This window comes from Alterotamlana spongicola (assembly GCF_035818475.1).
In the GTDB taxonomy this organism is placed as follows: Bacteria; Bacteroidota; Bacteroidia; order Flavobacteriales; family Flavobacteriaceae; genus Cognatitamlana.
On the sequence record NZ_JAYMGV010000001.1, the window covers coordinates 710,539 to 941,224 of the forward strand.

Annotated in this window: 217 protein-coding genes and 12 tRNA genes (2 of these 229 running past the window's edge); 142 read left to right on the forward strand and 87 right to left on the reverse strand. The window is 33.4% G+C overall.

All coding sequences use genetic code 11. The annotated features are described in order from the left end of the window. On the forward strand, positions 1–370 hold the end of the coding sequence (locus VOI54_RS03020; protein ID WP_326281249.1) for an NACHT domain-containing protein. The gene continues 6,113 nt to the left of window position 1, outside the view; the window shows 370 of its 6,483 coding nt (coding positions 6,114–6,483); the start codon falls outside the window, past its left edge; its stop codon occupies positions 368–370. A gap of 29 nt (positions 371–399) precedes the next feature. Here VOI54_RS03020 and VOI54_RS03025 read toward each other — a convergent pair whose 3' ends face one another. Beyond that, positions 400–1,086, reverse strand: a complete 687-nt coding sequence (locus VOI54_RS03025; protein WP_326281250.1) for a hypothetical protein — start codon at positions 1,084–1,086, stop codon at positions 400–402. A 220-nt stretch (positions 1,087–1,306) separates the two neighbouring features. Between VOI54_RS03025 and VOI54_RS03030 the strand changes: the two genes are divergently transcribed. From VOI54_RS03030 to VOI54_RS03040, 3 genes are read left to right on the forward strand one after another with little or no spacing between them, the layout of a single operon-like run. Then, on the forward strand, positions 1,307–1,642 hold the full coding sequence (locus VOI54_RS03030; RefSeq protein WP_326281251.1) for a hypothetical protein: 336 nt from the start codon (positions 1,307–1,309) through the stop codon (positions 1,640–1,642). A 3-nt stretch (positions 1,643–1,645) separates the two neighbouring features. Continuing rightward, positions 1,646–2,569, forward strand: coding sequence for an MvdC/MvdD family ATP grasp protein (locus VOI54_RS03035; protein WP_326281252.1), 924 nt, complete (start codon positions 1,646–1,648; stop codon positions 2,567–2,569). Position 2,570: 1 nt separating this feature from the next. Further along, a complete protein-coding gene (locus tag VOI54_RS03040; RefSeq protein WP_326281253.1) occupies positions 2,571–3,110 on the forward strand; it encodes a hypothetical protein in 540 nt (179 codons plus the stop codon). Positions 3,111–4,048: 938 nt separating this feature from the next. On the opposite strand, the gene VOI54_RS03045 is transcribed toward VOI54_RS03040, so the two are convergent. After that, positions 4,049–5,068, reverse strand: coding sequence for a helix-turn-helix transcriptional regulator (locus VOI54_RS03045; protein ID WP_326281254.1), 1,020 nt, complete (start codon positions 5,066–5,068; stop codon positions 4,049–4,051). 162 nt (positions 5,069–5,230) lie between these two features. Here VOI54_RS03045 and VOI54_RS03050 point away from each other — a divergent pair, with 162 nt between their 5' ends. From VOI54_RS03050 to VOI54_RS03150, 21 genes are all read left to right on the forward strand, one after another. After that, entirely contained in the window at positions 5,231–6,637 is a 1,407-nt protein-coding gene (locus VOI54_RS03050; RefSeq protein ID WP_326281255.1) for an RtcB family protein, read from the forward strand. Beyond that, positions 6,615–7,361, forward strand: a complete 747-nt coding sequence (locus tag VOI54_RS03055) for a nucleotidyltransferase domain-containing protein (RefSeq protein WP_326281256.1) — start codon at positions 6,615–6,617, stop codon at positions 7,359–7,361. The genes VOI54_RS03050 and VOI54_RS03055 overlap by 23 nt, the downstream gene beginning before the upstream one ends. Next, complete coding sequence (locus VOI54_RS03060; protein ID WP_326281257.1) at positions 7,358–8,413, forward strand: nucleotidyltransferase domain-containing protein; 1,056 nt, start codon at positions 7,358–7,360, stop codon at positions 8,411–8,413. The genes VOI54_RS03055 and VOI54_RS03060 overlap by 4 nt, the downstream gene beginning before the upstream one ends. 3 nt (positions 8,414–8,416) lie before the next feature. Continuing rightward, positions 8,417–8,833, forward strand: a complete 417-nt coding sequence (locus VOI54_RS03065) for a hypothetical protein (protein WP_326281258.1) — start codon at positions 8,417–8,419, stop codon at positions 8,831–8,833. A 635-nt stretch (positions 8,834–9,468) separates the two neighbouring features. After that, positions 9,469–10,158 (forward strand): hypothetical protein, encoded by a 690-nt coding sequence (locus VOI54_RS03070; protein ID WP_326281259.1) that lies wholly within the window; start codon positions 9,469–9,471, stop codon positions 10,156–10,158. Next, positions 10,143–11,534 (forward strand): RtcB family protein, encoded by a 1,392-nt coding sequence (locus tag VOI54_RS03075; protein WP_326281260.1) that lies wholly within the window; start codon positions 10,143–10,145, stop codon positions 11,532–11,534. Before VOI54_RS03070 ends, VOI54_RS03075 begins: the two co-directional genes overlap by 16 nt. A 7-nt stretch (positions 11,535–11,541) precedes the next feature. Further along, positions 11,542–12,090: a hypothetical protein gene (locus VOI54_RS03080; protein WP_326281261.1), complete on the forward strand. Its 549-nt coding sequence runs from the start codon at positions 11,542–11,544 to the stop codon at positions 12,088–12,090. After that, complete coding sequence (gene prfH, locus VOI54_RS03085) at positions 12,087–12,782, forward strand: peptide chain release factor H (RefSeq protein ID WP_326281262.1); 696 nt, start codon at positions 12,087–12,089, stop codon at positions 12,780–12,782. Before VOI54_RS03080 ends, prfH begins: the two co-directional genes overlap by 4 nt. Then, positions 12,773–13,327, forward strand: coding sequence for a tetratricopeptide repeat protein (locus VOI54_RS03090; protein WP_326281263.1), 555 nt, complete (start codon positions 12,773–12,775; stop codon positions 13,325–13,327). The genes prfH and VOI54_RS03090 overlap by 10 nt, the downstream gene beginning before the upstream one ends. A 671-nt stretch (positions 13,328–13,998) precedes the next feature. Continuing rightward, positions 13,999–14,085: transfer RNA gene (locus VOI54_RS03095), tRNA-Ser, on the forward strand. 4 nt (positions 14,086–14,089) lie between these two features. Next, positions 14,090–14,176 (forward strand) — tRNA-Ser (locus tag VOI54_RS03100). A gap of 10 nt (positions 14,177–14,186) precedes the next feature. Next, a tRNA-Cys gene (locus tag VOI54_RS03105) sits at positions 14,187–14,259 on the forward strand. A gap of 8 nt (positions 14,260–14,267) precedes the next feature. Next, a tRNA-Tyr gene (locus VOI54_RS03110) sits at positions 14,268–14,350 on the forward strand. Positions 14,351–14,355: 5 nt separating this feature from the next. Next, positions 14,356–14,428: transfer RNA gene (locus VOI54_RS03115), tRNA-Asp, on the forward strand. Positions 14,429–14,517: 89 nt separating this feature from the next. Next, positions 14,518–14,591 (forward strand) — tRNA-Leu (locus VOI54_RS03120). Between the two features lie 4 nt (positions 14,592–14,595). Further along, positions 14,596–14,669, forward strand: a tRNA-Leu gene (locus VOI54_RS03125). Positions 14,670–14,672: 3 nt separating this feature from the next. Continuing rightward, positions 14,673–14,745: transfer RNA gene (locus VOI54_RS03130), tRNA-Gln, on the forward strand. Between the two features lie 8 nt (positions 14,746–14,753). Then, positions 14,754–14,826 (forward strand) — tRNA-His (locus VOI54_RS03135). Positions 14,827–14,831: 5 nt separating this feature from the next. After that, positions 14,832–14,904, forward strand: a tRNA-Phe gene (locus tag VOI54_RS03140). A gap of 6 nt (positions 14,905–14,910) precedes the next feature. Next, positions 14,911–14,982, forward strand: a tRNA-Arg gene (locus VOI54_RS03145). A 717-nt stretch (positions 14,983–15,699) separates the two neighbouring features. Continuing rightward, a complete protein-coding gene (locus VOI54_RS03150) occupies positions 15,700–17,943 on the forward strand; it encodes a hypothetical protein (protein WP_326281264.1) in 2,244 nt (747 codons plus the stop codon). A gap of 148 nt (positions 17,944–18,091) precedes the next feature. Here the strand turns inward: VOI54_RS03150 and VOI54_RS03155 are convergent, their stop codons facing one another. Genes VOI54_RS03155 through VOI54_RS03170 form a run of 4 tightly spaced genes read right to left on the reverse strand, consistent with a single transcriptional unit; the run spans position 18,092 to position 22,634 of the window. Continuing rightward, positions 18,092–18,898: an HNH endonuclease family protein gene (locus tag VOI54_RS03155; protein WP_326281265.1), complete on the reverse strand. Its 807-nt coding sequence runs from the start codon at positions 18,896–18,898 to the stop codon at positions 18,092–18,094. Further along, positions 18,895–19,740 carry an AAA family ATPase gene (locus VOI54_RS03160; RefSeq protein WP_326281266.1) on the reverse strand — a complete coding sequence of 282 codons (846 nt, stop codon included), beginning with the start codon at positions 19,738–19,740 and terminating at the stop codon, positions 18,895–18,897. Before VOI54_RS03160 ends, VOI54_RS03155 begins: the two co-directional genes overlap by 4 nt. Further along, positions 19,727–22,237 (reverse strand): DUF4132 domain-containing protein, encoded by a 2,511-nt coding sequence (locus VOI54_RS03165; protein ID WP_326281267.1) that lies wholly within the window; start codon positions 22,235–22,237, stop codon positions 19,727–19,729. The genes VOI54_RS03160 and VOI54_RS03165 overlap by 14 nt, the downstream gene beginning before the upstream one ends. A 4-nt stretch (positions 22,238–22,241) precedes the next feature. After that, a complete protein-coding gene (locus tag VOI54_RS03170; RefSeq protein ID WP_326281268.1) occupies positions 22,242–22,634 on the reverse strand; it encodes a hypothetical protein in 393 nt (130 codons plus the stop codon). A gap of 618 nt (positions 22,635–23,252) precedes the next feature. On the opposite strand from VOI54_RS03170, the gene VOI54_RS03175 reads away from it, so the two are divergent. Beyond that, positions 23,253–23,891, forward strand: a complete 639-nt coding sequence (locus VOI54_RS03175; protein ID WP_326281269.1) for a hypothetical protein — start codon at positions 23,253–23,255, stop codon at positions 23,889–23,891. Between the two features lie 107 nt (positions 23,892–23,998). On the opposite strand, the gene VOI54_RS03180 is transcribed toward VOI54_RS03175, so the two are convergent. Further along, positions 23,999–24,730, reverse strand: coding sequence for an aspartyl/asparaginyl beta-hydroxylase domain-containing protein (locus VOI54_RS03180; protein WP_326281270.1), 732 nt, complete (start codon positions 24,728–24,730; stop codon positions 23,999–24,001). Between the two features lie 333 nt (positions 24,731–25,063). Then, positions 25,064–25,453, reverse strand: coding sequence for a hypothetical protein (locus VOI54_RS03185; protein WP_326281271.1), 390 nt, complete (start codon positions 25,451–25,453; stop codon positions 25,064–25,066). A 384-nt stretch (positions 25,454–25,837) separates the two neighbouring features. Here VOI54_RS03185 and VOI54_RS03190 point away from each other — a divergent pair, with 384 nt between their 5' ends. The 3 genes from VOI54_RS03190 to VOI54_RS03200 are packed head-to-tail and all read left to right on the forward strand — an operon-like array spanning position 25,838 to position 28,338. Then, the gene (locus VOI54_RS03190; protein WP_326281272.1) at positions 25,838–25,966 is read left to right on the forward strand and encodes a hypothetical protein; all 129 of its coding nucleotides are present in this window, start codon (positions 25,838–25,840) and stop codon (positions 25,964–25,966) included. A 46-nt stretch (positions 25,967–26,012) separates the two neighbouring features. Then, positions 26,013–27,668, forward strand: a complete 1,656-nt coding sequence (locus VOI54_RS03195) for a tetratricopeptide repeat-containing sensor histidine kinase (RefSeq protein ID WP_326281273.1) — start codon at positions 26,013–26,015, stop codon at positions 27,666–27,668. A 4-nt stretch (positions 27,669–27,672) separates the two neighbouring features. After that, on the forward strand, positions 27,673–28,338 hold the full coding sequence (locus VOI54_RS03200) for a response regulator (protein WP_326281274.1): 666 nt from the start codon (positions 27,673–27,675) through the stop codon (positions 28,336–28,338). Between the two features lie 186 nt (positions 28,339–28,524). On the opposite strand, the gene VOI54_RS03205 is transcribed toward VOI54_RS03200, so the two are convergent. The 3 genes from VOI54_RS03205 to VOI54_RS03215 form a co-directional block, all read right to left on the reverse strand. Further along, complete coding sequence (locus VOI54_RS03205; protein ID WP_326281275.1) at positions 28,525–29,205, reverse strand: adenylate/guanylate cyclase domain-containing protein; 681 nt, start codon at positions 29,203–29,205, stop codon at positions 28,525–28,527. A 101-nt stretch (positions 29,206–29,306) separates the two neighbouring features. Then, on the reverse strand, positions 29,307–30,380 hold the full coding sequence (locus VOI54_RS03210) for a carboxymuconolactone decarboxylase family protein (protein ID WP_326281276.1): 1,074 nt from the start codon (positions 30,378–30,380) through the stop codon (positions 29,307–29,309). Positions 30,381–30,474: 94 nt separating this feature from the next. After that, a complete protein-coding gene (locus VOI54_RS03215; protein ID WP_326281277.1) occupies positions 30,475–31,386 on the reverse strand; it encodes a helix-turn-helix transcriptional regulator in 912 nt (303 codons plus the stop codon). Positions 31,387–31,655: 269 nt separating this feature from the next. Here VOI54_RS03215 and VOI54_RS03220 point away from each other — a divergent pair, with 269 nt between their 5' ends. Next, positions 31,656–32,207, forward strand: coding sequence for a hypothetical protein (locus VOI54_RS03220; RefSeq protein WP_326281278.1), 552 nt, complete (start codon positions 31,656–31,658; stop codon positions 32,205–32,207). Between the two features lie 38 nt (positions 32,208–32,245). Here VOI54_RS03220 and VOI54_RS03225 read toward each other — a convergent pair whose 3' ends face one another. From VOI54_RS03225 to VOI54_RS03285, 13 genes are all read right to left on the reverse strand, one after another. Continuing rightward, positions 32,246–33,118 carry a helix-turn-helix domain-containing protein gene (locus VOI54_RS03225; RefSeq protein WP_326281279.1) on the reverse strand — a complete coding sequence of 291 codons (873 nt, stop codon included), beginning with the start codon at positions 33,116–33,118 and terminating at the stop codon, positions 32,246–32,248. 442 nt (positions 33,119–33,560) lie between these two features. Next, positions 33,561–34,199, reverse strand: a complete 639-nt coding sequence (locus VOI54_RS03230) for a hypothetical protein (protein ID WP_326281280.1) — start codon at positions 34,197–34,199, stop codon at positions 33,561–33,563. An 81-nt stretch (positions 34,200–34,280) separates the two neighbouring features. Further along, complete coding sequence (locus VOI54_RS03235; RefSeq protein ID WP_326281281.1) at positions 34,281–34,817, reverse strand: integrase core domain-containing protein; 537 nt, start codon at positions 34,815–34,817, stop codon at positions 34,281–34,283. A gap of 364 nt (positions 34,818–35,181) precedes the next feature. After that, positions 35,182–35,748 carry a hypothetical protein gene (locus tag VOI54_RS03240; RefSeq protein WP_326281282.1) on the reverse strand — a complete coding sequence of 189 codons (567 nt, stop codon included), beginning with the start codon at positions 35,746–35,748 and terminating at the stop codon, positions 35,182–35,184. Between the two features lie 6 nt (positions 35,749–35,754). Further along, entirely contained in the window at positions 35,755–35,958 is a 204-nt protein-coding gene (locus tag VOI54_RS03245) for a hypothetical protein (protein ID WP_326281283.1), read from the reverse strand. 215 nt (positions 35,959–36,173) lie between these two features. Further along, positions 36,174–36,983 carry a hypothetical protein gene (locus VOI54_RS03250; protein ID WP_326281284.1) on the reverse strand — a complete coding sequence of 270 codons (810 nt, stop codon included), beginning with the start codon at positions 36,981–36,983 and terminating at the stop codon, positions 36,174–36,176. A gap of 246 nt (positions 36,984–37,229) precedes the next feature. After that, a complete protein-coding gene (locus VOI54_RS03255; protein ID WP_326281285.1) occupies positions 37,230–37,811 on the reverse strand; it encodes a hypothetical protein in 582 nt (193 codons plus the stop codon). Further along, positions 37,802–39,208 (reverse strand): hypothetical protein, encoded by a 1,407-nt coding sequence (locus VOI54_RS03260; RefSeq protein ID WP_326281286.1) that lies wholly within the window; start codon positions 39,206–39,208, stop codon positions 37,802–37,804. Before VOI54_RS03260 ends, VOI54_RS03255 begins: the two co-directional genes overlap by 10 nt. A gap of 219 nt (positions 39,209–39,427) precedes the next feature. Next, positions 39,428–40,270 (reverse strand): alpha/beta hydrolase family protein, encoded by an 843-nt coding sequence (locus tag VOI54_RS03265; protein ID WP_326281287.1) that lies wholly within the window; start codon positions 40,268–40,270, stop codon positions 39,428–39,430. A 1-nt stretch (position 40,271) separates the two neighbouring features. After that, entirely contained in the window at positions 40,272–43,028 is a 2,757-nt protein-coding gene (locus VOI54_RS03270; protein ID WP_326281288.1) for a PD-(D/E)XK nuclease family protein, read from the reverse strand. Positions 43,029–43,099: 71 nt separating this feature from the next. Next, a complete protein-coding gene (locus tag VOI54_RS03275) occupies positions 43,100–44,452 on the reverse strand; it encodes an OmpA family protein (RefSeq protein ID WP_326281289.1) in 1,353 nt (450 codons plus the stop codon). A gap of 146 nt (positions 44,453–44,598) precedes the next feature. Next, positions 44,599–45,792, reverse strand: a complete 1,194-nt coding sequence (gene kbl, locus VOI54_RS03280) for a glycine C-acetyltransferase (RefSeq protein ID WP_326281290.1) — start codon at positions 45,790–45,792, stop codon at positions 44,599–44,601. Positions 45,793–45,813: 21 nt separating this feature from the next. Then, entirely contained in the window at positions 45,814–48,948 is a 3,135-nt protein-coding gene (locus VOI54_RS03285; protein WP_326281291.1) for a UvrD-helicase domain-containing protein, read from the reverse strand. 122 nt (positions 48,949–49,070) lie between these two features. On the opposite strand from VOI54_RS03285, the gene VOI54_RS03290 reads away from it, so the two are divergent. Beyond that, entirely contained in the window at positions 49,071–49,679 is a 609-nt protein-coding gene (locus tag VOI54_RS03290) for a superoxide dismutase (RefSeq protein ID WP_326281292.1), read from the forward strand. A 493-nt stretch (positions 49,680–50,172) separates the two neighbouring features. Here VOI54_RS03290 and VOI54_RS03295 read toward each other — a convergent pair whose 3' ends face one another. The 4 genes from VOI54_RS03295 to purN all read right to left on the reverse strand — a co-directional run bounded on the left by VOI54_RS03295 (position 50,173) and on the right by purN (position 54,537). Then, the gene (locus VOI54_RS03295; protein ID WP_326281293.1) at positions 50,173–52,071 is read right to left on the reverse strand and encodes an amidophosphoribosyltransferase; all 1,899 of its coding nucleotides are present in this window, start codon (positions 52,069–52,071) and stop codon (positions 50,173–50,175) included. A 124-nt stretch (positions 52,072–52,195) separates the two neighbouring features. Further along, entirely contained in the window at positions 52,196–53,122 is a 927-nt protein-coding gene (locus VOI54_RS03300) for a PfkB family carbohydrate kinase (RefSeq protein ID WP_326281294.1), read from the reverse strand. A 114-nt stretch (positions 53,123–53,236) separates the two neighbouring features. Then, the gene (locus VOI54_RS03305; RefSeq protein ID WP_326281295.1) at positions 53,237–53,878 is read right to left on the reverse strand and encodes a ribonuclease H1 domain-containing protein; all 642 of its coding nucleotides are present in this window, start codon (positions 53,876–53,878) and stop codon (positions 53,237–53,239) included. A 92-nt stretch (positions 53,879–53,970) separates the two neighbouring features. Further along, the gene (purN, locus tag VOI54_RS03310; RefSeq protein WP_326281296.1) at positions 53,971–54,537 is read right to left on the reverse strand and encodes a phosphoribosylglycinamide formyltransferase; all 567 of its coding nucleotides are present in this window, start codon (positions 54,535–54,537) and stop codon (positions 53,971–53,973) included. A 276-nt stretch (positions 54,538–54,813) separates the two neighbouring features. Here purN and VOI54_RS03315 point away from each other — a divergent pair, with 276 nt between their 5' ends. The 5 genes from VOI54_RS03315 (at position 54,814) to pyk (ending at position 59,119) form a co-directional block, all read left to right on the forward strand. Then, complete coding sequence (locus tag VOI54_RS03315) at positions 54,814–55,047, forward strand: acyl carrier protein (protein ID WP_008269813.1); 234 nt, start codon at positions 54,814–54,816, stop codon at positions 55,045–55,047. 21 nt (positions 55,048–55,068) lie between these two features. Next, positions 55,069–56,319 carry a beta-ketoacyl-ACP synthase II gene (fabF, locus tag VOI54_RS03320; RefSeq protein ID WP_326281297.1) on the forward strand — a complete coding sequence of 417 codons (1,251 nt, stop codon included), beginning with the start codon at positions 55,069–55,071 and terminating at the stop codon, positions 56,317–56,319. Between the two features lie 7 nt (positions 56,320–56,326). Further along, the gene (gene rnc, locus VOI54_RS03325) at positions 56,327–57,067 is read left to right on the forward strand and encodes a ribonuclease III (RefSeq protein ID WP_326281298.1); all 741 of its coding nucleotides are present in this window, start codon (positions 56,327–56,329) and stop codon (positions 57,065–57,067) included. 118 nt (positions 57,068–57,185) lie between these two features. Next, positions 57,186–57,671, forward strand: a complete 486-nt coding sequence (locus VOI54_RS03330; protein ID WP_326281299.1) for an IPExxxVDY family protein — start codon at positions 57,186–57,188, stop codon at positions 57,669–57,671. Between the two features lie 2 nt (positions 57,672–57,673). Beyond that, positions 57,674–59,119 carry a pyruvate kinase gene (gene pyk, locus VOI54_RS03335; protein ID WP_326281300.1) on the forward strand — a complete coding sequence of 482 codons (1,446 nt, stop codon included), beginning with the start codon at positions 57,674–57,676 and terminating at the stop codon, positions 59,117–59,119. A 78-nt stretch (positions 59,120–59,197) separates the two neighbouring features. On the opposite strand, the gene VOI54_RS03340 is transcribed toward pyk, so the two are convergent. Further along, positions 59,198–60,280 carry a T9SS type A sorting domain-containing protein gene (locus VOI54_RS03340; RefSeq protein WP_326281301.1) on the reverse strand — a complete coding sequence of 361 codons (1,083 nt, stop codon included), beginning with the start codon at positions 60,278–60,280 and terminating at the stop codon, positions 59,198–59,200. A 97-nt stretch (positions 60,281–60,377) separates the two neighbouring features. Beyond that, entirely contained in the window at positions 60,378–61,478 is a 1,101-nt protein-coding gene (gene dinB, locus VOI54_RS03345) for a DNA polymerase IV (protein WP_326281302.1), read from the reverse strand. An 86-nt stretch (positions 61,479–61,564) separates the two neighbouring features. Between dinB and VOI54_RS03350 the strand changes: the two genes are divergently transcribed. Genes VOI54_RS03350 through VOI54_RS03360 form a run of 3 tightly spaced genes read left to right on the forward strand, consistent with a single transcriptional unit; the run spans position 61,565 to position 63,471 of the window. Next, positions 61,565–62,041 (forward strand): CYTH domain-containing protein, encoded by a 477-nt coding sequence (locus tag VOI54_RS03350; protein ID WP_326281303.1) that lies wholly within the window; start codon positions 61,565–61,567, stop codon positions 62,039–62,041. Between the two features lie 9 nt (positions 62,042–62,050). Beyond that, entirely contained in the window at positions 62,051–62,593 is a 543-nt protein-coding gene (locus VOI54_RS03355) for a YciI family protein (protein WP_326281304.1), read from the forward strand. Next, entirely contained in the window at positions 62,593–63,471 is an 879-nt protein-coding gene (locus tag VOI54_RS03360; protein ID WP_326281305.1) for an endonuclease/exonuclease/phosphatase family protein, read from the forward strand. The genes VOI54_RS03355 and VOI54_RS03360 overlap by 1 nt, the downstream gene beginning before the upstream one ends. Here the strand turns inward: VOI54_RS03360 and pbpC are convergent, their stop codons facing one another. Continuing rightward, entirely contained in the window at positions 63,472–65,823 is a 2,352-nt protein-coding gene (pbpC, locus tag VOI54_RS03365) for a penicillin-binding protein 1C (protein ID WP_326281306.1), read from the reverse strand. Beyond that, on the reverse strand, positions 65,820–71,384 hold the full coding sequence (locus tag VOI54_RS03370) for an alpha-2-macroglobulin family protein (RefSeq protein WP_326281307.1): 5,565 nt from the start codon (positions 71,382–71,384) through the stop codon (positions 65,820–65,822). The genes pbpC and VOI54_RS03370 overlap by 4 nt, the downstream gene beginning before the upstream one ends. A gap of 231 nt (positions 71,385–71,615) precedes the next feature. Between VOI54_RS03370 and VOI54_RS03375 the strand changes: the two genes are divergently transcribed. Next, positions 71,616–72,101, forward strand: a complete 486-nt coding sequence (locus tag VOI54_RS03375; RefSeq protein ID WP_326281308.1) for a CAP domain-containing protein — start codon at positions 71,616–71,618, stop codon at positions 72,099–72,101. Between the two features lie 16 nt (positions 72,102–72,117). Here the strand turns inward: VOI54_RS03375 and VOI54_RS03380 are convergent, their stop codons facing one another. Next, complete coding sequence (locus VOI54_RS03380) at positions 72,118–73,158, reverse strand: isoaspartyl peptidase/L-asparaginase family protein (protein WP_326281309.1); 1,041 nt, start codon at positions 73,156–73,158, stop codon at positions 72,118–72,120. A gap of 122 nt (positions 73,159–73,280) precedes the next feature. Between VOI54_RS03380 and amaB the strand changes: the two genes are divergently transcribed. The 3 genes from amaB (at position 73,281) to VOI54_RS03395 (ending at position 77,528) form a co-directional block, all read left to right on the forward strand. Then, a complete protein-coding gene (amaB, locus tag VOI54_RS03385) occupies positions 73,281–74,834 on the forward strand; it encodes an L-piperidine-6-carboxylate dehydrogenase (protein WP_326281310.1) in 1,554 nt (517 codons plus the stop codon). Positions 74,835–74,946: 112 nt separating this feature from the next. Then, positions 74,947–76,335 carry a DUF1800 domain-containing protein gene (locus tag VOI54_RS03390; RefSeq protein ID WP_326281311.1) on the forward strand — a complete coding sequence of 463 codons (1,389 nt, stop codon included), beginning with the start codon at positions 74,947–74,949 and terminating at the stop codon, positions 76,333–76,335. Between the two features lie 2 nt (positions 76,336–76,337). Further along, entirely contained in the window at positions 76,338–77,528 is a 1,191-nt protein-coding gene (locus VOI54_RS03395) for a DUF1501 domain-containing protein (protein ID WP_326281312.1), read from the forward strand. 130 nt (positions 77,529–77,658) lie between these two features. Here the strand turns inward: VOI54_RS03395 and VOI54_RS03400 are convergent, their stop codons facing one another. Further along, the gene (locus tag VOI54_RS03400; RefSeq protein WP_326281313.1) at positions 77,659–78,792 is read right to left on the reverse strand and encodes an ATP-binding protein; all 1,134 of its coding nucleotides are present in this window, start codon (positions 78,790–78,792) and stop codon (positions 77,659–77,661) included. Between the two features lie 11 nt (positions 78,793–78,803). Further along, a complete protein-coding gene (locus VOI54_RS03405) occupies positions 78,804–79,556 on the reverse strand; it encodes an SDR family NAD(P)-dependent oxidoreductase (RefSeq protein WP_326281314.1) in 753 nt (250 codons plus the stop codon). 246 nt (positions 79,557–79,802) lie between these two features. Here VOI54_RS03405 and VOI54_RS03410 point away from each other — a divergent pair, with 246 nt between their 5' ends. From VOI54_RS03410 to VOI54_RS03475, 14 genes are all read left to right on the forward strand, one after another. Next, entirely contained in the window at positions 79,803–80,900 is a 1,098-nt protein-coding gene (locus VOI54_RS03410) for a DUF4382 domain-containing protein (RefSeq protein ID WP_326281315.1), read from the forward strand. Positions 80,901–81,087: 187 nt separating this feature from the next. Then, positions 81,088–82,089, forward strand: coding sequence for an AAA family ATPase (locus VOI54_RS03415; protein ID WP_326283130.1), 1,002 nt, complete (start codon positions 81,088–81,090; stop codon positions 82,087–82,089). Between the two features lie 75 nt (positions 82,090–82,164). After that, the gene (locus VOI54_RS03420; RefSeq protein WP_326281316.1) at positions 82,165–83,031 is read left to right on the forward strand and encodes a DUF58 domain-containing protein; all 867 of its coding nucleotides are present in this window, start codon (positions 82,165–82,167) and stop codon (positions 83,029–83,031) included. A 14-nt stretch (positions 83,032–83,045) separates the two neighbouring features. Next, the gene (locus tag VOI54_RS03425) at positions 83,046–84,704 is read left to right on the forward strand and encodes a hypothetical protein (RefSeq protein ID WP_326281317.1); all 1,659 of its coding nucleotides are present in this window, start codon (positions 83,046–83,048) and stop codon (positions 84,702–84,704) included. Beyond that, on the forward strand, positions 84,704–85,708 hold the full coding sequence (locus tag VOI54_RS03430) for a vWA domain-containing protein (protein ID WP_326281318.1): 1,005 nt from the start codon (positions 84,704–84,706) through the stop codon (positions 85,706–85,708). Before VOI54_RS03425 ends, VOI54_RS03430 begins: the two co-directional genes overlap by 1 nt. A 36-nt stretch (positions 85,709–85,744) precedes the next feature. Next, on the forward strand, positions 85,745–86,782 hold the full coding sequence (locus tag VOI54_RS03435) for a vWA domain-containing protein (protein ID WP_326281319.1): 1,038 nt from the start codon (positions 85,745–85,747) through the stop codon (positions 86,780–86,782). Between the two features lie 75 nt (positions 86,783–86,857). Then, complete coding sequence (locus tag VOI54_RS03440; protein WP_326281320.1) at positions 86,858–87,709, forward strand: tetratricopeptide repeat protein; 852 nt, start codon at positions 86,858–86,860, stop codon at positions 87,707–87,709. Positions 87,710–87,752: 43 nt separating this feature from the next. After that, complete coding sequence (locus VOI54_RS03445) at positions 87,753–89,522, forward strand: BatD family protein (RefSeq protein ID WP_326281321.1); 1,770 nt, start codon at positions 87,753–87,755, stop codon at positions 89,520–89,522. Position 89,523: 1 nt separating this feature from the next. Then, the gene (locus VOI54_RS03450; protein ID WP_326281322.1) at positions 89,524–90,285 is read left to right on the forward strand and encodes an SH3 domain-containing protein; all 762 of its coding nucleotides are present in this window, start codon (positions 89,524–89,526) and stop codon (positions 90,283–90,285) included. A gap of 54 nt (positions 90,286–90,339) precedes the next feature. Continuing rightward, complete coding sequence (locus VOI54_RS03455; RefSeq protein WP_326281323.1) at positions 90,340–90,642, forward strand: hypothetical protein; 303 nt, start codon at positions 90,340–90,342, stop codon at positions 90,640–90,642. 99 nt (positions 90,643–90,741) lie between these two features. Continuing rightward, entirely contained in the window at positions 90,742–92,304 is a 1,563-nt protein-coding gene (locus VOI54_RS03460) for a SulP family inorganic anion transporter (RefSeq protein WP_326281324.1), read from the forward strand. Positions 92,305–92,311: 7 nt separating this feature from the next. Continuing rightward, entirely contained in the window at positions 92,312–93,094 is a 783-nt protein-coding gene (locus tag VOI54_RS03465) for a universal stress protein (RefSeq protein WP_326281325.1), read from the forward strand. A 74-nt stretch (positions 93,095–93,168) separates the two neighbouring features. Then, the gene (locus VOI54_RS03470; protein WP_326281326.1) at positions 93,169–95,031 is read left to right on the forward strand and encodes a SulP family inorganic anion transporter; all 1,863 of its coding nucleotides are present in this window, start codon (positions 93,169–93,171) and stop codon (positions 95,029–95,031) included. Positions 95,032–95,114: 83 nt separating this feature from the next. Next, on the forward strand, positions 95,115–95,744 hold the full coding sequence (locus tag VOI54_RS03475) for a carbonic anhydrase family protein (RefSeq protein ID WP_326281327.1): 630 nt from the start codon (positions 95,115–95,117) through the stop codon (positions 95,742–95,744). Between the two features lie 144 nt (positions 95,745–95,888). Here the strand turns inward: VOI54_RS03475 and VOI54_RS03480 are convergent, their stop codons facing one another. Beyond that, positions 95,889–96,410 carry a CvpA family protein gene (locus VOI54_RS03480; protein ID WP_326281328.1) on the reverse strand — a complete coding sequence of 174 codons (522 nt, stop codon included), beginning with the start codon at positions 96,408–96,410 and terminating at the stop codon, positions 95,889–95,891. 74 nt (positions 96,411–96,484) lie between these two features. Between VOI54_RS03480 and VOI54_RS03485 the strand changes: the two genes are divergently transcribed. Next, positions 96,485–96,841, forward strand: coding sequence for a hypothetical protein (locus tag VOI54_RS03485; RefSeq protein ID WP_326281329.1), 357 nt, complete (start codon positions 96,485–96,487; stop codon positions 96,839–96,841). A 213-nt stretch (positions 96,842–97,054) separates the two neighbouring features. Beyond that, entirely contained in the window at positions 97,055–98,074 is a 1,020-nt protein-coding gene (gene pheS, locus VOI54_RS03490; RefSeq protein WP_326281330.1) for a phenylalanine--tRNA ligase subunit alpha, read from the forward strand. A 2-nt stretch (positions 98,075–98,076) separates the two neighbouring features. On the opposite strand, the gene VOI54_RS03495 is transcribed toward pheS, so the two are convergent. From VOI54_RS03495 to VOI54_RS03535, 9 genes are all read right to left on the reverse strand, one after another. Further along, positions 98,077–98,529, reverse strand: coding sequence for a pyridoxamine 5'-phosphate oxidase family protein (locus tag VOI54_RS03495; protein WP_326281331.1), 453 nt, complete (start codon positions 98,527–98,529; stop codon positions 98,077–98,079). A gap of 55 nt (positions 98,530–98,584) precedes the next feature. Next, complete coding sequence (locus tag VOI54_RS03500) at positions 98,585–99,079, reverse strand: CPCC family cysteine-rich protein (protein ID WP_326281332.1); 495 nt, start codon at positions 99,077–99,079, stop codon at positions 98,585–98,587. A 226-nt stretch (positions 99,080–99,305) separates the two neighbouring features. Continuing rightward, positions 99,306–100,073: a hypothetical protein gene (locus VOI54_RS03505; protein WP_326281333.1), complete on the reverse strand. Its 768-nt coding sequence runs from the start codon at positions 100,071–100,073 to the stop codon at positions 99,306–99,308. Between the two features lie 165 nt (positions 100,074–100,238). Continuing rightward, on the reverse strand, positions 100,239–101,105 hold the full coding sequence (locus VOI54_RS03510; protein ID WP_326281334.1) for a PIN domain-containing protein: 867 nt from the start codon (positions 101,103–101,105) through the stop codon (positions 100,239–100,241). A gap of 248 nt (positions 101,106–101,353) precedes the next feature. Next, positions 101,354–101,977 (reverse strand): Type 1 glutamine amidotransferase-like domain-containing protein, encoded by a 624-nt coding sequence (locus tag VOI54_RS03515; protein WP_326281335.1) that lies wholly within the window; start codon positions 101,975–101,977, stop codon positions 101,354–101,356. Positions 101,978–102,032: 55 nt separating this feature from the next. Further along, a complete protein-coding gene (locus VOI54_RS03520; protein WP_326281336.1) occupies positions 102,033–102,401 on the reverse strand; it encodes a DUF2200 domain-containing protein in 369 nt (122 codons plus the stop codon). A gap of 166 nt (positions 102,402–102,567) precedes the next feature. After that, positions 102,568–103,017 carry a hypothetical protein gene (locus VOI54_RS03525; protein ID WP_326281337.1) on the reverse strand — a complete coding sequence of 150 codons (450 nt, stop codon included), beginning with the start codon at positions 103,015–103,017 and terminating at the stop codon, positions 102,568–102,570. Positions 103,018–103,484: 467 nt separating this feature from the next. Then, a complete protein-coding gene (locus VOI54_RS03530; RefSeq protein ID WP_326281338.1) occupies positions 103,485–104,318 on the reverse strand; it encodes a hypothetical protein in 834 nt (277 codons plus the stop codon). A gap of 146 nt (positions 104,319–104,464) precedes the next feature. Next, entirely contained in the window at positions 104,465–105,193 is a 729-nt protein-coding gene (locus VOI54_RS03535) for a hypothetical protein (protein WP_326281339.1), read from the reverse strand. A 124-nt stretch (positions 105,194–105,317) separates the two neighbouring features. Between VOI54_RS03535 and VOI54_RS03540 the strand changes: the two genes are divergently transcribed. Beyond that, positions 105,318–105,713: a hypothetical protein gene (locus VOI54_RS03540; RefSeq protein WP_326281340.1), complete on the forward strand. Its 396-nt coding sequence runs from the start codon at positions 105,318–105,320 to the stop codon at positions 105,711–105,713. Positions 105,714–105,881: 168 nt separating this feature from the next. Here the strand turns inward: VOI54_RS03540 and VOI54_RS03545 are convergent, their stop codons facing one another. Beyond that, complete coding sequence (locus VOI54_RS03545) at positions 105,882–106,883, reverse strand: NAD(P)H-dependent glycerol-3-phosphate dehydrogenase (protein ID WP_326281341.1); 1,002 nt, start codon at positions 106,881–106,883, stop codon at positions 105,882–105,884. A 131-nt stretch (positions 106,884–107,014) separates the two neighbouring features. On the opposite strand from VOI54_RS03545, the gene VOI54_RS03550 reads away from it, so the two are divergent. Further along, positions 107,015–107,959 carry a nicotinic acid mononucleotide adenyltransferase gene (locus VOI54_RS03550; protein ID WP_326281342.1) on the forward strand — a complete coding sequence of 315 codons (945 nt, stop codon included), beginning with the start codon at positions 107,015–107,017 and terminating at the stop codon, positions 107,957–107,959. Positions 107,960–108,301: 342 nt separating this feature from the next. Here the strand turns inward: VOI54_RS03550 and VOI54_RS03555 are convergent, their stop codons facing one another. From VOI54_RS03555 to VOI54_RS03570, 4 genes are all read right to left on the reverse strand, one after another. Continuing rightward, positions 108,302–110,074: an amidohydrolase gene (locus tag VOI54_RS03555; RefSeq protein ID WP_326281343.1), complete on the reverse strand. Its 1,773-nt coding sequence runs from the start codon at positions 110,072–110,074 to the stop codon at positions 108,302–108,304. A 314-nt stretch (positions 110,075–110,388) separates the two neighbouring features. Beyond that, positions 110,389–110,967 (reverse strand): nicotinate (nicotinamide) nucleotide adenylyltransferase, encoded by a 579-nt coding sequence (nadD, locus tag VOI54_RS03560; RefSeq protein WP_326281344.1) that lies wholly within the window; start codon positions 110,965–110,967, stop codon positions 110,389–110,391. A gap of 8 nt (positions 110,968–110,975) precedes the next feature. Beyond that, positions 110,976–111,563, reverse strand: coding sequence for a guanylate kinase (gene gmk, locus VOI54_RS03565; protein WP_326281345.1), 588 nt, complete (start codon positions 111,561–111,563; stop codon positions 110,976–110,978). Positions 111,564–111,648: 85 nt separating this feature from the next. After that, positions 111,649–112,506, reverse strand: coding sequence for a YicC/YloC family endoribonuclease (locus tag VOI54_RS03570; protein ID WP_326281346.1), 858 nt, complete (start codon positions 112,504–112,506; stop codon positions 111,649–111,651). Between the two features lie 149 nt (positions 112,507–112,655). Between VOI54_RS03570 and VOI54_RS03575 the strand changes: the two genes are divergently transcribed. Beyond that, the gene (locus tag VOI54_RS03575; RefSeq protein WP_326281347.1) at positions 112,656–113,765 is read left to right on the forward strand and encodes a formylglycine-generating enzyme family protein; all 1,110 of its coding nucleotides are present in this window, start codon (positions 112,656–112,658) and stop codon (positions 113,763–113,765) included. Between the two features lie 194 nt (positions 113,766–113,959). Here the strand turns inward: VOI54_RS03575 and VOI54_RS03580 are convergent, their stop codons facing one another. The 3 genes from VOI54_RS03580 to VOI54_RS03590 all read right to left on the reverse strand — a co-directional run bounded on the left by VOI54_RS03580 (position 113,960) and on the right by VOI54_RS03590 (position 117,547). Further along, on the reverse strand, positions 113,960–114,718 hold the full coding sequence (locus VOI54_RS03580; RefSeq protein ID WP_326281348.1) for a hypothetical protein: 759 nt from the start codon (positions 114,716–114,718) through the stop codon (positions 113,960–113,962). A 192-nt stretch (positions 114,719–114,910) separates the two neighbouring features. After that, positions 114,911–115,834 (reverse strand): 3-keto-disaccharide hydrolase, encoded by a 924-nt coding sequence (locus VOI54_RS03585; RefSeq protein WP_326281349.1) that lies wholly within the window; start codon positions 115,832–115,834, stop codon positions 114,911–114,913. 147 nt (positions 115,835–115,981) lie between these two features. Further along, complete coding sequence (locus VOI54_RS03590; protein ID WP_326281350.1) at positions 115,982–117,547, reverse strand: sulfatase family protein; 1,566 nt, start codon at positions 117,545–117,547, stop codon at positions 115,982–115,984. Between the two features lie 316 nt (positions 117,548–117,863). On the opposite strand from VOI54_RS03590, the gene VOI54_RS03595 reads away from it, so the two are divergent. Together VOI54_RS03595 and VOI54_RS03600 are read left to right on the forward strand one after the other, a co-directional pair. Further along, a complete protein-coding gene (locus VOI54_RS03595) occupies positions 117,864–118,469 on the forward strand; it encodes a hypothetical protein (RefSeq protein WP_326281351.1) in 606 nt (201 codons plus the stop codon). A gap of 398 nt (positions 118,470–118,867) precedes the next feature. Beyond that, a complete protein-coding gene (locus VOI54_RS03600; protein ID WP_326281352.1) occupies positions 118,868–119,479 on the forward strand; it encodes a hypothetical protein in 612 nt (203 codons plus the stop codon). Between the two features lie 41 nt (positions 119,480–119,520). Here the strand turns inward: VOI54_RS03600 and VOI54_RS03605 are convergent, their stop codons facing one another. Further along, positions 119,521–120,765 (reverse strand): NAD(P)/FAD-dependent oxidoreductase, encoded by a 1,245-nt coding sequence (locus tag VOI54_RS03605; RefSeq protein WP_326281353.1) that lies wholly within the window; start codon positions 120,763–120,765, stop codon positions 119,521–119,523. A 104-nt stretch (positions 120,766–120,869) separates the two neighbouring features. On the opposite strand from VOI54_RS03605, the gene flxA reads away from it, so the two are divergent. From flxA to flxY, 26 genes are all read left to right on the forward strand, one after another. Further along, on the forward strand, positions 120,870–122,405 hold the full coding sequence (flxA, locus tag VOI54_RS03610; protein ID WP_326281354.1) for a flexirubin biosynthesis tyrosine ammonia-lyase FlxA: 1,536 nt from the start codon (positions 120,870–120,872) through the stop codon (positions 122,403–122,405). Next, entirely contained in the window at positions 122,405–123,553 is a 1,149-nt protein-coding gene (locus tag VOI54_RS03615) for a WG repeat-containing protein (RefSeq protein WP_326281355.1), read from the forward strand. Before flxA ends, VOI54_RS03615 begins: the two co-directional genes overlap by 1 nt. Before the next feature lie 13 nt (positions 123,554–123,566). After that, the gene (flxB, locus tag VOI54_RS03620; protein ID WP_326281356.1) at positions 123,567–124,301 is read left to right on the forward strand and encodes a flexirubin biosynthesis SDR family reductase FlxB; all 735 of its coding nucleotides are present in this window, start codon (positions 123,567–123,569) and stop codon (positions 124,299–124,301) included. Between the two features lie 105 nt (positions 124,302–124,406). Continuing rightward, positions 124,407–125,624 carry a beta-ketoacyl-[acyl-carrier-protein] synthase family protein gene (locus VOI54_RS03625; RefSeq protein WP_326281357.1) on the forward strand — a complete coding sequence of 406 codons (1,218 nt, stop codon included), beginning with the start codon at positions 124,407–124,409 and terminating at the stop codon, positions 125,622–125,624. 7 nt (positions 125,625–125,631) lie between these two features. Then, entirely contained in the window at positions 125,632–125,874 is a 243-nt protein-coding gene (locus VOI54_RS03630; RefSeq protein WP_326281358.1) for a phosphopantetheine-binding protein, read from the forward strand. Positions 125,875–125,895: 21 nt separating this feature from the next. After that, positions 125,896–126,780, forward strand: coding sequence for a lysophospholipid acyltransferase family protein (locus tag VOI54_RS03635; RefSeq protein ID WP_326281359.1), 885 nt, complete (start codon positions 125,896–125,898; stop codon positions 126,778–126,780). A gap of 7 nt (positions 126,781–126,787) precedes the next feature. Next, entirely contained in the window at positions 126,788–127,225 is a 438-nt protein-coding gene (locus VOI54_RS03640; RefSeq protein WP_326281360.1) for a hotdog family protein, read from the forward strand. Between the two features lie 7 nt (positions 127,226–127,232). After that, positions 127,233–127,679, forward strand: a complete 447-nt coding sequence (locus tag VOI54_RS03645) for an acyl-CoA thioesterase (protein ID WP_326281361.1) — start codon at positions 127,233–127,235, stop codon at positions 127,677–127,679. Between the two features lie 7 nt (positions 127,680–127,686). After that, positions 127,687–128,826, forward strand: coding sequence for a beta-ketoacyl-[acyl-carrier-protein] synthase family protein (locus VOI54_RS03650; RefSeq protein ID WP_326281362.1), 1,140 nt, complete (start codon positions 127,687–127,689; stop codon positions 128,824–128,826). Continuing rightward, the gene (locus VOI54_RS03655; protein WP_326281363.1) at positions 128,823–129,440 is read left to right on the forward strand and encodes a beta-ketoacyl-[acyl-carrier-protein] synthase family protein; all 618 of its coding nucleotides are present in this window, start codon (positions 128,823–128,825) and stop codon (positions 129,438–129,440) included. Before VOI54_RS03650 ends, VOI54_RS03655 begins: the two co-directional genes overlap by 4 nt. After that, a complete protein-coding gene (locus tag VOI54_RS03660; protein ID WP_326281364.1) occupies positions 129,440–129,697 on the forward strand; it encodes a phosphopantetheine-binding protein in 258 nt (85 codons plus the stop codon). Before VOI54_RS03655 ends, VOI54_RS03660 begins: the two co-directional genes overlap by 1 nt. A 1-nt stretch (position 129,698) precedes the next feature. After that, a complete protein-coding gene (locus VOI54_RS03665) occupies positions 129,699–130,901 on the forward strand; it encodes a beta-ketoacyl-[acyl-carrier-protein] synthase family protein (protein WP_326281365.1) in 1,203 nt (400 codons plus the stop codon). Beyond that, positions 130,898–131,926 (forward strand): beta-ketoacyl synthase chain length factor, encoded by a 1,029-nt coding sequence (locus VOI54_RS03670; RefSeq protein WP_326281366.1) that lies wholly within the window; start codon positions 130,898–130,900, stop codon positions 131,924–131,926. Before VOI54_RS03665 ends, VOI54_RS03670 begins: the two co-directional genes overlap by 4 nt. Before the next feature lie 20 nt (positions 131,927–131,946). Beyond that, positions 131,947–132,696: a polysaccharide deacetylase family protein gene (locus VOI54_RS03675; protein ID WP_326281367.1), complete on the forward strand. Its 750-nt coding sequence runs from the start codon at positions 131,947–131,949 to the stop codon at positions 132,694–132,696. Continuing rightward, positions 132,689–133,315: a flexirubin biosynthesis/transport protein LolA2 gene (gene lolA2 / locus VOI54_RS03680; protein WP_326281368.1), complete on the forward strand. Its 627-nt coding sequence runs from the start codon at positions 132,689–132,691 to the stop codon at positions 133,313–133,315. Before VOI54_RS03675 ends, lolA2 begins: the two co-directional genes overlap by 8 nt. Further along, on the forward strand, positions 133,293–133,913 hold the full coding sequence (lolB2, locus tag VOI54_RS03685; RefSeq protein ID WP_326281369.1) for a flexirubin biosynthesis protein LolB2: 621 nt from the start codon (positions 133,293–133,295) through the stop codon (positions 133,911–133,913). The genes lolA2 and lolB2 overlap by 23 nt, the downstream gene beginning before the upstream one ends. A gap of 59 nt (positions 133,914–133,972) precedes the next feature. Further along, on the forward strand, positions 133,973–135,889 hold the full coding sequence (locus VOI54_RS03690; protein WP_326281370.1) for a transglutaminase-like domain-containing protein: 1,917 nt from the start codon (positions 133,973–133,975) through the stop codon (positions 135,887–135,889). A 25-nt stretch (positions 135,890–135,914) separates the two neighbouring features. After that, complete coding sequence (locus VOI54_RS03695) at positions 135,915–138,152, forward strand: DUF3858 domain-containing protein (RefSeq protein WP_326281371.1); 2,238 nt, start codon at positions 135,915–135,917, stop codon at positions 138,150–138,152. Positions 138,153–138,179: 27 nt separating this feature from the next. Next, a complete protein-coding gene (locus tag VOI54_RS03700) occupies positions 138,180–138,773 on the forward strand; it encodes an outer membrane beta-barrel protein (protein WP_326281372.1) in 594 nt (197 codons plus the stop codon). An 8-nt stretch (positions 138,774–138,781) separates the two neighbouring features. Beyond that, the gene (locus tag VOI54_RS03705; protein WP_326281373.1) at positions 138,782–139,153 is read left to right on the forward strand and encodes an ApeI family dehydratase; all 372 of its coding nucleotides are present in this window, start codon (positions 138,782–138,784) and stop codon (positions 139,151–139,153) included. A gap of 40 nt (positions 139,154–139,193) precedes the next feature. Then, positions 139,194–140,390, forward strand: a complete 1,197-nt coding sequence (locus tag VOI54_RS03710; protein ID WP_326281374.1) for a DUF2062 domain-containing protein — start codon at positions 139,194–139,196, stop codon at positions 140,388–140,390. Continuing rightward, positions 140,383–144,072: an MMPL family transporter gene (locus tag VOI54_RS03715; RefSeq protein ID WP_326281375.1), complete on the forward strand. Its 3,690-nt coding sequence runs from the start codon at positions 140,383–140,385 to the stop codon at positions 144,070–144,072. The genes VOI54_RS03710 and VOI54_RS03715 overlap by 8 nt, the downstream gene beginning before the upstream one ends. Further along, complete coding sequence (locus VOI54_RS03720; protein WP_326281376.1) at positions 144,069–145,604, forward strand: phytoene desaturase family protein; 1,536 nt, start codon at positions 144,069–144,071, stop codon at positions 145,602–145,604. The genes VOI54_RS03715 and VOI54_RS03720 overlap by 4 nt, the downstream gene beginning before the upstream one ends. A gap of 12 nt (positions 145,605–145,616) precedes the next feature. Next, a complete protein-coding gene (locus VOI54_RS03725) occupies positions 145,617–146,492 on the forward strand; it encodes a cupin-like domain-containing protein (RefSeq protein WP_326281377.1) in 876 nt (291 codons plus the stop codon). Position 146,493: 1 nt separating this feature from the next. Further along, on the forward strand, positions 146,494–148,167 hold the full coding sequence (locus VOI54_RS03730) for a C45 family autoproteolytic acyltransferase/hydrolase (RefSeq protein WP_326281378.1): 1,674 nt from the start codon (positions 146,494–146,496) through the stop codon (positions 148,165–148,167). Beyond that, on the forward strand, positions 148,164–149,456 hold the full coding sequence (gene flxY / locus VOI54_RS03735) for a flexirubin biosynthesis putative acyl-CoA ligase FlxY (protein WP_326281379.1): 1,293 nt from the start codon (positions 148,164–148,166) through the stop codon (positions 149,454–149,456). Before VOI54_RS03730 ends, flxY begins: the two co-directional genes overlap by 4 nt. Positions 149,457–149,626: 170 nt before the next feature. On the opposite strand, the gene VOI54_RS03740 is transcribed toward flxY, so the two are convergent. Then, the gene (locus tag VOI54_RS03740) at positions 149,627–149,776 is read right to left on the reverse strand and encodes a hypothetical protein (RefSeq protein WP_326281380.1); all 150 of its coding nucleotides are present in this window, start codon (positions 149,774–149,776) and stop codon (positions 149,627–149,629) included. A gap of 605 nt (positions 149,777–150,381) precedes the next feature. Here VOI54_RS03740 and VOI54_RS03745 point away from each other — a divergent pair. The 3 genes from VOI54_RS03745 to VOI54_RS03755 all read left to right on the forward strand — a co-directional run bounded on the left by VOI54_RS03745 (position 150,382) and on the right by VOI54_RS03755 (position 152,349). After that, positions 150,382–151,560: an RHS repeat domain-containing protein gene (locus tag VOI54_RS03745; RefSeq protein ID WP_326283131.1), complete on the forward strand. Its 1,179-nt coding sequence runs from the start codon at positions 150,382–150,384 to the stop codon at positions 151,558–151,560. Positions 151,561–151,580: 20 nt separating this feature from the next. Further along, positions 151,581–152,180 (forward strand): SMI1/KNR4 family protein, encoded by a 600-nt coding sequence (locus VOI54_RS03750; protein WP_326281381.1) that lies wholly within the window; start codon positions 151,581–151,583, stop codon positions 152,178–152,180. An 82-nt stretch (positions 152,181–152,262) separates the two neighbouring features. Next, positions 152,263–152,349, forward strand: a complete 87-nt coding sequence (locus VOI54_RS03755) for a DUF1508 domain-containing protein (RefSeq protein WP_326283132.1) — start codon at positions 152,263–152,265, stop codon at positions 152,347–152,349. Between the two features lie 102 nt (positions 152,350–152,451). On the opposite strand, the gene VOI54_RS03760 is transcribed toward VOI54_RS03755, so the two are convergent. Next, positions 152,452–152,712, reverse strand: coding sequence for a helix-turn-helix domain-containing protein (locus VOI54_RS03760; RefSeq protein WP_326281382.1), 261 nt, complete (start codon positions 152,710–152,712; stop codon positions 152,452–152,454). A 103-nt stretch (positions 152,713–152,815) separates the two neighbouring features. Between VOI54_RS03760 and VOI54_RS03765 the strand changes: the two genes are divergently transcribed. Then, positions 152,816–153,379: a hypothetical protein gene (locus VOI54_RS03765; RefSeq protein ID WP_326281383.1), complete on the forward strand. Its 564-nt coding sequence runs from the start codon at positions 152,816–152,818 to the stop codon at positions 153,377–153,379. A gap of 63 nt (positions 153,380–153,442) precedes the next feature. Here VOI54_RS03765 and VOI54_RS03770 read toward each other — a convergent pair whose 3' ends face one another. From VOI54_RS03770 to VOI54_RS03785, 4 genes are all read right to left on the reverse strand, one after another. After that, on the reverse strand, positions 153,443–153,694 hold the full coding sequence (locus VOI54_RS03770; RefSeq protein WP_326281384.1) for a hypothetical protein: 252 nt from the start codon (positions 153,692–153,694) through the stop codon (positions 153,443–153,445). An 86-nt stretch (positions 153,695–153,780) separates the two neighbouring features. Further along, complete coding sequence (locus VOI54_RS03775) at positions 153,781–154,128, reverse strand: 4-fold beta flower protein (RefSeq protein WP_326281385.1); 348 nt, start codon at positions 154,126–154,128, stop codon at positions 153,781–153,783. Continuing rightward, entirely contained in the window at positions 154,112–154,720 is a 609-nt protein-coding gene (locus tag VOI54_RS03780) for a hypothetical protein (protein WP_326281386.1), read from the reverse strand. Before VOI54_RS03780 ends, VOI54_RS03775 begins: the two co-directional genes overlap by 17 nt. A gap of 498 nt (positions 154,721–155,218) precedes the next feature. Further along, positions 155,219–156,124, reverse strand: a complete 906-nt coding sequence (locus VOI54_RS03785; RefSeq protein ID WP_326281387.1) for a DNA cytosine methyltransferase — start codon at positions 156,122–156,124, stop codon at positions 155,219–155,221. Positions 156,125–156,905: 781 nt separating this feature from the next. Between VOI54_RS03785 and VOI54_RS03790 the strand changes: the two genes are divergently transcribed. From VOI54_RS03790 to VOI54_RS03845, 12 genes are all read left to right on the forward strand, one after another. Then, positions 156,906–157,559 carry a recombinase family protein gene (locus tag VOI54_RS03790; RefSeq protein WP_326281388.1) on the forward strand — a complete coding sequence of 218 codons (654 nt, stop codon included), beginning with the start codon at positions 156,906–156,908 and terminating at the stop codon, positions 157,557–157,559. A 245-nt stretch (positions 157,560–157,804) separates the two neighbouring features. Further along, positions 157,805–158,134 carry a hypothetical protein gene (locus VOI54_RS03795; protein ID WP_326281389.1) on the forward strand — a complete coding sequence of 110 codons (330 nt, stop codon included), beginning with the start codon at positions 157,805–157,807 and terminating at the stop codon, positions 158,132–158,134. Next, positions 158,134–159,387 (forward strand): site-specific integrase, encoded by a 1,254-nt coding sequence (locus VOI54_RS03800; protein ID WP_326281390.1) that lies wholly within the window; start codon positions 158,134–158,136, stop codon positions 159,385–159,387. Before VOI54_RS03795 ends, VOI54_RS03800 begins: the two co-directional genes overlap by 1 nt. Positions 159,388–159,590: 203 nt before the next feature. Continuing rightward, positions 159,591–161,012 carry a pyridoxal phosphate-dependent decarboxylase family protein gene (locus VOI54_RS03805; protein ID WP_326281391.1) on the forward strand — a complete coding sequence of 474 codons (1,422 nt, stop codon included), beginning with the start codon at positions 159,591–159,593 and terminating at the stop codon, positions 161,010–161,012. A 2-nt stretch (positions 161,013–161,014) separates the two neighbouring features. Beyond that, on the forward strand, positions 161,015–161,857 hold the full coding sequence (locus tag VOI54_RS03810; RefSeq protein WP_326281392.1) for a bifunctional helix-turn-helix domain-containing protein/methylated-DNA--[protein]-cysteine S-methyltransferase: 843 nt from the start codon (positions 161,015–161,017) through the stop codon (positions 161,855–161,857). Positions 161,858–162,070: 213 nt separating this feature from the next. After that, a complete protein-coding gene (locus VOI54_RS03815) occupies positions 162,071–162,589 on the forward strand; it encodes a nuclear transport factor 2 family protein (RefSeq protein ID WP_326281393.1) in 519 nt (172 codons plus the stop codon). Positions 162,590–162,811: 222 nt separating this feature from the next. Continuing rightward, positions 162,812–163,255 carry a nuclear transport factor 2 family protein gene (locus VOI54_RS03820; RefSeq protein WP_326281394.1) on the forward strand — a complete coding sequence of 148 codons (444 nt, stop codon included), beginning with the start codon at positions 162,812–162,814 and terminating at the stop codon, positions 163,253–163,255. Between the two features lie 609 nt (positions 163,256–163,864). Further along, complete coding sequence (locus VOI54_RS03825; RefSeq protein ID WP_326281395.1) at positions 163,865–164,371, forward strand: DUF6896 domain-containing protein; 507 nt, start codon at positions 163,865–163,867, stop codon at positions 164,369–164,371. 181 nt (positions 164,372–164,552) lie between these two features. After that, positions 164,553–165,062: an SMI1/KNR4 family protein gene (locus VOI54_RS03830; RefSeq protein ID WP_326281396.1), complete on the forward strand. Its 510-nt coding sequence runs from the start codon at positions 164,553–164,555 to the stop codon at positions 165,060–165,062. 501 nt (positions 165,063–165,563) lie between these two features. Beyond that, positions 165,564–168,689 carry a hypothetical protein gene (locus VOI54_RS03835; protein ID WP_326281397.1) on the forward strand — a complete coding sequence of 1,042 codons (3,126 nt, stop codon included), beginning with the start codon at positions 165,564–165,566 and terminating at the stop codon, positions 168,687–168,689. A gap of 148 nt (positions 168,690–168,837) precedes the next feature. Continuing rightward, positions 168,838–169,854 (forward strand): papain fold toxin domain-containing protein, encoded by a 1,017-nt coding sequence (locus VOI54_RS03840; RefSeq protein WP_326283133.1) that lies wholly within the window; start codon positions 168,838–168,840, stop codon positions 169,852–169,854. 8 nt (positions 169,855–169,862) lie between these two features. Next, a complete protein-coding gene (locus VOI54_RS03845; protein ID WP_326281398.1) occupies positions 169,863–170,171 on the forward strand; it encodes a hypothetical protein in 309 nt (102 codons plus the stop codon). Positions 170,172–170,470: 299 nt separating this feature from the next. Here the strand turns inward: VOI54_RS03845 and VOI54_RS03850 are convergent, their stop codons facing one another. Beyond that, entirely contained in the window at positions 170,471–170,722 is a 252-nt protein-coding gene (locus VOI54_RS03850) for a helix-turn-helix domain-containing protein (RefSeq protein WP_326281399.1), read from the reverse strand. A gap of 78 nt (positions 170,723–170,800) precedes the next feature. On the opposite strand from VOI54_RS03850, the gene VOI54_RS03855 reads away from it, so the two are divergent. Genes VOI54_RS03855 through VOI54_RS03865 form a run of 3 tightly spaced genes read left to right on the forward strand, consistent with a single transcriptional unit; the run spans position 170,801 to position 171,906 of the window. Beyond that, a complete protein-coding gene (locus VOI54_RS03855; RefSeq protein WP_326281400.1) occupies positions 170,801–170,947 on the forward strand; it encodes a hypothetical protein in 147 nt (48 codons plus the stop codon). A gap of 2 nt (positions 170,948–170,949) precedes the next feature. Next, positions 170,950–171,417: a hypothetical protein gene (locus VOI54_RS03860; protein ID WP_326281401.1), complete on the forward strand. Its 468-nt coding sequence runs from the start codon at positions 170,950–170,952 to the stop codon at positions 171,415–171,417. Positions 171,418–171,456: 39 nt separating this feature from the next. Further along, positions 171,457–171,906, forward strand: a complete 450-nt coding sequence (locus tag VOI54_RS03865) for a hypothetical protein (RefSeq protein WP_326281402.1) — start codon at positions 171,457–171,459, stop codon at positions 171,904–171,906. Positions 171,907–171,983: 77 nt separating this feature from the next. Here the strand turns inward: VOI54_RS03865 and VOI54_RS03870 are convergent, their stop codons facing one another. After that, entirely contained in the window at positions 171,984–174,683 is a 2,700-nt protein-coding gene (locus VOI54_RS03870; RefSeq protein ID WP_326281403.1) for a hypothetical protein, read from the reverse strand. Positions 174,684–175,694: 1,011 nt separating this feature from the next. Then, a complete protein-coding gene (locus VOI54_RS03875) occupies positions 175,695–176,675 on the reverse strand; it encodes a DNA cytosine methyltransferase (protein WP_326281404.1) in 981 nt (326 codons plus the stop codon). Positions 176,676–177,012: 337 nt separating this feature from the next. Between VOI54_RS03875 and VOI54_RS03880 the strand changes: the two genes are divergently transcribed. The 11 genes from VOI54_RS03880 to VOI54_RS03930 all read left to right on the forward strand — a co-directional run bounded on the left by VOI54_RS03880 (position 177,013) and on the right by VOI54_RS03930 (position 184,775). Continuing rightward, a complete protein-coding gene (locus VOI54_RS03880) occupies positions 177,013–177,588 on the forward strand; it encodes a tyrosine-type recombinase/integrase (protein ID WP_326281405.1) in 576 nt (191 codons plus the stop codon). Between the two features lie 235 nt (positions 177,589–177,823). Continuing rightward, positions 177,824–178,153 (forward strand): hypothetical protein, encoded by a 330-nt coding sequence (locus VOI54_RS03885; protein ID WP_326281406.1) that lies wholly within the window; start codon positions 177,824–177,826, stop codon positions 178,151–178,153. After that, entirely contained in the window at positions 178,153–179,406 is a 1,254-nt protein-coding gene (locus VOI54_RS03890; protein WP_326281407.1) for a site-specific integrase, read from the forward strand. The genes VOI54_RS03885 and VOI54_RS03890 overlap by 1 nt, the downstream gene beginning before the upstream one ends. A gap of 60 nt (positions 179,407–179,466) precedes the next feature. Next, positions 179,467–180,051: a hypothetical protein gene (locus VOI54_RS03895; RefSeq protein WP_326281408.1), complete on the forward strand. Its 585-nt coding sequence runs from the start codon at positions 179,467–179,469 to the stop codon at positions 180,049–180,051. 243 nt (positions 180,052–180,294) lie between these two features. Further along, on the forward strand, positions 180,295–180,717 hold the full coding sequence (locus VOI54_RS03900; RefSeq protein ID WP_326281409.1) for a hypothetical protein: 423 nt from the start codon (positions 180,295–180,297) through the stop codon (positions 180,715–180,717). A gap of 21 nt (positions 180,718–180,738) precedes the next feature. Then, positions 180,739–181,620, forward strand: coding sequence for a hypothetical protein (locus VOI54_RS03905; protein WP_326281410.1), 882 nt, complete (start codon positions 180,739–180,741; stop codon positions 181,618–181,620). 63 nt (positions 181,621–181,683) lie between these two features. Continuing rightward, positions 181,684–182,289 (forward strand): hypothetical protein, encoded by a 606-nt coding sequence (locus tag VOI54_RS03910; protein WP_326281411.1) that lies wholly within the window; start codon positions 181,684–181,686, stop codon positions 182,287–182,289. Between the two features lie 46 nt (positions 182,290–182,335). Beyond that, positions 182,336–182,899 carry a hypothetical protein gene (locus VOI54_RS03915; RefSeq protein WP_326281412.1) on the forward strand — a complete coding sequence of 188 codons (564 nt, stop codon included), beginning with the start codon at positions 182,336–182,338 and terminating at the stop codon, positions 182,897–182,899. 93 nt (positions 182,900–182,992) lie between these two features. Next, on the forward strand, positions 182,993–183,205 hold the full coding sequence (locus VOI54_RS03920; protein ID WP_326281413.1) for a hypothetical protein: 213 nt from the start codon (positions 182,993–182,995) through the stop codon (positions 183,203–183,205). Positions 183,206–183,238: 33 nt separating this feature from the next. Then, positions 183,239–183,892: a hypothetical protein gene (locus VOI54_RS03925; protein ID WP_326281414.1), complete on the forward strand. Its 654-nt coding sequence runs from the start codon at positions 183,239–183,241 to the stop codon at positions 183,890–183,892. A 253-nt stretch (positions 183,893–184,145) separates the two neighbouring features. Continuing rightward, positions 184,146–184,775 carry a hypothetical protein gene (locus VOI54_RS03930; protein ID WP_326281415.1) on the forward strand — a complete coding sequence of 210 codons (630 nt, stop codon included), beginning with the start codon at positions 184,146–184,148 and terminating at the stop codon, positions 184,773–184,775. A 168-nt stretch (positions 184,776–184,943) separates the two neighbouring features. Here VOI54_RS03930 and VOI54_RS03935 read toward each other — a convergent pair. Then, positions 184,944–185,017 (reverse strand) — tRNA-Ala (locus tag VOI54_RS03935). Positions 185,018–185,356: 339 nt separating this feature from the next. On the opposite strand from VOI54_RS03935, the gene VOI54_RS03940 reads away from it, so the two are divergent. The 6 genes from VOI54_RS03940 to VOI54_RS03965 all read left to right on the forward strand — a co-directional run bounded on the left by VOI54_RS03940 (position 185,357) and on the right by VOI54_RS03965 (position 191,522). Then, entirely contained in the window at positions 185,357–185,941 is a 585-nt protein-coding gene (locus VOI54_RS03940; RefSeq protein WP_326281416.1) for a magnetosome magnetite crystal formation protein family, read from the forward strand. 256 nt (positions 185,942–186,197) lie between these two features. Then, positions 186,198–188,651, forward strand: coding sequence for a T9SS type A sorting domain-containing protein (locus VOI54_RS03945; RefSeq protein ID WP_326281417.1), 2,454 nt, complete (start codon positions 186,198–186,200; stop codon positions 188,649–188,651). Positions 188,652–188,813: 162 nt separating this feature from the next. Beyond that, on the forward strand, positions 188,814–189,287 hold the full coding sequence (locus VOI54_RS03950; RefSeq protein WP_326281418.1) for a Crp/Fnr family transcriptional regulator: 474 nt from the start codon (positions 188,814–188,816) through the stop codon (positions 189,285–189,287). Positions 189,288–189,369: 82 nt separating this feature from the next. After that, positions 189,370–189,663, forward strand: a complete 294-nt coding sequence (locus VOI54_RS03955) for a DUF1330 domain-containing protein (protein WP_326281419.1) — start codon at positions 189,370–189,372, stop codon at positions 189,661–189,663. Between the two features lie 489 nt (positions 189,664–190,152). After that, positions 190,153–190,359: a GDCCVxC domain-containing (seleno)protein gene (locus VOI54_RS03960; RefSeq protein ID WP_326281420.1), complete on the forward strand. Its 207-nt coding sequence runs from the start codon at positions 190,153–190,155 to the stop codon at positions 190,357–190,359. A gap of 53 nt (positions 190,360–190,412) precedes the next feature. After that, a complete protein-coding gene (locus VOI54_RS03965; RefSeq protein WP_326281421.1) occupies positions 190,413–191,522 on the forward strand; it encodes a Gfo/Idh/MocA family protein in 1,110 nt (369 codons plus the stop codon). Between the two features lie 41 nt (positions 191,523–191,563). On the opposite strand, the gene VOI54_RS03970 is transcribed toward VOI54_RS03965, so the two are convergent. From VOI54_RS03970 to VOI54_RS04000, 7 genes are read right to left on the reverse strand one after another with little or no spacing between them, the layout of a single operon-like run. Then, positions 191,564–191,923, reverse strand: a complete 360-nt coding sequence (locus VOI54_RS03970; protein WP_326281422.1) for a hypothetical protein — start codon at positions 191,921–191,923, stop codon at positions 191,564–191,566. A gap of 5 nt (positions 191,924–191,928) precedes the next feature. Continuing rightward, entirely contained in the window at positions 191,929–192,285 is a 357-nt protein-coding gene (locus VOI54_RS03975; protein WP_326281423.1) for a DUF6686 family protein, read from the reverse strand. Positions 192,286–192,295: 10 nt separating this feature from the next. Continuing rightward, a complete protein-coding gene (locus VOI54_RS03980) occupies positions 192,296–194,488 on the reverse strand; it encodes a PepSY domain-containing protein (RefSeq protein ID WP_326281424.1) in 2,193 nt (730 codons plus the stop codon). Positions 194,489–194,500: 12 nt separating this feature from the next. Then, positions 194,501–194,998 (reverse strand): DUF2271 domain-containing protein, encoded by a 498-nt coding sequence (locus VOI54_RS03985; RefSeq protein ID WP_326281425.1) that lies wholly within the window; start codon positions 194,996–194,998, stop codon positions 194,501–194,503. Positions 194,999–195,001: 3 nt separating this feature from the next. Further along, positions 195,002–196,489: an ankyrin repeat domain-containing protein gene (locus VOI54_RS03990; protein WP_326281426.1), complete on the reverse strand. Its 1,488-nt coding sequence runs from the start codon at positions 196,487–196,489 to the stop codon at positions 195,002–195,004. 9 nt (positions 196,490–196,498) lie between these two features. Further along, entirely contained in the window at positions 196,499–198,922 is a 2,424-nt protein-coding gene (locus VOI54_RS03995) for a TonB-dependent siderophore receptor (protein ID WP_326281427.1), read from the reverse strand. A 33-nt stretch (positions 198,923–198,955) separates the two neighbouring features. Beyond that, the gene (locus VOI54_RS04000; protein ID WP_326281428.1) at positions 198,956–199,861 is read right to left on the reverse strand and encodes a DUF6607 family protein; all 906 of its coding nucleotides are present in this window, start codon (positions 199,859–199,861) and stop codon (positions 198,956–198,958) included. A gap of 182 nt (positions 199,862–200,043) precedes the next feature. On the opposite strand from VOI54_RS04000, the gene VOI54_RS04005 reads away from it, so the two are divergent. Further along, positions 200,044–202,050, forward strand: coding sequence for a TonB-dependent receptor plug domain-containing protein (locus VOI54_RS04005; protein ID WP_326281429.1), 2,007 nt, complete (start codon positions 200,044–200,046; stop codon positions 202,048–202,050). Between the two features lie 21 nt (positions 202,051–202,071). Next, positions 202,072–203,040 (forward strand): HmuY family protein, encoded by a 969-nt coding sequence (locus VOI54_RS04010; RefSeq protein ID WP_326281430.1) that lies wholly within the window; start codon positions 202,072–202,074, stop codon positions 203,038–203,040. Between the two features lie 146 nt (positions 203,041–203,186). Here VOI54_RS04010 and VOI54_RS04015 read toward each other — a convergent pair whose 3' ends face one another. Continuing rightward, complete coding sequence (locus tag VOI54_RS04015) at positions 203,187–203,981, reverse strand: universal stress protein (protein ID WP_326281431.1); 795 nt, start codon at positions 203,979–203,981, stop codon at positions 203,187–203,189. Positions 203,982–204,039: 58 nt separating this feature from the next. On the opposite strand from VOI54_RS04015, the gene VOI54_RS04020 reads away from it, so the two are divergent. The 5 genes from VOI54_RS04020 to VOI54_RS04040 all read left to right on the forward strand — a co-directional run bounded on the left by VOI54_RS04020 (position 204,040) and on the right by VOI54_RS04040 (position 207,680). Continuing rightward, positions 204,040–204,540, forward strand: coding sequence for a GNAT family N-acetyltransferase (locus tag VOI54_RS04020; protein WP_326281432.1), 501 nt, complete (start codon positions 204,040–204,042; stop codon positions 204,538–204,540). Then, entirely contained in the window at positions 204,537–205,871 is a 1,335-nt protein-coding gene (locus VOI54_RS04025; RefSeq protein WP_326281433.1) for an MATE family efflux transporter, read from the forward strand. Before VOI54_RS04020 ends, VOI54_RS04025 begins: the two co-directional genes overlap by 4 nt. Before the next feature lie 52 nt (positions 205,872–205,923). Beyond that, on the forward strand, positions 205,924–206,091 hold the full coding sequence (locus VOI54_RS04030; protein WP_326281434.1) for a hypothetical protein: 168 nt from the start codon (positions 205,924–205,926) through the stop codon (positions 206,089–206,091). Positions 206,092–206,201: 110 nt separating this feature from the next. Continuing rightward, positions 206,202–206,657, forward strand: coding sequence for a 6-pyruvoyl trahydropterin synthase family protein (locus VOI54_RS04035; RefSeq protein ID WP_326281435.1), 456 nt, complete (start codon positions 206,202–206,204; stop codon positions 206,655–206,657). 270 nt (positions 206,658–206,927) lie between these two features. Next, on the forward strand, positions 206,928–207,680 hold the full coding sequence (locus VOI54_RS04040) for a UDP-2,3-diacylglucosamine diphosphatase (RefSeq protein WP_326281436.1): 753 nt from the start codon (positions 206,928–206,930) through the stop codon (positions 207,678–207,680). Here VOI54_RS04040 and VOI54_RS04045 read toward each other — a convergent pair. The 4 genes from VOI54_RS04045 to VOI54_RS04060 are packed head-to-tail and all read right to left on the reverse strand — an operon-like array spanning position 207,677 to position 212,975. Beyond that, complete coding sequence (locus tag VOI54_RS04045; RefSeq protein WP_326281437.1) at positions 207,677–208,945, reverse strand: MFS transporter; 1,269 nt, start codon at positions 208,943–208,945, stop codon at positions 207,677–207,679. The two genes, VOI54_RS04040 and VOI54_RS04045, sit on opposite strands and share 4 nt — an antisense overlap. A gap of 1 nt (position 208,946) precedes the next feature. Then, on the reverse strand, positions 208,947–210,641 hold the full coding sequence (gene recJ, locus VOI54_RS04050; protein WP_326281438.1) for a single-stranded-DNA-specific exonuclease RecJ: 1,695 nt from the start codon (positions 210,639–210,641) through the stop codon (positions 208,947–208,949). 3 nt (positions 210,642–210,644) lie between these two features. Further along, a complete protein-coding gene (locus tag VOI54_RS04055) occupies positions 210,645–212,552 on the reverse strand; it encodes a peptide-N-glycosidase F-related protein (RefSeq protein WP_326281439.1) in 1,908 nt (635 codons plus the stop codon). 3 nt (positions 212,553–212,555) lie between these two features. After that, entirely contained in the window at positions 212,556–212,975 is a 420-nt protein-coding gene (locus VOI54_RS04060; protein ID WP_326281440.1) for an OsmC family protein, read from the reverse strand. Between the two features lie 59 nt (positions 212,976–213,034). Here VOI54_RS04060 and VOI54_RS04065 point away from each other — a divergent pair, with 59 nt between their 5' ends. Beyond that, positions 213,035–213,625, forward strand: a complete 591-nt coding sequence (locus VOI54_RS04065) for a carboxymuconolactone decarboxylase family protein (protein WP_326281441.1) — start codon at positions 213,035–213,037, stop codon at positions 213,623–213,625. A gap of 172 nt (positions 213,626–213,797) precedes the next feature. On the opposite strand, the gene VOI54_RS04070 is transcribed toward VOI54_RS04065, so the two are convergent. The 7 genes from VOI54_RS04070 to VOI54_RS04100 all read right to left on the reverse strand — a co-directional run bounded on the left by VOI54_RS04070 (position 213,798) and on the right by VOI54_RS04100 (position 218,272). Further along, positions 213,798–213,935 (reverse strand): GIY-YIG nuclease family protein, encoded by a 138-nt coding sequence (locus VOI54_RS04070; protein WP_326281442.1) that lies wholly within the window; start codon positions 213,933–213,935, stop codon positions 213,798–213,800. A gap of 193 nt (positions 213,936–214,128) precedes the next feature. Beyond that, complete coding sequence (locus VOI54_RS04075; protein ID WP_326281443.1) at positions 214,129–214,428, reverse strand: GIY-YIG nuclease family protein; 300 nt, start codon at positions 214,426–214,428, stop codon at positions 214,129–214,131. A gap of 202 nt (positions 214,429–214,630) precedes the next feature. Then, entirely contained in the window at positions 214,631–215,200 is a 570-nt protein-coding gene (locus tag VOI54_RS04080) for a uracil-DNA glycosylase family protein (protein WP_326281444.1), read from the reverse strand. Between the two features lie 84 nt (positions 215,201–215,284). Beyond that, on the reverse strand, positions 215,285–215,629 hold the full coding sequence (locus VOI54_RS04085; protein ID WP_326281445.1) for a HopJ type III effector protein: 345 nt from the start codon (positions 215,627–215,629) through the stop codon (positions 215,285–215,287). A gap of 1 nt (position 215,630) precedes the next feature. Beyond that, positions 215,631–216,305, reverse strand: coding sequence for a 16S rRNA (cytidine(1402)-2'-O)-methyltransferase (gene rsmI / locus VOI54_RS04090; RefSeq protein WP_326281446.1), 675 nt, complete (start codon positions 216,303–216,305; stop codon positions 215,631–215,633). Between the two features lie 4 nt (positions 216,306–216,309). Beyond that, the gene (locus tag VOI54_RS04095; RefSeq protein WP_326281447.1) at positions 216,310–217,497 is read right to left on the reverse strand and encodes a heparan-alpha-glucosaminide N-acetyltransferase domain-containing protein; all 1,188 of its coding nucleotides are present in this window, start codon (positions 217,495–217,497) and stop codon (positions 216,310–216,312) included. A 31-nt stretch (positions 217,498–217,528) separates the two neighbouring features. After that, the gene (locus VOI54_RS04100) at positions 217,529–218,272 is read right to left on the reverse strand and encodes a DUF8457 domain-containing protein (RefSeq protein ID WP_326281448.1); all 744 of its coding nucleotides are present in this window, start codon (positions 218,270–218,272) and stop codon (positions 217,529–217,531) included. Positions 218,273–218,380: 108 nt separating this feature from the next. On the opposite strand from VOI54_RS04100, the gene VOI54_RS04105 reads away from it, so the two are divergent. From VOI54_RS04105 to VOI54_RS04140, 8 genes are all read left to right on the forward strand, one after another. Continuing rightward, on the forward strand, positions 218,381–219,028 hold the full coding sequence (locus VOI54_RS04105) for a thymidine kinase (protein ID WP_326281449.1): 648 nt from the start codon (positions 218,381–218,383) through the stop codon (positions 219,026–219,028). Next, entirely contained in the window at positions 219,021–220,127 is a 1,107-nt protein-coding gene (gene alr / locus VOI54_RS04110) for an alanine racemase (RefSeq protein WP_326281450.1), read from the forward strand. The genes VOI54_RS04105 and alr overlap by 8 nt, the downstream gene beginning before the upstream one ends. A 63-nt stretch (positions 220,128–220,190) precedes the next feature. After that, positions 220,191–220,592, forward strand: coding sequence for a large conductance mechanosensitive channel protein MscL (mscL, locus tag VOI54_RS04115; protein ID WP_326281451.1), 402 nt, complete (start codon positions 220,191–220,193; stop codon positions 220,590–220,592). 138 nt (positions 220,593–220,730) lie between these two features. After that, a complete protein-coding gene (locus VOI54_RS04120) occupies positions 220,731–221,720 on the forward strand; it encodes an aspartate-semialdehyde dehydrogenase (RefSeq protein ID WP_326281452.1) in 990 nt (329 codons plus the stop codon). A 93-nt stretch (positions 221,721–221,813) separates the two neighbouring features. Next, on the forward strand, positions 221,814–223,970 hold the full coding sequence (locus VOI54_RS04125; protein WP_326281453.1) for a prolyl oligopeptidase family serine peptidase: 2,157 nt from the start codon (positions 221,814–221,816) through the stop codon (positions 223,968–223,970). A 70-nt stretch (positions 223,971–224,040) separates the two neighbouring features. After that, the gene (locus tag VOI54_RS04130) at positions 224,041–224,949 is read left to right on the forward strand and encodes an ABC transporter ATP-binding protein (RefSeq protein WP_326281454.1); all 909 of its coding nucleotides are present in this window, start codon (positions 224,041–224,043) and stop codon (positions 224,947–224,949) included. A gap of 318 nt (positions 224,950–225,267) precedes the next feature. Then, entirely contained in the window at positions 225,268–226,359 is a 1,092-nt protein-coding gene (locus VOI54_RS04135) for a helix-turn-helix domain-containing protein (RefSeq protein ID WP_326281455.1), read from the forward strand. A 200-nt stretch (positions 226,360–226,559) separates the two neighbouring features. Next, positions 226,560–227,402 carry an alpha/beta hydrolase family protein gene (locus VOI54_RS04140; protein ID WP_326281456.1) on the forward strand — a complete coding sequence of 281 codons (843 nt, stop codon included), beginning with the start codon at positions 226,560–226,562 and terminating at the stop codon, positions 227,400–227,402. A 216-nt stretch (positions 227,403–227,618) separates the two neighbouring features. Here VOI54_RS04140 and VOI54_RS04145 read toward each other — a convergent pair whose 3' ends face one another. The 4 genes from VOI54_RS04145 to accC form a co-directional block, all read right to left on the reverse strand. Continuing rightward, positions 227,619–228,080, reverse strand: coding sequence for a 3-oxoacyl-ACP synthase (locus VOI54_RS04145; protein ID WP_326281457.1), 462 nt, complete (start codon positions 228,078–228,080; stop codon positions 227,619–227,621). Continuing rightward, the gene (gene mtgA, locus VOI54_RS04150; RefSeq protein ID WP_326281458.1) at positions 228,058–228,759 is read right to left on the reverse strand and encodes a monofunctional biosynthetic peptidoglycan transglycosylase; all 702 of its coding nucleotides are present in this window, start codon (positions 228,757–228,759) and stop codon (positions 228,058–228,060) included. The genes VOI54_RS04145 and mtgA overlap by 23 nt, the downstream gene beginning before the upstream one ends. Continuing rightward, positions 228,760–229,875 carry an NAD(P)/FAD-dependent oxidoreductase gene (locus VOI54_RS04155; protein ID WP_326281459.1) on the reverse strand — a complete coding sequence of 372 codons (1,116 nt, stop codon included), beginning with the start codon at positions 229,873–229,875 and terminating at the stop codon, positions 228,760–228,762. A gap of 251 nt (positions 229,876–230,126) precedes the next feature. Further along, on the reverse strand, positions 230,127–230,686 hold the 3' end of the coding sequence (accC, locus tag VOI54_RS04160; RefSeq protein WP_326281460.1) for an acetyl-CoA carboxylase biotin carboxylase subunit. 793 nt of this gene lie beyond the right edge of the window; 560 of the gene's 1,353 nt are visible here — the last part of the coding sequence; the start codon falls outside the window, past its right edge — the gene reads right to left on this strand; it ends in the stop codon at positions 230,127–230,129.

The window sequence follows — 230,686 nt, forward strand, 5'->3', positions numbered from 1 at the left end:
TCTAGAAGTTTCAAGAAATGATTTTCGGGGTGAAAAAGATATTTCAAAAGCCATGTTATCAATTGAAATATTAAAATTTTTCAATTTTGACAAAGTCAATTTGCTAGATTTATTACAGAATACTAATCCAAATGATGACCTACAAGCTTTAGAATGGCAGAAGGCATATACTTCTGGAAGAAGACGCTATAAACCAAGTTCAAAGGGCTTTAGTTTGAAAATAAAGAAATCACTTCTTAAGAAAATTCTGGATAAGAACAGTCTTGAACTAGTATTCAATTTTGAAGTGAGTCGATCTAATACACCGTACCAAACTGAATCAAATATGAAATGGAAAAACTTTGAAAAGTCGATAATCGGTAAAATCTAAATATTCTTACCTCTTTTGGTTTACCACATTTAATTATTTTTATAAGGATTAAATAATTGAACAACCGCTGAATAAACATTGATAATGATTAAAACTACACATATAATTGGGATAACTTTCGACTCATTATTTATGGCTATTTGATATATCGAAAAAAAGATAAATATGATTGGAAAGATAGAAAAAATTATTAATACTAACGTTGTGGGTGCCTTAATAAATGATTTAACCTTCTTATTGGAAAGTTGATAATATGAAATATGTTGAATCATGGAAAATGGCTTAATAATATGCGTTGAGTCTGTTTTATATCCTAAACCATATAATTCACTACTTAACTTATCAAAAACTTGATGTAGATTCATATTATGATTCCACAAAGCAATATTCTTAAAATATAAGAAAGAGAAAAAAACCGGAATTACATTTAAAAGAAAATTATGGTCTGTTACTGTTGTGAACAACAACTTAATCTCAGTTATAGCTTCACTTTTAATGAAAATTAACAAGTATAATAATATGCTTAATATCATCCAAAACGAGTTTCGGGATAATTTTTTATTATTCTCCCTTATATTTTCAGTAACCAAAGAAAAATAATTCGATAGAGCTCCCCTATCTCCAATTTCCTTTACATCCTTATCATTACCAAAATCTTTTAAACGTTTAATAGAATCATCAATCACTTCTTTTATTTCATCCGATACTGTTCCCAAACTTTACTAATTTATCAATCTCTTGGCCAACTATCTTACAAGAGAATTTAGTTTTCATTTAAATTTTGAATTTATTTATATTGTACGAAAATAATGATTTAGTCACCAACTTTGACAGACCATAATTTTCTTTTAAATGAAACTCAAACAATCACCAACAGATTGTGTTTATAATAATTAAACCCTATATTTAATTTAATTTACTACAATCCCTTTTATTATGAAATATCTATTGTTTGAATATGGTGAATTACCCATTAATATAGACGACTTACCAGAAGTTAAATATAGTTATGAATTAAACCTTAACATTCTTAAATCAAATAACAAACCTGCCATTTCTGTTTTAGACAATAGAGCAACTGGGACATCTACAAAAGTTTATAACGAAACACCAGATAGTGATGACAACAACTTCATGCTGGCGGGTACACAGACACATACTTTTGTAAATCAAGAAAACACTGATTCCGATAATGATCATTCTCAATCACAAATGTCATTAATCACAATGACAACGACAAGAGTTGAAGTGGAGAGTACTGATCAAGATTGATATATGATATTAATAATTACGCATAAGGAAGATTATACCGCTGACTATGTCATTAACATCTTAAATCAGAGAGAAATACCTTATCACAGGCTAAATACAGATGATATCGGAATTAAGCATAATATATCATTTGTATCGAATGAAGAAAATGTAAAAATTTCTATTGATGATTTTGTCAATTTTAAATCTATTTGGTTTAGAAGAACTAAACCTCCTAATTTTCCATTTGCAAATGATAATGAAAAGAGCTTTTTCACTAAGGATTTTAGAGCTTTTCTAAATAATTTGTGGGCTTCTCTCAAAATAGAGAATTGGATCAGTCACCCAAAAGATATTTATAATGCAGAAAATAAATTATATCAATTAAAACTTGCAAAAAAAATAGGTTTTACTACTCCTAAAACAATTGTTTCTACGGATAAAAAAGAGATAGAATTCTTTTATAGAGAATCTAACGGTCAAATAATAATAAAACCGTTATTTGGAGGCAGATATTATGATGAAGGAAAGCCCAAACTTGTATTCACCAATAAAGTAAAAAAGGAACATATACTAAATAATACGGATTTTGTTTCATTTCCTATGGTTTTTCAAGAGGAAATCATTAAAAAATATGAGTTAAGAGTCACGATAGTAAACGGTAAAGTATTTACTGCTAAAATAGACTCTCAATCAAGTAATATAACTAAACTTGATTGGAGAAAGGATAGAATGAAATTCACTAAATATGATTTACCAAACGAGATTAGCGAAAAGTGCAAAAAGATTGTAGGTGAAATGAATTTAAAGTTTGGAGCTATTGACTTGATTAAAACAGAATCAGACTACATCTTTTTAGAAATTAACCCAAACGGACAATGGGTATGGATAGAAAATGATACCGGTCTTAAAATATCAGATGAAATAATCAACTATCTAATAAAGTAATATGTCAGATAAAGAAAAAAAAAGGCAAACGAAGCTAAATAAAGAGTTGTTTGATGACCACATAAATTATCTTTTAAGAATTTTTGAAAATGAAGATAAACGATTGGTTATTATCGAAAATAAGGTAACTCAATTGATTAACCAATCGGGGTTAATAATTTCCATTATAGCTTTTATTATTCCTCTCTTTTATGATAAACTTAATTGCGTTCATGTATATATAAAAACATCTTTAGGATTAATCTTTATTCTCACAATTATTTTAATAGGTATATCAATATACATAGCAAGTGGTATATTTAAAATACATAAATTCCAATATGCTGATTGTTCTGAAGACTCTCTGAAAAAAGAATTTAAAAAAATTGAAGACTTTAAGAAAGAATATATATCGGATTTAGATTATTGTATAAGAACAAACAGAGGTTTAAACAATGAAAAAGGTTCAATTTTAATAAAAGCAAATAAATTATTTATCTTCGGTATTTACAGTTTAATATTATTGGCAATTATGCTTATAATTACTTATTTCTTTATATAATTTAATAGAGCGGTCAAAGTGAGCATGTATGAAATCTTTATTAATTATTATAAAAAGTATTATATGCTTCAAGAACAATAGTTCTTTGACTAACATCTAAATAATTGATTACTATTGAATTAAAATTCTATGTAGATTTCATCATAAACTTTCTAAACAAAGTATGGTCAAATTCTACATCTTTCGCTTTTATATCCATTATTTCAATAGAGTCAATCAATCTACATATTCTAATTTTATCGACATATGTATATTCTTATATCAAAGTTCAATCGATTCGCAATTCGCGAATCGCGAATCACATAATAAATTTGTTTCATTTTGATATAATTTGACATCCAAATGAAAACCTAAACGTTAAAGTTTGTTAAATCGAGACCAATTCGGTGACCACTAAAAACAGTACCTTTTGAAAGCCTTATAAACGCTATAAAATTGAAAACATGGTCGTTATTTCCGATTTAAATTAGGTGTTCATTATTTTAGTGTGTTCAGTGACAATGAACATTTATATATAATGAACACAAAGAGCGAATTCTACCAATTATTTTTTAATTATTAACTAAATAATGAAAACAAGTACTTTTAAAATTAATTCAAAATAAAGTATATTAAATTGGTCTTTCATTATTATGGACAGTCATGGATAGAAGTTTCCTTGACAAAAACAGACTTCTTTTAAAAATCAAATTAAATTTGATTCAATTCAACTCAAATTGACTATAACTTCGATTTAAATGTTAAAATTTTCATAAAAAGAGGCTAATTCGGTGTCAGTGATTTTTTCACTCTTTGAAAACACCAATAAACCCACATAATTTCAAATTTCAACTAGTTCCACCTTGAGTACAGGTAAAATCCGTAATTCATTAATTTTAAAATGATTACGGATTTTTATTTTTAATAATTGTACGATTTATGTACGATTGAATTAAATTTTAAGCTAAATCTTTATAAAACCCTACTGCTTTTTCCAACTTTTGCTTCATTCGGTTTCTGAGCTTTTGAGGCTTGATAACCTCAATCGAATCTCCAAATCCTAAAATAAGGCGTTCTAATTCAAAATTAATCTGAACAAAAATATTAAAAATAACACCATCGTCAGTTTTCTTAATTATTCTTTGGGAACGATGAAAAGGCTTGGTAATTACATACGGCGCATTTTTTTTATCAATCCAAAACTGAATCCGTTCTGCTCTTGTATTTGAAACAGTTACTCCAATCACATCGTTATAATACTCATCGCCATTAAAGTTATTATTCTTATAAGCAATTGCAGTATCATAATCTATGTCGACAATTCTATCTAAAGCAAAAGTAATTATTGGTTTTTTTGCTTCTACCCCCGGTCTTCCAATCAAAAACCAGCGATTATTAAATTCTTTTAAAATGTAAGGATGAAAAACAATTTCGGATGCCTCTCTTGCTTTAAAAGATTGGTATTTTATTTTCAAAACCATTTTCTTGATGATTGCTTGGTACAAGACATCTAGATGTTCTAAACCTTTTAGTTTTTCATTCTTATCTAAATGAATCACGGCAGATTGATGTGTTTTCTCTGTGTATACTTTATCTTCTAATCGTTGAATAATACCTCCTAATTCAGAAAATAAAGAGAAATCTTTAAATTGTTTAAGCATCTCAACAGTTTCAGAAAGGACATTCATATCATTTTCATTAAGAGGTATGTCCGTTATCGAATAGTCCTCATCTTCATATTTATAATACTTTTTATTATATACAACAATAGGTGCATTATAACCTAACTTATCACTACGCATCATTTGAATATCTAACTGAACAGTTCGCTTGCTAACATTTACTTCTCTTCCTTCATATTCATATAATGTGTCGGAACAGGCTTCAATTAAGTCATCTAATGTCCATTGCCTATAATTGTTTTGTAGACATTTATCAATGGTCTTATAGCGTATAAGTGCATTTTTATTTAAAGCCATGTATGAAATTTTAATGAAAAATAAGGAATAAATTTATCTACGCAAAAAGATTGCGTATATAGATGAAATATTTGCATAGGAATCATAAATAAGTCTTTAAAAAAGGCTTCAAAGTAGTGCTCCGTCGAACAAGGAGTCGACGGAGTTTAAATCAAATTAGAAATGGAAAATAAAACAAACATTACAGGACATACATTAATTGAAATGGGGTTTAGATCAAGAAAGTGGTTTAAAGAAGCATTAAGTCATATTAATGAAAATCAATTAGAAGGTGATGCTTTAAAAAAATATTTAGAACAGTTTAAATCTCCTGACCCAATTGACTTGCATAAAAATGCAGTTCCATTCTCAATTAACATTAAAGCAGAAAACGAATTAGAAGAAACAAATGTTAACTCGGTAGTTGAAACGATGAAAACTTTAATGAAGACACCAACACTAGTTAATGGGTCAATTATGCCAGACGCATGTCCTACGGGAGGTAATGGAACTATTCCAGTAGGTGGTGTTGCTGTAGCAAAAAACGCAATTCATCCCGGTATGCATAGTGCTGATATTTGCTGTTCGGTTATGCTTACAGACTTTGGAAAAGCTGATCCAAAAGATGTTCTAGATGCAGCTCATAGTATTACGCATTTTGGACCAGGTGGAAGAGATAGAAATTCTCAGTTTAGATTCCCTATGGATTTACTAGCAGAGATTGAGGCTAATTACTTTTTAAATGATCAAAAATGCATTTCGGCAGCGAGGTCTCATTTAGGGACTCAAGGAGATGGAAACCATTTTTTATTTGTTGGTAAATCTAAAAATACTGGAAATACTATGATGGTTACTCATCATGGAAGTAGAGGATTTGGAGCTAATTTATACTCTAAAGGAATGAAAGTAGCAGAGAGGTTCAGAAAAGAATTATCTCCAGACACATTAAAACAAAATGCTTGGATTCCTTTTGATACAGAAGAAGGTGGACAATATTGGGAGGCATTACAGATTATTAGAAAATGGACAAAGAAAAACCATGAAGTAATCCATGATGCTACTTTAGAAAAGTTAGGAATTGAGAAAGAAAATAGATTTTGGAATGAACATAATTTTGTGTTTAAAGATGGGGATTTGTTTTACCACGCTAAAGGTGCAACGCCTCTTGACAAAAAGTTTATGCCAGATATTACAGGGCCAAGATTGATTCCATTAAATATGTCTGAACCAGTTTTAATCGTGGAAGGTGAAACAACAAAAAATAATTTAGGTTTTGCACCACATGGAGCAGGTAGAAATGTGAGTAGAACACAACATAGAAAAAGTAAAACAGGAACATTTCAAGAGATTTTTAATGAAGAAACTAAAGGGTTAGATGTTAGATTTTTCTCTGAAGAAATTGACATTACCGAGTTGCCAAGTGCGTATAAAAATGCTGAAACCGTAAGAAATCAGATGGAAGAGTTTGGTTTAGGAAAAGTCATTGATGAAGTATTACCTTACGGGTGCATTATGGCAGGAGATTGGTTGAAGAATGCTCCTTGGAAAAAAAGAAGAAATAGAAATAATGAGAAAAGAAATACTAAATAAACTACAAGAAATAGAACGAGATAAGAATATAGAAATCTTATTCGCTGTAGAGTCTGGAAGTAGAGCTTGGGGCTTTGCTTCACCAGATTCCGACTATGATATTCGATTTGTTTACAAACACAAAAAGGATTGGTATTTAAATCTTTGGGAACAAAAGGATTCCATTCAGTTTATGACTGAAGATGATTTAGATGGTTCAGGTTGGGATATACGAAAAGCGTTCAAGCTGTTAGCAAAATCTAATGCTTCTTTTTTAGGGTGGTTATTTTCACCTATAGTCTATAGAGAAGATGCTGCTTTTTTGACTGATATAAAAAGTTTGGCTATGAATAACTTCAATCCAGTTTCTGGATTTTATCACTATCATAGTATGAATAAAGGATTTGAAGAAACATTAGGTTCAGATAAAATGACCTTGAAAAGCTTCTTTTATGCTATTCGAACAGCTCTATGTGCTAAATGGGTTTATGAAAAGAAAACAATACCTCCAGTTTTGTTTCGAGAATTATATCCATTAATTGATAATAATTATCATTCAACTTTAGATGAATTGATTCTTTTAAAAAGTAAGCATATAGAAAAAAGTAATGAACCAGTTGATGCCAGTTTAATTGAATTGGTAAAGCAAATTGCCGAAGAGAATAATAGCGTCAAAAATGATTTAATTAATAAAAAACCTAATCCAGAGGAATTCAATGAATTCTTTTTAAAAACAATAACATGACTATAGAAGAACTGAAAGAATCTGGACATATCATTTTTGAATGTATAAGTGGAAGTAGAGCTTATGGATTGGACACACCTAGATCAGATACTGATATAAGAGGTGTGTTCATTCTTCCAAAAGAGAGCTTTTATTCTTTGGATTATGTAGGTCAGGTGAATAATGAATCTAATGATATTGTATATTATGAATTGCGAAAATTTATTGAACTCTGTTCAAAAAACAATCCTAATATCTTAGAATTGTTAAACGTACCAGAAGAATGCGTGCTTTATAAGCATCCTATTTTTGATGGAATAAAGCTTGACTATTTTCTGTCTAAACAATGTGAAAAATCATTTGCTAATTATGCCTATGCTCAAATAAAAAAAGCTAGAGGTTTAGAAAAGAAAATTGTTAATCCAGTTGAAAAAGAGCGCAAATCAGTATTGGATTTTTGTTTTGTATACGAACATGGAAAGTCTATCTCCTTAAAGGTGTTCTTAGATATGAAAAATATAAAACAGGAAAATTGTGGAGTAGCAAATATTGCACACTTAAAAGATTGCAACAATTTATATTACAGCCTAGAGATTCCTTATAAAGGCATTACTAAAAGTGATAGAGCTAACGACATTGCATTAAGCTCTATTCCAAAGGGAGAAGCTGCCATAGGTATGTTGTTTTTTAATAAAGATGGATATTCAACTTATTGCAAAAAATATAAAGAATACTGGGATTGGGTAGACAAACGCAATGAAGAACGCTATAAAACTACTGTATCACATAGTAAGAATTATGATTCTAAAAATATGATGCATACGTTTCGATTATTACATATGGCTAAGGAAATAGCTGCCGAAAATATCATTAATGTAAGACGTTCGGATAGAGCCTTTCTATTAGACATTAAGAAAGGTAAATTCGAGTACGATGAATTAGTAAGTTGGGCAGAAGAACGAAAATTAGAATTAGAGGAATTATATGCTACTTCTAATTTACCTGAAAGACCAGACTTAAATAAAATAAATAATCTTTTAATTGAAATTAGGAATAACTATTATAGTAATTAAAGAATGAAAATTGAAGAGCAATATATAAGATATCCAAATGGAGTTTCTGAAAGAATGTTATCTGGTCGTTTAGGCTTATACTGGGAAGAATCAATGCAAGATTGGGAATTCACAGTATCTGATTCAAGAAGATTGTCAGATTTTCTCAAAATTTATCAAACTGAATTAGACAATGATGATGACAAATTTACCCTGATGGGCTTGATAGTTTCCTCATTTGATGATGGTATTTCTGAGGCGGATATTGAAATGAAAGAGCTTTGGGAAGTTTGTAGAACCATTCTAGAAAAAGAATGCTTTTTACACTTTTCAATTATCAAGTATTGGAGTTTATTAGAAGAAAAAGACACTGAAAATGTCTTTTCAATTACTCTATATATGAGAGAAATATGGGATAAGGTCGAAGTGAATTTTTTATAATTCCTTTCAGAAATTAAAAAATAATGACATCTTTGCACTCAACAGTTACAAATAAAACAAAGTTTAGACCTATGAATAGTATATTAATTAAACATAAAAAGGATGCTGAAAAGCTATTTCTGTTGTATATGAAATAGGTAAAAACTTTAAAAAGATATAAAATCTAAAAGGCGTCCAAGAAATTGGACGTTTTTTTTATAATTTTTTTTCTGATTTGAAAAATGTGAGTTTAAAGCTAAATATCAGCCGAACAAACAGTTATGAAAAATAGCTGTTATCTGTATAATACGGACAGGAATTCTATTGTCTAATAATATCATAACTTACTGATTATCAATTAAATAAATTTTATTTTTTCTTGCGTAATTTAAAAAAGCGTTATAGGTTTGCATCGCAATAAAGCGCAAAACAATTATAAAACGAAGTAATGATGTTATTTATCAAACTACATAATATAATGCAGAGAGAACTAGGTTCTTTTGTGCATCTGCTTCGAGACTACTTTCCTTATTAATAGATTACATCTATCATATTAAAAGAGTCCGAAGCCAAAAAGTTTCGGACTTTTTTGTACGCCATATTTTGGCTATACATAAATCTTCACGAAACCAATAGTAAAGATTAAAATATGATAATTGAAGCCAAAGCATCTCAAAGAAAAAAGAGAAAAAGAAGTGCGTCGAATTTGGAAACGACGTTCTGAAGTCTGGAAAGAAATGCGAGGATTGGGATATATAGAGTTAAAAAAACCCATTCGTCACGGTTGGTTTAAAGAAATTATAATTACTCATAAAGTAGAGCGCTACAAGAATAAAGCAGCTATTTTAGAAGTATATGATAAGATAGAAAAAATATTTTGGGGCAGAACAAAAGAAGAAGCACAGAAAAAGTGGCTGCATCAAACCTCAAAATATCTTATCTATAAAGATTTCCCAACTATAAGCAAGAGGCAGTTTAACAAACTAAGTTTTAGAGCACAATGCATGTGTACACCATTCTATTATAAGAATGAACGCAAAAAATTAAAGCTTAGATTCTATATAAGAATACCAAAAGGGGCTTATAGAATCAAATATACAAGAGCCTATATAACGCATTCAAAACGTATTGATCCACTATTAGAAAGTGAATCTGCTTTGTTAGAACAACAGCTTTTAAAAAGTGGTTATTATGAAGCAGACCAAAAACTTAATAGATGGAAAGAATACTGGAATCTATCCGATCGAAAAAAGGAAAAGTTAAAAACAGAAAGAGCCCTTAAAAGCCTTAAAAAATATGCTATTGAGGACATCTTAAACGAAAACATATTATGGGAAATAAACTAAAAGGGAAAGACTTAATAAAATTAGGCTTCCCAAAAAATAATAGTATCAATATTGCTTTAGGGCAAATAAATAGATATAGAAAAAGAGAAAAGAAAGAACGCATCTTGGAAGAAGCGAAAGAGGTATTGCTAAATCCTGAAAAATTTCAAGGCAACGCCATTTGGGGAAAAGTAGCTGAAGGCTTAGTAAAACCAGTTGAAGTTAAATTCCACAAATTGAAAAATACAAGAGCGCCTTTCACCATTTATGGAGAAAACGAGATTGATGAGCAAGCAAAGTATCAGTTGTATGATGCTTTAAAATTACCAATTGCTGTTTCAGGAGCTTTAATGCCAGATGCACATACAGGATATGGATTACCAATAGGTGGTGTTTTGGCTACAGAAAATGCAGTAATCCCATATGGTGTTGGTGTAGATATTGGCTGTAGAATGTGTTTAACTATCTACCCAATGAAAGCATCTTACCTTAAAGGAAAGCAGCATCAACTGGAGAACATCTTGTCTAATCACACCAAATTTGGAATGTATGAAACACATGACAAAAAACATGATCATGAGATTTTTGAAAGGCAAGAATTTAAAGACATCCCTTTGTTAAAAAGGCTTAAAGTGAAAGCGTTTAAACAATTAGGTACGTCAGGAGGAGGTAATCATTTTGTGGAATTTGGAAAGGTGACTATTACAGATATTAATAATGAATGGAATCTAAATGTAGGCGAATATATTGGTGTTTTATCACATAGCGGCTCAAGAGGATTAGGTGCTAACATTGCAAAACATTACACCTATATGGCAACCAAACAATGTCCATTACCAAAGAATGTTCAGCATTTGGCATGGTTAGATTTAAACACTCATGATGGACAAGAATATTGGTTGGCAATGAATTTAGCAGGCGATTACGCAAAGGCATGTCATGATGATATTCATCACCGTATAGGCAAGTTGTTAGGTTCTAAAGCAGTTGCAAAAATTGAGAATCATCACAATTTTGCTTGGAAAGAAACGGTAAACGGAAAAGAATGTATTGTACATCGCAAAGGAGCAACACCTGCTTCAAGTGGTGAGTTAGGAATCATTCCTGGTTCTATGACTGCACCGGGGTTTATTGTTAGAGGCTTGGGGAATGATGAGAGTTTAAACTCTGCTTCTCATGGTGCAGGACGCTTACATTCACGCAGAAAGTGTAAAGAGAAATTCACTAAAAGTGATGTAAAGCAGCAATTAAAAATACATGATGTTACACTTATTGGAGGAGGTGTAGATGAAGCACCGATGGCTTATAAGGATATCAAAAAAGTAATGAATAATCAACAAGAATTGGTAGAAGTATTGGGAACATTTACACCAAAAATTGTGAGAATGGATAAATAAAAAAATTATGGGAGCAAATCACAATATAAAAAGATATGGAGAGCTATGGCCAGATTATAGAATAGAGCATGGCTTAAAAATATTAGAACAATTAAAACAATGGATTATAATTTCTGGAGGTTGGGCTTGGCATTTTATGTCGGAGTCTAATCATAAAGAATATAAGCATGCGCATGACCATAAGGATATTGACATATTTGTTAATCCTAAACGAGTACCGCAAGTTATGAGAGTTCTTTTAGAACAAGGGTTTCAAAAAGTATGGACACGATATGATTATTTACCGAGTCAAGAAAATTTTAGACGCTATGAAAAAACAGACTGGTTAGAAAGTGGTAAACAGATTCGAATCACTATTGATTTTTTCGAATCTGCCTCTGTAGAAACTATTACTGTTAATGGATGGACTATAGTAGAGCCTAAGACTTTATTAGGCTATTATTCAAATATCCATTCAAGCGATAAATGTTGGGCTGTAAAAGCGGCAGTAAAATTATTAGAGCAAGGTAAAAATCCAGTAGGAAATGCATTGTTATCAAAAAACCCTTTAAAATGAAAACAAAAACAATACAGATAACATCAGGCAGAGGGCCAGTTGAATGTTGTTGGGTTGTAGCCCAAGTTTTAAAGTATCTCATTGAAGATATAAAAAAAGCTAAAATAAAATATGTGCTTTTACAAAGAGAACATGGTACTGAAAACGGAACACTACAATCTGCAACTATTCAATTACAAGGAAAGGAATTAGAATCTTTTTTAAAAGACTGGTTGGGTACTATACAATGGATAGGGAAATCATCATTTCGTAAATTTCAAAAGCGTAAAAATTGGTTTATAGGAGTATATGAAATTGAAGCAACTAAAGAAACATTCTTAAAAGAAAACGAAATAAAATTTCAAGCCATAAGAAGTTCAGGAGCTGGAGGACAGCATGTAAATAAAGTAAGTTCAGCTGTAAGGGCAACCCACTCAAAAACAGGTATGCAAGTTTTGGTAATGGATAGTAGATCACAGCATCAAAATAAAAAAATAGCTTTAAAACGATTGCAAGAAAAGGTAGATAAATATAATAATGAACAGTTAAAAATGTCTGTTCAGAATCAATGGGGAAATCATCTCAATTTAGAAAGAGGAAACCCTATCCGTGTATTCAAGGGAAGCGATTTTAAAACGCAGAAAGTAAATAAAAGTTATAAGTCGAAACGACAAGAATCTAAAAACAATTTAAGACAACAAAAATGGGATTAACATTAGCAGACAGTTACTATTTAAAAGCAAAAGCAGCAACAGGTGGGTTTTGTAGTGATTGGGAAGAAGTCTGTGAAGCTTTAAACTATGCACTTTCATATGACGAAAATCATTGTGCTTCACTTTGCCTATTGGGGGAAATCTATACAAAGCATTTATCAATGCCAGATAAAGCATTTGAATGTTTTGATAAAGTAATTGCTATCGATACTAATTATGAAGATGTCTACCCAATGTACATAAAACACCTAATCTGGAATAACAAGATAGATCGGGCAAGTAAACTAATAACCTTTGCGCAAACTGTAAAAACCATTGATAAAGCTCAACTCAATTGGCTTTCATCATATATTGAAGAAACATTAGGGAATTATAAGGCTTGTTTGGAAGATTTAAAAGAAGCAAAAAAGCACTGTTATAATGATCATTATTTCGATTTTATGATAGATGAACAAAAACGCATAGAAAAGAAGATGAAATTAGATAAAAAACAAAAACCATCTAAGAAATCGAAGAAGCGAAAAAAAAGTAAAAAGAATGCGTAGTTGTATTAGATATTTGTACAATAAAATAAAAACAGCATATTTGTAAAACAAATGATACCGCAAAGATTACATAACAGTCAACAAATAGAGTTTTGTCTCTATGATTTTCGCTCTGAATATAGTGAGCGATTAGGACGCTATGTGATTTTTAGAAGTAATTGAAGATATTATTGACCATAAATCATTATAAATTATAAGCGTCCAATTAAACTGGGCGCTTTTTTTATGGAAATTTTTAAAATAATGTTTAAGAGTTAGAAAAAGGTAAAATAGAGAATTGAAACAGAAAACAATTGAGAGACAGGCTGTTGTGTAAAATGTTCATTATCCGTAGTTATACGGACAGGAATTCTATTGCTTAGAATAAGCATAACTAATTGATTATCAATAAATTAAATTAATTTTTTCTTGTGTAATTCAAAAATTGATTTCATATTTGCAACGTTAAAAAACAATAACAGAATAATATAATAATGAAACTTTATTTACAACATATTTTATCATCAGATTTCTGTCTTCGCTCGCCGAAGAGCTTAGAGCTGTTTCATAGTTATGAGCAATGTAAATTTAGATTTTGGGAGAATACTTATGTTATGAATTGATATAATTTTAAAACAATAACAAGTAAAGCACCTCCCGAAAAGAGGTGCTTTTTTTATGAGTAAGAATTAGGAAGGACAAGCCAATAGGTGGTGGCCACGGTCTTGAAAACCGTTCGGAGATAACGACTCGTGTGGGTTCGACTCCCACTCCTTCCGCATTGGAGAGTAGGTAAATACTGGTTTGTTACGCTTGACTGCTAATCAAGTCCATGTTAAAGTGGTGAAGGTTCGATTCCTTTGCTCTCCGCAAAAAGAAAGACAAGGTGGCTGAATGGTTAAGGCGACGGACTGCAAATCCGTTATCTATGAGTTCGAATCTCATCCTTGTCTCAAATTATGGAAGTGTTGAGCAATTGGTTGGCTCTCCAGACTGTAAATCTGGTCTCTTCGGAGCTTGTAGGTTCGAGTCCTACCACTTCCACAAATAGTACTGTAGCACAATGGCTAGTGCATCCGACTGTCTCTCGGAAAGTTGCGGGTTCGAATCCCGTCAGTACTGCATATCTGGGAAGATAACGGTGGTTGTTTACTCGCCTTGGACGCGAGAGGTCGCAGGTTCGATTCCCCTACGGAATACAGATATTAAATGTGGGGATGGCGAAAATGGCAAACGCACCTGACTTAGAATCAGGAATCTGAGAGTTCGAATCTCTCTCCCCATACTATGCTCCACTAGCCCAACTGGAAGAGGCATCGGGTTTAAGCCCCGTGTAGTCTTGGTTCGAATCCAAGGTGGAGTACATAGACCCGTGATGTAAATGGTGAGCATACAGGAATTTGACTCCTGAGGTATAGGTTCGAGTCCTATCGGGTTTTCAAAATATGGTGTCTTTAGTTTATTTGGTAAAACATCTCACTGTGAATGAGAAGAACAGGGTTCGAATCCCGAAGTCACCCAAAATGGAACAATAGCAAAGTTGGTCAATGCAACGGACTGAAAATCCGAAGATACAGGTTCGATTCCTGTTTGTTCCACAATTTAGGAGTATAGTTTAATGGATAAAACATTGGGTTACGACCCCGAAGATGCGAGTTCGAATCTTGCTATTCCTACTAGATTTCGAAATAATATTTACTACGCAAAATCAATGCGTAGTTCAGTTAAATATTTGAATCGTCAATAAGATAAAACGTTCTTTAAAATATACATTAGGTCAAATAGAAGTTACTTCAAGCAACCATTTAAGACAAACTTTTATAATTACCTAATAAAAAAAAGGGGCAGTAGCTCAGATGGTTAGAGCAGGTTAGTTTATAAATTACCTTGTCAATTCAGAGTTATTCGGTGAAAAATACACAAAGAAATTTGGTCAATATAGGCTTACTTCTGCGCTCATAACGCCCGTGTCGTGGGTTCGATTCCCACCTGCCCCACAAAAGTCTCTTTAGCATAAAAGGAAGTGCTGTGGTAAAAGACCGTTGATCGTAGCCACGGAGTGATTGGAAGATGTTGTTAGCGGCGTGCCTGCTAATAAATAGAATTTGCAGAAGCACCGAAATGAACAAGATTCAAAGTAGGGAAGCGCATTTAGAGCCGATCTGTTCGTTTAGACGAAAGTGCCAGTTCGAATCTGGCAAGAGACACAAAAGGTCAAGGTAAACTTACTTCTAATCAGGTTCGAGTCCTGACTTCTCGAAAGAGAGGCTTTGGTTGAAATAGTTTATTGATTACCATTTAAAAATTAGGTCAATTGTTTCTTACTTCAAAACTCTTTAAGGTAGACATAGAAACAAGATTACCTAATTTATTAACTTTAAAAAATGAATGAAATGAAAAAAGATTTACTTAAAGTAAGTATTAGACAAAATGCAATATATATCCCTCATGACATTGTTGTTAATAATATTAAATCTATAAATGAAACTACATCTGCTTTAGTTGTGAATGCTTCAAAATTAGGATTTACATTTTCGGAAGAATTATTGCATACTCTAAACAATGTAAATCCAAAAGATAAATTAGAATTATTAGAAATTCTAAAGGAAATAACTGGTGTCAATAAGAATTGGACTCCACTTGTTAAAGAGTGGAATATCCCAACAGGTGAAACAGTTTTAGATCACATAATCACACTTTTTGGAAACATTTTTCAAACTAAAAAAGGGACAAAGTTAGACTGCGGACATATAATTCCTCACGGAACTTTTCCTCTTGAAAGATATAACGGTTGTCCTTTTTGCGGAACTCCTTTCGAATTTGGAAGCATTGAATACCAAAATCAAGGAAGTAAGTTAAAGGTTTTAGAACTATGGAATGATAACGACTTAAATCAATTTTATGTTGATTTATTAAAGTCAAAAACCGCATTAGATACTACTCAAACAGAAAGTTTAAAAACACTTTTGAAAGAGTTTGATTTACCAAATGATTTAGAAATTGGCATCAAAGAAACATCAATGTTAGTAATTGATGGTTTAGTTGAGCATGACAGGAGTGATGAAGCTCAAATTCTTTTCAAGAACCCGAGTGATATTTTAAGGTATTTGTGGTACAAACACACAGGGTTTCTTCAAATTATAGAACCAAAAACTATAATTAATAGAATCTCAAAAAACCATCATAACATATTCAACCCAGCAGATCGTAGTGGAAGTGCTAGATTACAATCTAAAGCAGATTTGAAATTAAAGTACTCAAGAAAAGACTGCAAAAGAGTTGCCACTTGGTTAAATAATTTAGACTCACCAGCAGAGAAATCCTGTGAAATTATGCATCCAAAGCGCGGTATGTGGGTTCGTTTTATTAGAGCATTACGTTTAGCAGAATATAGTAAGCGAAAAGGATTTGAAAATTTAGCTAAACTATTAGATGTTTTCTATAATGAAAACTATGAAGTATGGCAAGGTAAGATCAATCACTTTAGGTTGAAAAGTGATTCTGAAAACACGTTCAAGTTATTAAAGCAAAGACCAGGTTTATTTGCTCGTTCATTATTCTCAAATATGTTGTGGTTTGGAGAAGATATTACCTTAAAACACTTTTCGGAAATCATTGATAATATTCCTGCTAGATTGGTTTTTACATTAAGTATGTATGCACAAACTTATTTTGACAAGAATGCTACTCGAAATGTAAAGCCTTTAGGAGGAACTAATAAGAGAGTGACAGCAAACAAGTTTTTGAAACTTTATGAGGAAGATCACTTAAAGGAGATGCAATCTAAAATTGAGGATTTATGTCTAGATGTGATAAAGAAAAGGTTTTCTAGCATGGAAAATAAGAACAAAACTATCTATATTGATGAGGGACTGTTTAATATTCCAATGTCTATAGGAGATAGAAGTGAATCCGTTCAAGATTTACCTTCAGCATTAATGGGAACACGATTTACAGTTGAAGGAAATACGGTTAGATTGTTTTTGCAATGGGGAGAAGGATTACCTGCTCAACATTTAGATATGGATTTAAGCTGTAGAGTAGCATATGAAACCTCAACAGATTTTTGTTCATATTCTCAATTAGTAATTGCAGGCTGCAAGCATAGTGGAGATATTCAAAGAATTCCACATATGATTGGTACAGCAGAATATATCGATATCAACCTTGACGAGTTGGAATATAGAGGCGCTAAGTATGTTAGTTTTACTTGTAATGCTTATACAAATGGAAGTCTTTCTCCTAACTTAGTTGTTGGATGGATGGATAGTAAATACCCTATGAAGATTTCACCTAAAACTGGAGTTGCTTATGACCCTTCTTGTGTACAGCATCAAGTTAGAATAACCCAAAAAATGACCAAAGGATTAGTATTTGGTGTTCTTGATGTTAAGAGTAGAGAGATTGTTTGGTTAGAGATGGCTTTTGGCGGTCAAGTGGTGCAAAATTTAGATACTATAGCTGTCGAAGCTTTGTTAAATAAATTGAATAGTAAATTAAATATTGGTAACCTTTTGACTCTTAAAGCAGAAGCTCAAGGGTTAGAAATAATTTCAGATATGGAAAATGCTGATGAAGCTTATGATATTAAATGGGCTACAAATACCGCTAAAGTTACGCAGTTACTTATTGATTAGCCTTCTATTATAATTGTATCAAAGAATCCTTATTCATTAATTTTAAAATGATTATGGATTTTTTGTTTTTGATGTTTGTATGATATATATAATGAATTGTTTTAAATCCTTTATAAAAAAATCAATAATTCAGCTTAGCTAATAAGTACTAAGCTGCTCTTGACAATAAATTATCAACCCATATTAAGCCAGAGCTTCTCATACAAAATTTCACAGCTGCCGAATATTCAGACTTTGAAGAAGCTAGAGCTAATAACTCTTTCATTTGAGCTGCTATTTTTTGTTTTCTAGCCATGCAAATATTTGCATTTTGTAATTGCACCAATTTGTCTGTAGATTTAATTAATAATATCGTTTTTGAATATTTATCTTTCCTAGTATCTTTCATTTCTTGTTTATTCAAATTCATTCTCCTAATTGTATACTCTGCTTGAATAAAATTTCTTTCAGTTATTACAGTAGATTTTGGTGTTACTAGCCCCTCATTTGTGTAAGCTAACTTATCAGGGTCTTGAATTTCTGTAGGATCTAGAAATCGAATATCTTCATTCTCTATTGAGTCGGCAGGCGTATTCGCCTTATTAGCATTTACATGGAAGTAAGCCTTTTTTCTAATGTTTTCAACAGGAGCCGAATACCTATAATTCAACCATTCGAAAGCTAACCACCAATAACCCCCTTTGTCATCTCCATTTTCATCTATTGCTTCTTTTTTTGGTCTAAAATGATCTACATGACAATGTGCACTATCATTTTTAGATTCTGAATACCAACATTTATTGAGACTTAACCCTCTTAAATGGTTTTTTAATTCTGCCCACATATTTTGATTAGCATCAATAATGGCGTCGCGAGCAGCTTTGTCAGCGGCCTGAGTAAGTTGCAGAGTTAGCGCATCTGCTCTATCAATCCAGTTTTGATCTGGGGGGTTATTTTCTAAATCGATATATCTCATTCATTATCTTTTTCATTAAACAATTCGTCTAATATTTCAAGAGCAATTTGGTTTTGTTTAGCTCTATCTTCTTTAGATACTTTTTGAACTTGAAATTCTTCTCTTTGACTAATGGCGCTTATAAATTTTTGATACATTGGATCTCTATCTGTTGTATTAATTCCAAGATCGCTAAGTTTTAAGAAGAGTTCATTTAACTGTTCTCTTTCAACATCATTCAGACCAGTATTATCCTTTTTAGTGACTAAACGGTTACGCTCATTCAAATCTTCTAGTGTATCTTCATCTAATGTACTAGGTAAGTTAAAAAACTCACTTGTTAAGATTCCAGCAACTCCCAATCCTTTTGGATCAAAATCAGGTTCAAAAGTTTCTATATGTTGATACTCTTTCCCATCTTTATCTTCTTTCTTAATAGATTGAAATATTCTAATTTCCTCTTTAGTTAATCCACCAATAACTAATGGATCATGAGTAGTCATCAAAATTTGGCTAGAATCATCTTTTCCTGAATATTCTTCCAATAAATTCATGTATTTCCATTTCCATAAAGGGTTTAGGTGAGTGTCAGGCTCATCAAGGAGGATTAATGATTCATCTTCTTTGGTGAAACGCAATAGCCCTAATACAGTCAGCAATTGTTGTTCACCTTCTGAAAGCTCTTTAAATGTAATATCTCCGTGTACATTTACTTTTTTTACTTTGACTCGAACCTCTTGAATTAAGTCAGATATATAAGTGCTTTCTAAGCTCTTAAAAAAATTAGTGTTTGTTCCATATTTTTTAGCAATATTTTCGAGCTTTTCTTGATTTGAAATGTAGAGGTGTTTAATGCCTTTCAATTTGACTCGTTATTGTCTTGTCCTTAATTTTATCATCATTCGCCAACATAAATGCCTTACTTAATATGGTAGATAATGTTGAGTCCCCTTCAAAAGGCAAAAACACATTTTGTTCTTTTTTTCTATCTGCAACAATACATAAATATTGGTCATTTGGTTTCATTAAAATATTGCCACTACCCATATGAATTTTGTAAATTCTAAGTTTACCTTTTACAACAAGAAAATTTCCTTCGAAGCTGCATTGTTCTTTTATTTGGAGTTTTGGTATTAAATTTTCAAGTAATGCTTTTCTTTCTAAACCACTTGTAGCTAGTTCCCCAAAAGAAAAACTTATCCAATAGCCTTGATATCTTTCTTCTCCACCATCTCGCCAATTTGGGTCTGCTCCAATACTAGTAACTCCAACAAACAAATCAACATCTCGCATACATTCAGAAAAAACTATAGATGGAACATCAATCATATTAACTTGATTAAATTCATCATAAAACCGAACTTGATCAGTTTGTAGATAATTAAATATACCCATTTCGTTAGCCGAATCATGCACACCTTCTGTTTCTGTCCAAAACTCTATTCTGTATTTCCATGATGGAATGTATAGTGTTGGAATATTATGAGAATCCCATTGTCCTTGAAGTTGATAACGCCATCCTCTTTCTCTACAAAGGGCATTAAAAATGTGCTGTCTGATTATATGTGCTGCATACCTATTAGAATATGAGTTTGTTGTTTTTTCAGCATCTGTAACTATATATACTTCTCGGTGGGCTTGCTTGAAAGGTTGTTTTACTTGATTCTCAAGTAACCATGCTCTCCATAACTCTACTTCTTTCACAGTGGCAGTAACAGGGTGCCATAATTCCACTATAGATTTCTTAAAATCAATATTTACAGCTCCATGAGTATCGACAAACTTTCCTTTATAATAAATAGCACTTATTGTTTTATTGTCTTTGGTAAAATTCCATATAAGTTTAGTTCCAAAAAATGCTAACAATTTATTTTCTAAGTACAGCTCTTTCCATTGTAAAAAAGTCCATTGTCGTTTTCCTAAAAATATTTTTTCTATCCTATTCCTCTGTGCGCTTAGGTTAGTTTGAATATCCTTTACCTGCTTTTTGAATACTCTTAATTCTGTCGGGAAATTATCTCTTACATATTTAGGAACTGTTTTAATTTGCTTACCTTTTTCATTTTCCCATAATAAGGTTACCGTACTACTGTCAACAATTGTTATTATGCCTTTGTAAACATTAAAATTTTGAATTAGTTGATAATCATAATTTAATTTAAAATCCTGAACAGCAAGCTCTTCAATTTCGTCCATTGTCTTGCCTTCTGCCTCTGCAACTCTAACAATTGCCTTAGTAATTAGTGATTGTACAGATGGATACTTAATCTTCATTCTAAACTTTGTCAATCTTGAAACTCCATGCTTATAAGGTAGTTTAGAAAATGCATATATACAGGCATTGCCTAACTTAACACTAACCGCACCATGACCTGATAATTTTTTAAAACTCCATAAACCTAAGTCTTCTACGGCTTGATTTAAATCTTTATCATTCAACAATGAACTCATCCAAATAGAGGAACGTAACAATTGAATATTTTCATCGGAAGCAAATGTAAACTCATACGATTTATCTTTATGAATATCCTTTAGTATTTGTATTATCAAACCTATCCATGAAATAAAACTGGTTACCAAGAATTCTTTCCCAATTAATTCTATTTCGCTTTTAGCATCTTTCAACCATGCCTTTGTTGGCGCGCTTTTTTCTCGTCCTTTAGAAAAATGATTTAACAACAAAATAAATGCTTCTTGCTTTTCTCCGTTAAATGCTTTTGTAGTACTTAAAATAGCTTTACCCAGCTTATCACTACTACTAATAGAGAACTGTTTTGGACCTTCTTTAATAAGTTTGATTCTGTTTAAAACTTTAGTCTCATCAGCATAAACATATCTTTGATTAGAAACTAACCTCTGAATATGATCAAGGCTTTGCTTTAACTTTGGAGTCAGTGTAGTATTTTTAGCCAGTTTTTCTACTTTGCTTAAAAAAGGAATGATTGGCCATTCGGATGTATAAAAATAATCTTTCTTTTTAGCTGACAACTCCTTGCTTAATTGCAACAATTCATCTTCATCAAAGATTACGTCTGACGAACGCATCAATAAACTAACTAATTTTGAAAATACATCTTTTACATAATACGATTCTTTAACCCATGAATTATTGATGCCCCTATATCCAATATTTTTGTAATAAATTAAAAGACGAACAACATCCTTTTTAAAACCAACAGGTTTTGTTTTAAGCATTTTATAATACTCAAGGGTGCTTAGTTTTATTGTATAGCCTTCCTTTGTATCTATAGCTTCATTAACAAAATCATTTATAAATAATTGAACTTCCTTATCTACTGATGTTTCCTTTTGGGTTTCTTTAGCTAGGTGCCCAAACATTCTTTTAAAAAAATCATTCATATTCTTAACCTCCAACTAATGGTGTTAATTTCAAAAAACTGATTTTGGTGTCTGTGCTTACAAGTATTTCCTCATCATAATCTGTAATTTGCTCATCATCAACAATTACAAAATAGCCGTTTTTAAGAAAAGCATCTAAAGCAACATAAACTTGCTGTTCTCCATCTATAACTTTTCTTTTTTTAACTCTGAACCCATTTAATGTTCTTTCAGCATCACTTGGTTGAATTAAACCTTTAAAAATTTCAGGTTTATTCTCATTATATGATTTAACTTCAGATAAAACACGAGCGGTAATTATATCCTTTAGTGTGGTTCTTTCGTTTTCTATTTTGATTCTTATCTCATTAAGAATGTCTCCAGAAGCTGTTTCGTCTTTTATTGTTAATGTCATCATTATCTAGGTTTAAATAGATTAAGTATTGAGAAGCAACATGATATTCTCCTATTAAAACACCCTACTAATCTAATGAATTAATACGAAATATACGACAGAAATTAGTTTAGTTACTATGACCGGTTTTTAGACCTGATGCCTTACGTTGCACATTGTTTTTCTTATGCACTTTAAACAGTTTTAGGCTTTGTTGCTAATTTTGTATTATTTAGCTATTGTCAACAAAAGACAGAGAATTATTTAGTATAAATGAAAATGATCAATGTTGTCGAAGTCAAAAGCTTCACTATATAAACTAACCTTATTTCTCTCTTTTGTCCTTTCTGATTTAATCTATCTAATTTAACTGATTGTAAACTTAAGACGTATATAATTTATTGCTAGTGCAAGCCTACTTACGAAAATCCTGCAGATTTTTTTCTGGTTTATTCCATTTTTACTAAGTTAGTTGCTTAATCACGTAACTATCCTTACACCAACCATTGCCAATAATTTGAAAAATGATAAAATTAACTAAAAGAATTTTTAAAAAAGATGACTATTAGCCACAATACTTTGCAATATAAGAACATAGAACCTTCAATATTCTTTAAGGTAGCAGGTATAAATAAACTTTAAATGGAAGCAGGTAAAAAAAATTTATCGTACAAAATTATATGGATTTCTAATATTATTAAACATGGACTTTTTTGGCATGGTATACGCAACACATTGGCTAAAATGGGGTTAGATTTTATGCCATATTTTTGGGAAATAGGTTCTACAGGTATAGAACCACCTCAAATTAGAGGTGATGAATCCAAATATCAATTATCTACTTTCGGAGAGGAGGAAATAACTTTTATTAAAAAAAATGTTATAGGAATTGCCCATAAAGATTTAATGAAAGATCTTAAAAATGGAGATACATGTTTAGGCATAAAGAATGAAGATAAAATCTCCGTTTATTCTTTTATAAAACATCAAACTTTTTCTTTTAGAGGCAGAAAATTTATAATTAAACCTTCCGAAGGCTACGTGCATAACACCTATACATTTGAAGCTTTCAGAGGAAAAAACTTAGCCCCTTATTTACGTTATCAATGCTATAAGCATTTGAAACCTAAAGGTGTTAATAAGTACTATAGTATCAGTGAGTATTTTAATAAGCCAACACTGAGGTATAAAGAGAAGTTAAAAATTAAACCACAGAAATTATATCTCAGCGTGATCATATTTAAAAGATGGGAATTTAACTTCACTCTAAAATCATACTGATTTATTAATTTGCTTAATCATTGATAAAAAACAATCTTAGAATAAAATATTACAACATTTTTTTTCATTCTTAAAAAGGCAAGACTCTATTAATGAATTCAAAATAGTTATTTAGTTTTTTTTCTGCTTCTATTTAGCTTTGTGACGTCTTTAAGCACTTTTTTGATACGTACTTTTTTTAATAGAAAATTAGCAATAAACCTGTTTACCTGTTTTGGAAAGAAAGGTAACGGACGCAAAAGATCGATAATAAGCACTACTCTTTCTTGACTCGATTTGTTTATCACTTCGTGTTCCCAGGTGTCATCAAATAGTATACTTTCATTCTCTTTCCAATGATAAATCTGGTCTTTTATTCTAATACAAGGAGGTGAATTTTTTGGCACTTTAAGCCCCAGGTGGTATCTGAGATAACCTCTATACGGACCATGGTGTGTAGGTATGGATTTCCCTGGTTCTAACACCGAAAAAAAAACTTTATATATATTGGGTACTCCCTCTAACAAGGCGCAAGTCTTAGGACATAATTCTTTTGCAAGATCTGGTGTTTCTCCAGAATAATACAATAAAAACACCTTCCATTTTAAATTTTGTTCAATTTTACCAGAAATTGCATATGCCCTTTGTTCCACTTCATGGTAAGCCGGGATTTCAAAATGTTTATTCACATTTTCATATTCGGATTTAATAGTATCAAAACTTTGATCTATTACAGAAAGCTTAGGAAACGTTTTTTTTGCATCAAAAATGATAGGCCGTTCGGGTCCTCCATCATATCGTTTGATGATACGATTACCTAGTTTCATTATGTAATTGATGGTAATGGCACGAAAATTCATGTAAATAATTTTAATACATACTTATTGAAAAAAAGTTGAGTAATCTTATGAAAGGATTAAATTTTAATGCCTTCTTAATTACAACGTACAACTTACGAAATTTACAAAAGAATTTTGAAGAATTGCAGAAATATATACAAACCAATTATATAAAGATTCAAGACAGCGGAAAAGTCTATAACAGAATAAGAAACACTATTGGTAACATAGTAATAAAAAATTCTGAAAATTTAAAACTGATTGACTTGCAAAAATTTAAGGACAAGTGTCACAAATAGAATGAAATATCATTTTTATCCAAAAGTTTCAGATTATATTTTTTGTCATCACTCCTCACCGCCTTGCAACAATAGCCTTTCCAAACCATCCTAAAACAAGTATAAAAACAGCAATTAGCGTAACAATTAAAGAAAGCCAGCTTTTCTCATTCTTTGTTGTATGTGTTTTACTTTTTTTAATAAAATCTTCGTAGTTTTCATAGCCCAGATAATTACATAAGCCATGAATCACTCCGGATTGCGAAATATTAATATCCTTAGTGTTATCTTTTAAAGCCTGTTTATAATAATCTCCTAAGCGTCTTTCTCCTATAGCCGTTTTTTTATTGGAGATAAAGGCTGATATAATTTTTGCCAGGCTATAATTAGAGGGGTCTTTAATTCCTTTTTTTTGTTCTTCTTTTTTGGCTTTTTCAAAAGCTTTAATAAGCAAGGTACTGTGCATGAGCGATCTGGTTTATGGTTGATTAATTAATTCATTTTGTTAGAAAAACCGTGGAAATTATTTTCTATACACTTTCCAAAACACTTCCATTCTATTTCCATTTTATTCAATGATATCTTATTTCATTTGTTTCAGAATTAACAAATACCCTAAAGTATTTAGGGGTTTCAAAGTTTAATTCTACAGGAACAGCAAGGTAAAGCGATGTAATCTCCGGGAAGTGATTACACGTCTTACTTCTGCTTTCCACACTTCCCAAAACAGAGAGACGTCTCTACATGTTTTAGCGTGTTGTAACCGCAATAAAGCATTCGATAAAAACTCGAATAGCAACACTATTGTTCAATCTTAATTATTAACAAAATGAAAAAAATATATGTAATTATGTTTACGGTTTTCCTCAATGTAATAGCCTTTTCCTGCTCACCACAAAGTTCATCAAGTGATGAAACAGGAGAGCCTGTCGCTTGTTGCGATGAAGATGACCCAATTATTCCACCGCCAACAGAATGAATATAATTTGTATTTGTAACTAAAATTTAGTTATTACTTTAGGGGAATGAAATCAAGAACTTCATTCCTCTTTTTTTATACTATTTTTTATTCAATTGCTATTCATACTATTGGGTATTCACAAGTCTCTGTAGATAGTTCAAGATATTATTATAATTTAATCTTAGAACCCGAAACCAGTAAAGACCTTATTGATGCGTTTATATTTTTTGAAGAGCATAAAAAAAAGAGCCTTGTCAAAAAAGATACATTGAGAGCTATTTTAGATTTACGATACATAGCTGAAATCCAAAACAAATTAGGATCATTATACGATAGTGAAAATTCAATTGTAATGGCAATGACCTATTTAAAAAATCTTAAAGGTTCAGATACATTGATAGAGCCAAGAATAGGATTTTATAATCAATTAGGTATGCTCTATAGGCAGTTTGAAGATTATGAAAAGTCAATTGAATATTATAATAAGGTATTAAATCTGGCTCAAGATCCCAATCATATTGCATCCGTTAACAATAATATAGCTAATGTATATAAAGAACAGAAAAACTATGAATTAGCTATAAATGAATATAAAAAGATTTATAAATTTTATTTAGAGCAAGGAAATACATTAAAAGCTGCTAGAGCCATTGATAATATTGGAGTTGTTCAGTCTAAAATGAATCATTATAAAGCAGAAGCAAATCTCGAGAGAGCTTTAAAAATGAGAATAGATTTAGATTATGTACCTGGAATATTTACAAGCTACCTACATCTTGCTGAACATTATAAAAACAGCAATGAGAATTCAAAAGCTCTTTTCTATGCAAAATCTGCTCTGTCTATTGCTAATTCCAGTAATAATTTAAAGTACAAGGAAAATGCACTATCTATTTTACTTGACTTAAAAGATGACGAAGAAGTACAAGAATACAAAGCTTTAATAGACAGCATAAATAAATCAAAACAAATTCAAGAGAACAAATATGCAGCAAGCAAATATGAATACAACCATCACTTAAAAAAAGCGCAAGAGAGTGAACTCCAAAAAGAAAGACAGAAAAAACTAAAGCTGATTTATTTGTTCTCAGGACTCTCCATTTTATTACTCTCTCTTTTCTTATTCATATACTTTAGAGCCAGGCATAAAAAGGAAAAGATTAAACAGGTCCATAATACCGAGACACGTATCTCTAAAAAAATACATGATGAGATTGCTAATGATATGTATAACACCTTAACCAAACTTGAAACCTATAACATTAAAGAAGAAGTTCTGGATGAGTTGGAAGATATTTATATCAGGACCAGAGATATTTCTAAAGAAAACAGTGTCATTGACCTAAAGGAAAACTATACAGACGTATTAAAAGACCTGTTTTTAAGTTTTAAAAATGACCACGTCAATATTATTGCAAGAAATATTTCTGACATCAATTGGGATAAGATTCACAATATTAAGAAAAAAGCACTTTACCGGGTACTTCAGGAACTTTTGATCAATATGAAAAAACACAGCCAGGCCTCTTTAGTAGCTTTCAGTTTCAGTCAAACCAGAGGCAAGACCCATATTACCTATAGTGATAATGGTATTGGCGGAACCGTAAAAAAAAGCACCGGGCTTCTAAATGTGGAAAACCGTATGCAATCCATTAACGGAACAATTATTTTTGAATCCGGCCCCAACAATAAAGGTTTTAAAGCAAAAATAATTATCTGATATTATGTTTAATAAAGTTTTAATAGTTGATGACCATGATGATATAAATCAGGCCGTTTTAAACATTCTCAATAAAAAGAACATTGAAAATGTACAAAATGCACAATACTGTGATGATGCCTATTTAAAGATCAAAAAAGCCGTTTTTGACCAACACCCTTTTGATCTGTTAATTACAGATTTGTCATTTAAAAAAGATCATAGGGCTTGTAAAATAACTTCCGGGGAAAACCTTATAGCTATATTAAAGCTTGAATATCCGGATTTACCCATCATTGTATATTCTATGGATGATCGTTTGCAAAAAGTAAGAACCCTGGTTAACAGATATCAAATCAATGGCTACGTCTGTAAAGACCGGAAAGGCTCTATGGAACTGTCAAAAGCTATAAAAGCTGTATACAATAACACCCGTTTTTTATCTTACCAGGTAAAAAATGCGCTGAGTCCAAAATCAGACTTAGAAATTGACGATTTTGATATAGCCCTGATGAAGCAATTGTCTTTAGGATTTTCACAGCTGCAAATCAGTACTATTTTTAGCCAGAAAAACATTGTACCAAACAGTTTAAGTTCTGTTGAAAAACGATTAAATAAACTTAAAGATAAGTTTAAAGCCAACAATGCCACCCACCTGATTACAATTGTTAAAGATCTGGGACTTATTTAAAAATAACACCTGTCTTACGGAAACCCGCAATGTACTTAACTCAGAAAATTATAGTATTGCAACACTATTAATAATTTATTGCTATTAGTAGCTTTTGAGGGTTTACAAAAAGCATGTTGTCCGACATGCTTTTTGCTTTTAACAACTTAGGGGTTTTGCTAAGATTACTTTCTTAGATATTTCCTTTTATTTCTTCATTAACTCAATAACCTCATAAGTTACAATAGGCTCAGATTTCCCTTTAACAAAAACCGAAGGCATTTTTTTTATGACAAAACGCTCATCCAGTTCCACTTTAATAGCGTCTGTAATTAAAATATCAACATTATGTTCACGTGTTAGTGCCTCCACCCGTGCTGCCACATTAATAGGGTCTCCAACAACTCCAAATTTGCTCAGCTCATAGTTTCCTAATACCCCGGCAAGAACTTTCCCCTTATGAATCCCTATTCCAATAGACAATTCCGGGAAAGCTTTAGACCTCAATTCTTTATTGTATTCGTCTAGTGCCTTTCGCATATCCAGAGCAGCCATTACCGCATCCTGGATCTGCCACGGGTTATTCTTTAAAGCGCCAAAAAGAGATAAAATACCATCCCCAATTAGCTCGGTAACCTGTCCGTGATGCCTGGTTAGCACCTTACTCATACACCTAAAATACCCATTAAGGATATTCACCACATCTGAGGGCTCCATGATATCACACATTCTGGTAAATCCTTTAATATCAGCAAACAAGACTGTTACCGATCGCATGGCAGGCTTAAAAGCACTATCGGAGTCTGTTAAGTGTTCAATCACTTCTTCCGGAGTAAAACGCCCGAAATGAATTTGAAGCCGTTCCAACTTCTCATTGGTCCGGGTCAAAAGTTTTTCTAATTTGTGATTTCGTTTTCTCTGTCTAAAAATAATGATCAGCAAAATGCCAAACAAAATAAATAGAACAGCCGTGTAATATAGTATATCCATCATCCAAGGAGTACTGCCAGTCTAACGGTTGAATTGGCTAAAGATGCCACACCTATAGCTTCTAGCATCATAGGCTCTCCTACATCTTTTGCAAGCTCACGAATTCTGGATTGCATAGGGCCATTTTGAAAATGAATGGTCTCTCTGGTCCAGGAAAGCAGTTTCTCTTCCTGTTCATTTAAATGTGGAGAGGATAACGTAGACAGCGCTTGGTTAAACTCGTCTTCAGTAAAACCACACTCCAAAGCCATATCATGGGTTTCGGCTATACAAAACTTACATTCCAAGCTGTTAGCCACAACCGCAAACATGAGTACCTTTAGTTTTCTTGATAAAGCTTCTGATTCAAAGACGCCGTTTAAGGCATCATTCATAGCTCTGGCTGCAGGTAAACCTATTAGTTTTTGAACCACCCCGGGAAACGACTCCGGGTCGCCTTCAAGTGGCCTGGTTTCTGTCCATCCAAATTTTCTGAGCTTCCACCCTATTAAAGGTCTGAGTAGCCTTCCTAAAATACTGTTGGGCAAACGCTCTAACTCATCCATTGGAGGCACTGCAATAAACGTTGACACCCTGTTCACAAAACACTGATCTACAATAAGAAATGCCATTTCTGCAACGGCCTTAGGCGAATACCCTAAACGCAATAGCTCATCCCTGTCCTGCTTTGGTGGCTTGGGATTAGACCTGGAAAGGTTTCTGCAAAAACGTATAAAGGCACGTTCTTTTTCATCCATATCTGCCATTTGAACATTCCTTTCAATATTGTTTATCATCTTTTTAGAGTATCCCCAAAGTCGCATCCATGACCGGGCAACACCAAAACAATATCTGCAAGCGTTTTCCTGAGCGGCAACCAGCACACAGATATCAGCTAATTTTCTTGGAAATTCCTGGGCTTCATATCGTGGCCATTTTAAAATGGTTTTGCGTAACCACGGACTTCTGGAGGTACGCATATGTATGTCCATGACCTTTCCAATATCAGCTTTAACTTCAGCTTCCCATTCAGTATCATGCACTATAGATAGTGTGGGATCACTCCATTCAATATCATTTAGTAAGTCGGTCATCAGTATTTACAAAACTATGTTATGGATTATAAACTTAATGATTTTTTGTACACCAGAAAAGTATAACGCTATATTAGAGCCCATTAGCCCAATATTATATCATGGTTACATAATTACTTAAGCTCTCCTGCCGGGCCAAGTTCATCTTTTTTCTAATCCTTGAACGTGCCATATGGACGCTATGCAGTGAAATTCCGAGGATCTCCGACATTTCTTTACTGTCAAATTTTAGCTTGATCAAAGCACAATGCATTAAATCATTAGGCGTAAGCTCTGGGTGGCGCTTCAATAAGCGCTCGTAAAACTCATTATTGGTTTGCGTGAACTTTAAATGAAAATCATTCCATATTTTTTCATTGTTCTGCTTGTATTTACTACTTAACAGGCTATGCTTTTCCGGCAGGTGTTCTTTAATGGTAATCAACAGTTCTTTAACCGTATTCTCCTTTTCAATGATCTGCAGGGCATTAGCAGTAAGTTCTTTATTTTTAATCTTTAGTATAGCTTCATTCTTTTCTTTATGGATCACCATACGCTTCATTTTATACCGCTGTTTAAGGGTAAAAAATGCAATTCCGGTCAGCAATACCAAAATACCAATGAGCATTTTTAACCGCAGTCCTGCTTTATCCTTTAATTCCAGTAACCTGTTTTGGGCCAATATGTGCTCCTCTTTTTTACTAAGGTCTTCCTGGTATTTATTCTTAATTTCAAATAAGGTCTTATTGAGATTACTTTGCGTATGAAACAGACTGTCTGAAATAGCTTTGGCTGATTTCATATAGGCAAAGGCTTTTTCCCTTTCATGCTTTTCAAAATGAAGATTGGCAAGCTGCTCAAGTACAACCGGCCTGATTTCAATATGCACCTTCATAGTATCAATAACATCTAAGGACTTCTTAAAATAATAAATCGCACTGTCTGATTGATGGAGCGCCAGTTTTAAATCGGCATAAAATGAATTGACCATAGCCGAAAAAGCAAGCTTCACAGCAAAAAAATCCATGAGATTTTGAATTATTAAAAGCATTCCCATCCAAAACGTGTAAAATTCACAATAGATTCCCGTATAAATAATAATCTGATTTTACATCTTATTTACGTTGTTTTTTTGAGACATTTTATGTCGTATTATCTAAGGAATATTGCCTCTATTTTTGGTTAAATAATGAATGTGAATTAAGGTCTGAAAATCCTTTCAACGTTTAAAAACACTACACCTTGAGACTCTGACTGTTATCAAACCTTTATGGTGTATCAAAATAATTTCTCTCAATGATAATAGACGTACTAAATGAGTTTAAAGGATTAAAAAAAAATGGCATATACTCTATTTCTAATATTAAACATTGGATCTTAAAATATAACGGATACCATAAAAGCTTAAGTGCCAACTGGTTTTGTTCCAATACAGGGTGCCGATATAAGCAAACCAGGCAATGTCATTGTTCTAATAAACATGAAGCTTATATTTTTTTAGAACTCTATAAAGCCTTATCAGACTTTTCAAAATATCATAAGAGAGAGGAGTATGCCCGGTGTGAATTGAACACGTATACTGAAATCAAAACTAATGCAGACCTTTTAAAAAACTGGGTTAGAAAGAATGAACCTATAGGCACTAAAGAGTGTTTTGAGTTCCTTTTATGCCATTATGATTACACATTAAACCCTACGCATCTGTTAGTCATGGGAAACTCTCTTCTAGGTTATGAAGTCTTTGTGGACAGCAAGGATTTTAAAAACCTTATAGCCTTTATGGACATTTTTAGTGAGCTGTTTTGGGTAAAACGTTTATACCCTGAAAGTGATATTTTAAACGTTTAAGGGAAAAATATCTTTTAGACCTCACCTTCTATACGCTCTTAACCTGATAAAAAGTCAATAAAATTGCCTTCTACAAAACGGGGCGGGTGGTTTAAATGCAATGTTTTTTGCAATACCTTGTCTTCCCATACTATACGCATACCTGCCTGTATATTTAAGTGGTAGCTGTCTTCCCGCTCGGTATAGGTACAGGCCAGGTAATCTTTAGCGTTAAGGTCTCTATAAAACCTAAAAAACCGCGCCATAATATAAAATATGGTATCGTTACAGTCTCCGGTAACATCATACCTGTAAAATATAGGACGTTCCTGCGTTTTGTAATTGACCAGATCGTCAAACCTAAGGTCTTTATTAGTTATTTGTCTAGTTCTTAACTTGATGTAAACCGCTTCTTTTATTGGCAGTACAATACAATGCCCCGTATAATATCCGGACTTACCTGTGCTTACAAAATTCAGCTCCGGCAGTAACCTAATGGCTTCTTTTAACAGATCGCCATTCACATAATTGTTATCTCTTTTCTGAGACCCTATAAACTTTTCTATATGATTAAAATCCAAATTAAAATCTATGGTTCTTAAATTATTAGACTCTATTTGAATTTGATCTTTAAACCAGTTCAATCTTGGCAGTGCATTGGTTTGCTTTGAGAGTGAATATTTTCTGGTTTTAAAGCTATAATAGGTAGGAATAGGAACCGTAGCATTTAAATTATGTATGAGTTGATAGGGCATTAGTGTGGTGAGTACTATAGCCTCTTCTTTTTCAGATTTAATTAAACTTAGATCTTTTTCCCAGCGCTGTACGGTTCTTAGATTAACATTTATACTAATTGCAAAATCTGACTGGGACAGACCATTGAAATTTCTATAATCTATAAATAGTTCTCCTATGGAATTGTATCTTTTCATTAAAAACGAATAGCTGCTATATAAATATAGGTAAATGATTTATTATGCATCGTATAATTTATACTAAAGCTCTAGTATTTGCCCACTTTTAATAATCATGCCCTTAAATTTATCTTTTTACTGCATTACCGAAAGAAACTACCTTCTATTAGAAAGGATTCTATTATGAATTAACACATAATTAGACTACATAAGTAGGGATGCTTATTCCAAATCCATTGATTGTTTCATACTTAGACATGAGTTGTCGCATTGTTTTTCAAAGTATAGATTTATGTTTGTAACCTTTACTGGTTTATAGAAAAAGAACTAGGATGAGTTTGATTTTGATTGATGGCAACGTACTAAACGTTGCCTTCTTTTTTTGAGTTGGTTATTTAACTTTATAAGACACACTAAGTGAAAATCTCTAAGGCTCTCAGGAGTAAGCAAGAACAAATATTCAATTATTGCTATTACTTGCAAAGGTTTTTAATTCTTTTATTAATATTTTAGAATAACAATATTCTCCTCTTTCTGATATATAATTGCCTTTACTGTCAATAATTAAATATCCTCCACAAGGGTAATGAATAGGATAAAATGTATTTTCAATCAAATTATTTATATCAGGTTGCCAATTAATTTTTTTTCCAAATCCTCTTAATCCGTCATCTGATTTATATATAAATAATTGTTTTAAATTTTCTATTTTATTAATATTTCTATAGAATTCATTATATCTTTTTTTAAAATTGGCTTTATACCCTCTTGAACTGCAATTATCATCTCCAGGATAATAATTTACAAATAAAGCATCACTATCATCAAGTTTTATTTGATTGAATTTATTAAAGGAGGTTTTTATTGAATCAAGTAAACTCAATTTAATTTTACCTTTTATATATCTTGAAACTTTTACATTCAAATAACAAGAATCTAAATCAAATCTCAAGTTATATCCCAGAGGGTGGTCAGATTTTCTGTCAAATTCAGTTTTTGTTATATATTTAAAATCATCATTAACATAAAGTTCTTTTTTTTGACTAAATGAAAACAGACTGTAAAAAGTTATCAGTATTGATATGGTTATTTTTTTCATTTTTCAATTATTTTGCTGTAGCTGTCCCTTAAAAAGAAGTTTTTGAGTTCAATATTATTGTAACCTTGATCTCCTCCCAAATTAAGAACCAGTTAAAAGTAGAGAATCCGAGCTGTTTTTATTCATTTCGATGTATTTATTAGGAAGGATATCACCCAAGGAACTATGAGGCCTAAAGTTGTTATATTCCTCTCTCCATATATCTAGTTTTTCCAAGTAGTTTTGAATAGGTTTTCGATTCTCATCTCTATCTTTTAATAAAAGATCAGTATTTTTAAAATCTATAAAATCGTAAGGAATATCATAAATATGTGTTTGCCAATAATTTTTAATTTTATTCTCTTTATGAATTATACTTGTTGAAAAGAACTGAATTCCAAAAGAATTAAACTGTTCTAATAAGTTTTTCAACTTATCACTTATTAGCATAGATCCATAAGAAAAACCAACACTACTAACTTCTATTAAATCAGTTCGTTTTGATTTGGCATATAAAATAGCATTTGAAAGAATAGGGTTTATTTCTATTTTTTTAAATGAAAATCTGTCTATAAAATTTGAGTTATCCCAAACATGACAATTATGAACTACCTCTTTTACTTGAGGTAGTTTACCCATAATCTTTTCATTTAAACTATTGTGAATTGAAAAATACTTTGTCATGGCAATAATAAATCATTAAAATGTAAATTTGTTTCATGTTTCATGCTTTATAATTAATATTTGGTTTTTAATATTAGCTAACTACTTAATAAACACAATATATTGTGTTAATTCCCCATATATTTAATATAGCCTTAGCGGCAGACTGCCCTAAAACGCCATTATTTATTTTTTCTCGAAGTGCCATTTTATAGTACCAAATATAACAAAAACGTAGTGTTTACTTACACGATGTAGATTAAGATCAATAACTATTGTTTTGAATCATTGGATTAATAAGTTTTAGGTCATAGTGTTGCAGGCTGTATTTTTATTTGTTTTACCATTCAGAAATAGACCTTGAGTATTCTATCTTCCATTGACTATTTTCTTTTTTCAATATATAAAGAGAACTACTCCCTGCTAATCGACTTCGACTAACCCCAAGATTAAAAAGAACTTTTTGATTGTCTTTAGAGAAATAAAAGTCTGAAAACCAAAATAGTAAATCAAAATTTTTAAAATCTTTAGATTTTTTCAATTCAGTTGCGTCAGCGAGCACAACTTTATGACCCTTTTTACTTGATATACCATTTAATGTAATCTTTTTAAAGGTATTGTCATTCATGCTAAATTTATCAAAATATTCTTCTGGAATTTTTTTTAATTCTTTTTCTGAAAAAATATCTGTTGTTGGATACAATGCTACTTTTAGTTTTATTTTAAGTAAAGAGTCTATTGTTTTTTTATCAATAACTGTTGCTGAATCATTTATATGGGCTGGCGGTAATGGAAGAGCTTTTTTATCTATCATAAAAGAGATAACTCCATCAATACTAGACGAATTTGTTTTATTATTACAGCTTATAATTGTTATAATAAAGAATAGTACAATTAAGTTTTTCATGGCAAACTAATTACAAATTTGAGTGTTAACTTCTACAATATCACGTAAGCTACAATATTGAGTGTCTTCAGTTTCTGTAAGCCTTTTAGAAGTATACCCTGCTTCCCTTAAACCATCCCAACCATAAGCCATATAATGACTTAGTGGATATTTATTATTGTCTAGTTCACATATAGCACTTGCTATTGATTTAACATAATTCTCAACCATATATACATGATGAACATCGCCTTTCCAATTATAATTACTATAATTCCAGTTTTATCAAATTTGTTCATTTTTCAAATTGTATATAACGATATTGTATAAGATTTGTACGGCTTAAAATCCGCAGGGTTTTAAACCTAATACAAATATTACTTAGTATTTTGGTTTTACAGTTTTCTTTAAACATAGCATAAATTTAATACCTTGCTGAAAACATTTTAATCTGTTTCTGAATATTGGTCAAGGGGTAAATACGTTTCATCAAATTTATTGACAATTCGTATTTTTCTTCCAGGCACTGATCCGATTATAATTTCAAGGGAATTTTCTATCTGTTTTCTTAAAGGTTCTAAAACCCATTTTAATTCATTAGGACCATTTATGACTTCTTGATGAATAGTTTTTCTTAAGTCCTCCTTTATTTTCGCAGCAAAACCTTCGAGTTCGATAGATTTCCTCCAATGACCAGATCCAAACCAGACCTGTTTGTATTCCATAATTTCACTTATTTTCCAATCGTAATCGAGGTCTTTAAATGATAGAAATTTAGGGTTTATATTTGCTACTGAAATAGTATTTTCCTCTTTGTCAAATTTGATCCTTAATTCCTTAAGGTCGATTCCGTATTTTGCAATAATATTAACTTGTAAAGCACCTATGAAATGAACCTTCTTATTCCCGTGATTGGTGGAATTATTCCAAGTTCTTATGAAATTAGTATCAACTTCAATGAGTCCTAGATCAAGAATATTTTTGATTTCAGAAATATTCAATTTTCTATTTTTTAATTCTTTATTTTCTTCTAATAAAAAATCATTTTGTTTTTTTTCTTCAGATAATTGTTCATTGAGTTTTGAAATTTCTTCTTGTTTGTTTTTTAAGAATAGTTTCCAAAATGAAAATATTAAAATTACTACCCCAAATAATACAAGTCCATATAAAAGGAATTCATTCAAGATTAATAATATGCCTATAATTATTATAGTAATTAGAATAAGGTATACTTTGAGGTTTTTTAATAATTTCATAGTTTTTTAATGTTTGCCAACTATTCAATAAACACAATATATCGTGTTTATCCCAATATATTTATACAGCCTTCTTCAACACCATTATATTTTGTTTTCTCGCAGTGATGTATTATAAATATACATGACATACCAAATATAATAAAGACGAGGTATTTACTTATACAATGTAGGTTAAGATCAATAACTATTGCTTTGAATCATTGGATTAATAAGTTTTAGGACACAGTGTTGCAGGCTGTATTTTTAGGAGATAGAAATTACTTTTTCATGTTTTATTTCCCATTTTCCATCAATCTTATCTAGAAAGTAAAGTAATTCTGCTCCTGACAATCTACTTCCATATTCTAAACCAATGATTACAATAGCTTTATCTTTGGCGGTATTAAAACCAATATTAGACAAAAAAACCAGCCTATAATATTCTTTGAAAATTTGTTTTTTATCTATTTTATTTAAATCAACTATACTCAAAGTGTGCCCTAAATTAGTATTAAACCAATTTCTTTTCATTAACATTCGATTTTTATTGGCAATCAAATTATCTTTTGCACTTTGATAATCTTCATAACCAAAAACATTGAATGATTGTTTGTCATATAGTTCTAAACGATTAGAAACGGCAATGTTAAGTTTAATACCTCTTAACGAATCTTTAATTCTTAGTGGCATACTAGAATTATCCCCAGGTTCTGGTGGTGGCGTAGGTAATGGTTTAACTGCTTTATCAATTACAACATTGTAAACATCTATTACTTCTTGAAATGATTTTTGAGAATTGCAAGATAAATTTAAGAAGATTAGTATTACTAAATATTTTAATCGCATGATATCGTAGTATTTTCAATTACAATTTTTCTGTATTCTTCATATTTTGAATCTAAACTTGGATCTAGAAGGTTACTCAAATCCCAGGTTCTTAATCCATCCCAAGCAAATGCTTTGTAATAATCTAAAGGATACTTAAATCCATCTAGTTTTCTTAAAGCAGAAGCTATAGGGTTTATATACCTTTCGGTCATATATACATGTTGTATATCCCCAATATTAAAATGATCGTTGTAAAAATCATAAAGTTGAAATAATCTAGCCCTATTGTCAGGATCTACTCCACTTTCAAATCTACTTACATAACGATGAATTTCAGCATGTATCGCTTCATGGAGGATAAATTGAGCCATTTGTAAAGGATTTGCATTGTTATCCTCTATCTTGATAATAATTTCTCCTGTAGAATCTAAATTACGTGAGTCTGTGCAAGCATCATCACTCCTTGAACACTCACCAATAATAAGAGTTAAATTGTATTCAGGGTCATCAATAAATTTTCCTATTGTTTCTTTAAATAGATTACTACTACTTTCATTTAATTTGTCAAATATGCATTTAGCTTTTCCTGTAAGTTTAGAATCGTCAACTTTATCTTCTTCATCAACATTTTCATTATTGTTACTATCCACTACAAAGTACTCATTTGACTCATGATTAAGATAAGGAGAATTAGTTGAATAGTTGCTATTAGCTGGTACATAAATATACTCCCAAGTAGTATAATTATATACTCTATGTGTAAATTCCTGAGTCCCATCGGGATATACTTTGTACCAATCTGTATAGTGTACAACTTCAATCCACTGAAAACCTGCACCACCAGAGTCTGAGTCAGATGGATCATGATCCGTTGGTGTTGGCCCTCCTTTTGCAAATATACGGTTATGTAATTTGGGAGTAATCTCCATGCCTTTTTCAAGACCTTTGATTTCTGTAAGCTCCCCCTTTAAATTAAAATGCGTAACGGTTCCAGAAAAATCATATGACGAAAAAGAGGAAATGCTCTCAAGGGATTCTTTGTCCTCTGTAGTAAACTTAATTACTTCAAAGTCCCATTGATTGTTTCTAATTTTGGATATTTCAAGAATGTATTTGAAAAATAGTTTTGTTCCTCCGTTCTCAATAAAATCATTAGCTTTCAGTCTTGTACTAAATTCATATGTTGATTTAGGAGACGTTTCGCTATTATTCAGTCTAAAATCATTCCAATTTATTTGAAGGTTTTTTTTCACGAAAAGGTTGTCAAAATATGCTAGTGAAAATTCATTTTTTATCTTTTGTATTTCAGTTAATTCATCTTTAGTTAGCTCATCTTTTGAGCAGTTAGTAACAGTAATAATAATTCCAAAAGTTAGAATCCCAATTTTGGTCAGTCTTTGGAGTTTGCTTTTCATAATTTAATGTTGTTATTAAAAATATTAAAATTCAGTTTGTTGTTCAGGTATATGGACTACAGTTAAAACATATTGTATTTATTCCCATATATTTATATCAGCCTTACTGGCACCATTGCTAAAACGCTCTTATATTTCGTTTTCTCATAGTGACGTATTATAAATATATTGACACATCAAATATAATAAAAAAGAAGTTTTTACTTACAAATTTGTAAGTTATTTATTTAAAAACTCTATAATACTATGTGTAGTTGTTTTTAAGGCTTCGGACAGTTCATCATTGTCCCAGGGATGCCTGGTATTAAACACATGATCCGCACCCTCAATAAGTTCCAAATGGCCTTTGGGGTTCCATGCATGGAGCTGGTGGGCCTCGTCCACCAATACACTGGTGTCCTTATTCCCATGTATGATCAAATAGGGTATTTTTAACTGCGTTACGGCCCGTTGTATGGTTAATCGTGTTTCATTGGCAATAAAATCTTCATAAAACTGGTAGTAGTGCGGCATCTGCTGCCCGGTTCTTCCGTTTAAAATATATTTAACACCGTTGGCTTTCCACTGTTCCAAATCTCCTGAAGTGGAGGAACGCTTTCCAAAATCACTCACCCCTGCCAGGCTAATCACTTTATGAACCCGATTATCTTCTTCCGCCTTTATAGTAACTATCCCCCCGGCCCTGCTATGCCCTATTAAATTAATACGGCTTGTATCTACCTTGCGTTTTAATTCTGGTGTTTTAAAAACCCAGTCTATAACCGTTTCCAGGTCATCCAGTTCTTTGGTATAGTTATTATGTCCAAAGGCCTCCAGGTCAGGAAAATCTATAGGTTGTTCCACTGTTCCGCCGTTGTGTGAAAAATTAAATTTCGCAAAAAAGAATCCTGCTTTAGCAAAAGCCATGGCCATTAAATCCCAGGCGCCCCAGTCCTTAAATCCTTTGTAACCATGACAAAAAATAACAACAGGCTTGGCGTCTTCATCATCCTGATAAAACATATCTGTAAGTATGGGTTTTTGATGTTTACCCGGGATAATTATATTTTTAGTACTTACCATATTAAACGTCTTTTTCTATAAAATCTATATTGGGATCACAAATTTCTAATATAAGTTTTTTTAATTCTGATTCAAAAGCCAATAACGTATCAGGGGCTATTAATGTGTTTTTAGATCTGCTAAAAGCACTTTCCTTCTTTGAAAATTTTAAAAACCCCGAGCTTAAATTTTTGAATGAAATGATACCTGCTTCAATTGGAAAGTTTAGGCTGTTTGACGCTTGCATCATATACGCATAGGATAAAATTTGAAAACTCTTACTGTATTTTTTATAATCTGTTGTTATAGCCCCCCAATCCACTATTTCAACCTGATTTTGCTGAACATTCCCTGTTTTATAATCTATAATTCTTATAACACCGTTGTATTCATCTACCCGGTCAACTTTACCTCTTAATACAACAGGAAAATCAAGTTCCGGGATATTGACCTGCACTTTATTATCAGCCTCAATAGCTTTAATTTTAATGGTATTCCCTTCTTTTAGGGCTTTAATTTCCAGATCTAAAAAATTAGTAACGTAGCGTTTTGCTATTTCAAAAACAATCAGGTTTTTACCCCTGGTAATATCACCTTTCTTATATTCTTTTTGAAAATGATACGTGACCCTCCCTTCTATGTTGGGCCTTAATTGTTCAATATGGTTTACGGTTAAAAACTCACCGATTAAAGGTTTATAAAAATCTTCTAAGGTATTATGCACCACAGTTCCTAAAGTATTAGCGGCCACGGTTTCCTCAACCTCATTATATTCCCTGATCTTTAATATTTTCTGATAATAAAAATCAATAGGGTTTCTTATATAATTGGTTAATGATGAAGGTGACAAACCATTTTGTGCTACCTCCTTCAGGGCTTTTATTAGCTCCGGGGTCTTGCGGACTATATTGTCCCTGTTTTCAATAACCGGAACCTGTGGTGTAATGATCTGATGGTTTATCTTATGGATACCTTCTAATTCCAACTGTGTTATAAACCTGCTTTTTTCTCCCCCTGTAAGCACATCTGCCTCAGTATTATATACTATAAATACCTGTTTAGCGCGCTGCAATAACCTGTAAAAATGATAGGTATAGACTGCATCTTTTTCTTTATAAGCCGGTAAACTGTTTTCTATTTTAACATCAAAAGGAATAAACGAGTTTTGGCTTTTTCCCGAGGGTAATATGCCTTCATTAACGGATGAAATAATTACGGTTTCAAAATCTAAAACACGTGATTCCAGCATACCCATGATCTGTAAGCCCTGTAAAGGTTCCCCCTGAAAGTCTAAAGTTTCTGAACTTAATAATTCCTTATAAACACTATATAGAGTTGACACATCTTTAATATGTTCATGCCTGGAGTTTAACAGCACCAATTCATTAAACAATTCATTAAATCTGAATAAATATTCTAATGATAAAATATGTTCTGTCTTGTCTTTATCCAGAACCTTTTTAATCTGTGTTATGAGTTTTAAACAGTTATTTAAAGCCTCTTCAACGGATTGATTCCAATTGGAAAAAAGTAACTCTATTATGTCATTTGGCTTATCCACTAAAAGATTTAATTCTTCTATATTTAAATATACCAGGTTATCTCCTTCAATAGCGTTGTTGAGTTTTGACGCATAATCCACATGGTTTATATGGAGCAATGGCCGCACAAATTGATGGGAGATAATCCTAATAACATCTTTGTAATAAAACCTGTTTGTCGCGTTTTTATGTAAATGAAAAAGCGCATCAAACAATGACGCCAGCGGGATAGACTTTAAAGGAAAACCCATAGTAACGTTTAAAGCCTTTATCCCTTCCGGCAATGAATTAAGTACCGGAATTAACAGGTTTTCATCTCCTAAAACCACGGCTGTATTTTGTAGCGTTTGCTTTTCCTTCTGTAATTTGCTTAACAGAGAACCAATATACTTAGCTTGTCCAATATTTTTAGGGACCCCATATATGGCTATATTTTTTGCTTCAGAATAATGTTCTGTGATCCATTTAAAAGGATTTTTTTTAAAAAACTCCCAATTATTTTTATGCTGTCTGGTAAATAACGCGGCATCATGATTTTTGTTTTCCATAAAAACAGCATCTATATCCCAATAGATATTAGCCAGATTGTTTTCCAGTAATTTTTGTATAATAGTTTCTTCAGAAGTATTTAAGGCATTAAATCCTAAAAATACATGCTGTTTATCAGCATTATTTTTAATATAAGAATCTATTTTCTTTGTAGCTTCTCTATAAATTAAACCCTGATATCCAATATGTTTATCTTTAAGGTGCTTTGTAAAATGCTCATAATAATTGTATAGCTTATTCCAAAATGCTAAGTACTTCTTAACAAAATCTGTTTTAGGCTCTTCCAGAGACCAGTGTTTTAAATCCTCAATAGCACTTAAATAATTAAAAATATGTTCTTGTGGTATAAGGTACCTGTCTATTTCATTAAAATCCTGAAGTAATATTTGAGCCCATTTTGAAAAGGATTCAAAAGTATCTTTATCTTTTTCATTTACTATTTGGGAATAGGAGGAATAAAACTCAAATAAAAGCTCTGTATTGGACATACTTTTAAGTTGAGACAATGCTTCAATAAACTCTTCTATACTAATGACAGAAGGGGAAAATATGGTTTCGTTTATCACCGAAGCCAGTTGGTGTTTTAAAAATATACCGGCGCGCTTACTAGGCAATATAAAAGTGATCCGGGAAAAATTGGTGTGATTATTTTTTAAATCTTTTAGTACATCAAAAATAAAAGTTGTCATGTTATAAAAATAAAAAACGCTTCGGGATATCCGAAGCGTTTTTAGTAATCTTATTTTATAGTGCTTATAGCTTAGTTTTTAACTAAGTTAATTTCAACACGTCTGTTATTAGCTCTACCAGCTCTAGTTTTATTAGAATCTATTGGTTTAGCCTCTCCGTATCCAATAGCAGAAAGTCTACCAGAATCAATACCATGCTCAACTAAGTAATCTTTTACTGAGTTAGCTCTGGAATCAGATAACGTTTGGTTTAGTTTTTCACTACCTACGCTATCAGTATGTCCTTCAATAGAGAACTTAGAGTTAGGATATTCTTTTAAGATATCAATGATGTTTTGTAAAACTTCAGAAGACTGTGCTTTGATAGAAGATTTACCTGTATCAAATAAGATGGTTTTAGCATAAGCATTTAATGCTTTCTTAACAGCTTCAGTAACCTCAGGACAACCATTGTTAGCTACAGTACCTTTTACAGTAGGACAAAGATCATCTTTATCTAACACACCATCACCATCAGTATCTGGCCAAGGGCATCCTTGATTTGCAGCAGGTCCTGGTTCGTTAGGACATTTATCATCTTTATCAGCAATACCATCACCATCAGCATCTGGACAACCATTTAAAGCTTTTAATCCTGCAACTGTAGGACATTCATCATCTTTATCTGGAACACCGTCACCGTCAGTATCAGGACATCCGTTAAACTCAGCTAAACCAGCTTCGTTAGGACAATCATCCTTACTGTCTTCAATACCATCACCATCAGTATCAGGGCATCCGTTAAACTCAGCTAAACCGGCAACATCTGGACAAGCATCATCTTTGTCATAGATACCATCTCCATCCGTATCAGTTCCTCCAAATTTGATAGAAAGACCAGCAGTATGTTGGAAGTGAGAAGCTAAATAATCTTCAAAGGCATGTTTGTATGCTGTTTGAATTGTTAAACCAACATTTTCACTAAACCATACATTAAAACCAGCAGTACCATTTAAAGTACCTGCTCCAACTTCATCTACCCAGGTATAACCACCTCCAACACCTACATAAGGATCGAGAGTTTTACCTTCAAGAATATTGTATTTAATTGTACCGTCTACCCCATAGTAAGATAAATCGCTAGTTGCTTCATCTCCAAACTTATCAATTTTGTTTAAAGATCCGCCAACTCCAAATGAGAATCCGTCTCCTACATATTTAGAAACAGAGATCGTTGATAAAGAAGGTAAGATGTTATAATGGTCAGATACATTAAAGAACTTATCAAACCAACCTCCTTGAGGAGCATCTTCTCCAACCGGATAAAAGTCAACTGCGTTTACCCCAATGTTAATTTGCCATGGGTTGTTTTTGTCTTGCGCATTTGCGTTGCTAAATACTAGAACTAGCAACATAGCGCATAATAATCTGCTAAGATTTTTCATATTCAAAAGTTTAATTTTTAAGTGTTAATTGTAAACAAAAGTAAGTTGTTAAATATTATTAACAAAGACAAATATATAAAAATATTGTACATAACACTGACTCCCGCTTATGTTTGCCAAACATTATGGGCTAGTTAAGAATGAGTTTAGATAATATTAAGTTCCTTGCCTATTTTGCTAAATGCAGTAATAGCCTTATCTAAATGAGATTTATTGTGAGCAGCTGAAAGCTGTACGCGTATTCTGGCTTTTTCTTTTGGAACTACAGGAAAAAAGAAGCCTATAACGTAGACCCCTTCTTTTAATAGCATGTTTGCCATGGTTTGAGATAATTTTGCATCATATAGCATGACCGGAACTATGGCAGAATCTCCATCTATAATGTCAAACCCCGCATCTTTCATCCCTTTTTTAAAATAATTGGTATTCCACTCCAGGGTATCTCTTAATTCTGTATTGTTTGCCAGCATATCAAATACTTTAATTGAGGCACCTACTATGGCCGGAGCTAATGAGTTAGAGAACAAATATGGTCTGGAGCGTTGACGTAGCATATCTATAACTTCTTTTTTTCCAGTAGTGTAGCCTCCCATAGCACCACCTAAGGCTTTTCCAAGTGTACCGGTTATGATATCTATACGGTTCAGAACATTTTTTTCTTCAAGTGTGCCCTTACCTGTTTTTCCAATAAAGCCAGCAGCATGACATTCGTCAATCATAACCAAAGCTTCATATTTATCTGCCAAATCACATATCTTATCTAAAGGAGCAACTAGACCATCCATGGAAAACACACCATCTGTAACAATAATTTTAAAACGCGCTCCATTTTTATTAGCCTCTACCAGTTGCTTTTCCAGATCAGCCATATCGTTATTTTGGTATCGATACCTGGCCGCCTTACATAATCTAACGCCATCTATAATAGAAGCGTGATTTAAGGAATCTGAAATAATAGCATCTTCTTTTCCCAATAAAGGTTCAAAAACCCCTCCGTTAGCATCAAAAGCCGCTGCATATAATATAGTATCTTCGGTTTGATAGAAATCTGCTATTTTCTGCTCTAACTCCTTATGGATATCCTGGGTACCACAAATAAAACGCACAGAACTCATTCCAAATCCATGAGTATCCATAGTATCTTTTGCGGCCTGAATAACCTCAGGGTGTGATGATAAACCTAAATAATTATTTGCACAAAAATTCAAAACAGTTTCTCCGGTATTTAATGTAATTTCTGCGCCCTGGGCCGAGGTTATAATACGTTCTTCTTTATAAAGTCCGTTATTTTTTATGTCTTGAAGTTCTTCTTGAAGATGTTTTTTCAGTTTTCCGTACATATTTTTGAATTTTCCGCAAATTTACACATCTTTTATCTTAATATCATCATTTACATAGATAAGAATCTTCTTTTTGACACTTATTTTCATATCCTCTAAAACATCCTGATAAACCTGTAATTGTTGTTGATGCGTTTTATCTTCAGCACCAGTCTTATAATCTATTATAACAGCCTCATGCTTTGCATTAATCACCACCCTGTCCGGCCTTAAAATAATGCCGGTTTTGGTAATTATATCATGTTCAGTATATATGGTATATTTTGAGCTGAAATAATCTTGAAGCTCAGGATGATTAACTATATACAAAATGGTTTCTTTAAGAGGCAAAGCTTGCTGGGCTGTAATTAATGACGCTTCCACAAAATCGTTAATAACATTACCTACATCTTCTACCGTTATGATCTGAGACATGATATTATGGATTAAATTCCCTTTTTCAATGGCTTCTTGTTGATTGGTATCCCATAGATAACCTGATTTTGTAATTACTTTAATGTTATGCGCTTCTTTAGAGGTTGAAATAAATTCATTATGTAATTGAGTTATGTCCGGAGCTTTAGACCTTTTTGATACATTTTCAGGGTTTCCAAAAACATAAGTAGATTCTAAGTTATTCCAAGCACCTAAATCCTGAAGATATGCAAGCAGCAACCCCGAATATTTTTTTTCATTAACTATACCTTTAGGCGAAATATCGTTGGTTGAAATCACATATAATTGTTCGATAGCCCGGGTTAAGGCTACATAGATCAAATTAATATGATCTAATTCCAATTCTGATTGGTGCCGGTTATAAATAGCTTGTCCTTCTTCTCCAAAAAACTCAAAGTCTTTACTATAATTTAAAAGCGTATTTGAAAACCCATTATATTTTTCTCTGTCTATTTTAAACCATTCTTTGGGCTCTAACTCTCTATAAATATCTAAATCAGCATAAGGAAAAATAACCACTGGAAACTCTAAACCTTTAGACTTATGTATGGTCATTATTTGTACGGCATTTTGCCCCTTTGAAGACACAATACTTAAATGCTCTTTTTTCTTTTCAAAATAATCTAAAAAGCCTGAAATATCAGAGCCTTTTTTCTGCGAAAAATCTAAAACCTCATCCAGATAAAACTGCACATATGCATTAGAGCTTGTAACTAAATTAAAGCTTCTTATAATGGTTTCCAGTAAATCATAGAGTGGTAGCTGCAATAACTGCTGGCCTGACACATAAACATTATAAGATTCTAAACTTTGTAATAAGGCTTCGGTTTTTAGGTTTATATGCTTTATAAAAAACTCATGCTTATCTTCTATATTAAAAAGCTCAGTAAGATAATCAAGGACCTTAATTTTTATTTCATTGTTTTCGGGCTGAACTAAAAGCGTCAACAAATTATTAATAAAAACGACTTCGGGTGCATTATTAATCAATAATGTTTCTGAAGATATTATTGGTATATTTTGCTGACTTAAATAGTTTGCTATGGCAACACCTTCCTTTTTCTTTCTTACTAAAACGCAAATATCATTTAGCTGAAACCCCTTGTCTAAACAACTATTCAGTTTTTCAAAAACCTTTTCGGGGAAAATAACATGTCTATCATCTTCCTTTTCAATATTTAAAAATGAGAGCTCTACATACCCTTCTTTATCCTGTGTTGGCTTTTGATAAGCATTTTGATATAGTCTTTGGTAATCTTCCTTTTTAAAAACCCGATGTGCCAAAAACTTAAAAAATCCGTTATTAAAATTCACTATGGCTTTAAAGCTTCTAAAGTTTGACGCTAAACTTTCAACATGTTTTTTAACATGAAATGGGTTCTCATTACTAAACAGCCCCATAAACTGTTCTGCTTTTCCACCTCTCCAGCGATAAATAGCTTGTTTTGCATCTCCAACTAACATAACACTCCCACCCTCTGCTGCAAGTGAATTTCCTAATAGCGGAATCAAATTTTCCCATTGCATAACCGAAGTATCCTGAAACTCATCTATAAAATAATGGTTGAATTTCTCACCCATTCTCTCATAAATAAATGGTGTAGGTTGCGCCTTAATTTCCTTGCTTATAATGGTATTAAATTCTGAGATCAGCATTTTATTCTGATCGCCTTTTATCTGAATAAGCTCATTATTAATAGCATTTAATACAGATATGGGTGTAACATTTTTATAAAACGTTTTTAAAAACTTAAGATGAAATACTTGAGCTTTAATACGCTTGTATAACGTCTCTATATCGGGTAATAAAGCATCAATAGTAGTGGCTAACTCAGGGCTTAATGATTTATTGTAAATACTTTTTCTTTCAGAGATATTCTCCTCTAGTTTATTGTCATAAAGTTTATTTAAGTTTAAGGCTAACACTTTTTTGAAATGATTTGGAAGTGTTCCTCTTGAAAAATCAGAATGTTCTAACCCTGCTTCTTCAATTAATGTAAGCACCTGTTGTGCGTTTTCAATGATAGCTTTTTCTACAGTTAAAACCTCTTGGCGTAGCGTTACTTTAAGAGCCTTAAAATCATCAAGCGTCTTATCTTTAAGTTGTTCAACAAAAGCCATGTCATTTTCCTTAACTAAAAGCTTTGCTATCTTATTAAAATCAAAAGACACATCCCAGCTTTTATCATTATCTGCTTTTTCAATGGCAAAATCCACGAGTACTTTTGTAAGTTCTTTATAAGTACCGGCTTTAGAAATTAAGCTATCAACAGCTTCATTTAACAGAGCGTCCTGGTCTAGTTCTACTTCAAAATTTAAGGGCAGTTTTAAATCATGCGCAAAGGTTCGTATCAATCTATGGGTAAATCCATCAATGGTTGAAATATCAAATGCAGCATAATTATGCACTATACTATTTAATATGGTTTCAGATTTTTTCTGAAGCGCTTCCGGTTCCATTTGTAATTCCTCGCAAATGGCCTCAAACATACTATCGTATTCAGCTGCCACACCTTGTGTTGTAAATTTTTTTAAGGTGTCAATAATACGCTCTTTCATTTCGGCAACAGCTTTATTTGTAAATGTAATAGCCAGAATGCGTTTAAAATGAAATAAGTTATCAGATTGAAATAAAAGCTTTAAATACTCTTTAACCAATGTATAGGTTTTTCCACTGCCAGCAGAAGCATTATATATGGTGAAAGGGTGTTTTTGCGGCATAAAGAATATTTTGGATACAAGATAAAAACTATCAATGGTTTGATAACAATTTATTATTTTTAATTGACTTCTATTATGCGTAAATTTGAAAGAAATTAAATTTTAATATAAAATAAACAATTATGGCTTTTGAATTACCAAAATTAGGATATGCTTATGATGCTTTAGAACCTCACATGGATGCAAGAACCATGGAGATACACCATACCAAACATCACCAAGGCTACACTAATAACTTAAATAACGCTATTGCAGGAACAGATTTAGAAGGTAAATCTATAGAAGAAATTTTAACAAATTTAGATATGAATAATGCTGCTGTTAGAAATAATGGTGGTGGGTTTTATAACCATTCATTATTCTGGACTGTTATGAATCCTGAAGACAGAGGCTACTTGTCAGGGGAATTAAAAGACGCTATTGAAGCGGCCTACGGATCTAAAGATGAATTTATTGCTGCCTTTAGTAAAGCTGCTGCAACGCGTTTTGGTTCAGGATGGGCATGGTTATGTGTTCACAAGGGTGGTAAGGTTGAAATTTGCTCAACACCAAACCAAGATAATTCATTAATGCCAGGTGTTGGCTGTGGCGGCACACCTATTTTAGGATTAGATGTTTGGGAGCATGCTTATTACTTAAATTATCAAAATCGTCGTCCTGATTATATTAATGCATTTTTTAATGTGATTAACTGGAATGAAGCTGAAAGACGTTATGCTGAAGCTAAGTAATTAGCACAAGAATCCAAAACATAAAAAAGTCGCCTGGACATTTACTTTCCAGGCGACTTTTTTATGTGTAAATAGTTTAAATATCATAAAATGAAAAAGGTGAACTTTCGTTCACCTTTTTGCCCCAAATCTACCATGAACTTAACCTACTTATGTTATGGTGGTTCAAATATATAACGGTTATAAAATTTGTTAAAATATATTAGTTAAACGACTTAAAATATTGGCTTAACCGAAATACGGTCAATTATTCAAGTTGAAATGCAAAAAAAGAGAATGAAGATGAAAGCGGACACTAAATTGTATAAAAAAAGGCGAACGAGAGTTCACCTTTTTTTGCCCCAAATCTACCATGAACTTAACCTACTTATGTTATGGTGAGACCAAGTTATATGTATTTTAGATAATCTGATTATTTTTTAGACAAACAACATATTTATGCGGTGAAATACATTATCTGTAGTTAAACCGTAAAAAACTATAAACTTCACAATTAATAGGCGCGTTCTTTGTTTCCTTCATAAAAATTAATAAAGGCTCTGTTCACCACTCTATTACCTCCAACCGTTGGATAGTTCCCTGTAAAATACCAATCTCCGGAATGGTCTGGACAGGCCTTATGTAAATTCTCTACAGGCTGAAAAATAATTTTCACTTCTGCATTAACACTTTCATCACTTAACAATTCTGAGATCTTGTCTGAAATCTGTTCATCTGTAAAAGGATCATATATTTCTTTTACAAAGTTTTGAACAAATTTATCTTCCAGATCTGTTTGAGTCATACACTTTTGGTATACCTCTTTAACTGTATCATACTTACCTGTATCTTTGAGTAATTCAAGAGCAGCTCTAAAAGCAACCAGATCTTCTAATCTGGCCATATCTATTCCATAACAGTCCGGATAACGAATTTGAGGTGCTGATGATACTACAATAATCTTCTTAGGGTTTAAACGGTCCAACATTTTCAGAATACTCTTCTTCAATGTAGTTCCTCTTACAATACTATCGTCAATAATGACCAGATTATCATTTGGCTTAATAACACCATAAGTAACATCATAGACATGAGCTACTAAGTCATCTCTACTACTATCTTCAGTTATAAACGTTCTAAGTTTAACATCTTTAATAGCAATCTTTTCAACTCTGGCATGTTCTGATAAAATCTCAGTGACCTTAGCAGCTGACAATGAACGTTGTCCGTTCAATATAGCTTTTGTTTTTCTCTTATTTATAAACGCCTCGGCAGTTTCAACCATTCCAAAAAATGAGGTTTCTGCCGTATTAGGAATATAAGAGAACACTGTATTTTTAGTATCATTATCAATAGCCTCAAGCACTTTAGGCATTAACAATTTACCTAACATTTTACGCTCTTGATATATCTCAGCATCACTTCCCCTGGAAAAATAAATACGTTCAAAAGAACAGGATTTTCTTTCTAAGGGTTCTAAGATTTGTTTTAGCCTGACTTCTCCTGATTTTTTGGCAATAATAGCCTGTCCCGGTTCCAATTCTTTGACATCTTCAAAATCCACATTAAAAACGGTTTGAATCACCGGACGCTCTGATGCTACAACCACCACTTCATCGTCTTGATAATAATAAGCAGGCCTAATTCCTGCTGGATCTCTTAATACAAACGAATCACCATGACCAATAAGCCCCGCCATGGCATAACCACCATCCCAGTTTTTTGCAGCACGTCTTAAAATTTTAGCCACTTTCAAACGTTCAGCAATAAGTGGAGAAGCTTCTCTCTTATTATAGCCTTCTTTTTTTAAATCTTTATAAATTTTACTAACAGCATCATCTAAAAAATGGCCTATTTTTTCCATTATAGTGATAGTGTCTGTATACTCTTTAGGATGCTGTCCTAGTTCTATAAGGTTGCTGAATAACTCTTTAACATTGGTCATGTTAAAGTTTCCCGCCATGATTAAATTTCTGTGCATCCAATTATTTTGTCTTAAAAAAGGATGAACACTCTCTACACTATTTTTACCAAAGGTCCCATAACGAACATGCCCCAATAATACTTCGCCTATGTATGGAATATTTCTTTTTTGTGCAGCAACATCATCTTTATACTCCGGATTAGACTCAAAAGCACTATTAACTCTGGCATTAATTTGGGCAAAAATATCCTGAATAGGTTGCTGTGCTATTGATCGAACCCTGCTTATATAACGCTCCCCCGGTTGTGTATCTAACTTAATGCTGGCAAATCCGGCACCATCTTGCCCCCTATTGTGCTGCTTTTCCATCATTAGATACATTTTGTTTACACCATAAAATGCACTACCATATTTTTCTTTATAAAACTCCAACGGTTTTAAAAGTCTAATCATTGCTATTCCGCATTCATGTTTTAAGGCATCACTCATATTAAAAATGTTTTCGTGAATCTGTTACGACTTCACAGAAATAATAAATGTTTTAAATCTCCAAATACATGGAACTTATAAAAATACTCTAATTAAAAACGCACTCTATTTTGAGCGCGTTAGTTTATGATAGTTCTATTTCAAATTGCGTTAACTGCTTAAATTGCAGCAAGCGTTTATGAACCTCTTCATCTGTTATATTTTGCATACGCTCTGTTCCAAATTTTTCAACACAAAACGACGCTAATGTTGAGCCGTATATCACAGCATTCTTCATATTATCAAAAGAATAATCCTTTGTTTTTGCTATATATCCAGCAAATCCACCTGCAAAAGTATCGCCCGCACCCGTTGGATCGAACACCTCTTCTAAAGGTAAGGCCGGTGCATAAAACACATGGTCATTATGAAACAATAAAGCCCCATGTTCTCCTTTTTTAATCACTACATATTTTGGCCCCATGTCATGAATTTTTCTAGCTGCTACAACTAAAGAATATTCTCCTGTCAATTGCCTGGCTTCTTCATCATTTATAGTAATAACATCAATACGCTTTATAACATTTAACAAATCTTCTAAAGCACAATCCATCCAAAAATTCATGGTGTCCAAAATAACCATTTTAGGTTTTTTATCCATCTGATCTAAAACACTGGATTGAACCAGGGGGTGCAAATTCCCTAACATAACCACATCAGCATCTTTATAATCTTCCGGAACAACAGGATTAAAGTGCTCAAGAGTATTTAATTCTGTAACCAAAGTATCGCGAGAATTCATATCATTATGATAACGCCCACTCCAAAAGAATGTTTTTCCGTCTTTTACAATTTCAATTCCGGATATATCAATATTCTTGTTTGATAATAAATCTAAATATTCTTGCGGAAAATCGCCACCTACAACAGAAACAGCAGCAGTATCAACATCAAAACGAGAGGCAGCAAGGCCTATAAAAGTTGCAGCACCACCTAGAATTTTATCGGTTTTTCCAAAAGGCGTTTCAATAGCATCAAAAGCTACTGTGCCAACAATTACTAATTTACTCATAAAAGAGACCTGATAATTTTTTGCAAATATAAGTCTTTTAAAGATTAGAGCGACCATATTTTTTCAAAACCCAGGAGGCATAACAGATTCTTTTTCCTTAAAGATCTATTTCGTTTATTTTCTCCCAAAATCTGCAGGAATCTCTCCCCAGGCTTTGGTTTCCCATTTTACAATAACGGTGTCATACGGGTTGCTTTTTAACCACTCAATAGCCCTATCTACCAAATCAAAAACAGGTTTATTCTTTTCGTTACGTTGTAATTTGGTATTGCAATTTTTCTTTTTCACCCAAGCCATGGCCGTTTTGGAATCCGTATATATAATACGATTGCTTTTGTTCTTTTTAAGCAACGCCAGACCATGAACTATAGCTAAAAACTCTCCTATATTATTAGTGCCTTCTTCAAAAGGCCCCTGAATAAAAAGTTGCTTCTTAGTCCCGGTATCTACTCCACGGTATTCCATTTTACCTGGGTTTCCGCTTGATGCTGCATCTACCGAAATGGAGTTATAGTTTGGTTTACCTATCTTTTTTAGTTGCTCTGGAGACAATTCACTTTTAAATTTCGATGCTTTACCAACATAATCTTTATAGTTACCCTTTAACGCCATTTTTGCTGCATCAAATGTTGCAAAAGATTTGTATTGAGCACCCTGGAAATCTTTTATTTGTGCTTTACAGTCATTCCAGGATTCAAAAACGCCTGTTTTATGACCTTTCCAAACTGTATAATATTTCTTTTTCTTTTTACTCATTTCTTATCACAAAAGCAAAATGGAAAAGGTTATCATTCTGAATAAAGTGAAGAGTCTCATACCAGATGTCTTGACCGTATTCAGCATGATAGCTAATTATTTAAAAGTTTTTCTACAACCTTAGGAAAATGCTCCATCTCTAATTCATGTATTTTGGCAGCCACATCTTCGGCTGTATCTGTTGGAGTTACATGACATTTGGCTTGAAAAATAATGGCGCCTTCATCATAATGTTCATTGACATAATGAATGGTTATACCTGTTTCAGTTTCTTTATTAGCAACCACTGCTTCATGAACATGCATACCATACATACCTTTTCCTCCGTATTTAGGTAGTAAAGCCGGATGAATATTTACAACCTTATTAGGGAATTCATTTAAAATATTATCAGGAAATTTCCATAAATACCCTGCCAAAACAATCAAGTCTGGTTGAGAAGCCTTTAAAACATTCAGTACATCATTTGTTTTAGAAATAGCTATTCTATTGAAAGAGAAGGCACTAACTTTTAATTTTTTAGCCCTTTCCAATACTTTGGCATGCGAATTGTTACTAAACACCTGAATAACAGAAGCATTATCACTGTTATGAAAAAACTTAATTAAATTTTCAGCATTAGTACCACTTCCGGACGCAAAAATGACAATACGTTTCATCTATTGGTTTATATTTTTAAATTAATATCATGTATAATTCGCTATCAGATTAAAAAAGAATGCTTTGTAAAATTCTTCAAGCGCATTTCATTTACAGGCTATAGTGTTAAAATTATTCGAACAAAAAAAAGAATAATTATTAACAATTAGAGGGTAAAATAAAAATACTTCAAAGTAATTTTAGTAAATTACGGACACATTTTTATAGTAAAGGTGTGTGAAAAGAATAAAGTTTTTTATTTTTGCCAACTAATTAAAACTTAAAATTAAAAGATTATGTCAGACATTGCATCAAGAGTAAAAGCGATTATCGTAGACAAATTAGGAGTAGATGAAAACGAGGTTGTTACAGAAGCAAGCTTCACGAACGATTTAGGAGCAGACTCTTTAGACACTGTAGAATTAATAATGGAGTTTGAAAAAGAATTTGATATTCAAATTCCAGATGATCAAGCTGAAAACATTGCAACAGTTGGTCAAGCTATCTCTTATATAGAAGAAGCAAAATAAGAAAATTCAAGCAAATACTTTATGGAATTAAAGCGAGTTGTAGTCACAGGATTAGGAGCTTTAACACCAATTGGCAATTCCAAAGACGATTATTGGAATGGTTTAATTAGTGGCAAAAGTGGGGCTGCGCCTATAACATATTATGATACCGAAAAGTTTAAAACTAAGTTCGCTTGCGAATTAAAAAACTTTAACGCAACAGACTTTCTTGATAGAAAAGAAGCCAGGAAAATGGACAAATTTGCGCAATACGCTATGGTTGCTGCAGATGAAGCTATTGGAGATGCTAAGCTTAATCTTGATGAAGTCAACAAATTGCGTGTTGGTGTTATATGGGGTGCAGGAATTGGAGGATTAGAAACTTTTCAGCAAGAAGTTTTAAACTATGCTGATGGTGATGGTACTCCAAGATTTAATCCGTTCTTTATTCCTAAAATGATTGCTGATATTGCACCGGCTAATATCTCCATAAAATATGGTTTTATGGGACCCAACTACACAACAGTTTCTGCATGTGCATCTTCTGCTAATGCTATGTTTGATGCGCTTAACTCTATACGTTTAGGGCATTGTGATGTAGTTGTTACAGGAGGTAGTGAAGCCGCAGTAACTATAGCTGGTATGGGTGGGTTTAATGCCATGCATGCTTTATCTACAAGAAATGAAAGTCCAGAAACAGCATCTCGTCCGTTTGATGGTACAAGAGATGGTTTTGTTCTTGGAGAAGGTGCAGGAGCACTAATTCTGGAAGAATATGAGCACGCTAAAGCCAGAGGCGCAAAAATTTATGCTGAAGTAGCAGGAGGTGGTTTATCTTCTGATGCGCATCATATGACCGCTCCTCACCCTGATGGTATAGGTGTAATAGCAGTAATGAAAAATTGTTTAGAAAATGCAGGCCTAAAGCCGGAAGATGTAGACCATATCAATACACATGGTACATCTACACCTTTAGGAGATGTTGCAGAACTTAAAGCAATTACTGAAGTATTTGGAAGTCACGCAAAAAATATAAATATAAATTCAACAAAATCAATGACAGGTCACTTATTGGGTGCAGCTGGGGCAATTGAAGCTATTGCAAGTATTTTAGCAATGGAACACGGTATAGTGCCTCCAACTATTAACCACAGTACAGTAGACGAAAAAATTGATCCTGAATTAAATTTAACCTTAAATAAGGCTCAAAAGCGAGACGTAAAAGTAGCAATGAGTAATACATTTGGATTTGGCGGACATAACGCTTGTGTATTATTCAAAAAAATAGACTAAATCCCGAATGAATAGCATTCGTAACATATTAAATTCCCGTTTTAAACGCAACGGGAATTTTTTTATGGAATTAACAAAGATCCTTGGGTTTAAACCTAAAGAAATAAAATACTTCAAGAGAGCCTTTACCCACCGCTCTATGAACATAAAAGACAGTAAAGGCAATCCTTTTAACTATGAACGCCTGGAATTTTTGGGTGATGCCATGCTAAGCTCTGTAATAGCCTCTCACTTGTACCAGGAAGTCCCTGGTGGAGACGAAGGCTATTTAACCAAAATGCGTTCTAAAATTGTAAGTAGGGAACATTTAAATGAATTGGGCAAAGATTTAAAACTTATTGACCTGGTACAAAGTAAAATCCCTTCGGGTCAGTTTGGCGATAACATACATGGCAACTTATTTGAAGCTCTGATTGGAGCTATTTTTTTAGATAAAGGTTATAAATACTGTGAAAAGTTTATTTACAAAAAAGTAATCATTCCTTATGTAGATATTGAAACCTTAGAAGGTAAGGTTATTAGTTATAAAAGCTTACTGATTGAATGGTGCCAAAAAGAAAAGAAAACATTTGGCTACAATGTTTATGAAGACACTGGTAATGATGATGTTAAACATTTTTCAGTAAAGCTTTCTATAGACAACAAAGTCATAGCCAAAGCAAGAGCAACATCAAAGAAAAAAGCCGAAGAAAAAGCTTCAAAACGGGCCTTTTTTGCTTTTCAAAGTAAAATATCTAAAATGATTTAAACCCGTTTCATTTCATCAAATGAACTATAACGTTTTAGTTGATTTATTGTTAACAATGCGCCAAACTTTTTCTTTCACAAGTTTATAATATTATATTTGTCCAGTCTGAATATAAGTTATGGCTGTTCACAAATTTGTTTTAGATGATACTTTTGATGAAACATTATATACCTTAATTGGAATACATTGTAGGCTTGAAGATTATCGTTTAGCCTATCTTTTAAATAAACAATTAGGTATTATGTTAAAAAGAAAAAAAACAGATTTAGATTATAACAACGGACAGGTTTCTTATTCAATTTATGAATGGGAAGATTATAAACAATTAATAACTTGGAGTTTAGTATCTAATGTTTGTAAGATTGAAAAACTCCAGGATAGAGCATATAGGTCGTTATTCGACACACAAGAAAAAATAATAAAAACATTTCATTTATTGCCAGAACATAAAACTGTAAACTATTTATTAAAAATAGAAAGCGAATTCAGTTTCAGTAAAGAACAGTATATTACAAATAATATATTAAAAATACCTCAAATTGCCACCGCTTATAGTATTGATTCTAGTCAATTGAAATCTAAGGACAATTTAATTTTTAACTAATAATGTCAACAAATACGAAAAAAACCAAAATAGTAGCAACATTAGGACCCGCTACAAGTACAAAAGAGGTTTTAAAAGGTATGCTTGAAGAAGGCGTTAACGTTTTCAGAATAAACTTTTCTCATGCGGACTATACTGATGTAGCTGAACGCGTAAAAATGATTCGTGATCTTAATGAAGAATATGGGTATACAGCTGCTATTCTTGGAGATTTACAAGGCCCTAAGCTTCGTGTTGGTGTCATGAAGGAAGAAGTTGTTGTTAGCCCTGGTGACGAAATTATATTTGCTACAGGAGAACGTTTTGAAGGAACCAAAGAACGTGTTTACATGACTTATGAAAGGTTTCCTCAAGATGCTAAGCCAGGAGAACGTATTCTTTTAGATGACGGAAAATTAATCTTTGAAGTTGTTTCTACCAATAAAAAAACCGAGGTTAAAGCTAAAGTTATTCAAGGTGGCCCTTTAAAATCTAAAAAAGGGGTTAACCTTCCAAATACAAATATCTCGCAACCGGCATTAACTGAAAAAGATATTGAAGATGCTATTTTTGCTATTAGCCAGGATGTAGATTGGATTGCTTTATCATTTGTTCGTCACGCTGAAGATTTAATGCAACTACGTGATCTAATAGCAAAACATTCCGATTATAAAATTCCAATTGTAGCCAAAATTGAAAAGCCTGAAGCTGTTGAAAATATAGATAAAATTGTTGCGCATTGTGATGGTTTAATGGTAGCTCGTGGTGATTTAGGCGTGGAAGTTCCGGCTCAAGAAGTACCTTTAATTCAAAAACGACTGGTGTTACGTGCTAAAAAAGCCAGAATTCCGGTTATTATTGCTACACAAATGATGGAAACTATGATTTCCAGCTTAACCCCTACAAGAGCAGAGGTTAATGATGTTGCAAACTCAGTTATGGATGGTGCTGATGCTGTAATGCTTTCAGGAGAAACTTCTGTTGGTCAATACCCTATTCAGGTTATAAAACAAATGTCTGACATTTTAAAAAGTGTTGAAAACTCAGCTTTAATTCAGGTTCCTCAGCTACCTCCACATATTCGTACCAATCGCTATATAACAAAATCCATTTGTTATCACGCTGCAAATATGGCCAATGAAATTAATGCTAAAGCGATATCTACTTTAACAAATAGTGGATATACTGCATTTCAAATTTCAGCATGGAGGCCGTCATGTCATATCTTAGTATTTACATCAAACAAAAAAATATTAACAAGACTAAGCTTATTATGGGGCGTAAGAACCTTTTATTATGATAAGTTTGTTAGTACTGATGAGACCATAGAAGATGTTAATGCTATAGCATGTAAAATGGGTTATTTAGACGCTGGAGACATGCTTATTAGCTTAGCAGCAATGCCAATCCAGGATAAAGGTATGGTAAACACATTACGTGTTACAGAAATAAAGACTTGTAACTTTTAAGACATTTCATCTTTATACAAATAAATAAAGAGCTTTCATTTTTGGAAGCTCTTGTGTTTTTATAAGCCTTGTTCTTTATCATTCCTTAATCAGCTTAATTGTTTTCTTCTTGCCTAGTTTTAATAAATACAGGCCTTTTGTTAAATTTTGAAGATTAATTTTATCATCTTTTTTAACTATTCCCATTTGTAATATGTGTCCTAAAAGATCATAAATTTTATACGGTTCTGTCTTTTTTAATCCTATTATTTTAATGTTATTACTTGTAGGGTTTGGATAACATATCGTTTTATATTTGACATCCTTTTTTGTCAATGTATTAGTTATATTAAACTTAGAGACTCTGTTAGTCTCCTTTTGAATAAAATACAGGTCATCTCCCTTAAATAAGATACTTTGTGGTTTAGACAGCCCGATTAAGACATCTGTTTTTTCGGGTGTGGCATCTGTAACATCTATCTTAATAATTCTATCATTATCAGTATCTGCAATGTATAATTCATCATCTTTAAATGCAACACCTTTAGGATTAGACAAGCCTGTATTAAGTACATCCACAAAACCTGGATCTACTGCTGTGACATCTATTTTAACAATTTTATCAGCTTCCGGGTCGGCTATATATAACTCATTTCCTTTAAATGCAAAGCCTCCTACAGATACACCAGCTCCTAATTCATGAATGGTTACAAATGCACTATGCGTAGTGGTAAGGTCCACCCAGGATACTTTATTCTGTTCCGGAAACTCCATATACAGGTTGTCTCCATGTATTATAAGGTCTGCGGGATAAAAAAAAGTATTGATCTCATTTGTTATTGTTGGTACAGAAACTGTTATATCTATTTTAGAAATATTACCTCCACCGCTAGCAATATCTGTAACATCTTTTTGACTGAAAAACAAAAAACTGTCTTTATGTGCTAAACCTAAAATGGTATTAGAGCTTACGGCTGTTACTACAGTAGTGACTACCGGGTTAGTTTCTGTAATATCAAATTTAAAAATTTTAGTATCATCAGCCCCTGTAAAATATAACATATCTCCAACAATTACCATTTTCTCAGGAGTATCTAAATTTGTTACGACATCTAAAACTTGTGCTGATATTATCTTCCCATTTAAAAGCAGTACAGTTAATAAAATATGTAAGGGTTTCACCTTTAAAATCATATCATTGCTAAATCATTCACAAATTTATGACTCATACAAGTTTTTAAATTTACCCTATGGTAAATACCAATGACATATTATAGCTTTAAAAATCAAACTTTAGCTGTACACTGACACTTTTTTTTTGTCTTGGCTCCTCTTTAACCTCAGTATTTAAATTAGATAAAGAGATTCCCAGCAATCTTACAGAGTTGCTTAATCTTTCCTGATATAATAAGTCTTTGGCAGTCTCTAAAATAATGCTCTTATCTCCAATAAAATAAGGTAGTGTTTTACTTCTGGTCTGTAGTGTAAAATCACTGTATTTTATTTTTAGTGTTACTGTTTTTCCGGCAACATTGCTTTTTGATAATCTCCTGGAAACTTCTTCGGCTATTTGATCCAGCTTCTCTAACATAAATATTTCAGAAGATAGGTTCTCCCTAAAGGTTCGTTCTGCAGCTAAACTTTTTCTAACTCTATTGGGCTTTACCTTACTGTTATGAATACCTCTAACTATATGGTAATAAAATCGTCCGGATTTCCCAAAATTGGCATCCAGATATTCTAAAGATTTTTGTTTTAAATCCAAGCCTGTAAAAATGCCTTTTTGGTACATTTTTTCCGCAGTAACCTTTCCTACTCCATAAAATTTCCTGATGTCTAACTGCTCTAAAAAAGCAATAACCTCTTCCGGATTTACTGTTTTTTGCCCATTAGGCTTATTATAATCACTTGCTATTTTAGCAATAAACTTATTAATGGAAATACCTGCTGAAGCGGTTAGCCCTATCTCTGTAAAAATACGCTCACGAATTTCTTTTGCCAGCAAAGAGGCACTGGGATTTCCTTTTTTGTTTTCAGTAACATCTAAATATGCTTCATCAAGAGATAGTGGTTCTACCAGATCCGTATAATCATAAAAAATAGCTCTGACTTTTTTAGAAATTTCGGTATATCTTTCAAAACGCGGTCTTACAAAAATAAGATCCGGACATAGCTTTGTTGCTAAATTCCCAGCCATAGCACTTTTAACACCAAACTTTCTGGCCTCATAGCTTGCCGCACTAATTACGCCACGTTTTCCACCACCTCCTACAGCCACAGGTTTACCTCTTAAATCCGGATCATCCAATTGTTCAACAGAAGCATAAAATGCATCCATATCTACATGAATAATTTTTCGTATTGGTAAATTCGTCAACATACTGTAAATTTAGGCATTAAATGCCTTTTAAATAAGACCTTTAGAGAACTTAATTTGAGGTAAATAAATTTGATTTTGAATTATTAATGATAGAAATAGAACGTAAGTTTTTAGTTAAGTCTGACGCTTTTAAAACCGAAGCATTTAAAAGCTCAAGGATAAGTCAGGGCTTTTTAAATACACACAAAGAACGTACTGTACGCGTTAGGATTAAAGGAGAAACTGGTTTTATTACCGTAAAAGGAGTATCTTCAGCTAATGGTTTATCCCGTTTTGAATGGGAAAAAGAAATCCCTAAAGAAGAAGCTGAATCACTTTTAAAACTTTGCGAACCGACAATAATTGACAAAATGCGTTATGAAGTCAAGAGTGGGCAACATAATTTTGAGGTGGATGAGTTTTATGGCGACAACAAAGGGTTAGTGGTGGCAGAAGTAGAATTGAACACAGAAGATGAGACCTTTAAAAAACCTGAATGGTTAGGCCAAGAAGTAACCGGTGAAGTAAAGTATTATAACGCACTATTAAGTAAACACCCCTATAATACCTGGGGCAATAAATAATAAAAACAAATGAAAACATCAACACTATTATTCCTACTCATATTAGCCATTTGGGCTTGTAAAAATGAACCAAAAACTACTGCTACCGAAAATGATATTCAAGCTGCTGCCAATGAAGCAGTAAAAGACTCAGTGATAGAAGAGCTTATAAAACCAGTTGCAAAAACAACAAAGCAAATAAAAGAAGAATTGGACAGTAAAGGGTTTAAAACCTTTGATTATGTGGATGAGAATACAAAAGACACCATTATAATGCAACAGTATTTTATGGCGTTTTTAAAAAAAGGAGCCATTCGCGGGCAAAATGAAGAAGAAACTGCTGAACTACAAAAAGCTCATTTAGCACATTTAACAAAAATGTATGAGATGGGTTATGCCGATATTTCCGGGCCTTTTGGTGACGAAGGGGTTATTCGTGGCATTACTATTTATAATGTCCCCACTTTAAAAATGGCAGATAGTTTAGCCAATGCAGACCCTATGGTTAAAGCCGGGCGTTTAGAAATTGAAATACACCCCTGGTGGGCAGGAAAAGGATTTCCTTTGCGCTAATGTTTAAAATTATAAAGCTTTTTTTATTATTATTAAACGCTATTATAATTTTAGCGTTATTAGTCATTCATTTTGGAATTAAGGAGAGTAGTTATTCTACCTCTTTACTCTTTTATACTTTTCCTTTACCTGCAATAATTCTTATTGTTCTTTTACTTTCTGTTTTTCTGAGTAGAACCTTCAGAAGGTATAATTTTTTTATTGCCGGTGTATTGTTAATCATATGGTTGAGTAGAAGTTTTCAAATACGTGTTGCTGAAGACATTAAAGATGCTGATTTAGATATTGTATTTTGGAACGCTTCACATTATAGAGACTTTGAGGACGTATTTGACAAAAACATCAAAATTCCGGATGTGGTGGTTTTAGTAGAATATCATGGTGATTTTTTAGACGACGCCCAAGCTAAATACCCGGATTTTTATTTTTACAATTTTCGTGACAAAGAAATAGGCCTGTTTTCAAAAACACCCATACATATAAAAAAAGCAACACCTTCAAAATACGGTTCCACAATTATTAATTTTGAAACTCAGGGCCTTAATTTTTATGCTGTAGACGTTTCTGGCAGTATTGACGTACCAAGAAGCTGGGAGTTGGAGTTTGTTGACAAGATTATTACCCAAACCAAAAACACTATTGTTTTAGGAGATTTTAACGTGCCTTTTGAATCTAAACTTTTAAACCCTATTAAAACAAATTTCTCTCATGCTTTTACAGAAAAAGGAAACGGCTTTAGAGAAACCTGGTTTTGGAATATTCCATTGCTCTCTTTAGATCATATTTGGGTTTCCAGGGATTTGAAAATTCTAAAAACACAAAAAACATGTACGTTTAAAAGCGACCACAGTATGCTTAAAACAATAATTAGAAAATAACTAATCAGAAATCGCAAACTGTTGCTTAGCTTCATGACCAAATTCATCAACAACAGTAATTATATGTTTTCCCTGGCCAGGTTTAACTGCCAACTCATGAATATCTTTGGTACTCCCAACAAACGTTTCATCAATATACCAAAACACCGTACTTTCCGGTTTTGAATGTGCTATTTTTAGAATAAGGTCATTAGTTTCTCCGTCAAAATCTTTCGGTAAAAAGATACTATTGTTTTCTTTTGGATAAATAAATGCCATAGAAACTGAATTATCTCCCAAGCAATCCGGTCTGAATTTAGGTAAGGGCTTATAGAACGGATTTTTGGTTTTATAATAATAGGCCATTAATGGTGGCAATGCAAACCACGATTTATGTTTTATATGATTTAAACTTTCACACGATGAATTGACTTGATATGATTCGCTTTGATCCACATGAACTAATACATGGTAAGGACAAGGCTTAGTTTTCAATCCACTCATTTGAATGAACTCTTCGTTTACCTCATTACAGTATTGTGATGCCCGGTGCCCACTTTGTTTACAAATGATGACTTCCTTCATTTCATCAAAAGGTTTTGCAAACCATTCACTGTTCGGTAAAATATCAAACACATCAAACAAAATGGGTGCTGCCGTTTGTACACCAATCAATCCGGGTCTGCCTTCTCCATCAGCATTACCAACCCAAACCCCAACCACATAATCTTTAGTGGTTCCAATGGCCCAGGCATCTCTATAACCAAAACTGGTTCCTGTTTTCCAGGCGATCTGTTTTGAGTTATCAAAAAACTCCCAATTTTCGTCACTTTCAGGCCTGTTCACTTCTTTTAAACTTTCAAAGGTCAGGTAAATGGATGCTGCATCAAAAAGGGTTTTATTAGAGGTTTTCTTACCAAAATCAATGGTTTTAGAAGCTAAAAAAGTGGGGGCACAAAATTCATTTGAAAAATACTCGCTTGAGGTTTCTGAAAAATGATTTAGGGTAGAAGACAATGCCGCATAACTTTTACACAGATCCCATAAATTACTTTCGGCACCCCCTAAAATCAATGATAAACCATAATGATTAGCATTATACTTCAAATCTTTTAGTTTTAAATCTTTTAAATAATGATGAAATCTATCCAATCCAAAGGTTTGTAACATTTTAACAGCCGGCACATTTAAAGATCGGGATAATGCTCTACTAGCTGGCACTGCTCCATCATAAGTTTTATTATAGTTTTCCGGGCTATAATTTCCAAATTGAGTGGGTACATCGGCAATTAATGTTTTTGGAAGTAAATCCCCACCATCTAACATGGCTGCATATAAAAACGGCTTTAAAATACTACCGGTACTTCTGGGTTTATTAATAATATCCACATCTTTTTGATGTGCCTTATCAGTAGGGGTATTACCTACATAAGCCAAAACCTGTCTTGTTTTTACATCCAGAACCAAAACTGCTGCATTATAAATTTCATTTTGACGCAGTTGGTTATAATGTGTTTTAACAATATGATTAACCTGCTGCTGTAGTTTGCTATTAACCGTAGTTTGGATATACCTTCCTGAATGATCACGAGCTAATTTTTGTAATAAATGTGGCGCCTGTTGGGGCAAAGGAAAAGGTCTTTGTGGCAGATCTTCAGCAATAGATAGTTCATAGGTAAGTGTATCAATAATGGCGTGGTTTAAAAGCTTTTTTAAAAGCCGGTTCCTTTTGTTTAATAAACGCTCCTGGTTTTTTCCCGGATAAATTAAACTTGGTGCATTGGGCAAAACTGCCAATGTTGCACTTTCTGCCCAGGAAAGCTGGTTGGGGCCTCTATTAAAATAACGCCATGATGCAGCATCAAGCCCAACTACATTCCCTCCAAAAGGAGCATTGCTGGAATAATAGGCTAAAATAGTTGCTTTTGAAGCTCGTAACTCAAGCCGTGTAGCCAGAATAAGCTCTTTAAACTTTTCAATATAACTGCGTTTTTGACCCTTCCTGGATAATCTAATAACCTGCTGGGTTAAAGTGCTTCCTCCACGTTTTATGCGCCCTAATCTTAAATTATCTCTTAGCGCTTTAAAAATAGAGATTGGATTAAACCCCGGATGCTTATAAAAGTATTCGTCTTCAAACTGAATGATGCAGGTTTTAAACTTCTCAGGCACACTATCGTTATGCGGAAAGCGCCATTGTCCATCTTTAGCAATCTGAGCACCCAATAATTCATTATTAGAACCGGTGATTACGGTGGTCGTAGGGTCTTTAAACAACACTTTAGGCAAACTAAAATAATAGGCTACTAAAAGCGCAGCAAGAATAGCTGATCTTATTTTATGTTTTTTTATGTAATTATAAACACGTATCACTTTTCAACCACAATCCATTGTCCTTTGGTTCTTACCAAATAATCATTATCATACATAGCTTCAGCCTGAATACCCGGTAAATAATACGTCCCTAAGTACGAAGCGTTTAGCATGACACTAAACGTCTTGGTACTGTGCTTTCCTTTTTTTGGTAAATCAAAATAGAAGTTTACACGATCATCCCTGATATCAGTAAATCTGGCCTGACTTGTTGTTGTATCTCCAAAATCGGTAAAACGGGTATTTACAATCTCCCAGCCCGATGGAAATATTTGAGTCAGTGCCACATCATTAACAGATTCATTTTTCAGATTGCTGACACTCACAGTAGCAATAAAATCCTGGCCTTGTTGTAATCTGGATATATCAATTTTATTTCCTTTTAAATCCTTATACGTATAAGATACGCTCAGCCCGCGTTGCTCTACCAGTTCTTGTCCTAAAGGTAGTTTCCCGGAGTTTAAAACCCGTACATATACCACATTCTCTTTTGCATTGGTAAATACTATAGTATTGGCCCCATCATTAATAGTTAACTCCCGCTGGGCAATTGTTCTACTTGTCTCGATATTTTGGTGTTTGCCATTGATAGTATAATTAACCTGTAATGCCTTTCCTCCATTAGCATGTACCATTTTTGCCATAGCCAATAAACTATAGGCTGTGGTTTGGGTACTCATCCATCTGCTGCTAGATAGATCTTTAGCAATATATTCTGCTAGCTCCCGCATTTTAGGGTTTTTTGTAAGCACCATAGTTTCCAGTGCCATAGCACGATTTCTATCTACTGAACCATAGGTATAATAATTATAGCGCTGTGGCTTAAATTCAATATTTGCCAATTGTGAAATGTTATCACTGGCCTCTTTTTGTCCGGCCAGGGCATAGGCAGCTGCCAGACGCCATTTGGCTTCATTGGAGATCTCTGAAAACTCTCTTAATCGGTTCATAGAAGCTAAATCCGGGCTTCCTGCCAGTGCTAAAGTATATAAACGGTAGGCTTGTGCTAAATCTGAGTTATGACTTCTATAACTGGGGCGCCAATTTCTGGCCGCCTGCTTCTGATAGGATATCCAACTACTTTTAAAGGTTAACGGCAATACGTAACCTTTCTTTTCAGCTTCTATCATAAAATGTCCGGCATAACTTGTTCCCCAGTCATTGGCACTGTGTTCTCCAATCCAATAACTTAATCCGCCATTAGGTCTTTGAAAATGCCCCAGACGTTTGATCCCATTTTCAATATTGGTTTGAATTTTCTGTTTTTTATTGGCTGTCAGATCAAAAATATCACTCAAAAATAATTGTGGAAATACACTGGATGTGGTTTGTTCTACACAACCATGAGGATATCGGATCAAATAGTGTAACCTCCGTGAAAAATCCATTGGCGGTAAGGTTGAGAACTCTACCGTTGCCGAATTTGTTCCGGAAACTCCAAAAGTTGAAAACTCTAAAGTTTCAGAAACTTCTGCACCTAAGGTCTTATCAATAACTTTTGATGTTATTGGGTTGGTATTTAACACATCCAATTCTACCTTATAAGTTGATCTTTCTCCATTACCGTTTGCAATAACCTCAACGGTATTAATTCCTTTTGCCTTACTCACATCAAGCTCAAAATAAGCCATCTGTTCATCAGGCTTTGCAAAATTTAAAGTCTTTTTAGTCTCGCCAACTATTGAAACACCCTTGCTCAGCTTTAGACTGATATTAACGGTTTTCACTTTAGGTTCCATAGCAAAAACGCTTACCGGTAAGGTTACTTTTTCGCCGGGGCTTAATTTTCGGGGAAGTGTAGCCAAAACCATTAATGGTTTTTTTACCTCTACAGATTTATCTGTACTTCCGTAAGCTTCTGCAACATGATTTCCGGCAACAACCATAGTGCGTACGACCCCTATATAATTTGGTAATTTTAGCTGGTGTGTTTTGGTTTGGCCTTTTTCTAAATTATAAGGTCCCAAATAGGTAACCACAGGCTTAAACCGGTTGGCCTTTTTATTTTTACCGGCCGCAGCGCTACCATCTCCACCTATAGCAAATACCTGATCTATACTTCCGGAATATGCCCCGATAACATCATCAAACACATCCCATGTTTTTACACCTAATGCTTCTCTGGCATAAAAGCTATGCCATGCATTAGGGGTTTTAAACCGGGTTAGATCCAATAACCCCTCTTCAACAACCGCAATGGTATAGGTCATGGCCTGTTTATTTTTTTCGGAAACTTTAATTTCAAACGCTTGTTCAGGTCTCAATTTATCAGGCATTTTTAGCTCCGGATATAGCTTGGTTGCTGGGTCTTCAACCATTATGGGAATGACGCCATATAAGCGTATTGGTAAATCGTTAGCTGTAATGGCATGAGGCTGCAATAACGAAATATTAATAAATACATTTGGTGCCATGTTCTTTGTAATGGGAAGATCAACCGTAGTTTCACCGGGATTAGTTTTTACCCATTTATAGTCTATAACTTCCGTACCGTTTTCAATACTTACCAAAGCCCTACCTTCACTTCCCGAAGCAAAAGTAATTTTGGCTGTTTCGCCTACATTGTAATGTGTTTTATCAGCTGAAAACACTAACATTTTTGCCGCGTCCTTATTCCCTGATGGTGTTTTTTGCCACCAATTTTTGTAGAAATAAGCTATTCTTCCTGTGGCGTGGCCACTAACGGGGTCAAGCACTCTAATAAGATACCGCCCACGATCATGATCCGGAACATTAATATTAAAATTAGCTTTCCCGTTTGCATCCGTATTTATTTTTGAAGTCAAATATGGCCTGTGATAATTACTGGACATATAACTTGCCAAATCATCATAAGACGAATTCCACCACCATCGCCACTCCATTTTATATATTTTCACCTCCAGGTTATTACGCTTAATAGGCTTACCATGGTCGTCAACCACTACCACATCAAAGGTTTGGTTTTCATCAGTAAAAAAAGACCCGTATGCATTTCCTTTTGGGGAACGTAATCCTACAAATGATTTATAAGGTGCATATTTTTTAGTAAACGCATCTATGGAGAAATCACCCCCGTTTTCAAAGGCTCGAACTAAAAACTGAACATTTAGCATTCCGGGAGCATTATTTTTCACTGCAAGCTTATTATTGATATAAGCTATACCCTCTTCATCAACCTTCCCTTCAAAAACATTGATGTCTTCAGTTTGAAATTGGCGCGTTGGGTCATTGAACGTATACCCCTTAAATTTTGGAAAAGAAGTACTTGTACTACTGAATTTAGCTTTAACTTCGGCTTTCAGATTTTTACCCGGAGCACCATGCAACCATTTTACATCTAAAACTCCTTTCAGAGGTACATTACCGGTTAAAATATCATTTTCAAAATCAATCTTAATTTTCAAACGATTGGGTTTGACTGTTTCAACTTTTAACCCTTTATGGAAAGTAGCACCGCCAACAGACACTTTAGCATTATAGTGTCCTGTTTTATCTTCTGTTGCAGTTGGTACCGTAAACTTAAAAACATTATTTAGGTTATCTGTAGTAACCTTTTTATAGACCAACTTCCCATTTGGATCTGTGATTTCCATCTTTACCGGATGTCCTTGAGGAAGTTTGTTAGCCTTATCATTAAGCATAAATGTTAAATGCAATGTGTCTCCGGGGCGCCAAACACCGCGTTCGCCATAAATATAACCTTTAAGCCCTTGCTGCAACTTGTTTCCTGACACATCAAACTTACTTAATGACAATGCGTTTCCATCCAACAATTTAACATAGGTTGTATGAGTTCCTTTAGTAACTATAGCAAAATTGGCATGTCTTTCTGCATCTATGATTGCCAGGCCTTCTTTATCTGTATTAGCAGATTCCATAGCTTGTTGTTGGAAATTATAAAGTGTAATCGTAGCATTTGCTTCCGGGCTGGTATCCAAAATATTAGTTACTGCAAAATAGTAAGAGTTATTAGCACTGTGTTTGGCTATTACTCCAAGATTTGAGGCCAATAAATTTTGCGATACAATCTTACTTTCATTGTAGTAAGCATCATGACACGGGTTGCTCTCTTCACGCCAATTATAGGTATAGTTTTTATAACGATATAATAGGTTATCCCAATATTGTTCTTCGTGCAGGTCTTCATCTTCTGAGGTGTTTTCTAAATCAGAATCGCAATAATCTTCTTCATAATACGTATCATAGTCATCATTTTCTAAGTTAGAGTCTCCTAAAGCTTTGCAATCATATAGCGAGTAGGATTTATCAAAGCTGAGCTCAACACGATATATGGCGCCGGGGTCTGCTTGAAAATATTTGGATAGATCAATACTATAAGCCTTCCATTTTCCATTATTTTCTGCCTCAGTTTGTAATTGAATTGTTTGTTTTACAATACGGCGACCTACTTTTTTGATGTCATACCGGTTATTACTGTTTAGATTATTGTCTTGCAAAAACTGAAGGACATTGTCTTCAAAAATCTTAATGACCCTAACATCTACAGCACTTAAGTTAACGGCTTTAAAATTAAATTTTAATTCTGCTGAATTAGGCAAAATACTCCCATTGCTTATTAGTTTCACCTGAGGCTTTAAAGCTTCAAAAGCAATGGTTTCAGAAAATGGTTTTTTAAGCTTATAACCATCTGTATTCTTAATTCCCTGAAAGACATCCACCTGAATATCTCCAACCAGCTTGCTGTCAGGATACACTTTTAATATATTGCCATCAACTACAAACTTTGGTTTTTTCACCTTTTGGATACTTACCAACCCGTCAAAATTTTGCTGCTTTTTAAGCGGGTCTGAAAAATTAATAGACAGGTATTGTTCCGGCGATTGTGTGACACTGGTTTCAACAATTGTAAAATTATTAATCCCCGGAATGGTGATGGTATTTTCGCCTTCATTTGGAGCATCTATAGTTTTTCCATTCCATTTTACAAGGATTTCACTATCATCAATTAGTCTGTTTATACTATCAATTTTAAATTCAAAGTGTTTTGAGCTTTTATCTTCTTCATGAAACACCATCGATAGGTCTCTTCCATTTTGAGACGCTTCAACTAAATTCTTAGCAGATTCAATAGATATGATATCAGCAGATTTTATGACGCCCTCAATATATTGCCATTTTTTACTATAGGACTGTAAACTGTTTGTAATCACATTAAAACTGGGAGCAATGGTTTTAAATTGAAAGGTGTAGTTTTCAAAACCGCTGGGCATATTCTTATAGATCTTATTGAGCTTTACAGAAACGGTATATTCTGTATCCGGTTCTAAATGTTCATCCGGGGTAAATAACAGAGTATGAGCATTACTCACTTTTAATTTACCTTCAACATGCGGTGTAATGGTAATCGTCTTATCTGTTATCTCCTGGCCTGTTTCCCAACCTTCTACATCTCTGGTTAAACTAATTTGAATTGGGCTTCCAACAGAAATCCTTCCAGAGGTTGTATAACTGACATAATATCTAAACTTAAAGAGGTTATCTGTTTCTACAGTATTCTTTTTACAGGATGCCAATATTGTTATAAACAATATGCAAACAAAGAGTTTTTTTAATAGCATGAATGATTAAGTTTGTTTGGTGAAAAGAAAGCGTAATCGTTTTCTTGTTAATAAAAATACGTTCAAAATTTGATACTTAGGTTTTTTAAAAACGTTAAAAAAGTCCTAAGATTTTGAGTTTAAAAAAATCGATGTACATCATTTTTTAAATGAAAAAGTACATTTTTTTACGTTTTAATAATCTTTGGGTTGACATTTAACGTATATTCGAGTACCCCAAATTGAATACTTATGAAAACTTACGCTTTAAAAGCATGGCTTATCTTGCTATGTTTTACCACATTAATATGTAGTATATCTTGTTCTAAAGACGATGCTTCTGAAGCTACTGAAAAGCTTGAATCACTTTCTATTACCGAAGACATGTTGCAATTAGTAAATAAACACAGACTAAATATTGGAAAACCAGTGTTAAGTATCAACAGTTTAGCAACTCAGTTGGCCGAAGAACACACCTTATTTATGATCAGTCAAAAAGAAATCAGTCATGATAATTTTAACGATAGAGCAGATAGGTTATATGATGAGGAGAATGCTTATAGTGTAGCTGAAAATGTTGCTGCAAAACAAAAATCTGCAAAAGATGTTATGGAGGCTTGGTTAAACAGTAAAGGGCATCGTGAAAATATAGAAGGTCATTTTACACATATTGGTATTAGCGCCATTAAAGATGCTAATGGGCATTACTATTATACACAACTATTTTTAAGACAATAATTGGGGATCTGTTTTATTAATCCTTAAACATACCAATATACAATTCACCTTTATCATTCATAGTAGCTCTAAACATACCGGAAGTATTAAACTCCATGGTCATGTTTCCATTCTTATCAATAGCAATAATACCCCCGTTGCCTCCTAAATTCGGGAGTTTTTTTTGAATCACCAATTGAGCAGCTTCTTTTAAGGTCATATTTTTATAGGCCATAAGTGCAGAAATATCATGAGCCACCATACCGCGAATAAAAAACTCGCCCCACCCTGTACTGGATACAGCACAAGTGGCATTATTAGCATAAGTTCCTGCTCCTATTATTGGGGAGTCACCAATACGCCCCCAACGTTTGTTAGTCATTCCTCCGGTAGATGTGCCTGCTGCTAAATTACCCTGTTTATCTAATGCAGTACAGCCTACGGTTCCAAATTTTGAATCTTTAATTTCAATATCATAAAACGAGGCCATTTTATTTTTTTCTGATGCTTTAACGCGCTCAAGAGCTTCCTTCTTTTTCTCAGTAAAAAAATAATCCGATTCTACTATATCCAGACCCTGTGCTTTGGCAAAGGTTTCTGCTCCGGCACCCGAAAGCATAACATGAGGAGACTCATCCATGACCTTCCGGGCTAGGTTAATTGGGTTTTTAACTGTTCTTGTACCAGTTGAAGCACCAGCATTTAAGGTCTTTCCATCCATTATAGACGCATCATGTTCATTGATACCGTCATACGTTAAAACGGCACCTCTTCCGGCATTAAAAAGAGGTGAGTCTTCCAAAACAGTAATGGTTTTCTGAACTGCATCTAAGCTTGTTCCTCCATTTTTTAAAATGGTATACCCTACACGAATGGCCTCCTCAAGTTTTTGACGATATTCCATTTCCTTTTCCCGGGTCATATGCTCTTTTTTTATTGTTCCGGCGCCACCATGAATAACTATTGAAAACTCTGCTTTTTGAGGTTCATTTTGAACATTTTTTGGGTTGACTTTTTCTTCACTCTTACAAGACACAATCAATGCAACAACTAAAAACAGATGAATGAATTTTTTCATAAAAATCTAATTAATTTAACTCTATAAAGTTACTAATTTTGTTGCATGTAATTTTTAACAAAAACAGCTTTTTATTATTATATTCGTAAATAATTTTAAAATAATTAGCAAATCAATAATTCATGAATACAATAGCGACTGATTTTGGTATAGATAAAGCCCTTAAAACCCTGGGTGTTAAACCAATAAATGAAGGCACTTCAACCGGTTCAAATAGTTTTTCTAACGGTGATAGTATTGCATCCTATTCTCCTGTGGATGGTCAATGTATTGGAAAGGTTAAAACAACTACTAAAGCAGATTATGAAACCGTAATAGAAGCGGCAACTTCAGCTTTTAAAACCTGGAGAGCTATGCCTGCACCTCAACGTGGTGACATTGTACGTCAGTTTGGTGAAAAATTACGAGAAAAAAAGGAAGCCTTAGGAAAACTGGTATCTTATGAAATGGGAAAAAGCTACCAGGAGGGTTTAGGTGAAGTTCAGGAAATGATTGACATTTGTGATTTTGCCGTAGGGTTATCACGTCAGCTCCATGGGTTAACTATGCATAGTGAACGTCCGGGGCACCGCATGTATGAGCAATATCACCCGCTTGGTATTGTGGGCATTATTTCGGCTTTTAATTTCCCGGTTGCCGTTTGGTCATGGAATACGGCCTTAGCCTGGATTTGTGGCGATGTTTGTGTTTGGAAACCTTCTGAAAAAACACCACTTTGTGGCATTGCCTGTCAAAATATTGCTGCCGAAGTTTTTAGAGAAAATAACTTACCGGAAGGTATTTCATGTTTAATTAACGGCGATTATAACGTGGGTGAATTTATGACGAAAGATTCCAGAATTCCGTTAATTTCAGCCACAGGTTCAACAAGAATGGGTAAAATTGTGGCTCAGGAAGTAGCCGGGAGATTAGGGAAAAGTTTGTTGGAGCTCGGTGGGAATAATGCTATAATTGTGACTCCTGATGCTGATATAAAAATGACGGTTATCGGTGCTGTTTTTGGTGCTGTTGGAACTGCCGGGCAACGCTGTACAAGTACTCGACGCTTGATTATTCATGATTCTATTTATAATAAAGTTAAAAATGCCATAATAGATGCATATAAACAATTGCGTATTGGAAACCCTTTGGATGAAAGCAACCATGTAGGGCCGCTAATTGACAAAGATGCTGTTAGACATTACGAAAAGGCACTGGATAGTGTTGTTCAGGAAGGCGGACATATTATTGTTGAAGGCGCCTTGCTTTCGGGTGCTGGCTATGAGAGTGGTTGCTATGTCAAGCCTGCTATTGCCGAAGCAGAACCACATTATAAAATTGTACAGCATGAAACTTTTGCTCCCGTATTATATTTATTAAAATATTCCGGTACGGTTGAAAATGCTATCCATATTCAAAATGAAGTTGCCCAGGGCTTATCTTCGGCAATAATGACTAATAATTTACGCGAAGCTGAACGTTTTTTATCTCATGCCGGAAGTGATTGTGGTATTGCTAATGTTAATATTGGAACCTCAGGAGCTGAAATTGGCGGTGCTTTTGGTGGCGAAAAAGAAACCGGCGGTGGTAGAGAGTCCGGTTCTGATGCCTGGAAAATATATATGCGCAGACAGACCAATACTATAAATTATACCACAGAGTTGCCACTGGCTCAGGGTATAAAATTTGACCTATAGATCAGAGGCCTTGTTTTGACGCGCAATTAAACCTTTTTAACTCACTAAAGTCTAAGAGGTTACACATCCTGCTTATTTGTGTATTTTTAGTCTACCTTTAAAACACGACTCTATGAAACGCAAACATATTCAACATTTATATTGGCGCATTGGTTTTGGAATCTTACCAAATGACTTGGATGCCCTATCCAAAAAGAGTAAAAAAGAGGTTGTAAACAATCTTTTTAAAGCATCTAAACAAGTCACTAATCTTGAAGTGGATACTACTGAAATCAAAGCTGTTTTTGGTAGTATGATGAGTGGTTCAAAAATGGATAAAACAGTACGGCAAAAAATTAAAAAATTAAGCCGTGAAAAACAGATTGAATTAAATGTATCCTGGATTAATAGATTATCTCAATCTCAAGAGATATTGCGAGAAAAAATGACCTTGTTCTGGGCAAATCATTTTGTATGTGAAGATAATAACATTGTTTACATCCAAAAATTTAATAATACGCTTCGCGAACACGCACTGGGCAATTTTGGAACTTTTGTTAAAGCCATTTCCAAAGAAGCTGCCATGACCAAATACCTGAATACCAAACAAAACCGAAAGCAAAAACCTAATGAGAATTTTGCCAGAGAACTTATGGAATTGTTCACTTTGGGAGTGGGTAACTATACTGAAAATGATATTAAAGAAAGTGCCAAGGCATTTACCGGGTATTCTCATAACTTAAAGGGAGAATTTGTATTTAGAAAACGTGTACATCATGAAGGGAACAAGACTTTTTTTGGCAAAACAGGACATTTTAAAGGAGACGATATTATAGACATAATATTAGAACAAAAACAATGTGCAACATACATTTGCGGAAAAATATATCGCTATTTTGTAAATGACACTATTGATCCGGATCATGTTAACGCTATGGTGGATGTTTTTTATAAAGACTATGATATTGAAAAATTGATGCGCTATGTTTTTATGTCAGATTGGTTTTATAATGATAAGCATATTGGCACAAAAATAAAATCGCCCATAGAGCTTTTAGTTGGTATGAATACTATGGTACCAACACAGTTTAAAAACAATAAACAATTACTATACCTTCAGAAACTAATGGGTCAAATTCTGTTAAACCCTCCTAATGTTGCAGGATGGAAAGGTGGAAAAAATTGGATAGACAGTAATATTATTGTTTTACGTCTGAAACTGCCTTCACTATTACTTAATGATGCATACATCTCTAAAACTGAGAAAGGGCAGAAAGATACCCGAATGATGCATAAAAAAGAACAGTTTAAGAAACAGTTTGGCAAACGCTTTAAAACAGAAAGTAGCTGGTCCTATTTTAAAGATCATTTTAAAAATGTTGAATTAAATGACATGCCAAATCATTTATTAGCTTGTGAAATTAGTGAGCATGCCAAACCATACTTGAACGCTTTGGAAAAAGTTTCAAAACGAGAGTATTGTGTACAGCTTATGTCATTACCAGAATATCAAATGTGTTAATTATGAACAGAAGAAAATTTTTAAAACAATCGTCATTAGCCAGTAGCCTATTCTTTGTTCCTGATTTTGTTAGAGCTTTTGAAGACATGGCCAGTAGCCGTTTAGGATATAAGCGTTTAGTCATTGTTCAGTTATCCGGGGGTAATGACGGATTAAACACAGTCATTCCTTTTAGAAATGATTTGTATTATAAAGAGCGCCCTACTATAGGAATTAAGAAAGCAGATATTATAAAAATCAATGAAGAAGTGGGTTTACACGCCCGCCTGGCACCCTTAAAACGATTATATGATAATGGAAATTTAACCATTATCAATAACGTAGGATATCCAAATCCAAACCGATCGCATTTTAGATCTATGGACATTTGGCAAACCGCTACAGATTCAGATAAATTTTCTCAAAGCGGCTGGATTGGCAGATACTTAGACCATTATGGTAAAAAACCTTATAGTGCTATTGAAATAGATGAAAGCTTATCTCTGGCCATGAAAGGAGAACACCTGAATGCTATTGCCACCCAAGATGCCAAATCTTTATATAATTTATCAAAAGAGCCTTATTTTAAAAATATACATAAACATCAAAATGATGTGCACCTCAATGAACACAATTTAGGGTACTTGTATAAATCCATGATAGCTGCCGAATCTTCCGCTAAATATATATACGAAACCAGTAAAACCGTTTCAACTACAAAAGAATACCCAAACAACAAGTTTGGAAAACAATTAAAAACCACGGCACAATTTATTAATTCAGGATTGCAAACCAAAGTGTTTTACAGTTCTTTAGGGGGGTTTGACACGCATTTTAGTCAAATAGGCAGGCAAGAAAGGTTACTTGGTATGTACGCAAAAGGCATTGAAACTTTTGTTCAGGATTTAAAAGACAATAATACATTTAAAGACACTCTTATTTTAACGTTTTCGGAGTTTGGAAGACGTGTAAAACAAAACGGAAGTGCCGGTACAGACCATGGTACGGCCAATAATGTATTCATTATAGGAGAACAACTTAAAAAACAAGGGCTATATAATAAGATGGCTAACCTAAGTGATTTAGATGATAATGGTGATTTGAAATTTGAAATAGATTTTAGAACTATTTATGCTACCGTGCTGGACAAATGGTTAGAAGTAAATGATAAAAAGATATTAAACAAATCTTTTAACCAGCTTCATTTTATTTAATAAAAAAACCTTGCCTCAATGCCAATATTGTTTGGGAGAAGCAAGGTTACATCTTAAAAAGATTAATAGCATTACAAAAATAAGGCTTTTTAATACAACCTGCCTTTTTTAAAGTTAACTTAAAGTTAAATTAACTGTACTTCACTTTTCTTAAAATACGTATAGCTTCTTTATAAAGGCTATACGTTTTTGAATTGTACTCTTTTAAATAAGGTTTTGCCTCAGTGAGTTTATGGATAGCCTCATCAAAATTATTTAAATAGCAAATTAAATAAGTTACAGGCAGGTTTTTTAAATCTATACTTTCAGATTCTGTAAGTAACATCCCTTTTTTTAGTTTTTCCAAAATTGCGTTGTTGGTATTATAAATGTGATGCAGTACCTTTTTATCAAATTGGGGCGCTTTAAATAAAAGCTTGGTCTCAATACTATATTGCGCATTATCTTCAAAATTAATTATAGTTTCTTCTAACTGATAATACTTGTTAGACCCCTGAAGCCCTAAATTGACATATTCAATTATTTTAAAGCTACTGTCATTATAATCAATAGAAACCTCATCTAAAGCTGAAAAAAATAAACGCACCTGCTCATTTATTAACTCAATATCTACCCTGGAATAGAAAACATCTTCTTTAACCACTTTTTTTTGTCCTGCCCAGCATACCACAAAATACTCCTTAAATACTTTGTATTGGGCATTGTAGTCTTTTCGGTTATTCATAAAATCAAAGACGCCATTAAGCGTGTGTTCTATGTTGTTTTGCGCATGCTTTTCAATGGCTTCAACAATTTTAGAATTTACATCCTTAATCTCAATATCAAAAACTTTAGGCATGCTCATACTTCCATCTCTAAAAAACACGGAACCTCCATAGTATTTCCAAATATTTTTTCTAAGTGATGTGATTTGACCTGTTGGCCTGATGGTTACCAATCCAACTACTTTATCATCTGATAAATGTGGAAAAGAGATATTCTCATATTGAACTATTGGCGGATTTGTTAAATAGGCATTAATAAGGTTTTGTATTTTACTGTCATCAAAAAAATCTACTCCAGTAATGTTATTATCTTCATCCTGCACCCCAATAACTATAAAAGAATTGTTTTTGGGATTACTGTTAGAAAGCGCACAAATATGCTTTAAAAATTTAGCTTTACCTTCTTTATGACTAATATCCACCTTACGTTTTTTATCATAAAAACTATTCTCATCATTATGAGCCAAAAGATGTTTTATAAGTAGGCGTTTGTTAATCATCCGGGTATTCTCTATTTAGATTTATTGACTAATGTTGAATTAGCCTGCGCTGTACAAAACATCAATACATCAGCAATATTAACATGGGGTGGCCTGGATACAGCAAAATAAATAACTTCAGCTACATCTTTAGCCTGTAAGGCTTTAAAACCGGTATACACAGCATTAGCCTCAGTTCCACCTTTAAATCGCACCTTTGAAAATTCGGTCTCTACCAAACCGGGGTTTATGGCTCCTACTTTTATACCATAAGCGTTTAAATCAATACGCATCCCTTCGGTGATTGCTAAAACAGCATGTTTACTGGCACAATACACATTGCCTTTGGGGTAGACCTCCTTTCCTGCCGAGGACCCAATATTAATGATATGTCCAGACCGACGCGCTGTCATTTGTGGAATGACTGCCTTACTCACATAGAGCAACCCTTTTACATTAATATCCATCATAGCATCCCAATCGTCAACATGTCCACTTTCAATGGGGTCTAAACCGTGTGCATTCCCGGCATTATTAATTAATATATCTATAGTTTTAAATTTATCCGGTAATGATGCTATTGCCTTAAAAGCTTGGTCTTTATCTCTAACATCAAAATTTAAAATATGAACATTGGTTAATCGTTCAAGAGCCTTTTGGATGGTATTTAAGCGCTCAAGGCGTCTGCCACAAAGCACTAAATTGATTCCCTGTTTTGCAAATTCATAAGCGGTAGCTTCACCAATACCACTTGTGGCACCGGTAATAAGAGCTGTTTTATTCATACTATCTGATTATTGTTCTGAAAGTTGCACTTTAATCAACTTTTTTAGTAATTCATATATAAAAATACTTAAAACTAATTCAATATTGTATTATTGTCTATAATTTATAATTATCTACTGGTTATTAGAGTGTTATCAATTTCATTGCCATAATCTCTTTAAAAAAATTGACAATTTCTCCTAAATACAATCTGAATTGTTTCTTTTAACCGTATATAACTTTAGTAAACAAAAAATATTAAGGCTATGAATACATTGAAAAAATTTATCTTCCCTTTACTCTTTTTAACTTTTATATTATCCTGTAATGATAATGATACAGAGGCAGAATCTATAAAAAAAGGAGAACCAACAATATCTATTCGACTGGTTGATGCGCCAGGGGATTATGAAGCCGTTAATGTTGAAATTGTTGATGTTATGATTAAAATGGATGATGACAGTGATGATAACAGCGGGTGGATCTCTTTAGAGGCAAACAATGAAATTGTTAATTTATTGGATTTCACCGGGGGATTTAGCAAAATTCTAGTTGATAGATTTCCTATTCCAGCGGGCACTTTAAGTCAAATGAGATTGGTTTTAGGTGATGGAAACACTATTGTAATTAAGGATAGTAATGATGAAGATGAAACCTTTGATTTAAAAACTCCTAGTGGACAGCAATCCGGACTAAAACTAAAAGTTAGGGAAGTCATAGAAGAGGGCTTTACCTATGACTTTATTTTAGACTTTGATGTAGACAAATCAATTGTACATGCTGGAAATTCAGGAAATATTATTTTAAAACCCGTACTTTATTTAGCACTGGAAACAAATTCAGGAATCATAGAAGGAATTGTAACACCTACAGATGTGCCTTCAAAGGTTACTGTACTGGTTGATGATATGGGCACGCCCGAAGCAGAAGATGATTTTGTTATTTCGGCATTAACTGACGAAAATGGAGCATTTGCTTTATGGGGTGTTCCGGCCGGAACATATGATGTAAAAGCTATGCCTTTAGACGAAACGTCTGACTACAATTATGGAGAAACTATTGATGTTGTAGTTGTTAAAGGCGAGATTACCGTAATTCCGGAACCTATTGAATTAATGCTAAAAACCGGATCAATTAGTGGTAAAATATCCGGATTAGCAGAAGGCGTTTTGGCAACGGTCTCAATAAATGAAGAAACAAGTGTTGAAACAAATGCAGAAGGCATATATTTAATTGAAGATGTAGTACCGGACGATTACACGGTTACTATTACGGCCGAAGGTTATGTAACACAAAATATTGATGTTACTATTGAACCTGATGAAAATGAAATAGTAGATGCTACTTTAGTAGCAGTACCATAGTATAGTTTTTAACAAAATACAGATAGAGCGACACCAATAGGTGTCGCTCTTTTTTTATATAAATAACCGACTTGTGTGACCCTTAATATTTTAACCAATTATTAACAAGATATAAAGTTTTTTTTTCACATTTTGCAATGCTCAAATATGAGCACTATATTCGAGCCGCAAATTAAATATAACAATGATGGAAGACACAGGTACAATTGATATTAAGTCTATTAACGAGAAAATTGAAAAGGAAAGTGCTTTTGTAGATTTACTAATGCTAGAGATGAATAAGGTCATAGTAGGTCAAAAGCATATGGTTGAACGTTTGCTAATTGGTTTGTTAGGTCAGGGCCATATTCTATTAGAAGGGGTTCCCGGTTTAGCAAAAACACTAGCTATTAACACATTATCTCAAGCTGTAGATGGAAGCTTTAGCAGAATCCAGTTTACCCCGGACTTATTACCTGCCGATGTTGTAGGGACGTTAATTTACAATATGAAAGAGAATGATTTTTCAATAAAGAAAGGTCCTATCTTTGCAAATTTTGTTTTAGCAGATGAGATAAACAGGGCGCCTGCAAAAGTACAATCGGCCTTACTTGAGGCTATGCAGGAAAAGCAAGTAACCATTGGTGATGAAACCTTTATTTTAGATAAACCGTTTCTGGTAATGGCTACTCAAAATCCGGTAGAACAAGAAGGGACTTACCCATTACCGGAAGCACAGGTTGACCGTTTTATGTTAAAAACCGTTATTGACTATCCTAAAATTGCAGAGGAGCAGTCCATTATGAGAGCCAATCTTAAAGGCGCCTGGGATAAAGTTCAACCCGTAGTATCTGTAAGTCAGATTCTAAATGCGCAACAAGCCGTTAGAGAAGTTTACATGGATGAAAAAATTGAAAAATATATATTAGATATTATTTTTGCAACACGTTATCCTGAAAAATATAAACTTGCCGATTTAAAACCATTAATTTCATTTGGAGCATCACCTCGTGGTAGTATCAATTTAGCAACAGCAGCTAAATGTTACGCCTTTATTAAAAGACGTGGTTATGTTATCCCAGAAGATGTTCGCGCTGTAGTACATGATGTATTAAGGCACAGAATAGGTATCACTTATGAGGCTGAAGCTGAAAATGTGACTTCAGTAGACATCATCAATACCATTGTAAATGAAATAGAAGTACCATAGGATTTCAGATTTTAGAATAACGCAAAGCGGTTTTTTAAAATCGTAAGACAAAAATCTACAATCGTAAATTGAAAGATGGATACTAAAGAATTACTAAAAAAAGTACGTAAAATTGAGATCAAGACACGTAGATTGTCTGATCATATTTTTGGAGGAGAATACCATTCTACCTTCAAAGGTCGTGGTATGACTTTTAGTGAAGTACGGCAGTATCAATTTGGTGATGATGTTAGGAATATTGACTGGAATGTTACGGCACGTTATAATGAGCCCTATGTAAAGGTTTTTGAAGAAGAGCGTGAATTAACCATGATGCTAATGGTTGATGTTTCAGGATCAGAATTATTTGGTACAGAACAGCAGTTTAAAAACGAAGTGGTTACCGAAATTGCCGCTACTTTAGCATTTTCAGCAACTCAAAATAATGATAAGATTGGTTTAATTTTATTTTCAGACCAGGTAGAATTATATATCCCGCCAAAAAAAGGGAGATCACATGTACTCCGTATTATCAGAGAACTTATAGAATTTCAACCAGAGAGTAAACAAACCAATTTGGCAGAAGCTTTAAAATTCATGCAAAACGTTATGAAGAAAAAAGCCATTGTCTTTGTATTGTCTGATTTCATTGCGGACGACTACAATCAAACCATGAAAATTGTTTCAGGAAAGCATGACGTCACCGGAATCAGGGTTTATGATAAACACGAAGAAGCTATACCAAATTTAGGTATCGTTCAAATGCAGGATGAAGAAACAGGAGAATATATGCTGGTAAACACATCATCAAAAAAAGTACGTCAAAATTACACTCAGTTTTATATTGACAAAGTAAATTATTATAAAGAGAGCTTTACTAAATCCGGTGCGGGAACTATTAACTGTCGTGTGGATGAAAGCTATGTTAAAAAGCTCTTAGGATATTTTAAAAGAAGAGGATAAAAGAATTACGATTTATGATTAACGAATTACGATTTATAAATAGAAAATGTTCCATCTTCGGTCTTCCGTCTTTGGTTCTTTCTTCTTTCTTCTTTTTTCTTTTTTCTAGTCTCTCTTTTTCTCAAGTAAAATCTACCATAGATTCTACATCAATTAAAATTGGCGAGCAGATTACTTACCATATTCAGGTAGAAACAGACTCAACAAACTTAGTGGTATTTCCTGAAGGGCAAACATTTGCGCCTTTAGAAATGATTGAATCTTATGATATAGATACTTTAAAGCATCAAGACAAATACAACCTGATTAAAAAGTACGGGCTAACACAATTTGACTCGGGGGCTTATACCATACCCAGGCAAAAAATCATCATCGGCGATAAGACCTTTTTTACAGATTCTTTAAAGGTTGAAGTCAATAATATTGCTATAGATAGCACACAAGGGCTCTATGATATTAAGCCCATTATTGCTGTTAAAAAAACAGGAAGCAACTGGTGGAAATACCTTTTGATTATATTATTGATACTAGGAATCATCGCCTATACACTGTATTGGTTTATATGGCGCAAAAAACCATTAACAGAAGAAGAGGAAATTGCTTTACTTCCGCCTTATGACCGGGCAAAATTGGCATTAAAGAAACTGGATGAAAGTCATTATTTGGAACATGAAAATTTAAAAGATTATTATTCTGAACTGACTTTCATAATCAGAAAATATCTTGATGAAAAAGTATATGACCGTGCTTTAGAAAGTACAACCAATGAATTGATAGAGAGACTTCTTTTACTTAAAGAAGGAAATCAGGTTGATTTAAGTGATCAAGACATTAAAAACCTGGAAAGCATTTTGCAACGGGCAGATTTAGTGAAATTTGCAAAATCAGCCCCGGATATTGAATTGGCTAAGATTGATAGAAACACTATTGATGTTGAAATAGATCATGTTAAAGAAGCATTGCCTGAACCTACAGAAGAAGAAAAGCTTCTTGATGAGAAATACAGAGAAGAACAAGAACGTAAAAAGAAACGTAAAAAAGTATGGTTAACAGCAGCCATTAGTGTCTTTCTGCTCTTAGTAACCCTTACCGGGTTTTCTATTAAATACGGGTTCACCTATGTTAAAGATACTATTATAGGGCATGATAGTAAAGAACTTTTAGAAGGCCAATGGGTAACCAGTCAATATGGTTTTCCACCAATTACAATTACCACACCAAAGGTGTTAAAAAGAACAACTCCAGAGCTTCCGGAGCAATTAGCTCAACAAATGGAATTAACTCAGTTTGCTTACGGAAGTTTGATTGATAAATTTCAAATAACAGTAGCAACTACTAAACTTAAAAATGCAGACAAACAGAAAATTGATATACAACAGGCCATTGATGGAAGTTTAAAAATGTTTGAAACCGCGGGCGCACAAAATATTATCACTAAAAAAGAAAAACATATAACACCTAATGGTGCTGAGGGATTAAAAGTGTATGGAACTATGGATGTCCCTGTAATTCCAAATAGTGATAAGATTGAAAAAGGGAAATATATGATTTTAGGTTTTACGGCAGAAAACGTAATTCAACAAATTATGATTTTCCATAAAGAAACTGATACATATGCAGAACAAATGGTAGGACGCATTTTAAATTCAGTTGAACTTAAAGAAGCAGAATAATGTTTGAGGGTATAGAATTTTTAAATAAAAGTTTTTTTTGGTTGTTATTAGTGCTTCCTTTAGCAGTACTTTGGTATATCTTTAAACATCAAAAGCAGACGGCAGAACTTAAAATATCAAGTTTAAAAGGGTTCAAAACTACCAGTTCCTGGTTACCTAAATTAAGACACTTATTATTTCTTTTAAGGTTATTGGCTCTGGCATTACTTATTACCGCTTTGGCCAGGCCACAATCTGTTGATGTGTCAACAAAAACAAAAACCACCCGGGGTATAGATATAGTCATGGCTATTGATGTATCGGCAAGTATGCTGGCAAAAGACCTATCACCAAACAGATTGGAAGCTTTAAAAAAGGTGGCTGCAGAGTTTATAAAAGGCAGGCCTAATGACAGGATTGGACTAGTGGAATATGCCGGAGAAAGTTATACAAAAACGCCGATAACCAGTGATAAAGGTATTGTATTACGGTCCTTAAAAAGTATAAAATACAATACTATTATAGAAGGAGGAACAGCAATTGGAATGGGCTTAGCTACTTCAGTAAACCGGTTAAAAGATAGTAAAGCATCAAGTAAAGTTATTATTTTATTGACAGATGGTGTAAATAATACTGGGTTTATAGATCCAAAAATAGCCAGTGAATTGGCTGTAGAGTATGGTATTAAAACCTATACTATTGGGCTTGGAACTAATGGAATGGCTTTAACACCAGTCGCTATCTTACCCAATGGTAATTTTCAATATGCCAGAGCTCAGGTTGAAATTGATGAAGATTTACTAAAAGAAATTGCCAAAGTAACAGGAGGCAAGTACTTTAGAGCAACAAATAATAAAAAATTAGAAGAAATTTATGATGAAATAAACAAACTGGAAAAAACTGAAATAGAAGAATTCAAGTTTTATAACTATGAAGAAAAATACAGGTCGTTAGTACTGCTGGCAGGATTATTATTGTTTCTGGAGTTACTCATGCGTTTTTCAGTTTTTAGAAGTTTCGTTTAAATTATAATATAACAGCTTAATAGATAAACAGTAAAAGTGTATCAATTAGAAGAAAAAATATGGTTTTGGGCATTGAGTATTATTCCGGTAATAATAGTTCTCTTTTTGGTGCTTCAGTTTTGGAGATATAAAGCACAAAATAAGTTTGCCGACAAAAAGCTTTTAAAGCGATTAAGTCCCAATAGATCTGTATTTAAGGGAGTTTTAAAAGTTATTGTGTTAAGTCTGGCATTTCTTTGTCTGACCATAGCCATGGTAAATCCAAAAATAGGAACCAAATTAGAGACTGTTAAACGTGAAGGCGTAGATATTGTTTTTGCCGTTGATGTATCTAAAAGTATGTTGGCTGAAGATATTGCACCAAACCGATTAGAGAAATCAAAACAATTAGTCACCCAGATCATAAACAATTTGGCTAGTGACCGTGTAGGCATTATTGCATATGCAGGAAAAGCATTTCCGCAGTTACCTATAACCACCGATTATGCTTCAGCCAAAATGTTCTTACAAAGTATGAATACTGATATGCTTTCATCTCAGGGTACAGCTATTAACGAAGCTATTAAACTGGCCAGAACCTATTTTAATGATGAAGAACAAACCAACCGTGTACTCATTATCATTTCAGATGGTGAAGATCACAGTGAAGCCTCAGCAGCAGTTGCAGAGGAGGCAAGCGAAGAAGGCATTAGAATATTTACCATAGGCGTTGGAGATATCAAAGGAGGGCCAATTCCTGAAAAACGTAATGGTGTGGTACTGAATTATAAAAAAGATAGTCAGGGAGAAACCGTAATTACAAAACTCGATGAAGAAACGCTTCAAAACATAGCAGAAGCAGCCCATGGTGCTTATATTAATGGAAAAAACACAAAAGATGTAGTTGAACATATCCGTGAGATTTTAAATGCCATGGATAAAACAGAATTTGAAGCCAAACAATTCTCTGATTTTAAAGATCAGTTTCAGTGGTTTTTAGGCTTCGGAATTTTCTTTTTGTTGTTAGATATTTTTCTTTTAGAACGAAAAACAGCATGGCTAAAAAAGTTAAACTTATTTAATGAGAACCTCTAATACATGGAAACTACATTTTTTTATAAGTTTTTTAACTTAGAAAAAGAAGAGGTTTTATAATTTAGAACTAAAAAAATGAAACAAATAATAACATTCCTCATACTATGTGTCTCACTAGCTTCTTTGGCACAAGAAGAAAGTAAAGCACAATTATTGGCTATAAAAAAGGCCAATAACCATGTATATGAAGGGAATAATTTAATTGACGAAGAGGATTTTGTTTCTGGAGAAATGGCCTATAGAAAAGCCATCTCAGAACAACCCTCTTCAGTAGCCGGCACTTACAATTTGGCTAATGCATATATAAAAGGCGGAAATCTTGAAGAAGCATTATTCAGATTACAACAAGCTGTAGAAACAGCAAATTCAAAAGAAGAAAAGCATAAAGCATTTCATAATATTGGAAACGTTTTAATGCAAAAAGAGAACTATAAAGGGGCTGTTGAAGCTTACAAGAATTCACTTAAAAACGATCCCACTGATAACGAAACACGTTACAATTTAGCAGTTGCTAAGAAAAAACTAAAAGAACAAGAAGAAAAAAACAAGGATCAGGATAAAAACGACGAAAACAAAGACGATAAAGACCAAAAGGAGAACGAGGATCAGAAAGATAAGGAAGGGGAAGGCGACAATAAAGACGATCAAAAGGACAAAGAAGATCAGGAAAATAAGGACGGGGAAGATAAGAAAGATGAAGAAAACAAGCCTGAAGATGATAAAAAGGACGATAAAAAAGAGGATGGCAAAGGCGATAAGGATAAGAAAAAAGACCAGCAAAAACCTCAGCCTCAACCCGGTCAATTATCACCGCAGCAAATTAAGAACCTGCTTGAAGCTATGAATAATCAAGAACAGGAAGTACAAGAAAAAATTAATGCTGAAAAACAAAAAGGGGTAAAAGTTAAAACAGAAAAAGATTGGTAAAATCTAAAATCATTAATTGTTAATCTACAGTCGTTAATTTATTATGCGATTTATAAAATACATATCCATATTAATACTTTTTACAAGCCTGGCATCTGCTCAGGAGGTAGAGTTTATTGCTAAGGTTAGTAAACAAAAATTAGGTATAAATGAGCGATTACGCATTGATTTTGTAATGAATCAGGACGGCGACAATTTTAACCCGCCTGATTTTTCAAATTTCACTGTAGTTGGAGGCCCTAATCAATCCGTAAGTAACTCCTGGATAAATGGCGTGCGATCCTATAAGAAAACCTATAGTTACTTCTTAGCACCTAAAAAAAGAGGGGTTTTTACTATTGCACAGGCAACAATAGTTATTGATGACAAAACTTATAAAACCACACCTAAGAAAATTGAAATTACTGCTGCAGTAGACATCCCCAAAGATCCTAATGACCCCAAATACTTAGCTTCAGAAAACATTCATCTAATTGCTGAGGTTTCAAAAACAAATCCGTATTTAAATGAAGCCATTACAGTAGTGTACAAATTGTATGTTTCTCCTAAAATAGCCGTTGATAACTGGAATGAAATTGACACTCCCAGATATAATGATTTTTGGAGTCAAAATATAAACACTCAAAATCAAAAAGTACAAAATGGCACGTATAACGGCGAAGATTACCGTTTCTTAGTGCTACGTAAAACCGTTTTATATCCTCAAAAAACGGGTAAACTAAATATTGAGCCATTGAGTTTAGATATTTCATTACGTGTTCCTACAAACAGGAGGGACATTTTTGGAAGCGTTTTAATGACCCGCGTTAATAAAACCGTATCTGCAGGAAATAAAACAATTAGAGTAAAGCCATTACCGGAAGCAGGAAAGCCTCTTGATTTTACCGGAGCAGTTGGAAACTTCAATTTTGATGTTGTGACCACAAAAAAACAGTTGGATGCTTCAGAATCCTTTCAGTTAAAAATTAATGTCAATGGAAATGGAAACTTAAAACTTTTTAAACTTCCTAAAATCTCACTGCCCAGTTCATTAGAAGTTTATGAACCGGAGCATAAAGAAAATGTAAAAACAAACTTATCTGGAATGCACGGAAGCATATCCGACAGCTATACCATTGTTCCACAATACAAAGGAAAGTATCCCATACCAAGTATTTCATTTTCTTACTTTGATCTAAAAACAGAAAGCTATAAACGCTTATCTTCTGATGAAATTGTAATAGACGTGTTAAGTGGCCCTTCAATCAATTCAAGTGAGAACAACAATTCAGCAATTTCAGACAACAAGCAATCTGTAGTCTTAAACAGTGATCAGTTTGCATTTATAAAAACCAAGACTAGTTTTACAGAAATAAAACCGGAATACTTTTTCAAAACCAAATTATTCTGGAACTTGATACTATTACCCTTTTTAGCCATTCCATTAGCTATTGTAATTAGAAAGAAAAAGGCCAGTAGAGACGCTGATGTATATGGAAATCGCATACGAAAAGCAGATAAACTGGCAAGGAAATATTTAAGCAATGCCAAGAAATCATTAGGACAAAAAGAAGCTTTTTACATTGCACTGGAAAAGGCTTTACATAATTATCTTAAAGCAAAATTACATATTGAAACCAGTGATTTAAGTAAAGAAAAAATTAACACCCTTCTAAACGAAAAGCAAGTAGAAAATCAAGTCATAAAAGACTTCAATAGTATCTTAGAAAATTGTGAGTTGGCACGTTATACACCCATTGATATTGTAACCATGCAGGAAGATTATGACAAGGCAGGAAAAACAATTTCATTAATTGATAAACAAGTACGTTAAGATGAAACAGTTCATTTATATACTATCATTTTTATTTAGTTTTGGTCTTTTTTCCCAAAACCAGGATTTGTTTGAAAAAGCCAATACATTTTATAATGATAATAAATATGCTGAAGCTATAGACAATTATCAAGCTATTTTAGAAAGTGGTTTTCATTCAGCTGATTTATATTTTAATTTGGCCAATGCCAATTACAAACTAAATAATATTGCACCAAGCATTTACTATTATGAAAAAGCTCTGCAATTATCACCAAATGATGCTGACATTAGAAACAACCTGGCTTTTGCTCAAAACATGACCATTGACGCCATTGATGTTATTCCTGATGCCGGGCTGTCAAAACTTATAAAGACTACTACTAATAAGCTGTCTTTTGATTCCTGGGCCACGCTTTCCGTTAGTTTGGTTTTTTGTTTTGTTATTTTATTTTTACTCTATTATTTTTCATACTCAACAATTAGAAAACGCTTAACTTTTGTTGGAAGCCTGACTGCTCTAACATTTGTTTTTATTACTCTGGCATTTGCTTTTCACAGATATAATCTGGATAAAAAAGATAATCCAGCTATTATATTTGTTCAGGAAAGTAAAGTAAAAAGTACGCCCAATCTAAAAAGCGAAGAAGCTTTTAGGTTACATGAAGGCACTAAAGTTCAGGTTGTAGAATCTTATAACGACTGGCAAAAAATAAAACTTACAGACGGAAAAACGGGTTGGGTTAATTCAGAAGACATCAAAATGTTAAATGATTTTAAATAATATCTGTCATAATGAAATAAAATCTTATATTTAACCTTTTTGAAAATTAACCAAATGCCCAAAAAAGTAATATCTTTATCGCTATCAATCTTGTTTTTGCTGTTTGTAACAGCTCCGGCAATTATTGTTTTGGTTGATGACTCTATTGATGTTTCGGTGTTTTACACGGCTTCTGAAGAAGAAGAAAAAGGCGGTGAAAAAAATAAAGAAAAAGAGCTTGTTTGGTTCGAGTTACAGAAAACAGACGTCGCTTTTAATACATTTAAAGCCAATAATGATTTAGTGTATTTTTATAAAAAATATGCCAGACCTCATTTAAATTTAATTTCTCCCCCTCCCGAAGTTAACATATTATAATTCATAACTAAGGTCTGTATTAACAGATCTAATCCATTCTATCAAATCTTAAAAACAGCTTTTGGTATTACTTGCCATGAGCAAAATTTTGTTTATAATATGTTTAAATATATTAAGAACGACTTACCAGCGAGTATTGTCGTATTTTTTGTTGCATTACCATTATGTTTAGGTATTGCATTAGCCAGTGGCGCTCCACTTTTTTCAGGATTAATTGCAGGAATCATAGGGGGTATTGTTGTTGGAGTTTTAAGTGGATCACAAATTGGTGTAAGTGGTCCCGCAGCTGGTTTAGCTGCTATAGTATTAACATCTATAGGCGCACTTGGCGGCTTTGAAAACTTTTTAGTAGCTGTTGTACTTGGCGGTGTCATTCAAATATTATTTGGTGTACTAAAAGCCGGTATCATAGGGTATTATTTCCCTTCTTCAGTAATTAAAGGGATGCTAACAGGTATAGGCCTTATCATTATCTTAAAACAAATCCCTTACTTTCTGGGTTATGTTTCACAAAAAGGAGAAGGTACCTTTCAGCAAATTTTTAATTCCTTTTCAGACATTAATTTAGGAAGCACTGTCATTGCTGCTATAGGCTTAGGGATCCTAATTTTATGGAACAGTGTACTTACTAAAAAAGCCAAAATCTTTCAACTTATACAGGGCCCTCTAGTTGCTGTTATTGTTGGTATTATTTTTTATTCCGTTTTTGGGACTTCAGACAGTCTTGCTATTAATAACGAAAGCCTGGTAAGTGTGCCTATTCCATCAGATGTATCTTCATTTCTTGGTCAGTTTACATTTCCTAATTTTGGAGTAATTTTTGAAGGCGATGTTTGGATTACGGCCTTTACCATTGCTTTGGTGGCTAGTTTAGAAACCTTATTGTGTGTAGAAGCCACTGATAAAATTGACCCTTTAAAAAGAGTCACTCCTACCAATAGAGAGTTGTTAGCTCAAGGAACCGGTAATATTCTTTCCGGCTTAATAGGCGGTTTACCAATAACACAAGTAATTGTAAGAAGTTCGGCTAATATCCAGTCCGGAGGGAAAACAAAACTTTCGGCCATCATACATGGTTTCTTTTTAATTATTTCAGTTATAGCTATACCCAAACTACTTAACCTGATCCCTCTATCTGTATTGGCTGCCATTTTATTAATAGTAGGTTATAAACTAGCCAAACCCTCATTATTTAAAAAAATGTACCAATTAGGCTGGAAACAGTTCATCCCTTTTTCTGTAACCGTTTTTGGAATAGTATTTATAGATTTATTATACGGTATTGGATTAGGACTAGGCGTTGGTATTGTAGTAATACTATTGAAGAGTTACCAAAACTCTCATTTCCTTCATATTGAAGATAAAAGCAACGGTAAACACAAAATAAAGATGTCTCTTGCAGAAGAAGTTACTTTTTTTAATAAAGGTGCTATTCTTAAGGAGTTAGATAGTTTACCCAGAGATACATATTTAGAATTAAATTTATTAAAAACGCGATATTTGGATAATGATATTATTGAAATACTGGAGGATTTTGCTTTTAGAGCCAAGGAAAGACACATAGATATTAAACTGGTTTCAAAACGAGGAGTTGTTGAAAACCCGCCAAGTTTTATTGAGTTTTTTAACACCAGGCCTAAATCAAGTTTAAGCTTAAATTAAAAACATTATGAAGACTAACAGATATAAAATATTAGTGCTTTCAGATTTAAAGAGCGCAACAAATACAACATTAAAAAGCGCCGTAAGCTTAGCAAAAAAGATCAATGGAGACATAGAATTTTTCCATGTGAAAAAACCATCAGACATTGTAGAGCAGGATAATCAGTTATCGGCCATGAGAACCATTAACAAAGATTTCAATGCTACCGATAAGAAAATAAAAAGCATGATCAGCTCAATTTCAAAAGATTATAAGGTTAATATAAACTATACGTTTGCTGCCGGTAATATAAAATATGAAATTGGAAAGATCATTAAAGAATATCAACCTGATATTGTGGTTTTAGGAAAACGAAAATCAAAACCCTTTAACCTTATAGGGGACAGTATTACCAAATACGTTTTAAAGACCCATAAAGGAGGGATTATGATTGCGGCAGATAATAATGTCTTGGAGCCGGATCAGGAAATATCTCTGGCCACCTTAAATGATGCAGAGCAATCACATAAGTTTCAATATGTTAAAGATCTGATGAACCAAAATCAAAAACCTCTAAAGGTCTTTAAAATTGCAAGTAAAACCAATCCGTCAGACACATCTTCTAACAAAGATATTAATACCATAGAATATGTGTTTGAACACAGTGATAATACTTTTAAAGGTATATCAAAATACCTGAACATAAGCGAAGTTAATCTGTTGTGTATTGATAAAGGAAAAAACGACTTTAAATATTCAAAGATCAAAGCGGTTTTGGATCATTTAAATGTTTCCCTTCTGGTAAATTAAAAGCAATTCTTTTTAAATGGCTCTTTTATATTGCTACATTTTAATTTAACTTAGGGAATTAAATTCAAACTAACATGAAAGGTTTATTTTCTAATTTAAGAGGTGATATTTTTGGAGGGGTAACCGCCGGTATTGTGGCGTTACCACTGGCATTAGCTTTTGGAGTATCTTCAGGGTTAGGGCCAACGGCCGGTTTATACGGCGCCATTTTCATAAGCTTTTTTGCGGCACTCTTTGGAGGCACTAATACTCAAATATCCGGACCAACGGCTCCTATGACTGCCGTTAGTATGGTGATAATTGCCGGTATTATAGCTGCCAATGATGGCGATGTAAATAAAGCATTACCGGCTATATTAACCGTATTTTTATTATCAGGGTTAATGCAAATAGGTTTAGGTCTCTTAGGATTAGGAAAGTACATAAGGTACATTCCCTATCCGGTAGTTTCAGGATTTATGACAGCTATTGGCGTTATTATTTTATTAACCCAAATATTACCGTCTCTGGGGTATTATCCTAAAGACGATATTGAATTTGTCAATACCTTTAAACCACAAGCTCAAGAAGTCATTTTAGAAAACATCTTAGAAGAAGAAGCTGGAGAAGGCATCTTGGTGCTTGAAGACTTTAAAGAAACTATTGAAAGAGCTAATAACATAGGCCCCTTTGCTATTTTACAAGAATCCCAAACACTGGCTGCAAAAAACACCTCAGGAGCATTAGGAGCTATAAAGGCTATACCACGAGCATTACAAAACATTAATTGGCTGGAGTTAATTTTAGCCTTAGGAACCATTTTTATCATTTATGGCTTTAAAAGAATTACTAAGGCCATACCAAGTACGTTGGTCGCCCTGGTTATTATGTCGGGAATTGCCGTTGGTTTTGGATTAGACTACAGACCCATAGAAGAAATTCCCAGTGGGTTGCCAATTCCAAATCTTGATATTATATCCGATTTTAAAATAAATACCATAACCCCATATATTTTTACAGCTTTAACTTTAGCCCTGTTAGGCGCCATAGATTCATTACTTACCAGTGTAGTTGCTGATAATATGACTAAAACCAAGCACAAGCCCAATAAGGAGTTGGTTGGTCAGGGTATTGGTAATAGTATAGCTGCTGTTTTTGGAGGTATTCCTGGTGCCGGTGCTACCATTAGAACTGTTGTAAATATAACTTCCGGAGGAAAAACCAAACTATCCGGAATGATTGCCGGTATTTTATTATTTATAATCCTGTTGGGATTAGGCCCTATAGCCTCAAGAATACCAGCTGCTGTTCTTGCCGGAATACTCATTACAGTGGGTATAGGCGTAATGGATTATAAAGGCTTAAAGGCTATACCAAACCTTCCAAGAGATATAAAACTGGGACCACTGAAATTAAGCTCAGAAGTGTTAGTAATGTTGGTTGTATTGGTGCTTTCAACATTTTGGAATCTGGTATATGCTGTGGGTATTGGCTTAGTCATAGCGTCTCTTATGTTCATGAAAAAGATTGGAGATCTTACTGCAGAACGCTCTGATGTAAAACCCCTAAAAGAAGAAGCCTGGGAGGATGAAGGTGATTTTCCGGTTAATTTAAAAGAAGAAGTATTTATAAAACATTTAAAAGGGCCTTTATTTTTTGGTTCTACCAGCGACTTTCAACAGCTCTATGCTCAAATACCCGAAACTGCAGAAACCGTAGTTTTAAGATTAGGGCGCATGCAGTATATGGACCAATCTGGGCTATATGCTATGGAAGATATGCTTCAGGATCTAAAGAAAAAAGGTGTAGAGGCTTTATTTGTTGACCTCTTAAAACAACCAAGATATATGATGGAACGTATTGATATCATTCCGGATTTTGTACCTAATGAGCATATATTCGAAACTTTTGACGACTGTATGGAATGGGTAAAAGCAAACGTAAAAGATAAATATTAAACAGATGACATGAGCCATAACTATTAGTTGAATACTAATGGCAAATGGCTTCTAAGTTAATTAAACAATAAAAACTTAAACACATGAAAAATATAGCAGTAACCAAAGACGTACAAACAGCACTTTCGCCTTCAAACGTGCTTAATGATCTATTAGAAGGCAATCAAAGATTTGTAAATAATAACATGCAGGCTGTTGATAATTCGGCACTGGTTTCACAAACCGTAGGCGGGCAATACCCCAAAGCTGTGGTATTATCATGTATAGACTCCAGAGTTCCTGTTGAAACGGTTTTAGATCAGGCTATTGGTGATATTTTTGTGGCTCGTGTAGCCGGTAACTTTGAAAACACCGATATTTTAGGAAGCCTGGAATACTCCTGTAAAGTAGCAGGAAGCAAGTTAATTCTTGTCCTGGGCCATGAAAGTTGTGGTGCTGTAAAAGCGGCCTGTGACGGAGTAGAGCTTGGAAACATCACAGATATGTTAGGAAACATTCTACCGGCAGTAAAGAAAAGTGCCGATGAAGTAGACGGTGAACTAAACTCCGGCAATAGTGACTTTGTAGCCAAAACGGTTGAAAATAATGTCAGACTTACTATAGAGCGTATAAAAGAACGCAGCCCTATTTTAAAGGAAATGGAAGCTAATGGAGATATCCAGATTGCTGGTGGCGTTTATATGCTGTCTTCCGGTAAAGTAGAAATGCTGTGATTATATAAAAAACGGTAATTTAAAAGGCCGTCTGAAAAGTGTTATTCCAGATGTATTGAACCTCATTTATGAGGGTAGCAGGAAATCATCAGATTCTTTGCTTCGCTCTGAATGACAAAATCAATTACTTTTCAGACGGCTTTTTTATGCCTCATTATCAAGGTTTATTTCTTCATCCGCTTCTTCCGGAGATAAAATAACAGGAAAGATCATAGGGAGCAGTGCCTTTACTGGTTTATACAGTATAGCATTCTCAATGTTTTCTTCTTCAACAAAAGGTATGGTGCTGTTCATTCTATCAAAGATATTCAGTACAACACTTAAAATAAGGGCTATTTTTAAAGCCCCAAAAAGCCCTCCCAACAGCCTGTTTAAAATTCCTAAAGCAGCAAAATCAGCAAGTTTGGTAAGTGCTTTTCCGGCAAGAGCAATAGCTAAAACAATAACTATAAAAGTAATGGCAAACGCCGTGAGATTAATGGTGTTCTCTTCCCAGTTGGTTTTGGCCTGCAAAAATCCGGCTGCAAAATTACTAAAATGAATAGCCCCATAAACACCGGCCACTAAAGCCACTAAAGACGCTACTTCAACAAAAAGGCCTTTCATAAAACCACGAACAAGCCCAAATAAAATTAAAGCGCCTAAAACAATATCAATAACACCCATAATTTAACAATTTCAACAAATATATGATATATAGTCACAATATGGTTTATTAACTTTGCAGCGTTAAAAATATTATGTCCAGAGACGAGAAATTAAAAGAACGCTGGGATTTGGTAGTTGAAAAACTATCCGATCAATTTGCAGATGGAGATCCATTAGATCTTGATGCTATAATTTATTTAATAGGTGTACAGGAGTTGGGGCAATTAAACAGACGCTTCAAAAAAGACCAAAAGCTGGATCTTATGCACATTGCTATATGCAAGCTATTGGCGCCCTATGGGTTTTATGAGCTGGATTTTGTGGATGATGATGGCTGGCCACATTATAAAGTACTTGAAACATTGCCACACCTTAAGGCTGGTGAGCAAAGTGTTTTAATGAAAGAAGCCATAGTAAACTATTTTGTAGAAACCCAGTACATCAATTAAATGTATTGTGGCGCCTGCCTGCCAGTAGGCAGGTTCCCTAATTGTAGTCTTTTTGTTTGTTACTGCTAACCCCATTTTTTGCATAATCTGTCCAACTTTTAATAATAATAAAAAGACGACAGTTTATTTGGCCATACAAAAAAGGATTTCCACCGCAATCCCTAACGCAGTTCACGTAAAAAACAGTAAATTTGCCATCATTTTGAATATATCATGATAGATAAGATAAAAGAACTTATAGCTGAAGCAGAGGAATTTAAAGCACAATCCAAAGAAGAGGTAGAAGCTTTCAGAATCAAATATTTAGGCTCTAAAGGGGTGTTAAAAGGTTTTTATGGCGAGTTGAAAAATGTTGCAAACGACCAAAAAAAGGAATTTGGACAAACTATAAACAAGCTTAAAAAAACAGCTGAGGAGAAAGTAAGTGCTCTAAAAGATGAGCTTGAAAATAAGGAAGAGGTAAAAGGTGTTTATGGCGACCTGTCGCGTCCCGGAGATCCTATTCAAATTGGTGCACGCCACCCTATCTCTATAGTAAAAAATCAAATTACAGATATCTTTTCACGTATAGGTTTTAATGTTAGTGAAGGCCCTGAGATTGAAGACGACTGGCATAACTTTACGGCCTTAAACTTACCGGAATACCACCCTGCCCGAGATATGCAGGATACCTTTTTTATTCAAACCAATCCGGATATACTATTACGTACCCATACCAGTTCTGTACAAGTGCGTTATATGGAAAATAACAAACCACCTATCAGAACCATATCACCGGGTAGAGTATACAGAAACGAAGCTATTTCAGCACGTTCACACTGTTTTTTCCACCAGGTAGAAGGCTTGTATATAGATAAAGAAGTCAGTTTTGCAGACCTGAAACAAACTCTTCAGCATTTTACAACAGAGATGTTTGGAAAATCTAAAATACGCTTACGCCCGTCCTATTTCCCATTTACAGAACCCAGTGCAGAAATAGACGTGTATTGGGGACTGGAAACTGAAACCGATCATAAGATCACCAAAGGTACCGGCTGGCTGGAAATTGGAGGCTGTGGTATGGTAGACCCCAATGTACTGGAAAATTGTAACATTGACCCTACCGAGTATTCAGGATTTGCCTTTGGTGTAGGTATAGACCGTATTGCCATGCTATTGCATCAAATAGGAGATATTAGACTATTAAGTGAAAACGATGTCAGATTTTTAGAGCAGTTTAAAAGCGCTCTGTAACTTTAAACCCCATAGGTTTTTTTAGCACTTTCAATTTGCTGTTGCTCTGTAGTACCAGGATACAGGATATATTTAGGGGCTATTATGGGTTTTGAGCTTGTAATCCTAATTTTTGTAATGGATGAAAACGGGAATTGGCCTTCAGTAATTTTCAAAAGTACTTTTTCCATTTCAGGAAACCCATGATCTACGTTAGATATTATGGCCGCCTGCCCTTTTAATTGATAACCTTTTTGTACAAAAACATCAATAAAGCTCACACAAACTTCTGGGTTTGCTTTTATATTCTTAACCGATTGAGGAGAGGCTATATTGGCTATAATAACACTGTCATCTCCAAAATAAGTAAACACCTCTTTAGGGGACACATTGGGGATATTGGTGGTTGAAGCCGTCGCCAACCAGCACAATACACTTTTATCTATATACGTTTTAATATCCTGGGTTAAGGTCATAAGTACCATGCTTATAAAAATTATGATCCAATAGAATTACCCCATACTGTTGGGCTTATCTTTTTATTAAATCATTTAAAATTTGCTTCCCGACTTCATTCCATGCTTTCCAAATAGGGTCATCATGAAAAGCATGCCTCATTTTCTCTTCATCAAATGAATCCATTCGTTCATTGTGAATTTTAAGTGTCTCAAGGATTTCAAACGGCTCGTCATTAATTTCATCTTTGAGCTTTTCAGATTTTTCTTTTAGCAACCTGCAAATATTTAACCTGCTTTCCGTTAAGGACAAGTCATGGTTTGGCCCACCCCAGATTTCATCGGCATGCGGATCATCCTGTCCGTCATGCTGCCAATTACAGACACTACAAATATCCTGAAACCAATCTTCAGTGAACGTAGGGAATCCACACCCCGGGCAAATTGTACATTTTAAATTATTTTCATTAATACAATTACGGATAGCGCTTCTTCTTTTTTGAAAAGCCTCCAAAAGAGCCTTGTCTTCTACGGTCAACTTGCTTCTATCAAATACGGCTTTTTCGGTCATTGTTTTCTAAATAGTTGTGAGTAAAAAGACATTGGTATTTATTTTTTTAAGCTCTTATCTCCTCTGCCTCTATCCGTTTAAGGTCCATCATGTAAATGTAAAACTTTTTTTAAAATAGGAGCTTGGGGTTTTATCGTTGTAGGTAATGGTCTTTTATGAAGTCTAATTAAATAACTTTAAAAACTGGGCTAGTGCTTTTTATAGGATACGTTGTTGTAGCTAGTTTTTAATCAATTTTAAAAGCTATAGGAATTACTAATTTTAGATTAATAAACTTACCATTGTTATAAGCAGGAGTCATAATTTTTATTGACTTGACGACCCTATATGCTTCTAGTTTAACTCTTTCGTTTTCATTTTTATTATCAGGTATGATATCAATGATTTTTCCAGTTTTATCAATTGTGAAATAAACAGGAATTTTATGCATTCCTTTTTTTAACCCCATTTTTTTTAAAATAGTTGTATTAAAGTTTTTGTTAATATGTTTTCCTAGCTCTTTTGAGAAGCATTTTCTCATGTCTTCATTATCTAAATTTTTATTACATTCTTTTAAAACAGGGTACTTATCAGGGATTTCAAATATGATTTCACTATTTTTTTTCGTTTCATTGGCTGTATTTATAATGTAATTTAATTGAGCTCCTTTAAAATCTTTTAGATTTAAGATATGCCTATTCAAAATCTTTGATGTAGCTCTTAAATTAAATTCGAAATCTTCTTTAATATTCTTTTTTTCTAATTCAATTTCAATTATGATATAATCTTTATTAATTTCATTAAATTTAAGAATCATGCTTTTTAAATCTAATACTTTACAATTCCATATTTTTTCAATTCTTTGTATCATTTTTGTTTTTGAAACTTTAAATTGAAGCTCTATGTTTTTAGCATTTTTGTCATAATTCATGGTTTTTAATTTATTTGAATTAGGATAAACACCTTGTAAAAGAAAAATATTGAATAGGATGTAAATTAATATTTGTTTTTTCATTTCTATTTTCGTTTTGTTAATTAGCTACAACGGTGTCGTATAACCGTCAGTTACGGGTTAATATGCGTTAATTTTCGGTTTGGCACAGACGTTAGCAATTCCGAGTGGATTCAGACGTAGTCGAATCCGCCGTAATTGCGGTTATGCATTGTTGTACACAGTATTTCATCCCAATTCATCTGTGTCGTATATAGTCAAATTAGCTAGTTCTGCTTTGTTTTGAAAATTTATGTCAGCTGATACAAAAATTACATTGTCAGACGGTTTATTTACTTGAAATTCTAAAGCATTAGCGATAATTCGGTCGTCGTTATTATTTGGGTCAAGCCAATTCAGAGTTTTATCAAAATCTGGTTCAGTCGCTATCATTTTAACAGTTATAGTTTTATTTACTTTCACACCTTTTAAAACACTTCCCTGTTTTCTATAACCTTTTAGTCTTTTTATTACTGATTTGACTTTCTTTCTAAAATCTTCACTTCTGTGCGATATTTTTAATTTATCCAATTCGGATAAAACAGTTGGTAGAATTACAAAGTCAAACTTTTCGGAATCCGCAATGATTTTATAGTCGGCTGGGTCAGGATATTGAATTAGCGAGTTTGTATCTGGTAAAATAACTATTCGATTATCTTCTTTATTTAATAGCTCTAAAAAATCTTTAAATACTTTGGTTTGCGTTTGGTAGGACTTTTTTCCTCCTTCGATAGACGAAGGTGCTCTTTTCTGCTCAATCAAGTTGATAATTCTACCATTAGCATTTTTTATTTTTCTTAAAATATTTGGTGTTGCTTTATGTAATAAAAGTTCAAAATTTGAATAAAATGAATTGTACTCTTCTCGTATTTTGATTTGATTTTTTTCGTCTTTTTCTCCCCAATGGTAAACACTTGCTCCCAAAATTAACACATTGCTATTTGCATTTGGGTCGTGATAATAAATTGAAGAATTGTCCAACATCTCATCTATAATAATTCCAATATTATCAATTTGAGTTTTTAATTTTTCTATGTAGGACAAATTTTCGTTCATATTGTGTACAACTATTGAATAAACACAATATTGCGTTTATTCCTCATATATTTAAAACGGTAGACTGCCGCTAAAACGCCATTACATTTTGTTTTCTCGCAGTGACGTTTTATAAATTTAATGGCTTCTCAAATATAACAAAAACGAGGTGTTTGCTTACAAAGTAAAGTAAAGTAAAAAATCAACAACTATTTATTTTGAAGTATTGGGTTAGTGCTTTTATAGGAACTGTTGTTGGCAACAGATTATTATTCTATTATTATAACTTCTCCATCTCGCAATGTCTTAAAAAGCCATTTATTATTTATACATCGCTTAACCTCTCTTTCAATGTCTTCTGATTCTGGATGTTCCGAATCATAATGAGGTAATATTCCATAATTGAACACATTTAATCCTTCCCATATTGTTTCGGTAATCTCTTTATAAGGAAAGTCATTAGGATTATCAACGCATTGAATATATTTTAATGAGTCTGAAAGGATACATACTCCGGCGCTATAGCCTCCATAGAAAAAATCGTCTCGTTTCTGTAATTCTATAAAGATATTGTCAAATCCACTTAATTTCATGGCTTGTCTTAAAACAAAAGTGTTTCCCCCACAAACCCAGATTCCATCTAATGAAGCAATTTTATTTCTTAATTTATTCTCTTTTCCAAAATAATCCTTTAAGTCTAAATGTTCACTAATACAACCTAAATTGTCCATAAATTCCATTTCTTCTTTTAAATGGTTATCTCTAATTTCCGGATTTGCAGTTGTCCAATCTTGAGAGTTATTTATATGGCCAATTTTTGCACCTTGAAAAAGTATGTTTTTTAGTGCTTCAACTTTATCACCAAATTTATAAGAAGATAGATAGTATGTCATTAATTAGAATCATTTTCAAATGGTTGCCAACATTCTGTATAAGCGGTTGGTTTTATTACTTTTCTTTTCGTAAAATTTTCTCCATTTTACGCCCCCTTGCTAATTCATCTACTAGCTTATCCAAATATCTTGCCTGTCGTGTTAGTGAATTGTCAATGTCTTCAATTCTATAACCACAGATGACTCCTTTAATTAAGTGTGCATTTGGATTTAATTCTGCTTCCTGAAAGAATGTTTCAAATGTGGCCCTGTTTTCAATAAACTCTTGTAATTTGTCTTCATCAAAACCGGTTAACCACTCTATCACCTGGTGTAATTCTTCCTTAGTCCGGCCTTTTTTCTCCACCTTAGTCACGTAATGCGGATAAACCGAACTAAAAGTCATTTTTGCTATGCGTTCATTATGTTCAGCTGTTACTTTCATTGATATGTATTTTTAATTTTTTATTAATTGGTGCTAACACTTATGCATAAGAATAGTTGCCAATTTACCTCCGGGGGGTATTCCATAGGAAAATCAAATGTAGCAAATATGCTACACCCTTGTTTAAGTACTAAACCGTAATTATTTTTATACGGTGCGTGCATAGTTATTCTACATTTATTTCATTAAGGTTTAGTTCAAATAGTCCTGAAAAGTTGTTTTCAAGTTTATTCATTTCAACATTTTCCCAGGTTAATATTATTTCAATATCTTTATTTTCTCCATTTTTAACAGCACTGATAATTATAGGAATGAAGTCTCTTTTGGTTTTGATAAAATCAAGTAATTTTTTTGGTTTTATTGAACGACTACCATATTCAATACCTAAAATAACATCAAATTTATTATCGTTTGGTTTTACTTCTACAAACCTATTTTTCAAATTTATTCCTTCTTTTCCTAATAAAAAATTTATTGCAGGAAGTTTAATTTTTTGAATTATTAGAGATTTTGAATTTATCTTGCCAGTACATTTTATTCCAAATGTTTCACAAGATTGAGCAAAAGAATATTGAAATATGAAGCTCAAAATTATTACAGTTAATATTTTTTTCATTTTTTTAAAATTATTGCCAACGGTTTGTATGGTTAGTTTTTTTATTCAGTTTTAGATTCCGTTTTTTCACCATAAATGAGGCTTCGCAAAATAAAGCCAACCACACCATAAGGTCCAAGCGCAACTAAATAAAAGTCCGATTATAAAAAATATCATTCGAAACTTTTTTATTCCGATTCCGTTTTTCAAATAGTACCAGTCAAACAATTTCAATAGAGTTCCAAGTGAGTAGAGTATATTGGCTCCAATTCCCCAATATATTATTCCAAATGTGTCGGCCCTTGTCCAAGAGTAGTCACCTCTAGAAAGGCCGTCATAAATTGTAAAAACTCCCACAAGTCCAAAAGCCAGATTAAAAATCCACCTTTTAGATTCCCACCATTTAATATTTAATTTTAATTCGTCTATTGTCATTTTGAAATTAACCACAACGGTTGGTGTATGGTGCGCATCCCGAAGAGTATGCACTATACACCTCTTTGTTGTGGTGAGTATTTCTTTATTTCATCATCAATTTGTCGACAAATTTCTGTTTCATTAAATGATTCATTTTTCACAAGAAACGAAGATGTTTTTAATTGATTAATAGCTTGTTCAACTTCTTTTTTTGTAAGTGTCCAAATTGAATAACTACTATGATTTTCTAATTGCCCAAGACTTTTAACTACCGCACTCAATTCTTCATTTTCAAAGTGTTTCGGTGAAATAAAATTCAGCTCATAGATATTTCTAATAAACCCAGATTTGGTAGCGGATTCATATCTCGACCATTTTCGGAATTCAGGGTTCTCTTTTTCGGAATAGGAGAAGAATCCATTTTTAATTTTTCCTTCAGAAATTGAGAGTCTCTTTGATTGGGTGAATACATAGCCATATTCAAAACTGAGAACTTCATTTAGCCTTTTTCCTAATGAAATCAATTCTTGATTTGTAATTAAGTTTTCGTCAAACATTAATTCAAAAACAATTGAATCGGATTCTACTTCAATGGTCCTGTTGTGAGACCAATTTTCAAAGTTGAAGAACATTGAGTCTTCTGAATCTGAAATCATTAAATGATGTACATTTTTGAATTCCTTTTTTTTTAATCCGTTTACAAACCCTTTCTTGGTTTTCCATCCATCATTGGGGTATGGACCTGTAATATAAAAACTGTTCAAGTTAAGTTTCAAGTGGTCAAACTCTGCAAGCAATAATTCAATGAGGCCTTTTGTGTCGTATAATTCTGCTTCCGATTGGGTAACAGCTTTGTACAACTTTAAAAGTCTGTTATTGCCAATATTTTTCTTAAACCAATTCATTTTTATTCACCACAACTATTTAATAAACACACTTTATTGCGTTTATTTCCTATATATTTAAAAAAACGCCATGTAGAGCTTAAAGATAAAACATTTACATCTTGTTAATACCCCTAAGGCTCCTTTTAACTTTAACCAAACCCATTCTATTTATAATCCAATTCAGTAAACAGCTTAGGATTAAATTCCTGTTTTACAACCACATTTTTAGGTCCAAAATCACTTCGGTTAAAAGACAGTAATATAGTGCCGGCCTTTTGATAATTATCCCATGGCATAGTAAACCGGGGTTCCTTATCATTAAAATCTTTAAAGAATGCCCATTGTTTTATTAGCTTATCTTTTTGATCTACATAAATGTAATACTTGTTTTGTGGAGTAACACCAACAGCATTAAACGTCAGTTGTAACACATCAGCCATCTGCCCATCAGGGAGTTTTTCAGTACTTACATACGTTAAAGTCACCCCGGGGTCTTCCAGTTTCCACGGCATAACCAACCAGTAAGAATCATTAATCCACCAGCGTTTTCCCTGGTCGATCATACTTTTGGTTTGCACTTTATCGGTCACCAGATTTCCGTTTTCATAAGCTTTTCCGGTAAGGGTATTGATATTCACTAAAACCACCTGCGCCTTCTCCGGGTTTTCTATCCTTACATCACCTGTCCACTTATCCCAGTACAGGATGCGTTTTCCAAAATCCCACTGTATAAAACGGGTATTATTATAATTTTCCATACCTCCCATAGCCTTAACAACATCATTAGCAATAGTGACAGCTTTATCTGAATTGGATTGTGCCGGTACTGATATACTCACAACACACATAATCAGGCAAGTTACAAGTGTTTTAACTGAAGATAGCGGTTTCATTTTTTTTGATTTTCAATTTAAACGAAAATAGGTATTTTATTGTTTGGCATCAATTTATTTAGTTTCTCTTTAACACATCATAAAATCCCCTATTTTTGCAATCCGTTACTAACGCCATACAAAGATGAAAAAAGACATCTCTATCCCTAAGGTTGAAGGGGTTTATATTGCTATTGTAAATGAATACAATGCTATTTACAAAACCCAGGACTGGAACGCCTATATTATCAACGAAAAAGATGTGGACCTGGAGATGGTGCTAATTGTTACCAGTGGCTATTCTGAAAATAAAACCACGTCTGTGTTTAGAAAAAAAATAGATGTATTGCCTAAAAAAAGTTATGCTAAAATAGAATTGATGCAGGAAGAACTGTTTGCATTAAATAACACGTTTAAAGTGTCTTTTTTTGAGGGCAACCAAATGCTTGACAAAACATACCTTTTTAGAAAAAACACCATTAATTTAAAGGCCTTGCAACCCATTCCTCTCATGGAGGTAAAGGGTGTTTTGGTGAAGTAATGTATCCTCCAAACAACAACGTTTTACTTAGTTGCTAATACAATATTGGTAAGGTATAACAATCTTTAAAGGCGAAAGATTACTTCGTCGTACCTCCTCGTAATGACATGCTATAACTAACTATAAAAGCACTTCATGCCTTGTCGTTATTTGCAATGACAATCCTATTTAATCCAATTTCTCGGTCAACCGTTTAAATACCTTTTTAGGGTTTTTACCTTCGTATAAAATCTGGTAAACAGCATTTATAATGGGAATCTGTGTTTTCTTTGCATTTTTTTGATTTAGCAAATGGGCGCTCTTAGTGGCGTAATAGCCTTCGGCTACCATATTCATTTCCATTTGTGCAGACTTGACCGTATAGCCCTTACCAATCATATTTCCAAACATACGGTTCCTTGAAAATACAGAATATCCGGTAACCAATAAATCGCCTAAATACGCTGAATTATTAATGTTACGCTTCATTTTATGAACCTTTTTAATAAAACGTTTCATCTCTCTAATGGAATTGCTCATAAGCACGCTCTGAAAATTGTCTCCATAACCCAAGCCATGCGCAATGCCTGCGGCTATAGCATATATGTTTTTGAGCATTACAGCATACTCCACTCCAATAATATCGTCACTGATCTTGGTTTTAATATAATCACTACTTAATCTATTGGCAATAACCTTAGCCTTAGTTTCATCTGAACAGGAAATAGTAAGATAAGACAGGCGCTCCAATGCCACCTCTTCTGCATGGCATGGCCCCGCTATTACAGCAATATTATCAAAAGGGACATTATAGACATCATGAAAATGTTCGCCGACCAAAAGCCCGGATTCCGGCATAATACCTTTAACCGCAGAAACAATTATTTTATCAGAGATATCAATATTCAGTTTTTCTAATTCACCATGTATAAAGGCAGATGGAATGACAAAAATTAAAACATCCGCATAATTGGCAATCTCATTAATATCATTACTAAGCTTTAATTGCTCTAAATGAAATTCAACTGAACTCAAATAATTAGGATTGTGCTGCTCTTTCAACAAATGCTCTTTGGTATATACACTGCGCATATACCACCCCACTTCATTTAAGTTTTCACAAAGCATTTTTACTATAGCTGTTGCCCAACTTCCTGCTCCAAAAACCGCATATTTTAAAGGTCTATCCATAAAAAACAATCTGTTTTACCGGTCAAAAATACAGAAAATATTAATGAATTATAAGCTATTGAAATATAAGCTTTCCTTTTTTGGCACATGTTTTGAAACTTAGTTAAGTATAAACCCAAAACTTTACGATTATGAAAACTATAAAATTACTTTTTTGTGTTGTACTTACTACCACCCTGCTTACCTCATGTTATTCAGAACGTATAGTGGATGACTATGTAGAACCAGCAGCCTTATCATTAAATCAATTATTAAGCTCTTATGAGTTGTGGTATGTTGATATTAATGCCACCAAAGGTCATGGTGAAACTCCTTTTTTACAAAAGGCCTTTACCATATCATTTATAAATGGTGTAGTATACGCTAATAATAATATAGTAGGGATAGGTAATAGTGGTGATGGGTTTGGTATTGATATTGGTGTGTATGATGCTTATGAGATGATCCTGGATGTGACTCACGATTTAGATGGGTTTGAAACTTTTGATATCTTTCAGGTTAACAGTACCAGAATAGAATTGTATAACCCTAATAATGATACGTCTTATTTTTTGGAGGGCTACCAACGTAACGAATTTGATTATGATTTTGTGTTTTATGACAATATTCATTATTTCTTACAGGAGTATGAGGCCTGGGAAAAAACATATACCAGTGAATTTGGAGCTATAAATGAGTTTGACAATGAAAACTATTTACAGTTTTTACCGGGAGGCAACGACTCTACCTTTAAAAGCTCACAGGATGAAACCGGAATTAATCCGGATTACATTTTCTGGGACTATACTGGGATATATGGCGTAGGTGATGTGAGTGGTGATGCCTATCTAAAAACTTTAACATTAGATTATGATTTTCTGGACAATGAATATTTTGAATTGAGCGTTATAGACGATGAAACCATAGAGTTGTTTCACCCCAGGTCTGAAACTGTTTATCAATTTAAAGGACGAGGCTATATACAGTACTTAAAAACCGCTGATGGTAAGAAACGATCAAACGTATTAAAAGACAAGAAACGTAAGTTTCGAAAACATAAAGTAGACAACCCAAGAGAAAACACGAGGGTTAAATAAAAATTTTGGTTGGTTATTTAGTTAAGAAACCGTTTAAAGTGCTTTGCTTTAGGCGGTTTCTTTGTTTTAGTTCTTTTAAAGAAGCTAGTCTAAAAAGTGATTTATTTTGTCATTCAGAGCAAAGCGAAGAATCTTATTATTTTGATAGCTAGCGTATTATGCTCCTTGGAGAATCTTCATTATCATTCAGAATGACACTTTTTAGAAAGCCTCATTATTGTTTACTTAACAGGTGAAGTATTTTTAAGAAAAGATAACAAATTAAAAAAGCTCCTTTAATAAGGAGCCTTTTTAATGTCATTAGGTTCTGTACTCTCTAAGAGCAAAAGACTTTATATTATACTATTTTTTATAAACACTTTCACCTTCTTTAATGGTTTCTAGCACCTGAATATCTTTAATAGCCTGAATATCTGTTTTCAAAGGGTTTTTGTCTAATATTACAAGGTCTGCCAATTTCCCTGCTTCTAACGATCCTTTGATATTTTCTTCTTTAAATTGATAAGCCCCGGCCATTGTACTGGCATAAAGCGCTTCATAGGCCGTTAAACGCTGATCCTCTCCATAAACTTTTCCACTTCTGGATGCTCTGTTAGTAGCAATCCACATCAGGGAGATCTGATCAACCGGGTGCACCGGTGAATCATGATGAATGGTTACAGAAAAATCACTATTTAAAGCGTCTTTGGCTGGGTTTAACCTGGCCGTACGCTCTGGTCCCAGAATATACTCATTATGAAAATCTGCAAAATAAAAGTTGTGAGTGATTTGAAAAGTAAAGGTTACATCCAAATCTTTTAAGCTTTCAAACTGGTCTGGCTGTACCTGTTGTGCATGTATGATTTGAGTTCTGGAATTATCATAATTAAAATGCTCTTCGGAATATTTAACGGCATCAATACATTGATCTACAGCAGCATCACCCAGGGCATGGATAAAAAATGGCACTTCCAGTTCATAATAACTTCCCACTAAATCATTCATATCTTTTTGATCAGTTATAGAAGAATAGCCTCTATAATCAGCAGGCTGCCCATGAGTTGGTGTATGATATGGTTGTCTTAAATAAGCTGTTCTTCCGGGAGTTCCACCATCCAGGTTTAATTTGCCTCCTATAACCCGGTAATGGTTTTTGTAATCAGGCGCATATAGTTTCTTTACATTTTCCGGTGTTGTCAATAACGAATAATAGGCCATTCCAACATCTACCTTTAAACGATTGGATTCTGCAAGATCACTAATTTGCCTATAAACATCATCTGTTGTAGCCATATCGGTCACAGTTGTAAACCCATTCTTTATATACAAATCCTGAGCCTGTAATAGCATCTTTTTCATGTCTTCATCCGGCAACGGAATACTTACATATTTACCGGGAACACCACTAATATCTTCTCCTATGGTATTCATAGCAGCTAACATAGCCTGTTCTTCAATCACGCCACTATACTCATTTGAATCTTCAAAACGCTGCATCACCCCCCCTTCTGGAACAACATACCCTTTATCTAAATACCCGGCTCTTTCCAATCCAAGACTATTCATAGCCATCATATGGCTGGAAAAATGAATCAAGGAAATTGGATATTCCGTGCTTATTTCATCTAAATCCTTTCTTGTTGGAAACCTTTCTTCCGCAAGCATGGCATTATCAAAGCCCCAACCAAGTAACCAACTGGACTCATCCTTGTACTTTTCAGGGTTATCAGCTAATTCTTTTGCTAAAGCATTTTTAATATCTTCAATACTATTTACATTTCCCGCCGGAGAAGGATCTAAATTAACCAAACTCAATTTGATTGCTGTTTGAGAAAAATGCGAATGCGAATCAATAAATCCTGGTATTAAAGTTTTTCCTTCAAGATTAATTTTTTTAGCATTTTTAAACAATTTTTCCGCCTCTGCCTGAGAGCCGGTAAAAGCAATTTTTCCGTCCTTGGTTACTACAGATTCCACATAGGTTGGTTCCATCTTTTCCATAGTTAAAATATCACCTCCATAGTACATACTTACATTGGAATCTATAGTTTCATCAGAAGATTTGGATTCTGAATTCTTACAAGCCACTATAGTAAGTGTTAGCAGCATGAGTAGTTTAATTGAAAACGTTTTCATAAGGTTTGATTTTTAATTATTATGATTTGTTTGATATAAATCTTGTTTCATATGTAAAGGGTAATGCATTTAAATATAATAACGTGACCATCTAATCTTAATTATTTATAATTATTATTTTGATGTACCAGTTTAAAAAAACCCAACCGAAATTAGCTAATAATACCGACACTTTCAATTTATTTCATCTGAAAATTTTAATTTCTGTCAAGCTCTCAAACATCTAAAAACAAGAACTCTAACGCTTTTAAAAATGTTTTTTGTCAATAATCTTGCTTTTCTGTTCCTACCAGATCAATGTGATGAAAAAACAGCTACTTATAAAAGTTCATTTCGTCCAAATAGTCCCAGACATACTGTGGTAACATGGGTTGAACATTTTTACCTTCTTTAATGGATTGTCTAATAAATGTTGAAGAAATTTCCATAACCGGTGCATTGATAAAATGCACTTTTTTATGATCATCAAATTTAGTTTCTACTTTTTGCTTTGGAATTCTTGGATAGACATAAATATGATAATTTTCAAGAATTAAATCCGCGTTTTTCCACTTATGGAAATGTTTCAGATTGTCTTCTCCCATAATTAAGCAAAACTCATGATTTGGATATTTCTCTTCCAAATACACCAATGTGTTTATGGTATAATTAGGCTGCGGTAAGTTAAACTCTATATCGCTTGGTTTTAATTTAGTGTAATGCTTTGTAGCCCGGAAAACCATCTCCAGTCGTTGGTAATTATCCAATAAACTACTTTTCTTTTTAAACGGATTATGTGGAGTTACCACAAACCAAACCTGATCCAGGTCACTGTATTCTGCAATGTGATTTGCTATGACCAAATGCCCAATATGAATGGGGTTAAAAGAGCCAAAATACAATCCAACTTTCATAGATCCAATTAAGAGTTTATGAAATCTTTAACCTGTTTACAGGCCTCTTCAAGAGCGCTATCCAAATCATCATTGGTAATAATAGTATCAAACAAAGGTGCTGTTGCCAATTCTGCTGAAGCTTTTGCTACCCGCATATTGATTTTATCTTCGCTTTCTGTTTTTCGCTTTTTCAAACGGATTTTTAACTCATCAATGCTTGGAGGCTTTACAAAAACCGCTAATGTTTCATCCGGAAACTTACGTTTAATACGCAATCCGCCTGAAACATCAATATCAAAAATCACATTTTTACCTTTGGCCCAAATACGTTCAACCTCGGTTTTTAGTGTACCGTAAAAGTTATCACGGTATACTTCTTCCCATTCTAAAAACTCGTCATTCTTGATTTTGTTTTTAAAGGCTTTAGCTGATAAAAAATAGTAATCTTTTCCATCTTCTTCGGTACCTCTTTTTGCTCTTGATGTAGCGGAAATAGAAAACTCTAAGTTTAAATCTTCTATTCCCAACAAGTGCCTTACTATAGTTGTTTTCCCTGAGCCGGAAGGTGCTGAAAACACTATTAATTTTCCTTGTTTATGTTCTTTATTTTCCAAAAACTATCTTAGTATTAGTTGTGGTCTCATTTGGTTTAACCTGACATGGAGAATCATTAAACATGTACTGAATGATTCGTTATAATTAGAGCACATTCAATAATTGTTCCTTAATTTTCTCCAATTCATCTTTCATTTGAACTACCAATTGTTGCATGGGGGCATAATTACTTTTAGAACCTATAGTATTAATTTCCCTTCCCATTTCCTGACTGATAAATCCGAGTTTTTTTCCGTTGGAGTCTTTTGAGTTCATGGACTCTGTAAAATAATCCAGGTGGTTTTTTAAACGAACTTTTTCTTCAGTAATATCAAACTTCTCAATATAATACACCAGCTCTTGTTCAAACCTGTTTTCATCATATTTTTCCCTAAGCTCTTCTACGCCTTTCAATAAACGTTCTCTTACACCTTCAATACGCTCGGGATCCATGGCAATAACCTGTTCTAAAAGCTTTTCAATAGCCACAGTGCGCTCATTAAAATCTTGCTCTAAAACTTTACCCTCGTTTAGCCTGTGATTAATTAAATCGTTTACAGCCTTATTCATTTCAACCTCTATAGTTTGCCACTCGGTCTCATCAATCTCTTCTCTTACTGTACTTATAGCATCGGGAAAACGTACGGCCATTTTTAACAGATCTATGTCGTTGCCGTAAACTACATCTTTTAATTGCGCCATATACTGTTTAACTACGGGAGCGTTTATTTGAGAGGATGTATCTTCAGCAGTAGCTTCAACATATATGGAAAAATCTATTTTTCCTCGAACCAGTTTATCTGCAAGAACTTTTCGTATGGATAGTTCCTTTTCTCTGTAAATGGAAGGCATTCTTGCATTTAAATCTAAATTTTTACTGTTTAAAGATTTAAGTTCAATAGTAACTTTTTTTGTGGGTAATTGCAAAACAGATTTTCCGTAACCTGTCATTGAATATATCATAAACGCATGTATTAAGTTATGCAAAGGTAATTAAAACCTAAGGTATAGAAAATAGATTAAAGGCACTTAAAAAAATACTTTAAAAACAATAAATAGGTTTTAAATACAGAGATAGATATTTTTACAGCATTAAAATTTAAAGATTATAAATGAAAACGATTAAGCATTTAGGAATTATTGTTACTGGATTATTAATAGTTGTGGCATGTAAAGATAAAAAGACTGAAACTAATGAGACAGAAGCAACTATGTCCAACAAAGTTTCTCAAGATAAGACAGACCATATCAAAACCAATCCGCCAAACGGCATGATTTGGATTCCCGGAGGTTCTTTTATGCAAGGCGCTGTTCCTCATGATAACATGGCCATGCAACAGGAAAAACCTCAGCACCCGGTTACTGTAGATGGTTTTTTCATGGATATTACTGAAGTTACTAATGCACAGTTTTCAAAATTTGTTGAAGAAACAGGTTATATAACTATAGCTGAACGTGAAATTGACTGGGAAGAAATGAAAAAGCAACTTCCTGAAGGCACGCCTAAACCTCATGATAGTATTTTACAACCGGGATCCTTATTATTTAAAAAATCAAAATCGTCGTTACCCAATTTATATGATTTTTCACAATGGTGGCAATGGTCTATTGGTGTCAACTGGAGACACCCCAGTGGGCCTAAAAGCACCATTGAAGGGAAAGAAAACCACCCTGTTGTTCATGTGAGTTTTGAAGATGCTGAAGCGTATTGTAAATGGGCCGGAAGGCGTTTACCTACTGAAGCCGAGTGGGAGTATGCTGCGCGTGCTAATAAAAACAATACCACTTATTTTTGGGGAGACGACAAATCTCAGCTTTCTAAAATGGTGAATAGTTGGGAGGGTGAATTCCCCGTGGGAAATACTTTAGAAGATGGTTTTGAAAGAACTGCTCCGGTTAAATCTTATTTGCCAAACGATTTTGGCCTTTTTGATATGGCGGGTAATGTTTGGGAGTTCACATCAGATTGGTACAATCTAAGATATTATGATGAACGTGCTACATCAAATACTGCAGCAATTAACCCAACAGGAGCAACCAAACCCTATAATCCCAACAATCCTTATATAGAAGAAAAAGTGATTAAAGGTGGATCTTTTTTATGTAGCGATTCTTATTGTGCCAGTTATAGAGTATCATCTAGAATGGGTACAAGTTTAGATTCTTCTTCAGAGCATGTAGGGTTTAGAACTGTTGCTACACCAGAAATGCTTATAAAGTAAAAGAATCTATCTGAAAAGTTTATTGATTGTATCTTGTGTCATTCAGAGCAAAGCGAAGAATCTTATGTATTTGAGTATAATGAGCATTATGATCTCAATGATTCGTTACTCGCAGACAGGCTCATTCTGTTCTGAATGACGCATTTCAGATAGGTTCTTTTATTTATTCAGTGTTTAAGTTTTTTAATCCCAAATTAGAGAAAGAACGTAGCTCCTAAGCGGATCACATTAATCTCATTTGTGAAATTTGGCCCCCAGAAAATATTAGCCAAAAACTTATTTGGAACAAAAACATGGTTTAAATTAAATTCTCCCCACCATACAGCCTTCCATGTTGAATTGGTATTCATAAATATGGGAGAGGGGTTAATAAACAGAAACGTTCTTTTACTAAAGGAGTAGCTGGCATTGAATTGCAATCCAATTCCATTACCTGAAAACTTAAGTTCGTCAGGAATCAGATTTGTAGAAGGCTTTGTAACGTGTACATAGCTAATCCCTGGGAAAATTGCCAGTTTAGGCGTTAACACAAATCCAAATACATTCCCTACCGCAATAGACCAGGAACTGGTACCTAAACCATTCTCAAAAGATCCCGTTGGAACCGTTATATCTGTAAACGGTGCAATAGCAATAAATTTTTTACTGATATTTCTTTTGACTACGCTAAAATATCTTAATCTGGCGTCACTGACTCCAAACTTATTGGTTCTGTCATTATGCATAAATGGTACTTCTGCCAATACTAAATTATCAGGATTGAAAGCATACCTAACATTAAAACGCATACCATAAAGGTTTTGCCCTTTTGAAAATGACGACTCTAAATTGGCATTAACCTGGGTATACAGGTTTGTGGGTTTTGAGGCATCTACATCTTTTTCTTCTTCCTGGGCTACAAGTGTTAAATGGAAGCATAGAACTGCTAAAATGGTAAAGAATAGGTTTTTCATTTTTTTGAATTTTGAATTTTGAGTTTTGAGTTTTGATTAATGTACGGTTCGTTATTTTTAAAAATTGTGATATTATAAAAATAGGCATTTTTTTTACTTAAAAGAATAAATTTTGAAACTCTACAAAAAGAATTTAATCCCTAAGCTCATTAATTTGATGAGTAATAAAGTGAATTATAATTTCAGTAAGCTTTAATAAATACAAGAATCCGGTTTATCTTTAACATAATAGGACTTATAGTTTTTAGCTTTCTTATCCATACACCCACATAAGTCCAGCAGCTTAATATTTTTAAAGTCTATCGGGTGACTTTCTGCCTGCAATGCAATATAACCTTCAGGGATAATATCCCCGGCTTTATTACTCCAAAGTTCAGTGGTCATTCCCCAATTTTCCCAGTTTTCTCCTTTGTAATACGTGTTGGGTTTGGTTACTCCTATCTGAGGAGATTTAAATTGGAATACCGTATCCTTCTCAACAATAAAGATCATGGATTCACCACCCATAACAACAGCCTCAGCATGTACCCATTGATCTCCAAAATACGTTTTAGAACCTGAAGAAATACAATGCTTATAGTTTATAGTATCTCCCATAACAACAGCAGTACCTGGTGTGCAAACATTTGCTGTAGGCCTGTCTTTAGCATCACTTAAACCCCCAAGCAATTGTAGCTCTACAGAAACCGGAAAATTTTGATGGTACTCATTACTGGCTGCAGATTGTGAGTGTAGCATGATCCCGCTGTTTCTTACATTCCAATGTGCTCCGCCTTTGGTTTGCTCTCCTGTAAACCGGTAATCAAAACTGAGTTTATAATATGAGAATGGTTTGTTGTAATATATATGCCCGAATTTATTATCAAAACTTTTATAGTTATCATAACTGATTCTCAACATACTGTCTTCTACAACAAATGTTTCTTTATAATTATCATTGAGATCCAGTCCGGATATTTTAATATCCCAACCGGTCAAATCCTTTCCGTTAAAAAGGGCTATCCACTCTTCCTTTTCAACATTTTTGTTTGACTTACAGCTTATAATACATCCAAGTATTAAAAGAAATAGTATTGGATATTTTGAGTTGCTTAAACTGCAAAGAAAGGCTTTCATACTGTTTGATTGCTATAGTTTTTTGTTTGTTTTTGGGCTAATATAAAACTAATTTATTACGCCCATAATGTTCTCCCAATACATTGTTTATATCACAAAGAAGGCTATCATAGCCTTCTTTGTGATATAAACTAAACTGAAAAGGTTTTATTTTAGTTCAATTTTTTGTGTTTTTTTATTGTAACTTTTTCCTCTAATTGCTTCAAACTTTGCAATCATATCTTCAAGTTTCTCTTTATGGGTTTCAGCCAAATTGTTTTGCTGCTGTATATCTTCTTTTAAATTATACAATTGAAAACCCTGAGCATTTCCTATTTCAATATTAACATTTTTTATAACGGCAGGTCCATTGTATGGAGGAATCATAACCCAATCACCTGCTTTAAAGGCTGTTCTGGACGTGGCTTCGATAACCAATTCATCTCTTCCTTTATCTGATTTCCCAATAAAAGCATCTAACAGATTTTCACTGTCTCCAACTTTTAAGTCACTACCAACCAATTCTGCTAAAGACGTCAATAAATCCATTTGACAAACTAAAGCATCTGAAACTGATGGTTGAATAGTCCCTTTCCAGTAAGTAAAAAATGGTACTCGTGTACCGGCTTCAAACAGGCTGTATTTACCTCCTCTTAATCCTCCGGCAGGTGTATGGTTTCCAAGTTTTTCTACAGCATCGTCATAATAACCGTCATTTAATACAGGGCCATTATCACTTGAGAATACAATTAAAGTGTTTTCCAGCAAACCTTCTTCTTCCAGCGTTTTAATAAACTCACCTATGCACCAGTCTGCTTCAACAATAACATCGCCTCTGGGACCTAAGCCGGATGCCCCAACAAATCTTTCATGCGGTGTTCTGGGCACATGCGGTTGTTGCATAGCATAGTACAAAAAGAAAGGTTCGTTCTTATGTTTTTTTACATAGTCCTGAGCCTCTTTTAAGAAATGGTCGGCCATATCTTCATCTTTCCACTTGGCAGCCTCACCACCTTTCATAAATCCAATTCGGGGTATTCCGTTTACAATACTACTATTGTGACCATGGTGCCATTTCATTTTTAGTAATTCCGGATTATCTTTACCATTTGGTTGTCCTTCAAAATTTTCTTTGTAACTAATCTCAATAGGATCATCTGGATCTAATCCAACTACATTACCGTTCTCAATATATACCGTAGGTACTCTATCTTGAGTTGCCGCCATAATGTATGAATAATCAAAACCAACTTCATTTGGCCCCGGGCTTACACGTTCATTCCAATTAACATTCCCCGTACCCAGACCTAGGTGCCATTTACCTACTATTCCTGTATGATAGCCTTTAGACTTAAGCATTTTTGGAATAGTCATTTGGTCCGTTCCAATAATCAAAGGCGCTGTTCCCGGTAATATTTTAGCATTCTTTTCACGCCAGGGATATACCCCGGTAAGTAACGCATATCTGCTGGGGGTACAGGTTGCAGAAGACGCAAAACCATTTGTAAAACGCACGCCGCCATTTGCCAACTTGTCTAAATTAGGGGTTTTTAATTCTGTAGCACCATTAAAACCAACATCGCCATAACCTAAGTCATCTGTATAGATGACAATAATATTTGGAGGTGTTTTCTCTGTAGCGACTTTATCTACATGTTCTTTTGCTTTTTCTTTACAACTTATATTCAAAAGCACCATAAGTGCTAATATTATAACTTGATTTAATTTTTTCATGTTTATCTCGTTTTTGGTTTTTTGCAGATTAAAAATTCAAATATCCCGGCTTTTCTTTAAACAAATATCGCTGTTGGTTGTTTTATTGTCTCAAAGCGACCACGCAATATAGAAAAGAAGCCTGTATTTTTCATTTATTAGTTTATCTTTTTCTACTTGTTCTTAGCTATTACTATTTGTAATCCAATTAATACGAAATATGTTTATTTTATATTTAAAAATACGATGAAAAGCATTAAAATCAGGTAAAATGCATTTTATCCAAATTTATTTATTATCTTCGACCCGGATATAAACTATTATTATATAATTAATTATGAAAAAAATTATCCTATTCACGTTAGTTTTAATGTCTTCCTATGTATTTGCTCAGGAAGCAAATGAATCTTCAAAAGAAGAAAAGTTCACCTATACAGAAAAAGGTCTAAGTCCCAGATCTATTGCTGTTAATTTAAAAGGAATGACAAAAACTGATCTTATAAACAAAGCAAGAGCATGGCGAATAGAAAAATTCACTGAACCAAAAAATAAGGCAAAAGAAGATGACCATGATGACGACTATGATGATGAAACCGGAAAAAATAACAGTAAAAAAATTAACTTAAGAGGAAATGTCAATAATGCTATATGCTTAAATGAAGACTCTAAACGGACATGTGAAAATGCATTTATCTCTATAGATGTGATTATTGAGGACGGTACATACACCTTTAAACCTAAAGATTTACTTTTTAGAACTACTTATGGAAAAAAGAAAGCTAAGGTTAAACTTAATTTTGACAAAACTGAGTTATATTCTGATAACAGAGAAATAAAAGCCGGTCATGAGCTTGTTCCTTCTCAATTAGAAGATTTGTTTAATAGTTTACATAAAAGTCTTTATAATTATATAACAGATCAGGAACAGGAAGACGAGTGGTAGACTATAATTAAGATTTTATTTAGTAAAACAAAGGCTTTCAAAAAATTGAAAGCCTTTGTTGCTAACATTTAAAGTGTTTTCTCCTTTGGTTATAATACCTTCATCTATTATTTCCTTACCTAAAATATTATAGGTTTTGTAGATTCCATTAAAGCTTGGACATAATCGCTTAACAACCACTCAAATTTATCTTAAATCCTTACTAATTAGGTATTAGATAATTACAATAAAAAATTGGTTGAAATATAACTTTCTGTCATTTCAAAAAACAATTATTCCTTAAAAAAAATCATGATAAAAATACAACAACTAAAACTCATCCAGAGTAATTATATTTAGTAATTTTCTATATATTCGTAATCTTATAATTACAATTTCCACCTTATAATTCTTATTTTATGAAAAAACAACTTACTATTCTCTTAGTTTTCTTTTGTGCATCTTTAGTCTATTCACAAAAAATGAAGGTAGAAAATGGAGGCTTTGATTTTATTAAAGATCAAAAAGAAATTAATGTCGAGTTTGTATATGACAATATGAAAATTAATAAAAAAAATCTTACCAATGATGAATATGTACAAGAGCATGCTGCAGATTTAGAAGAAAAAAAAGGAAAAGGAGAGGGAAAAGCTTGGAAGAAAAGTTGGATAGCGAGTAGAGAAATAATTTATGCTCCAAAATTTTTAGAGCTAATGAACCAAGATTTATATGAAGAAAAAGGAATTTCTTTCAAAAAAGATTTAAGCAATGCTAAATACACACTTATTGTAGAAACTGTTTGGGTGTACCCAGGGTGGAATGTTGCTGTAATGAGGCAACCTGCAAAAGTAACTACATTATTAAAGTTTGTGGAGACTGCTAACAGAGATAATGTAGTATTGGAGATTACAAGTAAAAATGCGCCAGGGAACCGTTTTGGAGGCACCTTTAGTAATGAAGATAGAATTGGTGAAGGGTATGCAAAAACAGGAAAAACCTTGTCTAAATTAATTATGAAAAAAGCCTTTTAAATTAACTTGAGGCAATAAAAACAAAAAAGCGAATAATAAAATTATTCGCTTTTTTGTTTTTCCATATCAATAATATGCGCAACTGCCTTTACAAGCCTATGATGGTTTTTTACAAAAGGATTTGTTTCATCCCAAACATACCCCGCTAAAACAGCACATATTTGTTTTTTAATCTCAGGGTTTTCTGGTTTGTGGAAAAATAATTTCTGAAGGTTTCCGGTGTACCACTCCTTAACATAAGTTGCAAAAACATTAACACCTTTTTTAATATAACCCGAATATTCTTCCTCCCAATTAACCTTTATATTTTGTAATTCTTTAGTAATTAATTTTGCAGCAAGAAGTGCTGACTCTGTTGCAAAAGTAACACCTGAAGAAAATACAGGGTCTAAAAATTCAGCACTATTACCTGTAAGCACATATCCCTTACCGTAAAGTTGTTTTACAGATTTAGAATAATTTTTTATTTCAATAGGGTTAAACAAAAAATCGACACCTTCAAACCTATCTCTATAGTAATCTGAAAGCTTTAGCATTCTAGTTAACTTTTCAGGTGTTGTTCCTTCAAATGATTCTATAAACTCTGTTGAACCTACAAAACCAATACTCGTTACGCCATTAGAAAATGGAATTACCCAAAACCATGTTCGGGTATCAATTACATCAAATGTTATACGCGTTCCTTCCCACCCTTCAGGGCGTTTTAAATCTTTTACATGTGTAAATATTGAAGATTGGTTAAGAAGCTCTGAAGGTTTTTCTAAATTTAAAAGTCGTGGTAAAACTCTACCATATCCACTTGAATCAATAATATATCTTGCTACAATAGTATTACTTTTATTTTCCTTGTTTTTAATAGTAGTTACAGAAGACCCATCTTCATTAAAAACAACATCAACAACTTCATGTTCAAAAGCTATATCTACACCTCTTTTTATAAGCTCATTTGCAAGTGTATTATCAAAATCTGCTCTTGGCACTTGCCAAGTCCAATTCCATCCATCAGTATGTTTTTTACTAAAATCAAAGTTACAAACCTCTTCTCCTCTTAAAAACCGAGCCCCTTCTTTAACCTCATAATCTTGCGCTTTTAAACAATCTAACAAGCCCACCTCTTCAAAATGATCCATACATCTAGGAAGCAAACTTTCACCAATAACAAATCTGGGAAAATTACTTTTTTCAACCACTTTAACCACACATCCGTTATTTTGCAAATAAGATGCTGCAGCACAACCAGATGGCCCAGCTCCAACAATTAATACATCAACATTTTCATCACTCATAAACTTACTAGTATAAAATCATTTATTATTCTAAATTTGCAATCCAAAATAACTTCATTTTTAGTTATTATACTATTATTTTATTAAATATTATCAATTTATAGATGTTAAAACTGAATGGAACTTTAGGTATTGAAGATTTTTATAAAATCATTTTTGAAAACAACCTTATAGAAATTGATAATACCGTTATTCAAACTATAGAAAATAGCTTTAATTTTTTAAAAGATTTTTCTGAAAACAAAACCATCTATGGCGTTAATACGGGTTTCGGGCCCATGGCGCAATATAAAATAGCCGATGCAGATCGTATAAAATTACAATATAATTTAATACGGAGTCATGCTTCTGGAACTGGCAATATTATTCATCCTAAATATGTGAAAGCGGCAATGTTAGCGCGATTAAACACATTATCTTTGGGTCATTCTGGAGTTCATAAATCGGTAATAGAGTTAATGAGCGCATTGATTAACAAAAATATTATGCCCTTAATTTATGAGCATGGTGGCGTTGGAGCTAGTGGCGATTTAGTACAATTAGCACATTTAGCTCTTGTTTTGATTGGAGAAGGTGAAGTGTTTTATAAAAATGAACTAAAACCTACAAAAGAAGTATTTAAAATTGAAAATTTAAAACCTATTGCTGTTGTTTTAAGGGAAGGCTTAGCCTTAATGAACGGAACCTCGGTAATGACAGGTATAGGTATTGTAAACACCATTAATACAAGACGCTTATTAAATTGGATGATATTATGTTCGTCAGCAATAAATGAAATTGTACAAGCTTATGACGATCATTTATCATTAGAATTAAATCAAACCAAAAAGCACAAAGGACAGCGTGAGGTTGCTAAACAAATGAGAGCGTATTTAAAAGATAGCAAGCTAACTAGAAAACGTGAGGAATTTTTATACAATAAAAACCCAGAAGTTACTGTTTTTGAGGAAAAAGTTCAAGAATACTATTCTCTACGTTGCGTTCCTCAAATATTAGGCCCTGTATTAGACACCTTAAATAATATAGAGCGTATTTTATTTGAAGAAATAAATTCTGCAAACGATAATCCTATAGTTAATGTAGAAGAGCAACATGTATATCATGGTGGGAATTTTCATGGTGATTATGTGTCGCTAGAAATGGACAAATTAAAACTGGTTGTTACCAAAATGAGTATGCTATCAGAAAGGCAGCTCAACTATTTATTAAACCCTAGTTTAAATAATATTCTTCCTGCATTTGTAAACCTTGGAAAGCTAGGATTAAACTTCGGCATGCAAGGTGTTCAATTTACTGCAACATCTACAACTGCCGAAAATCAAATGCTATCTAACCCCATGTATGTGCATAGTATTCCTAACAATAATGATAATCAAGATATTGTTAGCATGGGAACCAATGCTGCTCTAATCACTAAAAAAGTTATTGAAAACGCTTTCGAAATTGTAGCCATTGAGATGATAACCATCATACAGGCTGTCGAGTATCTTAAAGCACAAGATAAAGTCTCTTCAAAAACGAAAAAAATGTATGATGCTATAAGACAATTAGTTCCTATATTTACAGATGACATTGTCATGTATCCATATGTAAATAAGGTTAAAGATTTTATAATGAACCATGAAAATAATATTGTATAATGATTTTACGATTTGCATCTCTATTTACTCTTTTATTAATTTCAATTTCTGCTAATGCTCAAAAAATTGCATTAGTTAATGAAAACAACCTCTATGGGTATATTGATTCTAATGGAGAATATATTATTGAACCCCAGTTTAAAAAGGCTAAAGATTTTTCCGAAAATGGGCTAGCTCCTGTTAGAAAAAACAAAAAATGGGGATATATAAATACTAAAGGAGATTGGGTTATACAGCCACAATTTGATAACGCAAAAGTTTTTATTAATGACTTGGCTTGGGTTGCAAATGGTAAAAAAGAATATTTCATTGATGTGTTAGGCAAAATGATAATAGAACCTAAACCTAACACCAAATATTATGATTTTAACAAAGAAGGGGTTGCTATTTTTAAGACAAAAAAACTAGTAGGCCTAATAAACTCTAATGGTGAAATTATAACAGAACCTAAATATCAGGTTATAAAACCATTTATTAATGGCTATGCTAAAATTAAATTAAATAATTTGTGGGGGATAATCGATTCAAATGGCAAAGAATATATATCTCCAATTTATAGTGAAATTGGAAATTATATTAATAAAGTTGTACAAGCTAGAGAGGGTAACACTTTCAAAATAATCACTAATAATAAGTCTATTATAATTGAGAATGCTTCTAAAATATGGGATTTTAGAGATGGTAGTGATCTAACCATGGCTAGGGTTGATAAAAAAGTAGGATATATTAATACTAAAGGAGAATGGGCTATAGAACCACAGTTTAAAGTAGCTAGACACTTCGTAAACGGGATTGCTCCTGTATACGATGGTAGACGTTGGGGCTATATAAATACTGTAGGCGAATACCTAATTGAACCCCAATATAATGATGCTGAAATTTTTGGAAAAGATATAGAGCTTGCCCCCGTAAAACCATTTGGTACATCTAACTGGGGTTTTATAAACAAAAAAGGCCAAATGGTTATACCCGCAACATTACTTATTACTCCAAGTTTTTCTCTTAATAGGAAAACTAAAGGGTTTATAGGCTCTGTGGCTAAGGTTAAACAAAATAATAAGTGGGGGTTTATTACTCCCGAAGGCAACCTTTTAGGGGAAAAACAGTTTAGTAATATTAATATTTTTGTTGAAATTAAAAAAGAATAACATTTTACCATTAATGAAAAAAAACGCATTAGTCACAGGGGGTTCAAGAGGTATTGGTAAAGCAATATGTATTCAACTAGCCAAAGACACCAACTATCACATTTTAATAAACTACCACAGTAATAAACAGGCTGCTTTAGACACTTTAGAAGCAGTTAAAGATGCTGGAGGCTCTGGGGAATTATTACAGTTTGATGTTGTAAATAATGAAGAAGTGAAATCTGTTTTAGATAGCTGGCATGAAACCAATAAAGAAGCTTTTATAGAAGTAATAGTTAATAATGCTGGTATAACAAAAGATGGTCTGTTTATGTGGATGACATCTAAAGATTGGAATAATGTAGTTAACACAAGCCTTAACGGTTTCTTTAACGTTACCAATCATTTAATTCAGAAATTATTAGTTAAAAAGTATGGTCGTATAATCAATATTGTATCATTATCTGGATTAAAAGGAACTCCTGGTCAGACCAATTATTCGGCCGCAAAAGGTGCAGTAATAGGAGCAACAAAAGCCTTGGCACAAGAAATAGCAAAACGAAACATTACAGTAAATGCAGTTGCTCCAGGGTTTATTAAAACCGATATGACAAATGAGTTAAATGAAAAAGAATTAAAAAAATTAGTGCCTGCAAACCGTTTTGGAGACCCCGAAGAAGTTGCTCATTTAGTATCTTTTTTAGCTTCTAAAAAAGCGTCATACATAACAGGAGAAGTTATTAATATTAATGGAGGTATTTACTCTTAAATAAAATTACAGGAATGAAATATTCATAACTAAATTTTCAACACACACGTAAAATGATTAAATGAATGTTACATATAACCGATAAAAAATATTAATTATAAACAGATGAAGAGAGTTGTTATAACTGGCATGGGAATATACTCCTGCATAGGTAAAAATTTAGAAGAGGTAAAAGCATCTCTTTATAACGGAACCTCAGGGATTATTTTTGATGAAAAAAGAAAACCATTTGGTTATCGATCATGTTTAACAGGCTCTGTAGAAACTCCAAATCTTAAAAAACTACTTACCAGAAGACAGCGTATTAGCTTAGGTGAAGAAGGTACTTATGCATACATGGCAACTATAGAGGCTTTGGAGAATGCAAAAATTACACAAGAGTTCTTAAATACAAACGAAGTAGGCATCCTTTATGGTAATGACAGTACGGCAAAATCTGTTATTGAATCTGTAGATAAAATTAGAGAGAAAAAAGATACCACATTGGTGGGTTCAGGTTCTATTTTTAAAGGCATGAATTCTACCATAACCATGAACCTCTCGACCATTTTTAAACTAACAGGCGTCAATTTCACTATAAGTGCTGCTTGTGCAAGTGGTTCTCATGCTATTGGTATGGCATATCAACTTATTAAAAGTGGTCTTCAAGACTGCATTATTTGCGGTGGTGCTCAAGAAATTAATGAACTTGCCATGGGAAGTTTTGATGGTTTAGGTGTATTCTCTGCAAACGAAGAACAACCAGAAAGGGCTTCTCGCCCTTTTGACAAAAACCGAGATGGACTCATTCCTAGCGGTGGTGGTGCAACACTTGTTGTAGAAAGTTATGAATCTGCTATAAAACGTGGCGCTCCCATTATAGGAGAAATTATTGGTTATGGCTTTTCATCAAACGGAGAACATATTTCAACACCAAACGTCGATGGGCCTTCTCGCGCCATGAATAAAGCTATAGAACAAGCAAACATCCCCATTAATAGCATTGATTATGTTAATGCACATGCAACGTCAACGCCTGTTGGCGACGCTAACGAAGCTAAAGCCATTTTTGATGTTTTTGGAGAAAAAGGCCCTTATGTAAGCTCAACAAAATCTATGACAGGGCACGAATGTTGGATGGCAGGCGCTAGCGAAGTAATATATTCCATGCTCATGATGCAACACTCTTTTATTGCTCCCAATATAAACTTGGAAAGCCCTGACGAGGATGCCTCTAAATTAAATTTAGTAAGCAAAACGTTAGATAAAAAAATTGATGTATTTTTGTCCAATTCTTTTGGATTTGGAGGAACAAATTCAGCATTAATAATAAAAAAATTATAGTACCGATATGAATAAAGAAGTTATTATTGAAAAAATAAACAACTTTCTTATAGATGAATTTGAAGTTGAAGCGGAAGATATTTTACCTGAGGCTAATTTAAAAGAAACTCTTGAGCTTGATAGTTTGGATTTTGTTGATTTGGTTGTAGCTATTGAAGCAAATTTTAGTGTAAAACTAGTAGGAGAGGATTTTATAAACATCATTACACTTCAAGACTTTTACAACCTTATAGAAAATAAATTAAGCTAATATATATTTACTCTAAAATAAATGGCTACTGAATGGGAAGGAAAGTCCAGAGGTTCTGTTTTAGGATATAAAATATTCGTGTTTTGTATTAAAAAAATAGGGTTGTATTCTGCCTATTTTGTACTGTTCTTTGTTGCTTTATACTTTTGTTTTTTTGCTAAAAACAGTACGCAAGCCATTTATTATTACTTTCGTAAAAGACGTAATTATTCAAAACTTAAAAGCGTTTTATGTATTTACAAAAGTTATTATGTTTTTGGACAGACCATCATTGACAAAATTGCTATATCTTCTGGTTTAAGAGATAAATTCACCTATAATTTTGATGGTATAGAGCAATTAAAAAGCATTCTTAAAGCGAAAAAAGGCGGAGTCCTTATTAGTGCCCATGTTGGAAACTTCGAAATTGCAGAGTATTTTTTAAACGAGCTAGAAGAAAACGTTGCAATTAGTTTGTTAACAACTGATACGGAGCATAGTGACATTAAAGCCTATATAGAAAGTGTTACCAATAAATCTAGTATTAAATTTATTATCATTAAAGACGATCTTTCTCATATCTTTGAAATTAATGCAGCATTGTCAAGAAATGAAATTATATGCATTACTGGAGACCGTTATGTTAAAGACACAAAATCGTTATCTTATACATTGTTAGGCAAAGAGGCAAAATTTCCAGCTGGCCCATTTCTTTTAGGCTCTCGGTTAAAAGTACCTGTAATTTTTGTTTATGTTATGAAAGAAACTAGCAAACATTATCACCTTTATGCAAGAACAGCAGATGTAAAACAAAGAGATGTAGAAGGATTATTAAAATCGTATACAGAAAGCTTAGAATGGATCCTTAATAAATATCCATTACAATGGTTTAATTATTTTAATTTTTGGAACGATCTAAAAGATTAGCTAATACATGAACTTACTTAAAGAAAAAATAACAGATCAAAGTATCATTCAGAAGCTAATACCACAAAGAGCGCCTATAGTAATGATTGATGCGTTGTTGTATTTTGATGACACTAAAGTTATTTCTGGATTAACCATTACAGACAACAATATATTTGTGCAAGATGCATACCTAACCGAGCCTGGTTTAATAGAGCATATGGCACAAACTGTTGCACTTTATACAGGCTATCATTTTTACATTAAAAACATACCGGCTCCAGAGGGCTATATTGGAGCTATAAAAGGTGTACATATTGAAAGGCTTCCTAAAGTTAGTGAGCAACTGGAAACAGAAGTTAAGATATTACAAGAAATTATGGGCGTTACATTGGTAAAAGGTATTATTCGCTTAAATGGTGAAGTTATCATGTCTGCTCAAATGAAAACTGTATTAAAAAAATGAAGCCTGAATGAAATCAAAAAAAATAGAAAATGCTGAAGAAAACACATTAAAAGTATCTCAGGACATTAGAATTCGTTTTAATGAAACAGATGCATTAGGTATTGTTTGGCATGGATATTACCTTCATTATTTTGAAGATGGCAGAGAAGCATTTGGCAGAAAATATGGCATCTCATATTTAGACCTTAAAGCACAAGGTTATGTGACACCAATAATAAAATCCAGTTGCGAACATAAATTACCATTACGTTATGGTGAAATTGCTACTGTAGAAACCACTTTTATCAACACGTTGGCAGCTAAAATAATTTTCAAATACAAAATAATGAATGCTGAAGGAAAAACGGTTTGTACAGGAGAAACCGTTCAAGTTTTTGTAGACGATAATAATGATTTATCACTAACATTTCCTTCTTTTTTCAAAGCGTGGAAAGACAGCTATAAATTAATATAAAAACACAATGAAGGACGTTTTTATCACAGCAAGCAACATAATCTCTCCACTTGGTTTTAATAGCGAAGCAAATATTTCGCAAATAGCTCAAGAAAAATCGGGGATTATTTTGCATGATAACATTAGTTCTTCACCTTGTTACGCCTCAATAATCGATGATCAGTTATTAAACAATGCGTTTAGTAAAATAGGCGACATTACCGCCTACACGAAACTAGAGAAAATGATGATCTTGTCTTTACAAAACACCATTAGCAAAGCTGATTTTCCAATTTCCGATAAAACCGCCTTACTTATTGCAACCACAAAAGGCAATATTGATGCATTACATACAAGTACAACGCATTTTACTCCAGAGCGAGCTTACCTGCCTGCATTAGGCGAGAAAATCAACACATTTTTCGGTTTTAAAAACGATGCAATCATTGTATCAAACGCCTGTGTATCTGGAATTTTATCGGTTGCCGTTGCAAAACGTCTTATACAAAATGATTTTTATGATAATGCCTTTATTGTTGGTGGCGATATTGTTTCAGAATTCACATTATCAGGGTTTCAATCGTTTCAAGCTATCAGTGAAAAACCATGCAAACCCTTTTCAAAACAAAGAAACGGGATTACTATAGGAGAAGCCGCAGCTTCAGTTGCTATCACTAATCAGAAATCAAAAAAAGAAAACATTCAAGTTATTGGAGATGGTTCCTGCAATGATGCCAATCATATTTCAGGCCCTTCACGAGATGGCGAAGGCTTATACAGAAGTGTTGTTTCAGCTTTAAAGGAAGCTAAAATCACATCAAAAACCATCGATTATATATCGGCACATGGTACAGCAACACTATTCAATGACGAAATGGAAGCCATTGCTTTCAATCGATTAAAATTAGAACAGGCGCCTCTAAATAGTTTGAAAGGTTATTACGGACATACTTTAGGTGCTTCAGGATTACTCGAGGCTATTATTGGCATACATTCTATGAAAAACAATACACTTTATACCTCTTTAGGGATGAATGAATTGGGAGTTTCAGTACCGTTAAATGTCATTCAAAAGAAAAAGAAAACAAAGATTAATACCTTCTTAAAAACAGCATCGGGTTTTGGAGGCTGCAATACGGCTGTGCTTTTTAAAAAAATTAATACTTGAGAAAAAACAAAAACATAATCGCATACTGTCATATAAAAGACAACACCATTTCTGTTAACGGTTCCACACTATTAACAAAAAAGTCTCAATTATCATTTGCTGAATTTTCGAAACAGGTTTATAAAGAAAAAACGATTGCCTATCCTAAATTTTTCAAAATGGACAACCTTAGTAAGCTTGCCTTTCTTGCATCGGAAGTTTTATTAGAAAACATTAGCTCTAAGGATAAAGAAAACATGGCTATTGTACTTTCTAATAAAAGCTCCAGTTTAGATACCGACAAAAAACATCAGGACGCTATTAATGACAAAGAAAATTACTTTCCAAGCCCTGCTGTTTTTGTTTATACACTACCAAATATTGCAATTGGCGAGATTAGTATCAGGCATCAAATAAAGGGAGAAAATGCGTTTTTTGTGTCCAATACTTTTAATGAAAAGCTTATAAGTCAATATGCTTCAACATTAATTCAGAATGAAAAAAGCACTCATATTCTTTGTGGTTGGGTAGATTTTGATGATGACAAATATCACGCATTTATGTATCTTGTGGCAGAAGATGGAGACCATAAATATTCACAAGAATTTATTAAAAAAATATATAACGAAAATTAATGAACGCATTAAAAAAAGAACTTAAGGAAAGCATTATTGAACAATTAAATTTAGAAGATTTTAATGTTGAAGACATTGAAGATAATGATGTGTTATTTGGTGACGGATTAGGATTAGATTCTATTGATGCTTTAGAACTTATAGTAATGCTAGATAAAGATTACGGCATTAAACTTACCGATCCTCAAGAAGGGAAAGCTATTTTTGCATCTATAGAAGTTCTGGCAACATACATTGCAGAACACCGAACAAAATAACATGTCTCAAAACCGTGTTGCTATAACAGGAATGGGAATTATATCTTCTATTGGTAATACTATAGAAGAAAATTTTTATGCGCTTTTAAATTACAAAAAGGGCATAGCGCCAATCGTTAATATTGAAACACGGCATAAAGAAGCCATTAAAGTTGGTGAAATACTACAAACCAATAAACAATTAGCACACAGTCTTAATTTACCAAAAAACCATAACTATTCCAGAACCGCTTTATTAGGCTGTATCGCTGCTAAAGAAGCCATAAATCAAGCCCAAATTGAAGACATAAACGCATGTCGAACGGGGTTAATCTCTTCAACAAGTGTTGGCGGAATGGATATGACCGAAAAACACTTTCAAAACTATAACACCGATTCTGAAAGCAGAAAATTTATTAGCAGTCATCATGCGGGAGATAGTACCGAAAAAATTGCCGAACATTTAGGTGTTACAGATTATACTACAACTATAAGTACCGCATGTTCTTCGGCAGCAAATGCAATCATGTTAGGCGCTCGATTAATTAAATCAGGGCAATTAGATCGTGTTATTGTTGGAGGCACAGACGGATTGGCAAAGTTTACCATCAATGGCTTTAAAACGCTTATGATATTATCTGATACAGATTGCACACCGTTTGACGCGAACAGAAAAGGACTCAATTTAGGAGAAGCGGCAGCATATTTGGTATTAGAATCTGATACTGTGGTAAAACAAGACAATAAAACGGCTCTTGCATATATAGCAGGTTACGGAAATGCCAATGATGCATTTCATCAAACAGCATCATCAGAGCGTGGAGAAGGCGCCTTTCTGGCCATGCAAAAAGCTTTGGCTGTGGCAAACATCCAACCAGAAGACGTCAATTACATTAATGCACATGGAACCGCAACACCTAATAACGATTTATCTGAAGGCACCGCAATAAAAAGAGTTTTTGGGACCACAATCCCCGACTTTAGCTCAACCAAAGGGTTTACAGGTCATACCCTAGCTGCGGCTGGCGCTATAGAATCAGTGTATTCCATATTAGCACTTCAAAAAAATATAATGTTTCCTAACTTGAATTTTAGCACCACTATTCCAGAATTACAAATGGTTCCTCTTACCAAAGTAACCAAAAAGCATTTGGAATATGTATTATCAAATTCATTTGGATTTGGAGGCAATTGTTCAACACTTATTTTTTCTAAAAGCCAATGAAACCATGTTATATAAATAGTGTGGCTTCAATTTCTGTTCAAGACACCTTTGATTCAAACAGTCTCTTGGAAACCATTATTTCTCACAAGTCGAAAACCGCGCATGCTATTCATCCAAAATATAAAGAATTTATAAGTCCTATTGCCAGCAGACGTATGGCAACTGGTGTAAAAATGGGGATTGCCGCATCGAAAGTGGCTTTGCAAGAATCCCAACTAGATGCTCCAGATGCTATAATTACGGGAACAGGAATGGGGTGTATTGAGGATTCTGAGAAATTCTTAAACGCGATTATCGATAATGACGAGCAATATTTAACACCAACATCATTTATACAATCTACACATAATACCGTTGGGGCTCAAATTGCATTAACACTTAAATGTAAGAGCTACAATGTAACGTATGTTCACGGCTCAGTTTCGTTCGAATCGGCGCTAGTTGATGCACAACTTATGCTCCACGAAAACATAGCAAACAACATTTTGGTTGGAGGGGTTGATGAATTAGGAAAACAATTTATTCAAGACATAGTAATGGCTGAAGCGTTAGAACCCAAACCAATTACTACGGCTTTTGGTGAAGGCGCCCACTTCTTTACGCTATCATCTTCAAAACAAAAAAATTCTTATTGCACATTAAAAGCCATTGAAATTACGAATAAAGCAACGCCACAAATACTTAAGGGAAAGCTCCATAAATTTTTAAAACGTAATGGTTTATCAGCATCAGATATTGATGCTGTTCTACTGGGCAATAATGGCGACGGATATGACAACTACTACCATAATCTACAAGATTCTATTTTTAATGCAACACAGCAAATACATTACAAGCATGTAAGTGGTGAGTTCTTTACTGCGTCTGCATTTGGGTTTTGGGCAGCAACTCATATTGTTAAACAACAAAAAATCCCTAAAGCATTATTACTTAATAAAACAGAAAAGTCAAACTATAAAAACGTATTGTTATACAACCAATTTAAAGGACAACAACATAGTTTTATTTTACTAACCTCATGCTAACGTTTAAAAACATAAATGCTATGGCGGTTATCCTAATTATTAGTTTAATCATTGCTGATTATTATTTTAATGTTCCTGCCGCCACCTATTTTATTATTGCTATAATATGGTTAATAATAACAACTATCGGAAGCTTTAACATCACTTGGAATTATCATGTAAAGGCTTATAATTCGAACACGACTATTAAAGAAAAACGTGTAGCTATTACTTTTGATGACGGCCCAAATAACAAATTCACGCCTCAAATATTAGAGCTGCTTAAAACCTATAATGCAAAAGCCACCTTTTTTTGCACAGGTAAACAAATTGAACAACACCCAAATATTCTAAAAAATATTGCGAACGACGGACATACTATAGGAAACCATTCCTATGCCCATTCTCCTTATTTCGATTTCTACGGAAAACAAAAGGTCATCACTGAAATTGAAAAAACAAATAACTTAATTGAGAGTTCTGTAGGTAAAAAATCGACCTTATTCAGACCACCTTACGGTGTTACAAACCCTTCTATATCTAAAGCTGTTAAAGACACAAAACATCATGTTATCGGGTGGAATATTAGATCCTTAGACACCGTTAAGAATAGTGATCAAAAAATCTTAAATAGAATAATACGACGACTTTCTCCAGGGGCAGTAATTTTACTACACGACTCAAAAGAAATAACCGTTAGTGTTTTGGAACAATTGTTGCTATTTTTGCAGCAGAATGGTTATCAATCTACAACTATTGATGCCTTATTTAATATTGAAGCTTATGCGTAATATCATTATTATATTATTATTTTCTATAAGTTGTCAAAACGTGTTCTCTCAAAAATCGCTTAATGCTAATGAGATAAAAACGTTTAAAGAGAATGTTATAACACTCGATAAAAACACAAAAACTATTGTTAGTGATTTTACTCAGTATAAACATTTAAGCTTTTTAAATAACGACATTGAAACTATTGGGAAACTAGTATTTAAAACTCCAAATGTAGTAAAATGGGAATACACATCTCCTTATCAATACAGCATAATTTTTAAAGATGATACACTTCTAATAAACGATGAAGGCGATAAAAGTAATATAGATATCGGGTCTAATAAAATGTTTAAAAGTTTAAACAATATCATTACCAATAGTGTGAAAGGTAACATGTTTAATGATGATGAGTTTGTAATATCCTATTTTAAATCTGATGGAAATTATTTAGTAAAATTTGTTCCAAAAGATGAAAGTATGCGCAAATTTATTGCGGTTCTTGAATTGGTTTTTAGCCAAAAAACAACTGATGTTATTGAAGTGAAAATGATTGAGCCTTCTAACGATTATACTAAAATCATTTTTAAAAATAAAACGCGAAACACGACTGTAAATGATGAGATTTTCAACAATTAGTTTTGTCTTTATTTTACTTTTTGTTTCCTGCGGAATCCCAACTATTAAAGGACTTCCCGAACAATCCTTAACAATTACAGAATTCACCAATCCTTATTTTTCAAATGGTGATATCGATTATGTTTATAAGGCAAAAATAAACGCTTACGGCAATACTTTTGGTGGTATCCTTATTATTAAAAAAATAAAAGACAGTAACCACCGTATTGTGTTTACTACAAATTTTGGTAATAAAATTTTTGACTTTGAGCTGACTAATAACGACATCAAAGTACATTACATTATGGAAAACCTGAATCGGAAAATTATAATTAAGACACTTAAAAATGATTTTACAACCTTAACCCAAGAACATAACAAAATAGACAAGGCGTTTAAAAAGGGTGAGCGTTATACGGTGTATCAATCAAAGTTAAAAAACAGATATAATCATTTCTTTATAGATAAAGAATCCAGAATGCTTCAAAAGATTGTTCTCACAAATAAGGTTAAAGAAATCACAACTTTTAAATTTAAAGGTTTAAAAGAAAATACCGTTGGTGAAATTTTTATTAAACACAATTCAATTGCGTTAAGAATAGGCTTACAAAAACTTTAACTTTTCTTTTTTTAGAATAAAAATAAAAATTATATTTAGCAAATATACAGAACCTCTCAATGAGAAATAAAGTTTACCTACCCTTCTTATTTATTATTACTTTTAGCTTTGGTCAAAAAAAAATAGATCCTACATCTGAAGACGTATTGAAGGCAAAAACATTAAAAACTCAATATCCAGATGCCGATGTCGTATTACTAGAAAGTAAAGATTATGTGAGTTTCCAAATTGATAAGAAAAACAATAAAGTTTTAGTAAATCATAAAAAAGATGAAACTTTAATGAATGTTGCCCAAAGATCTGAAATTCAAAAGCACCTTTTTTATGATGGGCAATCTGAAATCAAGGAGTTTAAAATTAGCTTTAGAAATAAAAAACAAGCATATTTTCATATCAAAGATGAATTTTATACTAGTAATGACCTCTTTCATAACGATACACGAGTAAAATATACCCATATTGGTTTTCCTGTTCTGGGCTATAAATACCATTTTGAATCATTAAAGCATTTTAAAGATATAAAGTATTTTACTACTATTTATTTTACTGAAGAATATCCTTCCTTAGAACGAGAAATAACATTTGTCGTTCCAAAATGGCTTAAGGTGACATTTAAGGAAATGAATTTTGAAGGTTTCGATATTACAAAATCTGAAGTCTTTGACAAAAAACAAAATACAACAATAGTTACTTTTAAAGCAATGCGTTTACAAGCATTTTTTGATGAAAAAGAATCTCCAGGACCAAGCCACATATATCCACATATTTTAGTGCGAGCACAATCATTCACTCAAGATGATAAAACACACATGCTATTTAATGAAACCAAAGATTTGTATAACTGGTATAAATCACTTGTCGATAATATAGATAATGATCCATCAACTTTAAAAGAGAAGGTAGCAAAATTAACAGCAAACAAGAAGACAGATGAGGACAAGATAAAAAGTATATACTATTGGGTTCAAGATAATATACGATATATAGCATTTGAAGATGGTATTGCTGGATTTAAACCAGATGCAGTACAAAATGTGTTTAATAAACGCTACGGTGACTGTAAAGGAATGGCAAACCTTACAAAACAAATGTTAATCGAGGCTGGATTCGATGCTCGATTAACTTGGATTGGAACTAAAAGAATTGCTTATGATTATTCTACACCTTCCTTGTCGGTCGATAATCATATGATATGTACAGTATTCAAAGATGGAAATAAAATTTTTCTTGATGGAACAGAAAAGTATAATGCCTTTGGTGAGTATGCTGAACGCATCCAGGGGAAACAAGTCATGATAGAAAATGGCAATAGTTATTTTATAGAAACTGTTCCTAAGTTAACTCATAATTCAAATAAAGAAACCTTTATTTTTAATGCTAAAATTAATGGCGATTTAATTGAAGGGCATGTTTCTAGAACATACATAGGGGAAAGCAGAGCTTCTTTTTTAAATTACTATAACAACTTAAAAAATGATGAAAAAAATGAAGCACTAAAATATTATTTGAATAATGATAACCGCAATTTATTAGTGACTTCAATAAACACTTCAGATTTAGAGAAAAGAGACAACATGTTAAGTATTGATTATAGCTTAACACAAAAAAATGCCGTGTCTTCCTTTGGAAAAGAAATATATATTGACTTAGATTATCACAAATCTTTTGGAAAATTTATGTTCGAAGAACGAAATACTAATTATATATTTTCTTATAAAAGGCATTTAAAATCAGAGGTTAATTTAGAGATTCCTGAAGGTTATACTATAGGAACACTTCCAAAAGGAATAGATGTTGATACTAAAAATTATAGAGTATTAATTACGCTAAAAGCTGACGGAAGAGTTATTAATTATACAAAATTATTTATTCTTAAAAATGCCATTCTTGAAACTTCAGATTTTGAAGCATGGAACAAAATGATTAAATCGTTGCAGTCTATATATCAAGAACAAATTATACTAACCAAAAAATAAGAATCCCATTTTTTAATAATCAAAAATGATAAAAAGAACCATAATACTCACCTTAGCCCTGCTATGTGCCTTGACCACAAATGCCCAATTTGTTATAAAAAAAAAGGCGCCAAAAGTTTCGAAAAAGGAACAAAGGAAAATAGACGAAAAAAAACAAGAGATAAATAATTTAGCATGGGATAATAGCAGTATTCATGCTACCACATTAGAGATTCCTGAAAAATGGCAAAATGAATCGGCTGTTTTTCTATTGAAATCAATACGTTATATTTATAACAGACCTAATAATAGCATTGAATATACTAAAATAGAGCGTAACCGAATCAAATTATTTGACCAGGCAGCCGTAAAAGAATTTTCTGAACTTTCTTATGAAAAAGATAATAGCTATAGGAGTTACGGACTTAGCAGAGTAACCAATACCTTCTTTCTTGGAATTAAAATTATTAAACCCGATGGAGAAGAATTAATAGTCGATATTGACGAGGCTATTGATGTTGAATCTGAAAAAAAACTGGCCATTCCTAACCTTGAAAAAGGAGATATTATAGATTATTATTTTTATACAAATAGTATTTTAGGTGAAAATGATTTGTATAAATATAAGCCTGTTGAGCATATAATAGGTTCTCGATATCCTATTTTGCATTACTATTTTGGTCTTGATACTGAAAAAGATTTTTTCATGAGCTTTAACACTTACAATGGGGCTCCAGATTTAATAAAGGCACCTGCCAGTCTTAACCGCAAGGAAAGTAAAAAGCGACATTATTCATTTGAACAAAAAGATGTTCAAAAAAACGATTTCCCAATTTGGTTTTATCCAATGGTAGAATTACCATCGTATAAATTTCAAGTAAATTTTGCACGTACTGGTAAATATGAAAAAAGAGCTTATGCATTTATCCCTAATGAATCAGATATTGTAAAAAAGGAAGTGTCGCCTAAAGATATTTTTGAGTTTTATGAAGATAAATTTAGTCCTTCAGGTAGCCTTGGTGACCTTAAGCGTTTTTTAAAAGACAATGCTTTTAGCTCGGATGAAGAAAAAGTAAAGGCGGCATATTACTATATACGACATGCTTATTTCACCAATTATATAGAGGCAAGTGTCGTTTCAGACGCAAAAATTCTAACCTATCCATTTCAATATTATGACAGTAAATCCATCTTCTTTGATACAGAGAGAAAATTTATTAAGTACTTTGCGGCTTTTTTAAAAGATATTAAAATTGACTATGAGATTTTAGTTGGCACCAAACGTTATAATGGTAGTATTAAAAATTTTCTTTTAGAAAGCAACGCAAGCTTTTTAATAAAGGTAAATACACCACAACCTATTTACATTGAAAATTTTAACCATTTTTCTAATGTAAATCAAGTTAATTCTTTATTAGAGAATACAGAAGCTTATGCTTTAGAAGTGGTCAACAGAAAACATATCGAAGATATTCAAACAGTTAAAATACCAGAATCAACACATAACGATAATACTACTACAGAAAAATTAAGCTTATTTATAAGTCCAGATTTTTCTAATATTAATGTAAAACGATACTCTAGTTATACTGGTCATAATAAAATTAATGAACAGAAGGATCGATTAAAATTTTATGACTATGTCTTTGAAGATTATAAAAAATATGGAACTCTTTCTTTAGTAGATAGAATTAGAAAGAAAAAAACAAAAGAAAAGTTTAATAAAACCTATAAGGGCTTTATTGAAAAAGAAAAAGAGGAACAAAAGGAAAATTTTAAAAAGCAATCATCAAGTGAATACGAATTGGAATTAGATGATTATTCTTTTTCTATAAAAAATACTGGTAGATATGGTAAACTAGATTCATTTGAATTTGAAGAAGAGTTTACTATTAATAAAGATTTGATTAAAAGAGCAGGGGGGAATTATATTATTCAAATAGGCAAACTAATAGGTAATCAAGTTGATTTAGATGCTAAACAAAAACAAAGAAAAGACAATATTTATATGAACTACCCAAGGTCTTTTTCAAATGAAATTACATTAAATATACCTGAAGGCTATACCGTTTCTGGTTTAGAAGCATTTAATACTTCTGTAGAAAACAAAACAGGAGGCTTTGTTAGTAGCGCTAATATTGAAGGGAGTGAGCTTAAAATAAAAACACATAAATATTATATGAATTATTACGAACCAAATACAAATTGGAATCAAATGATACTTTATTTAGAAGCTGCTTTTCAATTTACACAAACTAAAATATTACTTAAAAAATCTAATTAGTAAGAAACCACCTAAAACTTAATTTCTATGAAAAAAATCCCATTAATTGTAATTACACTATTCTCTTTTGCCCTTTTAAATGCCCAAGTAGAAATTAAACCAGGGCTAAAAGGCGGCTTAAATCTTGCCAATTTAACAAACACCAACAATATTGGCATTAACAGTAAAGGCATTACTTCTTTTCATATAGGTGGAACCGTATCTTTTAAGTTTGCCAAATTTTATACACTACAACCAGAAATTTTATATTCTAAGCAAGGCAGTGAAATTTCTTCAAGTATCAGTAACTCCAAAATTGAACTTAATTATTTGTCAATTCCAATAAACAATAAATTTTATGTTGGAGGTAATGGTCTTAATTTTCAAATAGCGCCAGTTATTGATATTCTATTAAGTCATAAAAATGTAGACAGTCCAGAGAGTTTTGATATTGCCCTTGCAGGTGCTATTGGTTATGATATCGCTAATGGAGTAAATATTTCAATAAGATATAAACAAGGACTTGCCGATGTATTTGGTAGAAATGTAAATACAGGTAATGGTACTCAGACTACAAATGTTAGCGATTTAGTTTTAAATAAAGTAGTTCAATTAAGTGTTGGTTATCAATTTGATTTATAAAAAAGCTTATGCTTATTAAAGATTTTTATAAAATACAATCTATTACTCCAATAGATACTAATACGATACATGCCAGTATTCGCCTTAATAAAAATCATGATGTTTTTCATGGTCATTTTCCTGGAAACCCAGTAACTCCAGGAGTCTGTATGATTCAAACCATAAAAGAAATAACGCAGACGCAAGTTAATAGTCTTTTGTTTTTACAAAATATTTCTAATGTGAAATTTACAGCATTAATAAACCCTAATATTAATCCCGATCTAACATTAGAACTCTCTTTAAATCAAGAAAATAACACCGTTAAAGTAAAGAATATTACTAAATTTACCGATGGTACTATTGCCTTAAAATACAATGGTACCTTTGTAAAAAAATAAATATTGGTTCATTATCTTTAAATCAAATTATTAAAGGCAAATGATGGAAAAGACGACAGAACAAAAACTAAATAACGTACAGTGTTGTGTCATTATACCAACCTTTAATAATCAAAAAACGCTACAAAAAGTTATAGACGGTGTTTTACTTTACACAAAAAACATCATTATAGTAAATGATGGATCTACAGATTCTACTTCCGAAATACTTAAAGCTTATCCACAAATTGAGCAACTTCATTTACCAGAAAATAAAGGTAAAGGAAATGCTTTGCGTCTGGGTTTTAAACACGCTGATAGTTTAGGGTATCATTATGCCATTACAATCGATTCAGATGGTCAGCATTTCCCTGAAGACATTCCTGTTTTTATAAATACTCTGGAAAAAGCAGAAAACAAAAACTTGCTTCTTATTGGTGCGAGAAATATGAATCAGGAAAGTGTACCAAAAAAGAGCAGCTTCGGAAATAAATTTTCGAACTTTTGGTTTTGGGCAGAAACGGGTATTAAACTTCAAGATACGCAATCTGGATTTCGCCTTTATCCTATTCATCACCTGAAGCATTTAAAATTTTATACTTCTAAATTTGAATTTGAAATTGAAGTTATTGTAAAAGCAGCTTGGGACGGTGTTACCGTTAAAAACATTCCGATTAATATTTTATATGACGAAACCGAACGCGTATCTCACTTCAGACCGCTTAAAGATTTTACACGAATAAGTATTTTAAATACTTGGTTGGTGATTGTTACTTTTTTATGCATCAAACCACGTAACATTTATAGAAGATTTAAAAAAAAAGGCATTAAACGTTTTATAGTAGAAGATTTTTTAGGAAATCAAGATTCCCCCAGAAAAAAAGCAACATCTATTGCCCTTGGAATTTTTATAGGGCTTTCTCCTCTTTGGGGTTTTCACACGGTAATCGTCCTTTTTTTAGCCTTAGTATTAAACTTAAATAAGGCCATTGCTTTTGCATTTTCCAATGTAAGTATCCCACCTTTTATTCCGTTTGTTGTTCTGGCGAGTCTTTACATGGGGAACGCTGTTTTAGGTCTGGATCATACCTATACACTAACCGATATAAGTATGGATTTTGAAGCGTTAAAACATCTCAAAACATATATTATTGGGAGTATATCTTTAGCAGTAGTTGCATCATTATCTTTAGGCCTATTAAGTTATTTTCTTTTACTACTTTTTAAGAACAAAAAAGTAACCACGGCAAATGCATAACGTCTTTCATAACATATACCGTTATTTTAGTTCAAAAAAACTACTGGGTTTTGGCATTTTAGCCCTTCTGTTTTTAGTATTGCTCTTTGTGGCTTCCAGAATACAATTTGAGGAAGACATTACAAAATTAGTGCCCAGAAATGATGAAAATTCTGAAGCCCATAAAGTCTTAAAGAATGTAAATTTCACCGATAAGATTATTGTAAATATCTCTAGAGGCGCCAATGGTTCTGTAGATGATTTAACGCAATATGCTTCTCTGTTTATTGACAGTGTCACTAAAAGTTCAGGAGAATATATAAAACAAATACAAGGAAAAGTAGATAATGATGAGGTTCTTAATACCGCGAATTTTATCTACCAAAATCTGCCTCTTTTTTTAGATGAAAGTGATTATAAAATAATCGCAAACAAAATTCAAAAAGACAGTATAGATGCTATAACCTTAAAGAATTATAAAACCTTAATTTCTCCGTCTGGAATTGCAGCTAAGGACTTCATATTAAAAGATCCTTTGGGGATTTCGTTTATCGCCTTAAAGAAACTACAGGAATTAAGTTTTGGCGAAGGTTTTACATTACAAAACGGTTTTCTGGTGAGCAAGAACAAGGAACATATCCTATTATTTATTACCCCCGTTTTAGACGCTGGTGAAACCGCAAAAAACACACTGTTTGTTGAAAATTTATATCAAATAAACGCTGAGCTTAATAGTGCTTTTTCGGGAAAAGTAAGTAGCGAATATTTTGGTGGAGCTTTAATTGCTGTTGCTAATGCAAAACAAGTAAAAAGAGACATAGGGCTAACCATAAGTATCGCCTTAACCGTATTGTTACTCATTTTTATAGGCTTCTATAAAAAACTAACGGTTCCAATTATTTTATTTGTCCCGACAATATTTGGCGGACTATTGGCAATAACCATATTATTCCTGTTAAGAGAAAAAATATCAGCAATATCTTTAGGTATTGGGTCCGTACTTCTTGGTGTAACACTAGATTATTCATTACATATACTTACACACATAAGAAGCAATAACAATGTAAAGAGTTTATATCAAGAAATTTCTAAGCCTATTTTAATGAGTAGTTTAACTACGGCTTTGGCTTTTTTATGTTTACTATTTATAAACTCGCAAGCCTTACAAGATTTAGGCGTTTTTGCGGCAGTAAGTGTTATAGGAGCATCGTGCTTTGCATTACTTTTTATTCCTCAAGTTTATAAAGACAGCTCAAAAAAAAACAAAGAAAGCACCCTATTAGATAAGATCGCGTCCTATAGTTTACACAAAAATAAGTGGGCAATTATAGCACTGTTCGTTTTGTTCTTAGGAAGTTTATTTACTTATAATACTGTAGTATTTAATAACAATCTAACTCAATTACATTACCAGCCTGAGGATTTAAAAGCATCTGAATTAAATTTAGACAAACTCATAAATAGTACTTCAAAATCAATTTATATTGCAGCTTATGGTGATTCTGAACAAAAAGCTTTGCAGGTAAACGATACTATTTTAGCGACGCTTCAAAAGTTAAAAACGGAACATAAAATTATAAACTATAGCTCCATTGGAACTTTTGTTCATTCTGAAAAACAGCAAAAGCAGCAAATCGCGAGATGGAACTCGTTTTGGGATGAGAAAACAATTGAAACCACTAAAAATAATATTATTGAAAGTGGCAATACTCTAGGTTTTAAATCAAATACGTTTAATACTTTTTATTCACTTTTAAACACCTCCTTTAATGCATTAGAAAGTAACGATTATAAAGCCATAAAAACGTTCTCTGTTGATGATTATATAGCGACAAAAGGTGGCTATACTACCATAACAACATTAGTAAAAGCTAAGAACGGAGAACATGTTATTGATACTTTTAAAAATCAACCTCAAACTTTAGTTATAGACAGGCAACAAATGAACGAAACCTTTTTAGGCAACCTAAAAAGCGACTTTAATAGTTTAATTCGTTATTCGTTAATTGTTGTATTAATCATCCTGCTTTTATTTTATAAAAGTTTTTCTCTTACTCTGGTAACAAGTACTCCTATATGCCTTACATGGCTACTCACTATTGGAATCATGGGATTATTTAACTTAGAGTTTAATATATTTAATATTATAATCTCAACGTTTATTTTTGGTTTAGGGATAGACTACAGCATTTTTATTACCAACGGATTGCTTCATGAATACAGAACAGGAGAAAAAGTATTAGCAACACATAAAACCTCAATTTTATTATCAGTCATAACCACTATTTTAGGCGTTGGTGTTTTAATATTTGCTAAACATCCTGCCTTACATTCCATATCGCTTATATGCTTAATAGGTATTTTATCTGCAGTTCTTATTGCTTTTACAATACAACCTTTATTATTTAAATTATTCATTGGTAGCACGCGAAAAAGACCTAAAACACTTAGACTTCTTATACATTCCATACTGTCGTTTACCTATTTTGGACTGGGAGGGTTTTTACTGTCAGTATTTAGTGTTACGATCATGAGAATTATCCCGATTCCAAAAAAAACAAAGATGAAATGGTTTCATAAAACCATTTCAAAATTCATGAAATCGGTATTATATACAAATCCCTTTCTAATCAAAAAGGTTATTAACAATAATCATGAAGATTTCAAAAAGCAATCCATCATAATAGCAAATCACACATCATTTTTAGACATTTTAGCTATTGGAATGCTTCATCCAAAAATTATATTTCTCGTTAATGATTGGGTTTATAATTCTCCTGTATTTGGAAAAGCAGTACAATTAGCTGGATTTTATCCCGTGTCAAGCGGTATTGAAAATGGCTTAGATCATTTAAAGAAAAAAATAGATCAAGACTATACATTAATGGCATTCCCAGAAGGAACCCGATCTAAAACCAATAAAATAAAACGATTTCATAAAGGCGCCTTTTATCTTGCCGAGCAATTCAATTTAGATATTATTCCAGTGCTTATACACGGAAACTCAGAAGTGATTCCAAAAGGAGAATCAATGATTAGAAACGGTAGTATTACGTTAAAAATTCTAGACAGAATTAATGCTGATGATGAACGGTTTGGAAAAACATACTCTCAACGCGCCAAACAAATAGGAGCCTATTTTAGAAACGAATTTAGTCGTTTTAGAAACGAGAAAGAAAATGCGACCTACTTTCATAGTATCGTATTAGATAATTATAGATATAAAGGCGATTCGCTTTATAACCATGTTCGAAATGATATAAAAACCTATCAAAACGACTATCAAACTATATTAAATAATATTGGCGAAAAAGATATCATTGTACACCTTTCTGAGGATGCAGGACAATTAGATGGCTTACTTGCCTTAAACGCTGTAGATAGAACCATCATTTCTTATATTGAAAACGAAAAAAACAGAACAATTTTAGAGAACAGCTATATAGCAGCCAACAGAAAAATAACCTTAGTAAATTCTATTGAAAACGCTATAGATTATAGAGCAAACGTTCTTATAGTCAACTTAAAAAACATTGATATAGAAAAGGATTTGCGTCCTTTTATTAAAAGTGATTTAAGTCATATCATATTATTAAAAGAAAGTAGAAATTTACAAATTATTAATGCTCAGGATTTAGGTTTCGAATCCAGTTATCAAAATAAAAATATTACCATTTTAAAAAAACAATTAATTAAAGAATGAAAGCACATTACGATGTCGTAATAATAGGAAGCGGTTTAGGAGGCTTGGTTTCTGCTAATATATTAGCAAAAGAGGGTTATAGCGTATGTGTTTTAGAAAAGAACAACCAATACGGAGGCAACCTACAAACCTTTGTTAGAGAGAAAACTATTTTTGATACAGGTGTACATTACATAGGTGGACTAAACGAAGGACAAAACCTATATCAGTATTTTAAATATCTTGATATTATCGATGATTTAAGTTTGAAGAAATTAGATGAGGATGGTTTTGATATTATAACTTTCGATAATGATGATACCGAATACAAACATGCTCAAGGCTATGAAAACTTTGCTCAAAATTTAATAACGCAATTTCCGCAAGAAAAAGCAGCCATAAACACCTATTGTGAAAAGCTAAAAGAAATCTGCGAAAAGTTTCCGTTGTACGGATTAAAACATGGCAAACCCTATTATGAAAACTCCGATATTTTTACTCTTAAAGCAAAAGATTATATAAACTCTTTAACTGATAATAAAAAATTACAAGCTGTTCTTGCAGGTACCAATTTTTTATACGCAGGAGACGGAGAACGATCTCCTTTTTACGTTCATGCGTTAACAGTCAACTCTTATATAGAAAGTGCATACAGGTGTATAAATGGCGGAAGTCAGATTTCAAAAATTTTAATACGACGCTTAAAAGAACACGGAGGCGATGCTTTTAAACATCATGAGGTTGTTAAATTTGGTTTTGAAGACAAGAAAATCAGTTCTGTATTTACAAAAAATGGAAAAGAAGTAAAAGGCGATTTATTCATTTCGAATATAGAACCAAAACTTACCATAAAACTTGCTGGCGAAGATAAGTTTAGAAAAGCATACGCTAATAGAATAAACAATATTGAAAGTATAATAGCTGGTTTTAGCTTATACATTGTTTTAAAGCCTAATTCTTTTAAATATCAAAACAAAAATTTCTATCATATAAAGGATCATAATAAAATATGGGACGCACAAGACTATACTGATGAAAGTTGGCCAGAAGGCTATATGGTATCTATGGGTGTAAATAAAAAAACAGATGCGTGGGGAGATAGCTTAACGGTAATGACCTATATGAAATATGATGAAGTCGAACCTTGGGCAAATACCTTTAATACTGTAGCCAATAAAAATGACCGAGGGCAAACTTACGAAGAATTTAAAGCGGAAAAGGCAGAAAAGTTAATTCAAGAATTAGAAATTAAATTTCCTAATATACGAGACTGTATTCAGGAAATTTACACATCAACACCATTATCTTATAGAGATTATATAGGCTCCAACAGAGGTTCTATTTATGGTTATGTCAAAGATGCAGATAATCCATTACGCTCTTTTATATCGCCAAGAACAAAAATTAAAAATCTATTACTAACAGGGCAAAGTTTAAACATGCATGGCATATTAGGCGTTACCATTGGGGCAATACTTACTTGCTCTGAGGTTGTTGGAATGGAAAAACTATTGAATACAATAATAGACGCCAATAAAGTAAAACAAAATTAAAAGAAGAATTGGATGAAACAGATTAAAACAAGGCCAATTACTCGAGTTAAAAATATTACAAAAGAAGACTTTATTAAGTATTACTATAAACCTCAACGTCCTGTTTTAATTGAAACCCTAACCGAAGATTGGCCTGCTTATAAAAAATGGAATCTGGATTATATCCAAAAGCGTTCTGGCAATCAAATAGTGCCTCTATACAATAATAAGCCAGCAACAGGTAAGCAAAGTGTTTACCAACCTATTAAGGAAGTAAAACTGCATGATTATATTGACTTATTAAAAACCGAGCCTACCGATTTACGTATTTTCTTTTACAATATTTTAGATAACATGCCCGAGCTTCTTAAAGATTTTAAATACCCCGATATAGGATTAAAATTCTTTAAACGGCTACCAGCATTATTCTTTGGAGGAGGCGAATCAAAAGTGTTTATGCATTATGACATTGACCTACCCGACAGCATGCATTTTCATTTTCATGGAACAAAAAGTGTCACACTTTTTCCTCAAGAGCAATCAAAATACCTATATAAAGTTCCTTTTTCCATTCATAATATTGATAAAATAGATTTAGATAATCCCGATTTTAACAAATATCCAGCTTTGCAATATGCAGAAGGCATACAAGCGCAAATGAAACATGGTGAGGCTTTATATATGCCTAGTGGTTATTGGCACTATATTAAATATTTAGACGGTGGATTTTCTATGACATTAAGAGCATTACCAAGACATCCTAAAAAAATTTTAACCATGCTTTACAATGTATTTATTATGCGTCATTTCGATAATATTATGCGCCGCTTCTTTGGTCAGAAATGGTTAAATTACAAAGAAGTTCTATCCATAAAAAAAACCAATAAAGCTTTAAGTAAACGTAAATAGTATGAGGTTAAAAGAAATCTTATTTAAAAGAAGATTACACTTTATTTTACTGGTTTTTTTACTGGCTTCATGTGGCGTTTCAAAATCTTTACGTGATGTCCCAGATATTAGTGCTTATAATACAACCATTCCTGAAAGAGTTAAAACTTCAGACTCCACATTTAGCTTAGGAAATAATAAGTTAAACAAGAATAAACAAGGTTTATGGGAGCTTTATGTCGAAGGCGATCCACTACAAAGAGGTTTAACTATAGGAAGCCTAACTAAAGAACTATTTAACAAACAAGAACATGCCTTCTTATCTAAAGTTGATAATCTTGTTCCTTCAAAAACGAAACAAGCTCTATTACGAAAGTTTTTAGCTTGGTTTAATCGAAAAATGTATTTACATATTCCTGAAGAATACAAAACTGAAATATATGGCCTTTCTAAATATGCTTCACCCGATTATAATCACATAGCAAATTCTTATTTAAGAATTCTATATTTACACGGTGCACATGATATTGGTCATGCGTTACAAGATTTAGCTCTTGTAGGTTGTTCTTCGTTTGCAGCATGGGGGGAAAAAACTGAAGATGGCAGCTTAATTATAGGTAGAAATTTTGATTTTTATGCAGGCGATGATTTTGCTAAAGAAAAAATCATTGCATTTATTAACCCGACAGAAGGACATAAGTTTATGTCTGTAACTTGGGGAGGAATGATTGGTATCGTTTCGGGAATGAATGAGCATGGTCTTACAGTTACTATAAACGCAGGGAAATCTAAAATCCCTTTAATTGCCAAAACCCCAATTTCTATTTTGAATAGAGAAATATTGCAGTATGCTTCTACCGTTGATGAAGCTATAGCTATTGCAAAGAAAAGAAAAGTATTTGTTTCCGAATCTATCCTAATTGGTAGTGCTAAAGATAAAAAAGCAGTAATCATTGAAGTTTCCCCAAAGAATTTTGGAGTATACAATGTTTCAAATTCTAATCAATTAATATGCTCAAATCATTTTCAAAGTGATGCTTATACAAATGATAAGAAAAACATAAAACACAAAGCAGAAAGTCATTCTCAGTACCGTTATCAGCGTATGGCAGAATTGCTAGATCAACAAGCTAAAATAACACCACAAATTGCAGTAGATATATTGAGAAATAAAGAGGGGTTACATGGTAAAGAAATTGGTTATGGTAACGAAAAAGCACTTAACCAGTTATTGGCTCATCATGCTATTGTATTTAAACCCGAAAAAGGTTTGGTTTGGGTGTCTTCAAACCCGTATCAATTAGGCGAATTTGTAGCCTACAACTTAAATGATGTTTTTAAAAATCCGAAAAAACCGTTATTATCTAATGACATCTTAACGATTGAAAAAGATAACTTTCAATTCTCTAAAGCTTATCAAAACTATGAAGCATATAGAAAATTAAGAGCTCAAGTTCAGTCAGCCATTAAAAATGATGAGCATATAGATCCAACACTTATTTCAGACTTGAAAAACACAAACCCTGAGTATTGGGAATCTTATTATTTAATAGGTCAATATTATTATAAAAAAAGGTACTTTAAAGCCGCATTAAATGCTTTTGAAAAAGCAAAAACTAAAGAAATTACTACAGTTACAGATCTAAAACGAGTTGATTGGTATCTGAAAAAATTAAAAAGAAAGTTACATCTATGATTCCAGATATAGAAAAAGCATCAAAAACTGAAATAAAAGCGTTTCAAGAAGGTCGGCTAAAAATTCTTTTAACCTATTTAAACAAGCACTCGGTTTTCTATAAACGCTTATTCAATAACCATAATATTGATATTGATGATATTAAAACTCTTGAAGATTTATCTGTAATTCCCACAACATCCAAGGACGATTTACAACAATACAATGATGACTTCATTTGCGTTCCAAAAAAAGATATTATTGATTACGTTACAACATCTGGAACCTTAGGAGAGCCCGTAACTTTTGCATTAACAGACAACGACCTAAAGCGTCTAGCTTATAACGAAGCTATTTCTTTTGCTTGTTCAGGGATAAATCAAGATGATGTTATTCAGCTAATGACAACCATAGATAGAAGATTTATGGCGGGATTAGCATATTTTCTTGGTGCTCGAGAACTTGGTGCAAGTATAATTCGTGTAGGTAATGGGATTCCTGAATTACAATGGGATTCCATAATAAAATTTAAACCAACTTACATTATTGCTGTACCTTCTTTTTTATTAAAGCTTATAGAATATGCCGAACTGCATAATATAGATCTAAATACGTCAGGAATAAAAGGAGCTATTTGTATAGGCGAGCCACTACGTGATCAAGACTTTTCGTTAAACACATTGTCGCAAAAAATAAATAAAAAATGGAGCATTGAGCTGTACTCAACCTATGCTTCAACAGAAATGAATACTGCCTTTACAGAGTGTGAGCAACAACAAGGCGGTCATCATCATCCTGAATTAATTATTACTGAAATTTTAGACGATAATGATCAACCTGTTGGAGAAGGTGAAGCTGGCGAATTAACCATTTCAACCTTAGGTGTTGAATGCATGCCTTTACTCCGTTTTAAAACTGGAGATATTATAAAAGCACATCACTCAAAATGTGATTGTGGAAGAAACACAATACGATTAGGGCCTGTCATTGGCAGAAAAAAACAGATGATAAAATATAAAGGCACTACCTTGTATCCACCTGCAATGCATAATATTCTTAATGATTTTAACGATGTCGAATCTTATATCATTGAAATTTCACATAACACAATAGGGACTGACGAAATACTTATTAAAATAGCGACTTCAGAACCTTCAGACATTTTATTACAAGAAATTAAGGATCACTTTAGAGCTAAATTAAGAGTGCTCCCAAAAATTGAATTTAAAAATAGAAAAGAGCTTCAAAAGCTCCAATTTCCAAAAATGAGTAGAAAACCCATGTTGGTTATTGATAAAAGAAAATGGTAGCACTCCCTTTTATTAATCAGCTCTAAATTAAAAATATTAAGTCTTGATGAAAAACTGTTATAAATACTTGAAAGACAAAATAATAATATTTTGATCGTGTGGCTTTACGTCTAACCTTCTAAGAAATAGTTATCAGTATCTCTAAGCTCAAAAGTGTTAGGAATATTTAATTAAAAAAAAGTGATTACATCTATTTCTTCATTCTTTTTTCCTCTAAAAACCTCAGCAAATTCATCTAAACTGATGTCCATTTGATTTGCTCGAAATTCTCTTACAATCTTATACGCTCGTGATTTTAATTTTAATAACACTTCATTCACAATTTGATAGTTTAGATGATGCTTAGTAAATGATTCACTAACAAAATGGTCATACTTATAATATAGTCCTAGGCTAATTTTTTCACCTCTTCCTATCTTTCAATACTCTAAGATAAACAGTATGCTTACCATTAGACATAGGTTTCCCATCAAGCACCAACTTAATTGTTGCTTTTATCATAATTCTTATATTTAAATTTTGAAGTTCTACTATTGCTTTCGGTTTGAATTCACTCATAGAACCCAAATTCACAAAATGTTGCAGGCGTGTTGCAAGCAAAAAAAAAGACAGCTACAAAAAACTTGTAACTGTCTAATTATTAAGTGGAGAAGATCGGATTCGAACCGACGACCTCTTGACTGCCAGACGGGGTTTAGAAATACGTGCTTAACCTCTGGAATCACCTGTATTTATAGTATTTACAGAGCTTTTCAAATGTTTCATGATTTAAAATTCTATCCTGCATTTACCTGCAAAATGATGCATTTAGGTGCATTTGAATGCAAAAACCCACCACTAAAACCCACCACCATTTTATTTTTGGTTAAGCCATATTTTGAAGGTTTTGTTTCTAGTCTAAACAAAATAATGTAGTATATTTACCATAGACGTTCTTACATATAATGATTACTACTCTTTTGGCCAACTTCTACCTAATAGACATGGAAGTTCAGACTCTTATAGATACGGATTCCAAGGTCAGGAAAAGGATGATGAAGTTAAGGGCGAGGGAAATAGCTTAAACTATACCTTTAGGATGCATGACCCAAGGGTAGGTAGATTTTTAAGTGTAGACCCATTAGCTGCAAAATTTGCATGGTTTTCTCCCTATCAGTTTAGTGGGAATAGAGTTATTGATAGAATTGAGCTTGAAGGGGCTGAAACAGCCTTACCGCCTTATTTATGGACTTCATATGCGACGGCAACAAATGTATATGGAAAAGAAGGGAGTTATCAAACAGCATATTTAATAGGTGGTCAATGGCACGTTCAACAAAGCTTTAATAAAAGTATTTACCATAATGGTAATGAGTGGGTTAGTAATTTTAACCATACTAATAATAAAGATTTCATAGAAGAATATGGTTATCACCATACTATGGATGAGCTGCAAATGTTGCATGATGGAGGATTTTTCGATATTGGACCTAAGGAACATGACCCTTTTGGTAGATGGATGGTAAACAATCCGCTTCCAATTTCTGACGAAACCATTTCTATGTACGGTCATGCTTTCGGATTAGATATGGATTATCTAATTCAACTGAGAATATGGGCTGTAGCAATTGATATGGGGACTATAGCTGGTGATATGTCCTTTGCATTGAGCACTCCACTTGCTCAAACAAAAGGGTTTAATACTAATAGAGTTATCTCTATAACTACAGCAAATAAAGCTCTTGCTTTTAATATAAAAAACACTCCTATCAATAAAGGTACATGGAGCGGAAATAGAGGTAATAGTACTTGGCATTCTTCTGACCCTAAGGTTACAGCAATAACTAAAGGTAAAGGAATAGTATATAAAGATGGAAGAGCGGATTTTGGACCATATGCAGTTGATAGTTTTCAAGCTAAAGGGTTAAATGGAGGTAGTGGAGATAGATATAAAATGTTAAGTGCTTTTGCAAAGAGGTATAAAATGACAATTAAAGCAGCACAACAGGAATTGAGTGAAAGTAATTTAAAATTACATCACTCGGGAGGGCAAAATGTTCAGTTAGTTCCTGGAGAGCTTCACGGTTTACCTCATACTGGAGGGGCATTTGATTTAAGAAATTGAAATTAATATAATAGATTTTTATGATGAAATTTGATGAAATTTTTGAAAGATTAGGTGGAGTGGATACTAGTATTAAATACAAAAATGACTCAGAAGTTTACGATAATGAGAAAGTAGATTTAATTCAACTTGAAAAATTTGATGTGAATCACAATTTTATGCAATTTATATTAGAACACCCTCCTTTTCAATTTAAGGAAAATGTAGCCATAAAAAACACAAATAAAGAATTACTCAATTTAATGAAGGAGGAATTATTACATGTAAATATTTTTTATTCCATGAATAAAAACTCTAAGTATAGTATCTCTAAAGAATTAGATTTGTTAAATGACCAAATACCCAAAAATCTTTTTCCGTTTTGTAGTGATGGATATTCTGGTGATTTCTTTTGCATTGGAATAGAAAAGGAGAATTATGGGGAGATTTTTTATTTCTGGCATGAAGGTCATCATGAAAGGTTTTTTAAAATTTGTGATTCTTTTGATATTTTTCTTAAATCATTGATAAACTTTAATATACCCGTTGATGATTTTTACGATGAAGAAGATAATACGCCTCCATCTGGGGATTTTAAAAGTACTCTGCTTAAATGGAAAGAGAAACACGGGCTTAACTAACTAGTGGCTGTTCCCCAGCTAGTCCTCGTATGCGCTGGCGCTCGTTTGTAACGAGTGCCCTATAAGAGTCAGAACAAGTGAAATGTATTCAAGTACAGGTGCTATGGAAAACGGTATTGCTTCTGTAAAGAATAATGCACCCAATGCATCTGTGGAAGATAACTCTTAAAATAAGAGATTTAAAATTTTTTAATAAAACGAGTGTGCTAAATGTATGCTTGTTTTTTTTATGCATTAATATTATTTGAGATGTTTTTTATTTTGACAATGATTATTTAAAATCTTTGTTGAAAAACTCTTCCAAACTTACTTCCATAGCTTCTAAAACTTTTATTAAGCTGGAAAGTCTCATGTCTTCACCATTTTCATATCTACCATACTGGCTTCTGGGTAAATCATGTGTAAATGCGAAGTTTTCATAATTGGAAAAACCTTTTTCTATTCTAATCTGTTTAAGTCTATTACCAACTTTTAGTAATTGCTCTTCTGTATAAGGTGATTTACTCTTCTTTTTTTGTTTTTTATCTGTCATGGTAACAAATAACACTAAAGAAATAATTATTTGTTACCACTAAAAAGATACCATTAATAAATGGTTTTTATTATATTTGTACGAATAATTTTAAATACAAATCATGAAACAACTACTTACAATTTTTTTAGCGACTGCCCTAATAGTATCATGCAGCTCCAACGATGACGATTCTAGGACTAATGATGACCATTTTAACATTACCCGAAATGGTGAGAGTTATACCAGCAGTAACCTCGCCTATGCCTCTTTAGAGGATTACGATTGTAACAATTCCAATCTGGAACTTACATCTACATGGTCCGCAACTTATATAGAAAATTCTGAGTTTAGCTTCTCTTTGGGTATTGTTTTGCCATCGCAGCAAACTACGTTTGTAAATGGTCTGGACTATTCTAATTCTGGGGTAAACGATAACGGTATTAATGCAGTGTGTTTCAACAACTACGATTTCTTGCCAGATTACTTCGAAAGCGGTAAAAACCTATCATTAGATTTATCCGCTAACAACTTTAATGAAATAGAATCGGTTACCAAAATATCAGAATCACAAAGTTTAGTAACGCATGCCGTTAAAGGCAACTATCAACTGACCTATACAGATGGCAATGGCTATAACGTTTTTATTAGCGGTGATTATGTGTTGCATGTGGAAGCCTATAAATAATATAGCTATTTTAAGGCTTGATTGATTAAAATTGGATGACTATGGTAGTCTTAAAAATAATATTTATTGTTTTCTTAACCATTGGAAAACCCTAACACCAAGAAGACCGACCATCCATATCAAGTTTACTGTTAAAGATAGCACTAGCCCAATTACGGTAACTGATTCTTGAAAAGGCTTTCGGGAGTATTTTCTCTCAGCACTTTTGAAAGCCTTTAGCCATAATTCTACCTCAGCTTCATACCTTGTTAAATTGGTAGAGTCATTCGTATTAGGTCTCCATAAAAAATCTTGTCTTTCACCTTGAGTTGCCATGATATTATGTATTAATGGTTTATACAAGGATATGAAAATCAGGATGTCCATGCCAGTATTATCAAAAATACCCGCCATAATGTAGCTTAAATAAAAGAATCCCACCCTATACTGGACCAACCCAACTTAATTGATTTGGGTGTTGAAGATGATGAAGGCTTTTTAAGATGTGGCTTTCTTTTTTTATTAGGTTTTGTTGGTGCTGGTTTTAATGCTGGTAAAACCCGTAATTTTGTAGCTCCACCCATAAACGCCACCACGTAACCATTTCTATCTCTAAATACGCTCTGGTTAAGACTACCACAATATTCTGATGACCTGTTATAAACTGCGTTATTTTTAATATATCCAATAAAATCACCTTTTACATCATAAATATCTTCGTTGGATAACCATCCTACTGTCTTACCTTTTTTATTATATATGGACTGCATCTTTAATGTTTTTAATTTTAATACCATCAGCTTTTAAGTTATTACCTAATACACCCCAGTATAATCCGTTATCATTCCTACTTACCTCTTTGCATATATAAAATATAGCTGCCAGTTCGTAATCATAGCGTTGAACGTCTAAAAGACCAACAGGCTCTAGTTGTTCTATGAGTTCTCTGACCTGATATTGCTTTAAATCTGATTTTAATACAAAATGATTGTGATTGCCATTACTAGCAGAGTAAGTTTCGGTAGTGTAGAACATTCTGTTATCACCTGTACTTTTAGATTCAATTTCGCAGTACAGTTCATTCATAAAAGTCATGCATTCCATCTTGGAGATAGGGCCCTTGTATGTAGTTGTGATGAAGTAATCCCAATTTAAGAAGGATAGGTGCTGTTCCAGAGTGTCATGACTGTGCATGCACTCAATTGTATTGGATAGACTTCTATTTCTTTGTATTAAATCAAAGAGTTCAGGACTTGTAAACTCTTGCATCATTTTAAAGTTATATTTGAATGGTTTAGATTTCATTTTAAACCAGTTCAGGTCTGGATTTTCTTTTAATAATTTAATTCTTCTTCTTTCCAATGTTCGGGTCGATATTTTGCATATATCGCTCATTTCTTTTCCAGTGTACCAATTTTTTAATTTCATATCTTCTTTATTTTACTTTAGGGTACAAAAACCCAATACAAGAGTTCTTGTAGTTATTTATATTAACCATACGGCATTTGTCCAGAAAGTCAAGTATTTGTCAAAAATTTCTAAAAATATTTTAATGGACATTTGTCGTGATGGTCATGAGCTGGTTTTACAGCTACTAATAATAAATATGTCTGATATGCCAAATAAGAGACAAAAGTTAGTATATTATAAGAGGCGGGATACTTGTCTCGGACATCTGTTAGCCTGTAACGTACCGTAAATAGGGAGGTTTCCCGTGAAGACCTGTCCGATAAAAAATTTTATTTTACCTAAAAATAAATCGATTGTCAATATTACAACCTCAGCTAATACGTGCTACTGTATACTAAATGGGGTAGGTTTAAGCCCCTTTATCCATATAGACAAAAATCTAGCACTATTTTAATTGAATTTGGAATGTGATAGTATATGTTTCACCACCTCTTTAGTAAAACAGTTGCCCAAAACTTTTACACATGCCGTTTTAGGTATCAATTCCGAACTAACGTAATTATCAGATAAGGTTTGCATTCGGCATAATTCATTAATGGTCATTAATCGGAATAGTCGTTTTGCAGTTGTATCGTCTTTTATATGTTCCAATTCAAAAAGCTTTGATTTTTTATCTAATTCACTGAACGTCTTATTGAGATATATTACATTACCGATACTTCGTTTTAGGTGGCGTTTAAGACCATTTAACGTATATGGGATGTTTCGGGTCAAAACACATTTACCTTTGGTTTTTGGTGGTAAATACCCGCCTTCAATAACATCATTGAGATAAATACCCTTATCTTCTGGCATGGCAACACCCTTTAAATTTGTATAGTATAATCTATTTCGCCATGCTGGACCTAGTAGACCGCTGTTGATATTTATGGGTTCCACACCTAATAATTCCGTAAAGATTTGTCTGTCTTTAGCTGGCATCTGAACGTTCTCAAATATAAAGATGCAATCGGGATTCTTTTCTCTGATAACATTTAAAATACGTACTGCATAGTAAAACAGTGAAGATTTATGACCATCTAAACCTAGCCTATTTTTATTCATAACAGATAAATCCTGACAGCTGCTTCCACACATTACCAAATCTATTTTTGGCAATGCGTGGGCATCGATATTTCTAATGTCGCCTAGTTGTATCACCTCTGGAAAATGGTGTTGCATGATTTTTATTGCGTGTTTATTTATTTCAGAGCTAAAAGATTTATTAATTGGGATTTGAAGCTCCTTTAAGGCTAGTTCCCCGACACCTATTCCACTAAATAAACTAAGTAGGTTAATTCCATGTTCACTATTCACTGCGTTGTTTAACAATAAATAGTTCGTCAAACAGCTTCCCCCAGGATTTTTTATGTTTTAGGTATCAGTAAGCTGAAATTTGACGTTTTCTAAAGGTAAATTGAAAGAAAAAACAACAATCTTGATTTAAATTGCTAAAAAGCCAATTATGGTATTTCTAGTGATATTCTCATAGTATTAAGAATCTTTCAAAAATCCGTTGGTTTGGGGCAAATTGGTGGATTTAGGTCTAATATTTAGCTTTTATCAAATTTTGAAATGTAAAACACTGATTATTAGCATGAAAAATATAATGCAGTCTTATATATCCAAATTTCATCCCGATAAAATTCTTATCAATTTTTTTTCATTGAATTATCCATAAAAATGTCTGTGTTGGTATATAATTTTTTTTCAACCTGTTAATAATCAGTATCTTTGTAATGTCGATTTGGTGTACTCTTCAACAGTACTCTATCGCCTTCAGATAGAAAACAAACAAAAAATTTACAAGTAAGTAAAGCACTTGCTATAGATGTATCTATATGCAGTATAGGATTGGTATGTCTAAAACGGAAAAACTCAATGATGACGGGTGTTTCCGTGGAAAATAAATTAAAAAAGACTGGTACGGGAACTTATTTCCTACCATATTTGAAAAGTGTTATGGAAAAAGGTCTAGGTTTCTCCATAACGGCGGGAAACCCCTTAAACAGGGTAAAACACCAGTAAAATGACTCCATAAATCAGCTAACCTTTTTTTATAACAGTAAAAGCAGAATTATTATTAAAATTTATAATTATGACAGCAGTAGCAATTTTCGGTAGAGTTTCAAGAAAAGATAAACAGGATTATAAACGTCAGATAACGGATATGCAAAACGTAGCCAAAAGAAAAAACTATGAGGTAGTGAGTATTATTGCTGAAAAAATATCCGGAGCAAAGAAAAATGAAGAACGTTTGGGAATCCAACAGTTATTAAGTGAAGCCAAAGCAGGTAAATTTCAAAAAATATTGGTTACCGAAGTATCACGTTTGGGTAGGAACACCCTCGAAACGTTAAAACTGGTGGAGCAACTACATGAAATGGGAATCAATATCTATTTACATGACCTAGGAACGGATACGTTGAACGAAGAAGGAGAAATGAACATGACAACGGAAATCATGTTACACATGTTATCATTATTTGCCAAAAACGAGCGTAAGACAACCATAGACCGCATAAAAAGCGGAATGGCGCAAGCCAAAGCAAACGGAACCCATATTGGTAGATACAAGGGTACTACCGAGGACAAGACACAGTTCCTAAAGAAATACCAAAAGGTGGTAGATGCCCTAAAGAGGGGTTTGTCGATTCGTGAGTGTGTAAAGGTCCACGGCTTTTCGTTGGGAACGGTAGCCAAGGTAAGGAAGTATATCAAGGACGATTTAGAACTTTTAGAAGCTGCGTAATCAGATTGTTTACAAAAATAATTTCATATAACAAAATATTTTATCAATTATTTTAAAAATAAATTGAAATTCGCTTGCATATTTGACAGAATCTATATATAATTGTAATGGAAGGTAGAAAAATGACGATTGATTTCTTTCCAAAACAATTTAACAAATAATTTCACGGATTACTAACAAAATTGCAAAAGCTATGCTATTGCGACCAGCCATTTTATTGGCTAAATTTTAAATAATATGAAATTATGATGTTAGACGTAAGAAACTTGACTTTAGAACAAATTAAAAACATCCTAGACCTAGATGATACTAGGTCTGTTAAAAACTGGTTAGCTGAAAATAGTATTCCCTTGTCTCAAATCGGACGTAAGTATGTTGTTAATCAGTTTATGTTTGAATTGAAACAACAGCAGTTAGCCGTTGAGGAATTAAAAATAAGCTACCCCAGTAAGTGGTTCGAGATTTACGATGCCAATACTCCCAACAAGGGAATGGTCAAGGCAATCAGTGAATTATACCCAAAAAAGAATTTAATAAAAGTGAAAAAGAGCAAAGAAAACAGTTATATAAAGTAATGAAGTTAAAAATAAAAAAGAATGATTATGGACTGAGAATTTACTGTACCAAATGTAAAAAGCAGTACAACTATCATAATAATTTATGCAACCATTATGAAAACCAAAGCTATAAATCTTTGGTCACCATAGGCGACAAGAGAAGGACTAAAACATATCAAACTAAAGATTATGACAAAGCGTTGAGGTCTGCCATTCAATTTAAAAATGATGTGAAAAATGGCGTTGTAGATAACATAACAATCCGTGATGAAGTAAACCCAGATAACATTTCTATTATTGAAGCTGCCAATATGTTTATCAAGTTTAAATATGGGATAGATGTTCCAGAGCATCTAAAACAAAACCTAACTACAAATCATTTAGGCACTACAAAACAAGCTGTGCAGCAATTAATTGATGTTTTGAGGGAAAATGGGGTTGATGTAGAAACTACTAATATAAAAGACTTAAATGATAATCATGTTGGATTCTGGTATAAGTTTATAATAAAAAAATATGCTGAAGGAAGCTATCCTTCCATGCTAAAAATGATAAACTGTTTTATAAATCACATGATTAACCATGTTGGGGTATTGATGAGGAATCCATTTAAAAAAGTAAAGTTCAATCCTGTTAAATATGACACTAACTCCATTACTAAAAAGGAGTTTTATGCGGTATTGGATGCTGTTGATATCAAAACACCTTACAAACAATTGGGTGGTAAAGGAAAAGAGGTTAAAAACAATTACAAACCTTATCTCAAAGATGGTTTTAAATTAGCTCTATTCACTGGATTAAGAAGAGAAGAATTGGTTACTTTATCATGGAACGATTTGTTTTTTAGTGAAAAGAACGGCTCTCTAATGTTCGTTATAGATAATCTTAAGGTAGAGCGAATCACAGGCAAACAGTACAAAAATAAATTTATTCCTGTTGGTCCTGATTTAATGGATTTGTTAATGGAATTAGGCTATGAGGATTTAAAAGAAAGCGATTTGTTTATTCTCGCTCCAAATCGAAAAGTAAAATATACTACCATTATGGCATGTTTATCAAAAGGATTCAGTCATTACTACGAACAGGCTTTTCCTGAGGTTACACCGAGAAAGTTTAAAGTTTTAAGGAAAACGTATTTATCTTATTTAAATAAAAGTGCTGGTGATGATATGATTGAATTGAGTTCGCATGGCAGTATGCGGGTTTTAAACAAGCATTATGTTGATGCTGAGGTTGTTGCCAAGGGGTTAACCATGAAAATATGGGGTTAAATTTATTATGATAATTAATCCATAGGACTTATCCTTAAAATCTAATAGATAAACACACCTATTTTAGTAGATGTATAGTAAAAATAAACACACTGGTGTGTTTATTCCATTGTTGTAAGTCATTTTAAAGAAAACCGCAAGAATCGGGTTTTATAGCAAAAAAAAATTTTAGAATTTTGTCAAAAAATAAAACGATACATAAAATGAATTTTGATTTTGACGAAAAACAACGCAAAGAAATACTAAATACTGTTTCACAAAAAATAGAGCATTTTTACACTAATACTAAAGATTACAGTACTACACCAGAACTTAACTTACAAGAAATTAGAAATATTATAGAATCTGAAAATTTAGTTTCTGGAACCGAACCAAACAAAGCTATAGAGCATATAATAAACGGACTTGAAAATTATTCTGTTCACACACCACATCCAAAATATTTTGGTTTATTTAATCCTCGAGCAAATTTTGCGGGAATTATTGCAGATTTTATAACCGCTTCTTATAATCCTCAATTAGCAGCTTGGAGTCACGCTCCTTTTGCCGTTGAAGTAGAAGCTCACGTAATTAATCAGTTTATTGAAAAATTTGGCTTAAATCCAAAAAAATCAGACGGAGTTTTTACAACTGGCGGAGCTGAAGCAAATTTAACTGCTGTATTATCTGCATTAAATAATAAATATCCTGATTTCGCTAAAAACGGAATGTTTGGTTTAGATAAAAAACCTGTTATTTTTTGTTCTCAAGAAGCACATCATTCTGTGCAAAAAGCAGCGAAAATTGTAGGCTTAGGATATGAATTTGTAAAAACAATTCCAACGACTAAAGATTTAAAAATAGACACTGATTTATTAGAAAAAGAAATCAAAAACCTAAATAATTCAACACATAGCCCATTAATGGTTATTGGTACAGCAGGAACAACAGGAACAGGAACAATAGACGACTTAGAAGAAATTTCAAAAATATGCAAAACACATAATATTTGGTTTCACGTTGATGCCGCTTATGGTGGAGGAGCTGTTTTAAGTTCAAATCTAAAACACATACTGAAAGGTATTTCTGCTTCCGATTCTATAACTTTTGACGCACATAAATGGATGTCTGTTCCTATGGGAACAAGCGTATTCTTGACTTCTCATCAAGAAATTCTAAACAAAACATTTAGAATTACCACAGAATATATGCCTAAAGAGGCAAATGAATTAGAAATTGTTGAACCATTCTCACATTCCATTCAATGGTCAAGACGATTTATAGGTTTAAAAGTCTATTCATCTTTATTATTTTACGGTTGGAATGGTTATGAAAAAGTAATCAATCATCAAGCTAAAATGGGAGAATATTTAAGAACTAAACTAACAGAAAATAATTGGATTATTAAGAACAGTACCGAATTACCAGTAATCTGTTTTACACACCAAAAATTTGAATCGGATGCAAATTTCACAAAAACCATTTTAGACAACATTTTGGCTAAAGGAAATTCTTGGATATCGGTTTACCCAATAAAAAACGTTCCAACATTTAGAGCTTGTATTACAAATTACAATACAACCGAAACAGAAATAGACGAATTAATTGAAGAATTAAATAAGGAAAGAAAAGCATATCAAGATTAATTATGTCAAATAATACAAACACATATCATTATGATAAAATAGCAGAAGCTATTGAATATTTAGATGAGTATTTTAAAGAGCAACCTACTCTAGATGATATTGCTGAACATTTAAATATGAGTTCTTTTCATTTTCAAAGATTGTTTAAAGATTGGGTTGGTGTTACACCAAAAAAATACATTCAATTTTTGAGTGTAAATTATGCAAAAAGCAAACTTAAAAAAGATAAAAATACATTGTTTGATACTGCTTTAGACACAGGGCTTTCAGGTACTAGTCGTTTACACGATTTATTTATAAACATAGAAGGAATGACACCAGGAGAATATAAAAACGGAGGTAAGAGCTTAAATATAAACTATAGCTATGCCGAAACCCAGTTTGGTGATATTTTGATTGCCACTACTAAAAAAGGAATCTGTCATATTGCTTTTGTAGATAATAAAGAAGAGGCTTTACAGGTTTTGATAAATAGTTTTCCAAACGCAAATTACCAACAAAAGGTTGATAAAATTCAACAAGAAATATTGATGGTATTCTTAAATGATTGGAATAAACTTAGTAAAATAAAATTACATTTAAAAGGCACTGATTTTCAATTAAAAGTTTGGGAGGCTTTATTGACTATTCCTAAAGGAAAATTGGCTACCTATGGAGAAATTGCAAAAAAAATCGAAAAACCAAAAGCTTCAAGAGCTGTAGGAACAGCAATTGGAAGTAATCCTATTGCTTATTTAATTCCTTGTCATAGAGTAATTCAATCTTCTGGAAAAACAGGTGGTTATCGCTGGAATCCAATCAGAAAGAAGGCAATAATAGGATGGGAAGCATCAAAATTAGATTAAAAACGCCTTACAACAATGTGTATAAGTAATAGCGGTTTAAGTGATAAAACGAAAGTATAAACATAAAACAAAGGTCAGTACAAAACCGAAAGGTTTGTGAGTAGAAACCCGCTACTACTCATACACTAGACCGTTGTAGCACATTATGGAAATTCAGTTCGAAATAAATATTGTAACTTTCTAACCAGCTATTAACCAATTAAATATATTATTATGAAAATAAAATTAACGCTTGTATTGATTATAATTTTCGGAATTGTAATTACAGGATGCAAACAAAATGAAGAAAAAGTGGAAGTTCAAGAAGTGAAAGTTGACCTATTAAACGATGAATTTCCTGATGCAAAAAAAGAGATAAAACTAACTATGGACAGCATCGCCAAAAGTGTGCAAGATGCAGACATTGATAAACTAATCTCTTTTCATGCCTATGGCCCAAAATTCACCGAATTTAAAAATGGAGAAGTTAGGAATAATGGGGAAGAAAATGAAAAATTTGAAAGAGGTGTATTTGGTTCTGTTACAGAAATATTGAAGTTCGATATGAATGATATGAAAATCGCAGTTTATGGTAAAGTAGCAAACGTAACTCTTCACACTGATTTTCATTTAAAATTTGGAGAAGACCTTGCTATAGTTAACGACCAAATGACCTTGTTATTTCTTAAAACTAAAAATGGTTGGAGAATAGTCCACGAACATCATTCCCCTTTAAAGAAAACGGAAGAATAAAAAACGTGCTACAACACAGTGTAAAAATAATTGCTCGGTTCTAGCCCACTCGGAAAATCCTGCGGATTTCCCTCTGGTCCGTTCTATTTTTGCTAAGTTAGTTGCTTAATCACACAACTATCCTTACACAAACCGTTTTGCGTCATGCCTTCTGACTATTACGATTAACCGATATAAATTAAAGGAATAAAAAATATGAAACACTTGAGAATTATTTATCCATTGACACTCGTACTTTTTGCTTTATTAAGCTGTCAGAACAAAGAAGATGTTTTGGAACTTCAAAGACTTAAAAAACAAGAACTTACTGAACGTGCAAACATTGAAATGATTGACCGACTTTTCAAGAGCTTTAACGAAAGAAATATTGATGTTTTTAAGGAAGTGACAAATCCTAAATGGCAGTACTTTCACCCTGCAATTAATCCGACCGCTGTTTCACGTGAAGATATGATTAAACAATTAGAGGGTGCTTATGCTTCTTATACAAAGCTTTCATTTGAAGTTAGCGAAATCATTGCTTCCGGCAATCGGGTAGTTGTTTCTTATTCCATTTGGCATATTTCATCTACGGGAGAAGAGTTTAAAGCCTTTTCGATAGTCCTGTATAAAATAGAAAATGGTAAGATCATTGAAGTTAGAGACGTGGTTCAAAAGTCGAATTAACGAGTAATTCAACAATGGCGAATTCGACTATATTTGATTGGATACAAAGCTTGGGTACCAAAACACGAATGCTCAACAATGTATAACCGCAATTACGGCGGATTCGACTATGTCCAAATCCACTCGGAATTGCTAAAGTCTGTGCGCCTATCCGAAAATTAGTATCTTTTTACACGCTACGTTTCATACACAAGACCGTTGGCAAATATTTAGATAAACCAAAACCTGAATTTAAAAAGCCCACCACAACACCCCACCACCATAAAAAACAAAAAAGCCCTAGCATCTGCTAAGGCTTATGTTTACTAGTGGAGAAGAGCGGACTCGAACCGCCGACCTCTTGACTGCCAGACGGGGTTTAGAAATACACACTTAATCTCTGAAATCTCCCTTATTTATTGTGTTCAATGAGCTTTTCAGGTTTTTTAATGTCTACAATTCTATCCTGCATTTACCTGCAAAATGATACAAATAGGTGCATTTAAGTGCAAAAACCCACCATGAAAACCCACCACCTTTTATATTTACATCTTAAAGCTTTAAATAATTTATTATGGCAATTAAATCATAGGAGTTATCTTTAAAAAGTATAAAAACAGATATATAACTTTGAATCCAGAATTGAATATACATGAATTAATTGCTGATTTTCAAAATTCAGCCAAAGAAGTTGTTGAAATTTTTAAAAAAGTATATAATGTAGATGATATTCTTAAAGGTTGGCATTCTGGAATATATGAACAAACTGGTAAAATCCCAGATGAAGGCTTAAATTTTTACGCTTGCCATGGGATAGGAATTGCTGCTCACTTTTCGGATAAATTGATTGATTTTGACTTTACCTATTTACCTGAATTAAGATACGATGGATTTGATTTATGGAGACTAACTAGTTTTGCGAAAAGCCAACCAAAGAAATACGGAAAACTTCTAAATGAGAAACAAATCGAATTAGAATTTGAACAATTAAAAAAAGAAAACCTTATCTACAACCCCTTATCTATTGGCATTACTCATAATTATTTCTGGACGAAAGCCCTTGATGAAAGTTTAATAATAGAAGACCGAAAAGCTAGCATTAACCAAAATAAATCGAAATGGAAATTTTGGAAATAAGTAACTAAATTGCAGTTTCATAGTCAATTGCTTCTGGAGCTAAATATTTAGTAGTATGAAAAAAATATTTATAATGTTAATTTTATCACTAACAATGTTTTCATTCTTAAAAAAACAATCAACAGATATTCCAGATTTATGGAATCGCCTTGAGAATTGGCTAGCTAAAAATGCATCTCATTTGAAAAATGAACTAAACCCACCAGCTTCAAAACAAAATATCGAAAAACTGGAACACACAATAGGTGCTGAACTTCCTGAAGAGTATATAAACTTTTTAATGATTCACAATGGACAAAATAGTGATAGTGAAGGATTAATTAATGTAGAAGAACTACTATCAATAGAGCGTATCATTCAGGAGTGGAAAGTCTGGAAAGAACTATTGGATAGTGGAGACTTCTCTGGTTATGAATCTGACCCAAATAAGGGTATAAAAAATGATTGGTGGAATGATAAATGGATTCCTATTACGCATGATGGTGGGGGAAATCATTATTGTATTGACCTTGACCCAGCATTAGGTGGCTCCAGCGGTCAAATTATTAGAATGTGGCATGATTCAGAAGAACGTGAACTAATTGCCCATTCTTTTAAGGAATGGATAACTAAATATATAAATGACCTAGAAAAAGGACAGTATGTCTACTCTGAAGATTGGGGTGGAATAATAAACAAAAATGATTTATAGGTAAAAGTCAATATAATGGGAATATTTGATTGGTTTAAAAAGAAAAAAGCAACAAAAGAAGAATTAGCTAACTATTGTGAAACACATAATAATACGATAAGGAGATATCTAAATCAATTTATAAAAGGAAACATATTAGAGCGTGTTAGTGAAAAACAGAGAGATGCAGACGCTCTATACATGTTTAAGAAACATTAATCGTTAATTAATCAACATAAAAAACAACAAGTATTTTCCTTATTTAATAGGGGTTTCAAGAAGTTAAGCAACACTTATCAACAAATAAGAAACATTTAAAATTGCTTACTTAGATTAAATAGAGGTATGTCCTAATGGAAGAGTGAGTATGCGGGTTTTGAACAAGCATTATGTGGATGCTGAGGTTGTTGCTAAGGGGTTAACTATGAAAATTTTTGAGTAATAAACCTAAAACACCTTTATGATTGTAATCTTTTTCCTTTAATATTGCAAAGACATATTTACCTTAAATAAGATGGAATCATGAAAAACCTGACTTTACTAGTTACTTTGTGTATATTTTTTATTGGTTGTCATAAAGATGATGATTCAAATACCCCACCAGTTACTATAGAACCACCTGTTGTTATAACAGATGAGGAATTTGCTCAAAATAACTTTGGCGAAGAAATTACAGCAAGTTTTATAGGTCAAGTTATAGACAAAAATGGAGTTAATATAGAAAACGCTTCTATATCGCTAAAAGGAAAAACGACTGTTACCGATGAAAATGGCGTTTTTATTATAAATGACATTTCTGTAAATAAAAATTTCGTCCATATTAAAGTAGTTGCAACAGGATACATACAAGGCAGTAAATCATTAATACCTATTCAAGATAGCCCTAACAACGTAAAAATAACGTTGCTAAAAAAGGAAAACACAGCCAGCGTTAATTCAGGTTCTAGTTCTGAGGTAACGTTAAGCAATGGTGCTAAAGTCGAGTTTACAGGTGACTTCATAAATGCAGACGGTAGTAGTTATAATGGACAGGTAAATGTCATGCTAGATTACTTACCCCCTAATATGGACACAACCTTTTCTACAATGCCCGGAATGCTTTTTGGCAGGCGAGAAAATGGTACACCAACAGGCATGGAAACTTACGGTATGCTATTTGTGAATTTATATTCTCCTTCTGGAGAAAAACTTAATATAAACCCAAGTTCTCCAGCCATTTTAACATTCCCCGTAGATACAAGTACTCCTGATGCCCCACAATCTATTCCTATATGGTATTTTGACCACGAGGTGGGGTATTGGAAAGAAGAAGGTAACGCCAATAAAATAGACAATACTTATATTGCTGAAGTTACTCATTTTACTCCTTGGAATATTGACATCCCTTTCGAATCCATTAAAGCTTGTTTTACTATAGAAAGTGAATCTCCCCTAGCAAGTGTTGTTATAAAAATTACTGATAGTGATGGTATCATTTATTATGAAGGGTCTACAAATGGGTTAGGTGAAGAGTGTGGATTACTTCCAAAAAATAGGTCCTTATCAATACAAGTTTATAAAAGTAAAGATGCTTGCTTCACCGAGCCACTTTATGTTCAAAATATAGGGCCTTATCTAAGTGACATATCGGTTACTATTACAATTCCTAATCTACCAGATATTGTCACTCAATCAACGCTAAATCTAATTGCTAATAATTGTAACAATAATCCAATCACAAACGGATTTGTTGCCTTATATAAAAATGATGCATTACATGATTTTATTTATTTAGACAATGGAATAATAGATTATACTTTTATTAACTGTGATAGTAATAATTTCTCATATGTTATTGTTGATTATGATACCAAAACACAAAGTGACGAGATTATCTTTAATCTAAGTCCTGGAGATGTTTATTTGGGAACAGTAAATACATGTAACCAAACTAGCGGCGGAACCTATATAGGTGACATCCAATTGACTACTCAACAAGAAGTTGAAGATTTTGGAGCACTTGGTTATGATGCCATTTCAGGAAAATTAACCATAGGTAAACAATTAACAACCGTTGAAATAACGGATTTAACATCTTTGTCCGATTTAAAAAAAACCGAGGGGCTTGTCATACTAAACACTCAATTGAGTAAACTTGACGGGCTCAATAATATTACTTCCATAAACAATGAATTATCCTTTTCTAGAAATCCTAATTTAACATCTCTTGATGGGCTTAATAATATTACCTCTACAAACTTCCTGTACATTAATAAAAATGAGAATTTAGTATCACTTACAGGTCTTAACAACCTTAAAACCATTAACACATCTCTATCAATTACAAATTCGCACCTTACTTCGCTTAATGGGCTTAATGGGCTTATAACCGCCAACATTATTAGCCTCAGAGATAATACCAGCCTTAATACTCTTGAAGGGCTTAATAACCTTACGACCATAACCGGTAGACTGAAAATTGAAGGCGATAATGGGTTCTCATCTCTGGAAGGACTGGGCAATCTTATATCTACAAAAGAGATATCAATTACAAACAGCAACCTCCCTTCCATGAAGGGTCTTAGCAACAACCTAACTACCGTTGAGAATTTCCACCTCTATGGGAATGACAATTTAATAAATCTTGAAGGCTTAGAATACATCACGTCTATAACTAATAATTTATCCATCTCAAATCACAAAAACTTAACCTCACTTACAGGACTTAATAGTCTTACATCTCTTAATGGTTGTCAAATACTTTCCAATAGTAAATTAGCTTCCTTAGAAGGGTTGAGCAATACCCAGTCTATTGATTGGCTACAAATTGAACTTAATAGCGGATTGCTTTCTCTAGAAGGACTTGGCAATATTGAGTTCATTGATGATATTCTAATTCAAAACAATGATTCCTTAACCTCGCTGTACGGTTTTCAAAGCCTTACATCAGTAGGTAATTTAGAAATTAATCTCAATGATAAATTGACTTCTTTGGAAGGGCTGAACAATATCAAATCTGCTAGAAATTTAGAAATCAGAAATTCACTTATAACATCCTTTGAAGGACTAAACAGCCTCATAAATGTTGAAGCAGATTTTTATATCTACGGAAATAGTGCATTGAACTCATTAAACGGACTTAACAATCTTGAATCTGTTGGAGATTTAATCATCACTCAGAACCATCTCTTGGAATCTCTTCAAGGACTAAACAGCCTTAAATCAATCATAGGAGATTTATCCGTCTTTCAAAATAACAATTTAATATCTGCAAATGGGCTTAACAATCTTGAATCTGTTGGAAAACGTTTATCATTTACAGGTAACCCCTCATTAACTTCCCTTGAGGGCCTCAATAACCTTAAAACAGTAGATTACCTATCTTTATTTGATGATGACCTTCTAACTTCATTAAACGGGCTTGACAACCTAATTTCTATTAACAGTCGTATGGAAATTAGAAATAATTTAAACCTAGCTTCTCTGAATGGAATGAATAATATCACTTCTATTGGAGATATCCTAACCATAAAAACGAACCCTCTTTTATCAAACTTTTGTGCTTTAAAAGAAGTAACTAATTTAAGTACAATAAAAACCGTAACAATAAACGATAATCAATATAACCCCACAACAAGTGAAATTAGTACAGGTAATTGTTCTCAATAGTATAAAATTAGAATAGTTTTAATAAAGAATAATTTTCAATAGTCAGGAATAAACCCACCACTAAAACCCACCACCATTTTATTTTTGGTTAAGCCATATTTTGAAGGTTTTGTTTCTAGTCTAAACAAAATAATGTAGTATATTTACCATAGACGTTCTTACATATAATGATTACTACTCTTTCGGTCAACTGCTGCCTAACAGGCATGGTAGCTCTGACTCTTATAGATATGGCTTCCAAGGACAGGAGAAAGATGATGAGATTAAGGGGGAAGGGAATAGCCTGAATTATAAGTTTAGGATGCATGACCCACGTGTTGGTAGATTTTTTGCGGTTGACCCGTTAGAAAGGGATTATCCTTACTATTCTCCTTATGTTTTTAGTGGTAATAAAGTTATTCAGTTTAAAGAATTGGAAGGGTTGGAACCTGATGATTATGACCTTCAATATGACCCTTTTGCGGGGATACGTTTGTTAAATACAATTATGGATGGTCTTGAAGTAGCAAGTTATAATACTTATACTTGGATTCAAACATATGGCACAGGTACCCAGCCTAATAGTACTAATAGCAGGACAGTAAAAACTTTAGAGCAAGGAGATGATGGTTTTTACCGTGTTAGAAAAGGTGATGTTAAAAGGTCATTTAAAGATGGGTCATTAGGATTATTAGACGTTCTTGGTTTGTCGGCTACATTTTACGGAGGACCTAGTGGTTTGCTTACTAAACCTACTGGTGGAGGAACTCAGTTTTCACAAACGATTAAAGGTTTAATTCAAAATTCAAAAGCAATTGTAGGCACCAATGTATATGGTAAATGTACACAATATGCTGAAGGGTTTGTAAAAACTTTTCAAAAATCAGTTTCAGAAGTAGGTGGTAAAATAAAGCGTTATTCAATTGAGATAGGAGATGGAGGTTTTATAGGTACATCAAGGAAAACAACAAATAAACAATTGTCTGATAATGGATATCATGAATTTATAGAAATTTCTAAAGACGGAAAATCAATAATTTATGATAACTTGCACCCAGATGGTATAAACAAAGTTGATTACTTTAAAGATGTTGAAGGGTTTTTACCGGGAAAGGGAGTAGTACCTAGCGAAGACCTCTTTAAAGAAGGAGGTGAATTTTTAAAAGTAATAGAAGAAACAAATTAAAATACATTTTGAAAAATATAAAAAAGGAGGATTTAGAGGCAATTTCTATCATTATTAATAAACCTGGTATGTTTGCTATAAATAAAGTGGAAGATTTTTATTTTTTCTTTTTAGGTTATACATTTAAAGATGAACACCTTTCAGGTATAATGAATCAAGAATTTTCAAAATATGTTAAGGAAAAATTAAAATTTAAGGATGATAATGCTAAGTGGTATAGAATAATAAGGTATTATTCAACTAATGATGTACATTCGGTTGAGCTTTTTTTGAATTTATTTTCTAATTTTCTAGGTTATAACGATAATCCCCGCTAGGTCATAGTGTGTTACTACCGGTAATGGTCTAAATTAGTGGATGCACTAATATTTTAATTTAAACCACTGTAGATAAGTTAATTAAAAACAAAATACTATGTGGTAATGGGTGTGCTAAGGTATACCCATTATTATTTTATACGCTTATAAAGTCTTAAAACGCTAAAATTAAAACCTGTTGGTATAGATTAGTGGATGACTCTAAATAATTTTAAAACGGGTATAAGATTTATGCTCGATTTTTTTATGTGCTAATATTTAAGGTTTATCCAATTGGTTAAAGGTTAAAAAAGATTAGGTCAATTTTCCTTGAATGAAGAAAACAGTTCTGAAAGCTGTATATTAAGATTATCAGCAATTTCTTTTATCATGCAAATTGAAGTATTTACCGTGCCTCTTTCTACTCTACTTATTTGCATAACCTCAACATCAATTCGGTTAGCAAGTTCTTGTTGAGTAAGACCTTTACTTTCTCGAACTTTTCTAAAATGAACTCCTAATTCTTTAAGAAATTCATCATCTCGTATATTTTTTCTCTTTTCTTTACCCACAATTTAAAAATCGTGGTAAAAAACTTGAATTTAATAGTCAAATATGTCTATATTTGAATCACAAATCAAATTTTAATCATGAAAGAATACTTAATAGACCTTTATAAAAAAGGTGGTGGACTACCAACCAAGACACGTGTATTTGCAGCCAACCAAGCAGCAGCCATCAAAATCGCACGTGAAGAAAATCCAAACCATAAAACTGGAGCCATCAAAGAATTATAACTATGGGTGGAATCGTTGAAGAATTAAATCCTGTTAAAGGATTAAAGAAACTAAGCGTTGGGATTTATGATTTCAGGCTGGTTATAGAAGGTAGACACGAAGATTCTGAGTTATTGATGCATGTATTGGAGTTCCCTACTACTGGCACATATCACATTAAATTCACTGATATTAGAGGGATGGATAGTACATCATTAAAAGATTGGTTGCAATATGACCTTTTAGTATTTAAAACCGATTCTATTGAAATGAATATGGAAAATGGTACGGTATCAATTCTACTTAGAGAGCCAAATTCCGATTTCAACTATTATCTGGAAAATATAAAAGCTGTTATACGCATGCCTAAAGAGCAAGCACAAGTCACCGAAGAAGACATTCTGAACAATGAGCATTACAAAAAAGCCGTGACACCTTCTGCTAACACCTCTATTTTTGGAAAGTTTAAATCACTATTTGGTAATAAATAAAATTAAAAACCCATTAACCCAAATCTAAAATTTTAAACTATGAAAAAATTCAAAATCTTAACCTTAATCATTATTACAATACTATCATTTTCCTGTAGTTCCAGCGATGATAATGAAACCGCCTCAAACCAGCTACTAACAGAAATAGTTGGTAAATGGAAAAACTACCAACGCATACAAAATGGTCAGGTCATTGATGTGGAAGAATGCAATGGTGAATACTTTATATTCTATGAAGATTTAAGTGGTAGCTACGATGTTGTTGCTGGAAGTACTCTTAATAATGGGGAATGCACTGGTGGCAGTTCTGGTGGCTTCGGTTTTAACTACGAGGCACTATCCAACGGCACCCTAAATATTTATATTTCGGTTATAGATGCCTATATCGTTAACAAAGATGGCAACGATATATACCTAAATCCCATCGATGAAGATTCAGGAGAAATTGATGCCAATACCAAATTATTGCTACGGAAAGTTACTAATTGAGTAATTTAATTAATAGTCTCTCTCATCTATGTAAGACCGAATGGATCGCTGATCCATCGGTCTTTTTTAATAGAGTTCTATGAAGCCATATCCACAACAGTAAAGTTATCACCTAACATTTTATCACAATCATGAACATCTGCCGTTACAGGTCCTCTATACTCCTTATCAGGTGCATTATAGTATCCAATATGGTAATGTGCTTCCCAATTGTCCGGAATATTCACCAATTCCAGAAACTCCACAGGTATCGGGTCTTTTTTAATTTTTACCACCGTTGGTAATACAATATTCTTATCCCTAACAACCGATTCCTTAACTACCAAGGCATCATGAAACCTAAACACCTTATCCATTATCATCGCACCGTAAGTACCGATTAATAATTCCTCATATTCGGTCATCTTCTTAAAGAAACCACCTTTTTCTGTATTAGCGGTCAGTTTAGCCAATTGTATTGCTTTATCTTTTGGGTAGCCCGCCTTTTGGTATATTTTAGAAGCCTCTGCCACCGAAAGTTTATAATTATTTAGTGTGGCATTAAATTTTGTTTTAGCCTCGTTACGGGTTATATTAAAAGCATCCATCAAATTAATATAAACCACATTAGCCAGATTTGTTCCTAGTAAAATATCAATGAACTGTGCATTGGCATAGGATAGGTCTATCTCCAAATACTTTAGCGGGATAATGCTACGCAATGTTTTAGGTAATGCCGTTATTGGGTTGTATTCCCTGTAATCCACAATCTTATTATAACCACATTTACCATTGGTTAAACAGTAAATAATTGCCTCTTTCATGACCTTATGTAGGTATTTGGGGTTGTAGAACTGACCAAAGTTTTTACCCTTTTTAAGCACATTAAAATTCTTTTTAACCTGTTTTTGCAAACGTTCCAGTTCTTTATCATTTAGCGTAATGCCTTCGTACTTCAACTGTTTTATTACAACGTTTTTGGTAAGCCTGTTTTTATTACTAGGGTCATTCTGATACTTGATATAAATACCTTCGTTAAACGATGCCTGAAGGATGTTCAGGTTACGCTTCACCTTACTGGAATACTTTTTCGCACCTATTTGGTGTATCGCATAAAGCATATACCAATCATCAACATATTTTATTTTTTTAGTTAGCACCTTTCTGGCACCATTATCACGATAATGAAGGTTATTATTAATAATATTTCTATCAGGTTTTACCGTTAGATTACGGTGGTTTCCATTTACCGCTAGAAACGCATTGAAATAGTCGTAAAACTCGCTCGGATAGATACGTTTGTTATCCAGTTTAGCAATCAAATCACCGGCATCGGTCATTTTCAAAAGGTACGCCGTTAGGTACTCCAAAGCCAACTTGGGGCTATAAGTACCGTCCTTTTTGTTTTTCAGGTTGTACTTGATGTTGGTATAGTCTTTCCTTAGATTTTTAGGGGATAATTTTAGCAGGTTTTGGATGCGTTCCCCGAACTGTGTCCCTATCTCCTTTTTTAGTTTGTCATCTTCGGATTCATATACGCCAATACTGAATCCATAAGCCTCTAAAGTGGCGTGTAACACCGTTTCATTATATAAATGGTAATCATCCACGGCAATAATAAAATCCGCCATGACCTTAGCCCTATTGAGGTATTTGAACTTAGCCACATAGCCCCTGAGTTCATCATTGAACATGGAACCATTGCCACCAAATAGCAATGAGCTTAAAGCATCGGATTTTGCTTTATAGGCATCGTAAATGCCTTGCAGTTCCAGAATCGATTTAGGTGGTTTATTATCAGTTTTCTTGTTGGAAAGTAGATTAACGAACAATGCTTGGTGAACATTCTGCCTGCACCTTCCATACGCTTGTACCACATTGTTAGCATTTATTTTCCAAGCTTCGTTGGATTGGTCGCTGACCACCAGAATACTACAATTTTTATCGATGTCGAAGCCAGCAAAATAACTACTGGATAGCATGAGTACATCTATATTATCGTAATCGAGTTTATCTAAGGATATACCTCGTTTATATGGTGCCAGCTTCAATCGGAGCGTATCTCCCACTAGATTCGCTACGCGTAGATCACGTAGTGAGGTGTGTAGATTTTTGTTATTGGTAAAAACCACCACTAACCTATTTTGTTCGTGCTGCTCATATACAAATTGCTGTATAGCTTTTTTATCGTTGGTAATATCAATATGCTTTTGGGGTTGGTGTTTGCGTTCCACCTTATAAAAATCCATTTTGATATTATCTGGTATATCATAGAATTTATAAAATGGCGTTGCCGTACTGAGTGTAAAACAAGCATTCCACTCATTATATACCAATTCCATAAACTGCCCCAAGCTATCCCTAAAATCTGCATCTTGGGCGTTTAGATGGACTTCGTCTATGAATAGCGGTATGGTCACCATCCATCGGTAATAGCACTCACGTGCGTTTACTATTTGGTCCGGGGTGGTATTGATGATGATGTTTTTACCATCTGGATATTCCATAAGCTTATCCAATTCATACCACGAATCCTTGGAGCCTTCGTAAATGAAAAACTGTTTATCGCTATCGTAATTACCTCGATTCTTTTCCTTGGATTTTATCATGCCCACATACGGTGAAACGATGATATAGATTCCTTTTTTATAATTTAAAATGGCAGTGGTTGCTCCAATACCTGTGGTAGCTTTGATGACGTATTTATTTTTTGAAAAGTCGGTCAGTACCTGTAAAGCTTCACCCGAAATATATTTTGAATCGAATAGAAGCGTTTTAATGTTTTCATTACCTAACATTAGTATTATGAAATTCGGAACGCTCTGGTAATGCGTTCCCAAGGTCGTAGATGCACCAGTATTACCTTACTGTTTGGAATATGCACCACAACTTATTAATAGCGCACCAATACCATTGGTTAGGTACTGGTGCTGTACGAATTGGGAGTAACTAAAAAAGTTTGTCCATCCGTACCATCTGACATGTACTTCAAAACAAACTTCTTTAAGCCCAGAAGGGCAACGTTAAGTAATGTATTTTTAATCCATTGTCAGATAAATGTCTTTGTATATAAATATATAGTTGTACACCAAAAAGTAAATAAAAACCTAAAATAAATATTTTTTAATTTATTTTTTGGTACGAAACAGTACGAAAAAACTCGTACTAAATTCTTAGTTCTAAAACACAACTAATCCTTTATTCATGGTAATTTCAAGTGTTTTCTTGGGGGTCGTGCTGGGGCTGTGTTATTATATATACACTACGTGCATCACGACCCCCTGTAAACGAAACATTTTGTTGTGATATTTCGTATAGGTTTTACAACAATTCAAACTGTTTTGAAAACCTATTGTTCCAATAATAGTAATATTTTAGGTTTATGTCAAGGTAAAATGAATAAAATTTGTACCTGTAACCAATGTTTATCCGTTCCTAACCGCACCGTGGCGTGGGGTTGCAAGAACCATCGTTTATATCAGGATTTTGGGATATGGTGGCTTGTATACGCCCCCGAGAGGCTCAAATGCTGGCGGATTCCCCACCCCGGGGGCTGTTTTTCTAAAAAAAATATTTTAAGAGCCTTTACAGATTACCCCGTTTACATGGGTTTTGACGGACTTAAAATAAGTATTGGGTCTATGTCATTCATAAATCCCGGAAAAAATTTTTATAAAATTTTTGGCTAAAAAATAAAGGTACTTCAATATTCAACTATTTATATATAAAAAGTCATGACCATAAAAATTACATTAAACCAACTGGATATGGTATTAAAAACCGAGCCAATCAAATACCCGATTAACTTTTCAGGAAGCCACCTTGGTAAACGAATTAACAGCATTATCACTAGGCACGGGCTTGATCGCATTAGCGATCAAACCTGAGTGCCTTAGTATGTATTTTATGGTTTCGAGGTGAAATGCATTGCCTAAACATTTTAATCTAGCAGTGGGCTTTAAAATAGCTGTATACCCGTCAGGAATTGTCATACAACGTTCCGCTTCTAAAATGCTAATAGGTCTAAACAAACGTTTTACGGACTGGTCATTTTCAATTTGTTCCAACTGAATTTTTTTAAAGCGTTTACTAAGGTTACAATATTGCTCATCCAAATAAACTACGTTACCCACAGAACGTTTTAAATGTCTATGCAAAGCATTAACAGTTTGACCTGCGCCACGTGTTAAAATGCATTTGCCTTTAGTATTTGGTGGTAACATGCCATTTTCAATAACATCGTTAAGATAGGTGCCTCTATCTTCTGGAATGGTAATATCATTCAAGTTTGTAAAGTATAATCTATTGCGAAATGCGGGGCCCAAAAGTCCACTATTTATATTGACAGGAGCTTTTACTCCCAATAATTCCGTAAAGATTTGTTTGTCTACGGATGGCATAATTACATTCTCGAATAAAAATATACAGTTCGGATTCTTTTCTCTAATAACATTTAAGATACGCACCGCATCAAAGAAAACAGAGGATTTATTGCCCTGAAGCCCCAGACGTACCTTGTTCATTACAGAAAGGTCCTGACAACTACTACCACACAAAACCAAATCGATTTTTGGTAATGTATTAGCATCAATGTTTCTTATATCTCCCAATTGTACCGTTTCGGGAAAATGGTGTTGGGTTACCTTAATAGGATTCGGGTCTATTTCCGAAGCATAATATTTGTTTATTTTAATTCCTAATTGTTTTAGAGCTAACTGACCAATCGAAATTCCATCGAAGGCAGAGAAAACTGTTAGACCAGTTTCGTTTGAGATGTCTGTACTATTCATAATATTCTTTATTAATAAATAGTACAGTTTGTTGCTGCCGTTTAAGAGATTTTATAATAATTGGAAATACTCCAATCGCCCTGTTTGTAGGTGATTACGGAATAACGGGAGAATTTATATTTATGTCGGGTAATTAAGAAAAATATCAATTTAGGCTGGTGTATTCCTTTAAGTCCTACTATAATTGTGGAGTACGTTTCACTTTTCTTTGTTTGTGAAATAAATTTTGAAAAACCTAGTAATAACAATGCTTTTCGAGGGTTTAAAAAAAAGAGAAGTATTAACACATTTCAAAAGCGTTTGTGAGCATCAAAACTGAAATATAAAAAGAAAAATTATGGCACTTAAAGGACAAAAGACAAAATCAGATTTCTTGGAATGGGATAAAATGAAAACATTAGTACTAAAACTGGAACGAGACCGAGATTATAAATTTTCGATGTTAATCAGTTGTGGGTGCTACTTGGGAATGCGTATTTCTGACTTACTTCAATTACGATGGTCGGATTTATTAAATAAAGAATTTTGCGAACTCACAGAAAAGAAAACTAAAAAGCATAGAAAGATAACTATCAATCCAGAATTAAAGGAAATTGTGGAGCGCATCGCAAAAGAGTTAAATCCCAATATAGACAACTACATATTTGTTAACCGTTTTGGTAAACAACCAATAAGTGTACAGTATGTAAACACTAAACTCAAAAAAATATTTGAGCATTACCAAATTAAAGGACAATATAGCTCACACTTTATGAGAAAGTCGCTAGGTCGTCAAGTATGGACCAAAAACAATTATAGTGAACAAGCGTTAATCTTACTCTCACAGTTGTTCAATCATTCAAGTATCCAGACTACGAAGATTTATTTAGGAATTCGTGATGAAGAAATAAGCAATTTATATCTAAGTGTATAAAAAAGGGGTAGTTTTTCTAAATACAAAAATAAATTTAAATAACCAAATATTTTTATTGGTTTTTCTTGCATTTCTCGTTGAATATTACTATTATTGGAAAGATGATGGGAAAATCCACAGATTTCTTTCCAACAACAGTTTAACAAAAAATTTCACGGATTACTATAAAGTTGCAAGATGAAGCTGGAGCAACCAGCCATAGCTATGGCAAAAAATAAAGTAAAAAAAGTGAAATATGATGTTAGATATAAGAACCCTGACCTTAGAGCAAATAAGGAATTTCCTAGACTTGGATGACAATCGTTCTGCAATAAAATGGCTGAATGATAATGGCATACCCATATCTCAGATTGGTCGCAAATATGTTGTTAACCAATTTATGTTTGAATTGAAACAGCAACAAATTGCTGTCGAGGAATTAAAAATTAGCTATCCCAGCAAGTGGTTTGAAATTTACGATGCCAATACTCCCGACAAGGGAATGGTAAAGGCTATAAGTGAATTGTACCCAAGAAAACAATTAATAAAAGTGAAAAAGAATAAAGAAAACAGTTATATAAAATAATGAAGTTAAAAATAAAAAAGAATGAATATGGACTAAGAATTTACTGTACTAAATGTAAAAAGCAGTACAACTATCATAATGACATATGTAATCATTATGATAATCAAAGCTATAAATCCTTAATCTCATTAGGGGATAGGAGAAAAACTAAAACTTATCAAACTAAAGATTATGATAAGGCGTTGAGGTCTGCCATTCAATTTAAAAATGATGTAAAAAATGGAGTTGTAAATAACGTTTCAATCAGTGATGAAGTAGACCCAGATAACATTTCCATTCTCGAAGCTGCTAATATGTTTATCAAGTTTAAATATGGGATAGACGTGCCAGAGCATCTAAAACAAAATCTAACTACAAATCATTTAGGCACTACCAAACAAGCTGTGCAGCAATTAATTGATGTTTTGAGAAAAAACAGGGTTGAAGTAGAAACTACCAATATAAAAGACTTAAATGATAATCATGTTGGATTCTGGTATAAGTTTATAATAAAAAAGTATGCTGAAGGAAGCTATCCTTCCATGCTTAAAATGATAAACTGTTTTATAAATCACATGATTAACCACGTTGGGGTATTAATGAGAAACCCATTTAAAAAAGTAAGGTTTAAACCAGTTAAATATGATACTAGCTCCATCACAAAAGAAGAGTTTTACGCTGTATTGGATGCCGTAGATACTAAAACACCGTACAAGCAATTGGGTGGTAAGAGAAAAGAAATAAAAAACAATTACAGACCTTATCTAAAGGATGGTTTCAAATTAGCTCTATATACTGGACTAAGGCGTGAAGAGTTGGTTACATTATCATGGAGTGACCTATTTTTCAGTGAAAAGAGCGGCTGTTTAATGTTTGTTATAGATAATCTTAAGGTAGAGCGAATCACAGGTAAACAGTTTAAAAATAAGTTTATTCCTGTTGGTCCAGATTTAATGGATTTGTTAATGGAATTAGGCTATGAGGATTTAAAGGAAAGTGATTTATTTATACTCGCTCCAAATCGAAAAGCAAAATATACTACTATTATGGCATGCTTATCAAAAGGGTTCAGTCATTATTATGAACAGGCTTTTCCAGAAGTAGAACCTCGAAAGTTTAAAGTTCTAAGGAAAACATATTTGTCTTACCTAAATAAAAGTGCTGGCGATGATATGATTGAATTAAGCTCACATGGCAGTATGCGGGTTTTGAATAAGCATTATGTGGATGCTGAGGTTGTAGCAAAAGGGTTAACTATGAGGGTGTTTGAATAAATTAGTAATTTGCACATGTAAGCTAATTCCTTATATTTATAAGGTTCTTATAATCCAACTATGCGAAAAACTAAACAAATTTCTGCTCTTATAATTCTTTTTTCTTCATTTTATACTTATTCACAGGACAAAACTTTTGGTTTAAAGTTTGGTTATGGTATCTCAAATGCCTATGCTCCTAACGGAGAGTTAATCTTTTATACTGATGGAAGTGCGGGACAAGGAAATGACTCATTTACATATACTTCTGCATTCCAAATAGGGCTTTCAAAAGAATTCTATTTTAGAAATGACCAAAATTATTTATTGGTAAACGCCCAATATGCAACTAACGGATATGAAGATAATATATACACTGTAGACCTTGACTATATCGAATTAGATGCAACCATTATCAATGAACTAGGGAGAGATAAAAAATTCTTTTTGGGAATTGGTGGTGGCATATCATACCTATTAAACCACAGTGAAGAAATTGATGCAAAAAACAAACTAGATGTTAGAAGTAACGCAATGGTAGGTTATAAATTATCCGACAACCTTAAAATATATTTTCAGGGTAAGGCTGGGTGGATTGGTCTATCAAAAGAGAACAAAATTAAAAGTTATATGTTAAGTTTTAATACTGAGTTTATGCTATTCTAAATAATATATTTTCAACTAAAAATATAAACACATATGGTCTTTAGTTATTTATATGGTCTTTTTAAAAAGCTAATCCTTGTATTACTTTATTTTCCTCTCATTAATTCTTCCTATAGTCAAGAGACTGTAGTTTCTGAGGATTTCTCATTTAAGTTTATAAAAGCAAAAAAAGCAGCTGGGGGCAATTATTATTATACAATAAAAACACCGAAAGACTATACCAAGCTTCAAGTAAGGTTTAAAATGAAATCCATATCAGGAGATAAAGAAAGCTTAGACCCAAATAAATTCTATTTAGTTTCTGATGAATATAAAAAACGTGTTAAACCATTGGATGTTCGACATAATTATGCTGCCGGATGGATATTTATTGGATTTGACTGGTTAGTTGAGTCTTCACCTAAAGATAAAACCCTTCAACAAGTCTTATTTCACAAACCTGAGATAACTGATACTTTTAAGGACTATAAAATTGAGGGATACGAAGATGCCATTCCCAGTCTTAATTTAGGAACAAAAAAGGAACCAATATATTTCTGCCCTTATTTAGACCATAAAGAGTTAAAATCCTGTAAAATGGATTTGTATTTTTCTCTTCCAAAAGACTTAAAAGTTTTCAAAATTTATTATGGTAAAGAAATTATTGCAGATACTAGAATTAAATAAGATGTTAAAACCAAATCAACAATGAAAAGAACAACATTTTTACTATTAACAATTTTTCCCTTTTTAAGTTTCGGGCAAAGTGAATTTTGCAACAAGAGTTTTGGAGAAAGTTATTTTCCTCTTTCAATTGGATTTGAAAAGCATATCACTTGGGGAGATGCCTTTTATGTTGAAAAAGTGACTGAAAAAATTGAAATCAACGGTAAAGAATATTATAAATATGTGCAAGATTTTGGAAAGGGAACTATTTATGTTTTGCTACTAAGAAACCAAAATGATACTATTTACATGTACAATGAGGTAAAGAAAAAAGATAATATTTTGCTTATAGCAATACCTGAAAAAGGAGCTAGTTGGGATACTGGAAAGATTGCCGAAATCAATGGCTCTTTTGAAACTCCATATTGTAATTATCAAAACCTCTTAGTGGTAGAAAATAGATATTCAAACGGAACTAAAGAAAAACGCTATTATAAAAAAGGATTAGGACTTGTAGCAATAACTAACAAAAAGGGAATTAAAGGCATTTGTCTACCTAATAAAGAAGAAACTGAGTCGCTAGTACAACCATTGTCATTTGTTGGCTGCGAAAATGAATCCGATAAATCGAAAGTTACTGAATGTACAATGAAGTCCATTCATTCATTTATTATAGATAAATTGAAAACCTTAAAAATTAAACCGCCTAAAGAAGAAGGCATATTAAAGTTCAAAGTAAGTATATCAAAAACAGGATATGTTTCAAATGTAGAAACTTTAAATTCTATCTCTGGCGGGAATCAAGCAAGAAAGGAAATTAAAAAAATCATTGAGTCATTACCCAAATTTATTCCTACCAAAACCGCAGATAAAAAAGCTGTTGGGACAAATATTGAATTATCGATTCCAATTAAAACAAAATAACATATCATATAAAGAGCCAAGTTAAAACTTAATTAAGTCGTAATCATATTAGGGAGAGACATCATGAAAAATATCCTACTAATATTCATACTAATAACATTTATCAGTTGTAAATCTGACAAAAAAGAAATAGCACCTGAATTTAAAGACAGTAATTTACAACTAGTTGAATTTCTTGAAAAGAAAATTTATCTTCCAAAGGGTTTTAAAAAGTCAAGTATAGAAATGTTTGCTGAACTTATTGAGAACTCTCCCAACAAAAATGAACTTACAGAATACGAGCTTCGGAAATTGGAAAATTTCAAAAAAATGGGTGAATCGATAGAAATTTTTATTCAGGAAGATAATTATAGAAACAATATATCATTTCAACTTGGGGACTATGTGCAACTGACGAAAGAAGCCGTTGAAGTTTATGTTGATTTACTTGAAAATCATCTTTTTGTTGAATCTGAATCTTTTGGAGTAGAAAGGAAAAGACTTGAAAGTAAATTTTTAAGCTATGGGAATTCTAAAGTTGTAAAGGTTAAATACTTACAGACTTTTGGAGTAGAAAAAATATATCTCACACAATATTTAGTAACATATAAGTTAAAAACATTCGGAATTATTATTTCAAGTGAGACGGACAACGATTACCAATATATTCTAAATAATTTTAAAAAATAAAGATTAACCTGTAGCCATATTTCTGGACGAGACATTAAAGAATCATATGAAAAAAATATTTGTATCAACAATCTTAATTATTATTTCCAATCTTACAATAGCACAAGAAACATTTTCACACTCAATAGGAGCAACTGGTTTTATAGGCACCAGAAAAGCTAGCTTGCATGCAATTGGTATAACATATTCACCTAGATTTAACGTTTTAGAAATTGGAAATTCTTCTACCATATCGATTGGAACTAATATTGGTATTGGATATAACTTAGACAATAATTTTGTAGATGATAATCAAATTACATTTCATATTCCAATAACTATTGATTATAATTTTGGACTTGGAAGTGGTAGAGAGTCATCGGAAAATAACAATGGTGGATTTGTAGGTATTGGATATAGTTTCGAACAATCTGGACGTAATATTAATAACGGAATTATAAATGATTCTATTTTAGTCAAAAAAGCAATGAATGGCCCAATTGCAAATGTTGGTTACAGGTTTAAAATAGGCTCTGAACCATTTGGAATACGAGCTTCTTACTTATATGGCACTGGTGATTTTAGTGGCGGCTATTTATCATCTCTATCGTTACAATATATTTTTAATTAAAACAATTGTTAACAAAGAACTGAGTCGAAACACCTAATTCTGTAATTTTTAGGGTGAAATATTAAAATGAACACATTCAATCTAACATGTTTCATGACACTTTCAACAGGAGCCGATGGCGGTCATAAGTACCTTTCAACCGAAATCGAATATAAAGGAATAAAAAGAAAAATGACTGTTTTATTCAAGAACAAACCTAATGAAAGGAAACTTGAAGAGAAAAGTAAATTAACTGTTAATGGAACTCTAATGGATGAAGGGCCTGAACAATCATTAATGCTTTTGGATTCAGAAATTATTGAATAAGCTACGGAAGAATAATTAATACAAAGAATTAAGTTGATTAGAAATTACACAAGAGAACTATCAGGACATGATAAAAAAATTCTAGCTAAAGAAATTGCTTTTGTAAAAAAAACATACCATAAAACCATTAAGTCAATATTCTTGAAATTACTCATATGGTTAGCGTTTGGATTATTAATATATTATGTTCCTTCTCTTTGGCTTATAATTCCAATAGGAATAATTACTTTTTTCATGATTTGGATGTTTACTCTTGAAATAAAGGATTTAATTAGTTTCCCCAAATTCTTAAAAAAGAAATCATTAGTAATCGATTCAGGCATAGTAAGAGTACAAGAAATAAATATTGACAGATATATCAAAATCAATAATTACAATGATGAAGGAAACCATTTTATTGTTGAATTTAATGGTATGCTAAGCTTGATTGGTGGACAAGAGTTTCTTGGAGTACGTAAACTCAAAAATAAAATTGAGCACATAATGATTATGGACTCGGAAAATAAACGCAGTTACCATGACAGAATAAAGAAATCTGGAAACAGTATCGATGCCTACTATATATTCAAAAATGGTTTGTCCGATAATATTTTCAATTCTAAAATATGGGATGATTTGACAAATCGAGAACCTTTCTATGGTAAACTTGAAGATTTTAATGACTATATTGCTGAAGACAAAAATTAAATGAATTAATAAACATATAGAACTGAGCTAAAAACTAAACAATGGGATTCTTTGATAGATTTAATAAGAAAAAACGAAGGCAGAATATCGATGAAAACGATTTTGAGTTTGACTTGCCAGAATCATACTTAAAGTTTGGGATAGGCTACAAATTGACTTTGAAGAATCTTATTTATGGAATATACATTAACTAAATCTATGAAGTGTATAAACGAATAATGAATACTAAAATCTTTTAAAAATAATTAAAATTGTGAAAATTACCTCGCTCATATTAATTCAAATTGCATTCTTCTTTGGACATTCTCAGGAGTTCAAAAAATTAGACGAAGATTTAAGCATTTCTATCAGAAAGGTCGAACATGTTAATCCGGTTTTTTTTGACACCCCTAGGTATGGAAAATCAAAAGCCATTGCTGAAAAATTGGCTACTATCTATATCAGATTTAAGTTAAGAGGTGAGCTGTCAGGGACAATTATAGATTTTAACAAACTATCTTTGGTAGATAATAATAGAAATTTAAGACACAGACCAAAACAGTTTTTTTTCGATTATTATGAAGTAAAAAAAATTAAGTTAAAAGACTTTAAGCATGAAGATTCGTTTCTAAAATACAGTCAGGAAGGAATAGAAGATTTTGACCACTACCTATTAGAAAGCACAAAAACTGCTGGTGTAAAGGATATATCACATCAATTTAGACTAGCCCCTGTTATAATCCCTAATGAGAATATTAAAAGATTGAATAAGAAGAAAAATAAGTTTTATTCTGTTTTATTTCCCACAAAAGAAAAAGAAAAAGGCAGTTACACATTATATTATGAAGATGTAGAAGTGTATTCATTTACAGTTAAAAAAAATGAAAGTTTTAAGGTTGATTAATCATTTTGAAAAATAGTAAATAAGTGTTTTGGTCAAACTTAAAACGGAATAGTATGCATTATTGAAAGTCTACACCAATAATATTCTAAGTAGAAATACCCACCACAACACCCCACCACCATAAAAAACAAAAAAGCCCTAGCATCTGCTAAGGCTTATTATTACTAGTGGAGAAGATCGGATTCGAACCGACGACCTCTTGACTGCCAGTCAAGCGCTCTAGCCAACTGAGCTACATCCCCATGGTCTTTATTTACAACACCTTACAGTGTTTACAAGTGTTTTGCAAGATTAAAGTCATGTTGCATTTACCTGCATTTGGATGCAAATATATGCATTTAGGTGCAAAAACCCACTACCATAACCCACCACGTTTTTTAAAAAAATTAAATCGAGCTTAGATACAAATAATACTATATTAGCTTGTGTGAAATTAGAATAGGTAAGATTTCCCAACCACAATTCAAGACATAGGATATTTAGGGTGTTTCGACACAAATGACGTAAAAGTGACATATTTAAGACGCTACATAAATACTATCACTTACAATACTTTTGCTTCAAGTTAAAAAACATAAACAATGAAAGATTTGAATTTATCACAAAGAGTAAAGAATTTAAGAAATCAAAGCGGAATGACTCAAGAATTATTGGCTGAAAATTCTGGTTTAAGTTTAAGGACTATACAGCGAATTGAAAATAATGAAACTGTTCCCAGAGGAGATTCTTTAAAACGACTAGCAATTGCACTTAATACTACACCTGATGAAATTATTGATTGGAAAATTCAAGAAGACAAAGGTTATTTAATCCTAATGAGTTTATCTGCACTAGGGTTCTTATTCTTTCCAATCTTAGGAATAATAATTCCGTTGATTTTTTGGATACTTAAAAAGGATAAATTAAAAAATGTTAACGAACTGGGTAAGTCAATCTTAAATTTTGAGATTACATGGTCGATGATATATTTTTCTTATTTTATTTTATTATTCACTGGAGTAATTGGCAAATTCATGACGCATATATCCCCAGTAAGTATATTAAAAATTTATATACCTGTAATGATATTATATACCTATAATATCGTCATAGTTGTGATTAATACTATTAAAATCTCAAGAAACAAAAAGACCAAATATATCCCAGCAATCAAATTTTTTCGATAAAAACAGTAATTGACAAATTGAATTAAAGCAACTTATAGGAAACTAAGTTAAAATGCATTTAGGTGCAAAAACCCACCACGTTTTTGATTATTATTTAACTTGATAAATCATACTTCTATTTTTCGTAACTAAATCGATTAATTTATAAACACAGTTATTCTGTACGATTTTTATTAAATTTATCGAAATAAAATATATTGTGGATAAACGCAATTGTGTTTATTCGTAAGTTGCCAATAATATAAACGAACTAAAAATGAAAACAAAACTACTCCTACTTATCTCATTTCCATTATTTATTAATGTAAATGCACAAATTAATTTTCAAGAGCATATTATAGTTAATAATGCATATTCAGTTGATGGAGCAATTTCTGTGTTTTCAGCTGATATTGATAATGATGGAGATATGGATATTATATCCGCTTCATTTGGTGATAATAAAATAGCTTGGTATGAAAACATAGACGGATTAGGTAATTACGGGTTACAAAAAATTATTACTACAGAAACTAGTGGTCCTAAATCTGTGTTTGCTGCTGACATTGATGGAGATGGAAATATAGATGTGCTTTCGGCTTCAGAGGGGGATGACAAAATTGCTTGGTATGAAAATACCGATGGACTAGGAAACTTTGGAACTCAGCAAATTATTAGCACTAATTCAGATGGACCAATTTCCATTTATGTTAATGACATAGACGGTGATGGGCATATGGATGTAGTTTATGCTTCAACTGGTGATAATACTATAGCATGGTATAAAAACACTAATGGACTAGGAAACTTTGGAAGTCAACAAATTATCAGTACAAGTGCAAATCGTCCAGAATCAGTATTTGTGGCTGATATTAATGGTGATGGGAACTTAGATATCCTTTCAGCTTCCCTTTTTGATAATAAATTAGCTTGGTATGAAAATACCGATGGACTTGGAAGTTTTGGAACTCAACAAATTATTAGCACAAGTGCAAGCGGCCCTACTTCTATTTACGCTAGTGATATAGATGGAGATACGGATTTGGACGTGCTTTCAACATCCCAAAATGATGAAAAAATTGCTTGGTACGAAAACACTGATGGACTTGGAAGCTTTGGAAGTCAACAAGTTATTAGCACAAACGCAATTAATGCTAGTTCATTAATTACAACTGATATAGACGGAGATGGTGATATGGATGTAGTTTCTGCTTCTTGGGGTGATGACAAAATTGCTTGGTATGAAAATACCGATGGACTTGGGAGTTTTGGTTTAGAGAATATTATTACTACTAATGCAGATTATGCTATTTCTGTATTCGCAAGCGATATTAATGGTGATGGTCATGTCGATTTACTGTCAGCATCTCGACTCGATGATAAAATTTCATGGTATGACAATACTGACGGGTTGGGAAACTATGGAAATCAGCAAAATATTGTAGTAGGAAATGATGAACCAAGTTCAATTTACACAACAGATATTGATGGAGACGGTGATTTAGATATGCTTTCTGCTTTTACTGCTAATAATATAATTGCTTGGTATGAAAATACCGACGGACTTGGAAGTTTTGGAAATCAACAAATTATTACATCAAATGCAGATGGTGCAAATTCTGTTTTTGCAGGTGATATTGATGGTGATGGTGACATGGATGTGGTTTCTTCATCCAAAACTGACGATATTATAGCTTGGTATGAAAACATGGATGGACTTGGAGGTTTTGGAAATCAACAAATTATTAGTACTAGTTCAAACAACCCAAATTCTATATTTGTGAGTGATATAGACGGTGATTTCGATATGGATGTAGTTGCCTCATCAATAATAGACAATAAAATTGTGTGGTTTGAAAACACAAATGGATTAGGGAACTTTGGATTAGAAAATATTATCACAACAGATGTATACTCTCCGACATCAGTATTTGTATCTGACATTGATGGAGATAATGATATGGATGTACTCTATGCTTCATTTGGAGATAGTAAAATAGCTTGGAGTGAAAACACAGATGGGTTAGGAAGTTTTAGCCCTCAGCAAATTATAACAACAAATGCGATACAAGTGGGTTCGGTTTACGCCATTGATATAGACTCAGATGGTGACAATGATGTGCTTTCAGCATCTTCGAATGATGGGAAAATTGCATTATACAAAAATACAGACGGCTTTGGTGGCTTTAGCTCTCAACAAATTATTTATACGGACACGAATAGTTATAATGCACATTCTGTTATTCCAAGCGATATAGATGGTGACGGTGATGTTGATGTGGTAGCTACATTCTCCGTCAATAGTATGGCGTGGTTCGAAAACACAAACGGACTTGGTAGCTTTAGCTCGCCTCAATATATCTCCACAGGGTTAAATAATGCTCCGATAATTTCTCCTGCAGATTTAGACGGTGATGGTGATATAGATATATTAGCTTCTTCATTTAATGATGACACTATAACTTGGTACGAAAACACAGAAGCATTATCCATTAAAGAAACTAAACTATCAAATTCAATAGTTTACCCAAACCCCACCACAGGAATTTTAAATATTAAATCTAATTTTCAAGTACTCAAGTTGGAGGTTTTTAACAATACTGGTCAGATAGTTTTGTCTAATTCTAACAAAACCCAGATTAATACTTCTACTTTAGGTTCTGGTCTTTATTTTATACAAATAGAAGATATTAATGGAGTAACAGAAATAAAAAAAATTATAAAAGAATAAATACTATTGGCAACACCGTATAAAATTAATTGCTGGCGCAAGCCTACTTACGAAAATCCTCGTGGGTTTTCTATTCGGTTTGTATTTGTTAAATTAAGTGCTTAAAACACGCAACTAATCTTATACAACAACGTTGCATACCATTAACAAAGCCTTGAGAAAGTGAAAACCATTGAAATAAAAAAAGGGCACATTTTACAGAACGAAGGAGACTTAAATGGCAAAGTTTATGAGGTTATTAAAGGCTTACTTCGAAGCTATACAATAGATCAAAAGGGAAAAGAACATATATTTATGTTTGCACCTGAAGGTTGGATTATAGCTGATGCTGTTCAGACAAATGAACCGTGTGAATTCTTCATTGAGGCTCTTGAAGACTCAACTGTCAAGGTAAGAGAAAAAGATTTGAACCAAATTTCTCCAAATGCACCAGCTATAGCAAAACGTATGTTAGTTCTTCAAAGACGAGTAATTATGCTAATGAGCTATTCTGGACTACAACGTTACGAACACTTTATTGAAACTTACCCCAATTTAACACAGAGAGTTCCTCAAAGAATGATTGCTTCATATTTAGGAATTACTCCTGAAGCTCTAAGTAAAGCAAAAGGAGATAAACTAAGAGCGTCTCACTAACTCCATTTCTTAATATTTATTAATGCACAGGGATTATCCTCAAGATACTTTTGTATCAGTATTAATCATTAAAATAAATATTATGAAAGCGTATATGTTAGCATTCGTTCGAGTAAACGATTTAGAAACCTTTAATCGAGAATATATTGAGAAGGCGGTTCCTATAGTAGAACGCCACGGTGGTGTAACCGTAGCAGTTGATGAAAATCCTTCAACTATTGAAGGGGCTCTACCTGATGGGCGTGTGGTTATTGTGGAGTTTCCAACAAAGCAAGCTGCTGAAGGGTTTTACAATGACCCAGATTATCAAGCTATCAAAGCTTGGCGACAAAAGGTCAGTGAAAGTGATTCTATCATTCTTGAAAGAGGTTTTTAAGCCATGAATCACAGAAGGTTTTTCTAAATAGAAAAGGAAAAACGGCATCTTACAATGCATAAAAACATAGGGCGTTAGGTTTAATACCAAACGCCCTTTTGTATTTATAAAATCCACCAAATATATGTATTTGCCTTCAGGAAATAATATTTATGGAGGTGATTGTACTGTGAGTTATGTATTAAAATTTAATGATGAAGTTAAGAATAAGTAAATCGTATTAGAATCTCAAAAAAATAACAGATAATAAGAAGCATTTGGCAATACTGTATATCATCTATTGTATGGTTAGTTGTTTAAGTGAATCTTTGTAACTTAGTCGAGTGTCTATTCCTTCTAAGAAAACCCTACACGGATTTTCAGCAACGAAACCATACACGAAAACGGAACTTAATCTGGAATTTGATAACTCCAAAACTAACATTGCAGAAATCGAACAAGCAGTACACAGAACAGAGTATTCTGTAACAGTTAAAAAGGAAAAATAAAATGGAAGTCATACTGCAATCAACCATCACTTGCCCCAATTGTGGACACAAAAAAGACGAAACAATGCCAACAAATGCTTGCCAATTTTTTTACGAATGTGAAAAATGCAAGACTGTCTTAAAACCGCAACAAGGAGATTGTTGTGTGTATTGTAGTTATGGAAGTGTAAAATGTCCTCCAATTCAAAAAGACAATAAATGTTGCTGAAACATAAAAACCGAACCGCTGGTGGTAATTATATCCCATTAAAATAATTACATATGAAACAAATGAAAATGCTTCTTTATGCGCTGTTAGTTCTAATACCCATTACCATTGTAGCTCAAAACAACCCTGTTAAAATTGGAGTGATCGGACTTACACACACCCATGTGCATTGGATATTTGGCAGTGAAAAAAATGGAGATATCAAGATTGTTGGTATAGTTGAACCCAATAAGGGTCTGGCATTGCGATATGCTGAACAGTATGGGTTTTCTATGAGTATGCGTTATGATACTATGGATGAAATGATTGAAGCCACATCTCCGGAGGCTGTTTGCGCATTTGGCACCATCAAGGGCCATTTAGAAGTTGTTGAAAAAGCAGCTCCTCTGGGTATTCATGTAATGGTTGAAAAACCTTTAGCGGTAAGCCTGGAACACGCAAAAAAAATGGAGTTACTGGCAAAAAAACACAACATCCATCTACTTACAAATTATGAAACCACATGGTACCCTACTAATCATAAAGCTTATGAATTTTTAATGAAAGATTCTATAGGGCCTATTAAAAAAGTTATTATACGGGATGGGCATAAGGGCCCTAAAAAAATAGGGGTCAACAAAGAATTTTTGGAATGGTTAATTAACCCAAATGAGAATGGTGGTGGTGCAATTACAGATTTTGGTTGTTACGGTATAAATTTAATGACTTGGTTAATGAAGGGCGAAAAACCACTTACGGTGACAGCTGTAACGCAACAATTGCAACCAGAAAATAATCCGTTAGTTGATGATGACGCAACCATAATTTTAAAGTATCAAAATGCCAATGCCGTTATTCAGGCTTCCTGGGACTGGCCAATTGGCAGAAAGGACATGGAGATCTACGGCTTAAAAGGAGTGATTTATGCGGATAATAGACACAACTTTCGCATACGCTATTCCAAGGGCTATGATGGCTTTGAGGAAAGCACCTATACACTAAAAGAACGAAACACACCATTCAATGATCCCTTTGCTCTGTTTGCCGCAGTTATTAAAAATGAAATAACACTTGAACCGTTTGATTTATCCTCTTTAGAAAATAATATGGTGGTCATGGAAGTTTTGGATGCAGCCGTTAAAAGTGCCAGGAATGATAAAACGGTTAAAACTAAAAATAACTAGCCAACAAAGAACCGGGTTAAATACCCCCCTACCATAATTATTCAATTATAATCAACCTTTTGTTTTTCTAAAAGGGTATCTAACCCTAATTGAAAAACAGTGCCTTCTACTAAATCAGAAATATTTTTAAGCTCTTCTAAGGTCATAACAAAAGAGGTTTGTGTATTTGGAGCTTGTAATAATACCGTTTTGTAATTTGAATCCTGTTTACAAAAATAGGCATCGGGGTTATTGAATGCCGCTTTAATATTTTTACAAAACCTTACAAGCTCCTCTTTACTTAAAAAAAGACCTGTATTTCTAAAAATCAATTGCACTTTACTTAAGTCTCTTGCAGCACAACGTTTCCATTGAAAAGCAATTCCAAAGTCATTATAATAAATGGTGTTTATATCATCCATAATCTCTAATTTAAAATGAGTTTATAATCAATATCATTACTATTTAAATAAAGGTTGAACACCTCTGTAACAGACGTGCTAAGTAACCGTTGTAATTCTCTTATCTCTTCCCGTATAAACACTAACACAAGGTTTTGCTGCATTGATGGGATAGGAATTTTTCTTTTTATTCTTGATGACGCATATTTACACTCCCAATAGTCCATGTCTATATCCAAAACATAAGTTTTAAATTGCTCAAACGCATTGCTGTTGAATTCCAGGTAAATATTATTAAACTCAAGATGGTAAATACTACATTGACAGCATAGAGACAGTTCTCCACACTTTACTTTTGATAAGGTTTTTACATTATGGCACATCGCATTATGTTTAGTAACAATCTGATTTTATTTGATTCATATTCAAAGGGATTCCCAGCTTAGACACCGAGATTGATCCTAATGTCTCCTTAACTCCTTTTTGCATGGCTAAAGACCCACAAATCATAATGATTCCGTTATTCTGAAGCACACGAGTAATCAAATCTTCTTTTTCAGCTAAAGCATTTTGGACATACTTTTTTTGGCTTTCTTCCCTAGAAAAACTTAAATATATCCCTGACAACTTTCTTTCATAAAACGCCTTATCTATTAACTTTGAATACATTTGATAGGACGCTTTGGTCCGCCCGCCCCAAAACAAATAAGTTTTGGTATGGTGAATAGTCTCATTATTAATCATTCCTAAAAAAGGTGCCAGGCCGGTGCCATTGGCTATCATTATAACTTCTTTTGCTGAAGCTGGAAAATGAAAATGACTATTAGGTTTTATATCAGCTAAAATCATATCGCCTATTTTAAGTTCATTAAGGTATTTTGAGCATACTCCAAATTCGTGTTTTTTAATACTTAGCAGTATATTATTATGGACCTTTCCAATAGAATACAACCGTTCTACCGGATCTTCTTTAGGAAAAACACTCAGTAAATCCCCTGAGGTAAACTTGACTTTTTGGGCAGGTTCCAGCGCTACCAAAAAGGAATTATCAGTATTAATCTCAGATCGGGATACCACCCTAAATAATTTTAGGGGCTTTGAATTGAGGACTTGCACTGAATTTTTAACCTGTAAGTTTAAGCCCTTACTTTTTTCCCAATTCTTAATCCAACTTTTAAAAGCATCAAAAGATTGATTATGTATTTTATGAAGTTTGAGATCAGGAACAAACTTGTGATGCATTTGTAACAGGGCATCAACTATTATAGCGTATTGACAATAGCTTTTATAGGCTAAAGAACCAAACCCGACTACCGAGTATTGTAGCGTATTTGATTGTGAAACTATATGGACCAATTTTTCAAAATGCGTTGCGTTTACCGGTGCTTCTCCATTTCCATAGGTTGATGTAAATACTACCAAATGCTTTGCCTGTTTATAGTGTGTATAACTATTTAACTCAGATACAAAAACTGATTTCCCTTGTGTAATCAAAGCATCATACAATGTCTTTGCAAACTTAAACGTACTTCCAGTTTCCGAACCAATTAAAATGATATATTCGGCACTATCCTTATTAAACTTATTTTTGATTTTTATGCTGTTCTTTTTACGATACAGGGCCATGGCAAATCCTGAGTATATAAAGAACAACAAGGCAAGACACGTTAATAACAAAACAACAGACCAAAATATAGAACCTTGCCCCGTGTGCAGCATCATACTCCAACCGGAAACCAATGCTACCCAACCCGTTTTCTTTTCACTAACTATTGCTCCGCTATATTGATTTACCTGTAATGCTTTGTCTTTTAATTTTAAAACAAAGTAATCCTCTATATCCTCAGAAAAAGGAAACTCAAGGTGTTTTATATCATTTAAAGTGATTGATTGAAAAAGATTGATGTCAACGCCATTCTTTTTTGAGATTTCATCTAAGTCCACATCTTTCAAAACTGATATCGTCTTATCCGGAGGCAATAATGAAAACTTTTCCAGAGACAGATAAATACCTGTAATAGTAACAATAATCAATGGGATTAAAGCAAGCCTCCCAATTACCGTATGGTAGTATGGTGCAGAATCTTCTTTAATAACCTTAGAGAAGAAATACTTGAGCCCCCCTTGTCGTTTTATAATTAAACAGATTCCTGTAACCGCCATTAATAATAACACAAAAGAGACAAATCCTACTATGGCCCTACCTGTAGATTTTAAAAACAGTGATCTGTGCAGATTGGTTGCGAACTTAAAAACCGGTGCTTTTTCAATAATATCTCCAATCTTTTTTGCCGTAAACGGATTAATGTAAAAGGTTTCGTTTTTTCCTTTTTTTGTGACTACAGAAGCTATTACAAAATCATTTTTATCAATTTCTATACTGATAACTTCATCATATTCTGCTTTTAAATGTTCAATAGTTTTTGATAAGGACAATGTACCGGCATCTTCAACAGCATATGGCTTTAGCTGATTTGAAATAGGTTCAAATGCTAAAACTAGGCCTGTAAGTGTTGCCAGCAATATGAAAACAGAAGAAGAGATAGCCAATAGCAAATGACTATACCTCCATATAGAAACGGTCATTTTAATTCGGTATTATTGGGGCATCATACGCACATAACGTATAAAACCAGTTCCTTCAACTTTACTTTTTACTGATGCTGAAGTTAATTCAAACGCTACATCATCTCTGTAATATTCCTGGTCTTCAACTGCCGATTCAAAGCGAATTTTATACCCTGTATCTATCTTATCATTTGGAATTTGAATAACTGAAATAGTACGTTCACCGCCACTAATGGTGGCTCCCGTAATGGCATCAATGTTTGTTCGTACTTTGCCATGAAATTGCCACCAGTCAATAATATCTGAATACCACTCGTCATCATCACCCTGAACATATAGAGTGCTTTCATAATCTCCCTGAGGGTTTAGCAGTGAAATCACAATATAAGCTCCTTCACCTGAGTAGTTAGTCATTTGTATCATACATTTATATGATGATACCTCAACCGGTTTCCCTTTAAATCCCAATAAAACAAATACGGTTACACACAGTATGGGTACTAATTTAAAAGCGATTGTATTTTTCATTTCTTATTTTAAAAAATTAATATTTGTTTCTTCTAATTGCTCATTTTCATTAGCTAAATCATATACAGACTCATCAAAATCTGTTTTAACGGTTTTATCAGCTCCAACTGAAATCAAGTATTCCAGAATTGTGGCGTTTTTAGCTTTCATAGCAGCTAAATGCAGCGGTGTATAGCCTTCATTATTCTTTTTATTCACCAGAGTTTTAAGCTTTGCTATTTGCTCTAATAAGTCAACATTATTTTGCTTAACCGCTAAGTGCCAAAGGGTATTCCCGTTAGCTTGAAGGCCTTTAAAATCTACATTATTGTTTTGAAGGAGTCTAAATTTTTCATCAAAGTCATTTATATCTTTAGAGTTGTAAGATTCTAATAAATAATAGACTAGGGCATTCCCCTGAGCATCTGTAGCTAAAGGATTTGCGCCTTTTTTTAATAGAAAGGCCACAACTTTACTGTTGTTACTTTCTACAGCTTTCATCAATGGGGATATCCCTTTTTTATTCTGCACATTAAAATTTTTGACATGATGCGCCAAGTATTCAATACGTTCCAAACTATTACCAGAGGCTGCATTAATAAACGGGGTATCTCCATTTATATCCGGCTGATTAACATCTACCTCTTTGCTTAAAAAATAGTCGAATATTTCAAGATCAGTGTTCTTATAGGCTAATGCATGTAATGGCGTAAAGCCATCATCTGTAGTAATGTTTGGTTCCAAACCTATTTTTTCTAAATATTTATAGGTCTTTAAGGTATTCGACGTACTTCTTGTTCCCTGACTGGCAAAAATGAATGCATTTCCACCTGTGTTATTTAAAGCTTTATAATCAACACCGTTTTTAATAAGTATATTTAAAAAGTTTTTATTCCCTTTTCTGGCAGCGTAATTAAAAATACCATTACCCTCATTATCCTTATCGTGAATGCTTAAACCTTTTGATGTAAAATAATTGATAAGCGATTCGTCTTCTAAAAACGGTGCTATTAATAATAAGGCATTGGCACCATGCTCGTCTTTATCGGTCTTAATGTCAATACCGTTTTGTATGCATAGATCGTATACAGCCCTGTTTGTTACACCGGTAGCGGCTGCAAAAGTTAACACCGAAAAATGATGAGAGTCTTTTAAATCCATTTTAGCATTTTTAGCAATGAGATGTTTCATTAAATCCACATTGTCTTTATATGCCGCCCAGAACACATACGTTCTTTTATCATGAGTTAATTTATTACTGTCATTTCCTTTTTTAGAAAGTAAGTGTTTTACAACTTTGTTAGGAGTTTTAGACAGAATAGCATAGACTACAGCATCAAACCCATATGGGTTTAATGCTGTTGCGCTATGACCTTCTGATATCTTTTGCTCAATAACCTCAATTGTAGGGTGCGTAGCCCAAAAGTCCCGGTTCCAAAATATATTTTCAGATTGAGCTTGCAGTGTATTTACCATTAAAATACTTGCTATAAAAAATTGAATTGCTTTCATAGGTCTTATTTAAAATTTATAACGTAATGTGGTTCCAAAAGTGGCTGGTGCTATTCTATTCAGATACACAGTTCTATAGGCATTATAGCCTAATTCATTAAACACATTATTAACAAATACATCTAAGCTTAATTGCGAATTAAATTGATACGATGATTGAAGGTTTACGGTTGTATAGGCTTTTAGATCAAAAGGTTTTATTCCGGGAACAACTCCTGTATGCGTGTAATTTCTTGACCAAACATTATGAGGTCTTTCTCCTAAATAATAAACCCCTGCTCCTAATGACAAACCCTCTAAAGAATTATTAAAACTATATCGTGTCCAGAAGTTAGCGGTATGCTTTGGTGTATTTAGTGGCCTGGAATTAAAATAGTAATCTACATGGTCTTTATATTTAGCATCTAAATAGGAGTATCCGGCTATAAGCTCTAAATTTGGTAACACCCTACCTATTAATTCAACTTCAATACCATTACGTGTATCTTCCCCTCCCTTTACATAATACCCTAGTGAGGTTCCATTAGTATCTAATGCCTCCATATTTAAATTTTTGCTCGAGGTTAAGAAATACGTTACATTAAAACGCAAAGCATTATCCAACCAGGTAGATTTTATACCTGTTTCAAACTGATCCCAGCGCTCTGTTCCCAGTTCATTACCATCAATATCTCTGTAAAAAGAAGTCATAGGATTTGAACTGCTGGCATAAGACCCGAATACGATAATATTTTTAATTGGTTTAATGTTAAAACCTACCAAAGGGTTAAATGCATCATCGCGCTTTGAACCTGTTAAACTCCTACCAATAAAATTACCTTTGGTGCGCTCCAATGAGGTATAACGCAACCCTAAAAAGACATCTGCCCATTCTGTTAAGGTAATTTTATCCTGAATGGTAAACCCGTACGATTTGGTTTTAGATCCTGTTGCTCTATCCGGATTTACTGCTACGCTAACACCATTGGGTAGTACATTGTTTATAGGTTGTAATACATCAATAATATCTACATAAGGGTCATCTGTTGGATATGCTGTGGTATATGCGGTATTATCAAACTGAGTGTTTCTGTAATCAACACCGACCTGAAATGTGTGTTTGAATTTTCCGGTTTGAATATCCTTTCCTAATAAATCAATTTGTAACACACTATTTTTATCTGATCTGCCATTAGCATAATACTCCCTATATCTTTGTCCTCCCGGAAGTTCATCCAAACCAGTTCTACCCCCGCCTTGATATACATATGACGTTTCTGTATATGTTTCCAGATCTGATGAAAACAATCCTGCTTTAACGCTTAATTTATCACTAATTTCTCTTTCAAACCTAAGTGCATAGGTCGCGTTTACTGAATTATGCCTATCAGAATCAAAGCCTAAAAAATTATCGTTCGGAAGTCTATATATCTCATTAGTAGCATAATCTCCAAGGTTTATTGTGCCTTGATCCGGGGTTATGCTTTCATCTGTAAAATCCATTTCCAGATAAATACTGGTCTTGTCGTTAGGCTTCCAGGTTAACGACGGATTGATATAAAAACGTTCAGAATTAACTATACTCCTATAACTATCGGCTCTGTCATAAGCACCAGCTACTCTAAAAGCCACTGTTTGATTTTTGTCTAACGGTCCGTAAAAGTCAAATGTTGGACGTACTTGCCCATAACTTCCGGCTCTTAGACTGATCTCCCCGCCTTCATAAAATTTTGGAGTTTTGGTTACTATATTTATCACACCCCCGGCAGAACCAAGGTCGCCTCCTAATCCCTGGCTAATGGCAGATACTCCTTTTAAAACCTGAATATTATCTACACCGGCCATATCAGTAATAACACCAATACCCCGAAAGTCTGAATTGATTCTAACGCCATTCTTTAAAATGGGGATTCCTCTATAGCCTCTCAAAGACATACTTTCTCTAATATTTCCGTAAGTAGCAAACGTGTAAACTCCAGCTACGTTTTTAGTAACGTCTCTTAAGCTCAGTGCATTTTGCTTATCAATTAAGGTATGAGATAAAATAGAGATACTTTGTAATTGTTCATTAGGCGCAAGAGGTAACCTGGTTAAGGTTTCCAGTTTTTCTGCTCTCCTTTCCCTAGAACCAAAAAGCTCTATTTCCTCTAACTGGGTATTACTGCTTAATAAAAACACAATCGTATCCATATTACCATTAACTGAAATAGTTTGCGAGTTTTGGTAGTATCCAACAGCACTTGCAATAATATTATATGTGGCAAAAGGCACATTTTCTATAACAAAGATTCCATTCTCATTTGAAGACGTTCCTAATTGAGTACCCTCTAAATAAACGGTTGCAAACGGAATAATTTCCTCTGATTTATTTTTTACAATGCCTTTTAATGTGGCCTGACTAAAAGCTGTATGTACACAAATTATTGCTGATACTACGACTAGTATTCTTTTCATTTTTAAAATTTTGATTGATTGTTTATTTTGGATTTATTCAATTACAAAAGACTCTATAACTTTACCAATATCTTCTGCTTTGGTATACCCTTCAGAAAACAGGTATTTATATAGTTGTTTATTATCAACCTTAGTTTGTAAAGCCAGATTTTGATTTCTATCATACACATCAGACCATTTTGTTCTGACTAAAGCCCATTTATCTTGATTTGCTTCCCACCAGTCCTGAGCAGCCTTACATTTACTATCAGCAACTTTAACATAGGTATTATAGCCCTTTTCTTTGGCTAACACTATATCTTTTGTTCCGCTTTCACGAATCACTTTTGAGTTATCCTGATCATGTACCCAGCCATAATCTGTAATTTCATGCCTGTTGCCTCTAACCGTGATGTTGTAATCACTGCGCTTAGTATATTCCCGTCTTGGTAATGGCGCATCGGTGGTATTCTCCCAATAGCTTTTACCATCTACATGCACCCAGGTTGCTGAGCCTTCATAACGGGGACTGTCATCTACCTGATATACTTTTTGGGTCCATTGCCCTTTAACCTCTTGTTTGGGTTTAGAGCTATAGTTCCAGGTATTATCTCCATTGAACCTATAAAAATTGGTGTTCTGATATATCCAATCCTGACGCCAATGCTTTACGATATGTGGTTTTGAAGGATCTCCAACTTGCAATAGGTGTTGAATTGATATTTTATTTTTATCATCTTCTACCAATTGCGCCCATTCCAAAGCTTTGTCTGTTTTAGTTTTAGAAGGCTTGTAAAGCGAATCTTTGCTATAGTTAAAGGTTTCCGAAAAATTGAAGGTTACCTCATAACAGCCACACATTTTTTTTATGGCTTCGGCATCTTGTTTTCTTTTGTTTTGGGCATTTCCGTATAGTGAAAATGCTAAGATTAATAATGGCAAAATTGCTAATTGTTTCATTTTTAATGATTTGTTTGTATTGATTAAAAAAATTTAAAAATTTATCTATTCTTATTTAGACTGAATAAAAATAACGTATATATTTGCGACAAATTTAATTAAGAATGATTCTAAATAAAAAATATTTTAGTGTTTATTTTTTTATTTTTTTTTCCACTCTCATTTCTGCCCAGAAAAACAAGGTGAAAGAAAACGACTCCATAGGAATTGAAGATTTAGATGAGGTCATAATCAGTGCTACAAGAACTATTCGTCAATTATCCGCCCTGCCATTACCTGCCCAAATTATTTCCAAGAAGGATATTAAGCGTTCTAATTCCGTAAGGCTAAATGATATTTTAAATGAGCAAACGGGCTTAATTACTGTCCCTGATTTTGGAGGAGGAGAAGGGATTCAATTACAGGGCTTGGACTCTCAGTACACACTGATACTTATTGATGGTGTGCCTCTTGTAGGACGCTCTGCGGGTACTTTAGACATTAGCAGAATTACAGTTGGTAATATCAAACAAATTGAAGTGGTAAAAGGAGCGTCATCCAGTCTTTATGGAAGTGACGCCTTGGGTGGTGTAATCAATATCATTACAGATACACCTAAAAAAGGGTTTAACGGTGAGGTGAATTACAGGCATGGTACTTTTAATAACCAGGATTTGGGTACTGCCATTAATTATAAAAAAGACAAAATAGGTCTTACTGCATTTTATAATCGCTACAGTAGTCATGGTTATGATTTAAATCCTGAAAACAGCTTAAATACTGTTGAACCTTTCAGTAATCAAACTGCAAATTTGAAACTGGCTTATGAGCTTTCTGATTATACAAATGCCATCATTTCCGGACGGTATTATACACAAAACCAGGATTATGTAGCTTCTGAAACCTTAAGTGGCCAAAGTGATATTAACGAATGGAACACACATTTACTTTTCAGTCATAAAGCCTCCGAAAAATGGAGTGGGTACTTTGAATTTTACGCTACGCAATATCAAGCAGATGAATATTTGGATGATAACAATGGTAATAGGTTTAGCGACAGCTATTTTAAACAATCCTTAATACGCCCGGAAGTCAGGACAACCTATAATATCAACGATACTAATAGTTTTATAGGCGGTGTGGGGTTTAACCACGAAACATTAGACAGAACAGACTTTAGCACACAACCTGAATTTAACGCCCCATATATTTATCTGCAATATGATGGTACTATTTTTAAAAACTTCAATGTCATTCTTGGTACCCGTTTTGATAGCCATAATGCTTATACATCGCAATTTAGTCCCAAAGCAGCAGTTCGATATGCATTAAATGATAAAATTGCTGTTAAGGGTTCTGTTGGCTATGGGTTTAAAGCACCGGATTTCAGGCAACTGTATTTTGATTTTACCAATGCCACCGTAGGGTATACGGTTGTAGGGTATAATGCAGTTGCCGATGTTATATCCCAATTAGAAACTCAGGGAGAAATTGCCAATGTTATTGTTCCGGTTTCAGAGTTTAATCAGGAACTCAAGCCGGAAAGCTCCATAAGTATAAATTTAGGTGTGGATTATAATCCTTTAGCACAGCTAAAACTTGGTGTAAACCTGTTTAGAAACCACATTACAAATTTAATTGACACCAGAATTATTGCCAATAAAAATAATGGGCAAAATGTATTTAGCTACTACAATATCAACCGGGTTTATACGGAAGGTTTAGAGTTTGATGCTATATGGAAGTTCAACCAAAATATCAAAATAGCCGGGGGATATCAGTTATTATTTGCAAAAGACAGGGATGTTATTGAAGCGTTTGAAAACGGCTATATTTTTGCCAGAGAAACCCAGGGTTCACCATCATTTAAACTTAAAAAAGGCGACTACTTTGGCCTCTATAACCGGTCAAGACATATGGCCAACCTCAAGCTCTTTTATACCATTCCAAAATGGAATTTAGATTTTAATATAAGAAGCACCTATAGAAGTCAATATGGTTTATTTGACAGCAATGGCAATAATTACCTGGATACTTATGATGATTTTGTGAATGGTTATGCCATTATAGATCTGGCGGTAAATAAGTCCTTGTTTAATAATTATCAAATTGGGCTTGGGGTGGATAACCTTTTTGATTTCACTGATACTCAAAACATCAGCAATATCCCCGGCACTCTCATTTACGGAAAACTTAATATTCAATTTTAATATTTAATACATCAATTTATTATGAAAACTATCAAACTTTTAACATTATTGACCATATTTATAGGCTTTATGTCTTGTGATAATGATGACAGCCCTATACCAGGAAACGACACTATTTTATTTGAGGGCTCGTTTAGCAGAGATTTTGAAGTACAAAGTATGACACAACGAGCTACCTATACCATATCCCAAAGTAAAATCAATTATGACTTAGCCGGTGGAGTTGCACAAACAAACTATGATACTGCCAAAGAATATTTCTCAACTGATGACATGAGATGGGTGGGTTACAGAGAAAGCAAAACTACATATTATGTAATTTTCTTTAAAAACATCACTGAAAACACAATTTCATTATATAAAAAAGAAGTGAAATCCTTAGAAGCAGGTAAATCAGAACCCGTACCGGATGCCAATAATACTGAAAACCATGGCTGGAACACTTATATAAAGCATTTGCCAATATCAGGTAAAATTGAAAATCTTCATGCGCCACAATCATCAGATTACACAACTAACCCGCCTTCAGTTTCCGGTGAGTTTACAAAATTTGATTTCGCCAGCGGGCAAACTACAACAAGTGATACAGACTGGGATATTGCCTTTAGAGGAACTTCTATTATTGTTAACGGCGGAGAATCTTTAGGAACAACAGATGAGCCTTCTAGAAATGGAGATGCAGCAGCATATATTCTTAACAGTACATTTGATGAGGCCAAAAACGTTATAGTAGAAAACTTTGTGCAAGATTCCTCATCCGGTTATGCTATACCTACGGGTAGTGGTAACGGGTGGTATAATTATGCAGGGCCACCAACACACCTCATTGCTCCAATAGCCGGAAAAATTTTAGTGTTTAAGACCCGGGACAATAAGTATGCTAAAATTGAGATTTTGAGTTATTATAAAGATGCAGATACCTCTGGGGATTCCAGATACTATACCTTTAATTATGTGTACCAACCTAATGACGGTGTAACTTCATTTTAAATACAACAGTTTTGAATCGTTTGAGTTAGTCACTTTATATAGCTGTGAAAACATTTAGTTTTCATACCGTATTCCTTAGTCAGGTCATTTAAAGTTTTTTAAATGGCCTGTTTTTGCAAGAACTACTCAACAATAAAAGCTGAAAACTATTTTAACCCGCTTAAAACCAATACAGGTATCTTACTGTAAAAGTCTTTTTTAAGAATGGTGTTTTTAGCCCATTTCCTTGCAAAAAAACCTCTTTTTCTTCTAACAACACATAACATATCCGGGCTATGGGATTGAAAATGTTCTAAAACTCCTTGAAAGGTTGTGGCATTTTCAGTTTGCGTGGTTTGTCTAACAACCTCTTTAAAGTCATGATTTATATCAAAATCCCCCTCATTATAAAATGGTGTTTTTACCAACAACAAATCAATAGAGGTATTAAATTTTTCTTTTATTTCCTTAAGAGGCTGAAGAACATTTTCCTTTTTAATAATTGCAGATTTTACTGCCATTAATATATTGGAAGGCGTAGAGAACTTATAACCCTCCGGCACTATTAACGCCGGTACTTCCATTTGCTTAATAATTTTCCCGGATGTTTTTCCTAAATACACCTCGTCCTTTATAGAATTTGTTCTTGGCTCAACTAAAACTAAATCAACATCAGCAGCTTTACAGGCTAGTTCAAGGGTATTAATTAAGCTTCCCTTTAATGTTCTAACAATAACATCAACACTTTTAGTATCAATTTTAGAAACTAAGCCCTTTAAAAATGCTAAACTCTCCCGTTCAATAATTTGGTCTACTTTAACCATAGTCCCCGCTTTAGTATAAACATTATACACTTGTACCACAAAAAGTTTGGCGCCAAATTCTTCTGCAAAATCAACAGCATACTGCAAATGACTTATAGCATTCTTTGATGACCCCACCGGAACTAAAATATTCTTCATATCTATAAAGTTAAAAGCTAAATTTACAATAAATTTGAGGCAAAAGTAAATTATTTAAATGATTCGTAAAGCAACTACTACAGATATTGATAATATATTAGATATAACAAAAGCTTGTGCAGTTCATATGGAAAGCATCCATATTCACCAATGGAATGCTCATTATCCCAATAGAAATGCCTTTTTTGAGGACGCTGAGCGTAATGAACTTTATGTATTGGAAATTGAAGGTCACATAATAGGTTGTATCACAGTGTCAACCCTTATGGATGAAGAATATCATCCAATTTCATGGCTTACCCCAAATACCAAGAATGTTTATATTCACCGGTTAGCAATTCATCCAAAATATCAGGGGAAAGGTTATGCCCAACAACTTATGAGTTTTGCTGAAAATCATGCTATTGAAAATGGTTATCTATCTGTGAGATTGGATACGTTTTCACAAAACAAAAGAAATCAAAAGTTTTATGAAAGCCGCGGTTACCAGCGTTTGGGCAATATTTACTTTCCTAAGCAAAGTGAACACCCGTTTTATTGCTATGAATTAGTGCTATGACCACCAGCATAAGCTTAAAACATATCAATAAACTTGCTATTCCGGCGCTAATTTCCGGAGTATCAGAACCTATATTATCATTAACCGATGCAGCCATAGTTGGAAATATCCAGGTAAACGCTACAGCGTCTTTAGCAGCTGTTGGTATTGTTACCACATTTATATCTATGCTTGTATGGGTACTGGGGCAAACAAGAAGTGCCATTTCATCCATAGTATCTCAGTATGTTGGAGCAAACAAATTAGAAAAGGTTAAAAACCTACCGGCACAGGCCATTTTAATAATTACCTCATTAAGCCTTATTATTATTGCAAGTACTTATCCCATTGCACAACCAATATTTAAACTTTATAATGCCTCAGGCTTAATATTGGATTTTAGTGTTATTTACTATAAAATTCGTGTTCTGGGTTTTCCATTTACCTTGTTTACAATAGCAGTGTTTGGAGCATTCCGCGGGTTACAAAACACATATTATCCTATGATTATAGCCATAATAGGAACTGTATCAAATATTATTTTAGATGTAGTTTTAGTGTATGGTATACCCGGTTATATCGCTCCTATGTATATAGAAGGTGCAGCCTATGCCAGTTTAATTGCACAAGTATTAATGGCAGGGTTTTCAGCTTACTTTCTTTTAAAAAAAACAAGTATCCCGTTAAAGCCCAGCTTTCCTTTTAATCCGGAAATCAAACGGTTTATTTTAATGATCCTCAATCTATTTGTCAGAACCATTGCGCTAAACGTAACCTTATATTTTGCAAGTGCATATGCTACAAGCTACGGTGCTGAATATATTGCCGCCTATACCATTGCCATTAACTTATGGTTTCTGGGAGCCTTCATAGTTGATGGTTATGCCAGTGCAGGCAATATCCTTTCAGGGAAACTATTTGGCGCGGAAGCTTATAAGGTTCTAATAGCTTTAAGTAATAAGCTTATTAAATATGGTGTTATCATTGGAATTATTTTGGGTTGTACAGGAGCTTTGTTCTATTATCCCATTGGGAAAATTTTCACCAAAGAACCGGAAGTCCTCAAAGCTTTTTACAATACCTTTTGGATTGTACTGGTCATGCAACCACTGTGTACGCTGGCATTTATATTTGACGGTATATTTAAAGGTCTTGGTAAAATGAAATACTTAAGAAATGTGCTGTTGTTTTCAACCTTTCTGGTCTTTGTTCCGGTACTGTTTTGGTTAGATAGTTTAGATTTAAAACTACATGCCATATTTATAGCCATGACATTCTGGATCATTGCCAGGGGCATCCCCTTAATTGTAAAATTTAGAAAAATATTTATCCCGCTGGCACAAAACAATTAACTTTGTATTACCATTTCTAAATTAAAATGGCAGAAACAGCATAAAGACTAGTATGAATCCAGTTATTGCAGTCCTTCAACAAGTTAATATTGAAGAAAAAATTAAAAATGCACCGGATAAAGGTTATGAAATAGGGGTGTTTATAGGTGCAATGCTCCCTTTTGTTGTGCTGGTTGCACTAGCTTATTTAATGTACAGATATAATAAAAAGAGAAACTAATAAACAATCATTATGGATATTATGTCATTCATCAGCGGAAACGGGTTGTTTCTACTATTAGCTTTAGTTCTAATCATTGTTTACATTGTAAATAAAAGGAAAAGAAGATAATGGGAAATAACATTCGCATCACAAAACAATTCTCTTTTGAAACCGGTCATGCGCTTTACGGTTATGACGGAAAATGTAAAAACGTGCATGGTCACAGTTACAAACTATCAGTTACCGTAATAGGAAAACCCATTACAGACACCTCCAACGTCAAGTACGGTATGGTTATAGACTTTGGTGATTTAAAGAAAATTGTAAAAGAAGAGATTGTTAATGTCTTTGACCACGCCACTGTTTTTAATAAAAACACCCCGCATGTAGAATTGGCCAAAGAACTTGAAAACCGGGGACACAATGTGCTTCTTGTTGATTATCAACCCACCAGTGAGATGATGGTTCTGGATTTTGCAAAAAAAATAAAGACCCGATTACCTAAGCATATCGCCCTGCACTCTTTAAAACTCCAGGAAACGGACAGTTCATTTGCAGAATGGTATTCATATGATAATAATTAGGGCGTTACCCCAGGGGTCGGGCTTTCGGTAGTCGCTTTTTTGTGTTGCATAGGCGCAACATCACAAAAAGAGCTCCAACAAGACCTCAATCCCTAACGCAACCTGTCAACCAGCTTTTAAGCGCAATAATACTATTAATCATTTTCCGGAAAATGATTGGTCAAAAAATAAACGCTTGGGATTCAAACAATATAGAAAATAAGACCATATAGATTTGAAAACCCAAACAAAGAGATTCCTGCCTTCATAGGAATATACTATATTTACACCATGCAAATTCCAAAAGGCAAAAAAATATATTTCGCTTCAGATAATCATTTAGGAGCCCCCACAAAAGCGGATTCCTTACCCCGTGAAAAGAAGTTTGTAGCTTGGCTGGATCAAATAAAACATGATGCCGCAGCCATTTTTCTTCTTGGTGATTTATTTGATTTCTGGATGGATTATAAATATGTGGTGCCCAAAGGCTTCACCAGAACCCTTGGTAAGCTGGCAGAAATTAGTGATTCCGGAATTCCAATCCATTACTTTGTGGGCAATCATGACCTTTGGATGAATGGTTATTTTGAAGAAGAACTTAATATTCCGGTATACCATAAACCTAAAGAGTTCATATTTAACAACAAAACCTTTTTTATAGGCCACGGTGATGGTTTAGGCCCCGGAGACAAAGGTTATAAACGTATGAAAAAGGTCTTTACAAATCCGTTTTGCAAATGGTTGTTCCGTTGGTTACACCCGGATTTGGGTGTTAAATTAGCCCAGCACCTCTCCGTTAAAAATAAACTCATTTCGGGCGATGAAGACGCTAAATTTTTAGGAGAAGATAATGAGTGGTTAGTACAATATTGCAAGCGTAAACTGGAACAAAAACACCAGGATTACTTTGTGTTTGGCCATAGGCATTTACCCTTAAATATAGACCTCAACAAAACCTCAAAATACATCAATCTGGGTGATTGGATTTCCTATTATACTTATGGTGTTTTTGATGGAGAGACTTTTGAGTTGAAAACGTATTAACCTTCTTGTTCATGGGCTTCAACATCCTTTGTTAAATCCAATTCCCTAAGCACCGGATTTTTCACACCAACTGTTATTACGGTCAATAAGGTCATACAGCCTCCAAAAACCACTGCCGTTACCGGGCCCAATAATTTTGCGGCCACACCACTTTCAAAAGCTCCAAGTTCATTTGAAGAACCTACAAACATAGAATTTACTGCCGATACACGTCCTCTCATATCATCAGGGGTTTTTAGCTGTAAAATGGTCTGCCTGATAACCATGGAAACCCCATCAGTAGCACCACTTAAAAACAAGGCCAAAACACTAACCCAAAATATATTAGAAAGCCCAAAAGCAATAATGCACAAGCCAAAACCAAAAATAGTAGCCAGCAATTTTTTGCCGGCATTTTTACTAATAGGAAGATAAGTGGTCATAAACATACTACATATACTTCCTAAAGATATGGAGGCATTTAAAATACCAAAACCCTGAGAACCAACCTCTAATATATCTTGAGCAAAAACCGATAGTAAGGCCACGGTTCCGCCAAACAAAACAGCAATCATATCTAAAGTTAAAGCTCCCAAAATAGCCTTATTGCTAAACACAAACCTAACACCAACCTTTAAACTTTCCTTTAAAGGTTCACCAATTTTAGGGTTTAAAATAGGTTTCTTTTTTATTTGAAAACAAATACCCAATGCAATCAATACTAAAATAAAAATGATGCATAGCGTTTTGTCTACACCTATCCAATGTATAGAAAACCCGCCAAAAAGAGCTCCTAAAACGGCAGCGGCTTTCCATGTACTGCTACTCCACGTAGCCGCATTGGGGTATATTTTTTTGGGAACAATTAATGCGACTAACGAAAATATGGTTGGTCCGAAAAAGGAACGTAAAAAACCGCCAAAAAACACCAGAGCATAAATAGCATATAAAATAGTTTTTATTTCCCAACCGGCCACTACTTTGTCCCACGTTAAAAAAAACAACCCTAAACTAATTAATGAAAAGGCAGCAATGCAAACAGCCAGTAAATTTCGTTTTTCCTTTTGGTCAACAATATGCCCTGCAAAAAGAGCCATGGTAAAGGCTGGAATTATTTCCATTAAACCTATAATTCCAAGATATAAGGGGTCTTTTGTCAACGTATAGACCTGCCATTCTATAACTATAAATTGCATTGACCAGCCAAACACCAAAACAAATCTAACCAATAAAAAGATGTTAAACTCTCTTATTCTTAACGCTGCATACGGATCATTCTTGGGCATATTATGCTTTTAAATCCCTTAGTTTTAATTGAAGTGAAACATGACCTTGCCACTCATTTTCATCAATAGAATAGACGGCCTTAAATAAGTTTCCGTTGGAAATCATCTCAATTTTATCGCCCATACCAAATCCTATACAAACAAATCTTCCGGCTGCATTTGGTTGCGTTGCGGTTAATCTTAAATGAGTTTTATCAGCACCTACACATTTTCCATAACCCGTGTCCATCAAGTCATCTGTCATAAAAACAGGTGTCATATTACTTGGCCCATAAGGCGCAAATTGTTTTAAGATTCTATAAAATTTGGGCGTAATAGTGTCTAACGTTATTTGAGCATCAATTTTAATTTCCGGAGTCAATAAATTTCTATCAATAGTTTTGGTAACTTCATCTTCAAAAGCTTGTTTAAACGCCTCATAATTTTCTTTCTCAAGTGTTAAACCAGCTGCATATTTATGCCCGCCAAATTGCTCAATGTGAGCTTTACAGGCTTCTAAGGCATTGTAAATATCAAACCCTTTGACCGAGCGTGCAGAAGCCGCTAATTTATTACCGCTTTTAGTAAAAACCAATGTGGGTCTATAATACGTTTCGGTTAATCTTGAAGCCACAATACCAATAACACCTTTATGCCAATCTTCATGGTAAACAACAGTAGTAAGGCGGTTCTGTTCTTTTTGGTCTTCAATTTGTTGAAGTGCCTCTTCAGTAATTTGTCTATCTGTTTCACGTCGGTCTAAATTGTAATTGTTAATTTCTAAAGCATAGTTAGCAGCCATTTGAGGTTCTTCCTCAGTGAGCAGGGTTACGGCGTAGTTGCCATGTTTCATACGCCCTGCGGCATTGATTCGGGGTGCTACAATAAAAACCACGTCAGTAATGGTAAGTTCCTTTTTTTCAACCTGATCTAAAATAGCTTGAATTCCCGGTCTTGGTTTGGTATTTATTACCATCAATCCAAAATAGGCCAATATCCTGTTTTCTCCATCTATAGGAACAATATCTGCGCCAATTGCAGTAGCAACCAGATCTAAATATTCAACCAGATCATCAATGGTTTTTCCATCTCTAATGGCCAGAGCCTGAACCAATTTAAATCCTACACCACAGCCACAAAGTTCTTTGTATGGGTACTGACAATCCTGACGTTTAGGGTCTAAAACGGCAACGGCCTCAGGGATATTATCTCCCGGCCTGTGATGATCACAAATAATAAAGTCAATGCCCTGTTTTTTAGCATAAGCTACTTTTTCAATAGCCTTAACACCACAATCTAAAGTAATAATAAGTGAGAAATCGTTTTCTAAAGCAAAGTTTATGCCTTTATAAGATACGCCATACCCCTCATCATATCTGTTAGGGATGTAGGTGTAAACCAAATGATGCTTGGTTTTTAAATAGGACGATAATAATGCCACTGATGTTGTACCATCAACATCATAATCTCCATACACCAAAATATTTTCCTTATTGGCAATAGCTTTTTCAATACGTGCCACGGCCTTATCCATATCTTTCATTAAGAACGGATCATGCAAATCTTCCAAACTTGGTCTGAAAAACTTTTTAGCAGCTTCAAAATTATCAATTCCCCTTTGTACTAACAACGATGCCAAAACAGCATCAATTTGAAGTGCTTTTTGCAAGGCTTCAACTTTTTCCTTTGAGGGTTTAGGTTTTAAAGTCCAACGCATGTACTACTCTTTTAACCGGATTCTGTTTTTATAGATTTCCTTTTCTTTTACATACACTTTAATATAGTATCTGTTTTTGGGAAGATAGGATAAATCATAACTTAAAGTGCCTTTACTAAAATTTTGATAGCTATGTTCTTCTAAAACCTTAGATTCATTTTCCTGGTCTACAATAAGCACCTTTACAGTTTCTGGAGTATTGCAAAAATAATCTAATGTTATAGGGCCATTGGTCCTGGCTGGAAAAACAGCTACTAAAGCGGTATGGTCTGTTCTGTAAACCATATCATTCCTCACCGCAAAATTATAATTAATATGACTGCCAAAATCTGATTTAAACTGCTTTATAGCTCTCCCTAGCGAATCTAATAATTTTACTTCACCCCTGCCGTCTTTTGCCTTAAACCAAAACTCCAAACCATCACCAGCTGTATCATTAAATCTAAAGTTATAATTGCCGGGTTTAAGTTTTATGGTATCCTGATATACGGTCCTTGGCTTCATATTGGTGCTGTCTTTTTCAAAAAAAACATCTCCAAAGCTATTTTGAATAGCATAAGTATTTTGGTGGGGTTTGTTATTGGTTTTGTAATATACAATAAGTGTTTCAGGTAATATATCGGGACGCTCATAAACAGACTCCAAGGTATTATCTGAGCTAAAGGCGTCTTTTTTTCCGTTAGGCCTGTCTAACATTACATGAAATTGTGCTGTTTCCTTTTTACTAAATACTTCTGTTGGTAGCGCAATTAAAGCTTCATCACCAAAATCAATATGCCCTGTCCATTGGTGTTTTTTGGGTTTATCACCTTCTAAAAAATAGGTTATTGTCATTTTTTGCAACGGATTAGCTCCATTGTTTTTTACACGAATTACAGGTAAGCCACCAAAAGGATTTTTTCTATGATGTGCCTGACGTGTTGAAGGCTGAATAATATCTACCAAAGTCACATCATTTTTCGCATTAGGTTTTGCATACTCAATAACGTAAGTAGATATCTGCTCGTTGGCACTTGGTTTTTCAGTGTCATAAGGTTCCATATTTATATCTACCGTAAAGGGTTTCCCCGGGGGCGTGTTCAATAGTACTTCATCGGGTTGTAACAAATAACCGGGGCACCAATTGGCACGATCAAATATCCAGGTACCTGCTTGTGGAAACAAAGGATTATCACCGCACTCCATCCATAAATTTTTATGGTCTACTACTGCACCGTTAAATACAATATCTCGGTACTTACTACAAAATTCGCCACAGCCATTGGCGTCCATACCATGACCCGTTTGATGAATTTTAACCTTTGAAAAATTGGTTTCAGCATGAGCTTTAATGGTTATAGGAACCAAATAGTTTTCTATGGGGTCGTCTTTATATCCATATTTATATTGCCCGTCATAAATGGTATGAACGGCAATGGGATTTGCAACGGGTGTGCCATAGGTAATTTCAAAATCTACTGTAACTTTCCAACCTCTTGTTTTATTGTCTTCGTAACCGGTATGAATATAATCTATTTCAACATCATCTCTTAGAATCAAACTAAAATCAGTAATATCAACACGCCATTCAAAGCCCCAGTCCTTTTGAAAAAAACCACCATAGGGTGTTAACATGCGTGCAATTTCATAAACTGTGGAGTCGTTTTTAGGACGCGCTTTTATATAATCCAGATAATCCCAATCTGCACAGCGCATACTGTCCGGGCACTGAAACTTTAAGTTTAATATAATGCTGCGTATGTTTGCTGTTTTTTCAGGAAAGGCTACCCAACGTTTATAACTATTAGATCCTTTGGAAGGATTTGTAACAATAGTTTCACCATCATGAGAAATAACATGGCTCTTTTCTTGTGAGTATGCTGTACTTGCTATAATTGCACTAAAAATTATAGCATTTAAGAGTGCCTTCATTAATTATTCGTTAAAAAATATATTGACTTCAACATCAGCAAACCGACGAAACATCTCCATAACACCGCAGTACTTATCAATAGATAAATCCACCGTCTTTTGTAATTTCTTTTCATTTAGATTGTCTCCGTAAAAATGAAAGTTCATGCTAACCTTATCATAATATTTTGGATGTTCTTCGGTTAAATTAGCATCAATATCTATTGTAAAATCATCAACATCAAGTTTCATTTTTTTTATTAAAGATGCCACATCTAAGCCAGAACACCCGGCCAATCCGGATAACATCAAAGCTTTGGGTCTGTAGCCTTCTCCTTTACCTCCATTTTCTTCTCCTGCATCAATAAATAAATCATGTCCCGAAGGATTTGTACTTTCAAATCGCATATCCCCCAACCATTTTGTGCTAACTTGAACTGCCATAGGTATTAATTATTTTTTGTTAATTGTAGTTTCAAAAATACTACTTAAAAAAATAACATATGCCTTTAGTAACACCTTTATCCGCTGATCACGATTTAGAAACCAAAGAATTAGCAGAATTTTTTAATGAAACCCTGGGGTTTTGCCCTAATTCTGTACTCACTATGCAACGGCGTCCCGCTATTAGTAAGGCCTTTATTAACTTGAATAAAGCTGTTATGGCTAACGAGGGCAGAGTGACCTCTGCTCTAAAACGTATGATTGCCTGGGTATCCAGTAACTCAACAGGTTGTAGGTATTGCCAGGCGCACGCTATTAGGGCCGCAGAGCGTTATGGCGCAGAGCAGGAACAATTAGATAATATTTGGGACTATAGAACGCACCCTGCTTTTAACGAGGCGGAACGGGCTGCTTTAGATTTTAGTTTGGCCGCCTCTCAGGTGCCAAATGCAATTGATGAAAACATTAAAAAACGTTTATATGAACATTGGAATGAAGGCGAGATTGTGGAAATGCTTGGTGTGATTTCATTGTTTGGGTACTTAAACCGTTGGAATGATTCTATGGGAACTTCTATTGAAGATGGTGCTGTTGAAAGTGGCGAGCAATACCTTGGCAAACATGGTTGGGAAAAAGGGAAACATCTCTAGATTCATGATTTTTAACGTCATTGCGAGTGCAACGAAGCAATCTTTCGATTTGATTTTTTTTTATTAAACAGACTACACAGTTGTACCTCCCTCGCATTGACAAAGCTGATCATTGCGAGCGTAGTGAAGCAATCTGTTAAAATTAACTCCTGATCAAAAGATTACTTCGTCGCTAACGCCTCGTAATGACGTTAGTCAAAATAAATTTTGTTTTATGCTGATAAACACGTTTCAACAAATTGCTAGTTACACCAATATAAATAACAGTATTATTTTTATTAGCCATAAAGTACACATAAGACCTATTCATATATAAATATAATAACTACTGTCATTGCGAGTGTAACGAAGCAATCTTTCGGTTTGATTTTTTTATTAAACAGACTACACAGTTATACCTCCCTCGAAGTGCCAAAACTGGTCATTACGAACGTAGTGAAGCAATCTGTTAAAATTAACTCCTGATCAAAAGATTACTTCGCCGCTAACGCCTCGTAATGACGTTAGTCAAAATAAAATAACCACCCATCAGACAAATCATTCCAATCTGGATTGATTGAATTTATTAAATCTTCTTTTCGTTTTCTGTTGCCAGATTTTAATTGCTTTTCTCTTGCTATAGCTTGATTGATATCTGAGAACTCTTCAAAATAAACCAATTTGTTACAATTGTATTTCGCAGTAAAGCCCTTGTGTACTTTTGTTTTATGCTGATAAACACGTTTCAACAAATGGCTAGTTACACCAATATAAATAACAGTGTTATTTTTATTAGCCATAAAGTACACATAAGACCTATTCATATATAAATATAATAACTACCGTCATTGCGAGTGTAACGAAGCAATCTTTTCGGTTTGAATTTTTTTATTAAACAGACTGCACAGTAGTACCTCCCTCGAAGTGACAAAACTGGTCATTGCGAACGTAGTGAAGCAATCTCTTGAAAATTAAAACCTGAATTCAAAAGATTACTTCGTTGCTAATTCCTCGTAATGACATGAATTAAATCAACCTCTTAACCTTCCTTCTCAACTCCGGCAAAACCTCAACCTCAAACCAGGGGTTTTTAGTTAGCCAAAACCTATTGCGTGGAGACGGGTGTGGTAATGGCAAATATTTTGGCAAGTATGCCTTATGATTAGCTACGGTTTCTGTTAATGTTTTTTTTGCCGTTTTTCCTAAATAATAATTTTGGGCATACATCCCAATTAAAAGAATTAGCTCTACATTTTTAAGTTTATCAAATAAGGACTTATGCCATTGTGGAGCACATTCGGGTCTGGGTGGTAAATCGCCACTTTTTCCTTTTCCGGGATAGCAAAACCCCATAGGAATGATGGCAAATTTTGTGTCATCATAAAACTCTTCTTCAGAAACATTTAACCATTTACGCAATTGCCTCCCACTGGCATCATCCCAAGGCACACCTGATGCATGTACTTTGGTTCCTGGTGCCTGGCCGATAATGACTATTTTAGAATCTGGGTGTGCTGATACTACAGGGCGCGGACCAAGAGCCAAGTGAGGTTTACAAATGGTACATTGTCTGATATCTTGTAGTAGGTCTTCCATGTAATGGTTTTACGCCTGATATTCTGAGTTTGTTTCAGGATCTTATAAAAGAAATAAATTCTTCGTTTCATCCTGAATGACAAACTATTTTTCTTTTAAAGGATAGTGTTCAAAAACGATTCCTTCAAAGCCGGTTTTCATAAAGTTTCTAATATTTTGATGTCCGTTGCCATCAGGATCATTAAGAACTTCATCAAAATAAAACTGACCAAAACAAGCCAATGTTTCTGCTTTGGTAAACTCTTGAGTCTTTGCAAATGCAAATAACTTACAGGATCCGGAGTTTTGCCCCTCAGTATTTTCTAAATTACCATTCTTAAAGGCGGTTGGTGTAAATTGATAATGAGCTTCAATAACGCTCATGGTTTCTGAAAACGCAATGCTTTCCGGCGTATGCTTTACTTTATTTATAAATGTTTCTAGTGTCATTTTATTTGTTTTTACCTCCAACTATAACCACGATCTCTCCTTTTGGAGGTTTATTAGTATAATGTTCTAATACATCTTTAGCAGTCCCTCTTACAGTTTCTTCATACAATTTAGTAAGTTCTCTGGAAACAGACACGGGTCTGTCTTCCCCAAAATATTCACAAAAATGCCCTAAGGTTTTAACCAATTTATGCGGACTTTCATAAAAAATCATGGTTCTGGTTTCTTCTGCGAGTAACTGTAACCTGGTTTGACGTCCTTTTTTAACCGGTAAAAACCCTTCAAATACAAATTTGTCATTGGGCAAACCGGAATTCACCAATGCCGGCACAAACGCCGTAGCTCCGGGCAAACACTCAATAGCTATATTATTCTCAATACAGGCACGCGATAATAAAAACCCAGGATCAGAAATAGCCGGTGTACCGGCGTCACTTACCAAAGCAATAGTTGTTCCTCCTTTGAGTTTTTGAATGATCCTGTCAACCGTTTTATGCTCATTGTGCATATGGTGCGATTGCATGGGCGTCATAATTTCAAAATGCTTTAGAAGTTTTCCTGAGGTACGCGTGTCTTCTGCCAGAATTAAATCGGCTTCTTTTAAAACGGTAATGGCTCTAAAAGTGATATCGTTTAAATTACCAATGGGCGTAGGAACTATATAAAGTTTACTCATGTATTTACACTTTCAATTTAATGTTTATGTTGTTTAACAAAGCGGTAATTCCTATTACAATAAATGAAAACACCAACGACTTCAATAACCCAATATAACCATCCAATAAAATATCCGGTAAACTTAAGGCAAAAATCATAACAAGCGGGTATATAAAATATGGAATTAAATAACAGGTCAGGGTATTAGTTCCTGCAATTTTAAACAGGTTAGTCCAGGTCTTAAATTTTAGCTTATCTACAATAACATATAAAACTAAAAAACTCAAACAACTAATCCCTATACAAACAGAAGCCCATGATGGTGTTCCTCTAACTTTAGAAAACCCTCCCCAATATGGTCTTAGGGCAAAACCATAAACAAGAGAAACTATACCCAGAACAAGAACAAATAATAAAAACAGCTTTTCCTTTTCTAATGCTTTAAAATGAAGCATAACACTTCCCACAATCATCCCCGCACATACCGCTACATGCATGGAAGCACTAATCACAAATTTTAAATTTGGAATTCCTGTAACTGAAGCAAACTCTTCAATATTTAATACATGAAAGACTATAAAAACGATCCACAAAATGACTAAAGATCGTCCAAAAAACAAATAGATAAGGGTGTTAAGTAAGTAAGCCCAACCTATTAAACCTAAAATGCCCCACCAGTGTGTTTGCATCCAAAGCACGTTATCATTTGACCCTCCCTTATAAATAACTGCAAGAAAAATTAAAAGGGCTAAACCTGTTAACTGTAGTATGGTTTTCTTTTGATTTTTTTTAGCTGGTTTATAAAGGGTCCATATCAGAAATATAGCAAGCCCCATTATTAATTCCCAAGCATATTTGTTAATGAGCAACAAATCGGCATTTATACTTTCAAAATTAACCATAAATAAGCCCATGATAATTAAGGCTAGTGTCCTTTTAAAAACATGAACCAAAATTGGCCCGTTACTGTCTCCTTTATTTCTTCTTGCTTTTATAGCAAAGGGTATAGAAAGTCCAACTATAAAAAGAAAGGCTGGGAAAATAATATCTGAAAAGCCAATAGCATCAACTTGCGCATCCATATGTTGTAATCCCTCCGGAACATTGGTTAATGTCCAAAAGTCATTTACAAATATCATTAAAAACATAGTTAAGGCCCTAAATACATCTATAGACTCAATTCTTTTGGAGTTAAAATTAGATTGAGTCATATATTAATGGTTGTTGGCAGATAATATATTATTATTGAAACTTGTCTTCAATAATTTCCATAAAGCGCGCTTCAAACTCTTCCTTACCCTCCCAATTATTATAGTCTGGTTTAACTACATCCTGAATAAAGTTTTTAGCATTATCATGAGAAATAAAAGTATTTAATTGTGATAATACACGATCATAATCTTCGCTTTTATCTTCAAACAAATGTTTAATAAAAGCAATCTTATCATTAAGACCTATATTTAGCCCTCCAACCTTAAGCTTATCATTCAATGATTTTTTGTCATTGGGCAAACCGTTCTGATCTTTAGAAGCCGGTTCAAAAACAGGCAGGTCTTTAAACCCTTCGGTAATATCTTCCAGGTCGTGTTTTTTAACGGGTTGCTTGGGTATGGCCTCTTCAAATACCGTATCAATATTTTGAGGATTCTCAGGCATATGTTGTAACATATCCTTAATTTTTGCCATGGCGGGCTCAGTGATCTCATCACGATCAACATCATCAAGGTTTATATATATTTTATCTTCAACCTCAATATTATCACTCACTTTGTTATTAAAAGCACTGTCTAACATGCCAAAAAAAGAAGAGTCGCTTCCTATAGTTGGAATAGCACCTTCAAAGTTTTCATGAGCAAATTTTAATACGGTTAGTTTCTCATAAAGCGCTGCTGCTTCGGCATGCATCTTAATAACATCCTCTCTTCCTTTTAATTTAAGAATTCTGTGCGCTATACTTATAAGTTCAGATTCTAACTTCTTCTTCATTAGTTTATATTTTTTTAATTATTGCATTGTAGGCTTTTGTTTTTTAATAAATTTACGCCACCTTTATACGAACGAATAATTACTTTGTTTTAGTGTTAAAATTACAAAATGTTTCTTGAAAATACAGTAAATCATAAAGAACAATTTGGATGGATTGAAGTTATCTGTGGTTCCATGTTTTCCGGAAAAACGGAAGAACTCATCCGAAGGCTAAAACGCGCCCAGTTTGCAAGGCAAAAAGTAGAGATCTTTAAACCTGCTATTGATGTGCGTTATGACGAAGATATGGTAGTCTCTCATGATGCCAATGAAATTCGTTCAACACCTGTTCCTGCTGCAGCCAATATTCCTATTTTAGCTGATGGCTGTGATGTGGTTGGGATTGACGAAGCACAGTTTTTTGATGATGAGATTGTACGTATTTGTAATGACCTGGCCAATAAAGGTATCAGGGTTATTGTTGCCGGCTTAGATATGGATTTTAAAGGCAATCCTTTTGGTCCCATGCCCAATTTAATGGCTACTGCGGAGTATGTAACCAAAGTACACGCCGTTTGTACCAAAACAGGGAACTTGGCTCAATACAGCTACAGGAAAAACAAAAGTGACAATCTGGTCTTACTGGGAGAAGTTAATGAGTATGAGCCTTTAAGCAGAGCGGCATATTATAAAGCTATGATGCGGGATAAGGTTAGAAATATGAAAGTAAATGATGCCGAGGAAGTAAACACTAAACCCAAAGACTCTAATGCATAAAGCACAGGAAACGGTGCTTGAAATAGATTTAAAAGCACTTAAGCATAATCTCACACATCTAAAATCAAAAATACAACCGGCCACAAAGTTTATGGCTGTTGTTAAGGCTTTTGCCTATGGAAGTGATCCTTGCAAAATAGCTAACTATTTGCAAAAGCAGAATGTTGATTATTTTGCAGTTGCTTATATTAATGAAGGCATTGCTTTGCGCCAGGCCGGAATAACGCAACCTATTTTAGTATTACACCCACAAACGGTGAATTTTAAATCTTTAATTGAAAACCGTTTAGAGCCGGCTATTTACAATGCTAAAATTTTAAATGAATTTATTCAGTTTGCTTCTGCTGAAAAATTAATTGAATATCCTATTCACATTAAATTTAATACCGGTTTAAACCGTTTAGGCTTTTTTGAAAATGACGTTAATTATATTTCAGAGACCTTAAAAACAACTCAAACCACCAAGGTCATATCTATATTCTCACACCTGGCAGCCAGCGAAGACTTGAATGAAAAAACATTTTCTTTAAATCAAATTAAAAGTTTTAAAGGTATTGCTATAGCACTCATAGAACGTTTGGGGTATAAGCCTATGTTACATATGTGCAATACCTCAGGTATTTTAAATTATCCCGAGGCTCATTTTGATATGGTAAGAAGTGGCATTGGCCTATATGGTTTTGGCAATTCTGAAAAGGAGAACTTATTTTTAAAACCTATAGGAACCTTAAAAACGGTGATTTCTCAAATTCATCATATAGAAAAAGGGGAATCTGTAGGCTATAACCGCGCCTTTAAAAGTAATGGCTTCTTAAAAACGGCAACACTCCCCATTGGCCATGCAGATGGTATTGGAAGACAATATGGTCATGGCAAAGGCTTTGTAACTATACAAGGTCAAAAAGCACCAATTATTGGAAATGTTTGTATGGATATGATTATGGTTGATGTTACTAACATTGATTGTAATGAAGGCGATGAGGTTATTGTTTTTGGACAAACTACCACAGCAGAAGATCTGGCTTTAACAGCCAACACCATTTCTTACGAGCTTATTACATCTATATCTCAGCGTGTTAGGCGTATTTTCATTGAATGAAAACATAACAACTGTTAAAGTTTTTTCCTTATTTTTGAGTTCACTAACTAAAAATTTATACTCATGTTAAAAGAATTTAAGGAATTTGCAATGAAGGGCAACCTTGTAGACATTGCAGTTGGTTTTGTTATGGGTGCTGCTTTTAAAGAAGTGGTAACTTCATTCACAGGTGGTATTGTATCGCCGTTAATAGGATTAATTTTCAATGCAGATTTCAAGGATTTAAAACTGGTAATAAAAGAAGGTGTAGCCAATGCAGAAGGTATTCTAGAAGGTGAAGTTTCTGTATTATGGGGCGCATTTTTAACCCATGTTATTGACTTTATAATTGTGGCATTTGTTATGTTCTTGATTGTAAAAGGTGTCAATAAAATGAAAAAGAAAGAAGAACCTGCTCCGGAGCCGCCTGCCGGACCAACACAAGAAGAATTACTAATAGAAATCAGAGATTTACTTAAAAAATAACAATTCGTTAAATAAACAACATTGTGTTATTTGTTGTTAAAAAGCCCTTGTTTTAAGAAAATGAGGGCTTTTTTTAGATTTTAAAAAGGAATTAATACTTAGTTTTGTCCTCACAAAAATTATTAAATTATAAATACAATGAAAGTAGCTGTTGTTGGTGCCACTGGTATGGTAGGAGAAGTTATGTTGAAAGTTCTTGCAGAACGCAATTTTCCTGTAACAGAATTAATTCCTGTTGCCTCTGAAAGATCTGTTGGAAAATCTATATCTTATAAAGGAAATGAATATAAGGTTGTTGGATTAGAAACCGCAGTTTCTATGCAACCGGATATAGCCTTATTTTCAGCAGGAGGAGACACGGCCTTAGAATGGGCTCCTAAGTTTGCAGAAGCCGGTACTACTGTAGTTGACAACTCCTCAGCCTGGAGAATGGATCCTACAAAAAAATTGGTGGTTCCTGAAATCAATGCTTCTGAGTTAACTAAAGACGATAAAATTATAGCAAACCCCAACTGCTCAACCATTCAATTGGTTATGGCACTGGCTCCACTTCATGAGACTTACCAAATGAAACGCGTAATTGTTTCTACTTACCAATCGGTTTCCGGTACCGGAGTTAAAGCTGTAAGACAGTTAGAAAACGAAATTGCAGGTGTTGAAGGAGAAATGGCCTATCCTTATCCCATAGGAAGAAATGCTTTACCTCATTGTGATGTGTTTCAGGACAACGGCTATACTAAAGAAGAAATGAAATTGGCCAAAGAGCCTCAAAAAATATTAAACGACAGAACATTTTCTGTATCTGCAACAGCTGTTAGAATTCCAACAGCCGGAGGGCATTCAGAATCTGTAAATGTAGAATTTGAAAAGGATTTTGATCTGTCAGATGTTCGTAAATTATTAAGTCAGACACCAGGCGTTGTTGTTCAGGACAATACAGATACCAATACCTACCCTATGCCCATTTATGCACATGATAAGGACGAGGTTTTTGTTGGACGTATTAGAAGAGATGAAACACAACCCAACACATTAAATATGTGGATTGTGGCTGATAACCTTCGTAAAGGTGCTGCAACAAATACCATTCAGATTGCTGAATATTTAGTTGACAATAATTTAGTGTAAATTTTTGACCTTAGATTTTATGATAAAACTCTTATATGTACATATAGGAGTTTTTTTGTTTATTTTTGAAAGAATTCAAATTCGTTAATAATTATGACTAGACTAACAATTACCCTTATAAGCCTTGTTTTTTTAACAGCTTGTAAGAATGATATTCAGAAAACTAACACTATTACCGTGAATTATCCTAATACTAAAACCGTTGACACTATAGATACCTATTTTGGAACAGAAGTTAAAGATCCCTACAGGTGGTTAGAAGATGACAGAAGTCCGGAAACTGAAGCCTGGGTGAAAGCTCAAAACAAATCAACCTATGGTTATTTAGATAATATCCCTTTTAGATCTGAATTAAAAGAACGCCTCTCCACATTATGGAACTATGAAAAAGTTGGTGCTCCTTTTACGGAAGGCGATTACACCTATTTTTCCAAAAATGACGGATTACAAAATCAAAATGTCATCTACAGAAAAAAAGGAGATGGTGATACTGAAGTTTTTTTAAATCCAAATACGTTTTCAGATGATGGGACTGTATCTTTAGGCGGTTTAAGTTTTTCTAAGAACGGTAAAATATTGGCTTATTCCATTTCTGAAGGTGGAAGTGACTGGAGAAAAATCCTGATCATGGATACTGAAAGTAAAGCCATCATTGAAGATACACTTGTGGATATTAAGTTTACAAGGATTTCATGGTACAAAAATGAAGGGTTTTATTATTCCAGTTATGATAAGCCTAAAGGCAGTGAACTTTCTGCCAAAACAGATCAGCACAAAGTGTATTATCATAAACTAGGAACATCTCAAAAAGACGATGCTTTAATTTATGGAGGCACTCCGGAAGAAAAACACCGATATATTTATGCGGGAGTAACCGAAGATGATAGATACTTAGTGATTACACCGCGTATATCAACTACCGGAAACAGATTGTTTATAAAAGACCTATCGGTAAAAAACAGTCCTTTAATAACTATTTTAGATCATACGGACAGTAACACCTATGTTTTGGATAATGATGGGAGTACATTATTTTTAGTAACAAACTTAGAGGCTCCCAATAAAAAAATAGTAAAAGTTGATGTTGCTAACCCAACTCCAGAAAACTGGGTGGACGTTATTCCGGAAACCGAAAATGTTTTACTGGCCTCTACCTCAGGAAAATATATCATAACCGAATACATGGTGGATGCCATATCAAAAGTCATGCAGTATGATTATAATGGAAAGCTAATAAGAGATATCAACCTTCCTGGTGTAGGAAACGCAGGTGGTTTTGGTAGTAAAAAGAAAGAATCCATAGATTATTTTTCATTTACCAATTATAATACCCCTTCAAGTATATATACCCTTGATTTAGAAACGGGGGACACAAAATTATATTGGAAGCCGTCAATAGAATTCAATAGTGATGATTATGAAAGTCACCAGGTGTTTTACACCTCAAAAGACGGTACCAAGGTCCCTATGATTATCACACATAAAAAAGGTGTAGAACTTAACGGTAAAAATCCGACTATTCTTTATGGTTACGGCGGATTTAACATTAGTTTGAACCCAGCATTCAGTATTGCCAATGCGGTTTGGATGGAGCAAGGTGGTATATACGCTGTTCCTAACTTACGTGGTGGGGGCGAGTATGGTAAAAAATGGCACGATGCCGGAACCAAGACTCAAAAGCAAAACGTATTTGACGATTTTATTGCTGCCGGGGAATACTTAATTGAGCACAACTATACCTCATCAGAATATTTGGCTATCCGCGGTGGTTCTAATGGCGGATTATTAGTTGGTGCTACTATGACCCAACGTCCGGATCTGGCCAAAGTGGCTTTGCCTGCCGTAGGTGTTTTAGATATGCTTCGCTACCATACATTTACTGCGGGAGCTGGCTGGGCTTATGATTATGGTACTGCCGAAGATAATCAGGAGATGTTTGAATACTTAAAAGGATATTCTCCAGTTCATAATGTTAAAAACGGTGTAGAATACCCTGCAACATTAGTGACCACCGGAGATCATGATGATAGAGTTGTACCGGCGCATAGTTTTAAGTTTGCCGCTGAATTACAAAGCAAACAAACCGGAGCCAACCCAACCTTAATCCGTATTGAAACTGACGCTGGTCATGGCGCAGGAACTCCAGTAAGTAAAACCATTGAGCAATATGCTGATATTTTTGGATTCACGCTTTACAATATGGGCTTTCAAGTGTTACCAAGTAAAACAGAAGAAAAAATAAAAGGGTAGAGCATAACTCATTTTTTAAAAACACGCTTCAATAAAAAAGCGTGTTTTTTTTATTCTATTTTTACACCATATGTTAAACGTACAGAATCTTACTTTTTCGTATAATGACACTCCTGTTCTAAGCCATATTTCATTTCAGGCTGAACCAGGTGAGCATATTGCAGTTATTGGAGAAAGCGGTTCTGGAAAAAGTACCTTGTTAAAAGGGTTATACGGGGAATATGATTTAGATAAGGGTCATATTTATTGGAAAGACAAAGCTGTTTTAGGCCCAAAATATAACCTGGTTGTTGGTTATGACTTTATGAAATATGTGGCCCAGGAATTTGACCTTATGCCGCCGCTTTCAGTGGAAGAGAATATTGGAAAATTTCTTTCAAATTTTTATCCCGAAGAGAAAAAAAGGCGCACTGCCGAACTTATTGATGTTGTTGAATTGACTGCTTTTGCTAAAACCAAAGTAAAAATTCTAAGCGGTGGTCAAAAGCAACGCGTAGCACTAGCCAGAGCATTGGCAAATCAGCCTGAGATTTTATTGCTGGATGAACCCTTTAGTCATATAGATAATTTTAAAAAGCAAAGCCTTCGCAGAAGTCTTTTTAAATATCTAAAAGAAAAAAAGATCACTTGTATTGTGGCTACCCACGACAAAGAAGATGTTTTGGGATATGCAGACCGAATGATTGTACTACATAAGCATAAAATTTTGGTTAATGACACTCCCAGTGTTTTGTACAACAAGCCTGAAACACCTTTAGTAGCCTCTTTTTTTGGAGAGTTTAATGTTATAAACAATACCATTATTTACGCGCATCAATTGAAAGTTGTTAAAAAATCAGATCTAAAGGCAACAGTAAAACAAGCGTATTATAAAGGTCCTTATTATTTAATTGAGGCCCATTTAAATGGAAAAAGCATTTTTTTTGAGCATCACGATATGCTGAAACAAAATCAAAACGTGTACCTTTCCTTAAAGTAAAAAAGCATTTTTTAAACTTTTGACTTCTAAATAAACCAGCTCCTTCAATAGTTTTACTCAATAACAACCTTCTCATTAGCATATTAGGTAAAATAGTATAAAAAAGGTTCATTATTAGTATTTAACTTTGGAAACAGGCCCTTATACCAGAAACCCTTATTATAATTAAAGCTGTGTGGCTATTTAAAGCCAAAATATAACATGGCAAACAACAAAATTTTACCACAACTTAGTCTTAGAAAAATAATGAAAACACCCCGTTTAATAGCTATTGATAAAAAATGGCCTTCCAATTAATGCCTGTGCAGTCATCATTAAATGGAAGAATTTTATGAACATATTGTTTCTTATATAGATATTGTTGGACTTGTACATGGCATTAGCCTGGGAACACTTCTTATTTTATTGAGCAAAAAAAACAAAAAGTCTACCTTCTTTTTAGGGGTATTTATCATTGCCTATGGCCTTGAACTCATACCAAGCATACTTGATGATCTGAAAATCACAGAAAAACACCCACAACTGTTATTTCTACCTCTTAGTTTCGGGTGGATCCTGTTTCCCATATTTTACCTGTACATTAAAAATATATCTATTCTTCCGGATCAAAAAAGGCATCATTGGGTCTTTATTCCGGGGACTTTATACCTTTTAGCCGAATGTATAGCCTTTTGTCAGCCTATAGAAACCAAGCAAATGCTTATAGAATCTGTTTGGCTGGACATCATAGATATAATAGAGATCATCTATTTTTTATTCATTGGGGTTTTTATTTTAAACGAAATTAAAAAACATCGCCGGGAAGTTCAAAACCAATACTCATCTACCGAATATAAAGAGCTCTCCTGGGCAAGGTTTTTTATACTATTTAGCCTGTTTTTTATATGCCTGGACTTTATACTGTTTGTATTTTTAGATTCCAGTTTTCCCTATGTCATAATTTCTGCCATTAACGTCATCCTTCTGTTTTGGATCTCTTTAAAAGGCATATTTCAAAATAAGGTTAACCTCCTTACTCATGAAACTTTGAATAAGGACATAGCTTTAAAAGCAAAACAAATTAGTGATAAAGAACACTATTCGGATAAAATTAAGCTTATTGAAAACTATTTATATACCTCAAAAGCATATACCAATCCGGACCTTACCATTATAGACATCGCTAATGCTACAGGCTTACATCCCAGGCAAGTGTCCAGGACCATAAATATTACAAAAGGATACAATTTTGCTAATCTTATAAACAGACTCAGAGTAGAAGAAGCCAAAAGTATACTGCTTACAGACCGAGCAGAACAGTTAAGTATGGAAGGTATAGGAAAAGATGTTGGCTTTAATAGCAAAAGTTCTTTTTACATGGCCTTTAAAAAGCATACCAAAACCACTCCTCATGTATTTAAAAACAATTGAGTCTTGACAAAAAAGAATTGTTTTGGTTTTAATTTCTGAAATTAAGACTGTAAGCCCCCTGTTTTATTATGCTACGGTATAGCTTTTGAGAATATTTGCATCACAAATCAAATAGTAAAAAAACAAAAGTCCTCAGCATAATAAGGAACAGCTGAGTAAACTTCAATGAACCGGAATATTAACATATAATAATTAAAATAATGAAAAAAGGATTAATTTTTTTAAACAAAACCATAGCAACAGCCGTTTTTGTTTCGCTTATAATTTTTAGTTGTAGTAGTGATGATACACCTGTAGCAAAATACACGGAAACGGTAATCCCACAAGACATAAATGACTTGTTTGTTGGGAAAGGGAATTCAGCTAAAGATACGGTCTTTGTATATGCTGAAGGAGGCCCCGTACCAAAGCTGATAGCAACTGATATTGAAGAACCTCAATTTCAAGACTATTACAGGGTTTATGTTAAACAGGCACAACAAATAAACCCCACCATACTCAACAACGAAATTACTTTTGAACAGGCCATTATTGAGGATGATATTTCTACAACCATGTTTCAAAGGGTGTTACAACATTTTAAAGACCAGGATAAAAAAGTTGTAGCCATGTCTCATTCTTTCGGGTCTTTTATTATTCCGAATGTGCTAGATAAGCACCCCAATATTGCAGATAAAGTAGTGATTATGGCTGGACGATTAAATATCCCGGAAGTTGTTTGGCAAGGCTTTAGAGATGGGTCCGGATATACCTTTGAAAATGGAGAAACACTTGTTCCTGACGAAGGGGGTGATCTTTCTGAAGGACGACTACAAGCCGGGCTTGGAATGAACAGATATACTGAACTTTTAGAAGACGATGATTTAAGTAACGTTATTTACGTACATGGACTCTTCGATGAAGCAGTCGGAAGACTCAACCAGGAAGAGATGGATTTTTTAAGAGATAAAAGGGTGCCTCTGATTGAAATAGACGGAGATCATAGTTCCATGTTTGCTCCTAATGCTTTAGATTTTATAGTAGATTTTATCAGGCAGGAATAAAACTGTTCTTTCCAAACAATAGTCTATAAAAGTAAAGGTAGCCTTAAAATACTATACTTAGCACCTATCTCTATGAGCTCATAAATTTGAAAGTGGGTAGGTGCTAATTATGATATTATTTAAAACAGTTAATACAAGTTTTTAATTTTATTCGTCTTTAATATTTGGTGCGAGATACTGTTTTTATATCCAATATTAATATAATTAGGACATACTCTATAAAACATCCTGTATTACAAACGGCTTACTTCTAAAAGTAAGTGCATCACCAACTTTTTTACCAAGCAACAATTGCCCCATAGGTGTATGCGGTGAAATGGCATAAAACGCGGTGTCATTGACTTTTAGTTCCCCGGCACTTATGGCTATAAAATAGTTGGCGTTAGAGGTATACACAACACTGCCCAGACCAATGTGTTTAGAACTCACAGCGCTATTTACTTTTAAAAGTACAGCTTTGGTTTTTTGAATCTCTGCCAATTGATTTCCGGCTTTTTCACGTTCCAACTGAAGCATGGCTCTCCCCGTTTCATGCTTGTCTCCCACACTGCTTTTGGTCTCTGATGTTAAGGACAGCTGTATTTCGTCAATGGTTTTTTGTATCGCCCAAAACCGTTCTTCAATAAACTCCTGGCACAATGTGTATAACTGTGCTTTAATTTTTAGGTTTTCCTCCATCTTGTTTAGTATAATCTAAAGGACCAAAATACCCTATCTGCTTTACAATCCATTGTTTTCTGGATTCAATATATGCGGTAGCCGGATTGGCCTTATAGGTTCTGGGGTTAGGCAAAATAGCCGCAATAGCTGCCGCTTCCTGCAAAGCTAGTTTGCTGGCCGGTTTTTTAAACCAGTATTGTGATGCTGCTTGAGCTCCATAAATACCATTACCCATTTCAATACTGTTAAGGTATACTTCCATGATGCGTTCTTTAGACCAGCATAACTCAATTAAAAACGCAAAATATGTTTCCAATCCCTTTCTTAACCAACTGCGTTGTGGCCACAAAAACACATTTTTAGCGGTTTGCTGGCTTATAGTACTAGCCCCTTTTACCCCTTTTCCTTTTTTATTGTTCTCAATGGCTTTCTTTATGGCTTTATAGTCAAATCCCTTATGGTTTAAAAAGTTTTGATCCTCACTACAAATAACGGCTAACTGTAAGTTTTTAGAAATATTATCAAGAGCTACCCAATCATGCTTAAGTGTTTTGTGACTGTCAGGTTCAAAATAACGGATGAGCATTAAGGGTGTTACCGGCACCGGAACCCATTTGAAGGCCATAACCAACATAAACGAAAGTATTACAAACCAGGTACTGATTTTAAATAAAAATCTAAAAAACCGCTTTATCATTTATTTAATCAGATTTGAAAGTTCCTTACCAATACTACTGCCAATGGCAACGCCCATACCTCCAAGACGAACACCACAAAACACATGATTACCAAATGGTTTTACAATAGCCTTTTTCTGATTACCTACTCCCATAATACCACTCCATCTGTGTGCTATTTCAAACGGTGTTTCAGGCAAAATAGTTGTTCTTAAAAGTGTTTCAAGCTTATTTTGAACCAATGCGGTTTGATTGAACTCAAATGTTTGTTCACCAAAAAAATCAAGATGCCTACCCCCGCCTAAAAGGATTCTATTGTCTATATTCCTGAAATAGTAATAGCCCCTGTCTAAATGAAAGGTCCCTTTAATATGAAGGTTTGGTATGGGGGTTGTAACTAAAACCTGCGCCCTGGCCGGTGTTACTTTTTCATTTATTAATTGTGAGGCAAATCCATTGGTAGCTATTAATAGTTTTGAAGCTGATAGCTCAAAGCGGTTTGTTTTTACCTTTACCGATTGGTTTGTTTCTATATAATCTTCAACGCTTACTTGGTTTAAGATCTTAATAGACTTTGATTGCGCTTTTTGTAACAGGGCTTCCATCATCTTACCCGTATCAATTTGCCCTTCAAATGTATTGAAGATATAATGGCCTTTGATCTTTTTAAAGCCAAACGCATTGTCCTTTATACTAAACACAGCTTCTTTAAAAACAGGCTTAAGTAATGTGTTTACCTCTTCTTTGTGACGCAAACAGCTTTCATATAATGGGGTGTCCTGTTCCGAAAACAACTCATAGCCCCCCAATTGTTTATAAGCAATAGCTTTGTCTCCTAAATTTTGTCTTAATAGTTTCAGGCCATCTGCTCGTTTTTTAACCAATTGAAAAACGTCGTCCTTAGAATGGGTCTTTAAATCTTCTAAGATTTCGCTTAAACTTCCAAAGCAGGCAAAACCGGCATTCTTAGTACTTGCTCCTTGTGGCAAAACACCTTTTTCTAATACCAGAATTTTAGATTTTGGGAAACGCTCTTTTAGTTCCAACGCACAACTTAACCCTACAATACCACTGCCTACAATACAGAAATCAACATCTGTTAGCCATGATTTTATTTCCCAATAAGAAAGGTTCACTATATCTTGTTGTTAGTTATGAGTAAAAATAGTGATTTATTTATGTTAGCCCTCGTGTTAAGGATAGAAGCGGCATCCTTTTTTGTAGTTAACTATTAACTTGAAAAAAGGGTTTATTTTATTATAACTAAAACCTAATGAAGGATAAAAACAGACTCCACACAAAAAAGATATAGCGGATAGCCTGACCACGGATAAAACGTGGGAACACCATAAAAAAACTCCGAAATGGCTTTCGGAGTCTTTAGTATTTATTCTTCATCTTGTTTTTCAATAACAAAATCTTCCATAAACTTAGTGGTATAATTACCCGCTAAATAATCCGGGTGATCCATAAGCTGCCTGTGAAAAGGAATGGTGGTTTTAATGCCTTCTATAACAAACTCATCTAAGGCACGCTTCATTTTGTTAATAGCCTCTTCTCTGGTTTGCGCTGTTGTAATTAACTTGGCAATCATAGAGTCATAGTTAGGCGGAATGGCGTAACCTGCATAGACATGAGTATCTAAACGCACACCATGTCCTCCCGGTGCATGTAATGTTGTAATGCGGCCCGGAGATGGTCTGAAGTCATTAAATGGATCTTCAGCATTAATTCTACATTCTATTGAATGTAGGTTTGGTGTATAATGTTTTCCTGAAATTGGCACGCCTGCTGCTACCAGAATTTGCTCACGGATTAGATCAAAATCAATAACCTGTTCTGTTATTGGGTGTTCCACCTGAATACGTGTATTCATTTCCATGAAGTAGAAGTTACGGTGTTTGTCAACTAAAAATTCAACCGTACCTGCCCCTTCATATTTGATAT

Bases quoted from the DNA above. Each gene is read 5' to 3' on its own strand.
- VOI54_RS03530 (WP_326281338.1), bottom strand. From the start codon at position 104,318: ATGAATTGGTTTAAGAAAAATATTGGCAATAACAGACTTTTAAAGTTG.
- VOI54_RS03940 (WP_326281416.1), top strand. From the start codon at position 185,357: ATGAAAGATTTGAATTTATCACAAAGAGTAAAGAATTTAAGAAATCAA.
- VOI54_RS04020 (WP_326281432.1), top strand. From the start codon at position 204,040: ATGATTCGTAAAGCAACTACTACAGATATTGATAATATATTAGATATA.
- VOI54_RS03885 (WP_326281406.1), top strand. From the start codon at position 177,824: ATGATGTTAGATATAAGAACCCTGACCTTAGAGCAAATAAGGAATTTC.
- VOI54_RS03430 (WP_326281318.1), top strand. From the start codon at position 84,704: ATGTTTGAGGGTATAGAATTTTTAAATAAAAGTTTTTTTTGGTTGTTA.
- alr (WP_326281450.1), top strand. From the start codon at position 219,021: ATGCATAAAGCACAGGAAACGGTGCTTGAAATAGATTTAAAAGCACTT.
- VOI54_RS03630 (WP_326281358.1), top strand. From the start codon at position 125,632: ATGAATAAAGAAGTTATTATTGAAAAAATAAACAACTTTCTTATAGAT.
- VOI54_RS03865 (WP_326281402.1), top strand. From the start codon at position 171,457: ATGAAAAAATTCAAAATCTTAACCTTAATCATTATTACAATACTATCA.
- VOI54_RS03700 (WP_326281372.1), top strand. From the start codon at position 138,180: ATGAAAAAAATCCCATTAATTGTAATTACACTATTCTCTTTTGCCCTT.
- VOI54_RS03725 (WP_326281377.1), top strand. From the start codon at position 145,617: ATGAAACAGATTAAAACAAGGCCAATTACTCGAGTTAAAAATATTACA.
- VOI54_RS03415 (WP_326283130.1), top strand. From the start codon at position 81,088: ATGGAAGACACAGGTACAATTGATATTAAGTCTATTAACGAGAAAATT.
- VOI54_RS03380 (WP_326281309.1), bottom strand. From the start codon at position 73,158: ATGAAAAAATTCATTCATCTGTTTTTAGTTGTTGCATTGATTGTGTCT.
- VOI54_RS03900 (WP_326281409.1), top strand. From the start codon at position 180,295: ATGAAATCCATATCAGGAGATAAAGAAAGCTTAGACCCAAATAAATTC.
- dinB (WP_326281302.1), bottom strand. From the start codon at position 61,478: ATGTTGACGAATTTACCAATACGAAAAATTATTCATGTAGATATGGAT.
- VOI54_RS03485 (WP_326281329.1), top strand. From the start codon at position 96,485: ATGTCCAGAGACGAGAAATTAAAAGAACGCTGGGATTTGGTAGTTGAA.
- VOI54_RS03060 (WP_326281257.1), top strand. From the start codon at position 7,358: ATGACTATAGAAGAACTGAAAGAATCTGGACATATCATTTTTGAATGT.
- VOI54_RS03295 (WP_326281293.1), bottom strand. From the start codon at position 52,071: ATGAGTGATGCCTTAAAACATGAATGCGGAATAGCAATGATTAGACTT.
- VOI54_RS03275 (WP_326281289.1), bottom strand. From the start codon at position 44,452: ATGAAAAATCTTAGCAGATTATTATGCGCTATGTTGCTAGTTCTAGTA.
- VOI54_RS03470 (WP_326281326.1), top strand. From the start codon at position 93,169: ATGAAAGGTTTATTTTCTAATTTAAGAGGTGATATTTTTGGAGGGGTA.
- VOI54_RS03290 (WP_326281292.1), top strand. From the start codon at position 49,071: ATGGCTTTTGAATTACCAAAATTAGGATATGCTTATGATGCTTTAGAA.
- VOI54_RS03195 (WP_326281273.1), top strand. From the start codon at position 26,013: ATGAAATCAAGAACTTCATTCCTCTTTTTTTATACTATTTTTTATTCA.
- VOI54_RS03055 (WP_326281256.1), top strand. From the start codon at position 6,615: ATGAGAAAAGAAATACTAAATAAACTACAAGAAATAGAACGAGATAAG.
- VOI54_RS03265 (WP_326281287.1), bottom strand. From the start codon at position 40,270: ATGGTAAGTACTAAAAATATAATTATCCCGGGTAAACATCAAAAACCC.
- VOI54_RS04010 (WP_326281430.1), top strand. From the start codon at position 202,072: ATGAAAACTATCAAACTTTTAACATTATTGACCATATTTATAGGCTTT.
- VOI54_RS04035 (WP_326281435.1), top strand. From the start codon at position 206,202: ATGGGAAATAACATTCGCATCACAAAACAATTCTCTTTTGAAACCGGT.
- VOI54_RS03815 (WP_326281393.1), top strand. From the start codon at position 162,071: ATGAAAATAAAATTAACGCTTGTATTGATTATAATTTTCGGAATTGTA.
- VOI54_RS04120 (WP_326281452.1), top strand. From the start codon at position 220,731: ATGAAAGTAGCTGTTGTTGGTGCCACTGGTATGGTAGGAGAAGTTATG.
- VOI54_RS03770 (WP_326281384.1), bottom strand. From the start codon at position 153,694: ATGGCAACTCAAGGTGAAAGACAAGATTTTTTATGGAGACCTAATACG.
- VOI54_RS03190 (WP_326281272.1), top strand. From the start codon at position 25,838: ATGTTTACGGTTTTCCTCAATGTAATAGCCTTTTCCTGCTCACCACAA.
- VOI54_RS03375 (WP_326281308.1), top strand. From the start codon at position 71,616: ATGAAAACTTACGCTTTAAAAGCATGGCTTATCTTGCTATGTTTTACC.
- mscL (WP_326281451.1), top strand. From the start codon at position 220,191: ATGTTAAAAGAATTTAAGGAATTTGCAATGAAGGGCAACCTTGTAGAC.
- VOI54_RS03675 (WP_326281367.1), top strand. From the start codon at position 131,947: ATGGCGGTTATCCTAATTATTAGTTTAATCATTGCTGATTATTATTTT.
- purN (WP_326281296.1), bottom strand. From the start codon at position 54,537: ATGAAACGTATTGTCATTTTTGCGTCCGGAAGTGGTACTAATGCTGAA.
- nadD (WP_326281344.1), bottom strand. From the start codon at position 110,967: ATGAAAGTTGGATTGTATTTTGGCTCTTTTAACCCCATTCATATTGGG.
- VOI54_RS03715 (WP_326281375.1), top strand. From the start codon at position 140,383: ATGCATAACGTCTTTCATAACATATACCGTTATTTTAGTTCAAAAAAA.
- flxY (WP_326281379.1), top strand. From the start codon at position 148,164: ATGATTCCAGATATAGAAAAAGCATCAAAAACTGAAATAAAAGCGTTT.
- VOI54_RS03040 (WP_326281253.1), top strand. From the start codon at position 2,571: ATGTCAGATAAAGAAAAAAAAAGGCAAACGAAGCTAAATAAAGAGTTG.
- VOI54_RS04040 (WP_326281436.1), top strand. From the start codon at position 206,928: ATGCAAATTCCAAAAGGCAAAAAAATATATTTCGCTTCAGATAATCAT.
- VOI54_RS04130 (WP_326281454.1), top strand. From the start codon at position 224,041: ATGTTAAACGTACAGAATCTTACTTTTTCGTATAATGACACTCCTGTT.
- VOI54_RS03235 (WP_326281281.1), bottom strand. From the start codon at position 34,817: ATGGGTAAACTACCTCAAGTAAAAGAGGTAGTTCATAATTGTCATGTT.
- VOI54_RS03215 (WP_326281277.1), bottom strand. From the start codon at position 31,386: ATGGATTTTTTTGCTGTGAAGCTTGCTTTTTCGGCTATGGTCAATTCA.
- VOI54_RS03030 (WP_326281251.1), top strand. From the start codon at position 1,307: ATGAAATATCTATTGTTTGAATATGGTGAATTACCCATTAATATAGAC.
- VOI54_RS04015 (WP_326281431.1), bottom strand. From the start codon at position 203,981: ATGAAGAATATTTTAGTTCCGGTGGGGTCATCAAAGAATGCTATAAGT.
- VOI54_RS03835 (WP_326281397.1), top strand. From the start codon at position 165,564: ATGAAAAACCTGACTTTACTAGTTACTTTGTGTATATTTTTTATTGGT.
- VOI54_RS03250 (WP_326281284.1), bottom strand. From the start codon at position 36,983: ATGAAATTATTAAAAAACCTCAAAGTATACCTTATTCTAATTACTATA.
- VOI54_RS03510 (WP_326281334.1), bottom strand. From the start codon at position 101,105: ATGAACGAAAATTTGTCCTACATAGAAAAATTAAAAACTCAAATTGAT.
- VOI54_RS03570 (WP_326281346.1), bottom strand. From the start codon at position 112,506: ATGATATATTCAATGACAGGTTACGGAAAATCTGTTTTGCAATTACCC.
- VOI54_RS03990 (WP_326281426.1), bottom strand. From the start codon at position 196,489: ATGAAAGCAATTCAATTTTTTATAGCAAGTATTTTAATGGTAAATACA.
- VOI54_RS03765 (WP_326281383.1), top strand. From the start codon at position 152,816: ATGAAACAACTACTTACAATTTTTTTAGCGACTGCCCTAATAGTATCA.
- VOI54_RS03520 (WP_326281336.1), bottom strand. From the start codon at position 102,401: ATGAAAGTAACAGCTGAACATAATGAACGCATAGCAAAAATGACTTTT.
- VOI54_RS03970 (WP_326281422.1), bottom strand. From the start codon at position 191,923: ATGGATGATATAAACACCATTTATTATAATGACTTTGGAATTGCTTTT.
- VOI54_RS03420 (WP_326281316.1), top strand. From the start codon at position 82,165: ATGGATACTAAAGAATTACTAAAAAAAGTACGTAAAATTGAGATCAAG.
- VOI54_RS03720 (WP_326281376.1), top strand. From the start codon at position 144,069: ATGAAAGCACATTACGATGTCGTAATAATAGGAAGCGGTTTAGGAGGC.
- VOI54_RS03395 (WP_326281312.1), top strand. From the start codon at position 76,338: ATGAACAGAAGAAAATTTTTAAAACAATCGTCATTAGCCAGTAGCCTA.
- VOI54_RS03965 (WP_326281421.1), top strand. From the start codon at position 190,413: ATGAAACAAATGAAAATGCTTCTTTATGCGCTGTTAGTTCTAATACCC.
- VOI54_RS03170 (WP_326281268.1), bottom strand. From the start codon at position 22,634: ATGATGACATTAACAATAAAAGACGAAACAGCTTCTGGAGACATTCTT.
- VOI54_RS03080 (WP_326281261.1), top strand. From the start codon at position 11,542: ATGGGAGCAAATCACAATATAAAAAGATATGGAGAGCTATGGCCAGAT.
- VOI54_RS04045 (WP_326281437.1), bottom strand. From the start codon at position 208,945: ATGCCCAAGAATGATCCGTATGCAGCGTTAAGAATAAGAGAGTTTAAC.
- VOI54_RS03525 (WP_326281337.1), bottom strand. From the start codon at position 103,017: ATGAAAAAAATATTAACTGTAATAATTTTGAGCTTCATATTTCAATAT.
- VOI54_RS03750 (WP_326281381.1), top strand. From the start codon at position 151,581: ATGATGAAATTTGATGAAATTTTTGAAAGATTAGGTGGAGTGGATACT.
- VOI54_RS03880 (WP_326281405.1), top strand. From the start codon at position 177,013: ATGGCACTTAAAGGACAAAAGACAAAATCAGATTTCTTGGAATGGGAT.
- VOI54_RS03580 (WP_326281348.1), bottom strand. From the start codon at position 114,718: ATGAAAAACCTATTCTTTACCATTTTAGCAGTTCTATGCTTCCATTTA.
- VOI54_RS03600 (WP_326281352.1), top strand. From the start codon at position 118,868: ATGAAAAAACAACTTACTATTCTCTTAGTTTTCTTTTGTGCATCTTTA.
- VOI54_RS03640 (WP_326281360.1), top strand. From the start codon at position 126,788: ATGAACTTACTTAAAGAAAAAATAACAGATCAAAGTATCATTCAGAAG.
- amaB (WP_326281310.1), top strand. From the start codon at position 73,281: ATGAATACAATAGCGACTGATTTTGGTATAGATAAAGCCCTTAAAACC.
- VOI54_RS03035 (WP_326281252.1), top strand. From the start codon at position 1,646: ATGATATTAATAATTACGCATAAGGAAGATTATACCGCTGACTATGTC.
- VOI54_RS03915 (WP_326281412.1), top strand. From the start codon at position 182,336: ATGAAAAAAATATTTGTATCAACAATCTTAATTATTATTTCCAATCTT.
- VOI54_RS04055 (WP_326281439.1), bottom strand. From the start codon at position 212,552: ATGAAGGCACTCTTAAATGCTATAATTTTTAGTGCAATTATAGCAAGT.
- flxB (WP_326281356.1), top strand. From the start codon at position 123,567: ATGAAAAAAAACGCATTAGTCACAGGGGGTTCAAGAGGTATTGGTAAA.
- VOI54_RS04025 (WP_326281433.1), top strand. From the start codon at position 204,537: ATGACCACCAGCATAAGCTTAAAACATATCAATAAACTTGCTATTCCG.
- VOI54_RS03545 (WP_326281341.1), bottom strand. From the start codon at position 106,883: ATGGATAGACCTTTAAAATATGCGGTTTTTGGAGCAGGAAGTTGGGCA.
- VOI54_RS03390 (WP_326281311.1), top strand. From the start codon at position 74,947: ATGAAACGCAAACATATTCAACATTTATATTGGCGCATTGGTTTTGGA.
- VOI54_RS03180 (WP_326281270.1), bottom strand. From the start codon at position 24,730: ATGAATTTTCGTGCCATTACCATCAATTACATAATGAAACTAGGTAAT.
- mtgA (WP_326281458.1), bottom strand. From the start codon at position 228,759: ATGATAAAGCGGTTTTTTAGATTTTTATTTAAAATCAGTACCTGGTTT.
- VOI54_RS04140 (WP_326281456.1), top strand. From the start codon at position 226,560: ATGAAAAAAGGATTAATTTTTTTAAACAAAACCATAGCAACAGCCGTT.
- VOI54_RS03460 (WP_326281324.1), top strand. From the start codon at position 90,742: ATGTTTAAATATATTAAGAACGACTTACCAGCGAGTATTGTCGTATTT.
- VOI54_RS03585 (WP_326281349.1), bottom strand. From the start codon at position 115,834: ATGAAAGCCTTTCTTTGCAGTTTAAGCAACTCAAAATATCCAATACTA.
- VOI54_RS03540 (WP_326281340.1), top strand. From the start codon at position 105,318: ATGAAAAAAGACATCTCTATCCCTAAGGTTGAAGGGGTTTATATTGCT.
- rsmI (WP_326281446.1), bottom strand. From the start codon at position 216,305: ATGAGTAAACTTTATATAGTTCCTACGCCCATTGGTAATTTAAACGAT.
- VOI54_RS04065 (WP_326281441.1), top strand. From the start codon at position 213,035: ATGCCTTTAGTAACACCTTTATCCGCTGATCACGATTTAGAAACCAAA.
- VOI54_RS03350 (WP_326281303.1), top strand. From the start codon at position 61,565: ATGATAGAAATAGAACGTAAGTTTTTAGTTAAGTCTGACGCTTTTAAA.
- VOI54_RS03465 (WP_326281325.1), top strand. From the start codon at position 92,312: ATGAAGACTAACAGATATAAAATATTAGTGCTTTCAGATTTAAAGAGC.
- VOI54_RS03450 (WP_326281322.1), top strand. From the start codon at position 89,524: ATGAAACAGTTCATTTATATACTATCATTTTTATTTAGTTTTGGTCTT.
- VOI54_RS03455 (WP_326281323.1), top strand. From the start codon at position 90,340: ATGCCCAAAAAAGTAATATCTTTATCGCTATCAATCTTGTTTTTGCTG.
- VOI54_RS03805 (WP_326281391.1), top strand. From the start codon at position 159,591: ATGAATTTTGATTTTGACGAAAAACAACGCAAAGAAATACTAAATACT.
- VOI54_RS03985 (WP_326281425.1), bottom strand. From the start codon at position 194,998: ATGAAAAATACAATCGCTTTTAAATTAGTACCCATACTGTGTGTAACC.
- VOI54_RS03710 (WP_326281374.1), top strand. From the start codon at position 139,194: ATGATGGAAAAGACGACAGAACAAAAACTAAATAACGTACAGTGTTGT.
- VOI54_RS03240 (WP_326281282.1), bottom strand. From the start codon at position 35,748: ATGAAAAACTTAATTGTACTATTCTTTATTATAACAATTATAAGCTGT.
- VOI54_RS03210 (WP_326281276.1), bottom strand. From the start codon at position 30,380: ATGACCGACTTACTAAATGATATTGAATGGAGTGATCCCACACTATCT.
- lolA2 (WP_326281368.1), top strand. From the start codon at position 132,689: ATGCGTAATATCATTATTATATTATTATTTTCTATAAGTTGTCAAAAC.
- VOI54_RS03905 (WP_326281410.1), top strand. From the start codon at position 180,739: ATGAAAAGAACAACATTTTTACTATTAACAATTTTTCCCTTTTTAAGT.
- VOI54_RS03495 (WP_326281331.1), bottom strand. From the start codon at position 98,529: ATGACCTTAACCCAGGATATTAAAACGTATATAGATAAAAGTGTATTG.
- VOI54_RS03665 (WP_326281365.1), top strand. From the start codon at position 129,699: ATGTCTCAAAACCGTGTTGCTATAACAGGAATGGGAATTATATCTTCT.
- VOI54_RS03230 (WP_326281280.1), bottom strand. From the start codon at position 34,199: ATGAAAAAAATAACCATATCAATACTGATAACTTTTTACAGTCTGTTT.
- VOI54_RS03980 (WP_326281424.1), bottom strand. From the start codon at position 194,488: ATGACCGTTTCTATATGGAGGTATAGTCATTTGCTATTGGCTATCTCT.
- VOI54_RS03595 (WP_326281351.1), top strand. From the start codon at position 117,864: ATGAAAAAAATTATCCTATTCACGTTAGTTTTAATGTCTTCCTATGTA.
- VOI54_RS04135 (WP_326281455.1), top strand. From the start codon at position 225,268: ATGGAAGAATTTTATGAACATATTGTTTCTTATATAGATATTGTTGGA.
- VOI54_RS03575 (WP_326281347.1), top strand. From the start codon at position 112,656: ATGAAAACGATTAAGCATTTAGGAATTATTGTTACTGGATTATTAATA.
- VOI54_RS03260 (WP_326281286.1), bottom strand. From the start codon at position 39,208: ATGAAAAGCAAACTCCAAAGACTGACCAAAATTGGGATTCTAACTTTT.
- VOI54_RS03945 (WP_326281417.1), top strand. From the start codon at position 186,198: ATGAAAACAAAACTACTCCTACTTATCTCATTTCCATTATTTATTAAT.
- VOI54_RS03975 (WP_326281423.1), bottom strand. From the start codon at position 192,285: ATGTGCCATAATGTAAAAACCTTATCAAAAGTAAAGTGTGGAGAACTG.
- VOI54_RS04070 (WP_326281442.1), bottom strand. From the start codon at position 213,935: ATGAATAGGTCTTATGTGTACTTTATGGCTAATAAAAATAATACTGTT.
- VOI54_RS03590 (WP_326281350.1), bottom strand. From the start codon at position 117,547: ATGAAAAAATTAAATCAAGTTATAATATTAGCACTTATGGTGCTTTTG.
- VOI54_RS03775 (WP_326281385.1), bottom strand. From the start codon at position 154,128: ATGCAGTCCATATATAATAAAAAAGGTAAGACAGTAGGATGGTTATCC.
- VOI54_RS03155 (WP_326281265.1), bottom strand. From the start codon at position 18,898: ATGAGATATATCGATTTAGAAAATAACCCCCCAGATCAAAACTGGATT.
- VOI54_RS03150 (WP_326281264.1), top strand. From the start codon at position 15,700: ATGAAAAAAGATTTACTTAAAGTAAGTATTAGACAAAATGCAATATAT.
- VOI54_RS03075 (WP_326281260.1), top strand. From the start codon at position 10,143: ATGGGAAATAAACTAAAAGGGAAAGACTTAATAAAATTAGGCTTCCCA.
- VOI54_RS03505 (WP_326281333.1), bottom strand. From the start codon at position 100,073: ATGAAAAAACAAATATTAATTTACATCCTATTCAATATTTTTCTTTTA.
- VOI54_RS03910 (WP_326281411.1), top strand. From the start codon at position 181,684: ATGAAAAATATCCTACTAATATTCATACTAATAACATTTATCAGTTGT.
- VOI54_RS04060 (WP_326281440.1), bottom strand. From the start codon at position 212,975: ATGGCAGTTCAAGTTAGCACAAAATGGTTGGGGGATATGCGATTTGAA.
- recJ (WP_326281438.1), bottom strand. From the start codon at position 210,641: ATGCGTTGGACTTTAAAACCTAAACCCTCAAAGGAAAAAGTTGAAGCC.
- VOI54_RS03370 (WP_326281307.1), bottom strand. From the start codon at position 71,384: ATGCTATTAAAAAAACTCTTTGTTTGCATATTGTTTATAACAATATTG.
- VOI54_RS03515 (WP_326281335.1), bottom strand. From the start codon at position 101,977: ATGACATACTATCTATCTTCTTATAAATTTGGTGATAAAGTTGAAGCA.
- VOI54_RS03175 (WP_326281269.1), top strand. From the start codon at position 23,253: ATGGAAGCAGGTAAAAAAAATTTATCGTACAAAATTATATGGATTTCT.
- VOI54_RS03220 (WP_326281278.1), top strand. From the start codon at position 31,656: ATGATAATAGACGTACTAAATGAGTTTAAAGGATTAAAAAAAAATGGC.
- VOI54_RS03635 (WP_326281359.1), top strand. From the start codon at position 125,896: ATGGCTACTGAATGGGAAGGAAAGTCCAGAGGTTCTGTTTTAGGATAT.
- VOI54_RS03690 (WP_326281370.1), top strand. From the start codon at position 133,973: ATGAGAAATAAAGTTTACCTACCCTTCTTATTTATTATTACTTTTAGC.
- VOI54_RS03165 (WP_326281267.1), bottom strand. From the start codon at position 22,237: ATGAATGATTTTTTTAAAAGAATGTTTGGGCACCTAGCTAAAGAAACC.
- VOI54_RS03645 (WP_326281361.1), top strand. From the start codon at position 127,233: ATGAAATCAAAAAAAATAGAAAATGCTGAAGAAAACACATTAAAAGTA.
- kbl (WP_326281290.1), bottom strand. From the start codon at position 45,792: ATGTACGGAAAACTGAAAAAACATCTTCAAGAAGAACTTCAAGACATA.
- VOI54_RS04030 (WP_326281434.1), top strand. From the start codon at position 205,924: ATGAATCCAGTTATTGCAGTCCTTCAACAAGTTAATATTGAAGAAAAA.
- VOI54_RS03625 (WP_326281357.1), top strand. From the start codon at position 124,407: ATGAAGAGAGTTGTTATAACTGGCATGGGAATATACTCCTGCATAGGT.
- VOI54_RS03860 (WP_326281401.1), top strand. From the start codon at position 170,950: ATGGGTGGAATCGTTGAAGAATTAAATCCTGTTAAAGGATTAAAGAAA.
- VOI54_RS04075 (WP_326281443.1), bottom strand. From the start codon at position 214,428: ATGAATAGGTCTTATGTGTACTTTATGGCTAATAAAAATAACACTGTT.
- lolB2 (WP_326281369.1), top strand. From the start codon at position 133,293: ATGATGAGATTTTCAACAATTAGTTTTGTCTTTATTTTACTTTTTGTT.
- VOI54_RS03440 (WP_326281320.1), top strand. From the start codon at position 86,858: ATGAAACAAATAATAACATTCCTCATACTATGTGTCTCACTAGCTTCT.
- VOI54_RS04095 (WP_326281447.1), bottom strand. From the start codon at position 217,497: ATGACTCAATCTAATTTTAACTCCAAAAGAATTGAGTCTATAGATGTA.
- rnc (WP_326281298.1), top strand. From the start codon at position 56,327: ATGAATAGCATTCGTAACATATTAAATTCCCGTTTTAAACGCAACGGG.
- VOI54_RS03360 (WP_326281305.1), top strand. From the start codon at position 62,593: ATGTTTAAAATTATAAAGCTTTTTTTATTATTATTAAACGCTATTATA.
- VOI54_RS03445 (WP_326281321.1), top strand. From the start codon at position 87,753: ATGCGATTTATAAAATACATATCCATATTAATACTTTTTACAAGCCTG.
- VOI54_RS03760 (WP_326281382.1), bottom strand. From the start codon at position 152,712: ATGACAGATAAAAAACAAAAAAAGAAGAGTAAATCACCTTATACAGAA.
- VOI54_RS03870 (WP_326281403.1), bottom strand. From the start codon at position 174,683: ATGTTAGGTAATGAAAACATTAAAACGCTTCTATTCGATTCAAAATAT.
- VOI54_RS03875 (WP_326281404.1), bottom strand. From the start codon at position 176,675: ATGAATAGTACAGACATCTCAAACGAAACTGGTCTAACAGTTTTCTCT.
- VOI54_RS03670 (WP_326281366.1), top strand. From the start codon at position 130,898: ATGAAACCATGTTATATAAATAGTGTGGCTTCAATTTCTGTTCAAGAC.
- pyk (WP_326281300.1), top strand. From the start codon at position 57,674: ATGTCAACAAATACGAAAAAAACCAAAATAGTAGCAACATTAGGACCC.
- VOI54_RS03255 (WP_326281285.1), bottom strand. From the start codon at position 37,811: ATGCGATTAAAATATTTAGTAATACTAATCTTCTTAAATTTATCTTGC.
- VOI54_RS03535 (WP_326281339.1), bottom strand. From the start codon at position 105,193: ATGAAACCGCTATCTTCAGTTAAAACACTTGTAACTTGCCTGATTATG.
- VOI54_RS03300 (WP_326281294.1), bottom strand. From the start codon at position 53,122: ATGAGTAAATTAGTAATTGTTGGCACAGTAGCTTTTGATGCTATTGAA.
- VOI54_RS03475 (WP_326281327.1), top strand. From the start codon at position 95,115: ATGAAAAATATAGCAGTAACCAAAGACGTACAAACAGCACTTTCGCCT.
- VOI54_RS03285 (WP_326281291.1), bottom strand. From the start codon at position 48,948: ATGCCGCAAAAACACCCTTTCACCATATATAATGCTTCTGCTGGCAGT.
- VOI54_RS03790 (WP_326281388.1), top strand. From the start codon at position 156,906: ATGACAGCAGTAGCAATTTTCGGTAGAGTTTCAAGAAAAGATAAACAG.
- VOI54_RS03605 (WP_326281353.1), bottom strand. From the start codon at position 120,765: ATGAGTGATGAAAATGTTGATGTATTAATTGTTGGAGCTGGGCCATCT.
- VOI54_RS03695 (WP_326281371.1), top strand. From the start codon at position 135,915: ATGATAAAAAGAACCATAATACTCACCTTAGCCCTGCTATGTGCCTTG.
- VOI54_RS03355 (WP_326281304.1), top strand. From the start codon at position 62,051: ATGAAAACATCAACACTATTATTCCTACTCATATTAGCCATTTGGGCT.
- VOI54_RS04100 (WP_326281448.1), bottom strand. From the start codon at position 218,272: ATGAAGAAGAAGTTAGAATCTGAACTTATAAGTATAGCGCACAGAATT.
- VOI54_RS03045 (WP_326281254.1), bottom strand. From the start codon at position 5,068: ATGGCTTTAAATAAAAATGCACTTATACGCTATAAGACCATTGATAAA.
- VOI54_RS03245 (WP_326281283.1), bottom strand. From the start codon at position 35,958: ATGGTTGAGAATTATGTTAAATCAATAGCAAGTGCTATATGTGAACTA.
- VOI54_RS03855 (WP_326281400.1), top strand. From the start codon at position 170,801: ATGAAAGAATACTTAATAGACCTTTATAAAAAAGGTGGTGGACTACCA.
- VOI54_RS03800 (WP_326281390.1), top strand. From the start codon at position 158,134: ATGAAGTTAAAAATAAAAAAGAATGATTATGGACTGAGAATTTACTGT.
- VOI54_RS04000 (WP_326281428.1), bottom strand. From the start codon at position 199,861: ATGAAACAATTAGCAATTTTGCCATTATTAATCTTAGCATTTTCACTA.
- VOI54_RS03050 (WP_326281255.1), top strand. From the start codon at position 5,231: ATGGAAAATAAAACAAACATTACAGGACATACATTAATTGAAATGGGG.
- VOI54_RS03795 (WP_326281389.1), top strand. From the start codon at position 157,805: ATGATGTTAGACGTAAGAAACTTGACTTTAGAACAAATTAAAAACATC.
- VOI54_RS03330 (WP_326281299.1), top strand. From the start codon at position 57,186: ATGGCTGTTCACAAATTTGTTTTAGATGATACTTTTGATGAAACATTA.
- VOI54_RS03550 (WP_326281342.1), top strand. From the start codon at position 107,015: ATGAAAACTATAAAATTACTTTTTTGTGTTGTACTTACTACCACCCTG.
- VOI54_RS03480 (WP_326281328.1), bottom strand. From the start codon at position 96,410: ATGGGTGTTATTGATATTGTTTTAGGCGCTTTAATTTTATTTGGGCTT.
- VOI54_RS03890 (WP_326281407.1), top strand. From the start codon at position 178,153: ATGAAGTTAAAAATAAAAAAGAATGAATATGGACTAAGAATTTACTGT.
- pheS (WP_326281330.1), top strand. From the start codon at position 97,055: ATGATAGATAAGATAAAAGAACTTATAGCTGAAGCAGAGGAATTTAAA.
- VOI54_RS03315 (WP_008269813.1), top strand. From the start codon at position 54,814: ATGTCAGACATTGCATCAAGAGTAAAAGCGATTATCGTAGACAAATTA.
- VOI54_RS03705 (WP_326281373.1), top strand. From the start codon at position 138,782: ATGCTTATTAAAGATTTTTATAAAATACAATCTATTACTCCAATAGAT.
- VOI54_RS03400 (WP_326281313.1), bottom strand. From the start codon at position 78,792: ATGATTAACAAACGCCTACTTATAAAACATCTTTTGGCTCATAATGAT.
- VOI54_RS03920 (WP_326281413.1), top strand. From the start codon at position 182,993: ATGACACTTTCAACAGGAGCCGATGGCGGTCATAAGTACCTTTCAACC.
- VOI54_RS03065 (WP_326281258.1), top strand. From the start codon at position 8,417: ATGAAAATTGAAGAGCAATATATAAGATATCCAAATGGAGTTTCTGAA.
- VOI54_RS04145 (WP_326281457.1), bottom strand. From the start codon at position 228,080: ATGGAGGAAAACCTAAAAATTAAAGCACAGTTATACACATTGTGCCAG.
- VOI54_RS03960 (WP_326281420.1), top strand. From the start codon at position 190,153: ATGGAAGTCATACTGCAATCAACCATCACTTGCCCCAATTGTGGACAC.
- VOI54_RS03200 (WP_326281274.1), top strand. From the start codon at position 27,673: ATGTTTAATAAAGTTTTAATAGTTGATGACCATGATGATATAAATCAG.
- VOI54_RS03895 (WP_326281408.1), top strand. From the start codon at position 179,467: ATGCGAAAAACTAAACAAATTTCTGCTCTTATAATTCTTTTTTCTTCA.
- VOI54_RS03185 (WP_326281271.1), bottom strand. From the start codon at position 25,453: ATGCACAGTACCTTGCTTATTAAAGCTTTTGAAAAAGCCAAAAAAGAA.
- VOI54_RS03755 (WP_326283132.1), top strand. From the start codon at position 152,263: ATGTATTCAAGTACAGGTGCTATGGAAAACGGTATTGCTTCTGTAAAG.
- VOI54_RS03995 (WP_326281427.1), bottom strand. From the start codon at position 198,922: ATGAAAAGAATACTAGTCGTAGTATCAGCAATAATTTGTGTACATACA.
- VOI54_RS04125 (WP_326281453.1), top strand. From the start codon at position 221,814: ATGACTAGACTAACAATTACCCTTATAAGCCTTGTTTTTTTAACAGCT.
- prfH (WP_326281262.1), top strand. From the start codon at position 12,087: ATGAAAACAAAAACAATACAGATAACATCAGGCAGAGGGCCAGTTGAA.
- VOI54_RS03615 (WP_326281355.1), top strand. From the start codon at position 122,405: ATGATTTTACGATTTGCATCTCTATTTACTCTTTTATTAATTTCAATT.
- VOI54_RS03555 (WP_326281343.1), bottom strand. From the start codon at position 110,074: ATGAAAACGTTTTCAATTAAACTACTCATGCTGCTAACACTTACTATA.
- VOI54_RS04105 (WP_326281449.1), top strand. From the start codon at position 218,381: ATGTTTCTTGAAAATACAGTAAATCATAAAGAACAATTTGGATGGATT.
- flxA (WP_326281354.1), top strand. From the start codon at position 120,870: ATGTTAAAACTGAATGGAACTTTAGGTATTGAAGATTTTTATAAAATC.
- VOI54_RS03955 (WP_326281419.1), top strand. From the start codon at position 189,370: ATGAAAGCGTATATGTTAGCATTCGTTCGAGTAAACGATTTAGAAACC.
- VOI54_RS04080 (WP_326281444.1), bottom strand. From the start codon at position 215,200: ATGGAAGACCTACTACAAGATATCAGACAATGTACCATTTGTAAACCT.
- VOI54_RS03090 (WP_326281263.1), top strand. From the start codon at position 12,773: ATGGGATTAACATTAGCAGACAGTTACTATTTAAAAGCAAAAGCAGCA.
- VOI54_RS03730 (WP_326281378.1), top strand. From the start codon at position 146,494: ATGAGGTTAAAAGAAATCTTATTTAAAAGAAGATTACACTTTATTTTA.
- VOI54_RS03660 (WP_326281364.1), top strand. From the start codon at position 129,440: ATGAACGCATTAAAAAAAGAACTTAAGGAAAGCATTATTGAACAATTA.
- VOI54_RS03225 (WP_326281279.1), bottom strand. From the start codon at position 33,118: ATGAAAAGATACAATTCCATAGGAGAACTATTTATAGATTATAGAAAT.
- VOI54_RS03810 (WP_326281392.1), top strand. From the start codon at position 161,015: ATGTCAAATAATACAAACACATATCATTATGATAAAATAGCAGAAGCT.
- VOI54_RS03270 (WP_326281288.1), bottom strand. From the start codon at position 43,028: ATGACAACTTTTATTTTTGATGTACTAAAAGATTTAAAAAATAATCAC.
- VOI54_RS03305 (WP_326281295.1), bottom strand. From the start codon at position 53,878: ATGAGTAAAAAGAAAAAGAAATATTATACAGTTTGGAAAGGTCATAAA.
- VOI54_RS03405 (WP_326281314.1), bottom strand. From the start codon at position 79,556: ATGAATAAAACAGCTCTTATTACCGGTGCCACAAGTGGTATTGGTGAA.
- VOI54_RS03500 (WP_326281332.1), bottom strand. From the start codon at position 99,079: ATGACCGAAAAAGCCGTATTTGATAGAAGCAAGTTGACCGTAGAAGAC.
- VOI54_RS03410 (WP_326281315.1), top strand. From the start codon at position 79,803: ATGAATACATTGAAAAAATTTATCTTCCCTTTACTCTTTTTAACTTTT.
- VOI54_RS04085 (WP_326281445.1), bottom strand. From the start codon at position 215,629: ATGACACTAGAAACATTTATAAATAAAGTAAAGCATACGCCGGAAAGC.
- VOI54_RS03650 (WP_326281362.1), top strand. From the start codon at position 127,687: ATGAAGGACGTTTTTATCACAGCAAGCAACATAATCTCTCCACTTGGT.
- fabF (WP_326281297.1), top strand. From the start codon at position 55,069: ATGGAATTAAAGCGAGTTGTAGTCACAGGATTAGGAGCTTTAACACCA.
- VOI54_RS03425 (WP_326281317.1), top strand. From the start codon at position 83,046: ATGATTAACGAATTACGATTTATAAATAGAAAATGTTCCATCTTCGGT.